Annotated in this window: 200 protein-coding genes, 1 tRNA gene and 1 pseudogene (2 of these 202 only partly in view); 98 read left to right on the forward strand and 104 right to left on the reverse strand. The window is 67.6% G+C overall.

Going from position 1 to position 227,486, the window contains the following annotated elements:
• The 3 genes in view from DWF00_RS25950 to argJ are tightly spaced (each overlapping or abutting the next) and all read right to left on the reverse strand, a layout consistent with a single transcriptional unit that may run on beyond the window.
• Positions 1–500, reverse strand: partial view of a carboxypeptidase regulatory-like domain-containing protein gene (locus DWF00_RS25950; protein WP_147283660.1) — the 5' portion only. 7 nt of this gene lie to the left of the window's left edge; 500 of the gene's 507 nt are visible here — the first part of the coding sequence; it begins with the start codon at positions 498–500; its stop codon lies off the left edge, out of view.
• The gene (locus tag DWF00_RS25955; protein WP_181832543.1) at positions 497–1,420 is read right to left on the reverse strand and encodes a DMT family transporter; all 924 of its coding nucleotides are present in this window, start codon (positions 1,418–1,420) and stop codon (positions 497–499) included. The genes DWF00_RS25950 and DWF00_RS25955 overlap by 4 nt, the downstream gene beginning before the upstream one ends.
• Positions 1,404–2,654, reverse strand: a complete 1,251-nt coding sequence (gene argJ, locus DWF00_RS25960; protein ID WP_114828301.1) for a bifunctional glutamate N-acetyltransferase/amino-acid acetyltransferase ArgJ — start codon at positions 2,652–2,654, stop codon at positions 1,404–1,406. Before argJ ends, DWF00_RS25955 begins: the two co-directional genes overlap by 17 nt.
• Before the next feature lie 217 nt (positions 2,655–2,871).
• Here argJ and DWF00_RS25965 point away from each other — a divergent pair, with 217 nt between their 5' ends.
• On the forward strand, positions 2,872–3,126 hold the full coding sequence (locus tag DWF00_RS25965; protein WP_114828300.1) for a type II toxin-antitoxin system RelE family toxin: 255 nt from the start codon (positions 2,872–2,874) through the stop codon (positions 3,124–3,126).
• A gap of 9 nt (positions 3,127–3,135) precedes the next feature.
• Positions 3,136–3,519: a helix-turn-helix domain-containing protein gene (locus DWF00_RS25970; RefSeq protein WP_114828299.1), complete on the forward strand. Its 384-nt coding sequence runs from the start codon at positions 3,136–3,138 to the stop codon at positions 3,517–3,519.
• Between the two features lie 159 nt (positions 3,520–3,678).
• Here DWF00_RS25970 and DWF00_RS25975 read toward each other — a convergent pair whose 3' ends face one another.
• A complete protein-coding gene (locus DWF00_RS25975; RefSeq protein WP_114828298.1) occupies positions 3,679–4,545 on the reverse strand; it encodes a peptidylprolyl isomerase in 867 nt (288 codons plus the stop codon).
• Between the two features lie 340 nt (positions 4,546–4,885).
• On the opposite strand from DWF00_RS25975, the gene secA reads away from it, so the two are divergent.
• Positions 4,886–7,669, forward strand: a complete 2,784-nt coding sequence (gene secA, locus DWF00_RS25980; protein WP_114828297.1) for a preprotein translocase subunit SecA — start codon at positions 4,886–4,888, stop codon at positions 7,667–7,669.
• Between the two features lie 350 nt (positions 7,670–8,019).
• On the opposite strand, the gene DWF00_RS25985 is transcribed toward secA, so the two are convergent.
• From DWF00_RS25985 to DWF00_RS26000, 4 genes are all read right to left on the reverse strand, one after another.
• A complete protein-coding gene (locus tag DWF00_RS25985; protein WP_181832542.1) occupies positions 8,020–8,934 on the reverse strand; it encodes a TorF family putative porin in 915 nt (304 codons plus the stop codon).
• 529 nt (positions 8,935–9,463) lie between these two features.
• On the reverse strand, positions 9,464–10,894 hold the full coding sequence (locus DWF00_RS25990; RefSeq protein WP_245974315.1) for a L,D-transpeptidase family protein: 1,431 nt from the start codon (positions 10,892–10,894) through the stop codon (positions 9,464–9,466).
• Between the two features lie 391 nt (positions 10,895–11,285).
• The gene (locus DWF00_RS25995) at positions 11,286–12,239 is read right to left on the reverse strand and encodes an acetyl-CoA carboxylase carboxyltransferase subunit alpha (RefSeq protein ID WP_114828469.1); all 954 of its coding nucleotides are present in this window, start codon (positions 12,237–12,239) and stop codon (positions 11,286–11,288) included.
• Between the two features lie 108 nt (positions 12,240–12,347).
• Positions 12,348–13,145 carry a class I SAM-dependent methyltransferase gene (locus tag DWF00_RS26000; RefSeq protein ID WP_114828295.1) on the reverse strand — a complete coding sequence of 266 codons (798 nt, stop codon included), beginning with the start codon at positions 13,143–13,145 and terminating at the stop codon, positions 12,348–12,350.
• Positions 13,146–13,277: 132 nt separating this feature from the next.
• On the opposite strand from DWF00_RS26000, the gene gloB reads away from it, so the two are divergent.
• From gloB to DWF00_RS26025, 5 genes are all read left to right on the forward strand, one after another.
• Positions 13,278–14,042, forward strand: coding sequence for a hydroxyacylglutathione hydrolase (gene gloB / locus DWF00_RS26005; protein ID WP_114828294.1), 765 nt, complete (start codon positions 13,278–13,280; stop codon positions 14,040–14,042).
• A gap of 167 nt (positions 14,043–14,209) precedes the next feature.
• Entirely contained in the window at positions 14,210–14,674 is a 465-nt protein-coding gene (locus tag DWF00_RS26010) for a cupin domain-containing protein (protein WP_114828293.1), read from the forward strand.
• Positions 14,671–15,447, forward strand: a complete 777-nt coding sequence (locus DWF00_RS26015) for a GNAT family N-acetyltransferase (RefSeq protein WP_114828292.1) — start codon at positions 14,671–14,673, stop codon at positions 15,445–15,447. Before DWF00_RS26010 ends, DWF00_RS26015 begins: the two co-directional genes overlap by 4 nt.
• A 419-nt stretch (positions 15,448–15,866) precedes the next feature.
• A complete protein-coding gene (locus DWF00_RS26020; RefSeq protein WP_114828291.1) occupies positions 15,867–16,832 on the forward strand; it encodes a Bug family tripartite tricarboxylate transporter substrate binding protein in 966 nt (321 codons plus the stop codon).
• A 211-nt stretch (positions 16,833–17,043) separates the two neighbouring features.
• Positions 17,044–18,378: an alpha/beta hydrolase family protein gene (locus tag DWF00_RS26025; protein WP_181832541.1), complete on the forward strand. Its 1,335-nt coding sequence runs from the start codon at positions 17,044–17,046 to the stop codon at positions 18,376–18,378.
• 162 nt (positions 18,379–18,540) lie between these two features.
• On the opposite strand, the gene DWF00_RS26030 is transcribed toward DWF00_RS26025, so the two are convergent.
• The gene (locus DWF00_RS26030; RefSeq protein ID WP_245974317.1) at positions 18,541–18,984 is read right to left on the reverse strand and encodes a very short patch repair endonuclease; all 444 of its coding nucleotides are present in this window, start codon (positions 18,982–18,984) and stop codon (positions 18,541–18,543) included.
• A gap of 120 nt (positions 18,985–19,104) precedes the next feature.
• On the opposite strand from DWF00_RS26030, the gene DWF00_RS26035 reads away from it, so the two are divergent.
• The gene (locus DWF00_RS26035; protein ID WP_114828288.1) at positions 19,105–19,695 is read left to right on the forward strand and encodes an NADPH-dependent FMN reductase; all 591 of its coding nucleotides are present in this window, start codon (positions 19,105–19,107) and stop codon (positions 19,693–19,695) included.
• A 274-nt stretch (positions 19,696–19,969) separates the two neighbouring features.
• A complete protein-coding gene (locus DWF00_RS26040; RefSeq protein ID WP_114828287.1) occupies positions 19,970–21,040 on the forward strand; it encodes a sensor histidine kinase in 1,071 nt (356 codons plus the stop codon).
• A 138-nt stretch (positions 21,041–21,178) separates the two neighbouring features.
• Here the strand turns inward: DWF00_RS26040 and DWF00_RS26045 are convergent, their stop codons facing one another.
• Genes DWF00_RS26045 through DWF00_RS26055 form a run of 3 tightly spaced genes read right to left on the reverse strand, consistent with a single transcriptional unit; the run spans position 21,179 to position 23,908 of the window.
• Positions 21,179–21,955, reverse strand: coding sequence for an ABC transporter permease (locus DWF00_RS26045; protein ID WP_114828286.1), 777 nt, complete (start codon positions 21,953–21,955; stop codon positions 21,179–21,181).
• 34 nt (positions 21,956–21,989) lie between these two features.
• Positions 21,990–22,802, reverse strand: coding sequence for an ABC transporter ATP-binding protein (locus tag DWF00_RS26050; protein WP_114828285.1), 813 nt, complete (start codon positions 22,800–22,802; stop codon positions 21,990–21,992).
• An 11-nt stretch (positions 22,803–22,813) separates the two neighbouring features.
• Positions 22,814–23,908, reverse strand: coding sequence for an ABC transporter substrate-binding protein (locus DWF00_RS26055; RefSeq protein WP_210207863.1), 1,095 nt, complete (start codon positions 23,906–23,908; stop codon positions 22,814–22,816).
• Between the two features lie 236 nt (positions 23,909–24,144).
• Here DWF00_RS26055 and DWF00_RS26060 point away from each other — a divergent pair, with 236 nt between their 5' ends.
• Together DWF00_RS26060 and DWF00_RS26065 are read left to right on the forward strand one after the other, a co-directional pair.
• Positions 24,145–24,516 carry an MbcA/ParS/Xre antitoxin family protein gene (locus tag DWF00_RS26060; protein ID WP_114828283.1) on the forward strand — a complete coding sequence of 124 codons (372 nt, stop codon included), beginning with the start codon at positions 24,145–24,147 and terminating at the stop codon, positions 24,514–24,516.
• A complete protein-coding gene (locus tag DWF00_RS26065; protein WP_114828282.1) occupies positions 24,509–25,021 on the forward strand; it encodes an RES family NAD+ phosphorylase in 513 nt (170 codons plus the stop codon). The genes DWF00_RS26060 and DWF00_RS26065 overlap by 8 nt, the downstream gene beginning before the upstream one ends.
• A 16-nt stretch (positions 25,022–25,037) precedes the next feature.
• On the opposite strand, the gene DWF00_RS26070 is transcribed toward DWF00_RS26065, so the two are convergent.
• The 3 genes from DWF00_RS26070 to DWF00_RS26080 form a co-directional block, all read right to left on the reverse strand.
• Entirely contained in the window at positions 25,038–27,032 is a 1,995-nt protein-coding gene (locus tag DWF00_RS26070; RefSeq protein ID WP_114828281.1) for a potassium transporter Kup, read from the reverse strand.
• A gap of 103 nt (positions 27,033–27,135) precedes the next feature.
• On the reverse strand, positions 27,136–28,428 hold the full coding sequence (gene ispG, locus DWF00_RS26075; protein WP_114828280.1) for a flavodoxin-dependent (E)-4-hydroxy-3-methylbut-2-enyl-diphosphate synthase: 1,293 nt from the start codon (positions 28,426–28,428) through the stop codon (positions 27,136–27,138).
• Positions 28,421–28,945, reverse strand: a complete 525-nt coding sequence (locus tag DWF00_RS26080; protein ID WP_114828468.1) for a transcriptional repressor — start codon at positions 28,943–28,945, stop codon at positions 28,421–28,423. Before DWF00_RS26080 ends, ispG begins: the two co-directional genes overlap by 8 nt.
• 123 nt (positions 28,946–29,068) lie before the next feature.
• Between DWF00_RS26080 and DWF00_RS26085 the strand changes: the two genes are divergently transcribed.
• The 3 genes from DWF00_RS26085 (at position 29,069) to DWF00_RS26095 (ending at position 31,896) form a co-directional block, all read left to right on the forward strand.
• The gene (locus tag DWF00_RS26085; protein ID WP_114828279.1) at positions 29,069–29,854 is read left to right on the forward strand and encodes a 3-hydroxybutyrate dehydrogenase; all 786 of its coding nucleotides are present in this window, start codon (positions 29,069–29,071) and stop codon (positions 29,852–29,854) included.
• The gene (locus DWF00_RS26090) at positions 29,851–30,924 is read left to right on the forward strand and encodes a patatin-like phospholipase family protein (RefSeq protein WP_114828278.1); all 1,074 of its coding nucleotides are present in this window, start codon (positions 29,851–29,853) and stop codon (positions 30,922–30,924) included. The genes DWF00_RS26085 and DWF00_RS26090 overlap by 4 nt, the downstream gene beginning before the upstream one ends.
• 168 nt (positions 30,925–31,092) lie before the next feature.
• Entirely contained in the window at positions 31,093–31,896 is an 804-nt protein-coding gene (locus DWF00_RS26095; protein WP_114828277.1) for a hypothetical protein, read from the forward strand.
• A 79-nt stretch (positions 31,897–31,975) separates the two neighbouring features.
• Here DWF00_RS26095 and DWF00_RS26100 read toward each other — a convergent pair whose 3' ends face one another.
• The 9 genes from DWF00_RS26100 to DWF00_RS26140 form a co-directional block, all read right to left on the reverse strand.
• Positions 31,976–32,659, reverse strand: coding sequence for a class I SAM-dependent methyltransferase (locus DWF00_RS26100; RefSeq protein WP_425453184.1), 684 nt, complete (start codon positions 32,657–32,659; stop codon positions 31,976–31,978).
• Positions 32,656–33,810, reverse strand: coding sequence for a glycosyltransferase family 4 protein (locus DWF00_RS26105; RefSeq protein ID WP_114828276.1), 1,155 nt, complete (start codon positions 33,808–33,810; stop codon positions 32,656–32,658). Before DWF00_RS26105 ends, DWF00_RS26100 begins: the two co-directional genes overlap by 4 nt.
• A gap of 51 nt (positions 33,811–33,861) precedes the next feature.
• Positions 33,862–34,356, reverse strand: a complete 495-nt coding sequence (locus DWF00_RS26110) for a peptide deformylase (protein WP_114828275.1) — start codon at positions 34,354–34,356, stop codon at positions 33,862–33,864.
• 30 nt (positions 34,357–34,386) lie between these two features.
• Positions 34,387–35,604: an MFS transporter gene (locus tag DWF00_RS26115; protein WP_114828274.1), complete on the reverse strand. Its 1,218-nt coding sequence runs from the start codon at positions 35,602–35,604 to the stop codon at positions 34,387–34,389.
• 242 nt (positions 35,605–35,846) lie between these two features.
• Entirely contained in the window at positions 35,847–36,146 is a 300-nt protein-coding gene (locus DWF00_RS29595; RefSeq protein ID WP_181832540.1) for a hypothetical protein, read from the reverse strand.
• A 436-nt stretch (positions 36,147–36,582) separates the two neighbouring features.
• Positions 36,583–38,334 (reverse strand): S8 family serine peptidase, encoded by a 1,752-nt coding sequence (locus DWF00_RS26125; RefSeq protein WP_114828273.1) that lies wholly within the window; start codon positions 38,332–38,334, stop codon positions 36,583–36,585.
• 54 nt (positions 38,335–38,388) lie between these two features.
• Entirely contained in the window at positions 38,389–39,075 is a 687-nt protein-coding gene (locus DWF00_RS26130) for an anti-sigma factor family protein (RefSeq protein WP_114828272.1), read from the reverse strand.
• Between the two features lie 159 nt (positions 39,076–39,234).
• A complete protein-coding gene (locus DWF00_RS26135; protein ID WP_114828271.1) occupies positions 39,235–39,795 on the reverse strand; it encodes a sigma-70 family RNA polymerase sigma factor in 561 nt (186 codons plus the stop codon).
• Between the two features lie 91 nt (positions 39,796–39,886).
• Entirely contained in the window at positions 39,887–40,780 is an 894-nt protein-coding gene (locus DWF00_RS26140; protein WP_114828270.1) for a LysR family transcriptional regulator, read from the reverse strand.
• 116 nt (positions 40,781–40,896) lie between these two features.
• Here DWF00_RS26140 and DWF00_RS26145 point away from each other — a divergent pair, with 116 nt between their 5' ends.
• From DWF00_RS26145 to ggt, 3 genes are all read left to right on the forward strand, one after another.
• Positions 40,897–41,451: a carboxymuconolactone decarboxylase family protein gene (locus DWF00_RS26145; RefSeq protein ID WP_114828269.1), complete on the forward strand. Its 555-nt coding sequence runs from the start codon at positions 40,897–40,899 to the stop codon at positions 41,449–41,451.
• Between the two features lie 209 nt (positions 41,452–41,660).
• Positions 41,661–42,290, forward strand: coding sequence for a pyridoxamine 5'-phosphate oxidase family protein (locus DWF00_RS26150; protein WP_114828268.1), 630 nt, complete (start codon positions 41,661–41,663; stop codon positions 42,288–42,290).
• A 141-nt stretch (positions 42,291–42,431) separates the two neighbouring features.
• Positions 42,432–44,018 (forward strand): gamma-glutamyltransferase, encoded by a 1,587-nt coding sequence (gene ggt / locus DWF00_RS26155; protein ID WP_114828267.1) that lies wholly within the window; start codon positions 42,432–42,434, stop codon positions 44,016–44,018.
• Between the two features lie 189 nt (positions 44,019–44,207).
• Here the strand turns inward: ggt and DWF00_RS26160 are convergent, their stop codons facing one another.
• From DWF00_RS26160 to DWF00_RS26200, 9 genes are all read right to left on the reverse strand, one after another.
• Positions 44,208–44,807: a ClpX C4-type zinc finger protein gene (locus DWF00_RS26160; protein ID WP_114828266.1), complete on the reverse strand. Its 600-nt coding sequence runs from the start codon at positions 44,805–44,807 to the stop codon at positions 44,208–44,210.
• Between the two features lie 176 nt (positions 44,808–44,983).
• Positions 44,984–45,763 carry a sulfite exporter TauE/SafE family protein gene (locus DWF00_RS26165; protein ID WP_114828265.1) on the reverse strand — a complete coding sequence of 260 codons (780 nt, stop codon included), beginning with the start codon at positions 45,761–45,763 and terminating at the stop codon, positions 44,984–44,986.
• A complete protein-coding gene (locus DWF00_RS26170; protein WP_114828264.1) occupies positions 45,760–46,509 on the reverse strand; it encodes an SDR family NAD(P)-dependent oxidoreductase in 750 nt (249 codons plus the stop codon). The genes DWF00_RS26165 and DWF00_RS26170 overlap by 4 nt, the downstream gene beginning before the upstream one ends.
• Before the next feature lie 4 nt (positions 46,510–46,513).
• The gene (locus DWF00_RS26175; protein WP_114828263.1) at positions 46,514–47,887 is read right to left on the reverse strand and encodes an MmgE/PrpD family protein; all 1,374 of its coding nucleotides are present in this window, start codon (positions 47,885–47,887) and stop codon (positions 46,514–46,516) included.
• A complete protein-coding gene (locus DWF00_RS26180) occupies positions 47,884–49,380 on the reverse strand; it encodes a tripartite tricarboxylate transporter permease (RefSeq protein WP_114828466.1) in 1,497 nt (498 codons plus the stop codon). The genes DWF00_RS26175 and DWF00_RS26180 overlap by 4 nt, the downstream gene beginning before the upstream one ends.
• 72 nt (positions 49,381–49,452) lie before the next feature.
• Positions 49,453–49,953: a tripartite tricarboxylate transporter TctB family protein gene (locus DWF00_RS26185; RefSeq protein ID WP_114828262.1), complete on the reverse strand. Its 501-nt coding sequence runs from the start codon at positions 49,951–49,953 to the stop codon at positions 49,453–49,455.
• A gap of 54 nt (positions 49,954–50,007) precedes the next feature.
• Entirely contained in the window at positions 50,008–50,970 is a 963-nt protein-coding gene (locus DWF00_RS26190) for a tripartite tricarboxylate transporter substrate binding protein (RefSeq protein ID WP_114828261.1), read from the reverse strand.
• Positions 50,971–51,082: 112 nt separating this feature from the next.
• Complete coding sequence (locus DWF00_RS26195; RefSeq protein WP_114828260.1) at positions 51,083–52,525, reverse strand: MmgE/PrpD family protein; 1,443 nt, start codon at positions 52,523–52,525, stop codon at positions 51,083–51,085.
• 32 nt (positions 52,526–52,557) lie between these two features.
• Positions 52,558–53,259 carry an FCD domain-containing protein gene (locus DWF00_RS26200; protein WP_114828259.1) on the reverse strand — a complete coding sequence of 234 codons (702 nt, stop codon included), beginning with the start codon at positions 53,257–53,259 and terminating at the stop codon, positions 52,558–52,560.
• A gap of 955 nt (positions 53,260–54,214) precedes the next feature.
• Between DWF00_RS26200 and DWF00_RS26205 the strand changes: the two genes are divergently transcribed.
• On the forward strand, positions 54,215–55,243 hold the full coding sequence (locus DWF00_RS26205; protein WP_114828258.1) for an LLM class flavin-dependent oxidoreductase: 1,029 nt from the start codon (positions 54,215–54,217) through the stop codon (positions 55,241–55,243).
• A 158-nt stretch (positions 55,244–55,401) separates the two neighbouring features.
• On the opposite strand, the gene DWF00_RS26210 is transcribed toward DWF00_RS26205, so the two are convergent.
• Complete coding sequence (locus DWF00_RS26210; protein ID WP_114828257.1) at positions 55,402–56,610, reverse strand: extracellular solute-binding protein; 1,209 nt, start codon at positions 56,608–56,610, stop codon at positions 55,402–55,404.
• A gap of 28 nt (positions 56,611–56,638) precedes the next feature.
• Entirely contained in the window at positions 56,639–56,950 is a 312-nt protein-coding gene (locus DWF00_RS26215; RefSeq protein ID WP_114828256.1) for a helix-turn-helix domain-containing protein, read from the reverse strand.
• An 84-nt stretch (positions 56,951–57,034) separates the two neighbouring features.
• Here DWF00_RS26215 and DWF00_RS26220 point away from each other — a divergent pair, with 84 nt between their 5' ends.
• Together DWF00_RS26220 and cobF are read left to right on the forward strand one after the other, a co-directional pair.
• Positions 57,035–58,168: an AGE family epimerase/isomerase gene (locus DWF00_RS26220; RefSeq protein ID WP_114828255.1), complete on the forward strand. Its 1,134-nt coding sequence runs from the start codon at positions 57,035–57,037 to the stop codon at positions 58,166–58,168.
• A gap of 213 nt (positions 58,169–58,381) precedes the next feature.
• Positions 58,382–59,137 carry a precorrin-6A synthase (deacetylating) gene (cobF, locus tag DWF00_RS26225; RefSeq protein WP_114828254.1) on the forward strand — a complete coding sequence of 252 codons (756 nt, stop codon included), beginning with the start codon at positions 58,382–58,384 and terminating at the stop codon, positions 59,135–59,137.
• Between the two features lie 204 nt (positions 59,138–59,341).
• Here the strand turns inward: cobF and DWF00_RS26230 are convergent, their stop codons facing one another.
• From DWF00_RS26230 to DWF00_RS26245, 4 genes are all read right to left on the reverse strand, one after another.
• The gene (locus tag DWF00_RS26230; protein ID WP_114828253.1) at positions 59,342–60,274 is read right to left on the reverse strand and encodes a succinylglutamate desuccinylase/aspartoacylase family protein; all 933 of its coding nucleotides are present in this window, start codon (positions 60,272–60,274) and stop codon (positions 59,342–59,344) included.
• Positions 60,275–60,530: 256 nt separating this feature from the next.
• Positions 60,531–61,541, reverse strand: a complete 1,011-nt coding sequence (locus DWF00_RS26235; protein ID WP_114828252.1) for a Gfo/Idh/MocA family protein — start codon at positions 61,539–61,541, stop codon at positions 60,531–60,533.
• A complete protein-coding gene (locus tag DWF00_RS26240; RefSeq protein WP_114828251.1) occupies positions 61,538–62,341 on the reverse strand; it encodes an NAD-dependent epimerase/dehydratase family protein in 804 nt (267 codons plus the stop codon). Before DWF00_RS26240 ends, DWF00_RS26235 begins: the two co-directional genes overlap by 4 nt.
• A gap of 144 nt (positions 62,342–62,485) precedes the next feature.
• Positions 62,486–63,637, reverse strand: coding sequence for an enolase C-terminal domain-like protein (locus tag DWF00_RS26245; RefSeq protein ID WP_114828250.1), 1,152 nt, complete (start codon positions 63,635–63,637; stop codon positions 62,486–62,488).
• A 280-nt stretch (positions 63,638–63,917) separates the two neighbouring features.
• Here DWF00_RS26245 and DWF00_RS26250 point away from each other — a divergent pair, with 280 nt between their 5' ends.
• The 4 genes from DWF00_RS26250 (at position 63,918) to DWF00_RS26265 (ending at position 69,942) form a co-directional block, all read left to right on the forward strand.
• Positions 63,918–65,858 carry an ABC transporter substrate-binding protein gene (locus DWF00_RS26250; RefSeq protein WP_114828249.1) on the forward strand — a complete coding sequence of 647 codons (1,941 nt, stop codon included), beginning with the start codon at positions 63,918–63,920 and terminating at the stop codon, positions 65,856–65,858.
• 121 nt (positions 65,859–65,979) lie between these two features.
• Complete coding sequence (locus tag DWF00_RS26255) at positions 65,980–66,966, forward strand: ABC transporter permease (protein WP_114828248.1); 987 nt, start codon at positions 65,980–65,982, stop codon at positions 66,964–66,966.
• A gap of 59 nt (positions 66,967–67,025) precedes the next feature.
• Positions 67,026–68,165, forward strand: coding sequence for an ABC transporter permease (locus DWF00_RS26260; RefSeq protein ID WP_114828247.1), 1,140 nt, complete (start codon positions 67,026–67,028; stop codon positions 68,163–68,165).
• Positions 68,166–68,190: 25 nt separating this feature from the next.
• Positions 68,191–69,942, forward strand: coding sequence for an ABC transporter ATP-binding protein (locus DWF00_RS26265; protein ID WP_210207862.1), 1,752 nt, complete (start codon positions 68,191–68,193; stop codon positions 69,940–69,942).
• Positions 69,943–70,210: 268 nt separating this feature from the next.
• Here the strand turns inward: DWF00_RS26265 and DWF00_RS26270 are convergent, their stop codons facing one another.
• Both DWF00_RS26270 and DWF00_RS26275 read right to left on the reverse strand, forming a co-directional pair.
• Positions 70,211–71,257 carry a lactonase family protein gene (locus tag DWF00_RS26270; protein ID WP_114828245.1) on the reverse strand — a complete coding sequence of 349 codons (1,047 nt, stop codon included), beginning with the start codon at positions 71,255–71,257 and terminating at the stop codon, positions 70,211–70,213.
• A gap of 91 nt (positions 71,258–71,348) precedes the next feature.
• Positions 71,349–72,074, reverse strand: coding sequence for a FadR/GntR family transcriptional regulator (locus DWF00_RS26275; protein ID WP_181832539.1), 726 nt, complete (start codon positions 72,072–72,074; stop codon positions 71,349–71,351).
• Between the two features lie 530 nt (positions 72,075–72,604).
• Here DWF00_RS26275 and kdgD point away from each other — a divergent pair.
• Complete coding sequence (kdgD, locus tag DWF00_RS26280) at positions 72,605–73,525, forward strand: 5-dehydro-4-deoxyglucarate dehydratase (protein WP_114828465.1); 921 nt, start codon at positions 72,605–72,607, stop codon at positions 73,523–73,525.
• Positions 73,526–73,805: 280 nt separating this feature from the next.
• Here kdgD and DWF00_RS26285 read toward each other — a convergent pair whose 3' ends face one another.
• The 3 genes from DWF00_RS26285 to DWF00_RS26295 form a co-directional block, all read right to left on the reverse strand.
• Positions 73,806–75,368, reverse strand: coding sequence for an ABC transporter substrate-binding protein (locus DWF00_RS26285; RefSeq protein WP_114828243.1), 1,563 nt, complete (start codon positions 75,366–75,368; stop codon positions 73,806–73,808).
• Between the two features lie 62 nt (positions 75,369–75,430).
• Positions 75,431–76,333, reverse strand: a complete 903-nt coding sequence (locus tag DWF00_RS26290) for an ABC transporter permease (RefSeq protein WP_210207861.1) — start codon at positions 76,331–76,333, stop codon at positions 75,431–75,433.
• Between the two features lie 12 nt (positions 76,334–76,345).
• On the reverse strand, positions 76,346–77,287 hold the full coding sequence (locus DWF00_RS26295) for an ABC transporter permease (protein WP_114828241.1): 942 nt from the start codon (positions 77,285–77,287) through the stop codon (positions 76,346–76,348).
• 209 nt (positions 77,288–77,496) lie between these two features.
• Between DWF00_RS26295 and DWF00_RS26300 the strand changes: the two genes are divergently transcribed.
• The 5 genes from DWF00_RS26300 to DWF00_RS26320 all read left to right on the forward strand — a co-directional run bounded on the left by DWF00_RS26300 (position 77,497) and on the right by DWF00_RS26320 (position 83,444).
• A complete protein-coding gene (locus tag DWF00_RS26300; RefSeq protein WP_114828240.1) occupies positions 77,497–78,525 on the forward strand; it encodes a LacI family DNA-binding transcriptional regulator in 1,029 nt (342 codons plus the stop codon).
• Complete coding sequence (locus tag DWF00_RS26305; RefSeq protein ID WP_114828239.1) at positions 78,518–79,939, forward strand: amidase; 1,422 nt, start codon at positions 78,518–78,520, stop codon at positions 79,937–79,939. Before DWF00_RS26300 ends, DWF00_RS26305 begins: the two co-directional genes overlap by 8 nt.
• Before the next feature lie 45 nt (positions 79,940–79,984).
• A complete protein-coding gene (locus DWF00_RS26310; protein ID WP_114828238.1) occupies positions 79,985–80,989 on the forward strand; it encodes an aldo/keto reductase in 1,005 nt (334 codons plus the stop codon).
• Positions 80,990–81,011: 22 nt separating this feature from the next.
• Positions 81,012–81,470, forward strand: coding sequence for an RbsD/FucU family protein (locus tag DWF00_RS26315; protein WP_114828464.1), 459 nt, complete (start codon positions 81,012–81,014; stop codon positions 81,468–81,470).
• Between the two features lie 333 nt (positions 81,471–81,803).
• Positions 81,804–83,444, forward strand: coding sequence for an esterase/lipase family protein (locus DWF00_RS26320; RefSeq protein ID WP_114828237.1), 1,641 nt, complete (start codon positions 81,804–81,806; stop codon positions 83,442–83,444).
• A 160-nt stretch (positions 83,445–83,604) separates the two neighbouring features.
• Here the strand turns inward: DWF00_RS26320 and DWF00_RS26325 are convergent, their stop codons facing one another.
• Positions 83,605–85,140 carry a B12-binding domain-containing radical SAM protein gene (locus tag DWF00_RS26325; RefSeq protein ID WP_114828236.1) on the reverse strand — a complete coding sequence of 512 codons (1,536 nt, stop codon included), beginning with the start codon at positions 85,138–85,140 and terminating at the stop codon, positions 83,605–83,607.
• 280 nt (positions 85,141–85,420) lie between these two features.
• Here DWF00_RS26325 and DWF00_RS26330 point away from each other — a divergent pair, with 280 nt between their 5' ends.
• The gene (locus DWF00_RS26330; RefSeq protein ID WP_181832538.1) at positions 85,421–88,570 is read left to right on the forward strand and encodes an ATP-binding protein; all 3,150 of its coding nucleotides are present in this window, start codon (positions 85,421–85,423) and stop codon (positions 88,568–88,570) included.
• 42 nt (positions 88,571–88,612) lie between these two features.
• Here DWF00_RS26330 and DWF00_RS26335 read toward each other — a convergent pair whose 3' ends face one another.
• Genes DWF00_RS26335 through DWF00_RS26345 form a run of 3 tightly spaced genes read right to left on the reverse strand, consistent with a single transcriptional unit; the run spans position 88,613 to position 91,681 of the window.
• The gene (locus DWF00_RS26335) at positions 88,613–90,463 is read right to left on the reverse strand and encodes a CHASE2 domain-containing protein (protein ID WP_245974319.1); all 1,851 of its coding nucleotides are present in this window, start codon (positions 90,461–90,463) and stop codon (positions 88,613–88,615) included.
• Positions 90,460–90,978, reverse strand: coding sequence for a FecR domain-containing protein (locus tag DWF00_RS26340; RefSeq protein WP_114828463.1), 519 nt, complete (start codon positions 90,976–90,978; stop codon positions 90,460–90,462). Before DWF00_RS26340 ends, DWF00_RS26335 begins: the two co-directional genes overlap by 4 nt.
• A 22-nt stretch (positions 90,979–91,000) precedes the next feature.
• Positions 91,001–91,681 (reverse strand): Crp/Fnr family transcriptional regulator, encoded by a 681-nt coding sequence (locus DWF00_RS26345; RefSeq protein ID WP_114828233.1) that lies wholly within the window; start codon positions 91,679–91,681, stop codon positions 91,001–91,003.
• Positions 91,682–91,836: 155 nt separating this feature from the next.
• Between DWF00_RS26345 and DWF00_RS26350 the strand changes: the two genes are divergently transcribed.
• The 3 genes from DWF00_RS26350 to DWF00_RS26360 all read left to right on the forward strand — a co-directional run bounded on the left by DWF00_RS26350 (position 91,837) and on the right by DWF00_RS26360 (position 96,069).
• Positions 91,837–92,139 carry a DUF1127 domain-containing protein gene (locus DWF00_RS26350; RefSeq protein ID WP_114828232.1) on the forward strand — a complete coding sequence of 101 codons (303 nt, stop codon included), beginning with the start codon at positions 91,837–91,839 and terminating at the stop codon, positions 92,137–92,139.
• 38 nt (positions 92,140–92,177) lie between these two features.
• A complete protein-coding gene (locus DWF00_RS26355; protein WP_114828231.1) occupies positions 92,178–92,846 on the forward strand; it encodes a class I SAM-dependent methyltransferase in 669 nt (222 codons plus the stop codon).
• Between the two features lie 184 nt (positions 92,847–93,030).
• Positions 93,031–96,069 (forward strand): cyclic nucleotide-binding domain-containing protein, encoded by a 3,039-nt coding sequence (locus DWF00_RS26360; protein WP_114828230.1) that lies wholly within the window; start codon positions 93,031–93,033, stop codon positions 96,067–96,069.
• A gap of 52 nt (positions 96,070–96,121) precedes the next feature.
• Here the strand turns inward: DWF00_RS26360 and DWF00_RS26365 are convergent, their stop codons facing one another.
• Both DWF00_RS26365 and DWF00_RS26370 read right to left on the reverse strand, forming a co-directional pair.
• Entirely contained in the window at positions 96,122–99,235 is a 3,114-nt protein-coding gene (locus DWF00_RS26365) for a multidrug efflux RND transporter permease subunit (RefSeq protein WP_114828229.1), read from the reverse strand.
• 5 nt (positions 99,236–99,240) lie between these two features.
• Positions 99,241–100,407, reverse strand: coding sequence for an efflux RND transporter periplasmic adaptor subunit (locus DWF00_RS26370; protein WP_210207860.1), 1,167 nt, complete (start codon positions 100,405–100,407; stop codon positions 99,241–99,243).
• Positions 100,408–100,872: 465 nt separating this feature from the next.
• On the opposite strand from DWF00_RS26370, the gene DWF00_RS26375 reads away from it, so the two are divergent.
• The 12 genes from DWF00_RS26375 to DWF00_RS26430 all read left to right on the forward strand — a co-directional run bounded on the left by DWF00_RS26375 (position 100,873) and on the right by DWF00_RS26430 (position 110,516).
• Complete coding sequence (locus tag DWF00_RS26375; protein ID WP_114828228.1) at positions 100,873–101,577, forward strand: helix-turn-helix domain-containing protein; 705 nt, start codon at positions 100,873–100,875, stop codon at positions 101,575–101,577.
• A gap of 44 nt (positions 101,578–101,621) precedes the next feature.
• Complete coding sequence (locus DWF00_RS26380; protein ID WP_114828227.1) at positions 101,622–101,837, forward strand: hypothetical protein; 216 nt, start codon at positions 101,622–101,624, stop codon at positions 101,835–101,837.
• 69 nt (positions 101,838–101,906) lie between these two features.
• On the forward strand, positions 101,907–102,698 hold the full coding sequence (locus tag DWF00_RS26385) for an SDR family NAD(P)-dependent oxidoreductase (protein ID WP_114828226.1): 792 nt from the start codon (positions 101,907–101,909) through the stop codon (positions 102,696–102,698).
• A gap of 21 nt (positions 102,699–102,719) precedes the next feature.
• Positions 102,720–103,097 (forward strand): VOC family protein, encoded by a 378-nt coding sequence (locus DWF00_RS26390; RefSeq protein ID WP_114828225.1) that lies wholly within the window; start codon positions 102,720–102,722, stop codon positions 103,095–103,097.
• A 334-nt stretch (positions 103,098–103,431) separates the two neighbouring features.
• A complete protein-coding gene (gene mdcA, locus DWF00_RS26395) occupies positions 103,432–105,114 on the forward strand; it encodes a malonate decarboxylase subunit alpha (RefSeq protein WP_114828224.1) in 1,683 nt (560 codons plus the stop codon).
• A gap of 11 nt (positions 105,115–105,125) precedes the next feature.
• Entirely contained in the window at positions 105,126–105,443 is a 318-nt protein-coding gene (gene mdcC, locus DWF00_RS26400; protein WP_114828223.1) for a malonate decarboxylase acyl carrier protein, read from the forward strand.
• Positions 105,440–106,372 (forward strand): biotin-independent malonate decarboxylase subunit beta, encoded by a 933-nt coding sequence (locus DWF00_RS26405; RefSeq protein WP_114828222.1) that lies wholly within the window; start codon positions 105,440–105,442, stop codon positions 106,370–106,372. Before mdcC ends, DWF00_RS26405 begins: the two co-directional genes overlap by 4 nt.
• Positions 106,359–107,081 (forward strand): biotin-independent malonate decarboxylase subunit gamma, encoded by a 723-nt coding sequence (gene mdcE / locus DWF00_RS26410; protein WP_114828221.1) that lies wholly within the window; start codon positions 106,359–106,361, stop codon positions 107,079–107,081. The genes DWF00_RS26405 and mdcE overlap by 14 nt, the downstream gene beginning before the upstream one ends.
• On the forward strand, positions 107,056–107,736 hold the full coding sequence (gene mdcG / locus DWF00_RS26415) for a malonate decarboxylase holo-[acyl-carrier-protein] synthase (protein ID WP_114828220.1): 681 nt from the start codon (positions 107,056–107,058) through the stop codon (positions 107,734–107,736). Before mdcE ends, mdcG begins: the two co-directional genes overlap by 26 nt.
• A complete protein-coding gene (gene mdcB, locus DWF00_RS26420; protein ID WP_114828219.1) occupies positions 107,733–108,620 on the forward strand; it encodes a triphosphoribosyl-dephospho-CoA synthase MdcB in 888 nt (295 codons plus the stop codon). The genes mdcG and mdcB overlap by 4 nt, the downstream gene beginning before the upstream one ends.
• Positions 108,620–109,570 carry an AEC family transporter gene (locus DWF00_RS26425; protein WP_342769139.1) on the forward strand — a complete coding sequence of 317 codons (951 nt, stop codon included), beginning with the start codon at positions 108,620–108,622 and terminating at the stop codon, positions 109,568–109,570. Before mdcB ends, DWF00_RS26425 begins: the two co-directional genes overlap by 1 nt.
• Positions 109,571–109,580: 10 nt before the next feature.
• Positions 109,581–110,516, forward strand: a complete 936-nt coding sequence (locus tag DWF00_RS26430; protein WP_114828218.1) for an acyltransferase domain-containing protein — start codon at positions 109,581–109,583, stop codon at positions 110,514–110,516.
• Between the two features lie 7 nt (positions 110,517–110,523).
• Here DWF00_RS26430 and DWF00_RS26435 read toward each other — a convergent pair whose 3' ends face one another.
• The 3 genes from DWF00_RS26435 to DWF00_RS26445 all read right to left on the reverse strand — a co-directional run bounded on the left by DWF00_RS26435 (position 110,524) and on the right by DWF00_RS26445 (position 114,476).
• Positions 110,524–111,780, reverse strand: coding sequence for a glucarate dehydratase family protein (locus tag DWF00_RS26435; RefSeq protein ID WP_114828217.1), 1,257 nt, complete (start codon positions 111,778–111,780; stop codon positions 110,524–110,526).
• Between the two features lie 62 nt (positions 111,781–111,842).
• Positions 111,843–112,688: an NAD-dependent epimerase/dehydratase family protein gene (locus tag DWF00_RS26440; RefSeq protein WP_342769140.1), complete on the reverse strand. Its 846-nt coding sequence runs from the start codon at positions 112,686–112,688 to the stop codon at positions 111,843–111,845.
• A 60-nt stretch (positions 112,689–112,748) separates the two neighbouring features.
• Positions 112,749–114,476 carry an IclR family transcriptional regulator domain-containing protein gene (locus DWF00_RS26445; RefSeq protein ID WP_181832537.1) on the reverse strand — a complete coding sequence of 576 codons (1,728 nt, stop codon included), beginning with the start codon at positions 114,474–114,476 and terminating at the stop codon, positions 112,749–112,751.
• 310 nt (positions 114,477–114,786) lie between these two features.
• On the opposite strand from DWF00_RS26445, the gene DWF00_RS26450 reads away from it, so the two are divergent.
• The 8 genes from DWF00_RS26450 to DWF00_RS26485 all read left to right on the forward strand — a co-directional run bounded on the left by DWF00_RS26450 (position 114,787) and on the right by DWF00_RS26485 (position 124,704).
• Positions 114,787–115,641: an aldose 1-epimerase gene (locus DWF00_RS26450; protein WP_181832536.1), complete on the forward strand. Its 855-nt coding sequence runs from the start codon at positions 114,787–114,789 to the stop codon at positions 115,639–115,641.
• Between the two features lie 84 nt (positions 115,642–115,725).
• Positions 115,726–117,684 carry an ABC transporter substrate-binding protein gene (locus tag DWF00_RS26455; protein ID WP_114828214.1) on the forward strand — a complete coding sequence of 653 codons (1,959 nt, stop codon included), beginning with the start codon at positions 115,726–115,728 and terminating at the stop codon, positions 117,682–117,684.
• A 62-nt stretch (positions 117,685–117,746) separates the two neighbouring features.
• Positions 117,747–118,733, forward strand: coding sequence for an ABC transporter permease (locus DWF00_RS26460; protein WP_114828213.1), 987 nt, complete (start codon positions 117,747–117,749; stop codon positions 118,731–118,733).
• Between the two features lie 3 nt (positions 118,734–118,736).
• Complete coding sequence (locus DWF00_RS26465; RefSeq protein WP_114828212.1) at positions 118,737–119,864, forward strand: ABC transporter permease; 1,128 nt, start codon at positions 118,737–118,739, stop codon at positions 119,862–119,864.
• Positions 119,861–121,588 carry an ABC transporter ATP-binding protein gene (locus tag DWF00_RS26470; protein ID WP_114828211.1) on the forward strand — a complete coding sequence of 576 codons (1,728 nt, stop codon included), beginning with the start codon at positions 119,861–119,863 and terminating at the stop codon, positions 121,586–121,588. The genes DWF00_RS26465 and DWF00_RS26470 overlap by 4 nt, the downstream gene beginning before the upstream one ends.
• Positions 121,589–121,609: 21 nt before the next feature.
• Positions 121,610–122,833 (forward strand): mandelate racemase/muconate lactonizing enzyme family protein, encoded by a 1,224-nt coding sequence (locus DWF00_RS26475; RefSeq protein ID WP_114828210.1) that lies wholly within the window; start codon positions 121,610–121,612, stop codon positions 122,831–122,833.
• Between the two features lie 4 nt (positions 122,834–122,837).
• Positions 122,838–124,040 (forward strand): mandelate racemase/muconate lactonizing enzyme family protein, encoded by a 1,203-nt coding sequence (locus tag DWF00_RS26480; protein ID WP_114828209.1) that lies wholly within the window; start codon positions 122,838–122,840, stop codon positions 124,038–124,040.
• Positions 124,041–124,350: 310 nt separating this feature from the next.
• On the forward strand, positions 124,351–124,704 hold the full coding sequence (locus DWF00_RS26485) for a hypothetical protein (RefSeq protein ID WP_114828208.1): 354 nt from the start codon (positions 124,351–124,353) through the stop codon (positions 124,702–124,704).
• 239 nt (positions 124,705–124,943) lie between these two features.
• On the opposite strand, the gene DWF00_RS26490 is transcribed toward DWF00_RS26485, so the two are convergent.
• From DWF00_RS26490 to DWF00_RS26520, 7 genes are all read right to left on the reverse strand, one after another.
• The gene (locus DWF00_RS26490) at positions 124,944–126,242 is read right to left on the reverse strand and encodes a glycoside hydrolase family 130 protein (protein WP_114828459.1); all 1,299 of its coding nucleotides are present in this window, start codon (positions 126,240–126,242) and stop codon (positions 124,944–124,946) included.
• Between the two features lie 73 nt (positions 126,243–126,315).
• Entirely contained in the window at positions 126,316–128,658 is a 2,343-nt protein-coding gene (locus DWF00_RS26495; RefSeq protein WP_114828207.1) for a glycosyltransferase family 4 protein, read from the reverse strand.
• Positions 128,655–129,614: a class I mannose-6-phosphate isomerase gene (locus DWF00_RS26500; protein ID WP_114828206.1), complete on the reverse strand. Its 960-nt coding sequence runs from the start codon at positions 129,612–129,614 to the stop codon at positions 128,655–128,657. Before DWF00_RS26500 ends, DWF00_RS26495 begins: the two co-directional genes overlap by 4 nt.
• Positions 129,615–129,700: 86 nt before the next feature.
• On the reverse strand, positions 129,701–129,976 hold the full coding sequence (locus DWF00_RS26505) for a hypothetical protein (RefSeq protein WP_245974321.1): 276 nt from the start codon (positions 129,974–129,976) through the stop codon (positions 129,701–129,703).
• Positions 129,977–130,348: 372 nt separating this feature from the next.
• The gene (locus DWF00_RS26510) at positions 130,349–131,356 is read right to left on the reverse strand and encodes a glycosyltransferase family 4 protein (protein WP_114828204.1); all 1,008 of its coding nucleotides are present in this window, start codon (positions 131,354–131,356) and stop codon (positions 130,349–130,351) included.
• Positions 131,357–131,380: 24 nt separating this feature from the next.
• The gene (locus DWF00_RS26515; protein WP_114828458.1) at positions 131,381–132,976 is read right to left on the reverse strand and encodes an alpha-amylase family glycosyl hydrolase; all 1,596 of its coding nucleotides are present in this window, start codon (positions 132,974–132,976) and stop codon (positions 131,381–131,383) included.
• Positions 132,973–133,872, reverse strand: a complete 900-nt coding sequence (locus tag DWF00_RS26520; protein WP_114828203.1) for a LysR substrate-binding domain-containing protein — start codon at positions 133,870–133,872, stop codon at positions 132,973–132,975. Before DWF00_RS26520 ends, DWF00_RS26515 begins: the two co-directional genes overlap by 4 nt.
• Before the next feature lie 168 nt (positions 133,873–134,040).
• Between DWF00_RS26520 and DWF00_RS26525 the strand changes: the two genes are divergently transcribed.
• The 10 genes from DWF00_RS26525 (at position 134,041) to DWF00_RS26570 (ending at position 143,023) form a co-directional block, all read left to right on the forward strand.
• Entirely contained in the window at positions 134,041–135,015 is a 975-nt protein-coding gene (locus tag DWF00_RS26525; protein WP_114828202.1) for a Bug family tripartite tricarboxylate transporter substrate binding protein, read from the forward strand.
• A complete protein-coding gene (locus DWF00_RS26530) occupies positions 135,012–135,842 on the forward strand; it encodes an alpha/beta fold hydrolase (protein ID WP_114828201.1) in 831 nt (276 codons plus the stop codon). The genes DWF00_RS26525 and DWF00_RS26530 overlap by 4 nt, the downstream gene beginning before the upstream one ends.
• A 339-nt stretch (positions 135,843–136,181) precedes the next feature.
• The gene (locus tag DWF00_RS26535) at positions 136,182–137,288 is read left to right on the forward strand and encodes an ABC transporter substrate-binding protein (protein ID WP_114828200.1); all 1,107 of its coding nucleotides are present in this window, start codon (positions 136,182–136,184) and stop codon (positions 137,286–137,288) included.
• A gap of 31 nt (positions 137,289–137,319) precedes the next feature.
• Positions 137,320–138,198 (forward strand): branched-chain amino acid ABC transporter permease, encoded by an 879-nt coding sequence (locus DWF00_RS26540; protein WP_114828199.1) that lies wholly within the window; start codon positions 137,320–137,322, stop codon positions 138,196–138,198.
• A 7-nt stretch (positions 138,199–138,205) separates the two neighbouring features.
• Positions 138,206–139,066, forward strand: a complete 861-nt coding sequence (locus DWF00_RS26545) for a branched-chain amino acid ABC transporter permease (RefSeq protein ID WP_114828198.1) — start codon at positions 138,206–138,208, stop codon at positions 139,064–139,066.
• Between the two features lie 2 nt (positions 139,067–139,068).
• Positions 139,069–139,833 (forward strand): ABC transporter ATP-binding protein, encoded by a 765-nt coding sequence (locus tag DWF00_RS26550; protein WP_114828197.1) that lies wholly within the window; start codon positions 139,069–139,071, stop codon positions 139,831–139,833.
• Positions 139,834–139,863: 30 nt separating this feature from the next.
• Positions 139,864–140,562 (forward strand): ABC transporter ATP-binding protein, encoded by a 699-nt coding sequence (locus DWF00_RS26555; RefSeq protein ID WP_114828196.1) that lies wholly within the window; start codon positions 139,864–139,866, stop codon positions 140,560–140,562.
• Positions 140,563–140,620: 58 nt separating this feature from the next.
• On the forward strand, positions 140,621–141,235 hold the full coding sequence (locus DWF00_RS26560; RefSeq protein ID WP_114828195.1) for a glutathione S-transferase family protein: 615 nt from the start codon (positions 140,621–140,623) through the stop codon (positions 141,233–141,235).
• A gap of 29 nt (positions 141,236–141,264) precedes the next feature.
• The gene (locus DWF00_RS26565; protein WP_114828194.1) at positions 141,265–142,155 is read left to right on the forward strand and encodes an MBL fold metallo-hydrolase; all 891 of its coding nucleotides are present in this window, start codon (positions 141,265–141,267) and stop codon (positions 142,153–142,155) included.
• A gap of 109 nt (positions 142,156–142,264) precedes the next feature.
• Complete coding sequence (locus DWF00_RS26570; protein ID WP_114828193.1) at positions 142,265–143,023, forward strand: enoyl-CoA hydratase/isomerase family protein; 759 nt, start codon at positions 142,265–142,267, stop codon at positions 143,021–143,023.
• Positions 143,024–143,070: 47 nt separating this feature from the next.
• Here DWF00_RS26570 and DWF00_RS26575 read toward each other — a convergent pair whose 3' ends face one another.
• Together DWF00_RS26575 and DWF00_RS26580 are read right to left on the reverse strand one after the other, a co-directional pair.
• Positions 143,071–143,973, reverse strand: a complete 903-nt coding sequence (locus tag DWF00_RS26575) for a beta-keto acid cleavage family enzyme (RefSeq protein ID WP_114828192.1) — start codon at positions 143,971–143,973, stop codon at positions 143,071–143,073.
• 57 nt (positions 143,974–144,030) lie between these two features.
• The gene (locus tag DWF00_RS26580; RefSeq protein ID WP_181832535.1) at positions 144,031–144,816 is read right to left on the reverse strand and encodes an alpha/beta fold hydrolase; all 786 of its coding nucleotides are present in this window, start codon (positions 144,814–144,816) and stop codon (positions 144,031–144,033) included.
• A 230-nt stretch (positions 144,817–145,046) separates the two neighbouring features.
• On the opposite strand from DWF00_RS26580, the gene DWF00_RS26585 reads away from it, so the two are divergent.
• The 6 genes from DWF00_RS26585 to DWF00_RS26610 all read left to right on the forward strand — a co-directional run bounded on the left by DWF00_RS26585 (position 145,047) and on the right by DWF00_RS26610 (position 151,741).
• Entirely contained in the window at positions 145,047–146,108 is a 1,062-nt protein-coding gene (locus DWF00_RS26585) for a LacI family DNA-binding transcriptional regulator (protein WP_114828190.1), read from the forward strand.
• Between the two features lie 334 nt (positions 146,109–146,442).
• Positions 146,443–147,429, forward strand: a complete 987-nt coding sequence (locus DWF00_RS26590) for a Bug family tripartite tricarboxylate transporter substrate binding protein (protein WP_181832534.1) — start codon at positions 146,443–146,445, stop codon at positions 147,427–147,429.
• Between the two features lie 184 nt (positions 147,430–147,613).
• On the forward strand, positions 147,614–148,558 hold the full coding sequence (locus DWF00_RS26595; RefSeq protein ID WP_181832533.1) for a Bug family tripartite tricarboxylate transporter substrate binding protein: 945 nt from the start codon (positions 147,614–147,616) through the stop codon (positions 148,556–148,558).
• Positions 148,559–148,663: 105 nt separating this feature from the next.
• The gene (locus DWF00_RS26600; protein WP_181832532.1) at positions 148,664–149,116 is read left to right on the forward strand and encodes a tripartite tricarboxylate transporter TctB family protein; all 453 of its coding nucleotides are present in this window, start codon (positions 148,664–148,666) and stop codon (positions 149,114–149,116) included.
• Positions 149,117–149,118: 2 nt separating this feature from the next.
• A complete protein-coding gene (locus DWF00_RS26605; RefSeq protein ID WP_114828186.1) occupies positions 149,119–150,618 on the forward strand; it encodes a tripartite tricarboxylate transporter permease in 1,500 nt (499 codons plus the stop codon).
• A gap of 31 nt (positions 150,619–150,649) precedes the next feature.
• The gene (locus DWF00_RS26610) at positions 150,650–151,741 is read left to right on the forward strand and encodes a mandelate racemase/muconate lactonizing enzyme family protein (protein WP_114828185.1); all 1,092 of its coding nucleotides are present in this window, start codon (positions 150,650–150,652) and stop codon (positions 151,739–151,741) included.
• A gap of 83 nt (positions 151,742–151,824) precedes the next feature.
• Here DWF00_RS26610 and DWF00_RS26615 read toward each other — a convergent pair whose 3' ends face one another.
• From DWF00_RS26615 to DWF00_RS26640, 6 genes are all read right to left on the reverse strand, one after another.
• Positions 151,825–156,312 (reverse strand): Ig-like domain-containing protein, encoded by a 4,488-nt coding sequence (locus DWF00_RS26615; RefSeq protein WP_114828184.1) that lies wholly within the window; start codon positions 156,310–156,312, stop codon positions 151,825–151,827.
• 135 nt (positions 156,313–156,447) lie between these two features.
• Positions 156,448–157,359 (reverse strand): LysR family transcriptional regulator, encoded by a 912-nt coding sequence (locus DWF00_RS26620; protein WP_114828183.1) that lies wholly within the window; start codon positions 157,357–157,359, stop codon positions 156,448–156,450.
• Between the two features lie 496 nt (positions 157,360–157,855).
• Positions 157,856–158,782: a LysR family transcriptional regulator gene (locus tag DWF00_RS26625; RefSeq protein WP_114828182.1), complete on the reverse strand. Its 927-nt coding sequence runs from the start codon at positions 158,780–158,782 to the stop codon at positions 157,856–157,858.
• Between the two features lie 192 nt (positions 158,783–158,974).
• On the reverse strand, positions 158,975–159,775 hold the full coding sequence (locus tag DWF00_RS26630) for an ABC transporter permease (protein WP_181832531.1): 801 nt from the start codon (positions 159,773–159,775) through the stop codon (positions 158,975–158,977).
• Positions 159,776–159,790: 15 nt separating this feature from the next.
• Entirely contained in the window at positions 159,791–160,534 is a 744-nt protein-coding gene (locus DWF00_RS26635; protein WP_181832530.1) for an ABC transporter permease, read from the reverse strand.
• A gap of 36 nt (positions 160,535–160,570) precedes the next feature.
• Positions 160,571–161,599, reverse strand: a complete 1,029-nt coding sequence (locus DWF00_RS26640; protein WP_147283658.1) for an ABC transporter substrate-binding protein — start codon at positions 161,597–161,599, stop codon at positions 160,571–160,573.
• A 239-nt stretch (positions 161,600–161,838) separates the two neighbouring features.
• Here DWF00_RS26640 and DWF00_RS26645 point away from each other — a divergent pair, with 239 nt between their 5' ends.
• The 5 genes from DWF00_RS26645 to mctP all read left to right on the forward strand — a co-directional run bounded on the left by DWF00_RS26645 (position 161,839) and on the right by mctP (position 167,467).
• Positions 161,839–163,845: an FAD-dependent oxidoreductase gene (locus DWF00_RS26645; protein WP_181832529.1), complete on the forward strand. Its 2,007-nt coding sequence runs from the start codon at positions 161,839–161,841 to the stop codon at positions 163,843–163,845.
• A 28-nt stretch (positions 163,846–163,873) separates the two neighbouring features.
• Positions 163,874–164,707, forward strand: a complete 834-nt coding sequence (locus DWF00_RS26650; RefSeq protein WP_114828177.1) for a beta-keto acid cleavage family enzyme — start codon at positions 163,874–163,876, stop codon at positions 164,705–164,707.
• A 29-nt stretch (positions 164,708–164,736) separates the two neighbouring features.
• Positions 164,737–165,558: an ABC transporter ATP-binding protein gene (locus tag DWF00_RS26655; protein WP_245974323.1), complete on the forward strand. Its 822-nt coding sequence runs from the start codon at positions 164,737–164,739 to the stop codon at positions 165,556–165,558.
• A 267-nt stretch (positions 165,559–165,825) separates the two neighbouring features.
• Complete coding sequence (locus tag DWF00_RS26660) at positions 165,826–165,999, forward strand: DUF3311 domain-containing protein (RefSeq protein ID WP_114828176.1); 174 nt, start codon at positions 165,826–165,828, stop codon at positions 165,997–165,999.
• Positions 165,989–167,467: a monocarboxylate uptake permease MctP gene (gene mctP, locus DWF00_RS26665; RefSeq protein WP_114828175.1), complete on the forward strand. Its 1,479-nt coding sequence runs from the start codon at positions 165,989–165,991 to the stop codon at positions 167,465–167,467. The genes DWF00_RS26660 and mctP overlap by 11 nt, the downstream gene beginning before the upstream one ends.
• A 366-nt stretch (positions 167,468–167,833) precedes the next feature.
• On the opposite strand, the gene DWF00_RS26670 is transcribed toward mctP, so the two are convergent.
• Positions 167,834–174,037 (reverse strand): autotransporter domain-containing protein, encoded by a 6,204-nt coding sequence (locus DWF00_RS26670; protein WP_114828174.1) that lies wholly within the window; start codon positions 174,035–174,037, stop codon positions 167,834–167,836.
• 427 nt (positions 174,038–174,464) lie between these two features.
• Between DWF00_RS26670 and DWF00_RS26675 the strand changes: the two are divergent.
• From DWF00_RS26675 to DWF00_RS26685, 3 genes and pseudogenes are all read left to right on the forward strand, one after another.
• A pseudogene (locus DWF00_RS26675) lies at positions 174,465–174,794 on the forward strand (transposase); the annotation flags it as partial.
• A 275-nt stretch (positions 174,795–175,069) separates the two neighbouring features.
• Entirely contained in the window at positions 175,070–175,519 is a 450-nt protein-coding gene (locus DWF00_RS26680) for a hypothetical protein (RefSeq protein ID WP_147283656.1), read from the forward strand.
• A gap of 136 nt (positions 175,520–175,655) precedes the next feature.
• Positions 175,656–176,651: an ABC transporter substrate-binding protein gene (locus tag DWF00_RS26685; RefSeq protein ID WP_114828171.1), complete on the forward strand. Its 996-nt coding sequence runs from the start codon at positions 175,656–175,658 to the stop codon at positions 176,649–176,651.
• A gap of 116 nt (positions 176,652–176,767) precedes the next feature.
• Here the strand turns inward: DWF00_RS26685 and DWF00_RS26690 are convergent, their stop codons facing one another.
• Entirely contained in the window at positions 176,768–177,541 is a 774-nt protein-coding gene (locus DWF00_RS26690) for a molybdate ABC transporter substrate-binding protein (RefSeq protein WP_114828170.1), read from the reverse strand.
• Positions 177,542–177,690: 149 nt separating this feature from the next.
• On the opposite strand from DWF00_RS26690, the gene DWF00_RS26695 reads away from it, so the two are divergent.
• The gene (locus DWF00_RS26695) at positions 177,691–179,961 is read left to right on the forward strand and encodes a hybrid sensor histidine kinase/response regulator (protein ID WP_114828169.1); all 2,271 of its coding nucleotides are present in this window, start codon (positions 177,691–177,693) and stop codon (positions 179,959–179,961) included.
• On the opposite strand, the gene DWF00_RS26700 is transcribed toward DWF00_RS26695, so the two are convergent.
• The 13 genes from DWF00_RS26700 to proB form a co-directional block, all read right to left on the reverse strand.
• Entirely contained in the window at positions 179,924–180,580 is a 657-nt protein-coding gene (locus DWF00_RS26700) for a response regulator transcription factor (RefSeq protein WP_114828168.1), read from the reverse strand. The genes DWF00_RS26695 and DWF00_RS26700 overlap by 38 nt on opposite strands.
• A gap of 382 nt (positions 180,581–180,962) precedes the next feature.
• Positions 180,963–181,256: a hypothetical protein gene (locus DWF00_RS26705; protein WP_114828456.1), complete on the reverse strand. Its 294-nt coding sequence runs from the start codon at positions 181,254–181,256 to the stop codon at positions 180,963–180,965.
• A 447-nt stretch (positions 181,257–181,703) separates the two neighbouring features.
• Positions 181,704–181,780, reverse strand: a tRNA-Arg gene (locus DWF00_RS26710).
• A 139-nt stretch (positions 181,781–181,919) separates the two neighbouring features.
• Complete coding sequence (gene hisE, locus DWF00_RS26715) at positions 181,920–182,306, reverse strand: phosphoribosyl-ATP diphosphatase (RefSeq protein ID WP_114828167.1); 387 nt, start codon at positions 182,304–182,306, stop codon at positions 181,920–181,922.
• Between the two features lie 146 nt (positions 182,307–182,452).
• The gene (locus tag DWF00_RS26720; RefSeq protein WP_114828166.1) at positions 182,453–182,962 is read right to left on the reverse strand and encodes an RNA pyrophosphohydrolase; all 510 of its coding nucleotides are present in this window, start codon (positions 182,960–182,962) and stop codon (positions 182,453–182,455) included.
• Positions 182,959–184,173, reverse strand: a complete 1,215-nt coding sequence (locus DWF00_RS26725; RefSeq protein ID WP_245974324.1) for a divergent polysaccharide deacetylase family protein — start codon at positions 184,171–184,173, stop codon at positions 182,959–182,961. Before DWF00_RS26725 ends, DWF00_RS26720 begins: the two co-directional genes overlap by 4 nt.
• A 179-nt stretch (positions 184,174–184,352) precedes the next feature.
• Entirely contained in the window at positions 184,353–185,747 is a 1,395-nt protein-coding gene (locus tag DWF00_RS26730) for a S41 family peptidase (RefSeq protein WP_114828455.1), read from the reverse strand.
• Positions 185,747–187,090 (reverse strand): murein hydrolase activator EnvC family protein, encoded by a 1,344-nt coding sequence (locus DWF00_RS26735; RefSeq protein ID WP_245974326.1) that lies wholly within the window; start codon positions 187,088–187,090, stop codon positions 185,747–185,749. The genes DWF00_RS26730 and DWF00_RS26735 overlap by 1 nt, the downstream gene beginning before the upstream one ends.
• Before the next feature lie 14 nt (positions 187,091–187,104).
• Positions 187,105–187,584 (reverse strand): 23S rRNA (pseudouridine(1915)-N(3))-methyltransferase RlmH, encoded by a 480-nt coding sequence (gene rlmH, locus DWF00_RS26740; RefSeq protein ID WP_114828163.1) that lies wholly within the window; start codon positions 187,582–187,584, stop codon positions 187,105–187,107.
• A 16-nt stretch (positions 187,585–187,600) separates the two neighbouring features.
• Positions 187,601–187,978 (reverse strand): ribosome silencing factor, encoded by a 378-nt coding sequence (rsfS, locus tag DWF00_RS26745; protein WP_114828162.1) that lies wholly within the window; start codon positions 187,976–187,978, stop codon positions 187,601–187,603.
• A 102-nt stretch (positions 187,979–188,080) separates the two neighbouring features.
• Positions 188,081–188,692 (reverse strand): nicotinate-nucleotide adenylyltransferase, encoded by a 612-nt coding sequence (locus DWF00_RS26750; protein ID WP_114828161.1) that lies wholly within the window; start codon positions 188,690–188,692, stop codon positions 188,081–188,083.
• A complete protein-coding gene (locus tag DWF00_RS26755; RefSeq protein WP_114828454.1) occupies positions 188,689–189,930 on the reverse strand; it encodes a glutamate-5-semialdehyde dehydrogenase in 1,242 nt (413 codons plus the stop codon). Before DWF00_RS26755 ends, DWF00_RS26750 begins: the two co-directional genes overlap by 4 nt.
• Positions 189,931–190,029: 99 nt before the next feature.
• The gene (gene proB, locus DWF00_RS26760) at positions 190,030–191,154 is read right to left on the reverse strand and encodes a glutamate 5-kinase (RefSeq protein ID WP_114828160.1); all 1,125 of its coding nucleotides are present in this window, start codon (positions 191,152–191,154) and stop codon (positions 190,030–190,032) included.
• A 237-nt stretch (positions 191,155–191,391) separates the two neighbouring features.
• Between proB and DWF00_RS26765 the strand changes: the two genes are divergently transcribed.
• The gene (locus DWF00_RS26765; RefSeq protein WP_114828159.1) at positions 191,392–191,769 is read left to right on the forward strand and encodes a DUF6481 family protein; all 378 of its coding nucleotides are present in this window, start codon (positions 191,392–191,394) and stop codon (positions 191,767–191,769) included.
• 69 nt (positions 191,770–191,838) lie between these two features.
• Here the strand turns inward: DWF00_RS26765 and DWF00_RS26770 are convergent, their stop codons facing one another.
• Complete coding sequence (locus DWF00_RS26770; protein ID WP_147283655.1) at positions 191,839–192,381, reverse strand: hypothetical protein; 543 nt, start codon at positions 192,379–192,381, stop codon at positions 191,839–191,841.
• A gap of 216 nt (positions 192,382–192,597) precedes the next feature.
• Here DWF00_RS26770 and DWF00_RS26775 point away from each other — a divergent pair, with 216 nt between their 5' ends.
• Entirely contained in the window at positions 192,598–193,269 is a 672-nt protein-coding gene (locus tag DWF00_RS26775; RefSeq protein ID WP_114828157.1) for a cyclase family protein, read from the forward strand.
• A 202-nt stretch (positions 193,270–193,471) separates the two neighbouring features.
• Here DWF00_RS26775 and DWF00_RS26780 read toward each other — a convergent pair whose 3' ends face one another.
• From DWF00_RS26780 to DWF00_RS26790, 3 genes are all read right to left on the reverse strand, one after another.
• Entirely contained in the window at positions 193,472–194,746 is a 1,275-nt protein-coding gene (locus DWF00_RS26780; protein WP_114828156.1) for a TRAP transporter large permease, read from the reverse strand.
• Positions 194,747–194,821: 75 nt separating this feature from the next.
• Positions 194,822–195,388: a TRAP transporter small permease gene (locus DWF00_RS26785; RefSeq protein WP_114828155.1), complete on the reverse strand. Its 567-nt coding sequence runs from the start codon at positions 195,386–195,388 to the stop codon at positions 194,822–194,824.
• A gap of 197 nt (positions 195,389–195,585) precedes the next feature.
• Positions 195,586–196,590 carry a TRAP transporter substrate-binding protein gene (locus tag DWF00_RS26790; RefSeq protein ID WP_114828154.1) on the reverse strand — a complete coding sequence of 335 codons (1,005 nt, stop codon included), beginning with the start codon at positions 196,588–196,590 and terminating at the stop codon, positions 195,586–195,588.
• 310 nt (positions 196,591–196,900) lie between these two features.
• Between DWF00_RS26790 and DWF00_RS26795 the strand changes: the two genes are divergently transcribed.
• Positions 196,901–197,614, forward strand: coding sequence for a GntR family transcriptional regulator (locus DWF00_RS26795; RefSeq protein ID WP_114828153.1), 714 nt, complete (start codon positions 196,901–196,903; stop codon positions 197,612–197,614).
• 48 nt (positions 197,615–197,662) lie between these two features.
• Here the strand turns inward: DWF00_RS26795 and DWF00_RS26800 are convergent, their stop codons facing one another.
• The 5 genes from DWF00_RS26800 to DWF00_RS26820 all read right to left on the reverse strand — a co-directional run bounded on the left by DWF00_RS26800 (position 197,663) and on the right by DWF00_RS26820 (position 201,967).
• Entirely contained in the window at positions 197,663–198,259 is a 597-nt protein-coding gene (locus tag DWF00_RS26800; RefSeq protein WP_210207859.1) for a MarC family protein, read from the reverse strand.
• A gap of 266 nt (positions 198,260–198,525) precedes the next feature.
• A complete protein-coding gene (locus tag DWF00_RS26805; RefSeq protein WP_114828152.1) occupies positions 198,526–199,410 on the reverse strand; it encodes an NAD(P)-dependent oxidoreductase in 885 nt (294 codons plus the stop codon).
• A gap of 6 nt (positions 199,411–199,416) precedes the next feature.
• Positions 199,417–200,193, reverse strand: coding sequence for an enoyl-CoA hydratase/isomerase family protein (locus DWF00_RS26810; protein WP_114828151.1), 777 nt, complete (start codon positions 200,191–200,193; stop codon positions 199,417–199,419).
• A 31-nt stretch (positions 200,194–200,224) separates the two neighbouring features.
• Entirely contained in the window at positions 200,225–201,418 is a 1,194-nt protein-coding gene (locus tag DWF00_RS26815) for a CaiB/BaiF CoA transferase family protein (RefSeq protein ID WP_114828150.1), read from the reverse strand.
• Between the two features lie 354 nt (positions 201,419–201,772).
• A complete protein-coding gene (locus DWF00_RS26820) occupies positions 201,773–201,967 on the reverse strand; it encodes a hypothetical protein (protein ID WP_114828149.1) in 195 nt (64 codons plus the stop codon).
• Between the two features lie 220 nt (positions 201,968–202,187).
• On the opposite strand from DWF00_RS26820, the gene DWF00_RS26825 reads away from it, so the two are divergent.
• From DWF00_RS26825 to DWF00_RS26845, 5 genes are all read left to right on the forward strand, one after another.
• The gene (locus DWF00_RS26825; protein ID WP_114828148.1) at positions 202,188–203,195 is read left to right on the forward strand and encodes an LLM class flavin-dependent oxidoreductase; all 1,008 of its coding nucleotides are present in this window, start codon (positions 202,188–202,190) and stop codon (positions 203,193–203,195) included.
• Between the two features lie 77 nt (positions 203,196–203,272).
• Positions 203,273–204,079, forward strand: a complete 807-nt coding sequence (locus DWF00_RS26830; protein ID WP_114828147.1) for a transglutaminase-like domain-containing protein — start codon at positions 203,273–203,275, stop codon at positions 204,077–204,079.
• 75 nt (positions 204,080–204,154) lie between these two features.
• Positions 204,155–204,613 (forward strand): Fur family transcriptional regulator, encoded by a 459-nt coding sequence (locus tag DWF00_RS26835; protein ID WP_114828146.1) that lies wholly within the window; start codon positions 204,155–204,157, stop codon positions 204,611–204,613.
• Positions 204,614–204,685: 72 nt separating this feature from the next.
• Entirely contained in the window at positions 204,686–205,114 is a 429-nt protein-coding gene (locus tag DWF00_RS26840; protein WP_114828145.1) for a putative toxin-antitoxin system toxin component, PIN family, read from the forward strand.
• Positions 205,111–205,362, forward strand: a complete 252-nt coding sequence (locus tag DWF00_RS26845) for a toxin-antitoxin system HicB family antitoxin (protein ID WP_114828144.1) — start codon at positions 205,111–205,113, stop codon at positions 205,360–205,362. Before DWF00_RS26840 ends, DWF00_RS26845 begins: the two co-directional genes overlap by 4 nt.
• A gap of 54 nt (positions 205,363–205,416) precedes the next feature.
• Here DWF00_RS26845 and acs read toward each other — a convergent pair whose 3' ends face one another.
• From acs to tsaD, 5 genes are all read right to left on the reverse strand, one after another.
• Positions 205,417–207,363, reverse strand: coding sequence for an acetate--CoA ligase (gene acs / locus DWF00_RS26850; RefSeq protein WP_114828143.1), 1,947 nt, complete (start codon positions 207,361–207,363; stop codon positions 205,417–205,419).
• Between the two features lie 334 nt (positions 207,364–207,697).
• Positions 207,698–208,105 carry an EVE domain-containing protein gene (locus DWF00_RS26860; RefSeq protein ID WP_114828141.1) on the reverse strand — a complete coding sequence of 136 codons (408 nt, stop codon included), beginning with the start codon at positions 208,103–208,105 and terminating at the stop codon, positions 207,698–207,700.
• Positions 208,105–208,443: a hypothetical protein gene (locus DWF00_RS26865; protein WP_114828140.1), complete on the reverse strand. Its 339-nt coding sequence runs from the start codon at positions 208,441–208,443 to the stop codon at positions 208,105–208,107. The genes DWF00_RS26860 and DWF00_RS26865 overlap by 1 nt, the downstream gene beginning before the upstream one ends.
• Before the next feature lie 10 nt (positions 208,444–208,453).
• Entirely contained in the window at positions 208,454–209,452 is a 999-nt protein-coding gene (locus DWF00_RS26870; RefSeq protein WP_114828139.1) for an NAD(P)H-dependent glycerol-3-phosphate dehydrogenase, read from the reverse strand.
• A complete protein-coding gene (tsaD, locus tag DWF00_RS26875) occupies positions 209,449–210,492 on the reverse strand; it encodes a tRNA (adenosine(37)-N6)-threonylcarbamoyltransferase complex transferase subunit TsaD (RefSeq protein ID WP_114828138.1) in 1,044 nt (347 codons plus the stop codon). Before tsaD ends, DWF00_RS26870 begins: the two co-directional genes overlap by 4 nt.
• A 188-nt stretch (positions 210,493–210,680) precedes the next feature.
• Between tsaD and hemC the strand changes: the two genes are divergently transcribed.
• The 5 genes from hemC (at position 210,681) to rpoH (ending at position 217,954) form a co-directional block, all read left to right on the forward strand.
• The gene (gene hemC, locus DWF00_RS26880; protein WP_114828137.1) at positions 210,681–211,628 is read left to right on the forward strand and encodes a hydroxymethylbilane synthase; all 948 of its coding nucleotides are present in this window, start codon (positions 210,681–210,683) and stop codon (positions 211,626–211,628) included.
• 43 nt (positions 211,629–211,671) lie between these two features.
• A complete protein-coding gene (locus tag DWF00_RS26885) occupies positions 211,672–213,696 on the forward strand; it encodes a uroporphyrinogen-III synthase (protein WP_181832528.1) in 2,025 nt (674 codons plus the stop codon).
• Positions 213,697–213,712: 16 nt separating this feature from the next.
• Positions 213,713–215,398 (forward strand): heme biosynthesis protein HemY, encoded by a 1,686-nt coding sequence (locus tag DWF00_RS26890; RefSeq protein WP_114828135.1) that lies wholly within the window; start codon positions 213,713–213,715, stop codon positions 215,396–215,398.
• Positions 215,399–215,809: 411 nt separating this feature from the next.
• On the forward strand, positions 215,810–216,844 hold the full coding sequence (locus DWF00_RS26895) for an RluA family pseudouridine synthase (RefSeq protein ID WP_114828453.1): 1,035 nt from the start codon (positions 215,810–215,812) through the stop codon (positions 216,842–216,844).
• A gap of 213 nt (positions 216,845–217,057) precedes the next feature.
• A complete protein-coding gene (gene rpoH / locus DWF00_RS26900; protein ID WP_114828134.1) occupies positions 217,058–217,954 on the forward strand; it encodes an RNA polymerase sigma factor RpoH in 897 nt (298 codons plus the stop codon).
• 218 nt (positions 217,955–218,172) lie between these two features.
• Here rpoH and DWF00_RS26905 read toward each other — a convergent pair whose 3' ends face one another.
• Positions 218,173–219,222: a DUF2125 domain-containing protein gene (locus DWF00_RS26905; RefSeq protein WP_181832527.1), complete on the reverse strand. Its 1,050-nt coding sequence runs from the start codon at positions 219,220–219,222 to the stop codon at positions 218,173–218,175.
• A gap of 114 nt (positions 219,223–219,336) precedes the next feature.
• Between DWF00_RS26905 and DWF00_RS26910 the strand changes: the two genes are divergently transcribed.
• Positions 219,337–219,906 (forward strand): gamma-glutamylcyclotransferase, encoded by a 570-nt coding sequence (locus DWF00_RS26910; protein ID WP_245974327.1) that lies wholly within the window; start codon positions 219,337–219,339, stop codon positions 219,904–219,906.
• A gap of 123 nt (positions 219,907–220,029) precedes the next feature.
• Here DWF00_RS26910 and DWF00_RS26915 read toward each other — a convergent pair whose 3' ends face one another.
• The 5 genes from DWF00_RS26915 to ftsE all read right to left on the reverse strand — a co-directional run bounded on the left by DWF00_RS26915 (position 220,030) and on the right by ftsE (position 224,112).
• Positions 220,030–220,422: a hypothetical protein gene (locus DWF00_RS26915; protein WP_114828132.1), complete on the reverse strand. Its 393-nt coding sequence runs from the start codon at positions 220,420–220,422 to the stop codon at positions 220,030–220,032.
• 222 nt (positions 220,423–220,644) lie between these two features.
• Positions 220,645–221,397: a lysophospholipid acyltransferase family protein gene (locus DWF00_RS26920; protein WP_114828131.1), complete on the reverse strand. Its 753-nt coding sequence runs from the start codon at positions 221,395–221,397 to the stop codon at positions 220,645–220,647.
• A 218-nt stretch (positions 221,398–221,615) separates the two neighbouring features.
• A complete protein-coding gene (locus DWF00_RS26925; RefSeq protein WP_114828130.1) occupies positions 221,616–222,314 on the reverse strand; it encodes a YdcF family protein in 699 nt (232 codons plus the stop codon).
• A 186-nt stretch (positions 222,315–222,500) separates the two neighbouring features.
• Positions 222,501–223,466 (reverse strand): cell division protein FtsX, encoded by a 966-nt coding sequence (locus tag DWF00_RS26930; RefSeq protein WP_114828129.1) that lies wholly within the window; start codon positions 223,464–223,466, stop codon positions 222,501–222,503.
• Positions 223,453–224,112 (reverse strand): cell division ATP-binding protein FtsE, encoded by a 660-nt coding sequence (ftsE, locus tag DWF00_RS26935; protein ID WP_181832525.1) that lies wholly within the window; start codon positions 224,110–224,112, stop codon positions 223,453–223,455. The genes DWF00_RS26930 and ftsE overlap by 14 nt, the downstream gene beginning before the upstream one ends.
• A 294-nt stretch (positions 224,113–224,406) precedes the next feature.
• Between ftsE and DWF00_RS26940 the strand changes: the two genes are divergently transcribed.
• The 3 genes from DWF00_RS26940 (at position 224,407) to DWF00_RS26950 (ending at position 226,307) form a co-directional block, all read left to right on the forward strand.
• Positions 224,407–225,210 (forward strand): zinc-ribbon domain-containing protein, encoded by an 804-nt coding sequence (locus DWF00_RS26940; protein ID WP_114828128.1) that lies wholly within the window; start codon positions 224,407–224,409, stop codon positions 225,208–225,210.
• A gap of 159 nt (positions 225,211–225,369) precedes the next feature.
• The gene (gene hpt / locus DWF00_RS26945) at positions 225,370–225,930 is read left to right on the forward strand and encodes a hypoxanthine phosphoribosyltransferase (protein ID WP_114828450.1); all 561 of its coding nucleotides are present in this window, start codon (positions 225,370–225,372) and stop codon (positions 225,928–225,930) included.
• Between the two features lie 2 nt (positions 225,931–225,932).
• Positions 225,933–226,307 carry a response regulator gene (locus tag DWF00_RS26950; RefSeq protein WP_114828127.1) on the forward strand — a complete coding sequence of 125 codons (375 nt, stop codon included), beginning with the start codon at positions 225,933–225,935 and terminating at the stop codon, positions 226,305–226,307.
• A gap of 6 nt (positions 226,308–226,313) precedes the next feature.
• Here DWF00_RS26950 and DWF00_RS26955 read toward each other — a convergent pair whose 3' ends face one another.
• A complete protein-coding gene (locus tag DWF00_RS26955) occupies positions 226,314–226,823 on the reverse strand; it encodes a TspO/MBR family protein (protein ID WP_245974328.1) in 510 nt (169 codons plus the stop codon).
• Positions 226,824–226,930: 107 nt separating this feature from the next.
• Here DWF00_RS26955 and DWF00_RS26960 point away from each other — a divergent pair, with 107 nt between their 5' ends.
• Positions 226,931–227,486, forward strand: partial view of a trans-sulfuration enzyme family protein gene (locus DWF00_RS26960; protein WP_114828125.1) — the beginning only. It continues 599 nt past the right edge of the window; 556 of the gene's 1,155 nt are visible here — the first part of the coding sequence; its start codon is at positions 226,931–226,933; the stop codon falls past the right edge of the window.

The raw sequence follows: 227,486 nt of genomic DNA on the forward strand, positions 1-227,486 counted from the left end.
CCGGAGAGGACGAGATGGACCGGCTCGGTCTCCTTGCCGGTCAGCGTGACCTTGTCATAGACGACGCCGCCTTCGCGAATCCAGTCTTCCTCCTTGCCCCAGGTCACCGTGGTCATGACGAAATAATCGCCCGGCGCGACGTCCTTGAAGGCGAATCGGCCATTCGATTCCGTCTTCGTCTCGCGGACATGTGCGTCATATTCAGCGTTGCGCTCCCCTTCCATCGGAAAGAAGCGGTGCGCGACGTAATAGCCCTCACCGAAAAGGTTCTTGAAGCGTTCGCGCGCAAAACCGGTCTGGGGCACGAGATAGACCACCTCGCCGGCCGCGTTGACGATCTGCCCGAGCGGGCGCGTCCGGAAGGCATGGCCGGTGATGACGCCCGTGCCGGGCTTCTTGATGAAAGCCGCTTCCGCGGCGGAGAACGCCACCGTCTCCGGTTTGCGCATGCAGCCTGCCAGCAGCAGCGCGGCGCAACACAACCCCAACACCCGCTTCATGCTGCCCCCCGGCCCATTCGCGATGTCGATACCAAGTAGACTCCCGCTAGGACAATGCAACCCCCGATTGCCTGCCGCAGCTCCAGCCTTTCGTCGAGCACGAGCACGACCATGATGGTCGCGACGGCCGGCACGAGATAACCGGTCATCGCCGCCCGCGTCGGCCCCGCCCGGCGGATCAGCTTCATGAAGATCGCCATCGGCACGGCGGTCGCGGCGAGCCCGAGCGCCAGCATGGCCGGCACGTGGTTCTGGATCGGCACTAGGGCCGAAGGCCCGAGGAAGGCGAGCGTCAGCCCGAGCGCCGCAAGCCCCGACACCATCTGCTGGCCAAGCGCCAGCCGCGCCGGATCGCCCGCCGGCGCCGGCACGGCACGCGTATAGAGGTTGCCGATGGCATAGCCGAGCGTGACGCCCGCCATGGCGAGCACGCCGAGCGCCGTGCCGCCGCCCTCGACCAGGCGCGGCCCGATCAGCAGCGCCACGCCGGCCATGCCGAGCAGCACGCCGACGATGCGCCGGCCAGAGAGCCGCTCCTCGGCAAAGAGGACATGCGCGAAGACCGCGGTCACCAAGGGCCCCGCCGCCTGGATCGCCGCCGGCCCGCTGGCGAGCTGCGTCAGCGCGTAGGCGACGAGCACGTTCGGCACCCAGCCATTGGTGGTGCCGAGCACGAGCCAGTGGCGCAACTCATGCCGGCGCGGCCAGGGCTTCTGTCCCAGCCAGATCACCCAGAGCGCCAGCGTGCCGGCACCGAACAGCCCACGCCCGGCCGCCACTGCCAGCGGCGCCACTTCCCCGTTCATCAGCTTGATGAACAGGAAGCTGCAGCCCCAGAAGAACGAACAGGCGAGGAGATTGCCGACGATGAAGGCCCGGCTTGGTTCGGCCGGGAAGGCTTTCTCAGGAGCGATAGTCACCGTTGATCTCGACATAGGCCTTGGTGAGGTCGCAGGTCCACACGGTGGACTTGCCTCGGCCCAATCCGAGATCGGCGGTGATGACGATGTGCTCGCCCTTCATGTAGGTCGACACAGCCTCTTCATCGTAAGAGGGCGCCCGGGCTCCCTGCTTTGCGACGGTGATCTCGCCGAAGGAGATGTCGAGCCTGTCGCGGTCGGCCGGCTCGCCGGCCTTGCCGACGGCCATGACGATGCGGCCCCAATTGGCGTCCTCGCCGGCGACCGCGGTCTTGACCAGCGGCGAATTGGCGATCGAGAGCGCCACGCGCTTGGCCGAGCGCGACGACATCGCGCCCGCAACCCGGACCTCGACGAACTTGCGCGCGCCCTCGCCGTCCTTGCAGACGAGATGCGCGAGTTCGAGCAGGACCGCGTTCAGCGCCCGCTTGAAGCCGGAGAGCCGGGCATCGTTGATCTCAGTGATTGTCGGCACGCCGCGCGCGGCCGCCTTGCCGGTAGCGAACAGCATCAGCGTGTCCGAGGTCGAGGTGTCGCTGTCGACCGTCACGGCGTTGAACGAGCCCTTGACGCCCTTCGAGAGCAGCGCCTGCAGCACCGGCGCCGCGATCGGCGCATCGGTGAAGACGAAGGAGAGCATCGTCGCCATGTCGGGCGCGATCATGCCGGCGCCCTTGGCGATGCCAGCGATGACGACCTCGTGCCCGTCGATCTTCGCTTTCCGGGACAGCGCCTTCGGGAAGGTGTCGGTGGTCATGATCGCCTTGGCGGCGTCGATCCAGGGGCCCTCCGTGGCGCGCGCGGCGCAATCCTTCAGCACGCCCTCGAACTTGGTCGCGTCGAGCGGCTCGCCGATCACGCCGGTCGAGGCGATGAAGACCTCGTGGGGCTTGCAGCCGGCCGCCTTGGCGGCGATCTCGGCCGTCAGCTTGACCGAGTCGCGGCCCTTCAGGCCGGTGAAGGCGTTGGCATTGCCGGAATTGACGACGATCGCGCGGGCCTTGCCCTGGGCCAGGTTCTCGCGGCACCAGTCGACTGGGGCCGACGGGCATTTCGAGCGGGTGAAGACGCCGGCAGCCTGCGTGCCCTCGTCGAGCAGCATGAAGACCACGTCGGTGCGGCCCTTGTAGCGGATGCCGGCCTCGGCGGTGGCGAAGCGCACGCCGGGAACCGGCGGAACCTTGGGCTGGCGCTTGGGCGCGAGCGGCGAAACGGGAACATCCTTGCCGGCCATCGAGGCGTCTCCTCAAGCATGATGCCGAAAAGTGGGACGCGGTTTTCGGACCACATCATGCTCTTATATGCGGCGTCCGATGTGCCGCAGCAGCGGGAGGAAGACAAGCCGCGCCAAGAGCAGAACCGACCCAGCAGGGGAAAATTTCGAGCCCGCACGAGTTTGCAAATAGCAAATCCATGTAGCGCCGAGCATAGCAATTTGCTATACGCGAGCAGTGAAGCGGATCACCTACAGCAGGGACGCGATCAAGACGCTTCAGCGCATACCGGCGAACATCGCTGCCACCATCCGGGCGAAGGTCGAGCAATACGCCGCCGAGCCGTCATCGCTGGCGAACAACGTCAAGGCCCTCAAGGGAGAGCCTGGATACTACCGCCTTCGGGTTGGGGATTGGCGCGTCGTATTCTCGGAGGATGGGCAGGTGATACTCATCGTCCGGGTCGCCCCGCGCGGCTCGGCTTACGACTAGGAGGGACAAATGGGCGCCCAGATCATCACCTCACCCACGGGCGAACGGCTCGTCGTCCTGCCAGAGGCGGAATATCAGGCTCTGGTTGAGGCAGCCGAAGATGCTGCCGACATCTCAGCCATCGCCCGCTTCGAGCGCCGCCTCGCCGCCGGCGAGGAAGAGTTCGTCCCCTCGGAAATGGTCGATCGCATCCTGGCGGGCGAAAACGTCGTCCGCGTCTGGCGCGAGCATCGCGGCCTCACCGCCAGCGCGCTCGCAGAGAAGGCCGGCATCGCCCAGTCCTATCTGTCGCAGATCGAGACCGGCAAGCGCGAGGGCACGCTCCAGACGATGAAGAAGATCGCCGACGCGCTGAAGGTCACGGTCGACGATCTGATCCCGCGAGCGGAGTAAACCCCGCTGGCCCGCACAGAGGCCTTTTGAGAATTCGCTGGCGTGTGTCGATTGGCGCGGCTGTCGAGAACCGGAGCGGAGCGGACTTTGGTCCGTTAGCACCGGAAGCGCAGACGGCCGTGCCAAGCGGCCGCGCCAGTAGAATTCACAAACAGCCGCTCAGGGCTTCTTCGGCTCGGCCGGTGCCGGGGCAGCGGGCGCCGGAGCCGCAGGCTTGTCCAGCCGCTCGATCTTGGCCTTCTCGCGCAGCGCCACGACGATGTCCTGCTGCGCCTTGCGCTCCAGGTACTGGTCGATCTGCGGCTTGACCTCCTCGAACTTCGGCAGCGGCTTGCTGCGCTTGTCCTCGAGCTTGATCACGTGCCAGCCGAACTGGCTCTTCACCGGGTCGGAGACCTGGCCCTTCTCGAGCTTGAAGGCGGCCTCGGCGAACTCGGGGACCATGCGCTCCTTGGTGAACCAGCCGAGGTCGCCGCCCTCCTTGCCGGAGCCGGGATCCTTCGAGAGCTCGGCTGCGACCTTGGCGAAATCCTCGCCCTTCTTCAGGCGCTCGGCGACTTCCTTGGCCTTGGCCTCGTCCTCGACCAGGATGTGGCGTGCATGCACCTCTTCCTCGGGCGCCATCGTCTTGACGGTGTCGTCGAAGAGCTTCCTGGCGGCCTCGGGCGTCACCGCCTTCTTCGACTCGCGCGAGATGTATTCGTCGAGCAGGAGCTTGTCGCGCATATAGGCGAGGCGCGAGGCGAATTCCGGCGTCTCGGCGATCTTGGCGGCGGCGGCGGCCTTGGCGCCGAGCTTGAGGTCGACCAGGAAATTGACCAGCTCGTCGCGCTTGCGCTCCTCGGGGAGCTGGGCGAGCCGCTCCTGCAGGTCCTCGGTGGCGCTGGTCAGGTCGCGCTCGGTGATGTTCATGCCGTCGACCTTGGCGACGACCTTGTCCTGCTGGGCGAGCGCCGGCAGGGCAGCGAGGGGCGCGGCGGCCAGCGCGAGCCCGAGCGGCAGCAGGGCGAGACGGGACAATGTCATCGGGACGGCCTTTTGTTGATGTCCGGAATGTTTTGCTCAGCGCTCCCTGCCAGTTGAACGCGGCAAAGGCAAGGCGATCGCGCCGCCAGGACGGTCCGCTCACGCGGGTTTGCGACGCTGCGCCGCGGCTCTTGGGGCGGCGCTCTTGGCACATGCCCCGGAAAACCCCACATGGCGTGCGAACCATGCCGCGTGATCCGCGTGCCGGCCTCGGCAAGGCAACGCTGGACCCCGCAACCGCACGCGTCTAAACACGCGGTCGAATTGAGATAATCCGGCTCCGCCGGCGCAGGATCATGACCATGCGCCGCCGGGGCCAGGCACCGAAAGAAGGCCAGATATGCTTGGCGCGCTCGCAAAGAAACTCTTCGGCTCGTCGAACGACCGGCGCGTCAAGGGCTACGCCCCCCGTGTGGCGGCGATCAATGCGCTCGAAAACGAGGTCAGCGCGCTCAGCGACGAAGCGCTGCGCGCCCGCACCGATGAGTTCCGCCAGCAGCTCGCCAACGGCGCCAAGCTCGACGACCTGCTCGTGCCGGCCTTCGCCACGGTGCGCGAGGCCGCCAAGCGCGTGCTCGGCCAGCGCCCCTACGACGTCCAGCTCATCGGCGGCATCGTACTGCACGAGGGCTCCATCGCCGAGATGAAGACCGGCGAAGGCAAGACCCTGGTCGCGACCCTGCCGACCTATCTCAACGCGCTCGAAGGCAAGGGCGTCCACGTCATCACCGTGAACGACTACCTCGCCCGCCGCGACGCCGAGTGGATGGGCCAGCTCTACGGCTTCCTCGGCCTCAGCACCGGTATCATCGTCCACGGCATCGAGGACGAGGAGCGCCAGCGCGCCTACGCCGCCGACATCACCTACGGCACCAACAACGAGTTCGGCTTCGACTACCTGCGCGACAACATGAAATACGACGTCTCGCAGATGTCGCAGCGTGGCCACCATTTCGCGATCGTCGACGAGGTCGACTCGATCCTGGTCGACGAGGCCCGCACGCCGCTGATCATCTCCGGCCCGCTCGACGACAAGTCCGACCTCTACGTGACGATCGACAAGATCCTGCCGGGCCTGGTCAAGACCGACTACGAGGTCGACGAGAAGCAGCGGGCGGTCTCGCTGACCGAGGCCGGCAACGAGCATATCGAGCAGCTGCTGCGCGAGGCCGGCCTGCTCAAGGAGGGCGACCTCTACGACGCCCAGAATGTCACGCTCGTCCACCACGTCAACCAGGCGCTGCGGGCGCATACCCTGTTCCAGCGCGACAAGGACTACATCGTCCGCAACGACGAGGTCGTGATCATCGACGAGTTCACCGGCCGCATGATGCCGGGCCGGCGCTATTCGGAGGGCCTGCACCAGGCGCTCGAGGCCAAGGAGCACGTCACCGTCCAGCCCGAGAACCAGACGCTGGCCTCGATCACCTTCCAGAACTATTTCCGCCTCTACAAGAAGCTCGCCGGCATGACCGGCACGGCCGCGACCGAGGCCGACGAGTTCTTCCAGATCTACAAGCTCGAAGTCGTCGAGATCCCGACCAACGTCCCGATCTCCCGCCTCGACGAGGATGACGAGGTCTACCGCACCTTCGAGGAGAAGGTCCGCGGCGTCATCCGCGAGATCAAGGAGGCGCAGAAGAGCGGCCAGCCCATGCTGGTCGGTACCACCTCGATCGAGCGCTCCGAGCTCATCGCCGAGATGCTGGAGAAGGAGGGCTTCAAGCTCATCGACTTCAGCGACCAGACGGCGCTGGAGCCGATCTACGCCGCCGCCCGCGCCGGCACGCCCTCGAACTCCTTCGCCGTGCTGAACGCCCGCTTCCACGAGCAGGAGGCCTATATCGTCGCCCAGGCCGGCGTGCCCGGCGCCATCACCATCGCCACCAACATGGCCGGCCGCGGCACCGACATCCAGCTCGGCGGCAATGCCGAGATGCGCATCCGCCACGACCTCGCCGGCATGGAGGAAGGCCCGGAGCGCGACGCCCGCGCCGCCGAGATCCGCGCCGAGGTCATCGACTTCAAGCAGCGCGTGATCAAGGCCGGCGGTCTCTACATCGTCGGCACCGAGCGCCACGAGAGCCGCCGCATCGACAACCAGCTGCGCGGCCGCGCCGGCCGCCAGGGCGATCCCGGCCGCTCCAAGTTCTTCCTGTCGCTGCAGGACGACCTGATGCGCATCTTCGGCTCCGACCGCATGGACGGCATGCTGCAGCGCCTCGGCCTCAAGGAGGACGAGGCCATCATCCATCCCTGGATCAACAAGGCGGTGGAGAAGGCGCAGGGCAAGGTCGAGGCGCGCAACTTCGACATCCGCAAGAACATCCTGAAATACGACGACGTCATGAACGACCAGCGCAAGGTCGTGTTCGAGCAGCGCCGCGAGTTCATGAGCCTGCCGAGCGTGCGCGAGACCATCGACGACATGCGCCATGGCGTGGTCGAGGACACCGTCACCCGCCGCATCCCGGAAGAGGCCTATGCCGAGCAATGGGACGCTGCCGGCCTGCGCGAGGACGTGCTGACCTATCTCAACCTCGACCTGCCGATCGAGGATTGGGCCAAGGAGGAAGGCATCGCCGATGCCGAGCTGCGCGAGCGCATCCGCACCCACGCCGACGACGCTTACGCCGACCGCATCGCCCGCAACACCGAAGAGGTGATGACCTATATCGAGAAGCAGGTCCTGCTGCAGACGCTCGACCATCTCTGGCGCGAGCATCTCGTCACGCTCGACCACCTGCGCCAGGTCATCGGCTGGCGCGGCTATGCCCAGCGCGACCCGCTGAACGAGTACAAGCAGGAGGCGTTCGAGCTCTTCGACGGGCTGATCGGCCATCTGCGCGAGCAGGTCACCGGCAACCTGATGCGCATCGAGGTCCGCTTCGACGCGCCCGACGAGGGCAGCCTGCCGCCACAGGAGGCGCCGCCGCTCGGCTTCGCCAGCGAGTACGGGGCGTCCTCCGGCAGCGGCCTGCAATATGCCGCGATCGACGGCGACCTCGCCGTCGCCGAGCGCAACCCGGACGATCCCTCGACCTGGGGCAAGGTCGGCCGCAACGAAGCCTGCCCCTGCGGCTCCGGCAAGAAGTTCAAGCACTGCCACGGGCAGTACGCCTGAGGCGACACGCATCGTCGGTTATTGAAAAGGGCTCCAGTCGATGACTGGAGCCCTTTTCGTTTGCGCTGAAAAATCCGTCCGCATGGCGAAGGCTGGCGCGGGGAACCCCTCTCCCGAATGGGAGAGGGGCAGGAGTGAGGCCCGCCGCCAGACGTTTGTAGTAGTCACCTAACCGCGGCTCCGGTCAGCGTCACTGGATTGTACGGCGGGCCCTCATCCGCCCCTACCGGGGGCGCCTTCTCCCATCCGGGAGAAGGAAGAGAAGCGGCGCGTCCCCAAAGCGTCGACACGAAAACGAAAAAGGCCGCTCTCGCGAGCGGCCTTCTCCATATCCGGGTTATGTCAGGCGCTTACTTCGCCGAGAAGACGCCGAGGCTGCTCGCCGTGATGTCGAAGGAGAGCGTGGCGACGACGGTCGGGTTGCACCACTTCGAGCTGGCCGTGCCGTTGTTGACGCCGCGCGGATCGGCCGTCAGCAGGAAGCACTCCTTCTTCGACAGGTCGGTGTCGTGGTAGCGCAGGTCGGCGGTCAGGTTCTTCCAGGTGTAGGAGACGCCCGCGTTCCAGTAGTTGTAGTCGGGCAGGTCGGTCGCGGGAACCGTCGACCAGATCGCCAGGTTGGTGGTGCCGAGCCAGTAATGGCCGAACTCGCCGGAGACCGAGAGGCCTTCGAGGAAGGGCAGGGCGTACTTCGCGGTCACCGAGGCGTAGGTGCCCTGCGCGCCGGTGCCGAGCCAATCCCAGGCGTAGAAGACGTTGGCGCCGACCGTCAGCTTGTCCTCGTAGTTATACGACACCTTGCCGTACACCTCGGTGTAGTCGGTGTTCTTCGGGGTCCAGTAGACGCCGAACGTGTCGATGAACTGCTTCTCGTTCGGGTAGTAGTACTGCCACACGCCGAAATCGAAGGTCACCGGGCCGAACTTCGGGCGGATACCGCCGTAGAAGTCGACTTCGGCCGGGGGCTTGGTGGCGAGGTCGACGTTCGAGGCGTAGACGCCGGCATAGAACAGGTTGTCGTAGAATTGCAGCTCGACGCCGCCCTGCACTGCGGGCTTGCGGTCGGTCTGCGAGATGCCGCGGAAGTTATAGTCGGTCATCACCTTCGCGTTGAAGGCGGCGTCGATCCAGACGACGCTCGGCACGACCGGAACCGGGGGCGCGCCCTTCTTGCTGGGCAGGTCGGAGGCCTGGGCAGCTCCAGCCATCACGGCGAACGACACGGCCGCGCCGGTCAGCGAGTAGCGAAGGAAGTCGAAGGCCATCATCAGCTCCGTCGAAAATCGAACCAGGCGCAATCGCCGCCTTTCGGTCACAATCAAGGCGGCTGAACGCCATTTTCGGCAAGACGAGCTTTTTGGCAGGACGCTCAACAAATAGGCAAAACCGTGGTCAACGCCTTGTTTTGACGCCCGCTAAATAAGCTTGGCCGACAAAGCGAGTGGTTGTGGCATTTTCATCACGCGGGGAAAAGCCGCTACCCCATCAGCCAAGTCCCAAGTGGAACCAAAGCCGAGCGTTCGGATGGGCCGTAGCGGCGCTGAGTCGGCAGCCAACAGTGGCAAGCAATGCCTGAAAACAGCGACGCCTCTGCGGAGCAAGCTCCACAGAGGCGCGCATGGTTACAGGCCAAAGCGGCGGCGAATAGGCTTCAGAAACCGCTTGAGACTTCGCTGGCGTGACTCGATTGGCGTGGTTGTCGAGAACCGGAGCGCAGCGGACTTCATGTCCGTGAGCACCGGAAGCGCAGACAGCCGCGTCGGATGGCCACGCCAGTAGAAGTACCAAACGGCTTCAGCGAATCGCGGTCTGGCTCGAATAGGCGGCGGCCGGCTGGTCGAGCTGCGTCGTGCGCAGGCTGTCGGAGCGGCGCGGCGGCAGCGGTGCGCGCACGCTGGTCGGCGCTGCCGGAACGACGGAGGCGACCGGGGCCGCGTCCTCGGCGGGCGCAGCCGCCTGCGACGAGCCGCCGATGAGCGGTACGAAGCCGAGAGCGCGCTGGTAGAACGGCCGGTTGTCCTCGGCCGCCTGCGGGGCCGGGGCCGGAGCGGCGGCGAGGCTGGCCGCCACCGGAGCCTGCTGGCCGGCGCCCGGCGAAACCTTGGCGACCTGCGTCGCGGCAGAAGCCACGGGCTTCGGCTCGGCCACGGCGGGCTTGGCCGGCTCGGGCTTGGCCGCAGGTTCAGCCGCCGCGGCGGCGACAGCGGCGAGAACCGCGTCGTTATCGGCCGAATCGGCCCGGATGGTCGCCTTCGCCTTGCCCTTGTCGTCGAGCACGACGACGCGCGGGCCGATGGTCAGCGCGTCTGGACGGCTGACGCCGACATCGCGCGAAGCCCAGGAGACGGAACGGTTGAGCGAGTCGGAGCCGCTGGCGATCAGCGTGCTCTTGAACGAGGGGTGCTGGTCGCCGTCGTCATAGACCAGCTTGATCGCCGGCGTGCCCTTGGCGACGAGCGCTGCGACCTGCGCGTCGTCGTCGCGGCGCTTCTGGGCGACAGCAACGTCGCCGCCACTGCCGCCGTTGAAGACGTAGCGCCCGCCATTGACGCCGACAGCCGGCTCGTCCTTGGCGACCTCGAAATAATCGGTGCCTTCCTTCAGGTTCTTCCAGAAGGCGATGTTCGGGTCGAGCCTATGCTTGGCGAGGTTCTCCGGCGTCATCCGGAAGGGCAGCGCCTGCATCTGCACGGCCTTCTGCCCGGCATTCTGGGCCTCGCGCACCAGGGCGTAGATCTCGCCGATCTGGTCGTCGGTCATCGAGTAGCAGCCGGCCGAGGAGCAGGCGCCGTGCACCATCAGGTTCGAGCCGGTGCGGCCATACGAGCGGTCATAGGCATTGGGATAGCCCATGTTGAACGAGACGTAATAGGACGAGTTCGGGTTCATCTGCGCCGGGGTGATGGCGTAAAACCCTTCCGGCGACATCCGGTCGCCCTCGCGCACCTTCGGGCCGAGCTGGCCCGACCAGCGGCACATCGGGAAGGTCTTGAGCAGGGCGTATTTGCCGTCGCCGCGCTTCTTCCAGACCTCGAGCTCCGACTCCTTCTTGTAGGAGCGGATCAGGATCGGCTGGTCCTTGCTCATGCCCTTCTCGGACATCAGCGTGTAGGTGGCCGACGGAATCGGAATGTAGTGGCGGGCCGAACCGCGATAGCGGTCCTCCTCGCAGGCGCCCAAGGTCAAAGCAACGAGCGCCACGAGGGCGAAGTGTCTTATTGCCACGTCGTCGATCCCATCGATCAAGCGGTCGTCACAGACCTTGTACCACGCAAGACGGCGAAATTGTGCCGTGCCCCACCGTTGTAGAAGCGTTAGCCTTGAACGTTCCTTACCACAACGGTCTCATTTGTGGCCATATGGTGAAGCGGGGGTTAAGCCTGCGCCAGGCTCGGGACCAGTTCAAAAAAAGCACAGCCCTCATCCAGAGCCCGCGGGGAACCCTCTCCTGTAAGGAGAGGGCAGGGTGAGGTGTAGGCCAGAACACCAGTGGAGCTGAAACAGCGCCGCGGTTAGCTCACGGCTACAGCGTCAAAGGGCCGACACCTCACCCCTGCCCCTCTCCTTACAGGAGAGGGGTTCCCCGCGCGCTCTGGATTGAGGGCTCGGGACGTCCTCAGAGGTTGCGGCCGATCGCCAGGAACTTGTCCTCGCGCCGCGCCACGAGCTCCTCCTGCGAGAGCCCGGCCATGTCCGACAGGGCGGCGGCGATCGAATCACCGGCCCGCGTGATCGCCATCTCGGGGTCGCGGTGGGCGCCGCCGGTCGGCTCGCTGACGATCCGGTCGATGATGCCGAAGCGCAGCAGGTCCTGCGCCGTGATCTTCATGCCGGTCGCGGCGTCCTGCGCCCTGGCGGTGTCGCGCCACAGGATCGAGGCCGCGCCCTCCGGCGAGATCACCGAATAGATCGCGTGCTCCAGCATCATGACCTTGCTCATGGCGGCGATCGCGATCGCCCCGCCCGAGCCGCCCTCGCCGATCACCAGCGCCACGCTCGGGCTGCGCAGGCCGAGGCAGGCCTCGGTCGAGCGCGCGATCGCCTCGGCCTGGCCGCGCTCCTCCGCCTCGATGCCGGGATAGGCGCCGGCCGTGTCGACGAAGCTCAGCACCGGCAGGCCGAAGCGGTCGGCCATCTCCATCAGGCGCACGGCCTTGCGGTAGCCTTCCGGCTTGGGCATGCCGAAATTGTGCCGGATGCGGGTCTCGGTGCTGTTGCCCTTCTCCTGGCCGAGCACGCAGACCGGCTCGCCGCGGAAGCGGCCGAAGCCGCCGACGATGGCCTCGTCCTCGCCGAAGCCGCGATCGCCCGCCAGCGGCGTGAACTCGGTGATCAGCCGGGCGCAGTAGTCGCTGAAATGCGGCCGCTGCGGATGGCGCGCCACCAGCGTCTTCTGCCAGGGCGTCAGCGCCGCGTAGATCTCCTTGAGCGCCTGGCTCGCCTTCGCGTCGAGCTTGCCGATCTCCTCGGAGAGCGAATAGCCGTCGCCCTTCCCGTCGAGGGCACGCAACTCATCCGCCTTGGCCTCCAGCTCGGCGACAGGCTTCTCGAAATCAAGGTAGCTTCGCATCGTCATCCAGTTCTGGTCCGCGCCATCGTCCCGCGCGAACGCGACGGACGGGTGTAGTCGAGGGGGCGCGAAAAAGCGGCGGACCTTGGCCGCGCCGCGCCGAAATTGTCAACCCGGCGAGCCGGTTTCGGGCGGCCCGCCGGCGCGCGGCGCGATCCTGGGTGCGATCCTGGGCGTTGGCGTCGGCGTCGCCTGCGGCAGCAGCACCGGCCGGAAGGCGAAGCTGCGCCGCGTCGCGCGCAGGGGCGCGCGCTGGTAGAATTGCTTGGTCGCGTCGATGACGTGCACGCCGGCGAAGGGCAGCGACAGGCTGGAGCCGAGCCGCTCCCAGGCCGGCGCCGAGCGCATGAACAGGCGGCCCCGCAGCGGCGGCACGTAGAGCGCCTCGGCCCAGTTCTCCGGCGCCAGCGTCGCCCCGCGCATCAGCGCCTCCAGCTGCGAGCGGCTGAACGGCCGGCCATAGCCGAAGGGCGTCGCATCCATCCGGGCCCACAGACCGCGGCGATTGGGCGCGACCACCAGCACACGGCCGCCCGGGCTGAGCACGCGCGCCACCTCCTCCAGCAGGTCGTCGGGGCTCTCGGTCTCCTCCAGCGCATGCACCAGCACGACGCGGTCGATCGAGGCGGTCGGCAGCGGCAGCAGCGTCGGCTCGACCAATGCGGAGGCCGAAAGCCCCTCCGAGGGCCAGTTCACCACGCCCTGCGCCGCCGGCATGAAGGCGAGCACGCGTTCGGCTCCCGCTCCGAGCACGGAGAGGTAAGGCGTCGCGAAGCCGAGGCCGAGCAGGCGCTGGCGCCCGCAATCCGGCCATAGGCGCAGCATCGCCCGGCCGATGAAGCGGCGCGCCACATGGCCAAGAGGGCTGGCATAGAAGGCGCGCAGGTCGACGACATCGAGAGCCATGCCACGGACATGGAATGCGGCAGGCGCGAAGGCAAGGGGGCGAACCGCAACAGCGGCAGACGCCACCGTGCTTGATCGGAACCGGGTCATGCCCCATCAGTTTGCCAGCGACCGCCCTTCCCGGAGCCCTCCATGTCCCTCGACATCCACGTCTTCCGCACGCTCAGCGACAATGCCGGAGCCCTGATCCGCGACCCGGCGACGCAGGCCTGCGCCGCGGTCGACGTCCCCGACGCCGCCCAGGTCCTGGCTGCGGCCGAGGAGAAGGGCTGGATCATCAGCGACATCTTCATCACCCACGCCCATTTCGACCACACCCAGGGCGTCGCCGAGCTGAAGCAGGCGACCGGCGCCACCGTCTACGGCCCGGCCGATTCCGCAAGCCAGGCGCCGGTCGACACCATCGTCGCGCAGGGCGACCGCGTTTCGCTCGGCGGCTTCGAATTCGACCTCTGGCACACGCCCGGCCATGCCGAGGGCCATCTCAGCTATGTCGGCGTGCAGACGAAGCTCGCGCTCGTCGGCGACGTCGTCTTCGTCATGGGCTGCGGCCGCGTCCAGCCCGGCCAGATGGGCGCCATGTGGAGCTCGCTTGCGCGCATCAAGACGCTGCCCGACGAGACCAAGCTGATCACCGGCCACGACTACACGCTCTCCAACGCCCGCTTCGCCATCGCGATGGACCCGGCCAACGCCGCCTTGCAGGCGCGCGTCGCCGAGGCGGAGAAGGCCAAGGCGGCAGGCCGCTTCTGGGCCCTGACCACGGTCGGCGAGGAAAAGGCGACGAACCCGTTCTTCCGCTCGTCCGAGGGTGCGCTCGCCGCCTCCGTTGGGCTCATTGGCGCCCAGCCAGACGAGGTCTTCGCCGCCCTGCGCGAAGCCAAGAACAAGTTCTGAGAAACCGTTGGAGGCACCCTTAGCCCTCATCCTGAGGAGCGATCGCAGATCGCGTCTCGAAGGATGCTCCAGAGGGCGCTGTCACCGCGAGCTGGTTCATCCTTCGAGACGCCGCCAAAGCGGCTCCTCAGGGTGAGGGCTGAGGGTCTAGAATTGGTGAGAAACATATGCCCCCACAGCTCGACGGATTGACCGCGGCGGAGGTGATCCGCCTGCTCGACCTCAAGCCGCATCCCGAAGGCGGCCATTACCGCGAGACTTTTCGCGACGAGGCCGGGCCGGAGGGCCGCAGCTTCTCGACTGCGATCTACTACCTGCTCGACACCGGCGAGACCTCGGAATGGCATCGCGTCGACGCCGCCGAGATCTGGCACCATTATGCCGGGGCGCCACTCGTGATCAGCGTCTCGCCCAATGGCCATGACGCCTCGGCCCATCATCTCGGCACCGACCTCAAGGCCGGCCAGCGCCCGCAATTCGTCGTGCCCGCCGGCTGGTGGCAGAGCGCGACCTCGCTCGGCGCCTGGACCCTGGTCGGCTGCACCGTCGCGCCCGGCTTCGCCTTCGCGGGCTTCGAGATGGCGCCGAGCGGCTGGCGGCCGCAGCCGCGCCAGCCCGGAGGCGCGAAATGACGCCCCATCCCCTGATCGCTGACGCCCCGAACGATCCGGCGCTGGTGCTCGAATGCGAGCGCCGCGTCGTCAACGCCTGGCCCTCGCCCTCGACCCTGCTGATCGACGACTGGGTCGTGCGCTTCGCCAGCGGCTATTCCGGCCGCGCCAATTCCGCCTCGCCGCTCCGGCCCGGCGCCGAGCTCGACGACGCCACGCTGGCGCTGATCGAGGAACTCTACCGCGCCGACGGCCTGCCGCCGAGCATCCGGCTGACGCCGCTGATCGGCGAGGAGACGCGCAAGCGCGTCCTGGCGCGCGGCTACCAGCTCAAGGACGCGTCCTTCGGCCTGGTCGCCAACCTTGCCGGCCTGGAGCCGCTCATCGAGCCCGACCTCCAGATCGAGGCCCGGCCGAGCCGGGACTGGATCGCCGGCGTCTCCTCCCACCAGTCGCCGGACAAGCGCAACGAGGCCGATCTTGCGGCCATCATCGAGAAGGTGCGGCTACCAGCCGCCTTCGCGACCCTGCTGCTCGCCGGCGAGCCGGTCGCCTATGGCATGAGCGTGGCCGAGCGCGGCATGGCCGAGATCGGCTCCGTCATCGTCGACCCCAACCATCGCGGCCACGGCCTCGGCCGCCGGCTGATCACCGGCCTGATGAGCTGGGCCAGGCTGATGGAGGCGCAGACCTCCTACCTCCAGGTCGGCCAGACCAACGATGCCGCGATCAAGCTCTATGCCGGCCTCGGCTTCCGCCGCCTCTACGGCTACGAGACGCGCATATTGGAGTGAGAGGCCGCCGCCTCCTCCGATAAAGAGCGCGGGAGCCCCTCTCCTGTAAGGAGAGGGGTGGGGGTGAGGTGTCGGCCCTTAGACACCGCAGCGGTGAGCTAACCGCCGCCTTCGTTCAGTCTCACTGGTCCAGCGGCCGACACCTCACCCTGCCCTCTCCTTACAGGAGAGGGTTCCCCGCGCCTGCTCCCGGTCGCATCAGCACCACGATGCAACCCTGCTTTGTATGGACCGCGAACGGGCCCGGCTGATCCCTTCCGAGCCTTTCAGGCCACGCATCCACCAGGCCTTCCTTCGACAATCCACCCCTCCGAAATCTTGCATACATTTTCCCTTGAACGCTTGCCGCCCCCTGCGCCAAGCTCTACCCATTCCAGCGAGGCCGCCCGAGAGCGGCCCGTGAATACGTGGGAGGTCACATGAAGAATTTTGCGAAAGCCACCCTGGCAGTCGTGGCGATGCTCGCCTCGGCCGCGCCCTCCTGGGCGTTTCCCGATCGCCCGGTGCAGCTGATCGTGCCCTGGGCCGCCGGCGGCGGCATGGACTCGGTGATGCGCATCTTCGCCAACGGGCTCGAGGCCGAGCTCAAGCAGCCGGTCAACGTCATCAACCGCACCGGCGGCGGCGGCCTCACCGGCCACACCTTCATCGCCACCGCGACGCCGGACGGCTACACCATCGGCGGCGCCAGCCCCGAGATCTCGTTCTACAAGAGCCTCGGCCTCGGCGAGCTCACGCCCGAGAGCATCGACCTGTTCTCGCGGCTCTCGCTGATCCCGGCCGGCATCACGGTCAAGGCCGACAGCCCCTACAAGACTGTCGCCGACTATCTCAAGGCCGTGAAGGACGGCCCGAAGGGCGCGCTGATGGCGTCGGGCACCGGCGTCGGCGGCTCCTGGCACATCGCCTCGGGCGGCATCCTGAAAGCCGCCGGCATCGCGCCGGACGCGGTGCGCTGGGTGCCGAGCAATGGCGGCGCCCCGGCGCTGCAGGACCTCGTCGCCGGCGGCATCACCGTCTTCACCGGCTCGCCGATCGAGGCCAAGGCGATGCTCGACGCCGGCCGCGTCCGCACCATCCTGCTGATGACCAACGAGCGCCATCCCAGCTTCCCCAACGTGCCCAGCGCCAAGGAAGTCGGGCTCGACTGGACCTATGAGAACTGGTTCGCGCTCGCCGCGCCCAAGGGCGTCCCGGCCGACCGCCGCAAGATCCTGTTCGACGCCGCCCAGCGCACGATGCAGCGCGAGGACGTCCGCAAGGGCATGATCGACCGCGGCATCACGCCGGTCTGGGACAAGCCCGGCGAGTTCGACGCCTATGTGAAGACCTTCACCGAGCGCGGCAACGCCGTGCTGAAGGACCTCGGCCTGACGAAGGGCTGAGGACGGGAACGCGGGGCGGCTTGGTCCGCCTCGCGCTCGACCGATATTTGCCGGCTTATAAAATCCGTCCTGCATGATTCCCAACGTGGATGCCGGATGATTTCGTGGCGGCGCGCGCCCGCGCGCCGATCCGGCGAACCTAGCCCGACGAAGGCGTTGGTGCTAACAAATGCCTCGGTGTCCATACGGCAGGTATCCGGGGATTTCGGCCATGACGCTGACCAGGAAGCAGTTCGGCCTCGGAATGGCCGTAGCCGGGCTTGGCGCCGGAGCGACTGCCAAGCAGGCCGCCGCACAAGCCCAAGGCGGCGCGCAGCAACCGACCAACCTGCCCACCACCCCCTCGGGGGCTCATCAGGCCACCTATTTCTTCAAGAACTCGGCCTTCGAATTCGTCTTCCTGACGAGCCTCGGGCGCGCCTACCACCAGGGCGGAAACGTCGGCAAGATCCTCTACCTCATCAGGCAGATCGAAGACGGCAACTTCGAGAGCGCCTACCAGGCCCTGATCGCGGCGGGCCATGAAGCCCGCGCCATAGCCGAGGATTCCGCCAGCGGCGGCCATGTCGAAAGTGCCCGGCAGGCCTATCTCTGGGCGCAGAATTTCTACGACAGCGCCACCTACTTCGCGGACGGATCCGGAGATCCTGCGCGGATCACGACGGCCTGGCAGTTGATGGATGATTGCTGGCTGAAATCGCTCGCCTTGTTCGATCCGCCGATCGAGCAGGTCAGCATTCCCTATCAGGGCATCGCCCTGCGCGGCTTCTATTTCCGCGGAAAGAGCGCGAACGAAAAGCGCCCCCTGCTGATCCTCGTCAACGGCAGCGACGGCGCCGCCCTCGACATGTGGATGACGGGCGCGGCGGGAGCGGTAGCCCGCGGCTATGACTGCCTCACCTTCGACGGGCCCGGGCAGGGCTACGCCCTCTGGAAGCAGGGCCTCAGCTTCCGGCCGGATTGGGAGCATGTCATCACGCCGGTCGTCGACTTCGCCCTGAGCCGCGCGGGCGTCGATCCGAAGAGGATCGCAATCCAGGGCATCAGCCAGGGCGGGTACTGGGTTCCGCGCGCCCTCGCCTTTGAGAAAAGGATCGCAGCCGCCATCGCAGATCCGGGCGTGGTCGACGTCTCGGCATCGTGGACCGCCTCGTTGCCGCCGCCGATGCTGGAGCTCCTGAAGGCGGGCCGCAAGGACGAGTTCGATGGCTACATGGCCAAGATGCTGGACCCGGCCACCAAGAATTCCCTGGTCTTCCGCATGAGGCCCTATGGCGTGACCTCGTATTACGAGGCCTTCAAGGCGACGATGGACTATAACCTCACGGACGTCATCGGGAAGATCGAGTGTCCGATGCTGATCACCGCGCCAGCCAACGAAGCGTTCTGGCCCGGGCAATCGGGTCGACTCCACGATCTCCTGACCTGTCCCAAGACGCTGGTCCCGTTCTCGGCCTCCGACGGGGCGGACCTGCACTGCGAGCCGGCGGGGTACGGGCTCAGGGACCTGCGCGTGTTCAACTGGCTCGATAAGACGTTGGCTTGACGCCCCTTTGGAGCATCGGACCGAAAAGCGGAGTCCTGTTTTCGGAAAAATCCGACGCAATAACAAGGCTCTAGATCGCCACGCCGCGTCCGGTAGGACTTACGGCGATTTAGGCGGCGGCCAGGGCAGGTCGACGAGCGTCTCACCCACCTCCACGGACGCTCACGCCCGGAGCAGCGCCAACACCGGCGCCATCGCCCCCTCGACATCGCGCAGGCTGCATTCCCAGACGACCACCACCCGCCAACCAAGCTGCCGCAGCGCCGCCGCGTTGCGCTCGTGCCTGTCGGCGTTGCGGTCGAACTTCGCCTGCCAGAATTCGGCGTTGGTCCTGGGCTGCCCGCCGCGCCCGCAGCCATGGCGGTGCCAGTAGCAGCCATGCACGAAGATCGCGAGGCGGTGCTTCGGCAGCGCCACGTCCGGGCGCCCCGGCAGCCTGCCGTAATCGACCCGGAAGCGGTAGCCGCGCGCATGCAGGAAGCGCCGGACCTTGAGCTCGGGGCCGGTGTCGCGGCGGCGATTGGCCTGCATCACCTTGCGCGTCGCAGCGGAGACGGGCGGGAGCGGCTGGGCCGCAAAGTCGCTAGCTGGCTCGTGAGTTCTCATGGAGCCTGTCTCGCCCATCCGGGCGGGTCCGAACCACCCGATACCTGCCCGGAACGATCGGTTGCCGGCCCGTCAGGCCGCATGCGATCCTGATGCGGCTGCGCGACATGGAGAGAGCCGATGGCTGACCGCATTCTCGTTTTCTACGGCTCCTACCGGTCCGACCGGATGGGCATCCGCCTCGCCGACTACATCACCTCGGGGCTGGCGCAGCGCGGCGCGGACGTCGAGCTGATCGACGCCAAGGCCGTCGACCTGCCGATGCTCGACCGCATGTACAAGGAGTATCCGAAGGGCTCGGCCCCGGCCGCGATGGAGGAGCTCGCCGAGAAGATCCGCGGCGCCGACGCGTTTCTGTTCGTGACCGGCGAGTATAACTGGGGCGTCCAGCCCGGCCTGAAGAACCTCACCGACCATTTCCTCGAGGAATGGTTCTGGCGCCCCGCCGCCATCGCCAGCTATTCCGCCGGCCGCCTCTCAGGCGCCCGCTCGAACTCCGCCTGGCACGCGACGCTGTCGGAGATGGGCATGGTCGTGATCTCCAGCTCGCTCACGGTCGGGCCGATCTCGGAGACCCTGGATGCCGAAGGCGTCCCGACCGGCCCGGCCGGCAAGTCGCTGGAGCGCGCCTTCGGCCGCTTCGCCGACGACCTGGCATGGTGGACGGAAGCCGCGAAGACGCAGCGCGGGCGCAAGGCGCCGCCCTACTGAACGAGCGCGAGACATGAAGCCCATGGATGGGAGCTTCTGCAAATGGGTGGAGAGGCGAAGTTGGTCGCCGGCTCGCCGAGCGTCCCATTTTGACCGGGTGCTGGCGTGATTTAGGGCGCAGGCGCCCCCCAAGACGCCCATCTTTTGTGAGCTACGCCCCAGATTGCGTGCTATGGTGCCGCTCGCGTCGGGCCCCAGCAAGACTCCGCGTTGCGTTGTTATGTCGGGTATGGCTTTCGCTCCGCGAGCCTCCGACGTACATGAAGGGACAGCTATGGCTGCCCGCACTCCCGAACATCGTGAAGAGGCCGCACTCAGCCTTACCTTGGCTGTGATTGCCACCTCGACCACGCCGCTGCTTCTTCTCGACGGTGACCTCAACGTCATCGCGGCCAGCACCTCCTTCTGCCGGACATTCGGCATCGACGCCGCGACCGTGCCGGGGCGTCAGTTGTTCGACCTGGGATCGGGAGAATGGAATATCCGCCAACTCCGCTCGCTTCTCGTCGCCACAGCCGATGGCCAGGCCGAGATCGATGCCTACGAGATGGAGTTGAATGAAGCGCATCGCCAGAAGCGCTTGCTGCTGCTCAACGCCCGGAAGTTGAGCTACGGTCAGGATGAGAAGGTGCGCCTGCTCCTGGCAGTCAGCGACGTCACGGAAGCGCGCCGCAATGAAAAGCTCAAGGATGACCTGCTGCGGGAAAAGGCCGTCCTGTTGCAGGAGCTTCAGCACAGGGTCGCCAACAGCCTGCAAATCATCGCGAGCGTGCTGCTTCAGGACGCCCGCAAGGTTCGGTCTGAAGAGACGCGAAGCCATCTGCAGAGCGCGCATGGCCGGGTGATGTCGATCGCCGCCCTGCAGCAACAGCTCTCCACATCGGGCTTGGCCGATGTGGAGCTGCGCACTTATTTCAAGCAGCTCTGCCAAAGCCTGAGCGCGTCGGTGATCCATCACCCGGATCTGCTGAGCCTGCAGGTCAGCGTCGACGACAGCCACGTCAACGCCGACATCTCCGTCAGTTTGGGCCTGATCGTCACCGAACTGGTGATCAATGCGATCAAGCATGCGTTTCCAAAAGATCACGGCGGCACGATCAGCGTGGACTATCGCTCGCAAGGAGACGCTTGGACGTTGTCTGTCGCCGACACCGGCGTCGGCATGCCGCCTGGTCCAGACCTTGCAAAAGCTGGTCTCGGTACCAGCATCGTCGAAGCGCTCTGCAAGCAGTTGCAGGCGCGCATCGAGGTCGTCAGCGACAGCTCTGGTACCAGGATTTCGATCTCTCACACGCCCGACCCCGAGCACGGTGAGGGCGAGCTTGAGCAGGCGCAGGCCGTTTGAGGTCTGGAGCGGTCCGGCCATTCGGCATGATGCCCGAATTGGGTCGCCAGCTGCCCTCAGAGCATGATGCCGAAAAGTGGGAACCGGCTTTCGGACGACATCACGCTCTCACTCTTTGACAAGGGCCGGGTTCGCGACCTACGTCACGATCTCCCCGCGGAAGGCCCAGCGGGTCATGCGGCGCTCGACCAGCGCGCAGGCGGCGTACATCAGCACGCCCATGATCGCGATCGAGAACAGGCCGGCGAAGGTCGTGGCGGAGTCGTTGCGCGCGCCCGCCGAGAGCATCAGGAAGCCGATGCCGCGATTGCCGCCGACGGTCTCGGAGATCACCGAGCCGATGAAGGCCAGCGTCACCGCCACCTTCAGGCTGGCGAAGAGATAGGGCATGGCGCGGGGCACCCCGACCTTGGTCAGGATCTCCCACTGGCTCGCGCCGAGCGAGCGCATCACGTCGCGCATCTCGGGCTCGATCGTCGCCAGGCCCGTCGCGACGTTCACGACGATCGGGAAGAAGCTGATGACGAAGGCGGTGATCACCGCCGGCAGCGCGCCGACGCCGAGCCAGATCATCAGGATCGGCACCAGCGCGACCTTGGGCACGGCGTTGAAGGCAATCAGCAGCGGGTAGAGCCCGGAATAGATGAAGGGCGAGGCGCCGACGGCGAGGCCGAGCAGCAGGCCGAAGCCGATCGCCAGCACGAAGCCGATCGCCGTGGTGACGAAGGTCTCCATGCAGAACTTCAGCAGGATGTCCCAGCGCAGCACCATCACCTCGAAGATGCGCGTCGGCTTCGGCGCCAGGATCTCCGGCACCTGGAAGACGATGCAGGCGAGCTCCCACAGGATCAGGAGCGTCGCCATGGCGAGCCAGGGCATGGCGATCAGGAGCAGGCGGCGCTGCGTGTCGCTCATCGTCTTGGAGCTCCCAACAGAGCCTGGGAGGGCATCACGCATGCTCCAGGTGGATGCGCTCGCGCAACTCGTGCACGATGTCGACGAACTCGATCTCGAAGGTCGTCTCCAGCGTGCGCGGGCGCGGCAGCTCGATCCTGCGCAGCTTGACGATGCGCCCCGGCCGCCGGCTCATCACGTAGACGGTGTCGGCAAGGTAGACCGCCTCGCGCAGGTCGTGCGTGACCAGCACGGCGGTGAAGCGCCGCTCCAGCCAGAGCTTCTGCATCACGCCCCAGAGCTCTTCGCGGGTGAAGGCGTCGAGCGCGCCGAAGGGCTCGTCCAGCATCAGGATTTCCGGCTCGTGCACCAGCGCGCGGCACAGGCTGGAGCGCTGCTGCATGCCGCCTGAGAGCTGCCAGGGGTATTTGTCGCCGAAGCCGCCGAGGCCGACCGAGGCGAGCAGCGCCTCGACCTTCGCGACATACTCCGCCTTGTTGGCTCGGAAGCGGCGCTTATGCGGCTCGACCACTTCGAGCGGCAGCAGGATGTTGTCGCGCGTCGTGCGCCAGGGCATCAGCGTCGGCGCCTGGAAGGCCATGCCGACGCCGCGGATCGGCCCCTTGACCGGCGCGCCATGCACCCGGATCTCGCCGCTGGTCGGCGGCAGCAGCCCGGTGACGAGCTTCATCAGGGTCGACTTGCCGCAGCCGGAGGGGCCGACCACGGCGATGAACTCGCCCTTGGCGATGCTCAGCGTCGCGTCTTCCAGCGCCAGCATGCGCCCGGTGCCGCTGCCATAGGCAAGGCTGACCTGGCGCAGCTCGACGAGCGGCGCTGCGTCCGAAGGGGAAAGCGGGTCGGGCATCAGGCGGCCGCTTACGGCGCGACCATGCGCTCGGCCTTGGGCGGCAGGTACTTGCTGGTGAAGACCTTGTCCGGCGCCGGCGCCGAGGGCAGGCCGAACGCATCCGCGACGTCGACCACCGAGCGGGCGAAGCGCGCCGGGTCGACATCGCCCATGCCGTTCTCCTTCACGAAGGGCGTCAGCACGTTCATCTTCAGGGACATGTTGAGCCGCTCGGTCTCCAGCGCATCGTCGATCAGCGGGTCGCGCTTCTTGGCGGCGGCGATGCCGAGGGCCGGATTGGCGGCGACTTCCTTCCAGGCCTTGGCGGTGGCGCGCAGGAAGCCGGTGACGACCTGCGGCTTGGCGGCCATCTCGGGCGAGACGATGATGCCGTTGCCATACACGTCCATGCCGAAATCGCTGTAGTTGAACGAGACGACGTCGGCCTGCGCGACGCCGCGCGCCTTCAGGTCGAGGATCGACGAGAAGTAGTGGCCGGAGATGAAGTCGACCGTGCCCTGGGCCAGCGACTGCTCGCGCAGCTGCGGCGTCAGGTTGACATGGGTGACGGTCTTGGCGTCGAGCCCGACCTTCTTGGCGAAGGCGGGGAAGAGGCGGAACGATGCGTCGAAGACCGGCGCGCCGAGCTTCTTGCCGGCGAGGTCGGCGGGCTTGGTGATGCCGCTCTTCTTCAGCGCGTGCACGCCGAAGGGCGGGAAGTCATAGGCCATGAAGACGCAGAGGATCTCCTTGCCGGCATTCTTGACGTTGTACTCGATCAGCGAGTTCACGTCGGCGAAGCCGATGTCGTAGGCGCCGGTGGCGACGCGCTGGACCGCGCCGGCCGAGCCCTGGCCGGGGTCCATGGTGACGTCGAGCCCCTCGGCCTTGTAGTAACCCTTCTCCAGCGCGACGAGGAAGGGCGAGGTCGGCCCCTGGAACACCCAGTCGAGCGTGAACTTGACCGGCGTCTGCGCCGCAGCCGAGAGCGGGGAGACGAGGGCAAGCGCGCCGCCGAGGGCCAGGGTCTTCAGCGCGGCACCGATCCCGGATGAGAGAGCCTCGCGCCTGGTTCGCGCCAAACCCGACACAACAGACCGCACCGCGCCAATCATCTCAGCCATTCCCCATTTTGTTTGTGACGGCCGACGCTAAAGGCCGGCCTATGGGCGGTCAATCGAGGGGCGCGCTATTGCTGCCCATTTTCTGGGCACAACTGTTCGCGCTTTAGGATGCTTGAGCAATCGCCCGACAATGAGCCGGAGCTCGCTCAGCAAGCCGGTTGACGCCAAGTCTTGAACGTGACGCAATTCAAGCACAGATTGACGAAGGACTGATCAATCTGTGCAGGATCCACGTCATGGCTTCAGCCGCATTGGAATTGACGGCAGCCGCCTTTCGCGAGGCCGGCCAGCCCTATCTTTCGGCCCGGCGGGTGTCCGAGAAGCTCGGCGTCACCCTCTCGGAGCTGGCGGGGCTGATCGGTGTCGCCCGCACGACGCTGACCGCCAAGACCGGTGCGCGCCGCGTCGACACGGCTTTGAGCCCCCTCGTCCGGGTCCTGGCGATGGCGGCCGAGATGGCCGGCGACGAAGACCGAGCCGCGATCTGGTTCAAGCACCAGCCGCTGCCCGGTTGGGGCGGCAAGACGGCGTTTGACCTCGTCCGCGAGGGCAAGGCCGGCAAGGTGCTAGACTACCTGGAATCGGTGCGCGCCGGCGTCTATGCCTGACTCGCTGGCCGAGCTCATCCTCTGGCGCGCCTATGTTCCGCGCTGGTCCTACGCTCCCTTGTCCGGCGAAGGCGCGGCCCGCTATGGCGGGCGCTGGAACGAGGTCGGCCAGCCCTGCCTCTATGCCGCCCGCGAGCTCTCGACGGCTTGGGCGGAGTACAATCAAGGCTTCGTCCAGCATCCCGCGCTGATCGCGCAGCTCGTCGTGACCGGCGCGAAGCTCGCCGACCTCACCAGGGACGATGCGGCCCGGGAATTCGGCCTCCCCGCCGACCTTCACGGCAGCGCTTGGCGCGCGCTACTGGGCGCGGGAGAGATACCGCCGACCCATCAAGCCGCGCGGCGTTTGCGCGAACGCGGCTTCCACGGATTGATCTACCCTTCGCATATGTCGCGAGGCGGCTCGTGCGTCGCCCTTTGGCACTGGAACGAGCCTGCTGCCCCGCAGGTCAAGGTGATCGATCCGGAAGGCCGTCTGCCGAAAGGGCCGCAATCGTGGCGCTGAGCCGAGCGCCCCGGCCCTACACCGTCACCTGCGTCCCGACCTCGACCACGCGCCCGGTCGGGATCTGGAAGAAGCTGGTGGCGTCGGTCGCGCTCTTGGTCAGGCTGATATAGAGCTTGTCCTGCCACATCGGCATGCCCGATTGCGGCGAGGCCTTGATCGAGCGGCGCGACAGGAAGAACGAGGTCGACATGATGTCGAACTTGAAGCCCTGCTTGCGCAGCATGGCGAGGCCCTTGGGCACGTTCGGGCTCTCCATGTAGCCGTAGATCATCTCGACCCGCCAGAAATCGTCGGTGATGCGCGAGAGGCGCACCCGCTCCTCCTCGGGCACGCGCGGCGTGTCGGCCGAGCGCACGGTCAGGATGACGTTGCGCTCGTGCAGCACCTTGTTGTGCTTCAGGTTGTGCAGCAGCGAGGCCGGCGCGGTCTCAGGATCGCTGGTCAGGAACACCGCCATGCCCTTGACCCGGTAGGGCGGGCTCTTCGCCAGCATGCCGACCAGCTCGAGCAGCGGCACGTCGGTCTTGCGGGTCTTGTCGAACAGGATCTTGGTGCCGCGCACCCAGGTCGCCATCAGCACGACCAGCATCACGGCCAGCATCACCGGCACGTAGCCGCCGCTGAGCAGCTTCAGCATGTTGGCCGAGAAGAAGGCGACGTCGATGATCAGGAACGGGCCGATCACGGCGGCCGTCGCCCATGTGCTCCAGCGCCAGCCCTTGCTGATCACGATCCAGGCCAGCAGCGAATCGACCACCATCGCGCCGAAGACCGAGATGCCATAGGCATGCGACAGGTTGGACGAGGTCCGGAAGCTCCAGACCAGGATCAGCACCACGATCAGCAGGATCATGTTGATGCGCGGGATGTAGATCTGCCCCGAGGTGTGCTCGGAGGTGTGCCTGATCTCGAGCCGCGGCAACAGGCCGAGCTGGATCGCCTGCCGGGTCAGCGAGAAGGCCCCGGTGATCACCGCCTGGCTGGCGATGATCGTCGCGACGGTGGCCATGATCACCAGCGGCAGGATCAGCCCTTCCGGCGCCAGCTTGTAGAACGGGTTGTCGATCGCCGTCGGGTCGGAGAGGATCAGCGCGCCCTGCCCGAGATAGTTGAGCCAGAGCGCCGGGAAGACGAGGTAGAGCCAGGCCGAGCGGATCGGCCCGCGGCCGAAATGGCCCATGTCGGCATAGAGCGCCTCGGCGCCCGTCACCGCCAGGCAGACCGAGCCGAGCACCGCCAGCGACAGGCCTGGATGCTCGAAGAAGAAATGCAGGCCGTGATAGGGGTTCACCGAGGCGAAGACGCTGAGGTCGTCGGCGATATGGTAGATGCCGAGCCCGGCCAGCGTCAGGAACCAGACGAACATGACCGGGCCGAAGAAGTTGGCCACGCTCGCCGTGCCCCGGCTCTGGACCAGGAACAGCAGGATCAGGATCGCCGAGGCGATCGAGACGACGTACTGGTCGAAATAGGGCGTGACGAGCTTGAGCCCCTCCACCGCCGAGAGCACCGAGATCGCCGGCGTGATCACCGCATCGCCATAGAACAGCGCAGCGCCGGCCATGCCGAGGAAGAGCACTACGCCGCCGCGCATCCGCCCGAGCGCCCGCTGCGCCAGGGCGACCAGCGTCAGCGTGCCGCCCTCGCCGTTATTGTCGGCCCGCAACAGCAAAACGACATATTTCAGCGTCACCACGACGACGAGCGACCAGAGGATCAGCGAGAGCACGCCGATCACGACGCTGCGCGGCAGCGGGCCGGAGAACGCCACTTCCGCACCGCCGCCATGGCCACCCGCGGCAGCGCCGGTCGCCGCCAGGATGGTCTCGCGCAGCGCGTAGAGCGGGCTCGTGCCGATGTCGCCATAGACGACGCCGAGCGCGCCCAGCGCCAGCGCCGCATAGCTCGCCGTGGAGTGCCCTTGCTGCGTGCCGTGCCCGTCTTCGAGGCCGAAACGTGAATCCCCCGCGCCTGCGGCCGGCGGATTCGGGTTGTCATGCCCCATCATGGGTCTCCACGGGTGCTGCGGTGCAGCGAAAGGCCGGGGCCTCTAACACAAGCCTAGCGGCACGCAAAGGTGCATGCACGCCAAACCCGCAGCGCATGGCTTTTTATTCGGCAGCATCGGCGCGCAAACCGTAACGCCGCTCGATGTAGTCGTTGACCATCGTCTTGAATTCGCTGGCGATGCCGGCCCCGCGCAAGGTCGCGACCTTGCGGCCGTCGACGAAGACCGGCGCGGTCGGGGCCTCGCCCGTGCCCGGCAGCGAAATGCCGATATCGGCATGCTTGGATTCGCCGGGGCCGTTGACGATGCAGCCCATCACCGCCACGTTCAGCGCCTCGACGCCGGGATAGCGCGTCTTCCACTCCGGCATGGAGGTCGAGATCCAGCCCTGGATGTCCTGCGCCAGCTCCTGGAACACCGTCGAGGTCGTGCGCCCGCAGCCCGGGCAGGCCGCGACCTGCGGCACGAAGGCGCGGAAGCCCATCGTCTGCAGCAGTTCCTGCGAGGTCTTGACCTCGAGCGTGCGGTCGCCGCCGGGCTCCGGCGTCAGCGAATAGCGGATCGTGTCGCCGATGCCTTCCTGCAGCAGGATGCCGAGCGCTGCCGAGGAGGAGACGATACCCTTCGAGCCCATGCCGGCCTCGGTCAGGCCGAGATGGATGGCGTAGTCGCCGCGCCCTGCCAGCATGCGGTAGACCGCGATCAGGTCCTGCACGCCCGAGACCTTGGCCGAGAGGATGATCTTGTCCTTGCCGAGCCCGATCTCCTCGGCCCGCTCGGCCGAGAGCAGGGCCGACTGCACCATGGCCTCGCGCATCACCGCGCGCGCATCGAGCGGCTTCTCCGAGACGGCATTCTCGTCCATCAGCGCGGTCAGCAGCTCCTGGTCGAGCGAGCCCCAGTTGGCGCCGATCCGGACCGCCTTGCCGTGCTTGATCGCAAGCTCGATGATCTGGCCGAACTGCCGGTCCTTCTTGTCCTTGAAGCCGACATTGCCGGGGTTGATGCGGTATTTCGCCAGGGCTTGCGCGCAGGCCGGATGGTCGGCGAGCAGCTTGTGGCCGATATAGTGGAAATCGCCGATCAGCGGCACGTCGAAGCCGAGGATGTCGAGCCGCTCGCGGATATGCGGCACGGCGGCGGCCGCCTCGTCGCGGTCGACGGTGATGCGCACCAGCTCCGAGCCGGCCCGCGCCAAAGCCGCGACCTGCCTCACCGTCGCCTGGATGTCGGCGGTATCCGTATTGGTCATCGACTGCACGACGATCGGCGCACCGCCGCCGACCTCGACGTTCCCGACCTTGACCGGCACGGTCATGCGCCGCGATTGCGGCCCGGCGATCTCGGCAAGGCTTGAAATCTCGGCAAGGCTTGCCGGCAGGACGGCTTCAGTCATGGCTACCAGCGCTCCGGCAATGGTCGCAGCGGCCGACGATCTCGACCACCTGGTGCGAGGGCGTGAACTGCCGCCCCTGCGCGATCGCCGCCACGGCCTTGCGCATGGCGGGCGATGAATCCTCGTCGACGCCGCCGCAGGCCTCGCAGATCAGGAAGGCGACAACCTCGTCGGCGCCGTGCCCGTGCAGGCAGGCGACATAGGCGTTGCGCGAGCTCAGGCGATGCACGAAGCCCTGCTCGACCAGGAAGTCGAGCGCGCGGTAGACCGAGATCGGCGCGAGCCGGCGCCCGCCCGGCGGCGAGATCCGGTCGGCGAGATCGTAGGCCCCGACCGGCTTGTGGTCGGCATGGAGGGCCTCCAGCGCCTTGCGGCGGATCGGCGTCAGGCGCAGGCCGCGCTCGCGGCAGACGCGCTCCGCCCGCGCCAAAGCCTCCTCGGCATGGCGCTGATGGTCGTGCGCATGACGGCAGGGAAGCCCGTCATCATGGTCGTGCGCGTCTGCAAATGGCTGCATTTTGGTCATTTTGCGTTGCAATAGCACATATGGCGTCGTTTCGTGACGACGCTATGGTCGCACAGGCGCCGCCCGCGCCGAACCTAAGCATTTTCTCCGGCAATGTCAGGAGCCTTGACGCTCATGTTCCTCAAAGACCGCACTGCCCTCGTCACCGGCTCGACCTCCGGGATCGGCCTCGCCTATGCCCGCGCCCTCGCCAAGGAAGGCGCGCACCTCGTCATCAACGGCATCATGCCGCCAGCAGACGCCGAAGCGCTGCGAACGGGACTGGAGAAGGAGTTCGGCATCAAGGCCCTGTTCTCGCCCGCCGACATGACCAAGCCGGCCGAGATCGCCGCCATGATCGCCGACGCCGAGAAGGCCTTCGGCGCCATCGACATCCTGATCAACAATGCCGGCATCCAGTTCGTCTCGCCGATCGAGGAGTTCCCCATTGAAAAGTGGGACCAGATCATCGCGATCAACCTGTCCTCGGCCTTCCACACCACCCGCGCCGCCCTGCCGAAGATGAAGGCCAAGGGCTGGGGCCGCATCATCAACACGGCATCGGCCCATGCCTTCGTCGCCTCGCCGTTCAAGTCGGCCTATGTCTCGGCCAAGCACGGCATCGCCGGCTTCACCAAGACGATCGCGCTGGAAACCGCGACCCATGGCATCACCGTCAACGCCATCGCGCCCGGCTATGTCTGGACGCCGCTGGTGGAGAAGCAGATCCCCGACACGATGAAGGCACGCGGCCTCACCAAGGAGCAGGTCATCAACGACGTGCTGCTCGAGGCCCAGCCGACCAAGGAGTTCGTCACCTCCGAGCAGGTCGCGGCGCTCGCCGTCTTCCTCTGCACCGATGCGGCGAAGTCGATCACCGGCGCGACCCTGCCGATGGATGGCGGCTGGACGGCGGCGTGACCGGACGGCGCAGCCGGCGCGGCGCGCGCACCGTCGCGGGCCTCGCCGGCCCGAAGGCGGAGAAGCGCGTCTCGCTGGCGCTCCAGGGTGGCGGCGCCCACGGCGCCTTCACCTGGGGCGTGCTCGACGCCATCCTGGAGGACGGCCGCCTCGCCATCGAGGCGCTCTCGGGCACCAGCGCCGGCGCGATGAACGCAGTCGTGCTCAGCGAGGGCTGGATCGACGGCGGCGCGGACGGCGCCCGCACCGCGCTGGAGACCTTCTGGCGGCGCATCAGCGTCGACGGCAAGTATGGCGGCTCAGAGCGCTCGCTGATCGACACCATGCTCGGCGCCTGGGGCGGCAGCAACGTCCCGCCCGGCCTGCTCTGGCTCGAAATGTTCTCGAAGGTCGCGAGCCCCTACGACGTCAACCCGCTCAACATCAACCCGCTGCGCGGCGTGATCGCCGACCTGATCGACTTCGACAAGGTCCGCGCCTGCCAGGCGGTCAAGCTCTTCATCGCCGCCACCAATGTCCGCACCGGCAAGATCAAGGTCTTCAACGGCGACGAGCTCAGCCCCGACCACTTGATGGCCTCGGCCTGCCTGCCCATGCTGTTCCAGGCGGTCGAAATCGGCGGCGAGGCCTATTGGGATGGCGGCTACATGGGCAATCCCGCCCTGTTCCCGCTCTTCTACGAGACCCATTGCGACGACGTCATGCTGGTGCAGATCAACCCGCTCCAGCGCAAGGAGCTGCCGACCAACGCCCGCGCCATCCAGGACCGGCTGAACGAGATCACCTTCAACGCCTCGCTGCTACGCGAGCTGCGCGCCATCGACTTCGTCAACCGGCTGATCGACGCCGGCAAGCTGCCGACCGACGAATACAAGCGCGTGCTGATGCACCGCATCGACGGCGGCCCGCCGCTGGCCGAGATGACCAGCTCGACCCGGATGAACGCCGAATGGGATTTCCTGCTGCGCCTGCGCGACATGGGCCGCCACGCCGCCAAGCGCTGGCTGAAGCGGAACTACGACGCGATCGGCGTGCAGGGGACCTTGGATTTGAAGGAGGCGATTTCGTAGGGGCTGAGGCCGCCAAGGAGGCGGCTGCCTTCGACCCTGAGCAGCCCGTGCCAACCGGTGGCCGAGGTCCCGATCGCTCGCTCCCAATGACGACTTGAGTAACGCCTCGGAATGACGCGATGCTTTTCCGCTGGGCTCCGTCGGGATGAGTCGTGGGAGATACGTTCGATGGCCGAGAACACTCATCCCTCTGACGAGTCGCATCTGACCCGGATCGAGCCTGACGACCGTCTCGTGGTGCTCGCCCGGACGATACAGGCGCGGGGTCCAGGATCGGAAACAGCGCTAAAGGACAGAGCCGTCAATTGGGCCCGATACGGGGAAACCTGCCTTGGACAGGCGCTCTATCGGCACCGCTCAATCTTTCAAAGCGCTTCGGAAGCGCCCGTATGGAGCCATCTCGAACTAAGCTACTTTCGGGATGTCGTTCCCGCCGACGCAATACACGACCTCGTCGTCAAGCAGCAGCCGGCGGAAACGCACCTGCTGCGAGCGGAGATACTCCTGACCACTCCTTCGGCTTTCGTGATGCCGCGAGACTGGCATGGCTCGGCGGATCGACCCGAATGGCAAGCGTCGCTGGAATATATCGATGTGCGGCAGCCATATCTTGCAGAATACAGAGACATCATGCGGAAGTATATTGGCCCCGCGGCGGCGAAACTTGTCCGCGCCGGCAAAATCGGGACATTCAGGACGATGGAGACTGCGGCGGTGCTCTACCGCGACCCTTCGCTGAATATCGACTGGAACCAGATCCATCTGTGCGAGGTAGCTCCAGACGGCTTCAAAGGGTTCGGCGAGGAGTTCGACGCCGCGCTCCGCGAGATCTCACCGGACGGCGGCTTTGCGGGCGTCTTTGCCGGCCTCGACCGCATGCGCACGATCCCCCGTTGGACGTTCAACGATCCGGTCGTGGAGGCAGACGTTGCGGTCGGGCAGATCGGCTCGGCGGAGCCACTTCTTGGGTGAAGGACCAGCAGAGATTTCTGCTTTCCACCCCAATGCAGTCGTTCTCGCCAACGAGCTCACGACCCAGGACCTCCGCAGTCTAACGCCCGTCGCCCGCCAGCCGCCAAACCGTGCTCTGCTTGATCTCGGCATCCTCGAGCGAGCGCGTCACCGGCACCTGATAGGTCGCGATCTCGACGAGCCTGTCCTTCGGCAGGTAGCTCCGCCCGGGATCGCCGATCAGCACCTCCGCCCCACGCCCGACCAACCCCGAGAGCCAGCCGATCACGCTTTCGGCCATCGTCCGCTCGTAGCAGACATCGCCGGCGCAGATCACGTCCCAGCCCTCGTCGCGCCCGATCAGGTCGTCGAGCCGGACCGCGACAGACACGCCGTTGGCCTCCGCATTGAGGGCAATCGCCTCGGCCGCAAAGGCATCGATATCGCAGGCCTCGACCTGCGCCGCCCCTGCCTTGGCCGCCGCCACAGCCACCAGCCCCGAGCCGCTGGCGAAATCGAGCACGCTCTTGCCGCGCACGAACTCGGGATTGTCGAGGATATGCCGCGCCAGCGCCTGCCCGCCGGCCCAGGCGAAGGCCCAGAACGGCGGCGGCAGGCCGATCGTGGCGAGCTCGTCCTCGGTCTTCTGCCAGAGCTCCGTCGCCTCCTCGGCGACATGCAGCGCAATCTCCGGCGCATGCGGCACCGGCAGCAGCCGCGTATGCGTGGTGATGAAGCCGCGCCGGTCGAGCACCGCCTCCCCGCGCGCCCCTTGCCCGCTCACGCCGCGACATCCGCGCTCGGCTGCGTCAGCAGCGAGCGGTAGAGCGCCTTGACCGCATCCATGACGTCGCGCTCGGTATGGCCGTCGAGCAGCCGCGCGCGGGCGCTTACCCCCATGCGCTCGACCAGCCCGGGCGCCCCGGCGAGCACGATCAGCGCCTTGGCGAGCGCCACGGCGTCGTCTGGCGGCACGACCATGCCGTCCGTGCCGTCGCGCACGAAGCTGCGGCAGCCCGGCACGTCCGTCGTCAGGATCGCCCGCCCGCACGAGGCCGCCTCCAGGATCGTCCGCGGCAGCCCCTCGCCGCCGCGCGAGGGCAGGCAGCACAGGTGATGCGCCCGCCAGACGCCCTCGATGTCGCGCGTCGGCCCGGCCCAGGTGATGCCCGGCCGCGCCGCCCATTCGCGCAAGGTCGCTTCGGGGATGGCCTTCGGGTTGGACGGGTCGGGCGCGCCATGGATGGTCAGCTCGACCTTGGCGCCCTGCGCGCGCGCCAGCCTCACCGCCTCGACTGCGAGGTCGACGCCCTTCGACCAGAGCATGCGCGCCACCAGCGCGACCTTGAGCGGCGGCGCAGGCAGCATCGGCTCCGGCATCAGCACGAGCGGATCGACCCCGGCCCCGCCGACCAGCGCGACCTTGGCCTGGTCCTGCGGATCGAGCCCCAGCATCACCGGATCGTCCGGGTTCTCGAACAGGAAGCGCACCTGCGTCCCGTCGACCACCTCGCGCAGCCAGAATTTTGCGGCAAAGCGCGCCGCAGCCGCCGCCGTGCCCTGCCTGGCGCCGAGGAAGCCGAGGCCCGTCAGCGCGTAGACGCGCCGCTCGACGCCAGCGAGCTTGCCCGCCAAGCCGGCCAGCGCGATCGGTTTGAGCGCGATGCAATGCAGGACATCCGGCCGCTCGGCCTCGATCAGCCGCTTAAGCGCCCTGACCTGCAGGTAGAGCGCCTTGGGCGAGAGGCTGCGCCGCTCGGCCTCCAGCGCGATCAGCCGCGCGCCGGCCGCCTCGATGACGCGCCGGTGCTGCCGCTCGCGCGCGATCACCGCGACGTCGAAATCCATCTCCCGCGCCGCCCGCGCCATCGGCAGGAAATGCGAGGCGAAGAACCAGTCCTCGGTGGCGACGAAAAGAAGTTTTGGGCGGCGCATGATGGCGCGACATCAGGCTGATGCCGGCGCGAAGGTCAAGCCGCCTGGTGATCAGGCCCGCTGCAGCTTCTCGAAACGCTTGACCACCCGCTCCCGCTTCAGCCGCGACAGCCTCTGGATCCAGAAGATGCCGTCGAGCTGGTCGATCTCGTGCTGGTGGCAGATGGAAAGCAGGCCATCGGCCTCCTCGACCTGCTCGGCGCCGGAGAGGTCGCGGTAGCGCAGGCGGACCTGCGCGTGGCGCTCGACCTCCTCGGTCACGCCCGGCATCGAGACGCTGCCCTCCACGTGCCGGATCATCTCGTCGGAGGCCCAGGCGATCTCGGGATTGACGTAGGTCCTGACCGCGCCGGCCTTCAACTCCAGCACGACCACCCGCGCCGGCACCCCGACATGCGGGGCGGTGATGCCGATGCCCGGCGCGGCCCGCATCGTCTCGAGCAGATCACCCGCGAGCGCCTTCAGCGCCTCGTCGAACGTCGCCACCGGCTCCGCCGGCAGGCGCAGGCGCGAGTCGGGAAAGCGCAGGATCGGGCGGATCGCCAAGACTGCCTCCGCAGGTTGCCGGCAGACCGCCTATGGATGCCGCTCTTCCTTCAGCGGCGGCAGGAACCAGGCGAGCAGGCCGATCGCCGGCAGGAACGAGCAGATCCGGTAGATCGTGTCGAGGCCGAGCTGGTCGGTGAACTCGCCGAGCAGCGCGGCGGCGACGCCGCCGAGCCCGAAGGAGAGGCCGTAGAAGAAGCCGCCGACCAGCCCGATCCGCCCCGGCAGCAGCTCCAGCGCATAGATCAGGATGGCGGCGAAGGCGCTCGACATCACCATGTTGATGACGATGGTCAGCACGCCCGTCCAGAACAGGTCGGCATAGGGCAGCGCCAGCGAGAAGGGCAGCGCCCCCAGGATCGAGAACCAGATGATCTTGTTGCGGCCGATCCTGTCGCCGAGCATGCCGCCGAACAGCGCGCCCGCCGCCGAGGAGCCCAGGAACAGGAACAGCATCACCTGCGAGGTCTGAATGGTGACGCCGAACTTCCCCATCAGGTAGAAGGTGTAGAACGAGCTGAAGCTGGCCGAATAGGCGTTCTTCGAGAATAGCAGCACGATCAGGATCGTGATCGGCCAGGCGACCTCGGCCAGCCGGCGCGCCGGCTGCGCAGCGGCCGGCGCCGGTGCGGCGGCGAGCTTGGCGACGGCCTTCTGCTTGCTGACGAGCGCGTGCTGTCCGGCGGTCCAGACCATCAGCATCATCGCGATGAGTGCCGCGGCCGAGAACCAGGCGAGGCTGCCCTGCCCGTTCGGCACGATGATGAAGGCCGCCAGCAGCGGCCCGAGCGCCCCGCCGGTCTGGCCGCCGACCTGGAAGATGCCTTGCGCCAGCCCGTGCTGGCCGCCCGATGCGCTGCGCGCCATCCGCGTCGCCTCGGGGTGGAAGATCGAGGAGCCGACGCCGACGCAGGCCGCCGCCAGCAGCAGCAGGCCGTAGCTGCCGGCGAAGGCCAGGCCGATCAGCCCGAGCAGCGAGAAGCCCATGCCGACCACCATCGAATACGGCATCGGGTTCTTGTCGGTGTAGAGGCCGACCAGCGGCTGCAGCAGCGAGGCCGAGACCTGGAAGGTCAGCGTGATCAGCCCGATCTGCCCGAAATCGAGCGCATAAGAGCTTTTGATGATCGGGTAGATCGCCGGGATCAGCGACTGGATCATGTCGTTGAGCAGGTGCGTCACGCTGAGCGCGATCAGCACGGGCATGGTGGCGCGACGGGCGATCCCGACCGGTGTCGTCACGTTCATCGGAATCCGGCTTTTTATCTCGGCTAAGTAATCAGGTGCTCCCTAAAGCAAGTGGAGCGGCCGGACAAATTTATTGCCATGTTCTCGAAGCGAGGCAGAGCGTCGCCCAGCGCGGACACTTCACGACTGGACGAGTTCCAGCGAGCGCCGAAATCGCCAGGTAGCGCTGATCCTGACGCGCAAAATGCCTCCGGCCCCCCGGAAGGACCGGAGGGCCGGATCGCGAGCCGTCACGAAGCCGCTCAGTAGACGCTGCAGACGCGGCGGTGGCCGATCACCTCGCCGAAGCGGTTGACGCGCTCGACCAGGTCGCAGCGGCGGATCGGGGCGTCGTCCTCATAGACCGGCTCGGCATAGGCGTTGCTGGCGGAGGCGGCGAGCAGGCCGCCGACGGCAAGGGCTCCGACGACGCCGGCGCCGACGCCCCAGTGCATGCCGCGATGGCGCGGGCGGGCCTCGGCGCCACCAGCGCTGGCGAGGATGGCGGTGCCCAGGGTGAGGGCGGCAAGGGCGGCGGTCATGCTCTTCTTGAAAGTGGTCATCGTCTCATCTCCGGGTCCGTGGGAGCGAACCATTCGCCCTCCATGCTCATTGGTCGCGGCGGGTCCGGAGATGGTTCAAAGGGAGATGAAATTATTTTTGAGGATCGAAACTCACCCTCGACAAGCAGGCGCGGGGAACCCTCTCCTGGAAGGAGAGGGCAGGGTGAGGTGTAGGCCAGAACACCAGTAGAACTGAACGAGGGCCGCGGCTCCGCCGACGATATCAGGCTTGGGCAGCGCCACCTCCGTCATTGCGAGGAGCGTAGCGACGAAGCAATCCAGGGGGACGTCGAGCGCAATCCCCCTGGATTGCTTCGCCGCGCTCGCAATGACGGAAAAGCTGTTGGCTCTCGGCCAAAGCGTCAAACGGCCGACACCTCACCCAACCCTCTCCTTACAGGAGAGGGCTCCCGCGCCTTGCCTTGTTAGCGTCCAGCTACCGCGAAGCCGAAACCGGCAACGCCCTCGCCAAGGCCGCCTGCGCATCGATGCGCCCCGCCCCGAACACCGGGTCCTTGCCCTTGGCGCCGAGATCCACCGCGCTCTCGGCAAGCAGCTTGCGCACGCCGTCGGGGTCGAGGTCCGGCCGCTTCTCCAGCACCAGCGCAACCAGCCCGGAGACATGCGCGGCTGCGATCGAGGTGCCCGACGAGAAGGCGTAGCGCCCGGCCGGCTCTGCCGCGAGCACGTCGACGCCCGGCGCCGCCAGCGCGACGTAGTCGCCGCGATTAGCCTGCGCGAAGGGCTTGTCGTCGGCATCGGTCGCGGTCACCGCGATCACGCTGGGATCGGCGCCGGGATAGAGCGGCGCGGCCTTGGCCCCGCCATTGCCGGCCGCCGCCACCGCGACGATGCCCTTGGCCTTGGCCCCGGCGAGCGAGCGCGAGAGCAGCCGGTCCTGCGGGCCGGCAAAGCTCAGGTTGAAGACGCGGGCGCCCTGCCCCGCCGCCCAGTCGAGCGAGGCGAGGATGTGGAAGGTCGTGCCATTGGCGAGGCCCGGCGCGCCGCCGCTGGCGAAGGCCCGCGCCGCCAGCAGCCGCGCCGCCGGCGCGATGCCCTGGAGCTGCGCCTGCGCCATGATCGCCGCCGCCATGGCGGTGCCGTGCGCCTCCGGCTGCGCCGCGCCGCCGAGCGCATCGAAGGAGCCGGCGACGACGCCCTGCAATTCGGCGCTGCCGAGGTCGACCCCGGAATCGATCACCGCGACCTTGATCGCCGTGCCGCGCGCGATCTTGTGGACCGCGTCGAGATGCAGCTTCTCGACGATGTATTGCGGCAGCGGCTCGCTCTTCGGCGCAACTGCGATGGCCGGCGCCGCCTCAGTCGGCTTGGGCGGGCTCAGCACCAGCGTCGGCACCGGCGCGGCGCCGGCCTCCGGCTTCGGCCCGCTCTCCTGCTGCAGCGTGTAGAGATAATTCGGCTGGGCGTTGGCGATGCGCGGATCGCCGGCCATCTGCGCCAGCGCGGTGCGCGCGCTGCGGCCATCGTTCAGCCGGGCGCGGATGATCGTGGTGCCGGCCAACTCGAAGCGCCGGCTCTCGATCAGCGTGGCGCGATGGCGGCGCAGCACGGCGTCGAGCTCGGCGCCGGGCGCCAGCTCGAACAGGACCTCCTCATTGACCAGCCGCCGCTCGGCGACCGGCGGCACGATCACGCGCGGCCCACCCGGCGCGCTGGCCTGGGTCCGGCCCGGAGGTGGCGTCTGACGCGGCGGCGCGGCCTCGCGCACCTTCTGGCGCCGCGGACGCTGCACGGCCGGCGCCTCGTCCTCATACTCGTATACGGCCGGACGCCGTGGCCGGCGCGGGCGCGGCGGCTCGTCCTCATAGGGGTCGTAGACCGGCTGGCGCCGCGCCTGGTCGACGATCAGCCCGCCAATGATTCCGGCGCCGACGCCGACCGCAGCCGGCCCCCAATTGCCGCCACCGCGTCCCGGATAGCGCTGGCCGCCATAGCCCTGCCGGCCCGGCGTATCGCGGCCGCCCTGATAGGGTCGCGTCGTCTGCGTGCGCTCGACGCGGCTACCCTGGCCATAGCCCTGCCGCGTGGCGGCAGCGCCCTGGCTGTAGCCCTGCTGGTCGCGATAGCTCTGCGCGAAGGCCGGCAGCGCCACCAGCAGCGCCAGCCCGGCACAGCCGGCAAGCTGCGCGAGGCGTCGGGACTTCATGGTCCAGAGGCTGCGGGACATGGCGTTTTATCCGTCTCCATCAGGAACTTAGCACGAATGCAAGGCTCCGGCGATTCAGGGCGCCGGCGCGACGAAGCCAACGATCTCTCCCTCGGCCTTCATCCGCGCCGCGATGGCATCGACCTGCGCCGGCGTCAGCGAGGCGTCGCCGACGCGCACCTTGAAGGCGCCGTTGGCGCGGGGGCCGTCGACCACCGAGGCGTCGTAGCGCTTGAAGAAGGCGGCGATGTCGCCGGCCTTGGCATCGGCCTTGAAGCTCAGCAGCACATAGCGCTCGGAAGCCTGCGTGCCGGGCACGGACGCGGTCTGGAAGCCGCCGCCTGCCCCGCCGCGCAGGGCGAAGCCGGTCAGCGCCGCGCCCTGGATCGCGACCAGCGCCAGCGCCGCCACGCTGGCATAAGCCAGCCGCCGCGGCGGCTGCGCGGCGAGCAACTGCCCGAGCCAGGTGAGGGCGCCGCCGCGCGCCCGCATTAGCAGCGGCACTTGGCGCGGCTCGGCCTCGATCTGCGCCATCAGCCTGTCGAGCGCGCGGGGCGACGGCGCGCCCAGGCTCTCGTTGAGCAGGGTCGTCTCGGCCATGTCCTCGCGGATGATCTCGAGCCGCATCGCGAGCTCGGGATCGCCGGCCAGGGCCGTCTCGACCTTCGCCTTGTCGGCGGCGGAGATGCGGCCATTGGCGTAGAAGGGCAGCAGTTCCTCGATGGCCGCGCGCTGCGGGTCGTTCGCGATCGTATCAGTCATGACAGACCTCCAACGGGAAAGGTCGTTCGAGCATTCGCCAGCGTGAGTCGGCTGGCGTGGTTTTCGAGAACCGGAGCGGAGCGGACATTGGTCCGTGAGCACCGGAAGCGCAGAAAATCGCGCCAGACGGCCGCGATGGTAGAATGGGCGAATGACCTTTCATGGCCAGCCCCGATCGATGCCGGCCGTCTTGAGCAGCTCGCCCAGCTTCTTGCGGGCATGGAAAAGCCTGGTCTTGACGGTGTTCTCGGGGATGCCGACGATCCGCGCCGCCTCCTCGACGGAGCTCTCGTGGTAGTAGACGAGGTCGATGACCTCGCGATGCTCGACACTGAGCTTGTCGAGGCAGGCGCGGATGGCGAGACCCTTGTCCTGCTTCTGCAGCACGATCTCGGGATCATCGGCCTCATCCTCGATGCTCTCGGCGAAATCGTCGTCGAGCCCGGCCTCGCGGCGCTTGCGCAGCAGCGAATAGGCCTTGTTGCGGGTGATGGCGAGCAGCCAGGTCGCGACCGAGGCGCGCGCCTCGAACCGGTCGGCCTGCCGCCAGAGATCCATGAAGACGTCACTGATCACATCCTCCGCCATCGTCTCGTCGCGGACGAGCCGCAGCGCGAAACGGTAGACCCGCACCTGGTGCCGCGAGAACAGCACCTTCATGGCGAGCCGGTCGCCGGAGGCGATGCGTTTGACGAGGTCGTCGTCGGTTTCGGTATGCATCGCGCTCTAGGCCCGGCATGCCGGCTCGCTTGGTAGTCGCGGCGAGCGCGGGTGAGGTTCAATCGTCCGGGAGATTAATCGCTCCAGCCGGTTAAGCCAGCCTCTCCTTCAGCCGCGGCACGGCGAAATCGAGGAAGGCGCGCAGCTTCAGCGGCAGCAGCCCCCGGCTGGCATAGACCAGGCTGACCGGCCACGGCGGCGGCTCGAACGCTTCGAGCAGGATGTCGAGCCGGCCCGCCCGCACCGCCTCCGCCGCCTGATAGGACAGCACGCTGGTCAGCCCGACGCCCGCAATCGCGGCATCGATGGCGGCCTCGGCCGTGTTGACGACCAGCCGCGAATGCACGGGCACCGCCACCTCCGCCTTGCCCGCCCCAAAGCTCCAGGCGCTCGCAGAGGTCAGCCCCTCGAAGCTGACGACGTCGTGCCCGGCAAGCTCGCCTGGCTGCTTCGGCACGCCCCGCGCCGCCAGATAGGCCGGGCTGGCGCAGACCACGCGCCTGACCGCGCCGACCCGCGTCGCCACCATGCTGCTATCGGGCAGGTCGCCGATGCGCACGGCAAGGTCGATATGCTCCTCCAGCAGGTGCACGACCCGGTCGGCCAGAACCAGCCGGATGTCGATCTCGGGATAGGCCTTGAGGAACTCCGCCATCACCGGCAGCACGTGCAGCCGCCCGAACACGATCGGCGCCGTGACCAGAAGCTCGCCGCGCGGCGCGCTGTACTCGCCGGCCGCAATGCGCTCGGCTTCACCCAACTCCTCCAGGATGCGCTTGCAGGCGGCGAGATAGGAGCGCCCGGCATCGGTCAGCGCCAGCTGCCGGTTCGAGCGGGTCAGCAGCCGCGTCCTGAGATGCGCCTCCAGTTCCGAGACCTTGCGGCTGACGGTCGCCAGCGGCATGCCGAGCCGACGCCCCGCCGCCGACAGGCTGCCGGCCTCGGTGACGGCCATGAAAACCGACATCGCCTCGAAACGATCCATGCAGGCCTTCCAGAATTCGGGAGGATATCTCCCGATCTTAGCGCCTGCCGCGCAAATCTGGAAAGCCCTACATCTTCGGACACCGGCCGCTCCGGCCGCCCCGAAAGGAATTCCCGATGTCCTCCCGCATCCCGACCCCGGCCACGATCGCTGACGCTCCCGCCGCCTCGCAGCCTTTGCTCGAGGCCGTCAACAAGCAGCTCGGCGTGGTGCCGAACCTGTTCCGCCTCGTCTCCAACAGCCCGGCCGCGCTCGAAGGCTATCTCGGCCTCAGCGCCGCGCTCGGCAAGGGCAAGCTGCCGGCCCCGACGCGCGAGCGCATCGCGCTGGCCGTCGCCGAGATCAACGGCTGCAACTACTGCCTTTCGGCCCATACCTATCTCGGCAAGAACCTCGCCAAGCTCGACGACGCCGAGATCACCGCCAATCGCAGCGGCGCCTCGAACGACCCCAAGGCCGACGCCGCCGTGCGCTTCGCCGCCAAGATCGTGCGCGAGCGCGGCGCGCTGGGTGCCGACGACGTCGAGGCCGTCCGGCTCGCCGGCTATGACGACGCGCAGATCATCGAGATCGTGCTCCATGTCGCGCTGAACACCTGGACGAACTACGTCAACGAGGTCTTCCAGACCGAAATCGACTTCCCGCTCGTCGCCGCCCGCAAGGCAGCGTGACGGCTTCTCCCTTCTCCCCCTGCGGGAGAAGGTGGCAGCGCGAAGCGCTGACGGATGAGGGGTCGCTCGACCTTCCCAGCAACGGAATGCCCCGGCCAAAAATCCGGAAAGTCCGGCGCGACCCCTCATCCGCCTGCCGGCACCTTCTCCCGCAGGGAGAGAAGGGAGCCGCGGGATGCATCGCTCACCCGTTACCTAAGGAGGCGTCCATGACCACCGCTCACGCCTATTCCAGCGACATCGCCTTCACGCCCGCGGTCAAGGCGATCCAGGCCCGCCGCGGCTCGCGCACCTCTTACGCCCGCCAGGAGGAGCGCGGCGCCTGGCAGACCACGATCACGCCCGATCTCGCCGGCTTCGTCGAAGCCCAGACCAGCGTCTTCCTCGCCACGGCCAATGCCGAGGGCCAGCCCTATATCCAGCATCGCGGCGGCCCGGCCGGCTTCCTGCGCGTGCTCGACGACAAGACGATCGGCTTTGCCGACTATGCCGGCAACAAGCAGTTCATCACGCTCGGCAACCTCGCTGATAACCCCAAGGCCTATCTCTTCCTGATCGACTACGCCCATCGCCAGCGCATCAAGCTCTGGGGCGAGGCCAGGGTGGTCGAAGGCGATGCCGAGCTGCTGGCGAAGCTGATGCCGGAGGGCTACCGGGCAAAACCCGAGCAGGTCATCCTCTTCACCGTCTCGGCCTGGGACGCCAATTGCCCGCAGCACATCCCGCAGCGCTTCGAGGCCGCCGACGTGAAGGCGGCGCTCGACGAGCGCGACCGGCGCATCGCCGAGCTGGAGGCGGAGGTCGCGCGGCTGCGGGGAGACGCCGTCGCAACCGCCTGAACGATCACCGATTGTGATCGGGAAGCCCAAAGAAATTCCGGCTGCTGGCGTGGCAAATGCCAGGCGCGGGGCCTATGACGGGAGCGTCCCTTCCGCACCGGCCTCCGGCCGGCTGCCCTGTCCAACGATGGCTTCGCTCCGATGAGAAACTTCGAACTGCCCGGCCGCTCCATGGCCGTCGCCCGCCACGGCATGGCCGCGACCTCCCATCCGCAATCGACGCTGGCCGCGGTCAACGTACTCCAGCGCGGCGGCAACGCCATCGACGCCGCGGTCGCGGCGGTCGCGGTGCAGGGCGTGGTCGAGGCCGGCTCGACCGGCATCGGCGGCGATTGCTTCGCGCTGATCTCGAAGGGCGGCACCACCGACATCACCGCCTATAACGGCTCGGGCCGGGCGCCGGCCGCGACGGACCTCGCCCTCTTCGAGCAGCAGGGCATCGACAAGATCGGCCCGCAATCGCCGCATGCCGTCACCATTCCCGGCGCGGTCGAGGCCTGGGCCCGGCTGGTGCGCGACCATGGCAAGCTCGACCTCGGCGAATTGCTCCAGCCGGCGATCAAGCTGGCGCGCGAGGGCTACGCCATCACGCCGCGCACCGCCTACGACCTCGGCCAGCAGGTCGAGCACCTCATAGCCAATCCGGTTTCGCGCAAGACCTTCCTGAACGGCGACAAGGCGCCCGAGATCGGCACGGTCCACACCCAGCCGCACCTCGCCGACACGCTGGAGGCCATCGCCAATCACGGCCCCGACGCCTTCTACAAGGGCGCCATCGCCGACGACATGGTCGAGACCCTGCAGAGCCTCGGCGGCGTGCAGACGCAAGCCGATTTCGCTGCCGCCAAGGGCGAGTACGTCAAGCCGGTCTCGACCGAGTTCCGCGGCCGCTCCGTCTTCGAGTGCCCGCCCAACGGCCAGGGCATCACGGCGCTGCTGATCATGAACATCCTGTCGCGCTTCAAGCCGAAGCCCGGCCCGCTCGACATCGACAACCTGCATATCGAGATCGAGGCGACTCGCCTCGCCTATGCCGCGCGCAACGCCTATGTCGGCGACAATGCCGGCGGCGCCATCGCCGCCCACATGCTCTCGGACACGCTCGCCGACGAGCTCGCCGCCATGATCGACCTCAAGCGCGCCGTGGCGCTGCCCGCCTTCTCCGAGGTCGAGCACAAGGACACGGTCTATATCAGCGTCGTCGACAAGGACCGCAACGCCGTCTCCTTCATCAACTCGCTGTTCTCGGTCTATGGCAGCGGCATCGTCAGCCCGCGCTCGGGCGTGCTCTTCCATAATCGCGGCCAGAGCTTCTCGCTCGTGCGTAACCACCCCAACCAGATCGCGCCCGGCAAGCGCCCGATGCACACGATCATCCCGGCCATGGTCGCCAGGGACGGCAAGGTGAACCTGTCCTTCGGCGTGATGGGCGGGCACTACCAGGCGATGGGCCACGCCCATGTCCTGTCCAAGCTCTACGACCACGGCATGGACCTGCAAGGCGCCCTCGACCTGCCCCGCCTGTTCCCGCTGCCCGGCACGAAGACGGTCGAGACCGAGGAGATCCTGCGCAAGCTGCATGGCGAGGAGCTCACCCGCCGCGGCTTCGAGGTGGTGGCGCGGCCGAGCCCGATCGGCGGCGGCCAGGCCGTCGCGATCGACTGGCAGAACGGCACGCTCTCCGGCGCCTCGGACTGCCGCAAGGACGGCATGGCGCTGGGCTACTGAGCCCGGCCGCGCTTCGTTTGGGCATAATGCGATTGCGCGGAAACCTCTCCGCGTCATCCCGGACAAGCGGCGAAGCCGCGCCGCTCCGGGATCCATCGTAGGGCTCGGAGCTTTACGATGGATCCCGGAGCTCCGCTTCGCTACGTCCGGGATGACGGCGCTTGATTCTGGCCGATCACGGCATGCCCCTCAACCGCGGCGGAGCGCTGCCTCGACAGCGTTCACATAGGTCTGCGACGTCTTCAGCGTCGCGGTCTCGGCGAGTGAGAGCATTGCGGCCGGGTCGACGGTCGCTCCCGCCCGGCTCGCCGCGACCTTGTCCCGGATCGCCCGCCAGCGCTCGTTCGCCGCGCTGTGGAGCTGCTTGGCGTCGATGTCGGACGGGGCCTCGATCTCGATCGTCAGCAGGTCGAACCGGCCCTCGCCATGCGAATACTGCCAGCCCATCAGCTTGCAACCCGGCAGCGTCGCGACGAGCGCGAGCAGGAAGGGCTCCAGCGCCGCGCGTTCGATCGGCGCGAGGATCACGTCGTCATGGGCGAGCTGGATCATCCGCGTCTGGCGATGCGGCGGATCGGCCCGGCGGGCAAAGCCGTCCAGGCCGCTATTCTCCAGCAGCACCGCGTTGCAGATGAAGATGCAGCGATTGCAGATCGCCGTCGCGCCCGGCCCGGCGATGAGGGCCTCCGCCATCCGCCGGTCCTGGCCGCAGAAGGAGCAGACCACCGCTTCATTGGCGCGGCCCGTCAGCAGGGACCAGGCGCCGGCAAATCTCGTCGTCAGGTTCATTGCGCCTCCGATTCGACGCTGGTCTCGAGCGAAGCCGCCTTAAAGCACGCGATGCAGGTAAAGAGACAAGTTGCAGTACGGTTCCGGTTCAGCCTGCGCCGGCCGCCTCGATCCCCCGCGCCCATGTCTCGATCTGGCTGGCGGCGACACTGTGAGCGTGCACTCGTGAACGCGTTTCAGCCCCAGCGCCTGAGCGCCTGGATGACGAAGGACACGCCGCCCAGCGCAACGACGCCGTCGAGCAGCAGGCCGTGGACCTTGAGCGGGATGCGGGCGAGCAGCGCCTTGGCGAGCCAGGCGCCGGGGACCATGCAGATCCCGATCACCGCGCCGAGCCAGACCTGAGCGCTGGTCAGCACAGCCGCCTGCCCGAAGACCAGCGTCTTGGTCAGATGCATGGTCAGCCCGACGATCGCATCGGTCGCGACCAGCGCAGCACCCGCAAGTCCGGCACCGAGCAGGATCGGGATCATCAGGAGCCCGCCGCCGATCGTCGTGCCAGAGAGGAAGCCGAACACGGCGGAGGCGACGAGCAGGCCGGTCGGCCCCATCTGGAAGCGCTGGCCGGCAAGCAGGCGCTTCAGCACCACGACCAGGATCAGGAAGAGGCCGAGCACCAGCGAGATCGCCGCCTCGTTGAGCTTGGTATAGAGCACCGCGCCGGCAAAACAGCCCGGCACCGCCGCGAGCAGGATGCGTCCTGCGACCCACCAGTCGATCAGCTTCCAGAACGCGCCGACGCGGGCGACATGGCTGAGCAGCATCGCGACGCTGATCGTCTGCACCACGGCGGCGACGCCGATGATCGGCGCCAGCACCAGCGAGAGCACGATCGCGCCGCCGGAGCCGGTGAGCGCGCTCAGCAGCGAGCCGACCAAGGCGGCGGCGCCGACGGCAAGCGCGGTCGCCGCCTGCGCGGCCGATCCGAGCAGAGCCGGGTCGGCCAGCAGGTTCATGGCAGATAGGCCCCGCCATTCACGTGCATGGTCTGGCCGGTGAGGTAGCGCCCGTTCGGCCCGGCGAGATAGCGCACCATCGCCGCCACCTCCTGCGGCCGGCCGCGCCGGCCGAGCAGCGTGGTGCGGTGCTTGTGATGGTCCGGCTGCGCCGCCGAATGGCCGCCGCGCACCGTGTCGATCAGGCCGGGAGAAACGAGGTTCACCGTGATCTGGCGCTCGGCCAGCTCCTGCGCCAGCGCCTTGGTCAGCCCGTCCAGCCCCGCCTTGGCGGTGACGACATGGGCGCGCTGCTTGGCGCCGGTATAGGCCGTGAGCCCGCCGATATTGATGATCGCGCCTGCCCCGCTCGCCGTCAGCGCCTCCAGCGCCGCCTGCGAGCACAGGAACGGCCCATCCAGCGTGACGCCGAGCACCTGGTGCCACTGCGCCAAGGTCATCTCGTCGAAAGCCACCTCGCCGCGGATGGCGGCGTTGTTGACGAGGATATCGATGCGGCCGAAGCGCTCGAGCGTGGCCGCGACCGCGGCGCGCACCGAGTCGGGCTTGGTGACGTCGGCCAATTGCCACGCAGCCTTGCCGCCCTCGGCCTCGACCGCTGCCGCCATCTCGCCGAGCCCGGCCTCATCCGAGAGCGCCACGCCCATCACCGCCGCCCCGCCGGCGGCGAGCTCGAGCGCAATGGCGCGGCCGATATTGCGGGCGGCGCCGGTGATCAGCGCGACCTTGCCGTCGAGTTCAGCCATCGCTTCAGCCCCGCGCCGCCGTGAGGTCGACGCTACCGCCGGCCGCAATCCTGTCCAGCGCCGCTTCGACCTCACCGGAGCGCCGGCGCTCCCAGCCGCCGAAGGCCGCGTTGTCGTGGAACTTCTGCAGGATGTCGGCGGTTGAGAGCGGCTCATGCGCCCCGCCGCGCATATGCGGCTGGCGCGCCTCGCGCACCGTGCCGTCCCTGAGCGTAGCCTTGATATGGCCGCTGAAATTGCGCGGGTACTCGTTGGCGGGGTCGATGACATAGGAGACCTTGGCGGCGAGGGCCCGCACGCTGGCCTCGGCCACGCGCTCCTCGGTGAACTGGCCCAGGCCCGCGCCACCATCCATGAAGCCGACGGCGATGCAGTACGGCGTCGAGAACTTCGCGGCATAGGCGTTGGGCGGCGACTGCTTCAACGCCAGCGGCTCCCAGAGCCGGTGAACCGTGCCCTCGCCGACCTCGCATTCCAGGCTGACGATGTCCTCGGCCTTGACGCCCTGCTTCGCCAGCGCGATGGCGCAATCGACGAAGGGCTGGGTCATGGTCCCGCAGGCATAGGGCTTGAAGGCGAGCGTCTCGAGGATCCAGCTCTCGCCGAGCCCGTCGAGCAGCGGCGCGAAGTCGGGCGTCTTCGACGGCGCGAAGGCGCGGTAGAAGCCGTGATGGCCCTCGATCACCGTCGCCGGGCCGAGGAAGCCCGCCTCCGCCAGGAAGGCGGCGCGGATGCCGGCCTGCGCGGCGGCTCCCGCATGCAGCCGCTTGGTCCAGCTGCCATCGGCGAGGTACTCGATGATGCCCGAGGCCAGGCTGCCGGCGATGCCGATCGCATGCGCGATCAGCTTCGGCGGCAGGTCGAGCGCACTCGCCACCGCAGCCGCGGCGGCCGGCGCGCCGATCACGGCCGTCGGGTGGAAGCAGGCCTTGTGGATCGCCTGCGGCGCGACCAGGCTCATCCGGCACATCAGCTCGGTGCCGACCGCGATGCCGCGCAGCACCGCCTCGCCCGAGAGCCCGCGATGCTCGGCGGCAGCCAGCACGGCCGGCACGATCACCGCGCCGGCATGGACCGGCCCGCCTTCGAAGGTGTCGTCGAAATCCTCGCCATGCGCCGCGGTGCCGTTGACCAGCGCGGCGTCATAGGGGCCCAGGCCCCCGGCATGGCCGATCGCGGTGGCGCTGCCCTGCGACGCCGTCGAGGCCAGCGCGGCGCGGACATAGTCGGTGTGGCGGGCGGCGACGCAGAGCCCGGCGACGTCGAGCATGAGCAGGCGCACGGTCTCGCGCGCCCTCGGGCCGACCGTCGCATGGGCGGCAAAGCTGCCGAGCCGCAGCGCGATCGGCTCACCGGCGATGGAAGACTGGTGGTTCACGCGTGCGCATCCTTGAGCTTGGCATTGCGCGCGTCGCGGAATTCGCGGACGAGCGAGAGGGTGACGAAGACGGCAGAGGCAAGCAGCAGGCCGATCGCGATCGGATCTTCGAGGAAGATCGAGTATTCGCCGCCGGAGAGCAGCAGCGAGCGGCGATAGCTCGACTCGACCATGTGCCCGAGCACGACGCCGAGGATCAGCGGCAGGAACGGATAGCCGGCGCGGCGCATCATGTAGCCGACGAGGCCCATGCCGAGCGCGATGCCGAGATCGGAGATCGAGGTGTTGAGCGTGAAGATCCCGGACAGGATCAGCGCCAGGATGAAGCCGGCGAGATAGGCCCGCGGCCGGTTCACCAGCCAGACGCAGATCGGCAGCAGCAGGATGCCGACGACGATCTGCGCCAGCGTGGCGATGAACGAGCCGACATAGAGCCCGATCACGACGTCGGCATTCTGCTCGAACAGGCGCGGCCCCGGCAGCAGGCCGTGGATCAGCAGGCCGCCGAGCAGCACCGCAGTCGAGTTCGAGCTGGGGATGCCGAAGGAGAGCAGCGGGATCAGCGCGGCGCTCGCCACGGTGTTGTTGGCGGTCTCGGGCGCGGCAACGCCTTCTTCAGAGCCCTTGCCGAACTTCTCCGGCTCCTTCGACCAGCGCTTGGCCTCGTTATAGGACAGGAAGGCCGCGATCGAGCCGCCGCCGCCCGGCGTCAGCCCCTCGAAGGTGCCCAAGATGCAGCCGATGAACTGCGAGCGCTTCAGCTTGTTCATCATGCTCAAGCTCGGCAGGCGCACCCGCACCTGCTCGCCGATGCTGCCGAGCCCCTTCGAGCCCGACTGCATCATCAGCTCGCTGACCGCGAAGACGCCGATCATGATCAGCACCGGCTCGACGCCGCCGAGCAATTCCGGGCTGCCGAAGGTGAAGCGGGTCACGCCCGAGATCGGGTCGGTGCCGATCGTCGAGATCATCAGCCCGACCACTGCGGCGGCCAGGCCCTTCAGCAGCGAGCCGTTGGTCATCGAGGCGATGACGCTGAGGCCCAGGATGCCCAAGGCGAAATAGGAGGTCGGCTTGAAGGCGAGCGCGACCCAGGAGAGCGGCTCGGTCATCACGATCAGCATGACCAGGCCGAACAGGCTGCCGATTACGCCGGACCAGAGCGAGATGCCGAGCGCCTCGCCGGCGCGGCCCTGCTTCTTCATCTCGTAGCCGTCGATCACGGTCGCGGCGGCGGAGTTGGTGCCGGGCGTGCGGATCAGGATGGCCGGGATCGAGCCGCCATATTCGGCGCCGATATAGGTGCAGGCCAGCATCACGATCGCCTGCACCGGCGCCATGCCATAGGTGAAGGGCAGCAGCAGCGCCATGGTGATCGAGGCCGAGATGCCCGGCAGCGAGCCGCCGACGATGCCCCAGGTCAGGCCGATGATCGAATAGAAGATGATCGGCGAGCCGAACAGCAGGTCGAACGCGATACCGAGCGAATGCATCATCGCCTCCTAGAGCATTTTCGGGCGAAGCGGAGACCGGATCGCGTCAGGAAAATGCGTCAAATCAAATCGTTAGAAGAACCAGCCGGAGGGCTGATGCACGCCGAGGATCTTCACGAAGATGCCCCAGAAGGCGGTCGCCCCGCCGATGGCGATGACGAGCGTCTTCCAGTTGCGCGGCGCGCCCTCGTAGAGCGCGACGGAGCCGATCAACAGCGCGATCGACGGCAGGTAGCCGATGATCGGCACCAGCACGACATAGGCGACGCCGAAGGCGAGAAAGCCGAGCGCGCGCGGCACCGGCGAGACGTGGTCGTCATCCTCGGCCGGCGCCGGCGCGCTCGGCGCAGGCCCGGCCGCCGGCGAGAGCGCCCCGGCCATCACAGCCCGCGCCGTCAGGATCAGGCCGAACCCGGCCAGCACATAGGCCAGGATGCGTGGCAAGCCGGTCGCGCCGACATCGTCGGACAGCGTGCTGTCCGCGATGTCGCCGATGGCCCAGTAATAGGCGCCGGCGATGGCCAGCACGGCGATGCCGCCGGCCAGATCCTTGAGAGCCGCTTGCTCACGCATGGTAGAGGTCTTTCCGAATGGATTTCGGGCGTATTCAGCAGCCGGATGGCGGCGTCACTTCAGGACGCCGCTCTCCTTCAGGAAGGCTTCGGTGACCGAGCCGAAATTCTGGACGAAGCCCTGGTACTTGTCGTGCGGGATGACGTTCGCGACCAGGCTCTCGGCCTTGTAGACCTTCTGGTAGTCGGGATCGGCCAAGAGCTTCGGCACGGCCTCGTCCCAGATCTTGGTGATCGCCGGCGGCAGGCCCTTGGGGCCGGCAAGGCCGCGGAACTTCTCCAGCACCACGGCGTAGCCGGATTCCTTCACCGTCGGGATGGCGGGGAAGGCCTCCATGCGCTGCGGGTCGAAGGTCGCGAGCAGGCGGATCTTGCCGCCTTCGAGCTGCGGCCGCAGCTCCGGGATTTCGCCGACGCCGATATCGAGCGTGCCGTTGAGCACGTTGATCATCAGGTCGCCGCCGCCCTCGTGCGAGACCACGGCCGGGAACACCGCCGCCGCCTTCTTGAGCTGCTCGGCCGCCTGGCGCTCCAGCGAGGCCGGGTTGGCCGCCCCCCAGCGCCCGCGCGAGACCTGCGCCTTGTCGATCACGTCCTTCAGGGTTTTGAACGGGCCGTCGGTGCGGGTGTAGATCACCTCCGAGTCGGTGAAGAAGTTCACCAGCGGCTCGACGTCCTTGTAGCTGTGCTGCGTCTTCGAGAGCAGCGAGGTGTAGATGTAGGTCGGCGTCGTCGCGTAGAAGACGCTGCCATCGGCCGGCGCCGTCGCCAGCCGCGAGATCGCGCGGGCGCCGCTGCCGCCCTGGACGTTCTCGACGATGAAGGTCGCCTTGATGTACTTGGGCAGGTGCTTGGCCATCTCGCGCAGGAAGACGTCGCTGCCGCCTCCCGGGCTGGAATGGGTGACGAGGGTCACCACCTTGTGCGGATAGTCGACCGGTGTCTGCGCGGTCGCATTGCTTGCCGACCAGGCCGAAAGGCTGGCGGCGACGGCTGTGGCGATGGCCAGATGACGCATGATTTCTCTCCCGAATGACGTGAATGGGCCTCCCTGCATCGGAGAGGCCTCGTTTGGATAACCCGCTGGCATTGCGCCGCGCTGACGTTGGGTCGTTCTGGTTGCAGCCCTGTCAGTGCGCGGCGCCGCGCAGCGGCCTTGCGGCAGTGGTGGTGTCGAAAACGAGCTGTTCGACGAGCGTCTCGATCCGCGGCAGGGCGTCGACGCCCCAGGCCAGTTCGAGCAGCTTGTCCTGAGCGGCGTCGGTGATGGCGCCCTCGGCGCACATCCGGAACTTGGCTTCGAGATCGGCATCGCTGATCGGGTTGTCCGGCCCGCCGCGATAGCGCTCGTCGGCCCACTCGACGAGGGTGCGGCCGTCCTTGGTCTCGACCTCGATGCGCGAGCGGATCTTGTCGTAGCCGCGCGCGTCGATCTCGGGATCGCCCAGCACCTCCGTGCGCTTCTGCACGTCCTGCATCGCTGCGCCCGCGACGAACTCGTCGCTGAACTCGTGATGGCTGGCGCGGCGGCAGAGCGCGATCATCGAGAGCAGCGCCGGCATCGAGAATTTTGCCTGGAGATGGTTCTGCGCCAGCGGGTAGCGGATCGGCTCGAGGATGTTCTTGCCGGCAAAGAAGCGGATGCGCTCGATCTGCTCGGGCTTGAGGTCGTGCTTGAGCACCAGCGCCAGCATCGCATCCATCGACTGGTGGGTCAGGATGCCGGACGGATAGGGCTTGATGCTGATGCCGGGCTCGACGATCGTCAGCGTCTGGCCGAAGCCCTGCGGCAGCTTCTCTTCGGAGAGCCCCTCGCCCATCACCTGGAAGAAGCCCCAGGCGCCGTCGAGCGCGGCCGGATCGGCGGTGAAGCCGCGCGCCGCCAGCAGCGCCGCGGTGACGCCGTTCTCCGAGGCGCGCCCGACATGGAGCGGCTTGGTCATCGTGCCGAAATTGCAGCGGATACCAGCGGCGAAGCTCGCCGCGATGCCGAGCGCATGCGCCGCCTCAGCGCCCTTGAGGCCGAGCAGCTTGGCGGCGGCGGCAGCGGCGCCGAAGGTGCCGACCGTGCCGCTGGTGTGATGGCCGCGGCGGTAATGGCGCGGCGTCATCCATTCCGAGATCTTGCACTCGACCTCGAACCCGGTCTGGAAGGCGAGCATGAAGCGCTTGCCGTCGACGCCGCCGAGGCGCTGCGACATCACCAGCGCAGCGGTCAGCGGCGGCACGGAGGGGTGGGTCAGCAAGCCGTAGACATGGCGCGGGTCGTTCGAGACCTGCGTGTCGTCCCAGTCATGGGCATGGCCGGCCGTGCCGAGCACGCGCGCCGCCAGCGCGGCGGGAACGCGGGTCTGGCCATGGCCGATCAGCAGCGCCTCGGCCTTGCCGCCGGTCTCGGCCGCGTCAGCCGCCAGCATGCGCACCGAGCCTTCCAGCCCGCCGGCGAGATACAGGCCGAGCGTGTCGATGATGCAGCGCCGGCCGATCCGCAGCGCCTCGGCCGAGAGGCTGTCATAGCTCGCCGTCTCCATGAATTCGACGGCGGAGGCGGTGACGTGGTTCAGCTCAGTCATGGCGTATCCGGTTTTCTCTTGAACGAAATTCGTCAGTTGGTCAGGCGCGGCGCCTGCGCCTCGGCCTTCTGGTAGGCGGCGAGCAGGCGCGCCTTGGCACGGGCGACATGGTCGGAATGAGCGCGCTGCGCCCGCTCGGGATCGCGGGCGGCGACCGCCTCGACCATCTCGCGATGCTCCGAATTGGAGACTTCGAGACCGCCGCCCTGCACCAGGCTGCGGGCGCGGAACAGATGCAGCTTCTTGACCAGCCCGCGATATTGCGCGGCGAGCGTGGCATTGCCGCAGGCGTCGATGATGAATTCGTGGAAGGCGAGGTTGAGCGGGTAGTAGCGGTCGAAGTCGCGGCTGCGCGCCGCTTCTTCCATCTGCTCCAGGTACTCCTTCAGCCGCGCCACCTGCGCATCGCCGACGCGCTCGGCCAGGAGCTTGCCGGCGAGCCCGAACAGCACGGTGCGCACGTCGTAGATCTCGATCGCCTCCTCCACCGCCGGCTGGCGGATGAAGACGCCGCGATTGGGGATGAGCTCGACCAGGCCGAGCCCTTCGAGGGCGCGCAGTGCCTCGCGCACCGGGCCGCGGCTGGTGCCGAAGCGCGTCGCCAGCAGGTTCTCGTTGACGCGCTTGCCCGGCGGGATCTCCCCGCCAAGGATCGCCTTCTCGATCTCGCGTTCGAGCACGCCCGACAGCGAGCGGGTCCGAAGGATCGTCAGGGCATCTTCCGTTGCGTTCATGGCGGCCGGTTATAATCGCAGATTGAAAACTGTCAACAGTTTGCAGAATGAGAAATCGTAGGCTTCCCGACCCTATACCGCTCCCTCGCCGTCATGGTGCCCTTGTGGCGTACCCTCCGCCGTCATGCTCGGGCTTGTCCCGAGCACCCACGTCTTGACCACGATGAAGCTTGGCCAGGGTTTGCGGGTAAAGCGCGAGCCCTCATGGCAGCCGGCACACTCGCCATCCGCGCCGCAAGACGTGGATGCTCGGCACAAGGCCGAGCATGACGGCGGCGGGCGCTATGAGGGGTGGAAACGGGGATAACCTTCCAATTTATCCCCGCCCCCTCAAACCGCCCGTATTCTCCGCTCGCTCCGCCCGACCAAGGGGGCTGTCGCGAGGCATCGTGCGGCCGGGCGGAGTGCGGTTTTCGCAAGGTCGTGCCGTTGCGGGCATGGACGGCGGAGGCGTTGGAGGGCCGCCGGGCAGGTGGCTCAAGCTGCTTGGTCCCTGAGTCGGGATAAAGAAGGCCGCCAGCGCATCAAAGACCCGCGCGCGGGGTCGGTGTGGCCGTACTTGGCGGTGACATCGACACTTCCATCGACATCGACAAGGCGCGCGCACCGTCGAGGCGCGCTGCCGCATCCGGCCCCGCGCATCCCCCTGGATACGCCTGGACGACCCGAGATCCTCGCGGCGAAAGCCGGCGGGGGTTTCGGCGCGCGCCAGACTTCATCGCCCCGACCGGCCTCCCTCGTCATGGTCGCCCTTGTGGGCGACCATCCACGTCTTGAACGCCCATCGCAGGCAAAGACGCGGATGCTCGGGACAAGCCCGAGCATGACGGCGGAGGGCAGGCCTTCGGCTCGGCGTTGCCGCGCAGGGGCCATGCCGCCTCGTCATGCCGCCCGCCTTGATCCCGGGCGACGGCGCCACGAAGTCACCTGGCGAAAGCTAGGACAGGGGCACGACATGGCGGATATCGAACTCGGGCTGGACACGTTCGGCGACGTCACGCGCGGGGCGGACGGCCAGCTCCAGTCGCACGCGCAGGTCATTCGCGACGTGATCGCGGAAGCCGTGCTGGCCGACCAGCTCGGCATCGACTTCATCGGCCTCGGCGAGCATCACCGCTCCGATTTCGCCATCTCCTCGCCCGAGACCGTGCTCGCCGCGATCGCCGGGCGCACCAGCCGCATCAGGCTCGGCTCGGCCGTGACGGTGCTGAGCTCGGACGACCCGATCCGCGTCTTCCAGCGCTTCTCGACGCTCGACGCTGCCTCGAACGGGCGCGCCGAGGTCATCCTGGGCCGCGGCTCCTTCACCGAATCCTTCCCGCTCTTCGGCTTCGAGCTCTCGCAATACGAGACCCTGTTCGAGGACAAGCTCGACCTCTTCGCCGCCCTGATCAACGAGGACGTGGTCAGCTGGCAGGGCACGACGCGGCCTCCCCTGGTCAACCAGCGCGTCTTCCCGCCAGTAGAGGTCAAGCCGCTCAAGACCTGGATCGGCGTCGGCGGCAGCCCGGAATCGGTGGTGCGCGCCGTGCGCTACGACCTGCCGCTGATGCTGGCGATCATCGGCGGCGACCCGGCGCGCTTCAAACCCTATGTCGACCTCTATCACCGCGCCTATGCCCAGCTCGGCAAGCCGGCGAAGCCGATCGGCGTGCATTCGCCCGGCTATGTCGCCGAGACCGACGAGCAGGCGCGCGAGGAGTTCTGGCCCGACTACAAGGTGATGCGCGACCGGATCGGCGCCGAGCGCGGCTGGCCGCCGATGGCGCGGGCCGAGTTCGAGCAGGAGGTCGAGCGCGGCTCGCTCTATCTCGGCTCGCCCGAGACGGTCGCCCGCAAGATCGCGGCGACGGCCAAGACGCTCGGCATCGACCGTTTCCAGATGAAGTACAGCGCCGGGCCGCTGCCGCACGACAAGCTGATGCGCTGCGTCGAGCTCTACGGCACCAAGGTGATGCCGCTCGTGCGCGAGATGCTGGCCTAGAGCATCGGACCGAAAAGTGGAATCCGATTTTCGAGAAAATCCGATGCAATAACAAAAGCCTAGATCGCTACTTTGCGTCCGAAAGGACGCACGGCGATCTAAGCAAAATGGCGCGCCTCGCGGCGCGCCATCATGCGGTCAGGCTCTGCTGAGCCGGATCACTTCGCGCGCTTGGCGCCGACTTCCTCGTCCCAGCGGCGGAAGGCCAGGACCATCTTGTCAGGGGTCAGCGGCACCTCGATCGGGTTGTTGGCGATCAGGTCGGCATATTCCGGCCGGCCGTATTCGGCGATCGCCTTCTGGCTTTCCGGCGGGGCCATCGAGAGCGGCACGTCCTTCACCGCCGGGCCCGGATAGAAGTAGCCCTCGTCATAGGTGAAGGCCTGCTGCTGCGGGGTCAGCGCGAAGCTGATCAGGTCGAGCAGAACGGCGAGCTTCTCGTTCGAGACGCCCTTCGGGATGTACATGTACTGCGCGTCCGAGACCCAGTGGAAGCCCTTCAGCGCCTGGATCTTGGCCTCCTTCGGCACGATGCCGAGGACGCGCGGGTTGATGTCCCAGCCGGTGGTCGAGATGATGATGTCGCGCGAGCCGTCGCCGAACTCCTTCATCGTCGCGGCGGTGCCGGTCGGGTAATACTCGATGCCGTTGCCGAGTTCCTTCAGGTAGGCCCAGGTCTTGTCCCAGCCATTGACGGGATCCTTCGGATCCTTATCGCCGAGCAGGTAGGGCAGGCCCATGATGAAGGTGCGGCCCGGGCCGGAATTGGCCGGACGGGCATAGAGGAAGCGGTTCGGGTTCTGCTTGGTGTAGGCGAGCAGTTCCTCGGCCGTGGTCGGCACGGCCTTGACGCGCTCCGGCATGTATTCGAGCAGTGGGCCCGACGGATAGTAGACCACGCACATGCCCTGGCCGGAGCCGAGATTGTGCATGTCGAGCGCCGGCTTCATCAGGACCTTGGTCGGGTCCGGCAGCGAGGCGGCATGGTCGGGGAGCAGCGTGACCCAGAGCTTCTGCTCGATGCCGGCGGCGAGCGCGTCGAGGCCGCCGATGACGAGGTCGATATCGACGCGGTTGGCCTCCTGCATCGCCTTGATCTTGCCCGGCAGCTCGGGAGCCGGCGCCTTGATGAAGGTCATCCGCGAGACCAGGTTCTTCTTGGCGTCGCGGTAGTTCTCCAGCGGCTTCTGCAGCAGCGCGAGCGCGCCGCCGACGTCGATGATGTTCAGCGCCACCGGCGCTTTCGGCAGCGGCAGGCCCTGGGCCAGCGCGCCCGTGGCGCCGGTCGCGCCGAGCGTCAGCACGGCGGCGCCGCCCTCGACGAATTGACGGCGCGACGGGCCGGTCTTCCTGGTCTGGTCTGTCATGGTTCCTCTCCCTGGGATTGCCATTGCTTCACTCGGTCAGGCGCAAGCCTGCCATCGGCTCCCGCACCATGCGTTCAGGTGCGAAGATCAGATTCCTTGGACTGGGGCTTAAGCCCTCGATTCTGGTGGCGACGGGCGCGGCGAGCCCAATGATGTCGGATCGGCCGGTCCTGAGCCGGCGCGCGGCACGGCTCGGCGAAGCGGCGTCGTCCTCGACCGCCCGCTCCACCTTGTCCTGCGTCGCCGGGGCCATGCGGTCGGGCCGGCGGTTCAGACAATGCGAACCCGGCGAGACCGAAACATTGGCGCGGTGCGCGACGTCGATGATCCCTGCCGCCATTGGCGCTCTACTCAAACCGCTCGTGGAGCGTTACACCATACCGGTAGACAGGCAAACAAGATTTCCGTGGCAAAAGGGTGAACTATGGTCGGAGTTTCCGCGAAAGACCTCTCCGGCTGGCTGATCGGCACCTTGCTGCCGGCCTGGATCAGGCGCGCCTATGACCCGGCACGTCCGGGCTATGCCGAGACGGTCCAGCCCGATGGCAGCGTCGTCGAGGCCGAGCGGCGCACCACGCTGGTGACGGCGCGGACGCTCTACGTCTTCAGCCACGCTCACCTGCTCGGCGTGCCCGGCGCGCTGGAAGCCGCGCGCCACGGCCTGTCCTTTCTCCTGAACAGCTGCCGCCATAGCGACGGCCGCTTCAGCCATGCCTGCACCGCGACGGGTGAGATCATCGACGGCAAGTCGGATTTCTACGACCTCGCCTTCGTCATCTTCAGCCTCGCCTGGTACGCGCGGGCGACCGGCGAGACCGAGCCGCTCGCGCAGGCCGAGGCGGTGATGCGCTTCATCGAGACGGACCTCGCCTCGCCCACGGGCGGCTTCCTCGAGGACACGCTCGGCACCCTGCCGCGCCGCCAGAACCCGCACATGCACCTGCTCGAAGCCTGCCACGCCATGGCCGAATCCTCCGGCGACAAACGCTGGCTGGAGCGCGCGGATATGATCGTGCGCCTGATGCAGCAGCGCTTCGCCGCGGATGGCACGCTCGGCGAGTTCTTCGACGAGGATTGGCAGCCCTTTGCCAGCGAGAAGGGCCTGATCCGCGAACCCGGCCACCATTTCGAATGGACCTGGCTGCTCTATCATCACGAGCGCCTGACCGGCTCTGGCGCCGCCCGCGAGAGCGCCCGCCAGCTCTTCGCCTTCGGCGAAAAGTTCGGCCAGGGCGCGCAAGGCAAGCCGGTGATCAACGAGGTCGATCCGCAGGGCGCGGTGCTGAGCGGCGCCACCCTGCTCTGGCCGCAGACGGAGTATCTCAAGGCGCTGGCGGCGCGGGTCGAGTTCGAGAATGACGGCGAGGCCGCCAGCCGGCTCGACAGCCACTTGCGGCTGATGTTCGAGCGCTTCGTCGATCCGGCGACGGGGCTTTGGACCAACCTGCTCGATGCCGAGGGACGAAAAGTGGTCGAGCCGGCTCCGGTGCGCGTGCTCTATCATCTCGTGCTGGCGCTTGCCGATGTCTGCCGGGTGAAGGCGGCCTCCGGAGCGTGAACCTGCGAAAGCGCCGTCATACCGGCCGGAGCCCCGGAGATTCATCGCAGAGCACCGGATATCCCGTCATGCTCGTCCTCGGGCTCGACCCGAGGATCATCCCGAGCATCCACGTCTTGACCACCGCACTCGATCAGCGAAGACGTGGATGGTCGGGACAAGCCTGACCATGACGGCTGGGGCGCAGCTCATCCGAGACGGGAAGAGGACTCGATGCGCAAGATACTCGTCATCGGCATCGGCGCCGGGAACCCGGACTACCTGACGGTCCAGGCCATCGCGGCGCTGAACAAGGCAGACGTCTTCTTCATCCCAGACAAGGGCGAGGAGAAGGCGGCGCTGCGGCAGCTGCGCACCGACATCCTCGAACGCTTCGTCGAAGCTCAGGACTACCGCACGGTGGTGCTGAAGACGCCGAAGCGGGCCGAGGCCGGCACGGATTATCGCGGCGCGGTCGACGACTGGCACGCGAAGCTCGCCGAGGCCTATCGGCACCTCTTCGAAACCGAGCTTGGCGAGGGCGAATGCGGCGCCCTGCTCGTCTGGGGCGATCCCAGCCTCTACGACAGCACCTTGCGCATCATCGAGCGCATCATCGCGACCGGCTTTTCGCTCGACTACGAGGTCATCCCCGGCATCACCAGCGTGCAGGCGCTGGCCGCCAGGCACCGCATCGCGCTGAACCGGATCGGCGAGCCGGTGCTGATCACCACCGGGCGGAAGCTGGAATCCGAGCCGGCTGAGGACGCTGTCGTGATGCTCGACGGCGAGCAGGCATTTTCGCGGGTTGTCGGCGAGTACGAGATTTTCTGGGGGGCTTATCTCGGGACGCCGGAGGAGATCCTGGTGGCCGGGAGGCTTGATGAAGTCAGCGGCGAGATCGAGCGGCTCAGGCGGGAGGCGCGCGAGCAAAAGGGCTGGATCATGGATACGTATCTGCTGCGGAAGCTTGAAACCGGCAAAGAATGAGGCGCGGGAGCCCCTCTCCCGTAAGGAGAGGGGTTGGGGGTGAGGTGTAGGCCGTTTGACGCTACAGCCGTGAGCTAACCGCGGCCGCCGTTGAGTTTCACTAGTGTTCTGGCCGACCCCTCACCCTGCCCTCTCCCTACGGGAGAGGGTTCCCCGCGCTAGTCGCGGCAAGGGGGTGAGAAATGGCGCCCTGCCAGCGCTCCCTCACTCCGCCAACGCCGTCCCGACGCCGAGCAGCGCCTCGTCCTGGTTCACCGCCAGGCTGGTCAGCCGATACAGGATGAACCCGGCCTTCTCGGAGCGGATGCTCGCCAGAACCTTGCCGAAGACGTCCCTGATCTCGCCCACTACTTCGCCCTCCGCCACCGGCTCGGACAGGTTCTTGGCCGGATACCAGAGCCCGCCGACCGGCGCCTTCGGCACCCACATCGTCACCACCTGCATCGGCTCGGCCGGCGCTGGCTCGGCATCGGCGATCATGCCGAGATGCTTCATCACGCGATGCACGCCGGCGCTCATCGTGCCGACCGTATCCTCGCCCCAGAGCCCGTTGCCGCTGACTTCCGGCAAGATGCCGGGGATGCCGAGCTTGAAGGCCGAGTCGAGCGTGTATCCGGCGCCGCCAGAGGCGACGATCACCGGCAGGCCGAAGGCCTCGGCCAGCGCCCGCGACCTGGCGCAGGCGCGGGGATAGATCGTGAAGGGCGCCAGCCCCTCGTCGAGATCGCCGCCATGCAGGTCGATATAAGCATCGGCGAGCGGGTAGACGCTGCTCGTCAGCCAATGCGCCAGACGCTGGCTCGTCGTGCCCTCGGGATCGCCCGGGAACATCCGGTTCAGGTTCTTCCCGTCCTGCGGCATGACGTAGATGCTGCGCTTGTGGAAGCCCTGGACGTTCAGGATCGGCAGCACCAGCAACGTGCCCTTGAGCATCTCGGGTTCGAGCTTCATCAGCCGCAGCGCCGTCTCGATCGAGCAATATTCCGAGCCGTGCACGCCGGCCGTGACCAGCAGGCATGGGCCGGGCTCGGCGCCCTCGACGATCGCGAACGGAATCTCGACATCGTCGGCGAGCGGCCTGACATAGCCGAACGCGGTGCGGGCCTGTCCCGTGCGGATGGGCGGAAGGGTCGTCATCGTCAAATCCGTTGTGAGAGCGCCTGGGCGGCTGTGAAGATGCCCGCGGAGGGAAGCTTAGAGCATGCTGCGACGACACCGAAAACCTCTCGACGTCATCCCGGACAAGCGGCGAAGCCGCGCCGCTCCGGGATCCATCGTAAAGCACTGCGCTCTATGATGGATCCCGGAGCTCCGCTGCGCTTCGTCCGGGATGACGGCGTCTGGTTCTGGCAAATCACAGCAAGAGATCGCCCCTGCTACAGGAACGAGCCCCTCACGGCCTCTCCGGCAAGCCGCTCCCGCTCGACCGCATCAGCGCGTCGATCAGGCGGTGAACCTCCATCGACTTGACGCCGCTGGCGGCGGGCTCGCTGCCGGTCTCGATCGCCGTCAGGAAATCCGCGATCAGGCGCTTATGCGCGAGGTAGTCGCCGACCACCGCCGGATCGCCGGCATCCTCGCCCTCGTCGACCACCGTGCCGTCATGCAGCCATAGGCGCAGCCGGCCGCGCTCGAGGATGGCGGTGCCATGCTCGCCGCTGAGCTCGATCCGCTCGGGGAAGCCGGGATAGGCCACCGTCGTCAGGTCGAGCGTGCCGATCAGCCCGTCCTCCCAGAGCGCGGACCCGCCGACGACATCCTCGGTATCGATCGCGCGCAGCGGGCTCGTCGCGACGAAGCCGGCCACGGTTTGGGGCAGGCCGACGAGGTCCATGAGCTGGTCCATCGCGTGGATGGCCTGGGTCATCATCACCCCGCCGCCATCGCGGTCCTTCAGGCCACGGCCCGGCTCGGCGAAGTATTCAGGCGGGCGCCACCAGCGCACGGCGAGGGCCGCGGAACTGAGCCGCCCGAGGGCATGCCGCCGCATCAGCTCGGCGAGCTTCAGATGCGGGGTGCGGAAGCGGTTCTGGAAGACGATGCCGAGCTTGACGCCCGCCTCGGTGCAGAGCTCGACGACGGCCTGCGAGCGCGCCAGCGTCGCCTCGATCGGCTTTTCCAGCAGAACGTGCTTGCCAGCCTTGGCGCAGCGCTCGACGATCTCGTGATGCGACCAGGGCGGCGACAGCACCAGGACGACGTCGATCGCCGGGTCGTCGATGACCCGCTCCAGCTCGGCGACGGTGGGCAGGCCAAAACTCTCGGTAAAGGCCCGGCGTCTGGCCTCAGTCGGGCTCCAGGCAGCGGTGATCTCGGCACGATCACCCAGTTCGCGCAGCGCAAGGACGTGCTTCTTGACGGCCATGCCGAGGCCGACGAGACCAATCCGGTGGCGGGAGGTCATTGGCCTTCACCTCGCGGCTTGCCGTCATACTCGGTGGCCGCGAGGCGCCCGCCCTGGAAATGCTCGGCGAGCTCGGTCGCCTCTCCGATCGCGCCGACCTCGTCGACGAAGCGCTCGGCATTGTCCTGCGGCCTGAAGCCGAGGCGGTAGGCGTTGCTGTTGTCCCACCAGTTCCGGTCGTTGTCGGAGACGCCGTAGACGATCTCGTAGAGGTAGTCGGCGGTGAGGCCGATCCTGGTCATCTCGACCATGTCTGGGTAGCTCATCCAGGTGCTTAGCATCCGCCGCGATTTCGGCTTCGGGAAGGTCGAGCCGATGCGCATGCACAGTGCGCGGATGCCGTACTTGTAGGCGTAGAGGTTGGCGAGGTCCTCGCCGAAGGCCTTGCTGAGGCCATAGCGGCCATCGGGCCTGGCCGGCGAGGTATGGTCGAGCTTGTCCTGGCGCGTGTAGAGCCCGATCGCGTGGTTCGAGCTGGCGAAGATGATGCGCTTTGTGCCGGCCTTGCGCGCGGCCTCCCAGAGGTTGATCGCGCCGACGATGTTGGCGGAGAGGATGACGTCCCAGGGCGCCTCGCTCGCGTGGCCGCCCATGTGGACGACGGCGTCGACGCCTTCGAGCAGCCGGTCGACGGCCGGGGCGTCGGCGAGGTCGCAGGCGACGAATTCCTCGTGCGGACCAGGCTCCAGCGGGCGCCGGCTGGAGAGCCGGATGATCTCGGCCATGCCCTTGAGCTCGGGCCGCAGCATCTGGCCGAGCCCGCCGGCCGCGCCGGTGATCAGGATGCGTTTCAGCGTCATCGTTCTCGAAACCTCATGCACTCCCCGTCATTGCGAGCGTAGCGAAGCAATCCAGGGGGTCTCGCTCGCCCGGTCCCCCTGGATTGCTTCGCTACGCTCGCAATGACGGAGGAGGCTCTGGGAAGCATCGACAGCCCTGCCCCATCAGACGAGGTGCGCCTCGATATAGGCGTGGTTGATGTCGTGCCCGAGGCCGGGCTCGTCGCGCATGTGGACGTAGCCGTCGCGGTCCATCTCGTCGTCGATGCGGTTGAGATAGGCCGGCGGCTTGTCGTGGTCGATGAACGGGTGCAGCAGGCCGCGCTCGTAATAGGTCGTGTTCTGGATCGCGGCGCAGACGGCCATGTTGCCGGCGCCGCCGCCATGCACCTCGCAGAGCATGTGGAAGCCCTCGGCGATATGGGCGCATTTCAAGGAAGGACTGATGCCGCCGACATCGTAGACGCCGGTGCGGATCATGTCGCAGGCGCCCTTCGAGGCCCATTCCGCCCGCGTCCAGTACTTGCCCTGCATGTTCTCGGGACCGAGGATGTTGAGCCGGGTCAGCTTCGAGTTCAGCCATTGATAGGCGCTGAGCGAGGCCTCCTCCATCATCTCCTCGATCCAGAGATAGTTGAGCTCCTCGAGCTGCTGGCAGAGCCAGAGCGAATCCTGGCGCGAGTACCAGTGGTTCGGGTCGACCATCAGCGGGATCTCGGGGCCGACCGCCTCGCGCACCGCGGCGCAGGCGGCGATGTCCATCTTGACGTCGGGCGCGCCCTTGATCGGCGGCATCCAGGTGTGGAGCTTGATCGCCTTGTAGCCGCGCTCCCTGACCATCCACTCGGCGAAGCGGCCGTAATCCTCCGGCGTGGCGAGCCCGCCCTTGAGGTCGTCGCCGCACATCGTGCTGCCATAGGCCAGGATCTTGCTGCGGTAGCCGCCGGCGAGCTTCCAGACCGGCTGGCCCATAATCTTGCCATAGAGGTCCCAGAGCGCGAGCTCGACGGCGCAGACGACGCGGTCGGTCATCTGGCCGCTGCTGCCGCGCTGGCGCTTGTAGAGCGCATGCCAGATCTGCTCGCGCATCAGCGGGTCGCGGCCGATCAGGATCGGGCGGATATAGCTCTGCAGCAGGTCCTCGGTGACATAGGCCGGCAGGCAGGTGATGTGCCCTTCGGTCCCGTCGTCAGTGGTGATGGTCAGCAGCGCCTGCTTGGCGTCGCGCTCCGGCCCGGGATGGCCGTGCCCCTCGGAATCGCGGCTGGTATCGGTCTTGTAGGAGAAGACCTTGGCCTTCACGTCGACGATCTTCATGGTCGTTCCCTCGCTACCGCCCGGCGGGTTGCCCCACCGGGGAATGGGCGGTTCGCGCCGGTTGGACCGGTGGCCGCACCTGATTTGATCCGACTTATGTTGTCAGACAGGTTCGTATCGCGAGGATTCCGGCGCTGTCAATCCATTTGCCGCGGGCAGTGGGGTTCGCACGAGAACCCTGAGCAGGTCGCAACAATCAGTCGCTTGACAGAGTCGGCCTCCCTCAGGCAACCTGTATGACAACTCTGTCATCAGAACAGATAAGTGGGAGGACGCTGTGGTGGAATTCGCCAAGCTTGGAATCAGGCCGATGCGCCATGGGCGCATGCTGGCGGCAGCGCTTGCCCTGCAGGTCGGGCTGCTCGCGCCCGGGCTCGCCCAGGCCTTCGGCGAGGCGCCGCCGCTGAAGCAGCTCGTCGATGCCGGCAAGCTGCCGCCGGTCGACCAGCGCCTGCCCAAGACCCCGCAGGTGATCACGCCCTACGAGCGCGTCGGCCAATATGGCGGCGTGATCCGCCAGGCGATGCGCGGCGACGGCGACTACAACGCCATCCTGCGCGCGGTCGGAGCCCAGGGCCTGACCCGCTGGGACATCAAGTTCACCGAGATCGTGCCGAACGTCGCCGAGGGCTGGACGACCAACGCCGACAAGTCGGAATACACCTTCAAGCTGCGGCCCGGCATGAAATGGTCTGACGGCCAGCCCTTCACCGCCGACGACATCCTGTTCTTCGTGCAGGACCTGCTGCCGGACAAGGCCTTCTTCCAGTCGCCGCCGCCGCGCTATGTCGTCAACGGCAAGCTGATGACGGGCGAGAAGATCGACGACAATACCGTCAAGCTCACCTTCGGCGGCCCCTACCGGACATTCCCCGAGGAGATGGCCGCTCCCGTCGGCCAGCATCCGGTGCTCTACGCCAAGCACTACTGCAAGCAGTTCCACCCGAAATACGCGACCAACCTCGACGAGCTGATGAAGCAGAACAACGTCAAGGACTGGGCCGCGCTGATGCGCCTGAAATGCGGCGACATCGAAGTGCCCTCGCGCTGGGCCAACCTGGAGCGCCCGACGCTCGACCCCTGGGTCGTCAAGGAGCCCTACAAGGGCGGCGCCACCCGCATCGTGCTCGAGCGCAACCCCTATTTCTGGCAGGTCGACACGGCCGGCAACCAGCTGCCCTATACCGACGCCCTGCAGTTCACCGTCTTCGGCGACGTCGAGACCATCCTGCTCGCCGCCATCAACGGCCAGCTCGACCTGCAGATCCGCTATCTCAACGCCATCTCGAACAAGCCGGTCCTGAGCGAGAACATGGCCAAGGGCGCCTACACCATCATGGAGATGAAGGACCTCAACGCCAGCTCGGCCGGGTTGATGGTCAACCAGACCTCGCCCAACCCAGCCCTGCGGACGCTGATCAGGACGCCCGGCTTCACCAAGGCGCTCTCATTGGGGATGGACCGCAGCGAGATCAACGAGATCGTCTTCCTCGGCGGCGGAACCCCGCGCCAGATCGGGCCGCTCGAGTCGCATCGGCTCTACAACAAGCAGCTCGCAACCCAGTTCATCGAGCATGATGTCAAGCAGGCCAACGCGATTCTCGACGGGCTCGGCCTGACCAAGAAGGACGGCCAGGGCTTCCGGCTCTATCCGCAGGGCGGCCGCATCAGCCTCGCCGCGATCGTCAGCATCGGCTCGCCCGCCTATATCGAGGTTCTCGAGCTGATCCGGAAGCAATGGGCCGAGATCGGCGTCGAGCTGCTGATCCGCTCGTCGGAGCGCTCGCTCTTCTACGACCGCGCCCAGAACAACGACTACGACCTCAGCGTCGACGCCATCACCGGCGGCCTCGACCCGACGCAGGAAGTGCGGAGCGTGCTCGTCGTCCACCCGCTCGACTCGCGCCAGAGCATCCCGTGGGTGAAGTGGTACACCAGCGGCGGCAAGGTCGGCGAGGAGCCGAGCGAGAGCATGAAGCAGCGGCTCGCGCTCTTCGACAAGTGGAAGGTCGAGCCCGACGAGGCCAAGGCGGATGATATCTACCGCCAGATCCTCCAGCTCGCGGCCGACGCCTTCGAGGTGATCGGCGTGGCGCAGCCACCGGCCCAGCTCGGCATCCGCAAGAACAACCTGCGCAACGTCTTCGACACCATGCCCTATGGCTGGACCTACGCGACCCCGGGCGGATCGCTGCCGCAGCAGTACTTTTACGCCCGATAGCCGGACCGCCGGCGCGGCCATTCAGGCCGCGCCGCCTCCCGATCCTTGATTTGACGCATTTTCTTCACGCGAACCGGCAGCCACTTCGCTCGAAAATGCTGCGCACGCTCGGAGTCCCGCCATGGCGCGCTACATCTTCAAACGTCTGCTGGCCACGATTCCGTTCATCTTCCTGGTCTCGCTGACTGTCTTCGTGTTGATCCAGCTGCCGCCGGGCGATTTCGTCACGAGCTATGCGGCCAAGGCCTCGGCCAATGGCGAGACGATCGACCCGGCGACGCTCGACAGCATGCGGGTGCGCTACGGCCTGGATCAGCCGATGCTGACCCAGTACTTCACCTGGATCAGCGGCATCATCCTGCACGGTGATTTCGGCTATTCCTTCGAATGGCAGGCGCCGGTCTCGAGCCTGATCGGCGAGCGCATGCTGCTCACGCTCGTGCTGTCGCTGCTGACGCTCGCCTTCACCTGGTGCATCGCCCTGCCGATCGGCATCTACTCGGCGGTGAAGAAGTACTCGCTCGGCGACTACGTCTTCACGCTGATCGGCTTCATCGGCCTGGCCGTGCCCAACTTCCTCTTCGGCCTGATCCTGATGTACCTCGCCGTGGTCTATTTCGGCCAGGACGTCACCGGACTGTTCTCGCCCGAATTCGCCAACGCGCCCTGGTCCTGGGCCCGCGTCGCCGACCTGATGCAGCACCTCTGGATCCCCATCATCATCCTCGGCACCAGCAGCGCGGCGAGCCTGATCCGCATCATGCGCGCCAACCTGATCGACCAGCTCTACCAGCCCTATGTCGTCACCGCCCGCGCCAAGGGGTTGAAGGAGGTCACGCTGCTGCTGCGCTACCCGATCCGGCTGGCGCTCAACCCGTTCATCAGCACGCTCGGCTGGATCCTGCCGCACCTCGTCTCGGGCGCGGTGATCACCTCGATCATCCTCAACCTGCCGACGGCCGGGCCGCTGCTCTACCAGTCGCTGCTCTCGCAGGACATCTACCTCTCCGGCGCCTTCCTGCTGCTGCTCTGCCTGATGACCGTCATCGGCACCTTGCTGTCCGACATCCTGCTCGTGCTGGTCGATCCGCGCATCCGCTTCGACTGACGCCACGAAACAGCGCGCGTCGCCCGCGGCGCGCCAAGACAAAGAGTCTGGGGAGAGCCATGACCTTAGCCGTCGAAGCCATCGCACCTGGCGCGACCGTCGCGAAGATCGCCTATGCCTCGCAATGGCGCCTGCTCTGGCTGCGCTTCAAGCGCCATCGCCTGGCCGTCATCGGCCTGGTGCTGACCTGCCTGGTCTACTTCATCGCGCTCTTCGCCGAGATCATCGCGCCGGCCGATCCCGAGCGGGCCAATTCCCGCTTCGTCTACCACCCGCCGCAGGCGCTGCACTTCATCGATACGTCGGCCGAGGGCGGCTGGAGCCTGCGCCCCTATGTCTACGCCTACACCATGAAGCGCGACCCGGCGACGCTGAAGCAGCTCTTCGTGCCCGATGCCGGCGGCCGCAAGACCTACCTGCGGTTCTTCGGCGAGGGCGATGCCTACCAGCTCTGGGGCGTCATCCCGATGAACATCCATCTGCTGGCGCCGGAGAAGGCCGGCGAGACCTTCTACCTCTTCGGCTCCGACCGGCTCGGCCGCGACATGCTCAGCCGCGTCGTCTACGGCGCCCGCACCACCATGTCGATCGGCCTCGTCGGCGTCATCATCAGCGTCGTGCTCGGCATCTTCCTCGGCGGCATCTCCGGCTATTACGGCGGCAAGATCGACTGGGTGATCCAGCGCCTGGTCGAGTACATCCTGTCGCTGCCGACGATCCCGATCTGGCTGGCGCTCGCCGCCGCCCTGCCCAAGGGCTGGTCGCCGATCCTGCAATACTTCACCATCACCGCGATCATCTCGCTGGTCGGCTGGACCGAGCTCGCCCGCGTCGTGCGCGGCCGCTTCCTGGCGATGCGCGCCGAGCCCTTCGTCACGGCGGCCAGGCTCGACGGCGCCCGCGAGGGCCGGATCATCTTCCGCCACATGCTGCCCTCGCTCGCCAGCCACATCATCGCCGCCGTCTCGCTGGCGGTGCCGACCATGATCCTGGCCGAGACGGCGCTGAGCTTCCTCGGCCTCGGCCTCCAGCCGCCGGCGATCAGCTGGGGCGTGCTGCTCAAGGAGGCGCAGAACATCCGCTCGATCGCCGCCGCGCCCTGGGTCTTCATCCCCGGCGGCGCTGTCATCCTGATGGTGCTCTCGCTCAACTTCGTCGGTGACGGCCTGCGCGATGCCGCCGACCCCTACAGCCAGTGAAGGCGTCACGCTCATGAACCCTGCCATGACCCAGACGGCCCCGGCTCAAGCAGTCGCGCTGCCCGAGACCATCCTCGACATCCGGCGGCTGACCACGACCTTCGGCCGCGCCAAGACCGACATCGCCGCCGTCGACGACGTCAGCCTGACCATGAAGCGCGGCAAGACGCTCTGCATCGTCGGCGAGAGCGGCTCCGGCAAGAGCGTCACCGCGCGCTCGATCCTGCAGATCATCGACCCGCCCGGCCGCGTCACCTCGGGCGAGATATTGTTCTCCAGCGCGCGCGCGGCCGGCCGGCCGGTCGACCTCGTTAAGCTCGGGCCGCGCAGCCGCGCCATGCGGGCGATCCGCGGCCGCGACATCGCGATGATCTTCCAGGAGCCGATGACCTCGCTCTCGCCGGTCCACACCATCGGCTGGCAGATCGCCGAGGTCATGCTGATCCACCAGGCGATCGACATGGCCGAGGCGCGCGCCCGCACCATCGAGTTGCTGAAGCAGGTCGAGATCCGCGATCCCGAGCGCGCCTTCGACCGCTACGCCTTCGAGTTCTCCGGCGGCATGCGCCAGCGCGCCATGATCGCGATGGCGCTCGCCTGCAACCCGGAGATCCTGATCGCCGACGAGCCGACGACCGCGCTCGACGTCACCACCCAGGCCGAGATCCTCGCCCTGATCAAGCAGATGCAGGTCGCCCGCGACATGTCGGTGCTGTTCATCACCCATGACATGGGCGTCGTCGCCGAGATCGCCGACGAGGTCGCGGTGATGCGCCGCGGCAAGCTCCTGGAGATCGGCCCGTCCGAGCAGATCTTCTACCATCCGCAAAGCAGCTATACCGGCGACCTGATCGATTCCGTGCGCCGGCTGGAGCGCTCCGCCCGCAAGCCGGTGCCCGAGGGCGAGGTGCGCCCGCGCCTGCTCGACGTCCGCAACCTGACCAAGACCTACCCGTCGCGGGCCGGGCTGCTCAAGGTCAGCGCCGCCTTCACCGCCGTCTCCGACGTCTCGCTGCACCTCGACGAGGGCGAGAACCTCGGCATCGTCGGCGAGAGCGGCTCGGGCAAGTCGACGCTCGGCAATTGCCTGATCCGGGTGCACGAGCCGACCATCGGCGAGGTCAACTACCGCCAGCCGAACGGCGTCACCATCGACCTGACCAAGGTCCCGGCCGCGGAGATGCGCCGCATCCACCGCGACATGCGGATGATCTTCCAGGACCCGTTCGCCTCGCTCAATCCGCGCATGACCATCGGCCAGCTCATCGGCGAGCCGCTGCTGGTGCAGGGCCTGATGAAGGGCGATGCGCTGCGCCGGCGCGTCGGCGAACTGCTGGAGATGGTCGACCTACCTGCCGACGTCATCGACCGCTACCCGCACGCCTTCTCCGGCGGCCAGCGCCAACGCATCTGCGTGGCGCGTGCGCTCGCGCCCGACCCGCGCCTCGTCATCGCCGACGAGGCGACCTCGGCGCTCGACGTCACCGTGCGCTCGCAGATCCTCGACCTGCTGCTCGGCCTGCAGGAGCGGCTCAAGCTGAGCTACATCATGATCAGCCACGACCTCGGCGTGATCCGCTATTTCTGCGACCGGGTCGCGGTGATGTATCGCGGCAAGGTCGTCGAGACCGGCAACGCCATCAAGGTCTGCTCGGAGCCGGAGCACCCCTATACGCAGGCCCTGCTCTCGGCCGCGCCGGGCTCGCATCCGGGGGATCGGAGGATCATGCGGCGGCATAGGTATGTGGCGCCGGAGTTGGTGCCGGGGGTGGCGTAGCGACCCGCGAGTCAGCAAGCCTTGACGCGAGAAGCGCGGGGCACCCTCTCCTGTAAGGAGAGGGCAGGGTGAGGTGTAGGCCAGAACACCAGTGAGACTGGAGGATAGCCGCGCTCGAGTTGGTGAAATGCGGTCAGCTTCTCCCCATTGCTTCGCTACGCTCGCAATAGCGGTTAGCTCACGGCTACAGCGTCAAACGGCCTACACCTCACCCCTACCCCTCTCCTTACAGGAGAGGGGATCCCGCGCCTCCGTCGGGAAGGTCAGTTCACCCTGCCAACTCAACCATCTCCACCCAATCCGGGCTGCTCCCCACCTCGACCCTATCTGTCACGCCAAGCCCACCCGTCTCGCCATCGATCGCATAGACCGTGACGTGGTCGGTCGATTGTCCCAGCGCCAGCAGATACCGCCCGCGCGGATCGATGCCGAAGCCGCGCGGCTGCGTCTCGGTCGCAATGTGCTGCAAAGGCCGCAGCCTGCCATCCGCCTCGACCGCGAAACTCGCCAGGGTCGAACCCGTCCGTTCGGAGGCGTAGAGGAAGCGGCCATCCGGCGTGATCTGGATGTCGGCACCCCAGGGCTTGCCGCCGAAGCCGGGCGGCAGCGTCGTCACGACCTGCCTGCCGGCGAGCACGCCCCGCTCCGCGTCATAGTCGAAGACCGTGACGGAAGCGTCGAGCTCGCCGAGCAGATAGAGCCGCTTGCCTGAGGGAGCGAAGACGAAATGGCGCGGGCCGGTGCCCGCCGGCACGGAGGCCGTGCGCGGCTGCGACAGCATCCCGCCATCCCTGTCGAGAGCGAAGCTGTAGACCACGTCGCCGCCCAGGCTGGTCGCCAACACATGGCGATTGGCAGGGTCGGCCATGATGCCATGGGCATGCGGCAGGGTCGGCAGGCGCTGCGCCACCTCCTGCGCCACGCCATCCGCCCCGATCGGGCTCATCGTGACGACGTTGCCGTCATAGGAGGCGCCGAACAGGAAGCGCCCGCTGCGATCGGTGGCGATATAGGCGACGCTCTCGGCCATCGCGGCGAAGCCGAGCACGGAGAGCACGCCCGTGGCCCGGTCGATCCGGAAGCTGGCGATGCCGCGCGGCGCCCCGCGCATGGCGGCGTAGAGGACGTCGCGCCCCGGCGACAGCGCCAGCGGCAGCGAGCGGCCGGGCTCCACCAGACCGGGAAACGGCAGGCGCTGGACCGGGCTGAGCTTGCCGTCAGCGGCCGAGAGCCGCAGCACGCTGATGTCGCCGCCCGCGCCGTTGCCGATATAGACGGCGAGATCGGCCTGGCTGCTCGGAGAATGGGACGACATGCACGGCTCCTGAGGCTTGCCAGACGCCCGACGCGGTCAGGACACCCGATCACATGGATGCTTGTTGGGATTGCGCCCTTTGCCGGGGCGCTCAGGTCGCGGCCGATCCCGCCTTGATCAGCGTGGAGTAGCGGGCGCGGCTGCCGGCGAGATGCCCGCGCATCGCGGCCGCAGCCAGCGCCGAGTCCTGCGCCGCCACCGCGTTGCGAATGGCGCGGTGCTCGGCATCGACCATCGCCATATAGGCGCCGACATCGCCAAGGTTCTTGGTGCGCCCGACCATATGCCGGCGCGGCACGGCGAATTCGCCGAGATATTTCAGGAACTCGACGAAATAGGCATTGCCGGTGGCGCGCGCCAAAGCGTGGTGGAAGGCGAGGTCGGCGCTGACCCCGGCATCGCTGAAACTGTCGGAGGCCGACATCGCGGCGATGGCCCGGTCGAGCGCGGCGATGTCCTCATCCGTGCGCCGGGCGGCGGCGAGCGCCGCGCATTCGACCTCGACCGCAAGCCGCAGCTCCAGCACCGAGAGAATGTCCTCGACGGTGGCCCGCTCGATCCCACCGAGAAAAACCTGCTTCTTCGGCGCCTCCAGCACGAAGGCGCCCGAACCCTGGCGCGTCTCGATCAGCCCGGCCGCCTTGAGCGAGGCCACCGCCTCGCGCACCACGGTGCGGCTCACGCCGGCCGAGATCGCCAGCACGGCCTCGGAGGGCAGCCTGTCGCCGGGCTTCAGCCGGCCATCCTCGATCCGGCCTTCGAGCTCCTGCACCAGCGTCGTCACCAGGCTCTTGCGGCTGGACGGGGGGATGCTCACGAGCGCCGGTTGCGTGGACGATGACATGCGGTCGCGTTGCCCCCTGGTTGAATCGCGGTCCCGATCTGCAGTCCTTCTTGTATGACGACACGCTGCGCCCGTCTATGCCGCAAGGCGAACCAGCCCCGCTGTGCGGGAATGCCGAGGCGGCACTGATCCCATCTTTTGCCCACGCTCGCGCTCAAATCCGCCGCTGCGGCGCCAGGCGAGCGCCCCGCGCGAGCCCATGGCGAAAGCCCGGCTTCGGCGGGCCTCACAGCCTGTTGGCCGAAAGTGATATGACATCATGAATCTCGGTGCCCTGCTCGCGCCCGAGCGGCAGAATGCCCGCCCCGAGCGGCTCCCGCGCTTGACGCGCCGGCCGGCCCCATGCATAAGTTGTCATACAAATTTGACGATCTGATAGATGGCGATCCCGGCGCGCTTCGCGGCGAAGACAGGGACGAGGCCAGCGACGACGGGAGGCTCACTTGTCCGTAACCAACACGATCTCCGCCCCGCCTCGCGCCGCGGGGCGCGCGCCCTCCTCGATGGATTGCCAGGAACTCAAGGCGCGCGTCGGCCAGGGCCTGCTCTCCTTCCCCGTCACCTATTTCGACAAGCACGGCGAGTTCGACGCCGAGCCCTATCGCGCCTCGGTCGCGCGCGCCGCCAGCCATGGCCCGGCCGCGCTCTTCGCCGCCGGCGGCACCGGCGAGTTCTTCTCGCTCGGCTTCGACGAGTATCCCGCGATCATCCGCACCGCGGTCGAGGCGGCGCAGGGCGAGGTGCCGATCATCGCCGGCTGCGGCTATGGCACGCGCATGGCGGTGCACCTGGCTCAGGCAGCCGAGGCCGCCGGCGCCGACGGCATCCTGCTGCTGCCGCACTACCTGATCTACGCTGAGCAGGCCGGGCTCTACGCTCATGTCAAGGCGGTCTGCGACGCCGTGAAGATCGGCGTGATCGTCTATAACCGCGACAACGCCATCATCAGCGCCGACACGCTGATCGCCCTGACCAAGGCCTGCCCCAACCTGGTCGGCTTCAAGGACGGCCATGGCGATATCGAGCAGGTCCAGAGGATCACCACCCTGATCGGCGACCGGCTGACCTATGTCGGCGGCATGCCGACCGCGGAGGTCTACGCCGCGCCCTACTACGCCGCCGGCGTCACCACCTATTCCTCGGCGGTCTACAACTTCATCCCGCAGGCGGCGCTGCGCTTCTACGAGGCCATCGCGGCGGGCGAGAAGCCGGTGATCGACGACATGCTGCGCCGCTTCTTCTACCCCTACCTGCAGATCCGCAATCGCGGCCGTGGCTACGCCGTCTCGATCGTCAAGGCCGGCATGCGCATCATGGGCGAGGATCCCGGCCCCGTCCGCTCGCCGCTGACCGACCTGACCCCGGCCGAGCACGACGACCTCGAGCGCCTGCTCAACGACGCTTTCGACGGCAAGCCGGCCTGAGGGCTTCCTCATCGTCATTGCGAGGAGCGCAGCGAAGCAACCCAGGGGGACCGGGCGAGCGAGGCAGTCGATGTGACAATCGCAGCGAAGACCAGCGAAACGCGGGATCCCCTCTCCTGTAAGGAGAGGGGTAGGGGTGAGGTGTCGGCCAGAACTTGCTTGGTCTCGACCTGACCGCTTCAGCCCGGATTGCTTCGCTGGTCTTACGGCCGACACCTCACCCTGCCCTCTCCTTACAGGAGAGGGTTCCCCGCGCTTCTTTCGGTGAGAGCCGAGACGCTCACTTGCCCTTGCTGACGTTCCAATAGACCGGCACGCCGGCGGTCAGCAGCCCGTTGAGATTGGCCTGCTGGCCGCGCACCAGCCAGAACTGGCCGACGGAGACGTAAGGCACCGTCTCGACCGCGCGCTCCTGAATCTGCTTTGCGATCGCCTTGCGGGCGTCGAGGTCGGGCGCGGTCGTGAACGATTCGCGCAGCTTCTCGATCGTCTCGTCGCAGGGCCAGCCGAACCAGGACTTGTCGCAGTTCGAGCGTAGGCCGAGATGGCCGACCGGCTCGGTCATGTCAGGCGCCGCCGGACCCGACTGGAAGACCGACCAGCCACCCTGCTCGACCGGGTTCTTGCTGGTGCGGCGGCTCGACAGCGTGCCCCAGTCCATCGCCTGGTAGTCGACGTTGAGGCCGATATCGCGCATCATCTGCGCCACGACCAGCGTGTGCGGCGAGAGCGCCGTCTCGGTCGCATCGAGCAGCACGATCTTCTCGCCCTTGTAGCCGCTCTCGGCCACCAGCTTCTTCGCCGCAGCGACGTCCGGCTTCGGATAGGCGGCGTCGGTATAGTAGGGCGAGTCGCACATGTAGAAGGACAGGCAGACGGTATAGAGCGCCTTGTCGTCGACATAGGCGCGCAGCGTCTGCTCCTGGTCGATCAGGCGCAGCATCGCCTGGCGCAGCTTCTGGTTGTTGAAGGGCGGCTGCAGCTGGTTCATCCGAAATACGCCCTGCAGCGCCGCGAGCTTGCCGATCTTGATCTTCGGGTTGCCCTTGACCAGCGGGATCATGTCCGGCGGCACCTCCTCGAAGATGTCGATCTCGCCGGCCTGGAGCGCGTTCAGCGCCGTCTGCGCATCCGGCATGATCTGCCATTCGACGCGGTCGACATTGGCGACCTTGCCACCGGAAAGCCCGTCCGGAGCCTCCTTGCGCGGCACGTACATCGGCGCCTTCGCGTAGACGATCTTGGCGCCGGGCGACCACTCGTCCTTGACCAGCATGAACGGGCCGGAGCCGGTCGCGTCGGTGATGTTCTGGTTCGACGGCGTCGCTGCGATGCGCGCCGGCATGATCACCGGCAGCATCGAGCTCGGCTTGCCCAGCGCGTCGAGCACCAGGCCCCATTTGCCCTTGAGCACGAGCGTGACGGTCTTCGGGTCGGTGGCGGTCAGCGAGGCCGTGTTGGCCATGAGCTGCTGGCCGAGCCCGTCGCGCTCGCCCCAGCGCTTCAGCGAGGCGACGACGTCGGCGGAGGTCACCGCCGTGTTGTCGTGGAACTTGAGGCCGTCGCGCAGCACGAAGACCCAGGTCAGGCCGTCCGGCGAGGTGGTGTAGCTCTCCACCATCTGCGGCTTGATCAGCCCGGCGGAATCCTGCGCGAACAGCGTGTCGTAGACCATGTAGCCATGGTTGCGGACCATGTAGTCCGAGGTCGTCATCGGATCGAGCGTGCGCAGGTCGCCGAAGGGGCGGACCTTGAGCACGCTCTGCGCCATGGCCGGCAAGGCCGCCAGCGTCAGCGCGATGGCCGCGGTCGCCAGCGCCAATCGTCTCGTGACTATTCTCATGCTTCCCTCCCAGGATCGTTCGACGTGAGCGTTCCGCCTTCAGTCGGCGGTGTGGTCTTGGTTCAGCTTCTCAGCTTGCGCGCCAGGCGCGGGTCGATGGCGTCGCGCAGGGCGTCGCCGAGCACGTTGACGGTGAGCACCAGCAGCGCCAGCGAGACGCCGGGAAACGCCACCATCCAGGGTGCGCGCTGCAGGAAGGGCCTGGCCTCGGCCAGCATGTTGCCCCAGCTCGGGATCGTCGGCGGCGTGCCGGCGCCGAGGAAGGACAGGATCGATTCGACGATCATCGCCGAGGCGAACACGTAGGTCGCCTGCACGATCACCGGCGCCGCCGCGTTGGGCAGCACGTGCAGCAGCAGCATGCGCGGCAGCCGCGTGCCGTTGGTGACGGCGGCCTCCACATAGGTCTGCTCGCGGATCACCAGCACCGAGGAGCGCACGATGCGGGCCATGCGCGGAATCTCGGCAATGCTGATCGCGATCACCACGTTCTTCACGCTGGAGCCGAACAGCGACATCAGCGCAATCGCCAGCAGGATGCCGGGGATCGCCATGATGCCGTCCATGATCCGCATCACGACGCCGTCGAGCTTGCGCACGAAGCCGGCGCTGAGGCCGATCAGCAGGCCGAAGACGACGGTGACGAAGGTGACCAGCGCGCCGACCGTCAGCGAGATCGCCGTGCCGTTCAGCGTGCGCGAGAAGGTCGAGCGTCCCACCTGATCGGTGCCGAAGAGATGGTCGAGGCTCGGCGGCCGCAGGCGCTGGATCGGGTTCAGCCGGGCGGGATCGGCCAGCACATGCGGCGCGACCAGCGCGACCAGCGTGAAGAACAGGATGACGCCGAGCCCGCCGAGGATGACGGGGTTGGCGCGCAGGAAGCGCCAAGTCTCGCGGATATAAGTCCCGCGGGCGTGGACACCGCCGGCCTTCACCTCAGCGGCTCCCGATCGGGTCTCGGTCATCGCCATGGGGCCTCAATAGCGGATGCGCGGGTCGAACAGCGCGTAGCTGAGGTCGACCAGGAGGTTGACGAGGACATAGACGACCGAGAAGACCAGGATCAGCCCCTGCACCACCGGATAGTCGCGGCGCAGGATGGCGTCGGTGGTGAGCCGCCCCAGGCCGGGGATGTTGAACACCGTCTCGGTGACCACGACGCCGCCGAGCAGCGCGGCGATGCCGACGCCGACCACCGTGACGATCGGGATCGCGGCGTTCTTCAGGGCGTGGCCGATGACGACCTTGCCCGGCTGCACGCCCTTGGCATGGGCGGTGCGGACATAGTCCTCCGCCAGCACCTCCAGCAACGCCGTGCGGGTGATCCGCGCCAGCAGCGCCGCATAGAGCATGGCGAGCGCCAGGCCGGGCAGGACGAGGCTGTTCAGGCAGGGCCACAGCCCTTGCGACAGCGGCACGTAGCCCTGCGTCGGGAACCAGCCGAGCCCGAGCGCGAAGACGTAGACCAGGAAGAAGGCGACGATGAAGACCGGCGAGGAGAAGCCGAGCATGGCGAAGGCCATCACGGCACGGTCTACGAGGCTGCCCGCCTTGATCGCGGCGAGCGTGCCGAGCGGCAGGGCGATCACCAGGGCCATCACGATCGCGACCAGCGCCAGCATAGCGGTCGGCTCGATGCGCAGGCCGATCAGCCTGGTCACCTCCATGTCCGAGAAGACCGAGCGGCCGAGATCGCCGCGCGCGATCTGCCCGGCCCAGCCGACGAGCTGCTCGACCAGCGGCTTGTTCAGCCCGAGCGTCTCGCGGATCGTCTCGATCTGCGCATTCGTCGCCTGGTCGCCGGCGATCAGGATCGCCGGATCGCCCGGCGTCAGCCTGAGAAGGAAGAACACGAAGAGCGCGACGAAGCCGAGGACCGGAACGGTCGAGGCGAGCCGGCGCAGGATGTAGGGGATCATGGGAGTAAGGCCGGGCGCAGAGGCGCGGCAAGGCACGACTTCGTCATCGCTAGCAACCCTCCCCGCGCTTTTGTTGTAAAACGTTTCAAACAAGGCTCTCACAGAAGCCCTGATCCATCAAGCCCGATTTTTTCGAAACCTCTCTTGCCATCCCGGCGCTTCTCTTAGAAGCTGCCGCAAAATTTTGAACCGTTTTACAGGGAGGTTGGATGGCGACGATTCGAGACGTGGCGCGCCTGGCGAACGTGTCGATGGCGACCGTGTCGAACGCGCTGAACAGCTCCGATCGCGTCAGTCCCGAATTGCTGGCGCGGGTGCGCGCGGCCGTCGAGAAGCTGAGCTACGCCCCGCATGCCGGCGCGCGCTCGCTGCGCAAGCGTTCGAGCGGGCTGCTCGGCCTCGTCGTCGGCGACATCACCAACCCGTTCTTCTCCGACCTGTTCGAGGCGGTCGAGGATGCGGCGGCGGCGAACGGCTATCTCGTGCTGCTGTGCAATTCGAGCGAGCGCAGCGAGCGCGAGGAAGCGCATCTCAGGATGCTGCGCACGCAGCGCATCGACGGGCTGATCCTCGCCCCGACCGGCGCCGCCTCGATGCACCGCGCCGCGCTGCTGGCGCAGCTCGAAGTGCCGATCGTGCTGGTCGACCGCGCCATGGACGGGCTCGGCTACGACGCCGTGGTGCTCGACAACCGCAAGGCGGGCTTCGAGGCGACGAGCCATCTGATCGCCCGTGGCCACCGGCGCATCGGCCTGATCAACGGCCCCGAGATCGTCCGCACCGCGGCCGACCGCATGCATGGCTATCGCGAGGCGCTGCTCTCGGCCGGGCTGCCATTCGACCCGGCTCTGGTCCGCGATGCCGGCTTCCAGGAGCGGCCGGCCCATGACGCCTTCGGCGAGCTGATGGCGCTAGTGGAGCCGCCGACCGCGATCTTCGCCACCAACAACCTGATGACCATCGGCGTCGTCACGGCGCTGGCCGATCGCGGCCTGTCCTGCCCGGAGGACATCTCGCTCGTCGGCATTGACGACCTGCCCTGGGCCGATGCCGTGCTGCCCCGCCTCACCGCCATCGCGCAGCCCGTGCGCGCCATGGGCGAGACGGCGCTGACCCTGCTTGCCGAGCGCATCGCCGGCACAAGGCTCGGGCCCGGCACGACCACCGTGCTGGCGCCGCGCCTCGTCGTGCGCCGCTCCTGCGGCTCGCCCGTTCCCCTGAAGGCTGCCCATGTCTGACCTGACCAAGCTCTCTGACCTGACCAAGCTCAGCGCGCTCGCCGCGCGCGACCTCCTGCTCGCCGGCGAGGTCAGCTCCGTCGAGCTCGTGCACGCCGCCGAAAAGCGCCTCGCCGAGGTCGAGCCCAGGCTCAACGCAGTGCCGACGCTCTGCCTCGAGCGCGCGCTGGAGCAGGCCGAGGCCGCCGACAAGGCGCGTCAGGCCGGCAAGCCCGCGCTGCTCGCCGGCCTGCCCATCGTCGTCAAGGACAACAACGACGTCGGCGGCGTCAGGAACACCGGCGGCACCTCGATCTTCCGCGACCGCATCTCCGAGAGCTCCGACCGCACCGTCGCCTTGATGGAAAAGAACGGCGCGGTCGTGCTCGGCAAGTCGAACCTCTCGGAGCTCGGCGGCGCCCAGACCACCAACAGCGTCCATGGCGCGACCCGCAACCCCTACGACACCCGGCTGACTTGCGGCGGCTCGTCGGGCGGCGCGGCGGTGGCGCTCGCGACCGGCGAGGCCTGGCTCGCCCATGGCAACGACTATGGCGGCAGCCTGCGCATCCCCGCCGCCTTCTGCAACGTCACGGGCCTGAGGCCGACGCCCGGCCGCGTGCCGCGCAAGCGCCTCGCCGACCCGTTCGACACGATCATGGTGGAAGGGCCGATGGCGCGCGACGTCGCCGACCTCGCGCTGTTCTTCGACGCGATGGTCGGCTACGAGCCCGCCGACCTGCTGACCTCGCCCGCGAGCGAGCCGCCCTTCCTCGATGCGGCACGGAGCCCGGCCAAGCCCGCCCGCGTCGCGATCTCAGCCGATCTCGGCTCGCTGCCGGTGGCCGCGCCGATCCGGGCCGCGCTCGAAGGCTTCGCCGCCCATCTCGGCAAGGCCGGTGTCTCCGTCCATCGCGGCTCGCCTGCTGTCGATGGCGCCATGGATGCCTTCCGCGCGCTACGCGGCGAGGGCTTCTTCGCCACCTGGGAACCGACCTTCGCAGAGCACTACGAAAAATTCCCGAAGCCGGTGCTGGCCGACCTGCTGCGCGGGCGCGACCAGCCCGGCCGCGCCATCGTCGCCGCCAACCGCTATCGCAGCGAGTTCTACCGCCGCGCCGTCGACTTCCTCGACGAGCACGATTTCCTGATCTGCCCGGCGACGCAGGCCCTGCCCTTCCCGGTCGAGACGCTCTACCTCAGCGAGATCGAGGGCGTGCCGATGCAGGACTATCTCGACTGGATCGCCGTCACGGCGATCTGGTCGATCAGCAGCCTGCCCGCCATCGCCATACCGATCGGCTTCTCGCCGGAAGGGCTGCCGATCGGCATCCAGATCATCAGCCATGGCAAGCGCGAGGCCGATCTGTTCCGGCTGGCAGCCTGGATCGAGCGCGAGCTCGCCCTGCCCAAGACCCCGATCGACCCGCGCTGAGAGCTGGGCCCAAGAAAGACCCGAGCCCAAGAAAGACCTGACCCCATGACATTGCCCCAACGCAGCATCGCCGGCCTCCAGGTCACCGCGCTCGGCTTCGGCGGCGCCCCGCTCGGCGACCTCTACGAACGCCTCGACGAGGGCACCGCGCAGGCCACGGTCACCGCCGTGCTCTCGGCCGGGATCAACCTGATCGACACCTCGCCATTCTACGGCCACGGCCTCTCCGAGCACCGGATCGGGGCCGCGCTGCGCAACGTGCCGCGCGACGGCATCGTCCTCTCGACCAAGGTCGGGCGCTGGATGGACCCGGCCAAGCCGAACGCCGGCGGCTCCAACTTCGTCGGCGGCCTGCCGCACTCGGCCGTGATCGACTACTCCTATGACGGCGCCATGCGCTCCTTCGAGCAGTCGCTGCTGCGCCTCGGCACCGACCGCATCGACATCCTGCTGATCCACGACGTCGACGTCTGGACCCATGGCGAGATGATGGAGCAGCGCTTCAAGGAGGCGATGGAAGGCGCCTATCGCGCCCTCGACGCGCTGCGGTCTTCCGGCGCCGTCAAGGCCATCGGCATCGGCGTCAACGAAACCGAGATGTGCGAGCGCTTCGCCCGGGCCGGCGATTTCGACGTGATGCTGCTGGCCGGCCGCTACACGCTGCTGGAGCAGGGCGCGCTCGATGGCTTCCTGCCGCTGGCGGTTGAGAAGAAGATCGCGATCATCCTTGCCGGCGTGTTCAATTCCGGCATCCTCGCGACCGGCGCCCAGGCCGGCGCGCATTATAATTACCGCGCCGCCGCGCCCGAGATCATCGCCCGCGTCGCCCGCATCGAAGCGATCTGCCACGCCCATGGCGTCCTGCTGCCACAGGCGGCGCTCGCCTTCGCCGGCGCCCATCCGGCCGTTGCCAGCGTGGTGCTGGGCGCGATCACGCCGGAGCAGGTGCAGCAGAACCTCGCCCTCTTCGCCAAGCCGACGCCCGCGCAGCTCTGGAGTGACCTCAAATCCGAGGGCCTGCTGCCCGCGCATGCGCCAGTGCCGGCGTGAGAACGGCTCCGGAAGCTTCGCCATGCTGAAGGGCCTCGACCCGCTCCTGAGCCCGGATTTGCTCTGGCTGCTCGCCGCCATGGGCCATGGCGACGACATCGCCGTGGTCGACGCCAACCACCCGGCCGAGAGCATCGCGCGCTCCACCATATCCGGCCGGATCGTCCGGCTGCCCGGCCTGACCATGGCGCGCGCCGTCAGCGCCATCCTCACCGTGCTGCCGCTCGACGATTTCGAGCCCGCCCCGGCCCGGCGCATGCAGGTGGTGGGCGCTCCCGATACCATCCCGTTAGTCCAGCGCGAGGTCCAGGCCGTGCTCGACGCGGCGGCCGGCAACGCCTCGCCCATGGCCGGCATCGAGCGCTTCGCCTTCTACGACAACGCCAAATCCGCCTTCGGCATCGTCCAGGTCGGCGACACCAGGCCCTATGGCTGCTTCCTGCTGCGTAAGGGCGTGCTCACGGCGGAGAGCGTGGATTAGCGCCCTTTGCGGCTAAGCGGAAACCTCGCCGCGTCATCCCGGACAAGCGGCGAAGCCGCGCCGTTCCGGGATCCATCGTAGAGCGCCGGAGCCCTACGATGGATCCCGGCGCTCCGCTTCGCTGCGGCCGGGATGACGGCGCTTGATTCTGGTTGAGCACGGCGTGCTCCAAGGCGGTGCCTAACCCGCCCGCTCTGTGACGCAGCGCACAGTCGCTCCCGCAGACACCGCCACCAGAGATTGTGCCGCGCCGGAATCTCGGTGATGCTCCCGGCCTGCCGGGCTTTGGTGGCGTCTTGCGCCACGCGATGCCATCTCGATTGGGGGGGTGCCATGGGCTATCTCGAGGATCGTGACCTGGAGCAGATGGCGTCGTTCGACGCCGAGATTTCCCAGTTCATCAGCCGCCACCAGCAGAACCCCTCCACCGGCCGGCGCAAGACCATCATCCTGTTTCCCGGCGGCATGGGCTCCAGCCTGAAATGGGCGCGCACCCCGCATGGCGTCACGCCCTATTCCTACGACACGGTCTGGCTGGGCTGCTCGATCATGAGCGGCGCCGGGCATCTCCTGAAGATGAACGGCGACGAGGACGATGCCGGACATTTCGTCATTGCCGATGGCTGCGTCAGCTTCAGCGTCCCCTTCGTCGTGGACCTCGAACCCTATGACGACTTCCTGCGCTGGTGCGGGCAGAACGGCTTCGATTATTTCGTCTTCGCCTGGGACTGGCGGCGCCGGCCCGAGGCGGTGGCGGCCTTCTTCCTCAACACGTTCGTGCCGAAGTTCCGGTGCCGGGTTCAGGAGGCCTGCGGCGTCGACCCGTTCGACGACGTCACGCTGCTCGGCCACAGCTTCGGCGGCATGGCGATCAAGCTCATCCTCAACCATGGCGGCGCGATCGTCGACAAGGTCGACCGCGCGATCACGGTCGGCACGCCGTTCTACGGCCATGCCGGCCATATCCATCGTTACTTCAAGGGCGAGCCGCAGCTCGACGCCCTGCCAGGTTACGACAAGCGCGACCTCACCCAGCTCATCTCCTCGATGCGCGGGCCCTACACGCTGCTCTATCTCGACGAGGCGACCTATCAGCGCGACAAGACGGCGCTCGCCCAGGACGCCGCCTTCCCGATGCTGCGCTATCCGCTGCGGGACGCCACCACAAACGCCGTGGCGGACCCGTACAACCCCGGCACCTCGGGCCTTAAGCGCCGCTATCCCAGGGACTGGGGCTTCGTCTCCGCCGAACTCTCGCACGCCAGGGACACCTACCAGCAGGTCGCCAAACCCCTGAGCCCGCTGACCAATATGAAGCTGCACCACATCCGGGCCGTGCAGCAGCGCAACGGCACCAACGCCTACGACACGATCCATGAACAGAGCTGGGCATGGATCGACCGCGACTTCGACCCCGAGTCGGATGAGACGCCGATCGAGGACAAGACGGTGTGCCAGGGCGATGGCGTCATCCCCGCCTGGTCGGCGCGGCTCGTCTCGGCGCTGCCGGAAAACGTCCATACCGTGTTCGGCGACATGGACGACGGCTTCGAGCATTCCGACCTGATGTCGGACGAGGGCATCCAGGACGAGATTTTCGCGATCATCCACCAGACCACCAGGCGGAGCGCGTCCATGACGACGAAAAAGCGCAGCACCCCCAAGCCAAAGCTCGCATCGCGCGAGGAGCTCGCCGCCTTCCTCGACGAGATCAGGACGGAGCGCTCGCTCCTGGCCGCCAACGACGAGAAGCAGCGGCTGGCGGGCTTCAGCGCCCTGGCGCGGCACAGCCCGGACGAGTTGAGCCGCCTGCTGCGGCGGGCCTTTGCCGACCTGCCCAAGAGCCTCAGCCAGAAGCTCGGCAAGCCGCCGACGAAGCGCAGCGGCGAACCGCTCCACGATCCCGACGCCCCGCCGCCCCGCACCAGGGAGAAGCCGAAGCCGCGCGGCCCGCGCAAGCCGAAGGGCAAATAGGCCGGGGATCGCCGAACGCCGAAGCAGCTCAGAGACGGTTTGAGAATTCGCTGGCATGCGTCGGCTGGCGTGGTCGTCGAGAACCGGAGCGGAGCGGACATTTGGTCCGTGAGCGCCGGAAGCGCAGGTGATCGCGCCAGTAGAAAGATCAAACGGTCTCTCAGACCATGGCGTGGTCGGGATCGAGCAGGGCCAGGCCGCCGCGCGCCTTCTTCTTCGACCCCGCCTGCGCCTTGCGCTCCTCGGCATAGCTCGCGAGCCAGTCGGTCGGCCTGCCCTCGCCGTCGGTCAGGGTGATCGGCTCGAAATAGCGCTTGTGGTCTTCCGCCGAGATATCGGCCGGGCACTCGCCATATTGCGGGTCGAGCGTGTCGCTGCCGGCAAGGTAGGTCCGCTTGGCGCCAGGCGATTCGTTCGCCCAGGAGAAGCAGTGGAAGCTCGCCGAGGCAATGATGTACCAGCGCATCGGGTTGAACGAGCCGCTATGTCGTAGCCGGCTAAGCGTCTTGAGCAGGATGCGCTTGCGCCCGACCACCATCCACGGCCGGCGGAAGACCCGCTCCAGGAAGGTCACGATCGGCTCGGCCGGCTCGGCCAGTTGCGAATAGCAGATCGTCTCGCCGTCGAAGTCGCGGAAGCGCAGGTTGGGCGCGAGCAGCCCGCGCTCCAGCTCCTCCCAGAACAGCTGCGTGCCGGCGAGCGGCGCGACCGTGCTGAGATAGGTCGGCATCGGCACCAGCGGGTTATCGGCGATCGCATCCATCGCCCGCTGCATGTCGGCGGCCGTCTGGTGGCGCGGATCGAAGAGCTGGCCGTAGCCGATGGCGATGCCGAGCGATTCGGCGAAGGCGATGTCGTCGACGACGTTGCTGCGCCGGCCGAGATTCTGGGTCTTGTTGTAGCGGCGCAGGAAGTCGGCGTCGAAAGACTCGATGCCGACGAACAGGCCGACGCATTTCGCATCGGCGAAGGCCTGGATCAGCGCGCGGTCCTGCAGCACGTTCTGCGTCACCAGCGCGCCCCAGCCGCGCATCCGCGGGTGCTTCTTCAGGAACTCGCAGACGGCCAGCATATGGGCGCGATTGTCCGAGAAGTTGTTGTCGAGCAGCATCACCATCGGATACCAGCGCCGCAGGCTGAAGAACGGCGCCGAATCGAGTGCGCTCTCCAGCGACGCCGCAAAACTCTCCAGTGTGTAGCGGGCATGGGCGCCGACCTCGCTCGGCATCACGCAGAAGCTGCACTTGAAGCTGCAGCCGCGCGAGCTTTCGGCGAGATGGGCGATCGGGTTGATGCCGCTCTTGTTCAAAAGCGAATAGTCGATCGTGTACTGCGAGATCTGTGCAACCGGCGAGCGGTAGATCGGGCGCAAAGCTCCGGCAAGATAGTCGGCTATGACGTCACGGACGCTGTCGACGCCGCCGGAGCAGACAGAGTCAAAGAACTGACACGCGAATTCGGGAAAGAGGGTGCAGACGCTGCCGCCGGCGACGACAGTTGCCTCGCTGCGGCGGAAATGGAAGGAGAGTTGGCGCATCCGGTCGAAATCCGGCTGCAACCCGGTCAGGAAGACGAGGTCGTAATCCCCGCACTTGGCAGGATCGAATGGACCGTGCCAGTCCTCGTGGTAGAGCGTGATGTCGAATCGGTCGGGATCGATCAGGGCAGCGATGTGCAGGCCCGCGATCGGCTGCATGAAATGCCTGGAACGGCGCTTCTCCCGCCCAGGCCTGAGATGCGCGCAGATAACAATGGTTCTGATCTTTGACCGAGCATCGCGGTCATTATCGGAATGGCTCTTGAAATGACGAAGCGCTGAATTGGAGTCAGGCATGATGTCTTGCCCTAAGCCTACTGGTTAATATTTGTGCATATATTGCAATAATTGCATATGCTACGCTGACTTCCGACATTTTCCAAATGATGAAACAGCTGCCAGGCATTGGCGTTCGCGACACAAAGGCTGTGCGATGACGGTGAGTGAGCCAGACCTTCGAAAGATCGCTTCGGAGCGGCGCTACGTCACGATCGTCTTCGTCGATCTCGTCGGCTACACACAATTGTCGGAACAGCTCGACCCGGAGGATCTGCGGGTCGTCCAGCGGCGCTACCAGCAGCTGACCCTGACCACGATGGAGCGCTATGGCGGCTTCGTCGCGAGCTATACCGGCGATGGCGTGCTGATCTTCTTCGGCTATCCGATCGCCCGCGACAACGACGCCGAGCGCGCCGCCCGCGCCGCCCTCGAGCTGATGGAGCGGCTCAAGACGCTCAACACCAATGTCGGCGACACCACGGTCCCGCAGGTCACCGCCCGCGCCGGCATCCATTCCGGCCTCGTGGTGATGGAGCCGACGCGCCTGAGCGGCGGCTCCAGCGAGCTCGGCGCGGTCGGCGAAGCCGTCAACCTCGCCGCGCGCGTGCAGGCGGAGGCGATGCCCGGTGCGGTCGTCGCCACCAGGGAGATCGTCGAGCTGACCGATGGCCTGTTCGAGATCGGCCAGCTCGGCGCGCGGCCGATCCGGGGGCTCTCGCGCGAGATCGAGATCTTCCAGATCAACGGCGAGCGCCTGGGCACGACCCGGCGCAAGGACGGCATGGCGAGCGGCGCCACCGTGCTTGCCGGCCGCGAAGCCTGCCTGGAGCGCATCCTCGAGCGCTGGACCACCGCGACGACGCAGAAGCGCTCGCAATTCGTCCAGGTCCTGGGCGATGCCGGCACCGGCAAGACGCGGGTGATCAGCGAGATCTGCGGCCACCCGGAATTCGCCAACGCCGCGATCCTGGCGACCTATTGCCACGAGCTCTTCGCCAGCACGCCGCTCTACCCCGTCGCGAGCTTCCTCTGGGCCCGCGCCGGCCTGAAGTTCGAGGACGAGGACGACGTCCGCAACGACAAGATCGCCACGCTGCTCAGCGAGATCGGCATGAACACGCCGGAGAACGCCGAGATCGCCGCCAGCCTGCTCGGCATGGCCGCGACCGGCATCCGCGAGCAGTTCGCGCCAGCCCCGACCCTGTTCAAGCGCAAGCAGTTCGAATTCATCATCTCCGTGATCGCCCGCACCGCCCGCCGGCAGCCGACGCTCGTGGTGATCGAGGACACGCATTGGCTCGATCCGTCCTCGGCCGAGCTCCTGCGCGAGCTGATGGCGACGGTCGGCAACGAGACCATGCTGGTGGTCGCGACTGCCAGGCCGTTTCCGCGTGGCGAGAAACTGCCGCAGACCGACGATTCCATGACGCTTGAGCCGCTCTCGGGCGAGCAATCCCTGATGCTGGCGCGCTCGATCCCCGGCGCCGACATGCTGCCGGCCGAGAAGATCGCCCAGGCGGTCGCGGCAGCCGAGGGCGTGCCCCTCTTCGTCGAGCAATTCGTGCTCTCGCTGATCGACGAGCAGATCCAGGTGCCCAACCAGGCCAGGCGCTCGGACGTGCCGCTGCTGCTGGCCCAGCTCATGTCCGAGCGGCTCGACCGGCGGCCGGGCGCAAGGCCGATCGTGCAGGCGGCCGCCTGCATCGGCCGCTCCTTCACCACCACCTTCCTCGCCAACATCCTCGCCAGCGACGTCGACCACGTCATCGAGCCGATCGAGGCGCTGGTCGAGGCCGAGATCCTGATGCCACGGCGCTTCGGCGCGGAGATCCGCTACGAGTTCCGGCACTCGCTGCTCCAGCGCATCGCGCATGAATCGATCCTCACGCGCGAGCGGCGCCTGATCCACGACCGCATCCTCGACCTGATCGACCGCGGCCACGGCTCCGACATCCCGCTGCCCGAGGTCATCGCCCACCACCTCACCGAAGCCGCCCGCTTCCACGAGGCGGTCCAGGCCTGGCTGCAGGCCGGCCTTGGCGCCAGCCAGCGCTCGGCCCATCCCGAGGCGATCGAGCACATCCGGCGCGGGCTCAACCTGCTCGGCAAGCTCAAGGACCCGCGCGCCCAGGCCGAGCTCGAGCTCAGCCTCCAGGCCGCGCTGATCGGCTCGATCACCGCAGCCCAGGGCCCGACCTCGGCGACCATGCTGCAATGCTGCGAGCGCGGCCTCGAGCTTTGCGCCAGCGGCGAGCGCTCGCCGCAGGCCTTCCCGTTCATCTTCGGAAAGTTCACCTTCGCCAATTGCCGCGGCGACATCCCGGCCTCGACGGCGCTCGCCGAGGATTTCCTGCGGCAATCCGAGCAGAACACCTATGAAGCCGGCAAGGCGATCGGCCACCGCCTGATCGGCATGGTGCAGCTCGGCCAGGGCGAGGCGCGCGGCGCGATCGGGCACCTCGAACACTCGCTCTTTGCCGGCGAGCGGGAGCGCAGCGACGCCAGCACCTTCATGTTCGGCCAGAACACCGAGATCCATGCGAAATCGCTGCTCAGCCTGGCGCATTTCAGCCTCGGCAGCGTCGACGAGGCCCTGCGCATCGGCATGGAGGCGCTGCGCGCCGCCGACGGGCTGCGCCACCCGCATTCGGCCGCGATCCCGATGTCCTATGTCGGCGGCTGGGTCTTCGGCCTGTGCAACGCCACCGACGCCCTGATGCAGGAGGCCGGACGGCTGGTCGCCCTCTCCGAGCAGCACCGGCTCGAAGGCTTCCGCGCCCATGGCGCCGCCTTCCTCGGCTGGGGCCTGAGCCAGAAGGGCGACCATGCGCGGGGCGCCGCGATCATGGCGCAGGCGATCGCCGGGTTCGACTCCGTCGGCTACGTGCTCTCGCTCTCGGGCTACCTCGCCAACCTCGCCCACGCCCAGCTCAAGTTGGGCCAGGTCGAGGCGGCCGAGGCGACCTGCTGGCGCGCGCTCCAGCTGATGTCGCGCAGCGGCAACCGCTGGCTCGAACCCGAGCTGCACCGGATCGAGGCGCTGATCGCCGAGCAGGGCCAGGCGAGCCGGCGGCAGCAGGCCGAGGGCCTGTTCCGCCACGCCGTCGCGCGGGCGCGGGCGCTGAACTCGCCGGTGCTGGAATATCGCTGCCTGGCCTCGCTGCGCGACCATCTCGGCGCCGACAGGATCGACGGCGAATCGCAGCTGCGACTGGCTGAATTGTCGCCCTTCGACGCCCTGCCGGCGCAGGTGATGGCAGCTTATCGTAGCGAGAAGGCGTCTCCCGCTACGGCCGAGCCCGCCGCCTGAGCGGCAGCGGAGCCGGCGTGCTCCGCAATGCGCGCCTCCTGCTCAATGCGCGTCCTGGCGCATGCGCCAGAGCGCGACGGAGATCGGCTGGCGCCGGCCGCGGATGTCGATGGCGCGGGTGTCGTCGGGCTCGCGCCGCCCTCCGCCCTCGCCTAGCGCCGCCATGAACTCGGCCGAGACGGCGAGCGCCGCGCCATGCTCCTTCGCCACCTCCATCAGCCGGCTCGCGACATTGACGCTGTCCCCCGTCGCCATGATGTGCTGATGCGTCTCGTGCCCCAGGCGCGACACCACGACCTGCCCGAAATGGGCGCCGACGCGCAGGTCCGGATGGCCAGCCGCAAGCTCGGCCTTGTCGATCCAGCTGCGGACGTCGCCGATCAGGTCCCAGGCGGCCGCGAAGGCGCGGGTGGCGTCGTCCGGGCGGGCTTCGGGAATGCCGAAGACGATCATCGCGCCGTCGCCCATGAACGTCATCACCAGCCCGTCATGGGCGGCGATCTCGTTCTCGACCAGCGTGTGGAACTCCTTGAGGAACTCGCGCGTCTGCGCCGGCCCGGCCTGCTCGCTCAGCCGGGTGAAGCCGGAGAGGTCGACGAACAGAATCGCGGCGCTCTGCATCACCGGCTGGCGCAGGAAATCCGGGTCGCGCGCGATGCGCTCGGCCAGCACGGGCGGCTGGAACTGGCGCAGGGCGGCCTCGGCGCGCGCATGGCCGCGGCTCTGCCGGCGCTCCCAGTGCTGGCGCAGCGCCATCGCCAGCGCAGCCGGCGGAAGCATGCCCGCGAGCGGCAGCACCCCGCTGAACCAGTAGCCCTGCGCGAACAGCGCGATCGTGGCCAGCAGCCAGGCGCCGGTGACCAAGGCGACGAGGCCGGTGCCGAGGCTGAGCGGCGTCAGCGCGATCGTCAGCGCGCCGAAGACGGCCAACGCCAGGGTCATGCCGGCATCGACCCGGCGCACAGCACCGTCGCGCACCAGGCCGGGGCCGCCGAGCAACTGGGCGATGCCGGTCGCCAGTACCTCGACGCCGGGCGTCACCGGGTCGAAGGGCGTGCCGAACGTGTCTCCGACGGCGGTGGCGGTGGCGCCGATCACGACGATGCGGTCCCTCAGCCGCTCAGTCGGCACCGAGCCTGCGAGCACCGCCGCCGCGCTCAGCGTCTCCACGGCACCGCGCGGCCCGTAGAAGCGCAGCGGCAAATGGAAGCCGAGGTCGAGCGCGACCGACCGCTCCGCGATCTGCACCCTGTCCGCGCCGAATACCGGGTCCTGGCCTGTGAACAGCGTCACGGCGCGCAGCACGAAGGCCGGGGTCAGGCCATGATCGGTCTGGAACAGCAGCGGCAGGTGCCGCGGCGCGCCGCCGGAATCGGTCGAGATGTTCACCAGCCCGGGCATGGCGGACGAATCGAAGGGCGAGGCGGGCCAGAGCACGTCGCTGGTGCCGGGGATGGAAGAGGCGCCGTCATTGGCCCGGTCGAAGCGCCCGGCCGCGGCGATCACCGAGGGAATCCGGCTGAGGGCCTCGGCCAGCGCCCGGTCGTTCTCGGGCACGCCGGCATCGAGCAGCAGCAGGTCGATCGCAAGCGCACGCGCCTTGCCGGCGGCGATGGCGTCGACCAGCTTCGCCAGAACCTGCCGGGACAGCGGATAGCCGCGCTCGCCGGCCACCGTCCTGTCGTCGATCGCGACGATCACCACGGCCGGCGGCGGCTCGCGCCGGCCGGCGATCAGCAGGCGCATGTCGGCGAGCTGCGCCTCGACGCCGTCGAGCGGGCTGCGCTCGCCGGCAAGATGCGACCAGCCGAGCAGGCCGGCCCAGAGCCCCGCCAGGAGCGCGAGCGCCGCGACGACCAAGCCGTAACGGGAGACCGGCCGTGACGGCGTCACCGCCCGAAGCGTCCGAGCAGCAGGCTTGCGCGCTCCGACGGCCAGCGCTTCACCGTGAGCGGGGTTCCCGGCGAGACGTCGACGCCCTCGCCGGCGTTGAGCGTGACGGGCTCGGAGCCGTCGCGCCGCGTCACCCGCACCGAGCCCTCTTGGACGAACACCGCCGTCGCCGAGGCCGTGACGTCGAGCGCGTAGATGGTGCCGCGCACCGAGGCGATGGCGTGCGGCGTCAGGATCTGGAAGCGGCCGCGCCGCGGCGGCAGGTCGACCAGCACGCCCCGGCCGTTGAGCTCGACGGCATCGACCGCGCCCGCGCCCTGCGGCGGCACGATCCGGAAGCTCGACGCCGTCTCCGCCTCGATGACCACCCCGCCCCGGCACGTGAAGACCGTGCGCGGCGGCTCGCTTCGCGTCGAGGAGGTGCAGCCTGCCGGCTGCTGCGCGAAGGCATCGGCGCCGGCGCCAAGCAGCATCGCGGCGGCGAGCGCCGCCGTCGTCACTCCGGAACTGCGCATGCGATGCCCTTCCATGCCGGCTTCACGCCATCTCGACCTTGGCCAGGCGCCGGACACCATCGACATCATGGATCATCACGCGACTGCGTCCTAGAGACAGAAGTCCGACCCGCTTCCATTGCTGGAGCTGGCGGTTGACCGTCTCGCGGCTGACGCCGGTCAGCGCCGCCAGCTCGTCCTGCGAGACGTGGATCTCGGCGCCGTAGTCGGTGACGAGCGTGACGAGGCGCCGCGCGAGCCGTGTCGCGGCGGGCAGGAAGGCGCCCTCCTCCATGCGCTCGCTCATGTTGCGCAGCCGGTCGCAGAGCAGCTCGATCAGCTGGATCGCGATGGTCGGCTCGCGCCCGAGCAGGTGCAGGAACTCGCGGCGCGGCACGAAGAACATCTCGGTCTCCTCGATCGCGACCGCATCCGCGGTGCGCGGGCGGCCGTCGAGCAGCGCGATCTCGCCGAAGACGTCGCCGCTGCCGAGCAGGCTCATGGTCATGTGCTGGCCAGCATCGTCGGTGGTGCCGATACGGATCTGGCCGCGCCGGATGGCATAGAGCCCGTCACCCGCATCGCCCTTCAGGAACAGAACCTGCCGCTGCGGCAGTCGTCGCTGCTGGCAAATCTGGGCGATGCTTTCCAGTCCTTCGGGGGAGAGCCCCGCGAAGAACGGATTTGCCGAGAGGAGGCGTGAGAAAAGGGACGCTTGGATCATCGAAAACTCCTCCCCGATCTGTAATAGGCGCAAGCGCGTTCCTGTGTGACATACTCCACGGAAGCGGCTGACGGAACGGCAGAGAAACACGCCCAGTCAGCCGACGGGAGCCAAGCGCTCCCTGTGTCGGCGCCCCTAAGACAGGAGAGCGCGCCATGCGGCACGATATCAACCTCCAACGCATCGACTTGCACGTCGCGGCCCTCAAGCCCTTCGTCGAAGTCTGGCCGACGCGCGTGCAAGGCGCGTGCCCCTACCTCGGACGGTTCGGGGAGATGATCCAGCGCCTCCGCATCGCCATTCGGGAGACTCTACTCATGCGCCGCACCGAAGCGCAGCTCGCGACGTTAGACGAGCGTATGCTCAAGGATATCGGCCTCACCCGCGCCGAGGCGTCGGGCTGGGGTCCCCTTGGCGACCGCATGCGCTCCCATGATCACGGCCGCCAGTACGGCTGAGGCCGCGCATCGATACGACAGCTAACGGGATTTGACTGATGGGTTTCTATTCCAAGTATGTTCTGCCCCGCGTCATCGATCTGGCCTGCGGCACCGACATCATGATGCGGCAGCGCGCCCGGATCGTTCCGCACGCGGCGGGCAAGGTCGTCGAGATCGGCGTCGGCACCGGACTCAATCTCGACTGGTACGACGAGGAGCGGGTCGAGCGCCTCATGGGCATCGACCCCTGCGCGACCAGCCTCATGATGGCGCATGACCGGGCGATGGCCTCGTCCGTGCCGATCACGCTCGAGCAGGGCAGCGCCGAGGCGCTGCCCTGTCCGGCCAACTGGGCCGACACCGTCGTCTCGACCTATACGCTCTGCACGGTGCCGCACCCGCAGGTCGCGCTGGCCGAGATCCACCGCGTCCTCAAGCCCGGCGGCAACTTCCTGTTCTGCGAGCACGTCGCCTCGCCCGACAGGCGCATCAGTGCCTGGCAGAACCGCCTGAACGGAGTCTGGGGCTGCTGCTTCGGCGGCTGCAACATCAACCGCAACCTCACGCGGATGATCTGCGACGCCGGCTTCGATCAGGTCGAGCATGTCAGCGACGATGTCGCGGGCGAGATAGCCTTCGTCCGGCACCAAGCCATCGGCTGGGCGCGCAAGCCCGGCAAAGCCAGCCAGGTCGTTGACGGAGCGGCATTCGCAGAGGCACGATAGGCTGATACGGACGATCATCATGGCAATACCCGCCGTGCGGGCGGATTAGAGCATCGGACCGAAAAGTGGAATCCGGTTTTCGAAAAAATCCGATGCAATAACAAAGGGCTAGATCGCCACTTTGCGTCCGATAGGACGCACGGCGATCTAGCCACGGCCCGGACGGTACGGCCATGTGTCGTCGATGGTAGAGATCTTCTCCTATATCTGGCGCAACAGCCGGAGCGAGCAGATTCGGCTCATCCTGATCGTGCTGCTCTCCCTGCCGTTCTACTATCTCTCGCTCGAACTGCCGAAATACATCATCGGCGACGCCATCCAGGGCCGGGCCTTTCCGGACGGCCGGGAGACCGCCCGGCTCTTCCATCTGAGCGTCCCGGCCTGGCTCGGCGGCGGCCGCGAGGTCTTCGCCGGCGTCGATTTCGACCGCACCTCTTATCTCTTCGTGCTGTCGGGCCTGTTCCTGCTGCTCGTCATGATCAATGGCGGCTTCAAATACGTCGTCAACATGCGCAAGGGCGCGCTCGGCGAAAGGCTGCTCCAGCGCCTGCGCTTCGACCTCTTCGCCATGCTGCTAAGCTTCCCGCCCGAGGCCCGGCGCCATCTCAAGCCCTCCGAGGCCGCGACCGTGATCAAGGACGAGGTCGAGCCGATCGGCGGCTTCGTCGGCGATGCCTTCGTCCAGCCCGTGCTGCTCGGCGGCCAGGCCCTGACCGCGCTCGCCTTCATCCTGCTGCAGAACCTGGCGCTCGGGCTGATCGCGCTGGCGATCGTCGCGGTGCAGGCCGTCATCATCCCGCGCCTGCGCCGCGAGCAGCTCCGCCTCGGCAAGCAGCGCCAGCTCGCCTCGCGCGCGCTCGCCGGCAAGATCGGTGAAGTCGTGGAGGCGCTGGGCGAGGTCGCCAATCACGGCACCTCGGCCGCCGAGAAGAGCCTGGTGGCCGAGCGGCTGGAGACCCTGTTCGGCATCCGCTACCGGCTCTACGGCCGCAAATTCGCGGTCAAGTTCCTCAACAACCTGCTGGCGCAGGTCACGCCCTTTCTGTTCTACACGGTCGGCGGCTATTTCGCCCTGTCGGGGCGGCTTGACATCGGCCAGCTCGTCGCGGTGATCGCCGCCTATCGCGACCTGCCGACGCCGATCAAGGAGCTGATCGACTGGGACCAGGACCGGCTCGACGTCGAGACGCGCTTCCAACAGATCAACCGGCATTTCGCGCTCGACGCGCCGCGCGCGCCCCCGGAACCGCCGGCCTCCACTGAGCCGGCGCAGGATGCGTTCGCGAGCGGCACGATCGCCGTCAAGGGCCTCACCGTGCTCGGCGCCACCGGCGAGCGCCTGCTCGACCGGATATCGCTGACCTTGCCGCTCGGCGCCCACATCGCCCTGAGCGACCGCTCCAGCGAAGCCGCCAGCGCCCTGGCGCAGGTGCTCGGCGGCGGCATCACCGCCTTCGACGGGGCCGTGACGCTGGCCGGGATCCCGCTCGGTGCGGTGACGCCGGAGCAGCGCGGCCGCAGCCTGGCCTATCTCGGCCCCGAGCCGGTGGTCTTCGACGGCACGCTGCGCGACAACATCCTCTACGGCCTGGGCCGTGCCAGCGGGAACGCCGCCCAGGGCGATGCGGAAGAACTGGAGCGCGACCTCGTCAAGGTCCTCGCCACGGTCGGGCTGGCCGATACCGTGTTCCGCTTCGGCCTCCAGCATCGCCTCGCGTCGGAGGACACGAGCGGCATCGCTATCCGCATCGCCCAACTGCGCGCCCTGATCCGGGCGAGATTGATCGCGAGCGGCGCCGGCGAGGCGGTCGAGCCCTTCGATCCCGCCCGCTACACGCGCAACGCGACGATCGGCGACAACATCCTCTTCGGCGTGACCACGGATGCGAGCTGGACGCCGGAGCGCCTCGCCGGCGAACCGGCGCTCCGCGCCCTGCTCGACGCGCACGGCCTGACCGAGCGGCTGGTCCGGATCGGCCGGCGCATCGCCGCGACCATGATCGAGATCTTCCGCGACCTGCCGGACGACCATGTCCTGTTCGAGCAGTTCTCCTTCTTCGCCGCCGGGCACTTTGGCGAGTATCGCGACATCCTGGCCCGCCACGCCGCCGGGGCCTTGCAGGAGGCCGACCGCACCCGGCTGATCGCGCTCGCCTTCCTCTATGCCGAACCGCGCCACCGTCTTGGGCTGCTGCGCCCGTCCGACGAGGACCGCATCCTCGCCGCGCGCCACGCCTTCCGCAGGCAGGCTCCGCCCGCCCTGGCCAAGGCCGTCGCCTTCTACGACCCCGAGCGCTACTGCCCCGCCGCCCCCTTGCGCGACAACCTCCTCTTCGGCTCCACCACCGGGGGCGGCGGCACCGAGAGCCAGCGCGCGACCGCGGCGATGCGGGAGAGCCTCGCGGAACTGGGGCTCGACGGCGAAGCCTACCGCCTCGGCCTCGAACGCCAGGCCGGCTATGGCGGCCAGTCGCTCTTCCCCAGCGCCAGGGTGGCGCTGGCGCTGGCGCGCTGCCTGATCAAGCGCCCGCGCATCCTGATCCTCGACGAGGCGCTCGCCCCCTTCGGCGAGGCCGAGGCGGCGCGGCTGCTGGCGCGGGTCCGCCTGTTCATGCAGGGCCGGACCCTGCTCGTCGCCGGGCGGCAGGTCGCCGGGCTCGGCCCCTTCGATGCGCGCATCGAGTTTCACGGCCCGCGCTCCGTGAGCTCCCCGGACATCGCAGTGCAGGCCGAGGCCGGGCCGGAGGCAATTCTGCCGGACGAGGATGGCGCCGCCGACAGCGAGGAGCTGCGCGCGCTGCGCTCGGTACCGATCTTCGCCGAGATCGACACCCCGCGCCTGAAGCTGCTGGCCTTCACCGGCGAGCGCGTCGGCTTCGCCGCCGGTGAGACCATCGTCCGGCAGGGCGATGAATCGGACGCGGCCTACCTCCTGATCTCGGGCTCGGCCGATGTCCTGTCCGACAGCGCCAACGGCTCCGTCCGCATCGCCGGCATGACCGGCTACGCGCTGTTCGGCGAAATGGGCATCGTCACCGGCGAACCGCGCTCGGCGACGATCGTCGCCGCGACGCCGGTGGTGGCGCTGCGGCTGCGCCAGGAGGTCTTCGTCGCGCTCTTCACCGAATTCCCGCAGATGGCCCTCTCGGTGACCCGTCTGATCGTTCGGCGCCTCCAGGACAACCTGGCGGCTTTCGCCCGGCGGGAGGATGACGATGGCTGAGCATGCCGCAGGCGATACGAGCGGGGCCGTGAAGATGCGCCGGTAGAGGCCCTCACGCGGACGTCGCCTTCTCCGCCACATGCCCCCGCGCCTTGCGCTGTGACAGCCAGGTGTTCAGCCGGTCGAGATAGAGGTAGACGACAGGCGTGGTGTAGAGCGTCATCGCCTGGCTCAGGATCAGGCCGCCGACGATGGCGTATCCCAGCGGCTGGCGCAGCTCCGAGCCGGTGCCGTGGCCGAGCATCAGCGGGACGCCGCCGAGCAGCGCCGCCATCGTCGTCATCATGATCGGCCGGAAGCGCAGCAGGCAGGCCTGCCGGATCGCGTCCTCCGGCTTCAGGCCCTCGCCGCGCTCGGCCGCGATCGCGAAGTCGACGATCATGATGCCGTTCTTCTTGACGATGCCGATCAGCAGGATGATGCCGATCAGGCCGATGACCGAGAAGTCGAAGCCGAAGATCCACAGCATCAGCAGCGCGCCCAGCCCAGCCGACGGCAGGGTCGAGAGGATCGTGAGCGGGTGGACGTAGCTCTCGTAGAGCACGCCGAGGATGATGTAGATCACCACCAGCGCGGCGAGGACGAGATAGGGCTCGCTCGCGAGCGAGCTCTGGAAGACCTGGGCCGTGCCCTGGAAGCTGCCGACCACCGTCGTCGGCAGGCCGAGTTCGGTCTCGGCCTGCTGGACGGCGGCGACGGCATCGCTCAGCGCGGCGCCGGGCGCGAGGTTGAAGGACAGGGTGACCGAGGGAAACTGGCCCTGATGGTTGACGGCGAGCACGGTCGTCGGCTCGGTCGTCTCCTTGACGAGCACGTTCAGCGGCACCTGCGCCCCGGTCAGCGGCGAGGTGATGTAGAGATGGCTGAGCGCACCGGGGCTGGCCTGCGCGCCCGGCTTCAGCTCCAGCACCACGTGATAGCTGTTGAGGTCGGTGAAGTACTGCGCCACCTGCCGCTGGCCGAAGGCGTCGTAGAGCGTGTTGTCGATGGTCGCAGGCGAGATGCCGAAGCGCGAGGCCTGATCGCGGTCGATCGTCAGCGTGATGGTCGCGCCCTGGTTCTCCTGGTCCGTCGCCACGTCGGTGAGCACGGGCACGGTCTTCAGCTTCGCGAGCAGCTTCGGCGCCCAGGTGTTGAGCTCGGCCAGGTCGGCGTCCTGAAGCGTGTACTGGAACTGCGTCCGGCCGAGGCGGCCGCCGACGTTGATGTCCTGCGCCGGCTGCAGGAACAGGGCGGCGCCCTCGACCTTCGCCAGCTTCGGGCGCAGCCGGTCGATGATCCGGCTCGCCGAGGCGCTGCGCTGTTCCAGCGGCTTGAGCGTGATGAACAGGCGGCCGGTGTTGAGCGTCTGGCCCGAACCGGCCCCAACGGCCATGCCGACGCTCGCCACGTCCGGATCATCCGACACCACCTTGCCGAGCGCGAGCTGGCGCTCGACCATCAGGCCGAAGGAGATGTCCTGCGCGGCCTCGGAGGAGCCGATCAGCAGCCCGGTGTCCTGCGTCGGGAAGAAGCCCTTGGGAATGGCGACGAAGACGATCCCGGTGGCGATGAGCGAGGCGAGGAAGCAGGCGAAGGTGATGCGGTGGTGGCGTAGCGCGATGTCGAGCGTCCTGCGGTATCCGGCGAGCAGCGCCTCGAACATCCGCTCGCTCGCCATGTAGAGGCGGCCATGGCGCTGGTCGTGCTCCGAGCGCAGGAAGCGCGCGCACATCATCGGCGTCAGCGTCAGCGACATCAGGGCCGAGATGGCGATCGTCACCGTCACGGTGATGGCGAATTCCCGGAACAGCCGGCCGACGATGCCGCTCATCAGCAGCAGCGGGATGAAGACGGCGATCAGCGACAGGCTGATCGAGACGATGGTGAAGCTGATCTCGGCGGCGCCGTCCTCGGCCGCCACCTCGGCCGTCTTCCCCATCTCGCGATGGCGGTGGATGTTCTCCAGCATCACGATCGCATCGTCGACGACGAAGCCGACGGAGATGCTGAGCGCCATCAGCGACAGGTTGTCGAGGCTGAAGCCGAGCGCGTACATCGCCGCGAAGGCGCCGACGAGCGAGAGCGGCACGGTGACGCTCGGGATCAGGGTGGACCAGAGGTCGCGCAGGAAGACGAAGATCACCATGACGACGAGGCCGATCGTCAGGGCCAGGGTGAACTCGACATCGCGGACCGAGGCGCGGATCGTCGTCGTCCGGTCGCTCAGGATGGAGATGTGCAGAGCGCGCGGCGCCAGCGCCTGGAGTTGCGGCAGCATCGCCTTGATCTGGTCGACGGTCTCGATGACGTTCGCGCCCGGCAGCTTCGTGACAGGCAGGAGGACCGCCGGCTTGCCGTTCGCCCAGGCGGCGAGCTGGTCGTTCTCGGCCCCGTCGATCGCCTCGGCGACGTCGCGCAGGCGCACCGGGCCGCCGTCGCGATAGGCGATCACCGTGGTCTCCCAGCCCGCGGCCGAGAGCAGCTGGTCGTTGTCGAAGATCGTGTAGGTGCGGGCGGCGCCCTGGATGCTGCCCTTGGGCGCGTCGGTGCTGGCGCCGGTGATGGCGGTGCGGACATCCTCGAGCGACAGGCCGAGCGCCGCGAGCTTGTCGGGGTCGACCTGCACCCGCACGGCCGGCTTCTGCTGGCCGAAGATGTTGACCTGGCCGACGCCGGAAACCTGGCTGATGCGCTGGACGAGGACGTTCTCGGCGAAATCGTCGACCTGCGTCAGCGGCAGCGTCTCGGATGTCAGCGCCAGCACCATCACCGGCGGGTCGGCCGGGTTGACCTTGCGATAGGTCGGCGGCGCCGGCAGGTTCGTCGGGAGCTGGCCGGCGGCGGCGTTGATGGCGGTCTGCACGTCCTGGGCGGCGCCGTCGATGCTGCGGTCGAGGTCGAACTGCAGCGTGATCGCGCTGGTGCCGAGCGTGCTGGTCGAGGTCATTTGCGTGACGCCGGGGATCTCGCCGAACTGCCGCTCCAGCGGCTGCGTCACCGACGAGGCCATGGTCTGCGGGCTCGCGCCGGGCAGCTGGGTGGAGACCTGGATGGTCGGGAAGTCGACCTGCGGCAGCGGCGCGACCGGCAGCAACGGGAAGGCGACGGCGCCCAGCGCCAGCACGCCCACGGTCAGGAGCGAGGTCGCGATCGGCCGGCGGATGAACCAGGAGGAGATCGACATGTCACCTACCTCTTGGGGGCGGCTTGCGGGGCGTCGTCGATCGAGACCTTGATGCCGGGCTCGAGCCGGTAGGCGCCGCTGGTGACGACCCGCTCGCCCTCCGCCACGCCCTGCCTGACGATGCTGCGGCCGGCGGCGATCTGGCCGAGCTCGACCGGATGCGCCTGGATCACGTCGTCGGAGCCGACGACGTAGACGAAGAAGCCGGCCTGGCCGCGCTGCACCGCCGCGGAGGGAATGGTGACGGCGTTCCTGACAATCTGCTGCTGCAGGCGCAGCGACACGAACTGCCCGGGCCAGAGCGACTCGGTGCTGTTGGGGAAGGTCGATTTCAGCTGGATCGTGCCGCTGGCCTGGTCGATCTGGTTGCTGATCAGCGAAAGCGTGCCGCTGCCCAGTTCGGTTGCGCCGTCCCCCGTGAACGCCGTGACCGGGACCGCGCCGGCGTTGAGCGCGGCGTGCACCAATGGCAGCTGGGCTTCCGGCAGGGGGGAGACGACCGAGATCGGCTGCGTCTGCGTGATCACCACGAGGCCGGTGCTGTCGGCGGCGTGGACGATGTTGCCCGCGTCCACCAGGCGCACGCCGGTGCGGCCGGAGAGCGGCGCGACGAGCTTGGTGTAGGAGAGCTGCACCGCCGCGGCGTCCCGCGCCGCCTGGTCCTGCGCGACCTGAGCCTTGAGCTGCTCGACGGTGCTGCGCTGGGTGTCGAGCGTCTGCTGGCTGGCGAAGTCCTGGCTGGCGAGCTTCTGGTCGCGCGCCAGCATCGCCTCGGCGTTGTTGAGATTGGCCTGGTCCTGCTGGATCTTGGCGGTGGCCTGGTCGAACGCCGCCTGGTAGCTGCGCGGATCGATCTCGGCGAGCACGTCGCCCTGCTTCACCATTTGCCCTTCGGTGAACAGGACCTTCTGCAACTGCCCGTCGACCTGGGCGCGCACCGTCACGGTGTTGAAGGCCTGGACCGTGCCGAGCCCGGTCAGGTAGACCGGGACGTCCTCCCGCTGCGCGGCGGCGACCTGGACCGGCGTCGCCGGGACGTTCGGGCCGGCCTGCGCCTGCGCCTCGTGCGTGAACCAAGGCAGGCCGGACGCGCCGAGCGCGAGAACCGCGAGCATGCCGCCGAGCCCGGCTCTGACGCGCCGAAACCGATGTCCTTGCAGGGTCGCGGTCATGGCGGTCTCCTGTATGTCCACGCCTGCGGACGGCCGAAAGGCGCAGAGACCGGCATCCGATGGGCTGATACCAGCGAGAGGGGCAGCCGCTGGTATCTCCCGCCGACCGTTGCCGGTCTCTGCGCCTGAACAATGCGTTACCTCGCTGTTGCGGTCTTTCCGGGGCGCAGCCTCCTTTTCGAATCCGCACGGCTGCAGGCGCCGCTCATACCAAGGTATGGGTCGACCAACCCCAAGCAGTAGGCGGCCAAATACCCGTATAATAGCGAATACGGCCGCCCCAATTCACCTTGTCCTCGTTACTGCCGGCACTCGCTGCCAAGGTTCGACCTTGAGGCGCGCCGCGGACGACGAGGAACCGCACTATCCGGCGGCTTTTCGAACGACCCGTCTCGTGCGCCCCGAACCGACGAGCCTGCGAATGCCGTGTTTGCCGATCGCCTCCCGCAACGAGGGATTTGAAACATGACGCCTCAGCCTTTCCCATCGCCTGGCTCGAACGCTGGCTTCCATCACGGCGGCGCCTTCGTCCCGGCCCTCCGCTCCATCGCCGCCGCGGATCGCGCTGGCGCTGCCGGCGAGGCGCGGGTCGTCGACGTGGTGCTCCGGCTGGCCGGCGCGGCCATGGCGGAAGCGCCGCGCTACTTCCAGACCGATGGCGCGCTCTCGCCCGAGAACGCGCCGATGCTGGAGCGGCTGTCGAAGGCGCTGGGCGCAGCCGGCATCGGCCCCCGGACGCTGGACGGCAGCGAGGACAGCGCGATGCGCCTCGCCATCGTCGCGAGCCTGCTCGGCCTGCAGATGCCGCCCGCCCCGGCCACCGAGGCCCGCCGCACCGCCTCGGCCCTGCCGAAATGGCGGCTGACGCGCGTCCTCAGCTATGTCGATGCCAACATCGCCGGGCAGATCACGCTCGCCGACCTCGCCGCCGTCGCCGGCATGAGCCGGATGTACTTCGCCAGCCAGTTCCGCGCCTCGACCGGCTTTCGCCCGCACGACTACGTGCTGCGCAAGCGCATCGAGCGCGCGCAGGAGATGCTCGTCGCCACCTCCGACAGCCTGGTGGAGATCGCGCTCTCGGTCGGCTTCCAGACGCAGGCCCATTTCACCACCATCTTCAGGAAGATCGTCGGCGAGACGCCCCATCGCTGGCGCCGCGAGCAGCACTGAATGCCACCGGGCTCCGCCGCCAACCTACCCAACAGGAGGACGCCATGATCGATCGAAAGAGCGAACACCGGCCGAAAAACCCCCTCGTCAACCCAGGCGACCTCGCCAAGGCCGTCCGCGAGCAGCTCGACGCCCTGCTGAACGAGGGGCTCGAGGACAGCTTTCCGGCGAGCGACCCGCCCTCGGTCCTGCGCGGTGGCCCCGATCCGGAGTTTTCGCCACGCAGCACCCTGCCGGCCAGCGCAGGGGGGCGTCGCTGACACCACCATTCCCGCGGCCCGGATGAGCCCTTATCTTGAGCATCCGAAAACAGGCAGCGAGGCGAAGCCATGGATCTGCGACTGAAGGGCAAGACGGCGCTGGTGACCGGCGCCACGGCCGGCATCGGGCTCGAGATCGCCAGGACGCTGGCGCGCGAGGGGGCCCATGCCTTCATCGCTGGCCGGGACCGGCAGAAGCTCGATGCGGCCGTCGCCAGCATCCGCGAGACGGCGACCGGCGAGGTCACAGGCATCGCCGCCAATCCGGCGGATGAAGCGGGCGCGGACGCGATCGGCGCCGCCCTCCCGAGCGTCGATATCCTGATCAACAATCTCGGCATCTACGAGATCAAGGATTTCGCTGATATCGACGACGACGAGTGGCGCCGCTACTTCGACGTCAACGTGCTCAGCGGCATTCGCCTCGCCCGCCGCTACCTGCCGGCGATGCTGGAGCGCAACTGGGGCCGGATCATCTTCATCTCCAGCGAATCCGGCCTGATGACGCCGGGCGACATGATCCATTACGGCATGACGAAGACGGCGCAGCTCGCCATCTCCCGCGGCCTGGCCGAGCAGACCAAGGGCACGGCTGTGACGGTGAACGCCGTGCTGCCCGGGCCGACGCGCTCGGAAGGCATCGTCGGCTTCCTCAAGGGCCTGGCCTCGAAGCCCGATGCCTCCGCCGAAGAAGCCGAGGCGGAGTTCTTCGCCAAGTACCGCGCGACCTCGCTGCTGCAGCGGCTGATCGAGCCGGAGGAGGTGGCCGACCTCGTCGCCTTCGTCGCAAGCCCCCTCTCCTCCGCCACCAACGGCGCGGCGCTCCGGGTCGATGGCGGCGTGGCGCCGACGATAGCCTAGCTTGATAACCGGCTAAATATCATGAAGCTCGATCACGTCACCTTGCGGACGGCCGACCTCGAAGGCACCCGCCAGTTCATGGAGGCGCTGCTCGACCTCGAGGTCGGCGAGCGGCCCGCCTTTCCCTTTCCCGGCTACTGGCTCTACCGGGATGGCGAACCGATCGTGCATCTCATCCCGGGCGGAGGCCAGCCGCTCGGCAGCGCCGCCGAGGCGATAGACCATGTCGGCTTCCGCCTGGAGGACTATGACGGCTTCCGGGCCAAGCTCGACCGGCTCGCGATCGGCTACGCGACCATGGAATTGCCGGAGCTCGGCGAGCGCCGCCTCTTCGTGCGCACCCCGGGCGGCATCCTGCTGGAACTGGTGTTCCGTTCGGGGCTTCCGGCGCAGTCTTGACCTCTATCGCTGAGGCTATTCGCGGCTGAAATTGGAATAGAGCCGTTCTCGGCCAGCTCTCCCCGTCATTGCGAGCGTAGCGAAGCAATCCAGGGGGTCTCGCTCTACGTCCCCCTGGATTGCTTCGTCGCTCCGCTCCTAGCAATGACGGGGAGCGCGGCATATCCGCGCCGAGCACAACGGCAGCGGCAAGGCGTACTCGCGCCGCCACGCCCTCACCCTACAGATCTTCGTACGAGACCGTGCAAAGCGGAAAAACCGGTTTGCTTTGGGAAATACGCCGGGAGGCCTGGCCCATAGAAGAGCTGCGGTAATCACCAGGAAGGTCATCGCGATGCAGACCGCTATAGCCGGTGCGGCTACCTCCACGAGAACGAGTTGGCGCCAGGGCCGGGACGCGCGCGATGCCCGCCTTGCCGCCGCAGTAAGCCTGGCCAAGGGCAAGATCGTCGCGGCATCAGACGCCACCGGCCTGCTGGAAGCCGTGATCCGGCCGGGCGACCGGGTCTGCCTGGAGGGCGACAACCAGAAGCAGGCGGACCTGCTGTCATCGGCGCTTCTCGCGGTCGACCTCGCCAAGGTGAGCGGCCTGCACATGGTGCAGTCCGGCGTCGTGCTGCCCGAGCATCTCGACCTGTTCGAGCGCGGCGTCGCCAAGCGGCTCGACTACGCCTATTCCGGCCCGCAATCGGCGCGCATCGCCACCATGCTGTTCGGCGGCAAGATCGAGCTCGGCGCGGTCCATACCTATCTCGAGCTCTTCGCCCGCTACTTCATCGATCTCACCCCGAACGTCGCGCTGATCGCCGCGGTCAGCGCCGACCGCGAGGGCAACCTCTATACCGGGCCGAACACCGAGGACACGCCGACCGTCGTCGAGGCCACCGCCTTCAAGGACGGCATCGTCATCGCCCAAGTCAACGAGATCATCGACCGGGTGCCGCGCGTCGACATCCCCGGCGACCGGGTGCATTTCGTCGTCCAGGCGGACAAGCCCTTCTTCGTCGAGCCGCTCTTCACCCGCGATCCCGCCGCGATCACCGAGTCGCAGATCCTCACGGCGATGCTGGCGATCAAGGGCATCTACGCGCCCTATGGCGTGAAGCGGCTGAACCACGGCATCGGCTTCAACACGGCCGCGATCGAGCTGCTGCTGCCGACCTATGGCGAGAAGCTCGGGCTGAAGGGCAAGGTCGCCAGCCATTTCGCGCTGAACCCCCACCCCGCTTTGATCCCGGCGATCGAATCCGGCTGGGTCGAGCAGATCCACTCCTTCGGCTCCGAGGTCGGCATGGACGAGTACATCCGGGCCCGGCCGGACGTCTATTTCACCGGGCCGGACGGCTCGCTGCGCTCCAACCGGGCCTTCTCCCAGGTCGCCGGCCTCTATGCCTGCGACATGTTCATCGGCTCCACCCTGCAGATCGACCTTCAGGGCAATTCCTCGACCGTCACGACCTCCCGCATCGCCGGCTTCGGCGGCGCGCCGAACATGGGCTCCGACGCCCGCGGCCGGCGCCACCCCAGCGAGCCCTGGCTGCAGGCCGGCAAGGAGGCCGACCCCGACGGGCTGGCGCCCCTGCGCCGCGGCCGCAAGCTGGTCGTGCAGATCGGCGAGACCTTCGGCGACAAGAACGCGCCGCTCTTCGTCGAGCAGCTCGACGCCCTCGCGCTCGCCGAGAAGCTCAAGCTCGAACTGGCGCCGGTGATGATCTACGGCGACGACGTCACCCACATCGTCACCGAGGAAGGCATCGCCAACCTGCTGCTCTGCCGCGACGCCAGCGAGCGCGAGCAGGCGATCCGCGGCGTCGCCGGCTACACCGCGGTCGGCCGCGCCCGCGATGCGGCGATGGTCGGGCGCCTGCGCGAGCGCGGCGTGATCCGCCGGCCCGAGGATCTCGGCATCGATCCGTTCGATGCCGACCGGAGCATGCTCGCCGCGCGCTCCATCAAGGACCTCGTCCATTGGTCGGGCGGGCTCTACGCGCCGCCCTCGAAATTCCGGAACTGGTGAGGAGAACGACGATGGAAGACCTGAGCTATCGCCACATCGCCCGCCAACGCGCCGGCGGCACCCGCAAGATCGCCGTCATCGGCGTGGTCGCCTCCGGCAACCTGGAGGTGCTCGCCGAGCGCAACCTGCCGGACGCCGAGTGCCTGGTCGAGATCAAGACCGCCGCCGAAGGTTTTGGCGAGGTCTGGAATGCCGTGATCGCCGATTTCGTCGAGCGCCATTCGCCCGGCGGTGTCAGGTTTTCGATCAATGACGGCGGCGCGCGCCCGGACACCGTGTCCCTGCGCCTGGCCCAGGCCGCCCGCCTGATGCAGGAGGACGACCAATGAGTGCCGGTCAGACCGCCAAGGCGTCCCCCGACAGGACGGGGAGCTGGTACGAGGCCTCGGCGCGGACCCGCGTCCGGCTGCTACTCGACCCCGGCAGCTTCGAGGAGTTCATCGGCCCGGAGCAGCGCGAAATCAGCCCGCACCTGAAAGTGTTCGGCCTGCCCGAGCAGTTCGACGACGGCATCGTCGTCGGGCGTGGGCTTCTCGACGGCGCGCCAGTCTTCGTCGCGGCCCAGGAAGGCCGCTTCATGGGCGGCGCCTTCGGCGAGGTCCATGGCGCCAAGCTGACGGGCCTGCTGCGCGCCGCCCGCGACCTCAAGTCGATCTCGGTGCTGCTCCTGCTCGATACCGGCGGCGTGCGCCTGCAGGAGGCCAATGCCGGCGAGCTCGCCATCGCCGAGATCATGCGCGCCGTCATCGAGGCGCGGACGGCCGGCGTGAAGGTGGTCGGGCTGATCGGCGGCCGCTCCGGCTGCTATGGCGGCGGCGGCCTGATCGCCGGGTGCTGCTCGGCGCTGGCCGTGTCCGAGCAGGGCCGCATCGCCGTCTCCGGCCCCGAGGTCATCGAGACCAATCGCGGCGTCGAGGAATTCGATTCCCGCGACCGCGCGCTGGTTTGGCGCACCATGGGCGGCAAGCACCGGCGCCTCCTCGGTGGCGCCGAGCTCTTCAGCGACGACACCGTGCAGGGCTTCCGCGACGCCGCACTCGACCTGCTCGGCTCCGTCGCAGATTTCGGCCTCGACACGTTGAAGGCCGAGCAGGCCCGTCTCGAAGACCGGCTGCAGCGCTTCGGTGCCTGCCCGGACGCCATCGACATCTGGACGGCCGAGGGCATTGCCGACGCCGCCTCGGTCCCGGCGCTGCCGGCCGACCAGTTCATCGCCCTCGCCGATCAAGTCCGGAGGACAAGCCGTGACGCTCGCTGACATCCTCACCTCGCTCTTCCCCGGCGGCCATGACGTGCGCAACGACGACGGCGTGCTCTCCGGCTCCGGCGCCCTGCGCTCCGGCGGCCGGGCGCTGGTCGTCGGCATCGCCGATCGCACCGCCGTCGGCATCGACGAGGCCATTCGCCTGTCCCGCTACGTGCTGGACTCGATCGCGAGCGGCAGCGGCCCGATCCTGGTGATCGTCGACAGCGACAGCCAGCGCATGAGCAAGCGCGACGAGTTGCTGGGACTGAACGAGTTCCTGGCCCATCTCGCCAAGTGCCTGATCTACGCTGATATCCATGGCCGCCCGGCCATCGGCATCCTCTACGGCCACTCGGCCGCCGGCGGCTTCCTGGCGACGGCGCTGGCGACCCGCGTGCTGGTCGGGCTGCCCGGTGCCGACCCCGTGGTCATGGACCTGCCCTCCATGTCCAAGGTCACCAAGCTGTCGATCGACATCCTCGAGGAGAAGGCCAAGTCCACGCCGGTCTTTGCGCCCGGCCTCCAGAATCTCGCCCAGACCGGCGCGGTTCACCTCACCTGGGACGAGGCAACCCCACTGGCCGACCAGTTGGAAGCCCTTCTCGATGATCTGCCGGATGCGCGCGATCGGCGCGATGCCCTCGGCAAGGAGCGCGGTGGCCGGTTGAAGGCCGCCGATATCGCGGAGCGCGTCCATGGCCTCGCCCTCCAGACCCGGTGAGCGGCCGCTGCGCCGCCACGACCTGATCTTCGTCAGCCCGGCTTCATGGCGCGCGCTGCTCGCGACGCGCGCCGATCTGGCAGCCGAGCCGCTGGTCGCGGGCTGGGTCGAGAGCGGCTGGCCGCTGATCGGCCGGCGCCCGCTGCCGGGCGAGGCACAAGGCGTGGCGCTGGGCCTGCCCCTGCCGCCCTCCGCCGGCAAGAGGCGCCTTTCGGTGCTGATGCAGCCCGCCGACATCGCCCTGACCGCGCCCCCGCCGACACTGGGCTCCGCCGCCCCCACGGCGCCGCGCGCCTGGTGGCCGGTGCTCGACGGCCTCGCCAAGATAGCTTCCCGGCATGGCCTGGACGCGCGGGTGTTCGGCAGCCTGGCCTGGCAAACGCTGACCGGGCTGGACTACCTGACCGAGCGCTCCGACCTCGACATGCTGCTGCATGTCCACCGCCATACCGATCTTCGCCGCCTCGTTCTGGAATTGGCCGCGATCGAGGTCACCGCCCCGATGCGGCTCGACGGCGAGTTGATCCGCGACGACGGCGCCGCCGTGAACTGGCGCGAGCTCCACGCCGATGCGCGCAAGGTCCTGGTCAAGACCATCCGCGGCGTCACCCTGCTCGACACCAGCCTCTTCGCTCTTGGAGGGCAGCCGTCATGACCGCCGCCCGCGCCCTGGACGCACGGCAAGCGCACCCATCGCAGGCGCGCGCGCCACGCAGCCTCGATCTCGGGGCGATCGCGGCAAGCGCCGTCGATTGCCTGCTGCTGGAGGTCGGGACCTGGCCGAAGCCCGGCCTCGTCAGCCATGTCGATAGCGGCAGCCATGACGACATGGACGCGGGCACCTTCCGCGCCAGCGCCGCCGCCATCGCGCCTTATCTCCACGCCCTGGTCGAGGCCGGCGCCGACGGCTGCGCGATGGGGCGCCTGCGGGTCATCGGCCTCGAAGCAGAGGCGGCCATGCTGGCCGCGACCGCGGGGATCAACACCCATCGCGGCGCGATCTTCGGCCTGGGCCTGCTTTGCGCAGCCGCAGGCGCCAGGGCCAGCGGTCGGGTCGCCCCCTCATTGCCGCTGGGCGCGGTGGTGTCCCGGCTTTGGGGCCGCGACATCCTCGGCGGCCCCGTGCTTCTGCACAGCCATGGCGACGCGGCCCGCCGCCGCTTCGGCGCAGGCGGCGCGCGGCTCCAGGCCGCGCGGGGATTTCCCAGCGTCTATGAGGTCGGCCTGCCCGCGCTGCGGCGGGGCGCCCTCGCCGCTCCCGGCAATGCCGAAGCTGCCCGCGTCGAGGCCTGCTTCGCCCTGATCGCGGCGCTGGAGGACACCAACCTGCTGCATCGCGGCGGCCTCGCCGGCCTTCGCTTCGCCCGCCGCGCGGCGCAGAACTTCCTCGATGCCGGCGGCGTCGGCCAACGCGATTGGCTGGCCCATGCCCGCGCGATCCACGCGGCCTTCATCGCCCGCCGGCTCAGTCCGGGCGGCGCGGCCGACCTCCTCGCCATGACCCTCTTCGTCGCAGCCCAGGAAAGGACGTCTCCCTGATGTCCCACGCGATCCTCCTGGCGCTCGCGCCGGTCTTCTTCGTGATGGCGCTCGGCTACGGCGCCGGGCGGCTGCGCATCGTCGACAACCACCAAGTCGGCGGCCTCAACGCGCTGGTCATGGACTTCGCCCTGCCTGCCTCGCTGTTCGTGGCGACCGCATCGGCCCCGCGCAGCGAGATGCTCACGCAGGCGCCACTCTTCGCGGTCTTCGGCGGGGTCATGCTGGTTCTGTACTTCGCCTGGTATGTCGCGCTGCACGGCACCACGAAGGCGACCAAGGCCGATGCCTCGCTGCAGGCCCTGACGATCGCCTTCCCGAACCTTGCCGGCGTCGGCCTGCCGATCGTCTCGGCCGTGCTCGGGCCGAGCGGAACCGTCCCGCTCGCGGTCGCACTGGCCGCCGGCTCGATCCTCGTCAGCCCGCTGACACTGATCCTGCTCGAGTTCACCTCCGGCCCGAAGGACGCGGAGACGTTGGCGCCGGCGCGGCGCCTGCTCCGGGCGCTGCGGCGCGCACTGAGCAAGCCCGTCGTCGCCGCGCCGGCGCTCGGCATCCTGTTCTCGCTCTCCGAACTGAAGCTAGACGGCGTCACTGAAGCCTGCCTGCTGCTGATCGGCCATGCCGCCGCCGGCGTGGCGCTGTTCCTGACCGGGCTGATCCTGTCGGCGCAGTCGTTCCGGCTCGACTGGAAGGTCGTCGCCGCCACCGCGATGGCCGATATCATCCGGCCGCTGCTGACGGCCGCGGTCGTCTTCGTCGTGCCCGTTACGCCGGAGGTCGCCAAGGTCGCGATCCTGCTTGCCGCCGTGCCGTCCGGCTTCTTCGCCATCCTCTTCGCCGTGAACTACCGCCTCGACTCCGCCACGGCAGGGTCCATGGTCATCGCCAGCACGATATTCAGCATCGTGACGATGGCGGTCGCCATCGCCGTGCTCTTTCCCCAGTGAGTCTGAGGCCGTGACCCTCGCGATCCTCTGCTCCGGACAGGGACGACAGCACCCCGGGATGTTCGTCCTGACCGGCCACGCCCCGGCCGCTGCCTTCCTGTTCGCACATGCGGCGACGCTGCTCGGCGGCCGCGATCCGCGCGAGATCGTCCGGACAGAGACCAGCGAGGCGCTGCATCACAACCGCATCAGCCAGATCCTCTGCACGCTGCAGGCGCTGGCCGCCGCGACGGCGTTGCGGGACGCGCTGCCAGACCGGCTCATCGTCGCCGGCTACAGCGTCGGCGAGGTGGCGGCCTGGGGCGTCGCCGGCCTGCTCGACATGACCGATGCGCTCGACCTCGTCGCGCAGCGGGCGGAGATCATGGATGCCGCCTCTCCTCCCGGAGACGGGCTGCTCTTCGTGCGCGGCCTCTCCCGCGACGCCATCGACGGGCTTTGCGCCCGGCACGACGCGGCGGTCGCCATCGTCAACCCGGGCGATGCCTTCGTCATTGGCGGCAACGGCGTGGCGCTGGGCGCGCTCTCCGATGAGGCGAAGGCGCTGAACGCCGCGCGTGTCGTACGGGTGCCGGTGGAGGTCGCCTCGCATACGAAGCGCCTGGCCGCGGCCTCACCGGCGTTCCGCGACAGCCTCGGCAAGGTCGCACCGGGGCATCCGCGCACCGGCACGCGACTCCTGAGCGGCATCGACGGCGCTCCCGTCCTCGATGTCGCCTCCGGCCTCGACAAGCTGGCGGCGCAGATCTCCCAGACCGTGCGATGGGCCGCCTGCCTGCAAGGCTGCATCGAGGGCGGCGCCACGGCCTTCCTCGAACTCGGCCCCGGCCCGGCGCTGAGCGAGATGGCGGCCGGCGCCTATCCCGGCACACCCGCGCGATCCCTCGACGACTTCAGGACCCTGCAAGGCGCCAGCGCCTGGCTGGCCCGCTACGCGCCGCGCTAGGCCGGCTTCAGAAGCGCGGCTTCTTCGGATTGAAGTCCGGATAGTATTTGCGCATCTCCTTGGTGTCGTCGCGCACGCGGATGCCGCAATCGAGATATTGCCGGTGCAGTTGCGCCAGCGCGGCGCGGTCCAGTTGCACGCCGAGGCCCGGCCCTTCCGGCGGCGCGACCGAGCCGTCCTCGATCTTGAGCTTGCCGCCCGCGATCACCTCCTCGACCTGCCACGGGTAATGCGTGTCGCAGGCATAGGCGAGGTTCGGGATGGTGGCGCCGACATGGGTCATCGCCGCCAGGCTGATGCCCATATGCGAGTTCGAGTGCATCGAGATGCCGAAGCCGAAGACCCGGCCGAGATGGGCAAGGTGCTGGGTGGCGCGCAGGCCGCCCCAGTAATGGTGGTCCGACAGCACGACCTGGACGGCGTTCAGGCGGATCGTCTCGGGGATATGCCCGAAGGCGATCGTGACCATGTTGGTGGCGAGCGGCATCGGCGCGAATGTCGCAACCTCACCCATCTCGGCGAGCGTCCGGGTCGGGTCCTCGAGATATTCGAGCAGCCCCGTGAGCTGCGGCATCACCCGCCGGGTCGTCTCGACCGACCAGCCGCCATTGGGGTCGATCCGCAGCGGATAGTCCGGGAAGGCCTTGCGCAGGTGGCGGAGCGTCTCGATCTCGAATTCCGGCTCGAACACGCCGGCCTTGAGCTTGATCGAGCCGAAGCCGAATTCCGTGATCATCCGACGCGCCTGCTCGACCATCTGCTCGTGGCCGAGCGCCTCGCCCCAGTCATCGGCGGGATAGCCGGGGTCGTCCTTGTGCCGCCCGAACTTGTAGAAGAGGTAGGCGCTGTAGGGCACCTTGTCGCGCAGCTTGCCGCCGAGGATGTCGTAGAGCGGGCGCTCCGTGAGCTGACCCTGGAGGTCGAGGAAGGCGACCTCGAAGGCCGCGAGCGCCGAGGCGCGGGCCTTGTCGCCGGCCGGCGCGAAGCTCTGGCCGGGATCGGGGTTGCTGCCGACCGCGGCGTAGACGACCCGCGTCAGGCCGTTGAGGTCGAACGGGTCGAGCCCGATCAGGCCCGGCTTCGCCTTGTCGAGATTGGCGAGCGTCTGCAGGTCGCCATAGCTCTCGCCGAGCCCGACATGGCCGTCCGCGGTCTCCACTTCGATGATGCTGCGCAGGGCCCAGGGCTCGTGCACGCCGTTGACGTTGAGGAGCGGCGGGTCGCGGAAGGCGATCGGGGTGACACGGACATCGGTGATGCGCATCGGGGGCCTCGGGACGGTTGGGGGAGCCTAGGGAGTCTGGGGTGGAGTCGGGCGAGGAGGTCTCACGCGCCCGGAGCGGGCGGCGGCAGCGGGATGCCGGCATATTCGATCGAGCAGAAGCCGCCGCCCTGGAAGTAGAGCGCCGGCGGCTCGTGCGTCAGCTTCGCCTCCCCGGTCATGGCCTCCGCGGTATAGTCCTCGGCATGGTCCTGCGGACGGTAGCCCAGCCCATGGGCGACGGCGTTGTCGTACCAGCCGCCGGCATTGTCGGAGACGCCGTAGACGATGGTGTTGTGGATGTCGGGATGCTCCAGCCCGATCAGGCAGAGCTGGGCGAGGTCGCGCGCGCTGATCCAGAGCTTGAGCGAGCGGGCGTTGCCGGGCAGGTCGGCGGCATTGCCGATCCGGAGATGCATGCTGCGGATGCCGTATTTGTCGGCATAGAGGGCGCCCACCGCCTCGCCCCAGCATTTGCTCAGGCCATAGCGCCCGTCCGGCCGCGGCAGGGCCGTCTCGTCGATGCGCTCGTGCCTTGGGTAGAAGCCGACGGCGTGGTTGCTCGAGCCGAAGACGACGCGGCGCGCGCCCTGGCGTCTGGCCGCCTCGTAGACGTTCCAGGTGCCGACGATATTGGTCTGCAGGATCGCCTCGAACGGCGCCTCGCGCACGACGCCGGCCATGTGGACGACGGCGTCCATGTCAGTCATCGCCTGCTCGACGGCGGCGATGTCGCCGATATCGGCCAGCACGGCCTCTTCGTTGGCGGCAAGGCTGGCCGGAGCGACGGCATCCAGGATGCGGATGCGGGCAAAGCGGGCGCCGAGCTCCCGGCGCAGCTTCCGCCCGATATTGCCGGCGCCACCCGTGATCAGCAGGTTGCGGATGGCGGTCGGCTGTGGCTCTTCCATGCGTCTTCTCCCGGCTTTTATTATTGAGCGAGGTGATCGGTTGCGGCGGCTCCTCCCGGCTCAGCGCAGCAAGGCGGCCCGAAGGCGGCCGTCGAGGACGAAGACGCTGCCCGATGTCGGGGCTTCGGCGATCTGCTGCGGCGTCAGCCCGATCCGGCCGCTGGTGACGTAGAGCTGGTCGCCGTCGGAGCCGCCGAAGGTCAGCCCTGTCGGGCGCGGCACCGGCAGCGACAGCAGCCGCATGTCGGAGCCGTCGCGCCGCAGCCGCGCCAGGCTCCAGCCGTCCCAGAGCGCGACCCACAGGTGATCCGGCTCTTCCAGGGCGAGCGCCATGGGCCGGCCATGCAGGGCATCGACGCGCGCGACCAGCTCCAGGCGCCCGAGCCGGTTGCCCGGCCCGATGACGAAGCGGATGATGTCGCCGGCCTCCCTGAGCGCGACGTAGAGGTGGCGCCCGGGCGCATCGATCAGGATGTCGGTGGGCGCGGCCGGCAGCTCCACCTCCAGCGCCGGCGCCCCGTCGATCAGGCGATAGAGCCCGGGCCGGCTTTGCGGAGCCGAGGTCTCCCCGACGCCGAGCCAGATCTGCCCGTCCGGCCCATGGCAGGCGCAGGTGATGCCGGCGAGCAGCCCCGGCGGCAGAGGGGGGCTGAGGTCGGTCAGGCGCGCCTCGCGGTCGACGGTCATGGCGCCCTTCTCCGTCGCCACGAACCAGCGCCCGTCGCCGATCGACGTCAGGGCCATCGCCGGCGAGGTGAAGCGCGCCATCACCTCCGAGCGGGGCGCGGCCATCGGCTCGGCGACGCGCGAGCGCATGATGCCGGGCGCCAGCGCATCGAGCCAGAGCAGCGAGCCCGTCGCCGCGTCCCAGCTCGGCGACTTGCCCAGGAACGAGCGCCCGTTCGAGGCCAGCGGCACCGGCCCGCCATCGGGCCGGGCGCGCGGGCGCGTGCCGCCATGCCGCCTGACCACCTCGCCGAGCCGCCTGGCCGCTGTCGCGACCTCCGGCCCGAGTTGGTGCGCCCGCTCGAGCGTCATCCGGTAGCACGGGCCGGAGACCGTGAAGGAGCCGAGCGGCACGTCGCCTTCGCCGGGCACGGCCGCGCTGACGCAGCGGATGCCCTCCATGAACTCCTCGTCGTCGATGGCGTAGCCGCGCAGCCGGAAGACATCGAGCTGCGAGCGCAGCTGGGCCGGATCGGTGATGGTGCGGTCGGTGACGCGCTCGAAGCTCATGCGGCCGATCAGTGCCTCGCGCTTGGCGGACGGCAGCGCCGCCAGGTGAGCCTTGCCCATGCCCGAGCAGTAGAGCGGCCGCAGGCTGCCCAGCGGCGCGCCCGTGCTGATCGGGTAAAGGCTCGCGATCTTCTGGATGATGACCATGTTGGCGCCGCCCGGCGCCGCGAAATAAACTGTCTCGCCGCTGAGCTCGTGCAGCCAGCGCAGCTCGGTCATGGCGAGCATCGGCAGGTCCGGGATCGGCCAGACCGCCTGCGCGTATTCGAGGAACTTGAAGCCGGGGAAATAGCCCTGCCCGGCGGCGTCGACGCGGACCAGGCCGCGCTGCTGCAGCGTGTTGATGATGCGGTAGGCCGTGCTGCGCGGCAGGCCGAGCTCGTCGGCCAGGGTCTGCGCCCGGTGCTCGCCCGGCGCGGCGGCAATCAGGTCGAGCAGGTTCAGCGCCTTGCCGACGAGCCGGGTGCCGCGAACCTCGGTGACGGCGTCGCCGCGCCGCCCCTCGTCGTCCGGCACGATATCCTGCTCGAGGCTGGTGACGCGGTTGCGCATGGAACGAAGGCGGCCTGTCGAAGCGAGCCGATGCGGCGAAGGCTGCAACTTACGCAGACACGCCATCGCTCGCAACGGTTCAGTATCACCATGTAGGAAATACTTATGCTGCAACTGCGAAATAACGCGCGGTTTCATACATAGTAAGAATCGCCGTTGACAGCGCACCGCACCACTCCTAGCCTTTCGCTCAAGACCGGGGACATCCGGCAGGTATTGGGGACGAAACGTGACAATGGCGGACGCAACGACGGCACAGCTCCGTTCTGCGCAAGCCCTGCCGTCTGTCCACGCTCTCGCGGCGGGACCGATGCGGGCGACGCTGCGGCCGCGCGACGGGGGGCGGATCGCCTCGCTCTGGCGCGAGGAGCCCAACGGCCGGCGCACCGACGTTCTGGTGCCGATGCCGGAGGCCGCGTTCGACCCGGCCTACTGGCCGAAGGCCGGCAGCTATCCGCTGGCGCCCTTTTCCAATCGCATCCGCGACGCCGCCTTCCGCTTCGGCGAAGCCCGCGTCGCCCTCGTGCCGCACCCGGCCGCGGCCCCGCACGCCCAGCACGGCTTCAGCCAGATGCGGCCCTGGACCGTGACCCAGGAGACGGGCACCGCAATCGAGATGCGCTATCGCCATGAGCCGGACGAGTGGCCCTGGGCCTTCGAGGCCGTCCAGCGCATCGCGCTCGACCCGTCCGGCCTGACCCATGAGATCGCCGTGGAGAGCCTAGCGGACACGGCGATGCCGGTCGGCCTGGGCATCCACCCCTATTTCGCGGTGTCGCAGGGCGACCGGATCAGGTTCAACGCTGACGCGCTGTGGGAGCAGGATGCCGATGGCTGCGGCCGGCAGCTCGTCCCGCTCGCGGGCAGCGCCGGCCACTACGATTCACGCCATGCCGGCAAGGCCGCCACGATCTACTATGCCGGCTGGGACGGGGTCGCCTCGATCCACCGGCAGGACGGCACGCGGATCCTGATCCAGTCCGCCGCCCCGCTCGACCACTTCGTGTTCCATGTGCCGGCCGGCGGCGGCTATCTCTGCCTGGAGCCGGTGAGCCATGTCGCCGATGCGTTCAACCTTGCCGCGGCCGGGCACTCGGGCACCGGGATGCGCGTGCTCAACCCCAATGAGGCCATTTCGGCGAAGGTGCGGATCGGACTGGCATGACGTGAACAGGTGGCCGCGCCACCGCTCCTCGACCCTAAACGACAAGGCCAAAAGGCCGGCACCATCTCAATCCGGGAGGATAGCATGAGCAGGGATACAGAACGAGGATCGCACCGCCGCCGGGGGCTCGACCGCCGCGACATGTTGAAGGGGCTGGCAGGCGCGACCGCGCTCTCGGCCATCCCGCAGGCCGCCTTCGCCCAGGCGGCCAAGGAGGCGCCGGCACTCGCCAAGCTGGCCTCGGAGGGCAAGCTGCCGGCGCTGTCCGAGCGCATCTCGGCCAACCCGATGGTGGTCAAGGTCGACAAGGTCGGCCGCTACGGCGGCTCGCTGCGGCGCGGCCTGCGCGGCTCCTCCGACCATAACGGCATCCTGCGCCTGGTCGGCAACCAGGGCCTGGTGCGCTGGAACCTCGCCTTCACCGAGGTGCTGCCCAACGTCGCCGACAAATGGGACGTGAACGCGGATGCGACCGAGTTCACCTTCTACCTGCGCAAGGGCATGAAATGGTCCGACGGCAAGCCGTTCACGGCCGATGACGTCGTCTTCTCGATGGAGGACTGCGCCAAGAACACCGAGCTGTTCAAATCCGCCCCATCGTCGATCGTCATCGACAACAAGCCGGGCACGGCGACCAAGGTCGACGAGACCACCGTCAAGATCAGCTTCGCCAGCCCCTATGCGATGTTCCTGGAGCAGCTCGCGACCCCGCTCGGGCAATACCCGACGCTCTACGCCAAGCACTACTGCAGCCAGTTCCACCCCAAGTACAATTCCAGCGTGGCCGACCTGATCAAGGCCGCGAACCTGTCCGACTGGGGCACGCTGTTCCGCAACAAGTGCGGCGACGTCGAGATCCCCTCGCGCTGGGGCAATGTCGAGAAGCCGACGCTCGACCCCTGGGTCGTCAAGGAGGCCTATACCGGCGGCGCCACCCGCGTCGTGATGGAGCGCAACCCCTATTTCTGGCAGGTCGACACCGCCGGCAACCAGCTGCCCTATATCGACCGGCTCACCTTCAACATCTCGCAGGACGTCGAGTCGCTGATGCTCGACGCGATCTCCGGGCGCCTCGACATCCAGGAGCGCCATCTCGACACGCTGCAGAACAAGCCGACCCTGTCGCAGAACACGCAGAAAGGCGGCTACCACCTGATCGAGCTGATCGCCTCCTCGTCCCAGCAGGTGCAGATCTATGTGAACATCACCCACAAAGACCCGAAGATGCGGGAGATGTTCGCCAACAAGGAGTTCCGCAAGGCGCTCTCGCTGGGCATGGACCGCAAGGAGATCATCGACCTCGTCTATCTCGGTCAGTCGCAGCCGCACCAGACCGGACCGCGCCCGGGCCATCCCTGGTATCACGCGGGCCTGTCCGAGCAGTTCACCAGCCACGACCCGGCCCAGGCCAACGCGATCCTGGACAAGCTCGGCTACGCCAAGAAGGACGCCAACGGCATCAGGTTGCGGCCGGACGGGCAGAGGATCTTCTTCGCCATCGACGTGATCCCGACGCTCTATCCGGACGAGGTCGACGCGCTCGAGCTGGTGAAGCGCCACTGGGCCGAGATCGGCGTCGACATCAAGGTCAACACGATCGAGCGCGCGCTCTACTACACGCGCGGCGACAATAACGACCATGACGCCGCCGTCTGGCCAGGTCCGGGCGGGCTCGACCCGATGCTCGATCCGCGCGACTACTTCGCCCAGCACACCCAAGGCACGCGCTACGCCATTCCCTGGGCGCAATGGTACGTCTCGGGCGGCAAGGACGGCCAGGAGCCGCCGGAGAGCCAGAAGCAGCGGATGAAGCTGTTTGATCAGGCGCGCGCCACCTCCGATCTGACGAAGCGCGCGGCGCTGATGAAGCAGCTCTTCGACCTCACGGCCGAAGCCTTCGAGCCGATCGGCATCTGCCTTGCGGTGAACGCCTTCGGCATCTGCAAGAACAACCTGCAGAACGTACCGCCGAAATACCCCAACGCCTGGACCTGGCCCAACCCCGGCCCGGCCCTGCCGCAGCAGTTCTTCTTCTCGACTTGAGCCACGACAGCCCGGCCGCGCCGCGGGCGTGACCGGGCTGCCTCACCGAGACAGGCAGTGCCATGTTCCGCTTCATCGCCAAGCGCCTCCTCTGGATGGTGCCCTCCCTGGTCGTCGTCAGCTTCCTGGCCTTCGTGCTGATCCAGCTGCCGCCGGGCGACTACGTCACGACCTATATCGCGACGCTCGCGGCCTCGAACGAGGTCGTCGACCAGAACACCGCGGCCGACCTCAGGAGCCGGTTCGGGCTCGATCAGCCGATGATCGTCCAGTACTTCAAATGGATCGGCAACATCCTGCTCAGGGGCGATTTCGGCCTCAGCTTCGAGTGGCAGCAGCCGGTCGGCGACCTGATCTGGGAGCGCATGGCGCTGACCCTGGTGCTGACCTTCTCGACCCTGCTCGCGACCTGGGGCATCGCCCTGCCGATCGGCGTGTTCTCGGCGGTGAAGAAATATTCGATCGGCGACTACATCGTCACCTTCTTCAGCTTCCTCGGCCTCGCCGTTCCCAGCTTCCTGCTCGCGCTCGTGCTGATGTACGTCGCCGCAGTAGAGTTCGGGCAGGAGGTCGGCGGGCTCTTTTCCGAGCAGTACGTGACGGCGCCGTGGAGCGTCGGCAAGGTCATCGACCTGCTCCACCACCTCTGGATCCCCGTCATCATCCTGGCCGTCTCCGGCACCGCCAGCCTGATCCGCGTCATGCGCGCCAACATGCTGGACGAGCTGAACAAGCCCTATGTCACCACGGCGCGCGCCAAGGGCCTCTCCGAATTCCACCTGCTGGTGAAGTACCCGGTCCGCCTCGCCCTCAACCCGTTCATCTCGACGATCTCCTGGCTGCTGCCGAACCTGGTCTCGGGCTCGATCATCGTCGCGATCGTGCTGAGCCTGCCGACCGCGGGGCCGCTCCTGCTGCAGTCGCTGATGAGCCAGGACATGTACCTGGCCGGCGCCTTCGTGCTGCTGATCTGCGCGCTGACCCTCGTCGGCTCGCTGATCAGCGACATCCTGCTCGCCCTCGTCGATCCCCGCATCAGGCTGGAATAGGCAATGACCGACACGGCCCTTTCATCCGTCGACAGCTCGCGGCTCGCGGTCGCCTCGCAATGGCAGCTCGTCTGGTGGGCGTTCAAGCGCCATCACCTCGCCATGGCCGGGCTGGTCGTCACGGCCTTCCTCTACATCATCGCCATCGCGCCGGGCTTCTTCGCCGTCAACGACCCCTCGCAGCAGAACGCGCGGGCGGCGTTCTATCCGCCGCAGAGGATCCATTTCATCGACAGGGCGGCGGATGGGGGCTGGTCCTTTCGTCCCTTCATTCACCCCTACGTCTTCAAGCGCGACCCGCAGACGCTCTCGGCCGTCTACAGCGAGGACAAGACGCGCAAGAGCTATGTCCACTTCTTCGGCCAGGGCTACGAATACAAGCTGCTCGGCCTGTTCAGCACGACCACCCACCTGATCGCCTCGGAGAACAAGACCCAGCCGATCTTCCTGCTCGGGGCCGACCGCCTCGGCCGCTGCGTCTTCAGCCGGATCATGCAGGGCGCCCAGATCTCGCTCTCGGTCGGGCTGGTCGGCGTGCTGCTCTCCCTGACCATCGGCATCCTGCTCGGCGGCATCTCCGGCTACTATGGCGGCAAGATCGACTTCGCGGTGCAGCGCGTCATCGAGTTCGTGCTGTCGCTGCCGAGCATCCCGATCTGGCTGGCGCTCTCGGCGGCGCTGCCGCAGGATTGGCCGGCGACGCTCAACTACTTCATGATCACGCTGATCCTGTCGCTGACCGGCTGGGCCCAGCTCGCCCGCGTCGTGCGCGGCCGCTTCCTGAGCTTGCGCACCGAGGAGTTCGTCACCGCCGCGCGGCTCGACGGCGTCTCGGAGGGGCGGGTGATCTTCCGCCACATGCTGCCGAGCTTCTCCAGCCACATCATCGCGTCGATCTCGCTGGCGATTCCGGCGATGATCCTGGCCGAGACCGCGCTGAGCTTCCTCGGCCTCGGCTTGCAGCCCCCGACCATCTCTTGGGGCGTGCTGCTGCGCGAGGCCCAGAACATCCGCTCGATCGCGACCGCGCCCTGGCTGTTCGCGCCGGGCGTCGCGGTGGTGATCGCCGTGATCGCCCTCAACTTCCTGGGAGACGGATTGCGCGACGCCGCCGATCCGTACAACAAATGAGCGTCATCGACCTCGCCACCGGCCAGGAGCTGCGCTCGGCAGCACCGGCCCCGACGATCCTCGAAGTCCGGGACCTCGTGACGCATTTCCCGGTGCGCAACGGCGTCGTCCGGGCCGTCGACGGCGTCTCCTTCACGGTCCAGCGCGGCAAGACACTCTGCATCGTCGGCGAGAGCGGCTCGGGCAAGAGCGTCACCGCGCGCTCGATCCTGCAGATCGTCGACTCGCCCGGGCGCATCGTCTCCGGCGCGATGATCCTGCACCGGCCCGACGGCAGCTCCGTCGACCTCGCCAAGCTCAACCCGCGCGGCCGCGAGATCCGCGCCGTCCGCGGCCGCGAGATCGCGATGATCTTCCAGGAGCCGATGTCGTCGCTCTCGCCGGTCCACACGGTCGGCGACCAGATCATGGAGGTGCTGCAGCTCCACTTGAAGATGGGCAAGAAGGAAGCCCGCGCCCGCTGCGTCGAGCTTCTCAGCCAAGTCGAGATCCCCAAGCCCGACGCCGCGGTCGACCGCTACACCTTCGAGTTCTCCGGCGGCATGCGCCAGCGCGTGATGATCGCGATGGCGCTCGCCTGCAATCCCTCGCTGCTGATCGCCGACGAGCCGACCACCGCGCTCGACGTGACCACCCAGGCCGAGATCCTCGACCTGATCAAGCGACTGCAGACGCAGCACGGCATGGCCGTGATGTTCATCACCCACGACATGGGCGTGGTCGCCGAGATCGCCGACGAAGTGCTCGTCATGCACCACGGCAAGGTCAAGGAGACCGGCCCGGTCGACGCCATCTTCCATGCGCCGCAGGACGACTACACGCGCATGCTGATCGGCTCCGTGCTGAAGCTGGAGCAGAAGGCCGAGATCAGGCTCAGGCGCCCGCCGATCGCGCAGGAGGCCCCGCCCGTCCTGCAGGTCCGCAACCTGCAAATGCATTTCGGCTCGCCCAAGGCCCCGCTCAGGGCGGTCGACGACGTCTCGCTGGAGGTCAGGCCGGGCGAGACGCTCGGCATCGTCGGCGAATCCGGCTCCGGCAAGACCACGATGGGCCGCTGCCTGCTGCGGGTCTACGAGCCCTTTGCCGGCGTGATCGACTACCGCCGCGCCGATGGCAACGTCGTCGACCTGCTCCAGGCCGACAAGGAGACGCTGAAGGCCTGCCGGCGCGAGATCCGCATGATCTTCCAGGACCCGGTCGGCTCGCTCAACCCGCGCATGACGGTCGCCCAGATCGTCGGCGAGCCGCTGCTGGTCAACAAGATCGCCGAGGGCAAGGAACTCGACGACCGCGTCGCCGAACTGCTGCGGCAGGTCGGGCTGGAACCGTCCTGGCGCGAGCGCTACCCGCATGCCTTCTCCGGCGGCCAGCGCCAGCGCATCGGCATCGCCCGCGCCATCTCGCTCAACCCGCGCGTCATCGTCGCCGACGAGGCGACCTCGGCGCTCGACGTCTCCCTGCGCTCGCAGATGCTCGACCTGATGATGAACCTGCAGGACAAGCTCGGCCTGTCCTACGTCTTCATCAGCCACGATATCGGCGTCATCCGCTACATGTGCGACCGGGTGGCGGTGATGTACCGCGGCAAGGTGGTCGAGACCGGCCCGGCCGAGCAGGTCTGCAACGCGCCGACGCACGCCTATACGCAGGCGCTGCTCTCCGCCATTCCGCGCCCCGACCCGCGGGCTCGCAGCATCCACCGCAGGCATCGATACGCCGGCTAATCAACCTTCCGGATCGCCCCCATGAAGATCGTCGACATCAAGACCTTCCTGATGCATGCGGGCGCGCCCAGCCTGAAGAGCTGGGCCTCGGACGGCTCGTTCGGAACGCAGCACTTCTCGAAGAACCTGACGGGCAGCCGCAACTGGCTCTTCGTCAAGGTCGTCACCGATGAGGGCATCACCGGCATCGGCGAGTGCTCGGGTTGGCCGCGCGTCATCCGGACCGCGATCGAGGACCTGAAGCCGCTGCTCCTCGGTGAGGACCCGACCCATATCGAGCGTCTCTGGCAGAAGATGCAGATCGCCATCATGGGCCATGGCATGACCGGCGTCGTCGGCGCCGGCGCCATGACCGGCATCGACATGGCGCTCTGGGACATCAAGGGCAAGGCGCTCAACACCCCGGTCTGGAACCTGCTCGGCGGCAAGCTGCGCGACAAGATCCGCATCTACGGCCATGCCAACACGCCGGAGACGGCGCTCTCGCTGAAGCAGCGCGGCATCACCGCGCTCAAATGCGGCGGCGTCTCCGATCCCGTCCGCAAGGTCGCGGCTTTGCGCGAGGCGGTCGGCGCCGAGATGGACATCGCCATCGACCTGCACGGCCCGCCATGGCTGACGCCGGCCGATGCGACGCAGGTCTGCCGCGCGCTCGAGCCCTACCGGATGATGTGGGTCGAGGACCCGATCGCGCCTGATAACCTCGACGGCTACGCCCGCATCCGCGACCACTCCTCGGTGACGCTTGCCGCGGGCGAGCGCATGGCGACGATCTTCGGCGAGCGCGAGCTGATCGAGCGTGACCTGATCGACGTGGTCCAGCCCGACACCGGGCGCGCCGGCGGCATCACCCAGATGAAGAAGATCGCGGCGATGGCGGAGGCGCACCACATCATGCTGGCGCCGCATTCCGGCTCGCTCGGCCCGGTCGCGGAATATGCCGCGCTGCACCTGCTGGCGAGCTGCCCGAACGGGCTCGTCCTCGAGCGCATCGAGGATGACTGGGACGGCCGCGCCAAGACGGTCATCCCGCACCCGGTCTCGCGCGACGGCTATATCGACGTGCCCGACCGCCCCGGCCTCGGCGTCGAGATCGACGAGGACTTCATCGCGCAATGGCCGAGCGAGATGAACGTCTCCATCCCCGTGACGGAAGCCGCCGGCTCCTATGCCGAGGGCAGCTTCCGCGAGCATGTCTACGTGCAGACGCGCTGGAAGCGCGGCGTCTATTTCCCGGAGAATTGAGCCTATGAAGATCGAGCGCCTGCGGGCCTACATGTCGCGCGACAAGGATCGTCCCCGCGTCGTCGTCGCCATCGATACCGACGACGGCCTGACCGGCTGGGGCGAATGCTACAACCACGGCCCCGACAAGGCGCTGCCGCCGCTGCTCGACTACCTGTTCGAGCTCATCCGCGGCGAGGACCCGCGCCGGATCGAGTACCTGATCCTCTACTTGCTCCAGCAGAGCCGCTTCCCGCCGGGCGCGCTCGGGCTGGCGGCGATCTCGGCGATCGACCATTGCCTCTGGGACATCTCGGCCAAGGCGCTCGGCGTGCCCGTCTACATGCTGCTCGGCGGCCAGGTGCGCGACAAGGTGCGCGTCTATGCCGGCGTCTACACCGCGCCCGACCCGGAGATCGCGCGCGACCAGCTCAACGCGCTGAACGAGCAATGGGGCCTGACGGCGTTCAAGCTCAGCCCCTACCGCATCGACATGCACGCCCATCGCTGGGGCGAGGTCGTGCGCACCAGCGCCGAGTATTTCCGCAGCCTGCGCGAGACCGTGCGCTCGGATTACGAGATCGCCTTCGACGCGCATGCCAAGATCTTCGAGCCGAGGCTGGCGATGCAGCTCGGCAACGCGCTCGCCCCCTACGACCCGCTCTTCTTCGAGGAGCCGATCCGGCCGGAGAACATCGAGGCCTGGGGCGATCTCAACCGCGGGCTGACCTGCACGCTGGCGACGGGTGAATCCCTCTACAGCCGCTTCGAGTTCCTGCGCCTGCTCTCGGTCAAGGGTTGCGACATCATCCAGCCCGATATCTGCGTCGTCGGCGGCCTGCTGGAGATGCGCAAGATCGCGGCGATCGCCGAGGCGCATTACGTCACGGTCGCCCCCCACAACCCGATGGGGCCGCTGGCCACCGCGGTGAACCTGCATTTCTCCGCGGCGCAGCCTAACTTCAAGATCCTCGAATACCGGCTGCCGCACGGCCCGAACTACGCCTTCGGCGACGGCAGCAGCAGTGCCAACGCCCAGCCCGACCGCTCGCAGGGCGCCTGGTACGTCAAGGACCCCTATCTGCCCAAGGACGGCTATCTCGAATTGCGGCCGGACCGTCCGGGCTGGGGCGTCGAGATGGACATGGATGTGCTCGCCAAGGAGGACTACGTCCACTGGCAGCGCAAGGTGCCGCGCCGCCCGGACGGCTCGACCGCCTACGCCTGAGGCCAGCCAGATCACCGGGAGAGCTTTCGGCCCTGCCCCGCACCGGCAGGCCGAGGGCTGTCGCGGCCCGACATGGGACCGGCGCCGCGGTCAGCGTCCGCGCCAAGCTGCGAGCACCTCGATGACACCGGCGCGGCGTGTAACGATGCGCGAAAGCGCAGACGAAGATCGGCGCATGACTTGTCTTGCCGCAGCTGAATATTGGCAGAAATTGGATCATGCCCGGCCGATAAAAACCCAATGCTGGCATGCGAAAGGTGCTAGCGTCGTTCACGGGAGTTTTCTCTTCCGGTTGTGAAAGATAAATCCCATGAAAATCCCAGCAGAACTGAAGCCGGCCGCCTGGGGCGCCGTCGGCGGCGCCGTTGCACTTGCAGTCATCGGGTTCAGCTGGGGCGGCTGGGTCACCCAGAGCACGGCAGAACGCGACGGCAGAACGCGCGCGGATGCTGCCGTCGTCGCCGCCCTCTCGCCGATCTGCGTGGTCAAGTTCCAGCAGCAGGCCGACGCGACCCAACAGCTCGCCGAGTTCAAGAAGATCGGCTCGTGGCAACAGGGCGATTTCATCGCGAAGGGCGGCTGGGCGACGATGCCGGGCAGCGCCTCGCCGGCCTCGGACGTCGCCAAGGCCTGTGCCGTCACGCTAGCTCTCAACAAGAGCTGATTGCGCAGAAACCTCTCCGTCATCCCGGACAAGCCGCATAGCGGCGCAGCTCCGGGATCCATCGTAAGGCTCAGAGCTCTACGATGGATCCCGGAGTTCCGCTGCGCTCCATCCGGGATGACGGCGCTTATTTCTGACAAATCGACGGGAGTTCCAACGCCTCCGGCGCATCTGCGTCTGCCACGGCCCCACGGCTTGGTGAAAGCAGGCCGGTTCCCAAGGAAGCCGGGCAAGCCCGGTCAGCCGTCAAGGGCCTTCAACAACGCGGCAATCTTGATCGTCGCAAAATTGCAGAACGTGTCGGAGACCGCATAGGGCAGGACGATCTGGTCGTTATGCCGGATGGCGCCGCAGGTGTAGACGACGTTGGGCACATAGCCTTCGCGCTCGGACTGGTCGGGCCGAACCAGGGGCTCGCGCGAGCGCGCCAGCACCTTCGACGGATCGGCCTTGTCGAGCAGCACGCCCCCGATCGTGTACTTGCGGACGGGGCCGACGCCATGGGTGAGCAGAAGCCAGCCCTCGTCGAGCTCGATCGGCGAGCCGCAATTGCCGATCTGGACGAACTCCCAGGGAAATTTCGGCTTCAGGATCGCGACGCCGCGCTCCCATGAGTAGAGGTCGTCCGAATAGAGCAGGTAGACGTTCTCGTTGTCCTGCCGGCCGATCATCGCGTATTTGCCGTCGAGCTTGCGCGGGAACAGCGCCATGCCCTTGTTCTGCGCGGCGGCTCCTGTCAGCGGCGACATCCGGAACGAGATGAAGTCGCGGGTTTCGATCAGCTCGGACCTGATCGCCTTGCCGCTATAGGCGGTATAGGTCGCGTAGAAGAGCTTTTGCCCGCCATCTTCGAATTCGACGAAGCGGGCATCCTCGATGCCGTTCGACTGCGAGGCCGTGATGGGGAAGATCACCCGCTCGCTGATGTCCTCGTCCGGCGCGAAGGCGACGTCGATCGTCTCTCCCTCCGGGCCGGGTATGCGGTTCAGCACCTTCGGAATCGAGGCGAGGCGGGCCGTCGGGTCGATGGTGACGCTGCCATTGGCTGCGATGACGCCGGAGCGGAACGTCAGCGACGAGACATGCCCCTCGCCCACGCCGCGCAGGCTCAGGATGAAGCGGTGCCCGCCTTCGGGCGCGCCCGACTGATCGGGATGCGAGACGATGCTGGGATTGAAGAGGGCGGCCGCCTCGAAGGAGTATTCATGCAGGAAGTAGGCGCCGATGAGCTGCCTTTGCGTCGTGGTGAAATCGACATGTGCCGTAAAGGCGTCCTCCATGTCGCCGGCGCGCGTCTCGAATGTCGCGAGCAGGTTGCGGTGGCGCCCCTGGAAATTCTCGAGCACGTCGCGCAATTGAGCGGTCGCCGCCTCGGGATCGAGCGCCAGGACCCGGTCGACGATGTGGTTCGCCCGCGACTTCTCGGTGGCGTTGAGATCGCGCGGCTCGATCGCCGGCTTGAACGGTCGCACGACCACCCGTGCCGGGTCGGGCCGGAGGAAAAGCGCCTGCCGGTTCAGGAATGTAGCTTGTGACAAGGTAGCCTCGGCCTGTTCGAGCATCGGCAAGGCCGGAGCGGCCCGCCATGGGAGCATGCTCTCGACGTGTGAATTAAAGAGCGCTCAGGACGCGAAGCGGCACCGGCCGCGTGCGATCCAAGCTGGCGCGGGCGAGCTGGCGAATCTCGGCCAGGCTGAGAAGGTAGGACACGACGGATTCGCCGCCCCGGTTCTCGTTGGCGCGGTCGCGGTGGAGCCCGTCGCGGCAGCTCCCGGTCTCCAGGTCGACGAGCGGCACCGAAAGGTCGTTCTCGCCCAGGAACCAGCCGAAGGCGCGCGCGGCCTCAGCCTTCCACGCGCCGTCGCCATCCGCGCGCCAGGCCGCGAGGCAGGCCGAGATCGACGCCGTCGCCTCCAGGGCCTGCTGATCGAACGGTAGTGGCGGGCGGCGCTTGTCGCCGAAGCTCTCGGTGCCGACCGGCCGGAAGAAGCCTGCCGGCGTCGTCTGCAGCACCGTCAGCCAGCGCAGCGACCTCAAGCCGGCCTCGACATAGCCCGCGGTTCCGGTCGAGAGACCGGTCACGAGCAGCGCCTGGGGCAGGCGCGCATTGTCATAGGCGAGCCCGTCCTCGAACCAGACCCAGTCCTTGGTCTCGACCGTCGCGAGCATGGCCGTCAACCTGTCGGCCAGGACTTGCCGGAGCTGCAAGGTCGCGCAATCCGCCTCGGTGACCGAGCAGTAGGCATCGAGCCCGAGCAGGGCGAAGGCCCAGGCGCGCGGCGAGTGGAAGCCTTCGACGATGGGCAGCGCCTCTGCGAACAGCGCGCTGGCCCAGCGCCGCCGCGACGGGCTGACATCGCTGCGGGCGCATTCTCCGAGAGCCCAGAGCGTCCGGCCATGGCTGTCCTCCGAGCCTTTATCCTCGAGCCAGCGCCGGTCGAAGCTCATGAAGTTGCGGAACTGCCGCAGGTCGGGATTCCAGGCGTGCTGGACGAAGGCGGCGAAGCGGGAGGTCAGGGCCTCGGACAGGCGCTGCTCGCCGGGAGTGTTGAGGGCGCAGGCGAGCAGCAGCGCGCGGGCATTGTCGTCGACGCAATAGCCGTGGGAGCGATCCGGCACCGCATGGACCGCGTGCTGGAAAAGCCCGGTATCGTCGCACATGGAGAGCAGATGCTCGATCCGCATCTCCGGCGGCTTGCGGACGTCGCGCGCGAATTCGCCCTTGTCGGCCCGCGGGATCACCTTGAGGCGATAGGCGCGCGTGGTCGCCTCGAACACGGCAAGGTAGCGCTCGGCGATGCGCTCCCACGTCATCGACCGGCTGTCGGCATAGGCGCGCTCGCGCATGGCCTGCCGGCGGGTGTCGTCGGTCAGCAATCCGGCGATCGCATCGCCGATGGCCGGGGAATCGCCGAAGGGAACGAGGATGCCGCGGCCGCCGGCCAAAAGCTCCCGCGCGTGCCAGTAGGGCGTCGAGACGACCGCCTTCCCGAGCCCGAAGCTGTAGGCCAGCGTGCCCGAGGTCATCTGCGCCTCGTTGAGATAGGGCGTGACGTAGACGTCGCACATCGAGATGAAGTCGAGCAGCGTCGGCTGGTCGACGAACTGGTCGAGGAACACGACGTGATCCTCGACGCCGAGGTCCCGCACGCGCGCCACCAGGCTCTCGCGATAGGCCTCGCCCTGCTCCCGGACGAGGTTGGGATGCGTCGCGCCGAGCACGACATAGACGGCGTCGGGCCGGCTCTTCAGGATCGACGGCATGGCGTCGATCATCACCTCGATGCCCTTGTTCGGCGAGAGCAGGCCGAATGTCAGGATGACCGACCTGCCGCTGAAGCCGAACTTGGCCTTGGCCGCGTCCGGCGCCGCGAAGGCGAAGTCCGGAATGCCATGCGGGATGACCTCGATCTTGTCGGCCGGAACCCGGTAGACCGTGCGCAGCAGCACCCGGCCCTTCTCGGTCATGACGACGACCCGCGAGGAGGCCTCGACGATCGCGTCCATGACGCGGCGCTGCGCCGGCGTCGGCTCGGCCAGCACCGTATGGAGCGTGGTGATGACGGGTATGGTCAGGCGCGACAACAGCGCCATGAGGTGGCTGCCTGCCTCGCCGCCGAAAATCCCGAACTCGTGCTGAAGGGAGACGGCGTCGAACCGCCCGGCATTCAGGAACTCCGCAGCCTCGACATAGTCGCCGATCCGATCGTCATCGACCTGGAAATGGACTGCAGGCGGGTAATCATAGGCGTGGCCATGGTCGTTCATCGCCACGATCGAGGTCTCGACGCCTCCAGTCGCGGCGGCGATCGCACCCGAGCCAGAGATCGCGCCGGTGGCGGAGATTGCGCCCGAGGCTGCGATCGCCTGCTGCAGGTCGGTCGTGAAGGTCGCGATCCCGCAGCGGCGCGGCAGCGAGTTTCCGATGAAGGCTATCCGGTGAAGTCGGCTCATGGTCGCGCCTCCGTTGAGCGAGGTCGCGAGCCCGCCGTTGCTGTTTGGGGATCAGGCTGCCGCGAAGAATGCGGAAGCGGGGAATGCAGCTCCTGTCCATCGCGCTGATGCAGGAGGCTGTGGCTGGGCTCCGTGGCGCGATAGGCGACGAGCGCCGTGAGCCCCCCGCGCCCGGCCCTGATCGCGGCATGCTCGGCATCCAGGTAGATCGCTTCGCCGACGAAGGCGTTCATCTGCCCGACCCGCGCATCGCCCGCGATGACGAGGAGCCAGGTCTCGTGCTCGGCATGGAGCTCCCAATGCGATTGCGCCGGCAGCTCGATCCGTTCGAGGACGAAATACGGGCTGGCGACGAGCAGGGCCCTGGCATTCGTCAGGCGCTTCGCTGCCACCTGGCGCTCGGCCGGGCCCGCATCGGCGACGGCCACCGCATTGTCGATATGGAGCTCGCGCTGCCGGCCGTAGTCGAAGAGGCGGAAGGTCGCGTCGCTGCTCTGCTGGATCTCGGCGATGACCAGCCCCGGGCCGATGGCGTGGATGGTGCCGGCTGGCACGAAGACGACCTCGTCCTTCCGGACGGGATGCCACTGGACCAGCTCGGCGATCGAGCCGTCGGCGATGGCGCTGCGCAGCTCGGGCGCGGTGAGCTGCCGCTTCAGCCCGATGGCGACCTCGGCCCCAGGTTCCGCGGACAGGATGTACCAGGCCTCGGTCTTGCCGTTCGCCAGCCCGATCGAATGCGCGAAGGCGTCGTCCGGATGGACCTGGATCGACAAGGCCTGCGTCGTGAACAGCAGCTTGAGCAGGAGCGCCGGGGCGGGAGCCCCCGCAGCCCTGCGCTGAAACCAGATCTCGCCGATCGCGGCGCCGTCCGCGGCGATGCCGCTCCAGGGCGCCAGGTCGGTGCTGCCCCAGGGCTTGCGCACGGCCAGCATCGCGGCATGTTCATGCGCCATGAGAACCTCCTGGTTCGCGCCGCTCGGATCGGGGCAACCGGAAGCGGGCGATGGTGCCGTCGCTTGCTGCCCGCCGCCGGAGGCGGTCAATGGCGCCAGTTCCGCGGCGCCTTCGGCAATTCGCCGGTGACGTCCACATGGGCGACGTCGCTCGACCGGGCCAGCTTCTTCTCCGAGAATGTCAGGTCGAGGCGGCGGCCGTCATCGGTCAGGAGCTGAAGGTCCTTGCGGCCGAACACCTCCTTCAGGATGGGGGCTGCGAGCTGAATCTCGCCGCAACTGGTGACGCCGACCGGCTGCCTGAAAAAGCCGTCGAAATCATAGGAGGCGCGGCCGATCTCCTTGCCCCTGGAGGTCAGCATGCCATTCCCCGAAATTCCGCCGAGATAGTACAATTGCCCGATCCTTTGCCTGTGAAAAACGCGAGCTAGGCACGCTCAGCCGCTGTCAACGCAGCCGCCAGCTCGATGAGGCGACAATGCACGACGGCTCAGCCGACAGAGCGGCGCCATGCAATTCGTCAGAAGCATAAGTCTTTGCTGCCCGCCAAACGGCAGAACGTCGATATCGCATTTTCAGGCAAGGAAATCGATCGGCGTCATGCGCAGAAATTGCGCAATTATCGGATCAAAAAACCATTCATCGACTACGTCAATATGAGGGCACGTGTGGTATAATACAAGAATTATTCGACGTTTTATTTTCGAAAACATTCGCAGATGCCGCGAATAACATCAGTCGATGACCGAGCGATACAGCTGCTGATACCGATCGGCCATGTGCTCGACCGTGAAGCGCGCGGCAACCGCCGCCCGGCAGGCGGCGCGATCGATCTCGCCGAGACGGCCGATCGCATCGACGGCTTCGTCGGGGGTGTCGACCAGGAACCCGGTCACGCCGTGCTCGATCAGCTCGGGCATCGAGCCGCGCCGGGAGGCGATGACCGGCGTGCCGCAGGCGAGCGCCTCCACGACCGACAATCCGAACGGCTCCTCGAAATTGACGAGGTGGAGCAGCGCGCGGGCCGAGCCCAGGGCCCGCGTGCGAGCCTCGCCGCCGACCGGCCCCCGATAGATCACGGACCGCCCATCGAGCGCCGGCGCGACATGCGCGTCGTAATAGTCCCGGTCCTGCACGATGCCGGCCATGACCAGCCGCCGCCCCGCCCGGCGGGCCGCCGCGATCGCTTCAGCCGCCCCCTTGTCGGGATGGATGCGGCCGAAGAAGAGCAGGTCGTCGCTGCCCTCGGGGTCGAAGGGGAAGTCTTCCAGACGGATGCCGTGATGGATCGTCGCCGCATAGCGCAGGTCCGGGTGCCGGTCGGCCGCGCTGATCGCGACATAGTGGACGCGATCCTCATAGGCCTTGAAGGCGGGCAGGATGCGATCCGAGGAGAAGCCGTGGATCGTCGTCACCATCGGCGTCGCGACCAGCCGTGAGAAGGCGAGCGGTACGAAATCGGCCTGGTTGTGGATGAGGTCGAACTCGCCGGCGCGCTCGAAGACATGCGCCACATGCAGCATCTCCCAGACCTTGGCGTCGATCGTGGAATCCTCGGAATAGGCGGCCGGGCATACCCCTGCGAGCTTGCCCGACGTCAGGCTGTCCTTCGTTGCGAACAGGGTGACGTCGACGCCGCGCGCGACCAGCGCCTCGGTCAGCAGGCTCGTCACCAGCTCCCATGGACCGTAATGGCGCGGCGGCGTGCGCCACGAGATCGGCGCCAGCATGGCGATGCGCAAGCGATCATCCTTTTCGTATTTCAGTCATTCGGACGCGAGGATCACGCCCTCATTCGGGCGCAGCAGCAGGGCGCGGCCCTCGATCTGCGTGGGACCGGGAATGGTGGAGAGAAGCAGCCGGCAGGCGCCGGCCCAGCCCGGCAAATCGAGATGATGCGCCAATGCGCCGAGATTGAGCGCCACGATCAGCCGCTGCGCCCCCTGCCGGCGCTCATAGGCAAGCACATCGCCCTCAGAGTCCAGCAGCGCGAAATCGCCGATCGCCAGTGCCGGATGTTCGCGCCGGGCGGCCAGCAATTGGCGATGCAGCGTCAGAATGGAAGCCGGGTCTTCCGCCATCACAGCGACATTGCGTAGAGCCCAGTCCTCATGAAGCGGCAGCCAGGGCCGGGCCGTGCTGAAGCCGGCATTCGCGCTCGCATCCCATGGCATCGGCGTGCGGACGGGATCGCGGCCCAGGCCGAGTCCGGGCTCGCGCAGCTCGCGCGGATCTCGGACCTGCTCGGGCGGGATGGCGACGTCGCTCAGGCCGAGCTCGTCGCCGTAATAGAGCGTGGGCGTGCCGCGCAGCGTCAGCAGCAGCATCGCGGCGACGCGAGCCTGCGCCTGCCCGCGCTTGGCGGCGACGCGCGGCCGGTCATGATTGCCGAGCACCCAGTTCGGCCAGCCGCCCGGCGGCAGAGCCGCCTCGTAATCGGCGATGAGCCGGGCCAGCGCCGGTGCCTCCCACGGAGCGTCGATCAGCTGGAAGTTGAACGGAAGCTGCACCTCGGCCCGCTCGCCGCCATAATACTGCATCAGCCGCTCGACCGGCAGGTAGATCTCGCCGATCAGCACGCCCTCGCCCTTGGCGCCGTAGCTGTCGGCGATGTCGCGCATGGCGGCGGCGAGCGCGTGCACTTCGGGCTGGTCGGTCGAATGGAGCTGGAGCACGCGGTGCATCTCGGCCATCCCGGGCTGCCAGGCCGGGTTCAGCGGATTGTCCGGAAAGCCCGCCGCCTTGACCATGTGCCAGAGCACGTCGATGCGGAAGCCATCGACGCCGCGGTCGAACCAGAAGCGCAAGACGTCGTACATCGCCGCCTGCACCGCCGGATTGCGCCAGTTGAGGTCCGGCTGCTCCTTCAGGAAGGCGTGGTAGTAGTATTGGCCGGTGGCCTCGTCCCATTCCCAGGCCGGGCCGCCGAAATCGCTGATCCAGTTATTGGGCGGCCCGCCATCGCCAGCGGGATCGCGCCAGAGATACCAGTCCCGCCTCGGGTTGGCGCGCGAGGCCCGGCTTTCGGCGAACCAGGGATGCCGGTCGGAGGTGTGGTTGGGCACGAAGTCGAGCACGACCCTGAGCCCACGCGCATGCGCTTGCGCCAGCAGCTCGTCGAAATCGGCAAGCGTGCCGAAGCGCGGGTCGACATCGCAATAATCGGCGACGTCATAGCCGAAATCGGCCATGGGCGAGGGAAAGATCGGCGAGATCCAGATCGCGTCGATGCCGAGGGCGGCGAGATAGTCGAGCCGCCGCGTGATCCCGTTGAGGTCGCCGATGCCGTCCCCGTCCGAATCCTGGAAGGAGCGCGGATAGACCTGATAGATCGTGCCCGTCTGCCACCAGGGCGCGGTCATGCCGGCACCGCCCGGCCAGCCTCGGCGCACAGGCGCAGATAGCGCGCCAAAGCCGGGCCCGGCTCCTCGCGGCGATGCAGGACGGCAACCTGCGAGCGCTGATCCGAGTTCAGCCGCCGATAGGTCACGCCGGGCAGGGCCAGCCGGCTGACCGGGCTCGGCACCAGCGCCACGCCCTGGCCCGCTGCGACGAGGCTCATCATCGCCGCGAAATGGCGGGAGCGCGAGACGATGCGCGGCTCGAACCCCGCGTCCCGGCAGATTTGCAGCTGCGTCTGGAAGAAGCCCAGCCCCTCGCGCAGCGTCGTGGCGAGGAAGGCGTCCTCCGCGAGCTCCTCCGGCTCGACGAGCTCGCGCTCCGCGAGCCTGTGGCCGGAGGGCAGCGCAACGAGCACGCTCTCCCGGCAGATCGGCAGCACCGCCATCTCCGCCGCCCGCTCGCCGGCCGGCAAGCGCAAAAAGGCGACGTCGAGCCGCCCGTCCGCGAGCTGGTCGAGCTGGCTCTCGAACTCGAGGTCGTGAAGGTTCAAGACGACGTCCGGGGCTTCGCGCCTGAGCGCGATGACCGAGCGGGCGAGCACGCCGGAATAGTCGACCGATCCGACATGGGCGACCTCGATCTGCCCGACCTCGCCGCGGCGAGCCCGCTCGGCCACCAGCCGGGCCCGTTCGGCTTGCGCGAGGAGCTGCCTGACCTCGACGAGGAACAGGCGCCCGACTGCCGTCAGCTTCACATGCCGCCGGTCGCGATCGAACAGCAGGACGCCCAGCTCCTTTTCGAGAAGCTGGATCTGCTGGCTCAGGGCCGGCTGCGCAATGTGGAGGAGCTCGGCCGCGCGGCTGAAATGCAGCGTCTCGGCAACAGCGGCAAAGTAGCGAAGGCGCTTCAGTTCCATGCCGCGCTCCGGGAGTTCTTATAACGGTTTGATTATAAGAAACCAGAAATCCGATATTGGACACACTCCAGCGTGAAGCGCATCCCTTGATCTGGCCGCGACGTCACTTCGCGCGGCCCAGAACGATCGAGGCCGACCAAAACGGCCCGTATCCCGGGGAGATGAGCGATGAAGATTTTCAGCGTGCTGGCGTGCCTTGCCTTTGGCCTCGTCGCGGGGCCCGCCACGGCAGCCGAGACGTTTCCGGCGCGGCCGATCAAGATCATCGTGGCGTTCGCGGCCGGCGCGATCAACGACACCGTCGCGCGGCTCGTCGCCGAGCAATTGCAAAAGACCTTTACGCACGGCGTCATCATCGAGAACCGGCCGGGCGCCGGCGGCATGACCGGCACCGACTTCGTGGCGAAAGCACCGCCCGACGGCTACACGCTCCTGCTCGGCAACGACGACGCGCTCTGCGTCCTGCCGGCGGTGAAGCCGTCGTCGCTGCCCTATGATGCGGCGAAGGACTTCACGCCGCTCTTCGGGTTCGCCATCTCCCCGTTCGCGATCGCCGTCCGCGAGGGGCTGGCCGCAAAGGACTTCGCGGGCTTCCTGCAGCAGGCCAAGGCGAACCCGCAGGACATAAAATACGCCTCGACGGGAGCCGGCGGCGTCGTTCACGTCGCCACCGCGCTGCTGGAGGATCTCGCCGGCATCCGCCTTTCGCACGTTCCCTATCGCGGCATGGCGCCGGCGGTTGGCGATGTCGTCGGCGGCCATGTCGACATGGTCCTGGTCAGCCCGGCCACGATCGCGCCCTATGTCCAGTCCGGCAAGGTCCGCATGCTGGTCATCGCCTCCGAGACCCGCCACCCCGATCTGCCGCAGGTGCCGACCTCGGCGGAACTCGGCTTCCCCGACTTCCTCGTCCGCGCCACGTTCGGCATCCTCGCTCCCCGCGGCCTTGCCCCGGAAGTGGCCCAGCGCCTCGAGGCCGAATTGGCCAAGGTCGGCGCCGACCCCGCCTTCAGGAAGCGCCTGACCGAACTCGGCATCACCGCGACGGCCCTGTCGTCGGAAGCCTACGGCAAGCGCATCTCCGACGAGCGCACGCGCTGGACCGCGCTCGCCAAGCGCGTCAACCTGGATCTGAATAAATGACTGTTCTCGACCGCACCGCCACGAGCTCGCTCGTCCGCCGCCACACTTTCACGCGCGCCGGCGTGACGATCGAGGTGCTGGACCAGGGCGAAGGCCCGGCGGTGTTCGTTCTGCCGTCGCTGGGGCGCGGAGCCGAAGACTACGATGCGTTCGCAGGGCTCCTGGCCGATCGCGGCTTGCGGACCCTGCGGCCGCAGCCGCGCGGCATCGGGCTGAGCACCGGTCCGCTGGACGGCCTGACGATGCATGATCTGGCCGGGGACGTCGCGCTCGCGGTCGAGAGCCTCGGCCTGGCGCCGGCGATCATCGCCGGGCACGCCTTCGGCAACTTCGTCGCCCGCATGCTGGCCACGATCAGGCCCGAGCTTGTCGGCGGCGTCGCCATGCTGGCCGGCTCCGCCGGCATGCTGCCGAGCGGCGAGTCCCCTTACGATCCTGAGGTTCTCGCTGCGCTAGCGCGCTGCGGCGATCTTTCGCTCGGTGACGAGACGCGGCTGGAGGCCCTCCGCATCGCCTTCTTCGCACCCGGTAACGACGCCGGCGTCTGGCTCGGCGGCTGGCACCCTCACGTCAAGGCAGCCCAGCGGGTGGCTGAGGCGGCGACGCCGGTCAGCGTCTACTTCGCCGGGGGAGAGGCTCCGATCCTGGAAGTCCAGGCCGCCCGCGATACGATCGCCGCGCCCCGCTTCGCGCATGTGCTGCGCGAGCAGCTTGGCGAGCGCGTCACGACGGTCGTGATCCCCGATGCCGGCCACGCGCTCATTCCCGAGAAGCCCGTGGCCGTAGCCGATGCCCTCGCCGGCTGGATCGTGGCCAGGACCGGCTGACCCCGCGCGCAGGGCGCTCGCCGTCGCCGCATGCGGAGGATGAGGTGCCCTGCCCCTTGGGGCGGGAAGGGGTCGGCTCACGCTTGACGCACCATACGATGAACCGTATCATTTTCTAATGGCTTCACTGGTTGACTGGAATCGGGAGAGGTTTCTGGCGCTCGTTGAAGCCACTAAAATGAAACGGTTCATAATTATTCCGCTTCTGCGAGCCGACCGGAAGGACGCGAACGCCGTTACCGCCCACCGACGGCCCCGATCCTCACCATCTATCTCGCGAAAAACACGACCGATGACCGTTCGAAGTCATCGGCGAAAAATACATCCAGGGAGAGAAACATGCCGACTTGCTTCACACGCCTCGCGGCCGGGGCCGTTTCGCTGCTCGCCATCGGATTATCCGGCACCGCATCAGCGCAGGAGATCGTCATCGGCGCCGTGCTGCCGCTGACCGGGCCCGCCGCTCCGACCGGGATCGAGGAGCAGACCGGCGTCCAGTTCGCGGTCGACGGCATCAACGCCGCAGGCGGCATCCGCGGCCGCAAGGTCAAGGTCATCTACGAGGACAGCCAGGGCAAGCCGGACCAGGGCGTGCTCGCCTTCAACCGGCTCGTCGACCTGCACAGCACGCCGGCCATCGTGACCGCCTTCTCGTCGATCTCGCTCGCCATGGCCCCGCTCGCCACGCGCAAGAAGGTGTTCGTGGTCAATCCGGCCGCGCAGACGAACAAGCTCGCCACCGCCTCGCCCTATCTGGTCAACACCATCCCGCTCGTCGCCGACGAGGTCGCGGTCATGACCAAGTACGCCGTCGCCAAGCTCGGCAAGAAGGCCGCCATCATCTACGAGAACGCCGCCGCCGGCATCGACGCGCGCGACGACTTCAAGAAGGCCTTCGTCGCCGCCGGCGGCGAGATCCTGGCCGACGAGGCCGTCGAGTTCGGCCAGACCAACTTCCGGCCGACGCTGCTCAAGGTCGCCGCCGCCAAGCCCGATTTCGTCTTCATCGGCATCACCGTCGGCGCTCCCACGATGGCCGACCAGGTCGCGCAGGTTCCCGGCTTCCCGATCGCCATCGGCACCACGTTCAACCGGCCGTTCTCCGGCTTCGCCTCCACCGCGGGCTGGTTCCACACCGGCATCAAGTCGGGCATCGCGCCGGAGGCGGAAGCCGAGTTCAACAATCAGTTCGGCACCAAGGAGATGGGCTTCTTCGCGCGCGAATACGCCAACGCCACCCAGATCATCTTCAAGATCATCGACAGCCTGATCGCCAAGAACATTCCCGTCACAGGCGAGAACATCCGCACCGCTCTGTTCGAGATCAAGAACTTCGACTCGCCGACGGCCAAGATCGTGTTCGACTCGAACACGGCCAGGCGCGAGATCGAAGTGCTCAAGCTGGTCCCTCCCGGCCGCGAAGTCGTCGAGACCGGCACGAACTGAGCCCTTGTGACCCAAGATCGAGTTTGACCGGATGCTGCTTCTGCAACTCCTCGTCGACGGCGCCGTCAGCGGCTGCGCGGTCGGCGTCGTGGCGATCACGTTCGCCTATGTCTATGCCACGACCGGCGTCTTCCACGTCGCCCATGCCGGCCTGTTCACGCTGGGCGGCTATATCGCCTGGTGGCTCTCCGGCCAGGGGCTCCCGTTTCCCCTGGCGCTGATGGGCGCGGTCGCCGTGGGCGCGGCCGTCGGCGCCGTGATGCAGAAGGCCATCTACGAGACGCTGATGAAGCGGCGGGCATCGCCGCTCGTCCAGCTGATCGCCTCGCTCGGGCTTCTGGCCATCCTGCAGAACCTCGTCGCACTGCTCTTCACGCCCAACATGCTGCAATTCGAGGCCGTATCCTGGCGGCTCTCGATGCTCGACATCGGCCCGATCCACCTCAGCCTGCCCCAGATCTGGACCCTGGCGAGCAGCCTGGCGATCCTCGCCGGCCTCGTCCTGTTCTCGACGCGGACCATCCTGGGCAAGCGCATCCGGGCGGTGTCGTCGAACCGCGCACTGGCCGAGATCACGCGGCTGCGGCCGTTCGACGTCTACGTCGTCGTGGTCGCGATCGCGTCCGGCCTCGTCGCCGTCCCCAGCGTCTTCATCGGCGTCGACCAGGCGATGCAGCCCTATACCAGCGTGCTCGTCCTGCTCACCGCCGTCATCGCGGTGATCGCCGGGGGCATCGGCAGCCTGCCCGGCGCCTTCATCATCTCGGTCGTGCTGGCAGTACTGCAGAACCTCGTCCTGGCGCTGATGCCCGGCCGCTGGAGCATCGCCTTCACCTTCATGCTCTTCATCGTCTTCATCCTGATCAAGCCGACCGGCCTGTTCCAGACGCGCCTGAAGCGCGCGAGCTGAGGCCGCCATGAACTTCTTCCTGAGCTACGTGATCCTCGCCGAGATCTTCGCCATCATGGCGCTCTCGACCAACTTCCTCGTCGGCGTGATCGGCATCTTCTCGGTCTCGCAGGCGGCGCTGATGGGCGTCGGCGCCTATGCCTACGCCGTCGCCGCCATGGCCGGCCTGCCCTTCCCGGTGGCGCTGCTGCTGGCGCTCGTCCTCTGCGCGATCCTCAACGTCCTGACCTCGCTGCCTTCGCTGCGGCTGGCCGGCGACTATTTCGTCGTGACCTCCTTCGGCATCCAGCTCGTGGCGACGGCCGTCTTCATCAACTGGTCCGACGTCACCGGCGGCGTCAGCGGCATCGCCGGCATCCCCGCGCCGAGCTTCTTCGGCGTCTCGACGGAGGAGCCGCGGAACTTCATCGTGGTCACCACGCTGGCGCTGATCGCCGCCGCGACCGGCTACGCCCTGCTGATGCGGTCGAGCTATGGCCGCGTGCTGCACGCCATAAGGCTCGACGAGCTGGCCGTCGTCGCCGCCGGGCGCAACGTGCTCAGGCTGAAGCTCGGCATCTCCGCCGTGTCGGGCGCCTATGCCGGGCTCGGCGGCGCGCTCTACGCGATCTTCCTCAGCTTCATCGACCCCTCATCCTTCGAGATTCACGTCTCCGTCCTCATCCTCACCATGCTGGTGGTCGGCGGCGCGCGGACGCTGTCGGGCTCGATCATCGGCCCGTTCATCCTGCTCTCGATCCCGCAATTCATGGCGTTGGTCTCGCTGCCGCCGACCATGGTCGGCCCGGCCCGCTCGCTGGCCTATGGCGTGCTGCTCGTCGCCTTCATGCTGCTGCGGCCGCAAGGCATCGCCGGACGGAGGCTCTGAGCATGGAAACCCTGCTCGATGTCGGCAACGTCACGCGCAGCTTCGGCGGCCTGCGGGCGCTGGACGGCTGCTCCTTCGCGCTTCGGCAGGGGCAGGTCACTTGCCTCGTCGGCCCCAACGGCGCCGGCAAGACCACGGTGTTCGATTGCATCACCGGCTTCCTGAAGCCGGATGCCGGGTCGATCCGGCTCAGCGGCGAGCCGATCGCCGGCCTGCACCGGCGCGACATCGTCCGGCGCGGCATCGCGCGCAGCTTCCAGAACCTGCGGCTGTTCGAGGAGATGACGGTGATCGACAACGTCATCGTCTGCCTCGCCGACGAGACCGGCAACGATCCGATCACCGCGATCCTGCGCCCGTTCCACTCGCAGGCCGTGCTCAAGCGCAAGACCGAGCAGGCCCGCGCGATCCTCGAGACCGTGGGCCTACTGGCCAAGGCCGACCATCTCGTCACCGCGATCAGCTTCGGCCAGCAGAAGCTGCTCTGCATCGCGCGCGTGCTCGCGACCGATGCCGAGCTGCTGCTGCTCGACGAGCCGACCTCGGGGCTGGGCGCCACCGCCCTCGACACGATGGTGGCGCTGATCCGCCGTCTCAGCGGCCTCGGCAAGACCCTGCTGGTGGTCGAGCACAACACGCGGATCGTCCGCGACATCGCCGACCAGGTCGTCTTCATGCACCAGGGCCGCGTGCTGGCCGCCGGCGACCCCGGCGACGTACTCGAACGCCGCGACCTGGCCGAGATCTATTTCGGCGGGGGGCACTGACATGGCTGACCGCGACCGGGAGAGCGCATCGTGACCCTGCGCGTCGACACCATCCAGGCCGGCTATGGCGACCGCTCCATCGTCGGCGGCATCTCGTTCGAGATCGCGCCCGGCCAGATTATGGCCCTGTTCGGTCATAACGGCGCCGGCAAGTCCACCACGCTGCGCGCGCTGCTCGGCCTCATCCCGATCTCCGAGGGCTCGATCTGGCTCGACGGCCAGCGCATCGACGGGCTCTCGGTCAGCGACCGCATCGAGCGCGGCCTGCGCCTGCTGCCGGAGGGGCGCGGCGTCTTCCCGGACCTGACGATCGAGGAGAACCTCGCTGTCGTGGCGGCGGCCAATCGCAACGCCGGCGCCAGTGGCATCACGCCCGCCGAGATCTACGACCTCTTCCCGATCCTGGTCGAAAAGCGCCGAGCGCTCGCCGGCGGCATGAGCGGCGGCCAGCAGCAGATGCTCGCCTTCGGGCTCGCCCTGCTCGGATCGCCGCGCTGCGTGCTGCTGGAGGAGCCCTCGGTCGGGCTCCAGCCCGACCTCGTCGAGCAGCTCTTCGCGCATTTCCGCCAGATCTGCACGGAGCGGCAGATCAGCGCGATCCTGATCGAGCACAAGATCACTTCGGCGCTCAAGATCGTCGACGACGTGCTGATCCTCAATAATGGCAGGCCGGTCTTCCACGAGAGCTGCGACGTGACCCGCAACACCGACATCTGGAAGTACTTCTGATGCCGGCCTTACGCGGTCGCGGCCTCGCCACCCCCCTTCAACCTGAGCCGGGATCGACATGAAACTCTACTGGTCTCCGCGGTCGCCCTATGTCCGCAAGGTGATGGTCGTCGCGCATGAGAAGGGCGTCGCTGACCGGATCGAGCGCCTGCCCATCGTGGTCAGCGGGCTGGCGGTCAGCGAGGATTTCCATGCGGTCAACCCGCTCGCCCGCATCCCCACGCTGATCCTCGACGACGGCGCCAGCGTCTACGACTCGACCGTCATCGCCGAATACCTGGATACGCTGTCCCCGCAGAATCCCCTGCTGCCCGCCGCTCCCGGCGAGCGCCTGGCCGTGCAATCCATGCACGCGCTCGGGACGGGGATCGCCGACCTTCTCATCCCCCTCCGCGGCGAGCTGGCGCGGCCGGAGGCCGAGCGTTCCGCCACCTTCATGGCCGTAGGCGTGAGCAAGTTCGCCCTCGCTGCCGACAGGCTCGAAGCCATGGCGGGCGGGATGCTTGCCCGGCCTATCGACCTCGGCCAGATCGCGGTCGCAACCGCGCTCACCTATGCCGATTTCCGCTTCCCGCACCTCGACTGGCGCCAGGGCCGCCCGGGCCTCACCGCCTGGTTCGACGCCATTACCCAGCGGCCCTCATTCCGCGCGACGGCCTTCGTCGACGCCTGACACCACAAGCTTATGCCGGGAGGCGCACCATGATCAGCTCGTTCAAGATCGGCGACATCAAAGTCACCAGCATCCTTGAGTATTTCGGCCCGACCCACGATCCGGCCTTCCTCTATCCGAAATTCGACCGGGCCGTCATCGAGCAGGAGAAGAGCTGGCTGGTGCCGCACCACTACCACCCGCAGATGGACCGGCTGCTGATCGCGATCCAGATCTGGGTCGTCCATGCCGGCGACAGGGTCATCATCGTCGATACCGGCGTCGGCAACCGCAAGAACCGCAGCGCCGAGCGCATGCACCAGCTGAACACGCTGTTCCTGCACTGGCTGAATGCCGCCGGAGCACCGCGCGAAAAGGTCACCGACGTGGTGATCACCCACATGCATTCCGACCATCTCGGCTGGAACACCATGCTCGTCGACGGGCGCTGGGAGCCGACCTTCCCGAACGCCCGCTACGTCTTCCCGGAGATCGACTTCCAGCATTTCACCGCCTCGCGCGAGCGTGGCACCGACCTCTCCGACGGCGCGCTGGCCGACAGCGTCGCCCCGATCTTCGAGGCCGGGCTGGGCTATTTCATCCCGAGCCAGCCGACGCTGCTCGACCTGTTCAGGGTCGTGCCGGCGCCCGGGCACACGCCCGGCATGCTCAACCTCTGGGTCGAGTCGGGCGGCCAGACCGGTGTCTTCTCAGCCGATATCATGCACCACCCCTTGCAGATCGTGCGGCCCGACTGGAACACGGCCTTCTGCCAGCTGCCCGACGCGGCCCTTGAGACGCGCGCGGCCTTCCTGGCCGAGGCGTCGCGGACCAATGCGTTCGTCATGCCCTGCCATTTCGGCGCACCGCATGCCGGCTTCATCCGCCGGCAAGGCGACGGCTACCGGTTCGAGCCCACCGCCGAGACCACCATCCTCTAGGCTTTTGTTATTGCATCGGATTTTTCCGAAAACCGGATTCCACTTTTCGGTCCGATGCTCTAGCCGGCTCCAGGCCCGCAACCGCAACGATGATCGGCAGGAGGGCTCGATGAGCTCGTTCGACGACTACAAGGACAAGTATTCCAACATCGCGATGCGGCGCATCGACGGCATCATCGAGCTGCGCTTCCATACGGAGGAGGACTCGCTGCGCTGGAGCCTGCAGCCGCATGCGCAACTGGAGCAGGCCTTCCTCGATGTCGGCCGGGACTACGAGAACCAGATCGTCATCCTGACCGGCACCGGCCACGAGTTCTGCGGGCCACAACTGGGGCTGGGCGGCCATCCGACCCGGAACGCCATGACCCCGCAGAAATTCGACCCGATCTACTGGGAATCGAAGCGCCTGCTCGGCAACCTGCTCGATATCGAGATGCCGGTGATCAGCGCCATCAACGGCCCGGCCTACCGGCACGCCGAGATCGCGCTGCTCTCCGACATCGTCATCGCCTCCGACGACGTCGAGATCCAGGACAGCGCCCATTTCCAGGGCGGCATGGTGCCGGGCGACGGCGTCCATGTGGTCTATCCCATGCTGATGGGACCGAACCGGGCGCGCTATTTCCTGCTCACCGGCGAGGTCATCGGCGCCACGGAGGCCCTGCGCCTGGGCCTCGTCAACGAGCTCCTGCCCAAGGACAAGGTGCTGGACAGGGCCTGGGAGCTGGCGCGCCTGCTGCTCTGCCAGGATTCGATCGTGCGCCGCTATTCCCGCGTCGTCCTCACCGAGGACCTGAAGCGGCGGATGCAGGCGCTGCTCGGCTACGGCCTGGTCCTGCAGGGCGTCGCCCGGATGCAAAATCCCTGAGCGCCCGGCGGCCCTTCCGCTGGAAGGGCCGCCGTCTATTGATCGCCTCAGATGTTGAGGATCTGGCGCGCTTCTTTCGCGGACGCGACCTCGATGCCGAACTCGTCCATGATCCGGCGCAGCTTCTCGACCTGGGCCGCATTCGACTTGAAGGGCACGCCCGGCCGCTCGAACAGGTTGTCCTCCTGGCCGACGCGGGCATGGGTGCCCATCATCACGCCGTAGGTGGCGGTCTTGATGTTGTCGAGGCCGGTTCCGTGAGTGAAGAGCACGATGTCCGAGCCGAAAAGCCGCTCAGCCGTGCGCTTGAGGAAGACGAGGTAGTCGATCTCGGACGGGCTGCCGCCGAGGATGCCGGTCAGGAACTGCACGATGATCGGCTTCTTCAGGTTCCGCTTCGACAGGTGATGGTCGAGGATGTGGAGATGGCCGACATCATAGGCCTCGAACTCCATGGCGATGCCGTTATCCTCGAGCGTGTCCATCATCGTCGCGATCTTGGCGAAGCTGTTATTGGTCACGATCTCATAGGCGCTCGGGCCGAAGGCCTGCTGCTCCCATGGCCGCTCGAACGTCGAGATCCCCTGGTTCTGGGCCTTGCGGAACAGGCCGTAGTTCATCGAGCCGACGATCACCGTGGCGATGTCCGGCTTGTGCACCATCACGGCTTCGAGCCGCTGCTCCGCCGTGGAGCCGAGCGAGGCCGACATGTTGATGATCGCGTCGCAATTGTCGCGGATCTTCGGGATGAACTCGCCCCAGACCTTGGGATCGTTGGTCGGGCTGCCATCATCGTTGCGGGCGTGCAGGTGGATGATCGCCGCCCCCGCCTTCGCCGCCGCGATCGACTGATCCGCGATCTCCGCCGGGGTGATCGGCAGGTACGGCGACATCGAGGGCGAGAGCGAGGCGCCTGTCGCGGCGCAGGTGATGATGGTCTTCGTCGGCATGGGCTTTATCTCCGGCTTGAAAGGGAGGTTGGAAACGGGCGCGCAGAATCTGCGCGGTCAGGCGATCTCTGGCTGGGCAGGGAGCGGCCGATGGGCGAGCGCGAAGCGGCCGATCAATTCGGCCACGAGGCCGGGCTCCTGGACGGACATGTGATGGGCGCAATCGAGGATCTCGAAATCCGCGCCCGGGATCTTCTCCCTTGCCGCCGCCATGGAAGCGGGCGTCCGCACCGCGTCATGCGCGCCGGCGACGACGCAGGCCGGGCAGGCGATCGCCGCAAGCTCGGCGTCGAGATCGAGGTCGATCAGCATACGGTAGGTGGCTGCGAAGCTCTCGGGGTCGTTGCCCAGCCAGCGCGCCCTGAATTCGAGATAGCGCTCCGGATCGCGCGCCCGCATGATCTCGGGATAGCCGCCGCTGAGCGCCCCCTCGACGATGGTGCGCATGCCGGAGCGCAGGACCGTATCGACCACTTCGAGCCGGGATTGCCGGAACTCGCGGGGAACGCCCAGCGCCGGGCTCATCAGAACCAGCGCCCCGACCAGCTCCTTGTGGCGCACCGCGCAGTGCAGCGCGACCGCGCCGCCGACCGCGATGCCGGCCATTACGACCGGCGTCGCCAGGCCGAGCTCGACGACGAGTTGCCTGATATCGTCGGCCAACTGGTCGAGCGTCAGGTCCTTCACCCGCTCGGACATGCCGGCGCCGCGCAGGTCCGGGCACAGGACCGCGTAGCCCTCCGGCAGCAGGCCGGCCACGTCGTCCCAGCTCTCCAGACTGCCGCCCATTTCGTGGATCAGCACGATCGTGCCCGGGCCGCTGCCCGCCAGGCCGTAACGCATGGCAGCGCCCCCGATCTCCCGCCACATGCGCCGCATTCTTAGGCCCTGCCCGATCACGTTCATCTGACCGCTATTATGAACCGTTTCAAAAAAAGTGAAACCCTGATTAGGTGAGGATGGTCGAGAAATGTGCAGTGGAGAATTTCGGCCCGGGAGCTATCCGCATTCGGGCTGCGTCTGTGGCGGCGCCCCGGATTGTTATGTTGCCGCCGGCATGATGGAGTAGCCCGATGACGAATGCAGCGGCCCCGCCTTCAGCCAGGAAAAAGCACGACGCCCCGCCGAGCGGCCGCGCCAGCATCATCGATGTCGCCCGTCACGCCGGCGTCTCGGTCGGCACGGTGTCGAATGTCCTGAACGGGCGCAGTTCGGTGCGCAAGGAGCGCCGGGCGCGGGTCCTGGAGGCCATGAACGAGCTTGGCTACACCTGCAATCTCCTGGCCCAGGGCATGCGGCTCCAGCGCTCCAGGGTCGTCGGGCTCTGCGTGCCGTTCGCGACCTATCCGAACTTCTCCGCGATCACCGATTCGCTCGAGGACCAGGCGTCGGAATCGGGCTTTCAGCTGATGCAGGTGACGAGCCGGCAGGAGGCGGCCAAGGAATATGCCCGGATCGTCCGCCTCGTGGCCTACAAGGTCGGCGGCCTCCTCCTGGTGCCCAGCATCGAGCCCGGCGGCATCCTCGACTTTCTGCACGCGAATTCGGTCCCGACCATCATCGTGAACCGGCCGGTCGCCAACGAGGAAAGGTTCGACCAGGTCATGGTCGACCACCGGGGCGTGATGTACCGCGTCGCGCGCGAACTGATCGCGCGCGGCCACCGCAAGATCGTGCTCGCCGCCCAATACCCCACGCTGACCGTGACCCGCGAGCGGATCGAGGGCATCAAGCAGGCCGTCGCCGACGCGGCCGAGCAGGTTCAGTTCACCGTCATGATCACCGGCAAGTCGCAGCAGGAATTCGGCGCGCAGATGCTCTCCGAAGCCTCCGGAAAACACGGCCATGTCGTCATGATCGCCAGCAACAGCCTGATCGCATCCTGGGCGATCAGATGCGTCCGCGAACTCGGGATCCGCTATCCCGAGGACATGTCGCTCCTGACGCTGGACGAGCCGGAATGGGCCACCATCGTGACGCCGAGCCTGTCGGTCGTCTCGCAGCCGACGGCGGCCATCTCGAAAATGGCGTGGAGTATGCTGGCCGAGCGCATGGAGGGCTCCACGCTTCCGGCGCGCCGCACACTCCTGAATGCGGAGATCATTTTTCGCGATTCGGTCGCCGATCTCGCCTGAATCTCGTCTGTTTGCGCCGTACGCCCGCCGCCTGGGCCTGCTGCGCCCTGCCAGAATCAAGCGCCGTCATCCCGGACGGAGCGCAGCGGAGCTCCGGGATCCATCGTCGAGCTCCGGAGCCTTACGATGGATCCCGGAGCTGCGCCGCAAACGCGGCTTGTCCGGGATGACGCGGAGTGGGTGCCGCCTCGTCACAGCATGCCTGGGGACAGCCGCGAAGGCTGGTTTCGTAGTCTGAAAATATGAAACGGTTCATTGACAGGCCCGAACTGGCGATCTAGCCTCCGCGGCGATCCTGAAGAAAAGCTCCCGGTTGTCGAGAAGGGCAATGGAGATGAGAAGCGACCGTCGTAGCCTGCTCATCTATGCCTGCCAGATCGGCCTTCTGGCCGGGCTGCCCGGCCGGGCCCAGGCCGCCTCATGGCCGGCGAAGCCGGTCACCATCGTAGTGCCATACGGCGCCGGCGGCGGAGCCGACATTCTCGGGCGCATCCTGGCCGAAGAGCTGAGCATCGACCTCAAGGAGCGCTTCCTGGTCGAGAACAAGGCTGGAATGTCGGGCTCGCTCGGCGTCGGCTACGCTGCCAAGTCCGCGCCCGATGGCTACACCTTCGTGCTCTGCACCGTCGGCGCGCAGATCACCAATCCGTTCCTGTACAAGAAGCTGCCCTATGACCCGATGGCGGACCTGGTGCCGGTCGTCCACCTGACCACCCCGCCGAACATCCTCGTGGCGCATGCGTCGCTGGGCGTGAGCACGGTCAAAGAGCTGATCGCGCTCGGCAAGACCCGCGCCGAGCCGCTGCTTTTCGCGACGACCGGGACGGGCTCATCGAGCAACCTCTCGGCCGAGCTGTTCAAATCCATGGCCGGGATCAAGATCACGCCGGTCGCTTATCAGAGCTCGGCGCAGGCCGCACTCGACCTGACCACGGGGCGCGTGCACGCCACGATCGACTCGCTGACCTCGATGATCAACTACACCGAGGCCGGCGGCCAGCTGAAGCTCCTGGCCGTGGCGACCCGCGACCGCCTGGCCAACTATGAAAAAGTGCCGACGATTGGCGAGACCTTGCCGGGCTTCGATGCCTCGCCGCTGCTCTACATCTCCGCGCCGACCGGCACGCCGCCGGACATCGTCGCCACTCTGAACACGGCGATCAACAAGATCATCAGCCGGCCCGCCATCGCGGCAAAGTTGCTGGGCCTCGGCTACCCCGTAGGCGGCGGAACGGCACAGGATCTCGCCGCGATCATCGAAGAAGAGCGCAAGAAATGGCGCGCCGTGATCGTGAGCGCCGGGCTCATGGCCACGGAATGACGTTTGAGCCCATCGCCTTGAATTAGCTCTTGAAGGCTTCCCCCACGCAGGAAAGCGCGGGTCGGCTTCGCAGACCATGCCTTGGATCGGATTGGGTGCTCCATCCGCATCCACAAAACGGCGGCACGGGCATACTGGGCGCAGACCCGGATCCGAATGCCAAGCTCAAGAACCGGGGGAAACGATGAAGAGATTTTGGACCGTGACCTGCGCGCTCGCCTTCGCGCTGGCCCTGTCTCCCGCGCAGGCCTGGGAGCCCAAGAAGCCCATCCGGGTCATCATCGGCTACGGGGCCGGCGGGAGCACCGACGCCATCGGGCGCCTGATGCTCAAGAAGATCGAGGAGCAGAAGGGCTGGAAGTTCATCGTCGAGAACAAGTCGGGCGCCCAGGGCGCGCTGGCCGCGATCGAGGTCAAGAACGCGCCGGCAGACGGCTCCGTCCTCGGGCTGCTGTCGACCGGGAATTTCGCGCTTGATCCGTTCCTGACGAAATCAAGCCAGTACATGCCTGAGGATCTCGACTATGTCGGCACGATCGGGAAGATCGAATACGCGCTGATCGCGGCCAAGGACGCGCCCTACAACAACCTCGCCGAGCTCGCCGCCCATACCAAGAAGAACGGCCCGATCAGCTTTTCCAGCACCGGCAAGATCCTCGATCTCGCCATGGAGCGCGTCTCGGACAAGCTAGGGATCGCCTTCGTCTCGGCGCCGACATCGGGCTCGGCCCAGTCGCTCCAGCTCGTGCTCGGCGGCCACGCCAACGTCACGATCTCCGGCGGGGTGCACGTGCCCTATGTCCAGTCGGGCAAGCTGAAGGTGATCGCGGTCATGACCGGCGCCCGCGCCGACTATGCCCCGGAGGTCGGAACCTCGCTCGAACAGGGCGGCGGCTTCTCCATCGAGAACTATTTCCTCCTGGTGGCGCCGAAGAACCTGCCCGCTGATGCCAGGAAGGCGATCGCGGACGCGATCGACGATGCCGTGAAATCGCCGGAGATCGGCGACTACGCCGCCAAGACCTTCAACACCCGGGTGAACCTCGGCGCGAAGGGCTCGACCGACGACGTCATGGCCCAGTCGCGCGCCTGGCGCGAATGGCTGCCCAACTCGAAGCTCGCAAAGTAGCGGGACAGGCAAGTAGCGGGAGCAGGCAAGTAGCGGCGCGAGCAAGTCGCGGCGCAGGCCTGCGAAATGTCCGGGCGACGCCCTGCCCTCAAAACGGGGACCATCATGCGCACGACCGGACGGCAGCTTAAGGCCGGTGGCATCTTCGTCGCCATCGGCGCCTTCTTCCTCGCGACCGCCCTTCTCACGCTCGACATCGGCTCGACGCTCCGCATGGGGGCGGGCTTCATGCCCGTCCTGCTCTCCTGCCTGCTGATCGCGCTCGGCATCGGCGTCGTCCTTGAGCGAGCCGGCGAGGACGAGGTCGAAGCCCGGCCGATCCCCTGGCGCGGGCTCGCGTTCATCACGCTCGCGCCGCTCCTGTTCGCATTGACCGTGAAGGGCCTTGGCCTGGCACCGGCGCTACTCGGGCTCATCGCGACCTCGTCGCTGGCCAGCCGCATGATGAGCCTCACCCAGGTCCTGATCGTCACCGCGGTCCTGCTCGCCATCTCGCTGCTGGTGTTCAGCTACGTGCTGGGCCTGCCCTACCCTCTCTTCGCGCTGTCCGCAGGCTGACGATGGACGTCTTCTCCAACCTCATGCTCGGCCTGGCGACCGCCGCGACGCTCGAGAACCTGAGCTATTGCCTCATCGGCACGGTGCTGGGCACCGCTGTCGGCGTCCTGCCCGGCCTCGGCCCGTCGACGACCATCGCGCTGCTGCTGCCGTTCACCTTCGCGCTCGGGCCGACGCCGTCCCTGATCATGCTCGCCGGCATCTACTACGGCGCGCAATATGGCGGCTCGACCACGGCGATCCTGCTCAACCTGCCGGGCGAGCCCTCCTCCGCCGTCACAGCGCTCGACGGCTACCAGATGGCGAAGCAGGGGCGCGCCGGGCATGCGCTCGCGGTCGCGGCGCTCGGCTCCTTCTTCGCCGGCACGGTCGCGACCTTCGTCATCGTCCTGTTCGCGCCCGTCATGACCTCGCTGGCGCTCGAATTCGGGCCTGCCGAGTATTTCTCGCTGATCGTGCTCGGGCTGATCTTCTCGGTGGCACTGGCCCATGGCTCGGTGGTGCGCGCGCTGGCGATGGTCGTGCTCGGCCTCGTGCTGTCGCTGGTCGGCAACGACGTCACCTCCGGGGAGGCGCGCTTCACCTTTGGCCGCCTCGAACTGGCTGAGGGGATCAACTTCGTCACCTTGTCGGTCGGCTTCTTCGGCGTCGCCGAGATCCTGCGCAACCTGGAGACGGAAGGGGCCGAGGGCACGGCCACCAAGATCATCGGGCGCCTGCTGCCGTCATGGCCGGACCTGCGCCGCTGCGTCGGCCCCGTGCTGAGGGGAACGGCGCTGGGCTCGGTCCTCGGCATCCTCCCGGGCGGAGGCGCGCTGCTATCCTCCTTCGCCTCCTATTCGCTGGAGAAGAAGCTGTCGAAGACGCCCGGTGAGTTCGGCAAGGGCGCAATCGAGGGCGTCGCCGGGCCGGAGGCCGCCAACAATGCCGGCGCGCAGACCTCCTTCATCCCGATGCTCACGCTCGGCCTGCCGGCGAATGCCGTCATGGCGATGATGGTCGGCGCCATGGTGATCCAGGGGATCGTCCCCGGCCCCAACGTGGCGACCGAGCAGCCGGCCCTGTTCTGGGGGCTGATCGTCTCGATGTGGATCGGCAACCTCATGCTGCTCGTGCTCAACCTGCCGCTGGTCGGGCTCTGGGCCCGGATGATGACCATCCCCTACACCTGGCTGTTTCCCGCGATCCTGACCTTCTCGGCGATCGGCATCTACTCGCTGAACGGCAACGTCTTCGACCTCTACGCCCTCTGCCTGTCGGGCGTGCTCGGCTACGTGCTGCTGCGGCTCGGCTGCGAACCTGCCCCGTTCCTGCTCGGCTTCGTTCTCGGGCCGATGCTGGAGGAGCACATGCGCCGCGCGCTGCTCCTGTCCTTCGGCCACCCATCCGTCTTCGTGACCAGGCCGATCAGCGCCGGCCTGCTGATTCTGGCGCTGCTGGCCTTGCTGGCCGTGGCCCTGCCGGCCATCGCCAGGAAGCGCAGCAAGGTCTTCGCCGAGTGAGCCAGAGGCGCGCCATCGAGACGGGGCTTCCATGAAGATCGCGAGCGTGAGCAGCGCCATCCTGACGCCGAGCGTCTCCGTCGCGGGCTGGGCCCTGGTCACGGGCCGGATCGCCCAACTCCCGTGCGTTCTCGTCAAGGTGGAGACGGATGACGGCCATTCCGGGATCGGGATCGTCGGCGCGCTTCAGCCCTTCGATGCGCCCGCCGGTGCCATCCGCGAATGCATTGCCTATCTCGGATCAGCCCTCATCGGGAAGCCGCTGCGCATCGACGCGCTCATGGCGGAGATGGCGCGCCTTCTGTTCGGCTTCGCCGACATCCGCGCGGCGTTCGAGGCCGCCTTCCTCGAGATCGTGGCGGCAAGCCGCTCGACCGGCATCGCCGATATCCTGGGCGGAATCCGCCACCACCGCCTGCCGGTGTCGCGGATGGTGTCGCTGCAATCCCCGGAGCTGATGACGGACGCGGCCGCCAAGCTCGCCGCCGACGGCTACAAGGTGATAAAGTTCAAGCTCGGCGGCGACGTCGATCTCGACGTCGCCCGTGCCCGCGCGGTACGTTCGGCGGTTGGCCCCGCCATGCGCCTGACCGCCGATGCCAATGGCCGCTACGACGCGAAAACGGCGATCCGCGCCATCGAGCGCATCGACGAGTTCAACCTCGACATCATCGAGCAACCGGTGCCGCGCGACGACCTCGACGGCTTGAGAATGGTCACCCATGCCGTCCGCCCGCAGGTCGAGGCCGACGAGAGCGCAGGCTCGCCGGCGGAGATCGCCCGTCTCGGGCGCGACCGGGTCGTGGATTCGGTGGTCCTTCGCTTGCCGCGCCTCGGTGGCGTCAGGCCGATATTGGAGTCGGTCGCCATCTGCCGCAGCTTCGGCCTGCGCTACCGCTTCGGAGTCTGCTTCCTTCCCGGCCATTTCCAGGCCTTTGCGGCGCAGGTCGCGTCGGTCCTGCCCGAGATCCCGCTCGCCCACGAACTGGCCGAGCACACGCTGCTCGATGGCGATCCGTTCCTCGCTCCCGAGATCCGGGACGGCTATCTGCACGTTCCGGACGCCTTTGGAGCCCGGTTGAAGCCCGGCGAGACGATCAGCTGGACGCCCGCCGCACCATGACGGTGCAAGGGATCGATGGCACCTCTTTGAGATAGGAAAAAGGGCGCCCGATGGGGCGCCCTTCCCTTGCAACGCGCTTCGTCTCAGACGAAGCGGAGATCGTCGGCCTGCAGGCTGGCGAGCTGGACGTTCTTGAGCGTCAGCGCCGTGTCGGCATCGATGGTGAAGACGATGTCGGAACCGACCTGGTCCGCAGCATCCATCGCGGCATCGAGGTCGGCGAACAGGGCGACCGAGAACTCCAGCACGTCCGAGCTCGAGCCCGTCGTCTTGAAGTCCGCGATCATGTCCTGGCCGAAACCCGCCGCGAAGACGAAGGCGTCGTGACCGGAGCCGCCGGTGAGGCCATCGCTGCCGGCGCCACCCTCGATCCGGTCGTCACCCGAACCGCCATCGACCTCGTCATTGCCGGCGCCGGCCAGGACGATGTCGTTGCCGGAGCCCGCGTCGATGGCGTCATTGCCCTCGCCGGCCTCGATCAGGTCGTTGCCGGAGCCCGCCTTGATCGTGTCGTTGCCGAGGCCGCCATTGACGGCGTCGTCGCCGGAGCCGCCGTCCAGCCCGTCATCGCCTGCGCCGCCCCAGAGTGCGTCGTCGCCAGCCCCGCCCTTCAGCGCGTCGTTGCCGGCGCCGCCGTCGAAGGCATCGTCGCCATTGCCGCCGCTGACGCTGTCATGGCCCGCGCCGAAGAGCAGCTTCTCGACATTGCTGAAGCTCTCGGTGCCGATGCCGGCGCCCGAGACCAGGCCGCGAATGAAGTCGACCGAGACCGGCCCCGTCGCCGCCGAGAGATCGAGCGTGTCGAAGCCCGCGCCGCCGTCGATGACGTCGTCGCCGGCGCCGGCGAGGATGAGGTCGTCGCCCGCGCCGCCTTTCAGCGTGTCGTTGCCCGCGCCGCCATCGAGCCGGTTGGCCAGATCGTCGCCGGTGACGAGGTCGCTGCCCGCGCCGCCGATGACGGTCTCGATGTTATCGAGCGTGTCGGCACCGATATCGTCGCCTTCGGCCTCGCCGGAGGCGAGATCGACCACGATGCCGGCGGTGTCGCTGGAGTAATCGGCCGTGTCGTTGCCGTCGCCGCCGTCGAGGGCGTCGTCGTTCGCGCCGCCGATGAGGATGTCGTCGCCCGCTCCACCGATGAGCGCGTCGTCGCCGACCCCGCCCTTCAGCACGTCGTCGCCGTCTTCGCCGGCGAGCGTGTCGTCGCCCTCGCCGCCATCGACGCTGTCGTTGCCGGCGCCGGCGGAGACCGCGTCGTCGCCGAGACCGGCCAGGATCTCGTCCGCGCCCACTGTCCCGGTGAGCACGTCGTCGCCATCAGTGCCGACCGGCCCCTGATCCTCAACTGCGAAGTTCCAGGCCGCCGGGTCCGTGATCCCCGCGAAGGCGTTGCCGTGCGGCTCCGGCGTGGTGCCCTTGACGAGGATGTTGTCGAGCGCCCACCACCAGTTATTGCCGGACTGCATCATGTCGAAGGCGATGTTCGCCTTGGTGGCGCCCTGCGGAATGTCGATCGTGAGCGTCACCGTCTCGTTGGTCGCCGGCCCCTTGTAGAACGGGCTGCCCGAGGTCGAATTCCAGTGCAGGAGCTCCGCGGTCGCGCCATTGTCGAAGGTCACGACGAGGCGCACCTCCTGCGGGGCTTCCGGCAGCCACGAGCTGTCGAAGCTCAGGGTCGCCTTGTTGTCCTGAAGCCCGGCGACGCCGAAATCCGACGTGCGGAGCAAGGTCTTGTACAGGTTGGGGCCGATCCCGCGGCCGTCATCATATTCGTCGCCATCCGCCACCGCGACGACGCCGTGGCCCTTGGTGAACTCGCTGCGGCCCTGGTCGCCCGCCGTCGCCGTCCAGGCCTCCTTGTCGTGGAAGGTCCAGCCGAAGAACTCCTGCGGCCCGCCGGCCGGCGTGCCGTTGACATGCGTCCAGCCCTCGGGAAGCGTCGCGGTCCAGTCGGTCGGATCGGCGTCCACGGTCTCGGTCGGGCTGCTATAGGAGTGCAGCAGCGGGGTGAGCTCCTCGAAGTTCTCGCTGAACAGCGTCTTCTCGGTGGTCAGGGCGAGGTCCTCGAAAGCCCCGGCAGTGACCGTCACATAATAGTCGCCCTGGGCGAGGTTCGCGCCCGGCTGGACCGTGACGGTTTTGCCGTCGATCGAAACCGCATCCGACGCCACGTCGATCGTCTCGACGATGCTGCCATCGGCGCGGTGCAGGACGATCGCGCCCGCGCCCTTGCGCACCGCTTCGTCGAAGGTGACGACGAGGGGCGCGCCAGGCGCGACGGTCCCGGCATCGTCGGCGGGCGCAAGCCCGGCGACTTCCGGCGCGTCCTTGTCTGCCTCGGTCGTGAAGTTCCAGGCCGCCGCGTCGTCGATGCCCGCGAAGGCATTGCCTTGCGCGCTATCGAAGTCGACGAAGGCGCCGGCAGCGATGCTGACATAATAGCCCGCGCTGTAGGCCAGTTCAGCGCCCGGATGCACCGTCACGACGGCGCCCGCGATGCTCACCCGCTCGGAGCCAACGTCGATCGTCTCGGCGACGCTGCCATCGGCGCGGTGAATGACGATGGAGCCTTCCCCGGCGCGCACCGCCTCGTCGAAGGTGATGACGAGCGGAGCGTCGGGCGCGACATTCCCGGCATCGTCGGCAGGCGTGACGCTGACGATCTGCGGCAGCGGCGTGTCCGACGAGGTCGTGAAGTTCCAGGTGGTCGCGTCGTCGATGCCGGCGAAGGCATTGCCGTCGCTCCCGCTCGGACGCAGGGCGTCGACCGCGATGTTGTCGATCGCCCACCACCAGTTATTGCCGGCATTCACCATGTCGAAGCCGATGGTCGCCGTGGTCGCGCCTTCCGGAATATTGATCGTGAGGGTGACCGTCTCGTTCGTCGCGTCGGCCTTGAAGACGCCGCCGGCGCCGGCCCTGCCCGAGTTCCAGTGCATGAGCTCGACCGTCTGACCGTTGTCGAAGGTCACGACCACGCGCGCTTCCTGATAGGTCTCCTGCCGCCAGGAGCTGTCGAAGGTCAGGGTCGCCTTGTTGTCCACCAGACCGGCGACATTGATCGCGGAGGTGGTCAGAAGCGTCTTGTAGCCGCCATTGGCGAGAATGCCGCTGCTGCCGCCGCCGCTGCTGGCGGAAATGTCGTCATACTCGTCCGGGTCCGCCACGGCGACGACGCCCTGGCCCTTGGTGAACTGGGCGCGGTTTTGATTGTAGGCCGTATCGATCCAGGCGTTCTTGTCGTGGAAGGTCCAGCCGTAGAACTCCTGCGGGCCACCGGCAGTGGTACCGCCGCTCATGCTGCCCTTCGGCGTGGTGCCGTTGTTGATCGTCCAGCCGTCCGGCGCGGTCGCGGTCCAGTCGGTCGTATCGGCGTCTTTCTTTTCCGTCGCGCTCACATAGCCTTGAAGATCGTCGGCCAGCTCCTCGAAATTCTCGCTGAACAGCCGCACGGCTTCCGCGCCGCCGACAGCGAAATCGACGAAGGCGCCGGCATCGACGTTGACGTAGTATTCGGTGGCGATGGCGAGCGGCGCCGAGAGATGCACGGTGACCACGCCGGCCGAGATGCTGACCTGGTCGGAGCCGACATCGATCGTCTCGATCACGGCGCCGTCGCTGGCGCGGTGGATCGTGATCGCGCCTTCGCCCTTCTGCACGCGCTCGCTCAGGATGAGCGTCAGCGGCGCGTCGACCGGCACGTTCTGGAGGTCGTCGCCCCGGGCCTCAAGCAGATAGGGCGCGCGGGTGTCGGTCGCGTCCTCGTCGAGCAGGGACGGGCCCTGCACGCCGGTCGCGTCGATGTCGAGGAAGTCGAGGATCGTGGCCGCGACGGAGGTCTGCGGCGCGGCGCCGTTGGACGAGATCTCGACGTTGGAGGCGATGAAGATCTGGCGCTCGCCCGCCGACTGGCCGCCATGGCCGAACCCGGCCGCGTCGCGGCCGTGGTCGGTGGAGACGATGACCATCCATTCTTCGTCGGGATTGGCGGCCTGGCGCTCGGCCACCGCGATCATGATGTCGTTGACCTGGTCGGCCGCGGTCCGGAGCTCCCGGTCGTAGGCGTCGCCGAAGCCGACCGAGTGGCCGACGCCGTCGGGATCGTCGAGATGAAGGAAGGTGAGGACCGGCGCCTCGTTCTTGATCAGGGCGACGCCCTGCTGGATGACGGCCGCGTCGGAAATGCCGTGCGCCTCGTAGTCGACGATGGACGTGCCGTCTCTCAGGCCCGTTTCATCACCGAAATGGCCGGTGTTGATGTCGCCCCAATGGACGATCGAGGCGATCTTCGCATCGGGAACGGCGCCGTCGATGCGCTCGAACAGGCTCTGCACCGCCGGGTTGACCGGAGAGTTCGAGTTGCCGGTGATGCCGTGCTCGTTCGCCCAGACGCCGGTCAGGAGCGTCGACCAGCCGGGGCCGCTGACAGTCGGCTGCTGGGTCGCGGTGCCGCTGACGCCGCCGGCATAGCCCTCGACATGGTCGAGGTTGGTAAGGCCGTTCGCGCCGAGCTGCAGGAGTTCGCTGTATTGGGTGCCATCGAGGCCCACAAAAACTACGTGCTTGGTCATGTGCGTCTTCCCCGATCGACCGCGCCAGAGAGAGGCGGATGGGGCGGGGTGTACCGGCCGGGACGCAGGCGGACCAATGCATATTGGCTATCGTGGCGATGGCCAGAAGAACCGCCTTTCGGCGATTCCGCAGCGTTATCGTCTTGCCCCGGTCACACTTCCCTCGGTCACGTTCGTGTCCAGCATCGCCCTGCCGACATCGAGCGCCGTCCGGATCAGCGGGATGCGCTGGTGTTCGGTCCTGACCGCGAGATAGCCCTTGGCGTAGAGGGCGAGCGAGGTCGACTCGATCGGGACGACGCGGATCCGCGAATCCGGCGGGCACTCCTTCTCGAACATCAGGCTGATGCCCAGCCCTTGCGCGACGGCCTCCCGGATCATTTCGCGCGTATGCAGCTCGACGATCCGCAGGGGCACGAGCTCGGCCTCGGCGAAGAGGCGCTTGACGGCCGCCAATGTCCGGGAGGTCGGCTCGCGCACCAGCAGCGTCTGCTCGACGATGTAGGAGAGCGGGGCCGGCTCCGGCACGGTCCAGGCGGCCGGCACGATCGCGACGAGGCGATCGACGTAGAGCGGCACATAGCTGTAGTCGCTCTGGATGATCGGTTCGCAGATGATGCCGAGATCGATCTGCGCATTCGTCAGCAAATCGGTCGTCTGCGACGCATTCGCGATGGTGACGCGGAAATGCAGCTGGGGAACGCGCGCCGTCAGCGCCGCGAGAAACGCGGCTGCGTAAGGCGGCGAATCCGTTCCGACCCGCAGCAGCCGGTCGCTGTCGGCGGCCGCAGCGCCCAGGATCGCATCGATCTCGTTGGCGGTGTCGAACAGCAGCTCGGCCTTATCGCGAAGGGCATGGCCCGCCGGCGTCAGCGACAAGGGCGGGCGCCGGCCCTCGAGAAGCTTGATCTTGTGGCGTTCTTCCAGCGCCTTGATCTGCTTGGACAGGGTCGGCTGCGAGATGTTGAGGCGCCGCGCCGCCTTCGAGACGCTGCGTTCGTTGGCGACGGCATAGAACGACCGCAGATGCAGCAGATTGACGTTCATGTTGGCCTATGGCCCTGCAAATCCTGGCACAGTCTCTAGGCGTGGGGTGCGCTATGCGTTCATGCTGCGGGTATCAGGCCTGCGCTACCCGAATATGACATCCGGAGACCGCCGGGGCACGTCGCCATGGCCGGCGCGAGCGATGCCGGGGTCACGGCGCAGGGCACGCCGCGGATAAGACAGCCAAAATCTCTCTGGGCCGGGCCGAACGGCATCGCCTTGCAGATTGGAGCCAGGCTCGAGTTGATCGGCAGGCACGCGACGCGTCAGGCCCGGAAATTGGGGCGGGAATGCCCGGCTGCAAAAAGTCTGGAAAACGCCCCGCTCCGGTCGAAATGCGCCAAAAGCAGACGAAGCATTCGTGCCCGAAACCAGACATTCCTGCTCGCGCTCCTTTGAGGCTTCGGCGCGGCCAATGCTGCGCCCTATCTCCCGCTGGCGATCGTGGCCCTTACTCCCGGGGCCGCGAGCAACGTCATCGGCGGTCGAAATCGGCTCAGTCGGCTTTCTCCGCCGAGGACGATAAATGGTCGACCAGCAATTTCGCGGCGACTGGCAGCGTGGAGAAATCTCGCGCCACGATGTCGATGCGTCGATCGGCCCAGGGATCGGTTAGCGGGACCGACACCAACTCTCCGGCGCCATGGATCAGCTCAAAAGCGCGCTGTGGCATGACGCCGATGCCCAGGCCGATCTGGATCATACGGCACATGGCATCCAACCCCGTGACGCGGACACGCAGGGTAATGGTCCCGGAGGATCGCTGCGCGGCACGTTGCGTTACGATCGATATCGCGCTGTTGGCGTGCAGGGCGACGTGTTCGAAAGGCAGCGTCGCTTCGAACGGGACGGATCGTTCTCCCGCCAGAACATGTCGCGAGGGTACGACCAGGACGAGGCGATCCTTGCGGTATTGCCGGATCTGCAGGTCGCTGGACGGGGTCGGTACGCTGCATATGCCGAGATCGGCGGTTCCGTCGCGGATCGCCCGCATGATATCCGCGCTCAGATGCTCCGCCAGATCGATCTTGATCTGATCATTGCCGCCGATGAAGGAGCGCAAGTCAGCGGGCAAGAATTGGACGATGGCCGCGATGCTCGCATGGACGCGCACATGGCCCTTGACGCCCCCGACATATTCTCCGAGCTCGTTTTGCGCCTTGTCGAGAATCTGGAAGATCGAACGGGCGTGATGCAGGAGACTCTCTCCCGCCTGCGTCAGGTCGACGCCGCGCGTATGGCGAAACAGCAATGGCGTCTGCACCGCCGCCTCAAGGTCGATAAGCCGTTTGCTCAACGCCGACGGCGCGATGTTCTCGCGTTCGGCCGCCTTGCCGATGGAGCCCAGCTCGCACACCGCCTCGAACAGCAGAAGCGAGGTGAGATCGATGCGGCGCGCGAGATTGCGAAGGCTGCCTTCCATTCGCTCAGTCTAGAGCATGATGCCGAAAAGTGGGAACCGGTTTTCGGACGACATCATGCTCTAACTTATTGATGGGAGGCGGATTCAGACTTCAGATGGCATCGCTTTGCGATTCCATCTGAAGTCATCCGACTCAAGGCATTGCGGCACGCGATAAAGGCGTTTCGGCAGCCCTCCGTCGAAATGACACCGTCAGACGCGCCATCGCAAGGCCGAGTTCTCGGTCCGCGTCAGCAACTCGGTGAAGAGGACGCTGAAGGCGACGAGCACGAGAACGCCGGCGAAGACACCTGTCGTGTTGAACTTTCCGGCGGATGATTGAATGAGATAGCCAATGCCCGTGTTGCCCGCGATCAGCTCCGCCAGGATCGCTGCCGTGAAGGCATAGCGCACGGCGATGCGCAGGCCGCTGAAGATCCAGGGCAGGCTGCCGGGAATGAGGATCTTGGTCACGATCTCGCTGGGCGTCGCCCCGAAGATCTCGGCCGTCTCCTTGAGATCGCGATCCGAATCCTTGACGCCGTCCAACGTGCTGTAAAGCAGGAGGAAGAACACGGTGATGGCGACGATCAGCACCTTGGGCAGAAGTCCGGCACCGAAGAGGATCACGAAGAGCGGCGCGAGCGCGATCTTCGGCAAGGCATAGAGCGCGCTGATAAAGGGTGCCACGACCGCGTTGACGCGCGGCATCAGCCCCAGCACCATTCCCGCCAGCACGCCGCAGGCGGCGCCCAGCAGGTAGCCGGTGCCGGCGGCCAGCAGCGTTGCGCCGACGTGCCGCCAGAGCAACCCGCTGACGGTCCAGTTCCAGAGCAGCGCCAGAACCGCGCCGGGCGAGCTCAGGAAGAAGGGCGAGGCCAGCGCGCCCGATGCCAGTTCCCAGGCCAGGAAACAGGCGGCGATGACGGCGCTGCGGCCGAGCATCAGCGCCCAGCGATGCGTCTGGAAGAATGCGAGGGCGCGCTGGCTCGGCGTTGAGGTGGCGGACGTCATCGGGGCATCCATCGATCAGCGCTCCGCCTGCCGCCAGCGCAAGACATGGGCCTCGACCTGCGAAGCGGCGCTTGCAACCGCAACGCCGAGGATCATGAGCACGATAAGAACAGCGTAGAGGCCCGTCATATCGATTTGCGCCGCCGCGTCCGTCAGCAGGGAGCCCATGCCGCTGCGCGCGGCCATCATTTCCCCGACGACGGCGGCGATCAGCGCATAGGGAAGCGCGACCTTGAGGCCCGCGAAAATCCAGGCCATCGATGCAGGCGCGACAAGCTTGAGGAACATCTCGCTACGTGAGGCGCCCATCAGCAGCAAGGTCGTCTGTTGATCGCCATCGACGGCCTGCACGCCTGCGAATGTGTTGAAGAAGAGCAGGAAGAAACTGACACCCGCGACCAGGAAGATTTTCGGCGCCATGTCCAGGCCGAACCAGAGAATGAGCAACGGCGCCAGGGTCACCAGGGGCACGCTATAGAGCGCGACGATCAACGGGCGCAGCAGCAGTGCCGTCAGGGGCATCCGTCCGAGGATCAACCCGGCAAGGACACCGGCGGGAACGCCGATGGCCAAGCCCAGGATCATTTCAGCCAAGGTGACGGCGACATGGCCCCAGAGTTCGCCGCTGGCCAGATCCGCCAGCCGTGTCGCGACGAGACCGGGCGAACTGATCCATCCGGTCGCCGTCCGGTCTCCCCCCAATTGCCAGACAGCGACCAGCACCGCGAGCAGAAGCCCCCGCCAGACGAACAAGCTCATATTGCTACGCATCGGCTTGCCTCAGTGGTCGCACCCTTATTGCCGCGCGGCCTTGGCTTGCTCCACCGGTTCATTCAGCACCACATTGCCGTAGTTCAATTTGATCTTGTCGGTGCGGCTCAGGTTCAGCCAGTCGATCTCGCGCTCGACCTGCTCCTTGGTGATGCGCAGATCGGCGGGGATGCCGACCAGGTTCATCTCCGCGACCTTGTCGTAGAGCGTATCGTCGATATCCTTGAAATAGGAGCGCACCAGCCGCTTGGTCTCAGCCGGCTTGGCCTGCGCGAAGGCGCTGGCCTTGGCCAAGGCGCGCATCACGCCGCGGATCGCGTCGGGCTTCTTCGCCCAGATATCCTTGGTGGTCGCCATCACGATGTAGGGCAGATCGCGGATTTCCGGCACCTCCCCGGCGAAGGGGTTGATCATGATGCTGCCCAGGCCCTTGGCGACGACGATGTCGGGGGCGGGAGACGGATAGACGAAGCCGTCGGTGAGGTTCTTCTCCAATGCCGCCACCTGGGACGCGCCGTTGCCGAAGGGCTGGATCGAGACGGTCTTGTCCGGGTCCATGCCTCTGGCGAGGAACAGGCTGCGAAGCAAGGCATCGCTCGACCCTCCGGGCGAGGTGATGCCCAGGCGCAGTCCGGCGAGCCGCTTGACCTTCTCGTCGATCGGCATGCCCGCCTCGATGCCGCTCTTCTTGATGGCGCCGTTGGAGAGAACCAGCGGCATCGCAAAGACCTGATAGACCGAGGCGATGGCGACGAGGGCTCCGCCCTGCTGCTGGCTGTCGATCACATGGGCCAGCGCGATCGGCGCGACCTCGGCACTTCCACCCATCACCGCCGCGGCGGCGACATTGCCGCCATTCACCTTGACCCAGTCGATATCAATGCCTTCTTCCGCGAAGAAGCCGGCGGCCTGGGCGATGTAGAGCGGATAATAATGAAAGCCGTCGCCGAGGACGGGCATCGTGACCTTGTATTTCTTGGGTGGGTCGTTCGCGAACACTGCGCTAGCGCTGAACGCAAGAGCAAGAGCGATCACGGAGAGAAATCTGCGCATCGTCGTCTCCTCCAAAGGACGGCATGGATGAAACTCGTAGGGCTCTCGATGATGGTCGTGAGAGCCAGTGCATCCATTTTGCTGGCCGAACACTAGGAATCGCGCGCTCTCGCCGTCAACGGCGCGGCCCCCCGCGTTTCGAGGAGGCCCCCTGTCCGTGAAACGTCTACCGGCGCGGCCAGCCGTCCGAATATCTCACGGTCATGTCCTCACCATCTCTTCATGAAGCCGACATTCTCGTGATCGGCGGCAACCCCGGTGGCTGCGCCGCCGCGGTTTCGGCCGCACGCTCCGGCTGCAAAGTGATCCTGCTCGAGCCGACCAAGACGCTCGGCGGCATCAACGCCAACGGCGTCTTCGCCTTCGACGCCGCGACGCCGCAGGCGATGAGCGGCATCGCCGAAGAGATGGAAGAGCGCATCCGCGCCCATTACGAGCGGATCGGGCTGCATGACCCTCTCTTCACCTCACGGCATGATCTGGTCTGGGAAAGTCACGTCGCGGCAACGGTGTGGGGCGAGTTCCTGGCGGCGACGCCTGGGGTGACCGTCCTGCTATCAGCGGTTCCGGTCGGCGTGACCATGGCAGGAGGGCGGATCCACGAGGTCCAATGGCTGCCGGCGAGCGATCCCAGCGGGAACGTCGCGGCCGGCGATACTCCGCGCAGTATCATCCGCGCCCGGCAAGTGATCGATGCCAGCTATGAGGGCGACGTCATGGCCTGGTCGGGAGCGCCCTATCGCATCGGGCGCGAGGCGCGCTCGTGGCAGGAGCCCCATGCCGGCGCGATCTATTCCAGCAACATGGAATACTCGCCCAGCGGCTACCTGCCGAACTCCATCCTGCCGGGCAGCACCGGCGAGGGCGATGGCCGCATCATGGCCTTTGCCTGTCGCCTCCATTGCCGAATCTACGACGATGTTTCCCCGGATGCGCCGCACCGGCTCCGACTGCCGCCGCCGGGCTACGACCCGAAAAACTACTCATGGGAGCCGGTCGGCCGAAACCCTGACGGATCGCCGGTCTATTTCAACACCATCTACGTATTGGTGAACGGTAAATTCCTGCTTAACCGGATGATCCGCGGCAATAATCTGGTCGGCCCCAACCGCGACTACATCCTGGCCCATCCCTTCGACCGCAAGCCGCTGCGGCAGGCCTTCATCGACTACGCGCTGGGCTATCTCTACTTCGTGCAGACCGAAGGCGGCATGCCGGCGCTGGGCTTGGCCGATGACGAGTTCACCGATAATGACGGCATTCCCTACCAGATCTATGTGCGTGAAGCGCGCCGTCTCGAGGGTCTAGCGACCCTGACCGAGGCCGACGTCACGCCGTACATCGCGGGCGACGGCATCCGCCCGCCGGGGAAGCGGCACGCCATCGCGATCACCGACTGGACGCTGGAATCGCATGGCTGCGCCGACGATATCCCGGCCGGCTACAAAAGCCCCGAAGGCTGGTTGTTCAATCGGGTGACCCGCGCGCCCTTTCAAATCCCCTATGGCTGCCTGCTGCCGCAGGGCGTCGACAACCTGCTGGTATGCGGCGCGATCAGTGCGACCCATATCGCCTTCAGCTCGGTGCGCGTCGAGTCGGCGCGGATCCAGACCGGGACCGCGGCGGGTATCGCCGCCAGCCTGGCGGTGCAGCGAGACTGCGCGCCGGTCGAGGTTCCGGTGGAAGAGCTTCAGCGCGCGCTGCTCGCCAGAGGCAGCAAGCTGAGCTATTTCGTCGATGTCGGCAGCGAGCACGCTCATTTCCGGGCGATCCAATGGGCGGCGCTGCGCGGCTTCGTCCCGCGGGACGAGCATTGGCGCTTCCTCCCCGACAACCCGATCGACTGGGCCGCGTTCGTCCAGGCCATCGTGGTGTGCCTGCGCTTGCCGGTAAGCGTCAGCGGGATTCATTTCGAGGGAATCGGGCCGCGGCATCCGAGCTTCGCTTATGCCGAAGCCCTTTACGATCTCGGCACGCGGGCGGATGTCGACCTGTTCCGCGCCAGGGATCTGGTGAACGAGGACCCGCTTCAGGCCGTGCTGAGGCCGACCATGGGCCCACGCCTCATTCCCTTCGTGCCCGATGCTCCCGTCGCGACCCGCGAGGTCGAGCGCATGCTCGTGATGGTCGCGGTAATTCTCGGCGCGCCGACGGCCGCTCTCACGAACCTGGCCGCGCAGTGCGACGCGGCCGCCTCGCCGTCTCGCGGACTCGTCTGCGCGATGCTGGAAACGCTCTGCCCGTGACGCGCTGTCGGAGGCATATCGAGGAACCATGATGAAGCCGTTGATCATCACCGCCGCGCTCACCGGTGCCGGGCCGCTCAAGACCCGCACGCCGCATTTGCCGGCCAGTCCCGCCGAGATCGTTCAGGAGGCGCTGGCGGCCTGGCGCGCCGGAGCGGCGGTCGTGCATATTCACGCGAGAACCGAGCAGGGCGAGCCGACGGCCGATGTGGAGACGCATCGCTGGATCGCGAGACAGATTCGCGACGCCGGCAGCGACGTCATCCTCAATTTCAGCGCCGGCGACGGTGGCGGACGCTTCGGCCATGAGGAGCGCCTCGGCCTGATGGATGCCGGTGCCGAAATGGTCTCCTACACGGCGAGTTCCTATAATAGCGGCGCGCGGCTCTATAACAGCTCGCCGGAATTTCTCGCCGCTGCGCGCGAGCGCATGGCCGCAGCCGGCGCAAGGCCCGAGATCGAAGTCCTCGACCTGGGATTTTGCGGCCGCATCACGAGGATGATCGCAGCGGGCGAGCTGCAGGCGCCATTCTACTGCCTGTTCGTCTTCGGGATCGACGGTGCCATGCCGGCCGATGAAGCGCTGCTCCCCATGTTGCTCCAGAGATTGCCCAAGGAGGTGGAATGGGGGATCGCCTGCGCCGCGGAACATGCGAAGTTTCTGACGATGCAGATGATGGCCTTCGCCAATGGCGGGCATATCCGCACGGGTCTGGAGGACCAGGCCTATCTCTGGAGCGGGCGCCTCGCGGAGAGCAACGCCCAGCTGGTCGAGCAATGGGTCAGTTCCGCCGCAACCTGGGGGCGCCCTGTTGCAACAGCGTCCGTCGCCCGTGACATGCTCGGCCTCAGGCCGCTCTAGAAGGCTTCGCCACGAAAGCCCTTGCCATCATGAACGCATCCTCAGCCATCGACGCACCGGCCGGTTCCGCGAGCCAAGGCCCGGCGCGCATCATGCTCAAGCACGTCTCCAAGACGTTCGAGGTGAACGGCAAAAGCATGCCCGCCCTGGAATCGGTGGATCTCGAGGTGGCGGCAGGAACCTTCACGGCCCTTGTCGGACCGTCCGGTTGCGGAAAATCGACCGTGCTGAACATGGTCGCGGGTCTCTTCGCGCCGTCATCGGGCGAAGTTCTCTACGATGGACACGTCGTCACGCGCCTCAACCATCAGGTTGGGTACATGACGCAAAAGGATACGCTGCTGCCTTGGCGAACCGTGCGCGACAACATCGCGCTGCCGCTGGAAATGAAGAGGCGAGACATCAATCAAAAGGACCGCGGAGAGCGCGTGGCGGACATGATCGAGCTCGTCGGCCTGAAGGGCTTTGGCGAGCACTTTCCCGCCCAGCTTTCCGGCGGCATGCGAAAGCGTGTCCAGCTAGCCAGAATGCTGGTCTACCGTCCCGAGACCCTGCTCATGGACGAGCCTTTCGCCGCGCTGGATGCGCAAATGCGGACTGTGATGCATGGCGAATTGATGCGCCTGACGGAGTTGCAGCGCGCGACGGTGATTTTCGTCACGCATGATCTCGCGGAAGCGATCACGCTGGCCGACAAGGTCGCCGTCTTCACCGGCAGGCCGGGCCGCATCAAACTGCAGCGCGACATTCCAATTGCGAGGCCACGGGACCCGTTCAAGGTTCGGTTCGACGATGCCGTCGCTGGCATCCAGGAGGAACTCTGGGATCAATTGAGGGAGGAGTTGCAGTAGGCCGGGCCGAAGCCTGCCGTGATGCGATCGATCACGACCTGCCACTGCTTTGCCATCCAGCGCGATTGGAGCTTCGGCAAATTTTGATCTGACCCTGTTTTCTGAATCGCCGGACGATAGAGTTCTCCAGCCCTTGTCTATCGCCGCCTGGGTCAAAATGTGGACATGGTTGGAGAGGGTTCATATCTACCGACCGATAGATAACTGCGTGGAATCCGGCCGGGCGGCGAGTTGGCGGCTGCGATTGATCAGCAGTGAGGTGATGGCATGAAAATCTTGCTGGCACTGCCCTTTATTGGACTGCTCTGGGTCCCGTTTTACAATTTCCGAAGTCCGGAACTGTTTGGGTTCCCGTTTTTCTATTGGTATCAGCTTGCCTGGGTACCCATAACCGCCGTGCTTACATGGCTCGTTTACCGGACTTACCCCAATGAAGACTGATCTCAATATACCTGCCCTCGCAGTCTTCATCTTTTTCTTCGCCTTGGTCACAGTGATGGGTTTCATGGCTGCGCGCTGGCAGCAACCGAAATCCATGGCGTCGTTGGACGAGTGGGGATTGGGTGGAAGGCAGTTTGGAACCTGGATCACGTGGTTTTTGGTGGGCGGGGATTTCTATACCGCTTACACGGTCATCGCTGTGCCGGCGCTGGTCTATTCGGTTGGGGCCTATGGCTTCTTCGCACTGCCTTACACGATCATCGTCTACCCGTTTGTCTTCTTGGTGATGCCACGCCTTTGGCAGGTCGCCAAAGACAACGGGTACGTCACTGCTGCCGACGTGGTGCATGGTCGCTATGCGTCGCGAACGCTCGAAGCAGCGGTGGCAATCACGGGGGTGCTTGCGACCATGCCCTACATTGCCCTGCAGCTCATCGGCATGGCAGCGGCGATCAAAGCGCTTGGGTTCGAGGGTGAATGGCCCCTGGTCGCCGCTTTCGTGGTGCTTGCGCTCTACACCTACTCGTCCGGGCTTCGTGCCCCTGCGCTGATCGCGTTCGTCAAAGACATCATGATCTACATTGTCGTGCTGACCGCGGTCTCATTTATCCCGGGCAAGCTCGGGGGATATGGGGCGGTCTTCACCGCTGCGGAGGAGGCATTCAAGGCGAAAGGCTCCGGCGGCATTCTTCTCCAGCCGGACCAATACGTAGCCTATGCCAGCCTGGCGCTCGGGTCGGCTCTCGCGGCGTTTATGTACCCCCACACACTTACGGGGATTTTCGCCAGCCGCAGCGCAACGACCATTCGCAAGAACGCGGCGCTGCTGCCAGCCTACACCCTGATGCTGGGCCTCCTCGCGCTCCTGGGCTACATGGGGCATGCGGCGCATCTGAAACTGACGAGCAACAATGACGTTGTCCCGGCATTGTTTCAAACGCTGTTCCCGGATTGGTTTGCAGGCTTTGCCTTTGCGGCCCTCGCCATTGGCGCCCTGGTGCCGGCTGCCGTGATGAGCATCGGCGCTTCCAACCTGTTCACGCGCAATTTCTGGAAGGCCTACGTCAATCCGGCAGTGACGCCAAAGCAGGAGGCGGGTGTTGCGAAAATTACGTCGCTGGTCGTCAAGTTCGGCGCGCTGCTGGTGATCATCTACCTGCCGACCCAGTTCGCGCTCGATCTTCAGCTTCTGGGTGGACTTTGGATCTTGCAAACCCTGCCTGCTTTGATCTTCGGCCTGTTTACGCGGTGGTTCACAGCGCCTGCCCTCCTGGCAGGCTGGGTGGTCGGCCTCGTTGGCGGGACCTATGTGACGTGGACCGACGGATTGAAGCCCCTGCACTTGGTGTCGGCGGCAGGCTTTTCGGCGACCGTCTACGTCGGCCTGCTGGCTCTGGCTGCCAACATTATCGTCGCTTGCGTCGTCAATCTCCTCGTGCGGCCGAAGCAGGTCACGCAGGCTGCCTAAGCGGCATCAGCCCTAGCATGGCCCACCCTGCCAGGGTCCCTTCCGCCAAGGCGCCTCCTGCCAAGCGCGGTCGGGTATGAGCTCGGCTGCGACCTTCCGATAACATTCTTGGCGGCCGCGAGGACACAATCGGAGGACAGCGCGAGGCGATCGAGATGCTGATCCGCGACCTGGCGAGCATGGCATTGATGCGGAGAGGAAGATCTCGCGGAACTCCTCGCGGGGGCGAGCTGCTCGGTTTCGATGCGCTGCAGAACCATGATCGGCGACAAAGCGGGCGCCGGGAAACCGCAGGCGGGCCTTTTCGTTTCTACTCAGCGGTGCCCGCCAAAACAGCGACCCCAGCCATGCTGGCTCGGGTTCAGATCAGAACCTGAGTTCGAACCTGCCCTTGAACTCCTGCTCCTGGACGAGGCGGCCGAACTGGCCGGAGTAGCTGACGCCGATCAGGCTGTCGGTGCCGAGCTGCCAATCAAGTCCCAAGCCGGCGACGAGGGCCGAACGATCGACCGGGACGCTCTCGACCGCGAACCGAGACAGTGTCGGACTCTCGCGGAAGGCCAGCAGCGCCCCCTGATCGACGTCGCCGAAGGCGCCGCGCCAGGCCAGCGTCGCGCGCAGTATCGGCGAGCCGACGCCGCCGATGCCGAAGTCGGGGAGCCTGGCATCCAGGCGCAGGCCGATGGTCGTCATCGCGATGTCGTAGTCGCGCGCGCTGGCCGCCAGCGCCGCCAGACCGCCGCTCTCTGTGAAGGCATCCGTGCTGATGCGGATGGCCGCTGCGTTGACGAACGGTTCGATCCCCATGTTGGCGCCGATCGGGATGCGGTAGGCCCCTTCCGCAAAGGCCTGCACTGTCGAAGCGTCGTATTTGGCCGTCGCATGGTCGGAGACGCTTGCGACGTTGATCGCCCGGTTCGTCGACACCTGCGACCCCGCATACAGCGCGCCGCCCGAGAGGCTGAAGGCGCCGAAATTGGCGCCCGCGTAGAGTGCGCCGAAGACGCTCTGCGTTGAGCCCTGCGACAGCCGCGCATCCACGTCGAACGACGAGGCGACATAGCCGCCCGCCGCACCGACCCGGAGGCCGTTGCCGACAGTCGCATCGCCACCGAGCACGAAGCCGCCCGCCGAGCGATCGACGGAGGCTGTCCCGGCGTTGCTGCGACTGTTGCCCCAGCCGCCAAAGCCCTGACCCCAGACGCCGAAGCCATTGGCCGGCGACGCGAGCGGCCTGACTCCCGTCGTCGCCGTGCCGGCCGGGGCAGGACCCTGGAAGCTCAGGCTGCGCAGACGGCCGAAGACGGCCTCGCGCATCATCGTCGCCTCGCTATAGAGGGTCGGGATCGCGGCCGCATGGATCTCTCCGGAGAGCAGGTCGAAGCCGGCTCGGGCCTGCGGCGCCGAGCTGAACAGCACCTCGCGGTAGACCGGGTTTCCCAGGCCGAGCGCCTGTACGGCCTCGGCGACGCCCGCCTGATTGGGCGTGAGAGCAGCGGCACTGAACGGGCGATCGTTGCGCGCCAGCGTCAGATAGACGTTGGCGGGGTCATAGCTCAGTCGCGGCGTGAGGAACGCCAGGTTGGTGAACACCGTGCCGAACTGGCCCGAGATGCCGCCGGACGCCGACAGGATCGTGTAGTTGGTCTGCGCCTGGTAGTCGCCCGCCTCGGCCAGCACCGAGACGGTGGCGCCGCCCAGCGTTGCCGGGCCGGTGGCGGTGACGCGGTCGCTCTGGCCGGCGGCGTTGACTTCGACGGAGTAGACCGAGCCCGGGGCGAAGCTGGCGGGACCCGCTATGGTCAAGGCGCCGATCGAGTTGCCGGGCGCCAATGTGCCGGCGTTGGCGACGACCAGGCCGCCGACAGTGCCGTTGCCGCCGAGCCTGGCGCCGTTCAACACCGTCACCGTCGAGTTCGCGAGGCTGCCGTTGACCGACAGCGTGCCGGCCGCGATCGTGGTCGGGCCGGACAACGCACTGATCCCGGTGAGGTTGAGGTTGCCGCCGCCTTGCAGGGCGAGCGTGCCGGAGCCGGAGATGGCGCCGCCATAGACGGCCTGCGCCAGCTGCGCCGAGGGTTCGGCGAAGACCAGCGCGCCGTTGTTGGCGATGGCATTGCCGAGGCCGAACGCCGCCGCCGCGCCCTGCAACGTGCCCGAGGCGATGGTCACGGCGCCCGAGAAGCCGCCATTCGCGCCGTTGAGCTGGGTCGTGCCGGAGCCCGACGAGGTCAACCCGCCCGCTCCCGCGATGGTGCCGGCGATGATGAAGATGGTGCCGTTGTTATCGAAGCCGCCCGGGCCGGACAGCGCAATCGGCGTGGGCAGCGTGATATTCGGTGCTCCGGCCTGTAACCCGCCGCCGTCGAGGGTGAGCCCGCCGCTGCCCAGCGCGCCGTCGCCGCCGATCGACAGCGTACCGCCCGTCAGCGATGTGCCGCCGCTATAGGTGTTCGTGCCCGTGAGCGAGACCGTGCCGGGGCCGGTCATGTTCACGCCGGCGGCGCCCATCAGCGTGGCCGAGATCGCGCCCGACTGGAACTGGTAGGAACTCGCCATCAGCGTGCCGTTCGCCACCGTGCCCTCGTTCAGCGTGAAGGCGCCGGTGGTCAGTTGCGAGCCTGCGAGATCGAGCATGCCGCCGGTGACGGTGAAGGGCGCCGACGTCGGCGCGAACGAGCCGCCGGGCGCCAACGTCAACACACCGGCGGTGATCAGCGTGCCGCCGGTGTAGGTGTTGGCGCCACCCAGCGTCATCGTTCCGCTGCCGGCCTTGATGAACGAGCCGCCGCCGGAGATGACGCCGGAAAACAGCGTCGAGAGGTTGTCGAGACCGGCCGTCAGCGTGCCGGAGCCGCCGGTGCCGTCCGTGGTGAGGTTGCCCGCGCCGGAGAGCGAACCGATCGCCTGGTCGTAGCCGTTAAGTGCCAGCGAGGCCTCGCTTGCCAGGCCGTAGGCCGACGCGGATGACAGCACGTTCGCAGCGCCCGCCTGCAGGGTGCCCTGCGCGATGCCGGTGGCGCCGCTGTAGCTGCTCGCGCCCGAGACGGCGAGCGTGCCGGCGCCCTGCTTGGTCAGCCCGCCGTCCCCGCCGGCTGCGCCCGACAGAGCAAGGGTGGTGCCGGCGGCCGTGTCGATGGTCGCACCCGAGGCGTCGAACGTCAGCGTCCGCGCCGAACTGAAACTCGCCGTCGTCGCCAGCCTGCCGCCATCGAAGGCGAGCCCACCCGAGGCATCGCCCAGATTGGCATCGGCCGCGACCTGCACCATGCCGCCGTCGAGGAACGTCCCGCCGGTGTAGGTGTTGCTGCCTGACAGGATCAGCGTGCCGGCCTCGACCTTGGTCAGGCCGGCCATGCCGGCAATGCCGGCCGAGATCGTGGCCGTCACGCCCGTATCGACCATCACGTACGGAGCGGGGCTGCCGGGGGCGCCGACCAAAGTCAGCGCGTTGCCGCCGGAGACCTCGTAGCCGGCGGCCTTGAACTGCAGCGCCGATGCCGAGATCGGAGCGTCGAGCGTGGCCGTGCCCGCCATGCCGTCGAAGATCGCCATGCCGCCGGAAACCCAGCCTTGCGGCGAGGCGCCGCTGGAGTCGGCCCAATTGGCATTGGCGTTGTTCCAGTCGCCGCTTCCGCCGAACGGCGTGCCGGTCGTCTTCCACCATTGCGTGGACACGGCATTCAGGGCGATGAGGTTCACCTTCTGGTCGACCGCGGTCTGGATCTGACTGAGGCCGAAGCCGTCAGGCATCGTTCCCAGCGACATGGCGGCGGCAGAGCCGCTGAGCGTGCCGGTATAGCTGATCAGCGTGTAGCTGCCCGGCAGGAAGCCCGGCGCCGTGGTCGCGACGTTCACGGTGCCGCCGTTCAGCGCAAGATTGCCGTTCACCTGCACGAGGTCGTTCGGTGAGCCGCCGCCGTTGGGCGTCGCCAGATCGTAGTTGAGGATGCTGCCGTTCCCGGTGGTGAGGTCGCCGTCGATGGTCAGCGTTCCGACGGGCGTCGACCCGCCTCCGGCGGAGAGGGCACCGCCCGCGCCGACGACGACCGAGCCGACATTCCCCGTGCCGCCGAGGGTCGCGCTGCTCTCGACGGCGAGGCTGCCGGCCAGGTCGCCGTCGACCAGCAGGACTCCGCCCGCCACCGTCGAAGGACCGATCGCGCTGGTGCCGGAGAGCGTGAACGTGCCGGCACCCTGTTTGCGAAAGCTGCCCGTATCGGTGAACGCGCCGGCGAACACCGTGCTGGAACTATCGCCGCCGAGTGCCAGGAGGTTCGTCCCGAGATGGACAGTGCCTGCCCCCGCAAGAGAGCCGACGGTCTGGTCGAAGCCACCTAGAGCGAAGGACGCGCCCGGGCCGACGCTCAGCGCCGTGCCGGCCGGAAGCGCGTCCGCGATGTCCGCGACCAGCCCGCCCGCCGAGACGGTCGTCGTTCCGCCATAGGTCGATTGGCCAGACAGGTGCGTGGTGCCGGTTCCGATCTTCTCGACATGTCCGGCTCCGGCGATCACCCCCGAAAACCCGATGTTGTTGATGCCGCTGTCGAGCGAAACGGTCGTCCCGCTTGCGATCTCGATCCGGTTTGCGACGACGATGTTGGAGGCGAGCGCGATTGCGGCGTCGCCGGCAACGGAGATGGTGCCTGTTCCGAAGGCGCCGGCGCTACCGGCGGACAGGGCGCCGGCGTTCAGGATCGTACCGCCGCCATAGCTGTTCGGACCGGTCAGCCTCAACGTGCCGAGCCCCGTCTTGTTGAGCGTCCCGGCCCCTGACAGCGCGCCGCTCCAGGTCGCGCCCAGGCCGTTGGTATCGATGGTCGAAATCGTCCCGGAGACGAGCGTGGCGTCCGCGTCGGTTGTCAGCGCTGAATCGATGACCTGGACGGTCGCATCGCCGATGTTGAAGGACGACCTGCCATTGCCGGCGTAGCGGTGGCGGAGGCTGCTGCCTCCGATTTCCAGCGTGCCGCCGCTGAGGTTGTAATATCCGTTGGAAAAAGCAGAAAGACCGAGGGACGACGTATCTTCAACCCGAAGCGTCCCACCCGTCTGGTTGATCGTGCCGCTGCCTAATAGGTTGGCGCCGGTATTGTTGCCGAGGACAAGCCTCGCATCGTTGCGCAGCAGGAGCTCGCCACCGGTGATATTGATGGTGCCTGTGCTGGCATTCGCCCCGGTGCTGCGGCCCACGACATTCAAGCCCCCAGAAACATCGAGCAGGCCCGCGCTGATGCTGTAGATGCCGGTACCGCCCTGGTTGCCGATATTCAGCGAAGCACCGCTACTCACCGTCACGGTGCCGCCGGCCTGGGTGACCGTGCCGTGTCCACCAAAATCGCCGATCTGGAGAGCCGTGCCCGCGCCCGCGCCGGCAATATTCAGGCTGCCTCCGGTAATCGACATCGAAGCGATGTTGGGTCCTGGGGCTCCGAAGCCCGTGCCGGAGCCCACGACGAGGTACTTGATCGTGGAAATCCCGTCGGCCACGGCGAAGCCGCCTTTGAGCCCATAAAGCCCACCCGCACCCATGTCGAAGTTCGAGAGGGTGACGGTGCCTTCGCCCTGCTTGGCAATCACGCCACCGCCTGGTGACAGCGCCGCGCCGGACCAGATCGTCGCGCCGGTGTCGTTGACCTCGAGCCGTTGGGCGCCGATGTCCACGATACCGCCTGCCAGCGACAGGTTCTTGATCGACTGGGCGTTACCGGACATGTCGAAGGTCGCGCCGGACCTCACGGTGAGCGAAGCGCTGTCGGCGATCGCGTTGTTCACCCCGGCCTTCAGCGTGCCAAGATCGATCGTGGTGGCGCCCGTATACGTATTGACGGCGCCCAGGGTGAGCGTGCCGCCGCCAATTTTCCTCAGGCCGCCGCCCGTTCCCGAACCGGCGGAATCCGACAGGATGCCGGACCAGACCGCGACATCGCCGTCAGACACGCCGATGGCCGAAGTCGCACCGCGAACGAGGGCGGCGGCTGTGGTGGTCGTCAGGCCGCCTGCTCCTACCGCCAGCACGCCGTTCCCGAAATTGAACTGGCCGGTGCCGGCGATGCCGTTCGGGCCGCCGACGCTGAGTGTGCCGCCGCTCAGATTGAGCGTTCCCGCGTTGAGCCCGAGCTGTCCCCCGTTCAAGGTCAGGGAGGAGTTGGCGTTGAGGGTGAAAGCGGAACCGCTTCCGATATTGAAATTCGTGGAGTCGAGAATGATCGCGAGCGATGGACTGCTTCCCGGAGCGATTGTTTCGGGCAGCGCCTGGAGCGTGCCGCCAACTCCATAGATGATCGAGTTGCCGACGCCGCTGGATGTGGCGGTGCCGAGGGCTTGGTTGAATTGGGCCTGGTCGGCAGCGATATAGTCGGCTGCATGCGCCGTTGGCGGCACCCCAATCGATTCAGCCATCATCCAGCCGGCAAGTGCGGTGCTTGCCGCGAACGGGTGCGGGCCGGAGCGCAACCTCAGGCGCTTGGGCGCACGCAATCTGCGGGTGGGGTGCTCGCAGGCGGGCATCGGCACGACGCCCGCCTGGAATCTGCCGGATTTGTCGGTGCGGCTTGTGTGCTTCGCCATCGAATTCAAGTCTCCCGACTTTTTGAACGGACTCCGATGAGCCCGCCGAACGCGCACGGCACCGCTTTCGCGGCACCAGGCCCCGAACACCACGCACGCTGAGCACTCTTTGGAAGCGAAGCCGGGAACCTTCGGTCCCGCGACGCATTGATTTGCCGAGCCCGGCACGCAGACACCACGTCCGGGGGCGTTTTCTTATGGCACTGCTCGCCTAAGGACGGCAGGGATAACAATAAAACCTATAACAAGACTATAATATTTTATTGTATTTGAGAAAACGCTCAGAAAATCTCTTCAGTTTTTCTGTAAACATGCCGTAGGGCATGCCAGATAAAGCAACATATTCTGTACTGTTGCTGATTCTGGACCCATTAAATAGCCTTACCGATCAGGGAGTTCTGACTCCGTGTCGCCGGAGGAAGCCCCCGTGAGAGACCTTCTCTGGTTGACGGATAAACAGATGGCCCGGATCGAGCCGTTTTTTCCATTGTCGCATGGGGTTCCGCGCGTGGATGACCGGCGGGTGCTGTCGGGAATCGTGTTCGTGATCAGGCACGGCCTGCGCTGGGGCGATGCGCCGAAGGACTACGGTCCGCACAAGACGCTCTACAATCGGTTCGTGCGCTGGAGCCGGCTGGGGGTGTTTGACCGCATCCTCACGGCCTTGGCTGTTCAGGCGGACGAGCCGAACGTCATCATGATCGACAGTGCCCAGTTGAAGGCTCACCGCACGGCCGCAAGCCTGCTCAAAAAAGGGATGTTCCCCGCCACATCGGGGACGCGAAGAAGGGCGGGCTGAACGCCGCCTGCGACGGCCGGCGGCACCAAACAAGGACCGTTACATGGCATGTTCCTGAAGTTAGACAGGATATTGGACCATCCAGCTCTCATCTTCATCCGCTACGGTGCCAGTGACAACGCGTGGCACCGTCACTTTCGGATTGCTGGCGCGCAGATTGACTCCCATCGGGATCGAAATCGCCTTTCGCGAGTTGATCAATCACGCCGCCAGTCAGGCGCGAGGAGCAGAACATGATGACGATCAGGCAGACAGCGGTTTCCTTCGCAGCTTTTTTAATGCTCGCTTCGCCGGCCATTGCGCAGTCGCGCTCGCTTGGTCCCTCAACCGGCTCTGTCCGCATCGAGCAGGTTCAGGCGGGCTTCATCGCTTCCGGTGAGGTCGGCGGCGGTACCCTGCGCTTTCGTGGTCGCTCTTATCCGATCACGGTCGGCGGCCTCGGCGTCGGTTCGATCGGCGCATCGCGCACCGTCGCGTCCGGAACCGTCTACGGACTCAAGAACAGGTCCGATCTTGCCGGTGCCTACGTCCAGTTGAAGGAAGGCTGGGCTGTTGGTAGCCAAGGACGCGGCAATGTCTGGCTGCAGAACGACAAGGGGGTGACCCTCCGACTGGCTACGCGCAGGCAGGGCCTCCAGCTCTCTCTTGGCGCCGATGGCGTGCTGATCGGCTTCAAGCAATAAGTGGAGAGGTCGAGCGGCCGCCGGCAGGCCTCGCCGGCACAGTGCGCATCTCATCAGCGTGGTTAGATCTCACGATCGCGTGCGATAAATGCTATTCTCAGCGAGCTTTTCTGCAAAGCCACCGGTGAGATGCTGAATGACGTACATGGGACGTCGTCAATTCGTTCGCGATGGTCTTGCTTTCGCGGCAACCGCCGGCATGTCGGCGGTGCCTGCTGTGGCACGGGATACTGCGGGTACCACGCGGATCGCCTGGCTCGCGGGAAACGCCGGCCCACTGCCAACGCCGGCTTATCTCGATGCGCTGCGGACGGGGCTGCGCACTCGCAGTTGGGTGGAGGGTCGGAACCTTACGATCGATGCACGATGGGGAGAGCCCGGCAGTGCCGAGCGTTTGGCGTCCGAGCTACTCGTGCTGCGGCCGGACGTCCTCGTGGCTCAAGGTGCAATGGTGCTCGGTGTTCGAAATCCCGACATCAAGGTTCCGATCGTGTTCGGCTTCAGCGGGGATCCCGTCGAGGCAAAGCTCGTGACGAGTTTTTCGCGCCCTGGAGGAAATCTGACTGGCATCGCCATGCAAAGCCTCGATCTGGTCGGCAAGCGGCTCGAACTGCTGAAGGAGATCATGCCCTCGCTCACGCGCGTCGCGATACTGGCCAACCCCTCCCATCCCGGCGAGCAGCTGGAACTGCGGGCTTCACGACTGGCGGCGGAGAAACTGAACATCGCGGTCAGCTACTTCGCGGTATCATCGGCCAGGGATTTCGCGTCGGCCTGGCCCGCGCTGCTACAGGCCCGCGCCGAAGCCATCGTCGCGTTTCCCGACGCGCTCATCATGAGCCAGGCCGCTGCCATCTCTGCGTTTGCCAAGCAGAACGGGATCCCCGCCGTCTCGGGATGGTCTGAATTCGCCGAAGAAGGCAACCTGCTCACCTATGGTCCGAACCTGCGCGCCACCTGGGAACAGGCCGCCGGTTTCGTTGACCGCATCCTTCGTGGAGCTCGTCCGACCGAACTGCCGGTCGAGCAGCCTTCCAGTTTTGAACTCGTGGTCAATCGGCGCACCGCGACAGAGCTGGGTCTGATCTTGCCGCCCGCCATTTCCATGCGCACCGACAGGATGATCAGGTGACGCTTGCGCGGATGCGCCCTGATCCGGCCGGAGGCGCGCTCATCCGATACGGCCTATGAGACGGAAGGCGGCGGCGAAAAGCACTAGCCGCTCGCCGCCGCTACCCTGGCGGACAATCAAAGTGGTTCCAAGCCGCTCTGCCTCAGGACGCCTTTTGCCTCTGCTGCGGCAAGCGCCAGGATCAAGGCACGGGCAAGATCAGGGCGCTGGCTGCTCTTGTGCAGGCCGGCCGACCAGACGGTGTAGTTCTGGATTTCTGCGGGAAGCGGGCCGAGATATACGATGCCCTTGGCGTGGAGCAGTTCGCTGACCTGCTGAAATCCCAGTTGGGCGCCACCGTTCGCCAGCAGATCCCCGATCTGCGCCCCGGACGGAGGCTGCTTGATCTTGTGCTTTATCTGTTCGGCGACGCCGAGCCGCTCGAAGAGCTGCTCAAAATAGCGTCCGCTCGCGCCAGACGAAATCGCGATCGATTCCGCATTGAGCAATGCCTGCCGGACACCATCGACGGTCGATATGTTCGGTCGAGGGACATCGGCGCGGACAGCGGCTGCGACGGCGGATCGGGAGAAGTCGACCTTGCTCTCGGCCGCCACCTTCTCGGCGGAGGCCATGCGATCGATCGCCTGCGACGTCGTGACGACGATGTCGAATTCCTCGCCGTCGGCGATACGCTTCGTGATGGCCTCCGAGCCACCCCAGGTGAATATCACCTTGTGCCCGGTCGCCTTGGCGAATTGCGACCCGATCTCCAGGACCGATTCCTTGACCGCGTTTGGCGCAACGACCTTGATGTCCGCAGCATGCGCCGAGAAGCCGAGGCCCGATGCCACGGCCGCGATCACGCACCGGCGAAGGACCGAATTTCCGTCGAGGAACAAGCTGAACATATCGACCTCCGGTTTGTCAGGGGCCTAGACCATGCTCGCGTCGGCGACGCCCCAACAATCGTCCATCCGTCCCGGGCGGGCGGTCCTTTCGTACTGGTGCTTTTGATCCGGGCTGCTTACGGCGGCGTATCCGGGCTATCATCGGAGCGATGGAAAAACGCAGTCCGTTGAACCTCGGCGGCCTTGTCCGCAAGGTGTTGCCGCGCTCCCTGCTGGGCAAATACATTGCCTCGTTTGTCGCGGCAGTCGGTGTCCCCCTCATCGGCTACACCGTTGCGGACATCTGGCTCGCTTCGACCGAGCATCGCAAGGCTCTGATCGAAAACCAGCGAGCCAACGCCGAGAATGCCGCGTTCCGGATCAGCCAGTTCATCGGGGACATCGAGGGCCAGCTGCGCTGGATGACGCATCTTTCGTGGGAGGACAGTGACGGCAAGCAGCAGCGCATCGACGCGTTGCGGCTCCTGCGACAGGCTCCGGCCATCGTGGATCTCGCTTTGATCGATGAAGGGGGGCGGGAGCGACTCTTCGTATCGCGCATCGCCATGGACCGCATCTCGACTTTGGCCGACCGGTCCGGCGAGGCCGCCTTTCGCGACGCCATGAGCCTGGGAGTCCACTACGGAGCTGTCTATTTCCAGCGCGACAGCGAGCCGTTCATGACGATCGCTCTCTCCGGACCGCGTCGCGAAGCCGGGGTCGTCCTGGCCGAGGTCAACCTCAAGCTCGCGCGGGATATGATCTCCAGGATTCGCGTGGGACGTGAAGGCCAAGCCTACGTGATCGACCGCAGCGGACGGCTCATCATCCACCCCGACGCGGGCCTCGTTCTCAGGAACACCGATCTCACGGCCACGATCCGTTCCATCGACGCCGATCCTGGCGCCGCCCTCCACCGTATCGACGGCCTCGCCGGCCAGCCTGCGCTGCTGACGCAGGCCATGGTTCCGCCGCTGGACTGGCGCGTCCTCGCCGAGCTGCCGGTCGCCGAAGCGAACCAGCCGCTATGGCGGGCCCTGGAGCGATCCCTCGCCATCGCGACGCTCAGCCTGCTCGTCGCGGTGGCCATCGCGGTTGCCTTTTCGTGGCGGATGGCACGCCCGATCCGCTTGCTGACGACGGGTGCGGCGCGGATCGGAGCCGGACATCTCGATCACCGCATCGAGATCGGCACCACGGACGAGATCGCGGAGCTCGGCCGCCAGTTCAACACGATGACGGCCGAGCTGGAGGGCTCCTATGCGACGCTGGAGCGCAAGGTTGCCGAGCGGACGCAGGAACTGACCGAGGCCAATCGAGCCAAATCGCAATTCCTCGCTGCCGCCAGTCACGACCTGAGGCAGCCCCTGCATGCCCTGAACCTGATGGTGGCGCAGCTGCGAGCCGAGAAATCACCTGTCGAACGTGAACGCCTAGCACACAGGATCGAGCAGGCGGTGGCGTCGATCAACGGCCTTTTCGACGATCTCCTTGATATCTCCCGGATCGACTCGGGCGTCGTCCGCGCGGAGATATCGGCCTTTCCGATCCAGGCTGTCCTCGACCGCGTCGAGGCCGCCTTTGCAACCGAGGCGCAGGCCAGAGGGTTGCACTTCAGGAATCGCCCGAGCGACCTCTGGGTGCGGAGCGATCCGGTTCTCCTGCAACGCATCATCGGCAATCTCGTCGGCAACGCCTTGCGGTACACGAGACAGGGCGGTGTCCTCGTCTTGTGTCGCCGGCGCGAGGGGGCGATCAGGATCGAGGTCTGGGATACGGGCATCGGCATCCCGCAGGACAAATACCGGGAGATTTTCTCGGAGTTCTATCAGCTGGCGCCTGTTGGCGCGCTGGGCGGCGAGGGATTAGGGCTGGGCTTGGCGATCGTGACGCGGCTATGCCAACTCCTGGGCCATACGATCGATATTGTCTCGCGCGTTGGAAGAGGCTCGCGCTTTTCCGTTAGCGTCCCGGTTGCCATGGCCGAGGCTGGCGCATCGTCATTGGCCAAGTCGGCTGACGCATGGGATGATCCATTGCCGGGCGCGCGCATCCTGATCGTCGACAATGACGCCGACGTGCTCCAGGGAACCGCCGGGCTGCTGGAACTGTGGGGCAGTCGTACCGTGACTGCGCAGAACCGCCGCGAAGCCGTAGAGCGTCTCGGAACCCTCCCGCCCGACCTGATGATCGCCGACGTGCATCTCGATGAGGGCGAGAACGGCGTGCAGTTGGTGGAATCGCTCAGACAGCAGTTCATGGTCGCATTCCCGGCCCTGATCATCTCGGGCGATGTCTCCCAAAGCACGCGCGAGCGCGTCATGGCCCAAGGGCTGCCGATGCTTGAAAAGCCGGTGGCGCCCTTCAGGCTTCGTGCCGCCGCGGCCCGGCTGCTGAGGGCTGCTACCCGGCCGCCGGCTTCGACCAGCCGAGGCGAGTGACGGCGAGCACAGCCTCGGTTCGGCTGCCTACGCCGAGCGTCTTCAGGATCGCTGAGATGTGGTTCTTGACCGTCGGCTCGGCGAGCCCGAGTGCCCTGCAGATGAGCTTGTTGTTCTTGCCTTCCATGAGCAGCGCGAGCACGTCGAGTTGCCGCTCGGTGAGGCCAAGAGATTGCAGGTGCGTCGAAGTCGAGCTACTGCCAGACGCATGCGCTGCAGCCTGCTTCTGCAGCGCGGCGGGAGGGACGTAGATGCCGCCCGCCAGGACGAGCGAGAGCGCTCCAATCAGGACTTCGCGTGTCTCGGTCTTTGGAATGAACCCCTGTGCCCCGCGCGCCAGTGCATCACGGATCGTGGACTGCTCCCGGTCTCCCGAGATCATGACGACGGCGACGGTCGGGTGCCGTTCCGACAGGGTCTCCAACAGCGACAACCCGTTCTGATCGGGCAGATGCAGATCCAGCAGCACGAGATCGATGCCGTCATCCTGTTCGAGCGTCGCTAGTGCCGCCGCCGCGTCAGACGCTTCCAGCACCAGGCAATCGGGCCGAACCACCTGCAACACGCTGCGCATGGCTTCGCAGATCAGCGCATGGTCATCGACGACGAGGAACTTCATGCGGGGCCGAGACTGACATCCAAGACCGCGACGAGGTTGCCGCACGGCAACTTTACATGGATCGCTTGTCGAAGACGACGTCCGGTGTAAGCGGCATCTCCGCAAGGCGTCCCCTGGGCAGGCCGACCGAGTTTCCAATCCGGCAAGGATCATAAGCGGCCGGTGCCGGTCGCGAGCGTGCGTTTATCGACGAGATCCCAATGCCCGGACCTGGCGCTGAGCTGATCGAAGCAGCCCTCTAGCGCGGAAGAACGGAATGGCGCCTCCTGGTCCCCGATCGGTCTCGCTTCCAGGTCTCTTCGGCTTGGGCTCTGGTCAAGCCGAGCGGCTGATGTGCTCGTCGCCTCAAACGCGCCAGAATCAGACCTTGCGGGAGCCGGGCTCAGCCCTGCGCCAAGAGACCCTGCGCCAACTCTTCCCATTCTTCATCGAGCGTTAAGATTGACGGTACGGCGCCGCTGCGTCGATACCAATATTCGGCGTTCGATTGATCGCCTTCCTTGCGATGGAGGTAGGCATGCACACGCGCGCCTGCCGCATCGTCCCGTTCCTGCGCGCACTCGTGCGCCTTGTTCCAATCGCCCTTTGCATCCCACCACAGCGCTTGCAGGGCAGGGCTTGAGCCGGCGGGCGGTTGTGGTTCCGCAATCGAAACTCTGAAGGTCCGCAGATCCAATTTCAGCCCCGTCGTGAAATCCAAGGCGCAGATAATACCCGCGCCAGCGGCCGAGCAGTAGTGTGCCTCGGGCGACACCTCAAATGGCCGCATCCGGGCTCGCGTTGGGTTCCAACTAGAGCATCGGACCGAAAAGTGGAATCCGGTTTTCGGGATAATCCGATGCAATAACAAAGGCCTAGATCGCCACTTTGCGTCCGATAGGACGCACGACGATCTAGCTTCGTCCAGATCAAACCGCCGGAAACGAACTCAGCGCTGGATAAAAATGGGGGCAACGTCACCCATGAACAGGAAAGCTGGACGGAAGGCCCTGCAAGGCTTTCCGTCCAGCTTTCGCTCTCAAAATCCCGAAATGTCCCCGCCGGTCCTTGGACTGTGGACAACAAAGCCCCGCAAGCGAGGACTTCATTTGGCCGAGGTGGCCGCTAAGCTATTGGAAAGTAATGGCGCGCCCGAAAGGATTCGAACCTCTGACCCTCAGATTCGTAGTCTGATGCTCTATCCAGCTGAGCTACGGGCGCGTATCAGGCGCAGGGCCGAAGGCCGTGCCGATCTGATGCCGCGGAAATAGCCGCTCTCATCCGGCTTGGCAACCCCCGAAAGCCGCCCGCGATATGAAAACGTCACAGACCACACAGGCAAGGCTCGCCGGGTGACGACCTACTCGGTCTTGGCGATGGCCTGGCGGATCGCCTCCGCCTCGCGTTCGCCGATCTCGGCCGCCTTGGCCGCGCGGTTCTTCGGCAGCTTCTCGGCGATGCCGTAGAGCTGCTCGCGCCGGTCCATCTCGCGCCAGACGTCGTCAGGCGCGATGCCGATCTCGCTCCAGAGCACGACGAGGTTGTAGACGAGGTCGGCGCTTTCGAGGATGACCCGGTCGCGCTCGCCCTGCACCGCCTCGAGCCCGACCTCGACGGCCTCCTCGGCAAGCTTCTTCGCCATTTTCGGCAAACCCTCGCCGATCAGCTTCGCCGTGCGCGAATAGCTGGGATCGCGGGAGCGTGCGGCAAGGACGGCGGCGTGAAGCCTATGGACCGAATCGACCATCTCGGGAGGGTCACCTCGTCATATGTGCGTTTCGTGACAGCGCCCGGCAAAGCAGGACGCAGGCTGCGAATCAGGCCTGTCGACGAACGTAGTTCAAATCCAGCCAGGTCCCATTGTCGTTTCAGGACAGAACCAGGCAAAAAGCCTCACGCCGCGGCGAAGGGCGCGAAGTATTTCGCCACCTCGCGGTAGACACCCTGCTTGAACGGGATGATCAGCTCCGGCGTCTCCTCCAGCCGGCCCCAGCGCCAGGCGTCGAACTCGGCCTTGTGGCCGCCGGCGGGCGTGAGGATGTCGATCTCGCTCTCCTCCCCGTCGAGCCGGAAGGCGAACCATTTCTGCGCCTGGCCACGCCATTTCCCCTTCCAGGCCTGCTTGCCGATGTCGACGGGCAGGTCGTAGCTCAGCCAGACCGGCGCCTCGGCAAGCAGCGAGGCCGAGGTGACGTTGGTCTCCTCCTGCAACTCGCGGATCGCCGCCTGATGGGGCGTCTCGCCGGGATCGATGCCGCCCTGCGGCATCTGCCATTCGAAGCCGGGCGCGACATGCTCGGGCTGCCGCTTGTTGGCGCGCCGGCCGAGGAAGACCAGGCCTTCGCGGTTGAACAGGGCGAGGCCGACGCAGGGGCGATAGCCGGAGGGAGGAGAATTCGTCATCGCAGCGAGCCCGTGGTGGAGGGGTTGCGGAAGCCGCGCGCCGCGCTGACCGGGACGAGGACGATGCCCTTGCCCTCCAGCGTCGCAGCCCAGCGCACGATCCGCTCGATCGAGACCGGCAGGGCGCTGGCAGAACCGACGGCCACGCCGCGGTCGCGGGCGAGAGCCTCCAGCTTCTGCAACTCCCCATCGATCGCATCAGCGCGGGTCACGCTATCGACCACGCGGTCCACCTTCAACGTCGGAATCTGCGCCTTGATGGCGGAGGGGGCGAGCAGGCTGCGGGCCGACGAGCCGTCGTCGATCACCATCAGCCCGCGCCCGGCGATCTCGCGCAGGATCGGCGAGAGCGCCGCCTCGTCGGCGGTCAGCCGCCCGCCGAGGAAGTTGACGATGCCGACATAGCCGGTGAAGCGGCCGAGCAGCCAATGCAGCCGGTCGATATTCTCCGCCGCCTTCGGCCCGGAGAGCAGGGTCTGCGGTCCCGGATCGTTGTCGGGATAGTCGAACGGCTCCATCGGCACCTGCAGGAAGACCTCGTGCCCGTCACCACGGGCGCGCTGCACGATACGCTCCAGCTCCGTGCCATAGGGCGCGAAGCCGAGCGAGACGGTGCCAGGCAGCTTGGCGATCGCCTCGGCCGTGCCGTTCTGGCTGATGCCGAGCCCGCCGACGAGGAGCGCGATGCGGCCGGCCGGCTTCGTCTCCGGTGCCGGGCCGAGCGGGCGGGCATAGATTTGCGCCGGGGTCGCGCCGTCGGGCCCGACCTTGGGCAGGAGGCCGAAGCGGCTGCGCTCGATGAGCCGGCCATCGGGCGCGCTCGCGAGCTTGACCTCGCCGCTCTCGGGAATGGTGATGATGATGGAGCCAGGCGCCTCCGCGCCCGGGCGCACCACGGTGACGCCGGATTCGGCTTCGAGCTGCCGCGCCGTCGCTTGCGGGCGCGCCGTCTCCGGCACGACCGGGGTGGCGAGGGGCACTTGCGCGATCTCGGGCTTGGCCGCCACCAGCTTGCTGATCAGCGCGGTCGCCACCGGCTCGCCGCCATCGGGATCATGGCGCAGGGCGAGAACGAGGATCAGCGCCAGGAAGGCGAGCCCGACCATGCCGGCGCCGGCCAAGCCAAGGCGCTGCGACCACGCTGTGCCGTGGCGCACCGGACGGTCCTGTCCGAGCGGCCGATTGAGCTCGGTGAGCGGCGTTCCGGCCAAAAGCAGCCGTCCTCAAAGGGTTGAAACGAAGCCGAATCAGCCGGCTCGCAGGCGCAATCCTGACGCCTGACGCTTCGTCAGTCGAGAGCGGTGCTGCAACACCCCGATTCTGCCTCGAAACGAAGCGTCCCGGGCGACATGGTCACCCGGGACGCGATCTCGTCGCGCTGGCCGCCCGATCAGGGCTTAGGCGCTTCCGGCGTCGCCGGGGCAGCCGGCGCGGCGGGGGTCTCGGCGGCCGGAGCTGGGGCCGGCGTCGCGGGCGCGATCGAGGCCGGAGCGGCCGCGTCGCGCTTGACGCCGCGCAACTGGTTCAGCGCCGCGATCAGCTGGGTGTCCTTGGTCGCGTCGTTCGGGACATAAGAAGCCGAACCGGACTGCTCCTCGCCGTCGCCGGCCTTGAGGTGGCCCTTGAGCGAGGCCTCGCCCTTGTTGTCGACCAGCTTGTCCTTGAGCTCGGCCGGAATCTCCTGGACGACCTCGATATCGGGCGTGATGCCCTTGGCCTGGATCGAGTTGCCCGACGGCGTATAGTAGCGCGCCGTGGTCAGGCGCAGGCCGCCATTGGCGCCGAGCGGGATCACGGTCTGCACCGAGCCCTTGCCGAAGGAGCGCGTGCCCATCACGGTCGCGCGCTTGTGGTCCTGCAGGGCGCCGGCGACGATCTCGGCCGCCGAGGCGGAGGAGCCGTTGATCAGCACCACGACCGGCTTGCCCTTGGTGAGGTCGCCCGACTTGGCGTTGAAGACCTGGGTCTCCTCGGCGTTGCGGCCGCGCGTCGAGACGATCTTGCCGCGCTCGAGGAAGGCGTCGGAGACCAGGACCGACTGGTCGAGACGGCCGCCGCGGTTGTTGCGCAGGTCGACGATGTAGCCCTTGATCTTGTCGGCGCCGATCTCGCTCGTGGTCTTCTCGATCGCCTTGCGCAGGCCCTCATAGGTCTGCTCGGAGAAGGTGCCGATGCGGATGTAGCCGACATCGTTCTCGACCCGCTCCTCGACCGCCGGCACGACGATGGTCGAGCGCGTCAGGGTGAATTCCAGCGAATCGGGCTTGCCCGGGCGCTCGATCTTGAGCTTGACCTGGGTGTTGATGATGCCGCGCATCTTCTCGACCGCCTGGCTCAGGCTGAGGCCCTTGACCGCGTCGCCGTCGATCTCGCGGATGATGTCGTTGGCCAGGATGCCGGCCTTGGAGGCGGGCGTGTCGCGGATCGGCTTGGCGACCTTGAGGGTGCCGTCCTCCATCGTGACCTCGATGCCCAGCCCGCCGAACTGGCCGCGCATGTCGGTGTCCATGTCGCGGAAGCTCTTGGCGTCGAGATAGGACGAGTGCGGGTCGAGCGAGGAGACCATGCCGTTGATCGCGGCCTCGATCAGCTTCTGCTCATCCGGCTTCTCGACATAGTCGGTGCGGATCTTCTCGAAGATGTCGCCGAAGAGGTTGAGGCTGCGATAGACCTCCGCCGAGGCCGCGACCGCGCTGGTCGAGGACATGAAGCCCGTCTGGGTCACCAGCCCGGTGAGTCCCGCGCCGGCCACCGCGCCAGCGAGAACGAGAGAGACCTTGCGCATCATCCGCGAACCTTTTCGCTTTGCGGTTTCGTCCACCACGGCGTCGGATCGATCGAGACGCCGTCTTTTCTGAACTCAATATAAAGGACCGGCTCGCCGGTCCCGGAACCCGTGATCGTCGAAGCAGTCTCCGACGTTTCCCCCATCACCGCAACCGGTTCTCCCGCAAGGACGAACTGGTTCAGCGACACGTCGATGCGCTGCATGCCGGCCAGAAGCAGATAGTACCCCCCGCCCGCATTCAGGATCAAGAGTTGCCCGAAGGAACGGAACGGTCCTGCATAAACCACCCAACCGTCCGAAGGCGCCGAAACTAGGGCATTGGCCCGAGTCGTGAGAGAAATTCCGCGCGTGTTGCCGCCGGCCCCGTCATTATCGCCGAAACCACGCGATTGTGATCCGGCAACAGGCAGCGGCAGCAGGCCCTTGGCCTCGCCGAAGGCGATCTTTGGCGCGAGCCGGGCCGGGTCGCGGAAGGCGAGCGCCGCCATCCGGTCGCGCTGCTCGCGGGTCTCGGCCTCCAGCACCTGGCGCGCGGCATCCGCCGCCCTGTTGGTCAGCGAGATGTCCTTCTCGATGCGCTCGACGAAATCGCGCAGGCCCTTGGCCTGAGTCGCCAGCTCGCTGCCGGCGGCGCGCTGCGCCTCGACGTCCTTGGCCGCGCTCGCCTCGCGCTCGCGCCGGGCCTCGACCAGCGAGGCGAGGCGGCGGCGCTCGCCGGCAAGCTGCTCCAGCTCGCCGCTGATCGACTTGCGCTCATTGGCGATGCCGTCGCGCAGCCGCACCAGCTCGGCGAGGTCGGTGCCCAGGATCTCGATCTCCTGGCGCAGGTCGGGCACCACGGCGCCGAGCAGCATCGAGGCCCGCACGGCCTCCAGGATGTCCTCGGGCCGGACCAGCACGGCTGGCGCCGGCCGGCGGCCGATGCGCTGCAGCGCCGCCAGCACCTCGCCGATCAGCCCGCGCCTGCCTTCGAGCGAGCGGCGGATCGCCGCCTCGCTGCCCTGCAGCAGGTTGAGCCGCTCCTCCAGCGCCGCGATGCGGCGTTCGGCCGCCTGCGTCCGGGCCGTGGTGTCGAGCAGCGCCTGGTTGAGCCCGGCGCGGTCGGCCCGGATCGAGGCGATCTCGGCCTCCAGCTTGGCGCGCGCCTCGGTATTGCCGGCGAGCCTGGCCTCGATCGCCTTCAGCTCCGCCTCGCGCGCCTGCTTCTCGCTCAGCTTCTGCTGGGCCTCGCGGGCAAGCTGCTCGGGATCGGGTGGCGTCTGCGCGGCGGCGGGCGCGAGCGCGAGCCAGAATCCCGCCAGAAGGGCGCAGCCGCCAAGGCGGGCCCTGTCGCGAATCACTGGCGGCGCAAAGCTCATGCGCGATGATAGGGGTGACCGGCGACGATCGTCATCGCTCGATAGAGCTGCTCCAGCGCGAGCACGCGCACGAGCTGGTGCGGAATGGTCAGCGCCCCGAAGGCGAGCGTGATGTCGGCCCGGTCCCGAATCTCCTCGGCGAGCCCGTCCGCGCCGCCGATGACGAGGCTCGCAGCGGCGGTGCCTCCATCGCGCGCGGCTGCGATCTTCGCGGCGAAGGCCTCGCTACTGATGCTGCGGCCGCGCTCGTCGAGTGCGATCAGCAAGCCGGGGCTGAGCTTGCCGAGGATGGCCGTCGCCTCCTCGCGCTTGCGCTCGTCGGAGCGGCGGCCCTTGCCCTCAGTGATTTCGACAATCTCGGGCCCGCTCAGGCCAAGGCCGCGCCCCAACTGCAGGGCGCGCTCGCGATAGCGCTCGCACAACTCGCGCTCCGGCCCGTCCTTGAGCCGGCCGACGGCGATGATGGCGAGGCGCACCTAGAGATATCGGATGCTAGCCGACGAGGCGCTCATGCGGCCGATCGGCGCCCCACATCTTCTCGAGATTGTAGAACTGGCGCACTTCCGGACGGAAGACGTGGATGATCAGGTCGCCGGTGTCGATCAGCACCCAGTCGCAGGCCGGCATGCCCTCGACCTTGGGCGAAGGCAGGCCCGAGCCCTTGATGGCTTCGACCAGGCTGTCGGCGATGGACGCGACATGCCGGTTCACCCGGCCAGTCGCGATGATCATCGCGTCGGCCAGCGAGGTCTTGCCCACAAGATCGATGACGGTGACGTCCTCGGCCTTCATGTCTTCGAGGACGCGCACTGCGAGGGCCACGCTGTCGGCGGAAGGATTGCCCGGGACAGCGGCCTGGGGAAGCGGCATCGGCTCGGCTTCACCAAGGGATTGACGGTTCAGTTCCGTATCCTCACATGACGACGCGCTCGCGGCGCGACATCTCTAAACTAAGCGTAAACAGCCCAAAACTCAATCGCGATTGGCTAGCTTGCGCAAATAGGTCGAGGAGAGGTCCGAGCGCTTGCCGTGCAGGAAGACCCAGGCCGGGGCCTCCGAGCCGGCCAGCGCAGCCGCCTCGTTCTCGGAAAGTCTGTAGCGCGCCAACCAGTTGGCGGCCGGCGAGGCGACGGCGCGATGCGTCGTGCCGGGCCGGTCGATCACCGCGATCGGCATCATCCGCGCGATAGCGCGCCACTCGTTCCAGCGATGGAAACTGGTGAGATTGTCCGAGCCCATGATCCAGACGAAGCGCACGCCGGGGCAGCGCAGCTTCAGCGCCCGCAAGGTGTCGGCCGTGTAGCGGGTGCGCAGCCGCGCCTCGACGCCGGTGACGTGGATGCGGGCGTGCTCGGCAAGCGCCCGCGCCGTGTCGATGCGCTGATCCAGCGAGGGCAGCGCCGCGTTGTCCTTGAGCGGGTTGCCCGGCGTCACCAGCCACCAGACCCGGTCGAGCTGGAGCCGACGCAGCGCCGTCAGACTCGCCATCCGGTGCCCGTCATGGGCCGGGTTGAACGAGCCGCCGAACAAGCCGATGCGCAGGCCCGGCGTATGGGGCGGCAGCCGCAGGTCCTCTGGTCTCACGGCCGGATCTGACCGCTGCCATGGACCCGGTACTTGAACGAACAGAGCTGCTCCACCCCGACCGGCCCGCGCGCATGCATCCGGCCGGTGGCGATGCCGATCTCGGCGCCGAAGCCGAACTCGCCGCCATCGGCGAATTGCGTCGACGCGTTATGCAGCACGATGGCGGAATCGACCTCGGCCAGGAAGCGCTGCGCCGCCGCCTCGTCGGCAGTGACGATCGCCTCGGTGTGGTGCGAGCCGTAGCGCTCGATATGGTCGACCGCGGCGTCCAGCCCGTCGACGACCCGGACAGCGATGATGCGATCGAGATACTCCGTCGCCCAGTCCTCTTCGGTCGCGGCAGTGACGCGCGGATCGGCACCCTGCGTCGCCTCGTCGCCGCGCACGGCGCAGCCGGCATCGAGCAGCATGGTGACGAGCGGCTTCAGATGCGTGGCAGCGCAGGCCTTGTCGACCAGCAAGGTCTCGGCCGCGCCGCAGACGCCGATGCGGCGCAGCTTGGCGTTGAGCAGGATGTTGCGCGCCATCTCCAGATCGGCGGCCGCGTGGACGTAGACATGGCAGTTGCCGTCGAGATGGGCGAAGACCGGCACGCGCGCCTCGGACTGCACCCGCGCCACCAGCCCCTTGCCGCCGCGCGGCACGACGACGTCGATGGTGCCGCCGAGCCCAGCCAGGATCTCGCCGACCGCGGCGCGGTCCCGCGTCGGCACGAGCTGGATCGCGTCGCCCGGCAGGCCGGCCGCTTCCAAACCCTGGCGCATGGCAATGGCGATCTCGGTCGAGGAGCGGAAACTATCGGAGCCGGCGCGCAGGATCGCGGCATTGCCGCTCTTCAGGCAGAGCGCCCCGGCATCGGCGGTGACGTTCGGCCGGCTCTCGAAGATCACGGCGATCACGCCGAGCGGTGTCGCGACGCGCTCGAAGACGAGCCCGTTCGGCTGCTCCCAGGTCGCGAGCACGCGCCCGACCGGATCGGAAAGCTCGGCCACGCTGGCGACCGCCTCGGCGATCTCGGCGATGCGGACCTCATTCAGCAGCAGCCGGTCGATGAAGGATTCCTTCTGGCCGGCCGCCTTGGCTTCCGCGAGGTCGAGCGCATTGGCGGCAAGGATCGCGGGCGCACGCTCGCGCAGCGCCTGGGCCATCGCCTTCAGCGCTGCGTTGCGCTTATCCGCCGGCGCGAGCGCGACCTGCCGCGCGGCGGCGCGGGCACGCCGGCCGAGACCCTGCATGAGCGCGGCGACATCGCCCTGCCCTTCGCTTGCCGAGACCACGCGCAAGGCGCTTTCACCAGTCATCACGCACCGCCAACCCTGTCCGATATCTCGACCTTAGCCGACGCCGAGCGCCATGTCGTCCCGATGGATCATCTCGGCCCGGCCGGGATAGCCCAGGATCGCCTCGATATCGCGCGAGGCCTTGCCGAGCACCAGCACGGCCTCCGCCGCATCATAGGCGACGAGCCCGCGCCCGAGCACGCGCCCATCCGGATCACGGATCAGCACGGCATCGCCGCGGGCGAATTCGCCTTCGATGCGACTCACGCCGACCGGCAGCAGGCTCGCCCCGCCGCGCAAGGCGCGGGCCGCGCCGGCATCGACATGCAGCGCGCCGCGCGGCTCGAGCGAGCCGGCGATCCAGGTCTTGCGCGCCGTCGCCGGCGTCGAGCTGGTCAGGAACCAGGTGCAGCGCGCGCCATTGGCGACCGCACCGAGCGGGTTCTTCACCCGGCCATCGGCGATCAGCATATGCGTGCCACCGGCCGCCGCGATCATGCCGGCCTCGATCTTGGTGCGCATGCCGCCGCGCGAGAGCTCGGAAGCCGGCCCGCCCGCCATCTCCTCGATCTCGGCCGTGATCTTCGACACGAGCGGGATGTGCTTCGCGTCGGGGTCGCGCGCCGGCGGGGCGGTATAGAGACCGTCGATATCGGAGAAGAGCACGAGCAGGTCGGCGCCGGCCATGGTGGCGACGCGCGCGGCGAGCCGGTCATTGTCGCCGTAGCGGATCTCGGTGGTGGCGACCGTGTCGTTCTCGTTGATCACCGGGATGGCGCGCATGTCGAGCAGGCGGCCCAGCGTGGCGCGCGCGTTGAGATAGCGGCGGCGCTCCTCGGTATCGGCGAGCGTCAGCAGAATCTGCCCGGCCGTCAGCCCGTGATGGCCGAGCGCCTCGGCCCAGTTGCGCGCCAGCGCGATCTGCCCGACGGCCGCCGCCGCCTGGCTCTCCTCCAGCCGCAACGGCCCCGACGGCAGGCCGAGCACGGTGCGCCCGAGCGCGATCGCGCCGGAGGAGACGACGAGCACATCGGCGCCGCGCTGGTGCAGTTCGGCGAGATCCTCGACCAGCGCCGCAAGCCAGGCCTGGCGCAGGCGACCGCGCGCGCGGTCGACCAGCAGGGCCGAGCCGACCTTGACCACGATGCGGCGGAACTGGCTGAGCGAGGGGGTGTCCACGAGATGACCTTCGAGGCGGCAGGCACGTCAACGACCGTCTTGGCGAAAAGCCGGGGATTGTAAAGCGCGGCTTCCGCCGGGGCGTTCTGCAAAACTGTCGCAAACCGCGCCGATTTCGCGCCGATCACCCGAAAATGAGAGGCCGTCATGCGTCAAGAACAGTGACAAAACGTCATCTCTGCCTTATCTCGCGCACGCGGACTAAAGCTGTGTCCGCTCACCATGAGAAGGCCAGCCTTGAAGTTCAATCAGGATCGCAATTTCACGGATCGCGCATCGGCCTCGGCCAGTGCCAAGAAAGCCCTGCTGGAGCGCTTCAAGTCGCGCCCGGGTCCCGATGACCCGATCATGCAGCAGCGCCGCGCCGAGCGCGAAGCCGTTACCGTCGCCCGCGCCGCCCGCGACGCCGAGAAGGCCGCCGCCCGCGCCGAACTCGAGCGCCTGGCCGCCATCGAGCACGCCCGCCTCGAAGAGGAAGAGCGTTTGGCCGAGATCGCCCGCGAGGTCGCCCGCAAGGCCGAGCAGGCCAAGCGCGACGCCGAGCGCCCGCGCAAGGTGCTGCTCGAGGCTGTCCAGTACGCCCAGATGCGCGCCGCCGGCAAAGGCCGCCGCTGAGCCGAACCCGGGGTTCGGAAGGCCCGCCAGGGCTTTCCGCCCCGCGCCGTGCCGTCCTCCCCGCCTGCTTCAGCGGTCGCTGCGCTGGTCCTGCCCGCAGCGGAAGCTTGCCGCCTTCCCGTCGGCCAGGCGGCGCGCCTGCGCATTGGCGTCGCGGCCGCGCCCGTCGACGCTGCCGATGATGCAGGACGCGCCCTCGGCGCCGAGCCGGTAGACGACGAGCAAGCTGCCATCGAGCTTGCCGATGGCTTGGCCGATGGCGTAGCGCAGGATCGTCGCCTGCGGCTTGCCGGCCTTCGGGCCGCGCCATTCGATCGTGCTGCCGGCCTCGAAGAACCCGGCCTTGTCGGACAGCCCTTCCTCCACAGGCTTCGTCCCGAGCTCGACGAAGGAGGCATCGTCGCCCGCCGTCCAGGTCACGGCGATCCCCGCCTTGCCGGGGCAGCGGCGCACCGAGACGCCATCCTCGTCCGGCTTGGCCTTCGGGCATTTGGCATAGTCGTGTTTGGTGTAGCTGCTCGCCCAATCCTGCGCGGCGGCAGGTGGGGCGCCAAGCAAGGTCAATGCAGATCCAAGCAAGCCAAGCCCAAGCGCGGCGGCTTTGATCGACATGGCACCTACCTTTGTTGTCAGCGCGCCATCAAACGACGGGCTGGGTTGAATGCAACCCGCGCGGGGCGGTTTCAACCCGGGACCAACCCAGCTTCATATTGCATTGACGGTAGGTGCGCACCGCGCCAGCCGCGCCTTGACCGGTCGCAATTCTTGTATGCAACATGCGGCATACAGCTTGCGCAACTCAAGCGCCGCCTAGGGATGGAGACCGGAATGAAAGTCATTGACCTCAGCATGCCGATCACGCCGCATTTCCGCTGGCCGATCGAGCTTGCGATCAAGGGCGACATCGCGGCCGGCGACCAGTTCCGCGTCAGCAAGCTGACGACGACCTGCCACGGCTTCTCCCATGTCGACGCCGCCGCCCATTTCGTCGCGGGCGCGCCGACCATCGAGACCACGCCGCTCGACCGCGTCGTCGGCCCCTGCCGCGTGCTGAACCTGCGCGGCTGCGCCGACAACCAGCCGATCACGCCGGAGCATTTGGCGGCGGCCGATCCCGGCGGCGCCGATGGCGAGATCCTCCTGCTCGCCGCCGGCTGGAACGACCGCCGCGACTACCAGGACAAGACCTTCTGGACCGAGGCACCCTGGCTGACGCTCGAATCGGCCAAGTGGCTGGCGGCCCGCAAGCCGACCGCCGTCGCCTTCGACTTCCCGCAGGATTTCCCGATCCGCCTCCTGCTCGAGGGCAAGGAGGTGCCGAAGACCGAGCACGTCACGCATGACATCCTGCTCACGCACGGCGTCACGCTGATCGAATACGTCGTCAACACCGGCAAGCTCAGCCAGAACCGCGTCCTGCTCAGCGCCGCGCCGCTGCTGATCCCGAACGCCGACGGGGCGCCTGCGCGCATCTACGCCATCGAGGGGTTGAACGTCTGAGCAGCATGGTCATTCCCAGGCGCTGCCCGGCAGCGCGCCACACCGTCCAGCGCTAAGCGCGGGGCAGGGGTGAGGTGTCGGCCGTTTGACACTATTGTCGTGAGCTAACGGCGGCCCGGCCTCAGCCTCACTGGTGTTCTGGCCTACCCCTCAACCCGCCCTCTCCCTACGGGAGAGGGTTCCCCGCGCGTTATTCTCGCTGTCACCGCATCATCTTCGGCAGCCACAGCGTCAGCTCGGGAAAGAGAATGAGCACGATCAGCGTCCCGACCAGCGGGATGTAGAGCGGCAGCATCTCCTTCAGCACCGAGCGGATCGAGACCTTGGCGATGTCCGCGATCAGGAAGAGCGCCAGGCCCATCGGCGGCGTGAACAGGCCGAGCATCAGGTTGAAGATCGCGACGATGCCGAGATGGACCGGGTCGACCCCGGCGGCGTGCAGCGGCGCGGCGATGATCGGGATCACCAGCAGCGTCGCGGTCGTGCTGTCGAGGAACATGCCGACGATCAGCAGGAGCACGTTGACGATCAGCAGCAGGACGAGCGGGTCCTTGCTGAGCGAGAGCAGCTCGCTCGCCGCGGCCTGCGGCACGCCCTCCACCGCCAGTATCCAGCCGAACAGCGCCGCGGCCGAGACGATGACCAGGATCGCTGCGGTGCTCTTCACCGTCTCGTAGGCCGAGGCCAGCAGATGCTGCCAGGTCAGCGAGCGGTAAATGAAGACGCTGATGAAGATGACGTAGGCGACCGTGACCGAGGCGGCCTCGGTCGGCGTGAACCAGCCGAGCAGCATGCCGCCGATCATCAGGATCGGCGTCAGCAACGCCGGCAGCGCCGACAGGAGGGACTCGCTGAGCTCCTTGCGCGTCGGCCAGCGCTCGGCCCGCGGAAAATCGCGCTTCCAGGCCAGGATCGCCACCGTGATCATCAGGAGGGCGACGCAGATCAGCGCCGGCACGATGCCGGCGACCAGCAATTGCACGATCGAGACGTTGGTGACCGAGCCGTAGATGATCAGCGGGATGCTCGGCGGGAAGATCGGCCCGACGATGGCGGAGGCGCAGGTCAGCGCGCTGGCGAACTCCTTCTTGAAGCCATGCGCCGTCATCGCCTTGACCTCGATGCGCCCGAGCCCGCCGATATCGGCGAGCGCCGCGCCGCTCATGCCGGAGAAGACCAGGCTGGCGAAGATGTTGACCTGCGCCAGGCCGCCGTGGATGCGCCCGACGCAGGCCGAGGAGAAGGTGTAGATGCGCTCGGTGATGCCGGACTGGTTCATCAGGCTGCCGACGAAGATGAAGATCGGCACCGCCACCAGCGGGAAGGAATCGAGCGCGTAGACCATGCGCTGGCCGACCAACTCGAGCGGGAAGTCGTTCCACAGCACATAGGCGATGGCCGGCAGCATCACGGCGATCACCACCGGCCAGCCGAAGACGAAGAGCAGCGTGAAGGTACCCAGCAGGAGTAAGGTCATCGGAACTCGCGGTCAGGGAGGGGCCGGCATGGTTCGGCTGGGGAAGGCTGCGCGCGCCGCTTCAGGGCGCCTGCATCAGATGTTCGGGATCGGCTCGTGCGAATCCTCGTCGTCGAAATGCACGTAGGGCGGATGCCCCGCGAGTGCCTTCCAGACCTGGACGAGGCATTCGACGAGCCCGAAGACGAAGCCGAACAGGGCTGCCGAGAAGAAGATGTAGTAGGGGATGCCGAGCGTCGGCGTCGCGTTGTTGAGGTTGCGCAGGGTGGCCACCGCGACGGCGACCCCGGCAATGCCCAGGGCGATCGCGCCCGTCGCCGGGATGACGACCGCGAGCACCGCGCGCAGGCGCTTCGGCAGCGCATGCAGCAGCTCTTCCATGCGGATATTGGCACCGGTCGCGGTGATGTAGGGCAGGGTCACGAAGACGACGCAGATCAGCATGAAGCGCGTCAGCTCCTCCGAGCCCATGAACGGCGCCCGGAAGACCTGCCGCATCAGGACCTGGAAGGCCGGCAGGATCAGCATCAGCGCGATCATCGCCACCCCGGTCCAGCGGTAGAACTGGCGCACCGGCCGCATCAGGCGGTCGATCGCCAGCATCGGGCCGACATCTTCCGGCGCGACGGCTTGTTCTGACATGCGGAGCAGCTCCGGCTTGGCAGGCCGGCTCGGCGCCGGCCGTGAAGAGATGAAGAGCGCGAGCGCCCAGAGATCGTTCGGGAATTCGCTGGCGTGAGTCGGCTGGCGCGGCCGTCGAGAACCGGAGCGGAGCGGACTTAAGTCCGTGAGCACCGGAAGCGCAGACGACCGCGTCAGCAGAAATCACGAGCGGTCTCTCAGCTGATGGCCGCGATGCGGTCCATGTAGCCCTTCCAGGTCGGGAAATCCTTGTTGACCTCGGCCATGACGCGCTCGCGGAACTCGGCCACCTTGAGGCCCTCCTTCTCGGTGATGACGGTCATGCCCTTCTTCTTCAGCTCGCCCACCAGCTCGGCCTCGGCCTTGTTGGCGGCCTGGAGCGTCTCCTGCGCCATGGTCTCGAACTCGGCGAGGATGGCCTTGCGGTCGGCATCGCCGAGCGAGGTCCAGGCCTTCTCGTTGACGAAGACGGGGAGCACGTTCTGCATGTGCCCGGTCAGCATCACGTGGCTCTGCACCTCGTAGAGCTTGTTGGCGTTGATCATGGTCAGCGGATTCTCCTGGCCGACCACCATGCCGGTCATCAGCGCGGTCGGCAGCTCGCCGACCTCGACCGGGGTCGGGATCGCGCCGAAGCCCTTGATCATCGTCGTCCAGAGCTGCAGCGGCACGCCGCGGAACGGCTTGCCCTGCAGGTCGGCCGGCGACAGCACCGCCATCTTCGCCGTCATCTGGCGCGCGCCGCGGAAGAGCCGGCCGACGATGCGCATGCCGCCGCCCTTGACCAGCGTCTCGTTGAACGCGATCAGCACCTCGGATTTCTGCGGATCGGTCGCGGCCAGCGCATGGGCGCCGTCGCGATAGACGAAGGGCGCGTTGAAGACGGCGATATCCGGCGCCAGCCGGGCGAGCGAGGCGAACTCATGGTGCCCCATCGAGATCGCGCCCGAGCGCACGCCGTCGATCAGCTCCTGCACGCCGCCGAGCTGCGAGTTCGGGAAGACCTGCACGGTGACGCGCCCGCCCGTGACCTTGGGGATGCGCTTGCCGGCCTCGTCGCCGTACCAGTACTGGATGTCGCCCTCGGAACCGACATGCGCATAGCGCAGCCGGATATTTTGCGCCGAAGCGCCGCCGATGCCGAAGGTTGTGCCGGCCGCGAGCGCGCCTGCGCCCGCGAGGAAATCGCGACGTCTGATCATCTCATCCTCCCAATCGACCGGCGTTTTCGCCGTGTCCTGTTCTCCGCCTCGTCCGGGCGGATCGGCCTCGCGTCTCCGTCTCGCGGGAGGGATCGTTCCGGCCGAGCGCAGACATCCGCGTCAGGCCCGCTCTGGACCCGCCGCGGCTTTCATGCTTTCGACCGGGAACGCCATGGCACGTTCCTCCCGAACGACCGCTTGGCGCGGCTCTGTTCTGAATGCTGCATTTTGCATACAAGTTTGAAAAGCCGTCAAGCGGCGGGAGGAAGGCAGCGATGAGGAATCTCTCCGACACGGGAGCGCTCCCGCGATGAGCGCCAAGCCCGCCGAGGCCGAACCGGCCGCCAAGGAGCCTCGCCGCAAGGGCCGCCTGCACACCAACACGGTCGACGCGCTGCACCGCATGATCGTCACCGGCGAGCTGAAACCCGGGCAGAAACTGCGCGAGCAGGAGCTGTGCGAGCGGCTCGGCGTCTCGCGCACGCCGCTTCGCGAGGCCTTGCGGACGCTGGCCGCGCAAGGGCTGGTGCAGCTGACGCAGAACCGCGGCGCCGAGGTCGCGCCGCTGACGCTCGCCGACATCACCGCGCTCTTCGATGTCGTCGGTTCGCTCGAGGCCCTGGCCGCGCGGCTTGCATGCAAGAGCTTGACGGACGAGGCGATCGCCGAGATCGGCGTGCTGCACTACCGGATGATGCTGCATCACGTCCGCGACGAGCTGCCGGAGTATTTCGCGCTCAACCAGCGGATCCACCGCGCCATCATCGAGGGCGCGCGCAATCCCGTCCTGCTCGGCGTCTGGCAGGCGCTTGCCGCGCGGGTCGAGCGGGCCAAGTACCTGCCGAACCTCCAGCCCAACCGCTGGAAGGCGGCGATGCACGAGCACGACGCCATGCTCGCCGCCCTGGTCGCACGCGACGGCGACGAGCTCGGACGGCTGATGGAGGCGCATTTCAGCAACGGCCTCGCCGCGATCCTGGCGGCAGGCGCGAGCGAAGCGCCGCCCGAGGACGCGGGCAACTGACGCGCGCCCGGCCGACTCTCTAAAGGCGCCGTCAGGAGCCGGCGATGATCAGCCGCAGCGCCTTGACGATTCCATCGACCGCCACGCTGGCGAGATGAGCCCCATCACCCGGCTGATCACGCTCGCTCCGGCATTGCCGATCACCGCGATGATGCGCGAGGCCGCGAAGAGCAGCAGCAGCAGGATCGTGAGGATGACCACGATCTCGAAAATCGTCTCCGCCTGCTCGGCCACGCTGAAATGGGAATTGTCGGTCAGCGTCATCACCGTCAGCATCGCGCCCGGGCTGGCGATGGAGGGGATGGCGAGGGGATAGACCGCGCGCTCGATATCGGCGCGCCGGATCAGCTTCTCCTCGCCCTCGAGCTTCGACTCGCCGAAGATCATCGAGAGCGCGAACAGGAACAGCACGATGTTGCCCGCGACCTGGAACGAGCTCAGCTCGATATCCATCGCTCCGAGCAGGATCTGGCCGCCGACGACGAAGAAGATCAGCACGAGGAAGGCGACCAGCGTGCCCTGCACCGCGACGCGGCGCGCCGCCGAGGCGCTCATCCCGGCCGTGACCGCAAGGAAGATCGGCAGCGTGCCGATCGGGTCGATCACGACCCAGAGCTTGACGAATTCCGTGAGCAGGCGATCCATGGCGGGTCCGTCGACGCGTATCGATGCTGGCTCGCCCGGTGCCCGGCCGAGCGGCCAGCCTCTCTGTAGCGACCCGGCCCGGCCCCGTCACCCGCGCCGAGGCGTGCCTCGCGACGACGTGAGCACCGCCTTCTTGTCGCCCGCTTGAGTCTTTTTCCCGCCGTTTTAGGCATCGGACCGAAAAGTGGAATCCAGTTTTCGGAAAAATCCGATGCAACAGCAAAGTGCTAGATCGCCACTTTGCGTCCGATAGGACGCACGGCGATCTAGCGAGCGGCGCGCTCGACTTCGGGGAGGACCTTCACGACCGCGGCCGCATCGAGCTCGCTATGGCCCTGAGCCACCAGCAGCCGGTAGAGCATCGTCGCCTGCGCCACCATCGGCATGGCAAGATGCTGCTCGCGGCCGGCCTCCATCAGCAATTCCAGGTCCTTCAGCACCTGCCTGGCATAGCCGCGCGGCGCGAAATCCTCAGCGATCATGCGCGGCATCATCGCCTGCAGCACCGCCGAGTTGCCGAGGCCGGGCGCCAGCGCCGCCGGGATCTTGCTGGCATCGACGCCATAGGCCTCGGCCAGCCGCAAGCCTTCCGCGACGATGCAGTAATTCGTCAGGCAGAGCGCCTGGTTGACCAGCTTGGTCGCCTGCCCCGCGCCGATATCGCCCATGTGGCTGAAGAGCCCGAAGCGCTCGACCAGCGGCCTGACCGTCTCGACCGCCCATGTGGTGCCGCCCGCCATGATCGCGAGCGTCCCGGCTTCCGCCGCGCCGGGCCCGCCGGAGACCGGAGCGTCGATGAAGGCGATGCCCTTTTCGGCCAGCGCCTCGCCGAGCTTGCGGGTGACGCCGATCTCGGTGGTCGAAAAGTCGATGACGATGCAGTCCGTGGCCGGCGCCGCCGAGAGGATGCCCTCCGGCCCGCTCACGACGTCGGAGACCGCCTTGGTCGTGGTGACGCTGATGCCGAGGCGGTTGCTGCGCCCTGCGACCTCGGCCGGCGAGGCAGCAAGCTTGACGCCGAGCCCCTCGGCCTCGGCGCGGCGCGCCGGGTCGAGATCATAGCCGACGACTTCGTGGCCGCCAGCCAGCAACCGCTTGGCAAAGCCCACGCCCATCAGCCCCAGGCCGACGAACCCGACCGTCTCAGTCATCTTACCTCACCTCCCCTGCCAATTCGGCGCGCGCTTGGCCAGGAAGGCTTCCATGCCCTCGCGGAAATCGGCGCTCATGTAGCACATCACGACGAGGTCGCTGTCCTCGGTATGGTTGACCGCGGAGAGCCGGCGCATCGCCTCCTTGGTGGCGCGCAGGGTCAGCGGCGCGTGGCCGGCAATGGTCGTGGCCAGCTCCTTGGCGCGCGCCATCAGCGCGGCGTGGTCGGCGACCAGCTCGTTGAACAGCCCGATGCGATGGGCCTCCTCGGTCCCGACCAGCCGCGCGGTGAAGACGATGTCCTTGACCCGCGCCGGCCCGAGCAGGCTGGCGAGCCGCGCGTAGTTGTTCATCGACAGGCAGTTGCCGAGCGTGCGCGCCACCGGGAAGCCGAAGCGGGCATCCTGCGTCGCGATCCGCATGTCGCAGGCGCAGGCGATGCTGGCGCCGCCGCCCGTGACCGCGCCCGAGATCGCCGCGATGGTCGGGATGCGGCAGCCCTCGATCTTGCGCAGCACCTCGTCGATGCGCGCCTCGTAGGCGAGCGCATCCTCCGGCTTGGTGAAGGCGCGGAACTGCGAGATGTCGGTGCCGGCGGCGAAGGCCTTCTCGCCGGCGCCGGTCAGCACCAGCACCTTGGGCGAGCCATGGCCCTCGATATCGGCGCAGATCTCGGCGACGCGGTCATACATCGCGAAGGTCAGCGCGTTGCGGGCCTGGGGCCGGTTGAGCGTGATCCAGCCGATCTCGCCGCTGACCTCGTAGAGGATCTCGTCGCTCATTGAGCCATACCTTCCCTAGATAGTCCCGGCCTTAGATAGCCCCGGCGCGGCGCAACTCCGCGACCGCTCCGGCATCGTAGCCGAGCTCGGCCAGGATCTCGTCATTATGCTCGCCGGCCTCGGGCGTCGCCGTCGCCACGCTGGCTGGCGTGCGCGAGAGCGTCACCGGCTCGCCGACGACGCGATAGTCGCCGAGCACCGGATGGTTCACCGCCTGCGCGATGCCGAGATGCTGCACCTGCGGGTCGTCGAACATCTCGTCGACCGCGTAGATCGGCCCGGCCGGCACGGCAGCGGCCTCGAAGGCCGCGAGCCAATGCGCCGAGTCATGCTGGCGCAGGATGTCTTCGAACATGACGCGCAGCTCCGGCCGCTTCGGCAGGCGCTTCTCCATGCTGTCGTATTCAGGGTCGTCGGCCAGCTCGGGCCGGCCGATCGCCGTGCAGAAGGAGCGCCAGTGGCCCTCGGCGCCGACGCCGATATTGATGTAGCCGTTTCGCGTGGCGTAGACGCCCATCGGCGTCGAATAGGGATGGTCGTTGCCGGCCTGCGGCGGCACCGTGCCCTCGACCAGGAAGCGCGCCGCCTGGAAATCCATCATCGCGATCTGGGCTTCGAGCAGCGAGGTCTGGACCCACTGCCCCTTGCCGGAGGTCGCGCGCTCCTGCAGCGCCACGAAGGCGCCGAGCGCGCCATAGAGACCCGCAGCCGAATCCGCCACCGCGATGCCGGCGCGCACCGGCCCCTGCCCCGGCAGGCCGGTGACCGACATCATCCCGCCCATGCCCTGGGCGATCTGGTCGAAGCCGGCGCGGGTGCGATAGGGCCCGCTCTGGCCGAAGCCGGAGATCGAGACCAGGATGAGCCGCGGGTTGAGCTTGTGCAGCGTCTCGAAATCGAGCCCGAGCCGGTCCTTCACGTCGGGCCGGAAATTCTCGACCAGCAGGTCGGCGCCTTCGATCAGCTTGCGCAGGATCGCCTGGCCCTGCGGCGTCTTCAGGTTGACCGTCAGCGAGCGCTTGTTGCGGTGCAGGTTCTGCATGTCGTAGCCATGCCTGGCACCGCTCATGTTCTCGTTGGGGTCGAAGCCCGGCGGGCTCTCGACCTTGATCACGTCGGCGCCGAAATCGGCGAAGATGCGGGCGCAGGTCGGCCCGGCCCGAACCCGCGACAGATCGAGCACGCGCAGCTTGGACAAGGCGGTGGATGGCGTCGGGCGGGGCATGACTCTGCTTGAAACGGAGGCAAGGGCCGCCGACTATGCTGACAGCCCCGCAAAGCGTCAACGCCCTGCCCATCTTGCATGCAAAATATTTCGGCCTGAACGGGGCGCCATGAAACAGGCGCCACCCTGCTCGAAACAGCCCTTATTTCAAATAAACATGTATACAGAACGAGGCGTTCCCTTCTCCCCTTACGGGAGAAGGTGGCTCGGCGAAGCCGAGACGGATGAGGGGTCGCGCGACGATTGCAGCGTCGGGCGTGGCATCCTCGACATTCGGAAAGCGCAGCGCGACCCCTCATCCGGCGCTGCGCGCCACCTTCTCCCGCAGGGGGAGAAGGATTCGCGCTCGCAGGCTCAATCCCGCTTCGCGCCGGGCGTCGTCGTGCTTTGCGCCGCGACCGGGTCGCTCGCCGGAAAGGTATCCTTCAGCGCATCGACGAGATCGGCGTCCTTGCCCTTCTTGCGGGCCGCTTCCTTTTGCTCGCGCTGTTCCTGGCGCAGGCTCTCCTTGGCAGGATTGGCTGTCTTGGCGGCAGTGCTGGTCGACATGGTTCTCCCCCTTGGCTCGATCCGGATTCCGCAGCGGCAGCCGCGGTCGCAAGGTCAACGCGGAAAAAGGATGGTCGTTCCACCGGCCTCGTAGGGGCGCGCCACACTGCCCGACGCGCTAGAACCGTGCCGCATTCGCGCCATGCCGCTGCCGCCGGGATATGGACGCAGCGCTGACGCGCTCCCATTTGCGGGGTCGCCCGCAACAAGGAAGCCCGGCATGGTCGATTTTTCAGTCCTCGATCTCTCCCCCGTGATCGAGGGGCAGGAACCCGGCGACGCGCTGCGCAACTCGCTCGACCTCGCCCGCCATGCCGAGGCGCTGGGCTACAAGCGCTACTGGGTCGCCGAGCACCACAACATGACCGGCATCGCCAGCGCCGCGACCTCGGTGGTGATCGGCTATCTCGCCTCCGGCACGAAGACGATTCGGCTCGGGGCGGGCGGCATCATGCTGCCGAACCATTCGCCGCTCGTGATCGCCGAGCAGTTCGGCACGCTTGAGGCACTCTATCCCGGCCGCATCGACCTCGGGCTGGGCCGTGCGCCCGGCACCGACCAGCGCACGCTGCGGGCGCTGCGGCGCAACCCGATGGCGGCCGACAATTTTCCGCAGGACGTGCTGGAGGTGCAGGCCTTCCTCGCCCCGGTGCAGCCCAACCAGGCCGTGCAGGCCGTGCCCGGCGGCGGATTGGAGGTGCCGGTCTGGATCCTGGGCTCCAGCCTGTTCGGAGCGCAGCTCGCAGCCGAGCTCGGCCTGCCCTATTCCTTCGCCTCGCATTTCGCGCCCGATGCCCTGATGCAGGCGCTTTCCGTCTATCGCGAGCGCTTCAAGCCCTCCGAGCAGCTAGCCACGCCCTATGCCATGCCCGGCATCAACGTCGTCGCCGCCGACACCGACGAGGAGGCGAGCTACCTCTTCACCACGATCCAGCAGCGCTTCACCGACATGATTCGCGGCACGCGCGGCAAGCTCCAGCCGCCGATCGACGACATCGAGGCCTACTGGTCGCCGATGGAGAAGGCGCATGTCTCGGGCATGCTGCGCTACGCCTTCGTCGGCTCGCCCGAGAGCCTGAAGCGCCAGCTCGGCGCCTTTCTCGACGCGACCCGCGCCGACGAGATCATGGTCACAGCCCCGATACATGACCACGCTAAGCGCAAGCGATCCTACGAAATCCTCGCAGCCATTGCGCCAGAGATCGGCAGGGCGAAAAGCGCCGCCTGACGGCAACAGCCGCTCGGAACCTCATGGTTCGGCGCCGCGTTGCCATCGCGCGCCAGACCGAAGCATGAGGGGCCACTATGAAGTTGAACGTCTCGGCGAGCCTGACCTACAGCTTCTCCAGCCCGACGCAGGTGATCGCCGCGATCGAGGCGGCCCACTCGCCGGACCAGACCATCCTCTCCGAAGAACTCTGGATCACCTCCGGCCCGGCGCTGATCCGCGACACCGAGGCGGCGAGCGGCGAGCGCCGCTTCCGCACCGCGCTCGAAGGCCAGGTCGGGATCAACTACCGCGCGGTGGTGGATAACGGCCAGCGCCCTCTGCTCGGCCCCGACGCCCGCCAGCACGACTGGGCCGAGCTGCCGCGCGAAGTGCTGCCCTATCTGCTGCCGAGCCGCTTCTGCCCATCCGACGAGTTCATGCGCTTCGCCCAGCGCGAGTTCCGCTCGGTGCGCGGCGGCGGCGCCCGCGTGCTCGCCATGCTCGACTGGCTCAATGCCCATGTCGACTACGTCCACGGCGTCAGCACCGCCAAGACCACCGCCGAGCACACCTTCATCGACCGCGCCGGCGTCTGCCGCGACTTCAGCCATCTCGGCATCACGCTGGCCCGCGCCATGAACATCCCGGCGCGCGCCGTCAGCGCCTACGCGCTTGCGCTCAAGCCGCCGGATTTCCACGCCGTGTTCGAGGTCTATCTCGACGGGCGCTGGTGGCTGCTCGACCCGACGCGGCTGGCCCCGATCGAAGGCATGGTCAGGATCGCCAGCGGCCGCGACGCCGCCGACATCGCCTTCCTGACCAGCGAGTATAACTGCCAGTGCCTGAGTCAGGTCATCACGGTGACGCAGGCGCCGGACGAGGCCGAGACGCGGGCGGCCTGAGCCTCTCCCTCAGTTGCAAATGATTTGCGATAGGCCGGTTTTGCAAAAGCCGGCCGGCATTGCTATTTCAGGCTCATGAGGGGAATCGACCAGCGGGTGGCCGTTTTCGAGGAGCAGTTGCGCCAATCCGGGCTCCGGATGACGCAGCAGCGCCGTCTGATCCTGCGCGTCCTGGCCGAGGCAGACGACCATCCCGACGCGAAGGGCATCTTCACCCGCGCCTTCGCGCACGACCCGACGCTGTCGCTCTCGACCGTCTACCGCACGATGAAGATCCTGGAGACGCAAGGCGCGATCGAGCGCCACGCCTTCGAGGACGGCGTCTCGCGCTACGAGCACGCCGACCAGCAGCACCACGACCACCTGATCGACATCGAGACCGGCAAGGTGGTCGAGTTCTCCTCGCCGGAGATCGAGGCGCTGCAGGCCAAGATCGCGGCCGAACTCGGCTACGAGATCGTGCGCCACCGGCTGGAGCTGTATGGGCGGCGCAAACCGCCAACACCGCGCGGTAAGAGCAAAGCGAAGACCTAGCCCTCCGAATTCCGCTCAGGGCCATGTAGCGCGACATCTTGCAATATTGCAGGCGATATCAGATATTCTAGCATGCGGTTGGTCCTGGACACGGCGGCGATGGTCGCGGCAATCCGAAGCGAAGCCGGGGCGTCGCGCCGTTTGCTCGTTGCCGGTCTTGAAAACCGCATAGCTCTGCTGGTCTCGGTCCCCCTAATGATCGAGTATCAATCCGTCATGACGCGGGCCGAGCATATGGAAGCGGCGAGGCTTTCCTTGGACGATATCGAAAGCCTGCTTGACGCGGTAGCTGCTGTTGCCAGGCCGGTGCGTCTAGCCTTCCTGTGGCGACCCGGCTTGCGCGATCCTGACGACGACATGGTATTGGAGACAGCCGTCAACGGACAAGCGGATGCTATCGTGACGTTCAACCTGCGCGATTTCGGCAAGGTCGCCGAACGATTTGGCATCGCGGTATTGACGCCGGGCGAAGCGCTCAGGCGCGTGGAGGCGATCGAATGAGGAAGAGTAATTTTGCGCTGCGACTGCAGCCCTCGCTTCTCGACGAGGCTCGCAAACTCGCCGAAACAGAGGGTGTGGCGCTCAATCAGCTCATCAATGTCGCGGTAGCGGAAAAGCTCTCGGCACTTCGCACGGAGAGCTATTTCGCTGAGCGCATCGCTCGGGCGAACATACCAAAAGCTCTCGATATTCTGAAGCGCGCAGGCGTCGGCAATCGGCCCCTGGAAGGCGACGAGGTCCTGAAATAGCCTTGCCCCCAAGGGCGATGGCCGGGTCAAGTCCGGCCATGACGCCCTTTGAGGCTAACCCGCCTTGCGCTTGTTCTGCCGGTTGGCGATCAAATCATCGACCACCGCAGGATCGGCAAGCGTCGATGTATCCCCGAGCGCGGAAAACTCGTCCTCGGCGATCTTGCGCAGGATGCGGCGCATGATCTTGCCGGAGCGGGTCTTGGGCAGGCCCGGCGCAAACTGGATCAGGTCCGGCGAGGCGATCGGGCCGATCTCCTTGCGCACATGCGCGACCAGCTCCTTGCGCAGCGCCTCGCTCGACTTTTCGCCGGTCATCAGCGTGACATAGGCGTAGATGCCCTGCCCCTTGATGTCGTGCGGATAGCCGACAACCGCGGCCTCCGAGACCATTGGATGCGAGACCAGCGCCGACTCGACCTCGGCCGTGCCCATGCGGTGGCCGGAGACGTTGATCACGTCGTCGACGCGGCCGGTGATCCAGTAATAGCCGTCGGCATCGCGCCGGCAGCCGTCGCCGGTGAAGTACTTGTTCGGATAGGCCGAGAAATAGGTCTCCTCGAAACGCTTGTGGTCGCCGTAGACCGTGCGCATCTGGCCGGGCCAGCTCTCCGCGATGACCAGGTTGCCCTCGGCCGCTCCCTCCAGCACCTTGCCCTCGGCATCGACCAGCTCAGGCTTGACGCCGAAGAAGGGCCGCGTCGCCGAGCCCGGCTTGAGCCGGGTCGCGCCCGGCAGCGGCGTGATCATGATGCCGCCGGTCTCGGTCTGCCACCAGGTGTCGACGATCGGGCAGCGGTCGTCGCCGACGACGCGATGGTACCACTCCCAGGCCTCCGGATTGATCGGCTCGCCGACCGACCCGAGCAGGCGCAGCGACTTGCGCTTGGTCCGCTTCACCGGCTCCTCGCCGGCGCCCATCAGCGAGCGGATCGCCGTCGGGGCGGTGTAGAAGGTGTTGACCTTGTGCTTGTCGACCACGTCCCAGAAGCGCGAGATCGTCGGATAGGTCGGGATGCCCTCGAACATCAGCGTCGTCGCGCCGTTGGCGAGCGGGCCGTAGACGATGTAGCTGTGGCCGGTGACCCAGCCGACATCGGCCGTGCACCAGTAGATCTCGCCGTCATGATAGTCGAAGACGTATTGGTGCGTCATCGCGACGTAGACGAGGTAGCCGCCGGTCGTGTGCAGCACGCCCTTGGGCTTGCCGGTCGAGCCTGACGTATAGAGGATGAAGAGCGGGTCCTCGGCCTTCATCTCGGCCGGGGGGCAATGGCCTGAGACCTTGGCCGCCTCCTCGTGATACCAGACGTCGCGGCCGTCCTTCATGGCGACGTCGCCGCCGGTGCGCTTGACCACGATCACGGTCTTGACCGGCGCCTTCTCGGCGGCCGCGTCGACATTGGCCTTGAGCGGCACCTTGCGCCCGCCGCGCAGGCCCTCGTCGGCGGTGATCACCATCTCGGAGGTCGCGTCCTCGATCCGGTTCGCGATCGAATCCGGCGAGAAGCCGCCGAACACCACCGAATGCACCGCGCCGATGCGGGCGCAGGCCAGCATCGCATAGGTCGCCTCGGGGATCATCGGCATGTAGATCGTGACCCGGTCGCCCTTCTTGACGCCGTTGGCCTTGAGCACGTTCGCGAACTTGCAGACCTCGGTATAGAGCTGGCCGTAGCTGATCTTCTTCGACTCCGAGGGGTCGTCACCCTCCCAGATGATCGCGGTCTGCTTGGCGCGGGTCGCCAGATGCCGATCGACGCAGTTATAGGAGACGTTGGTGGTGCCGTCCTCGTACCACTTGATCGAGACCTTGCCCGGCTTGTAGCTGACGTTGCGCACCTTGCTGTAGGGCTTGAACCAGTCGATCCGCTTGCCCTGCTCGGCCCAGAACTTGTCCGGATCCTTGATCGAGGCCGCATACATCTTCTTGTACTTGGCATCGGTGAGATGCGCCTTCTTGGCCCAGGCCGCAGGCACCTCGTAGATCTTCTCGGACATATCAGGCATCTCCCCGGACTTGGGCCGCCGGCGAAGCATCGGCGGCGCGGCTCATGGCATAGACGCCGGAATCCCGGCGCACAATGGCCGCTTCTTGCGAATTGGCCGCATCATAAGACGGGAGGGACGCCCGGCAAGCGGCGCAGGCTCGCACTTTGGTGTCAGAGACTTTTGGCGAGGAAGGCGCCGCCATGCTAGCGCGCCGACATGGTCTCTCCGTCATTGCGAGGAGCGTAGCGACGAAGCAATCCAGGGGCCGTCGAGCGAGACCTCTGGATTGCTTCGCTGCGCTCGCAATGACGGCGAGCGCCACTGCAATCGGAGCTCGCCGGCGTTATAATCCACCCATCTCGCAGACGATGTCCCACTCGTCCTCGGTCACCGGCTGCACCGAGAGCCGAAACGACGTCACCAGCGCCATCTTGGCGAGCTTCGGCTCGGCCTTGACCGCGAGCAGCGTCACCGGCTTCGGCAAGGGCTTCACCGCCTTGAAGTCGACCAGCACCCAGGGCTCGCCCGGGAGCCAGTTATAGGCTTCCTTGATGACCTCGACGATGCCGACGACCTCGAGCCCCTCGTTGGAATGGTAGAAGAAGACCTGGTCGCCCGTCTTCATCGCCATCAGGTTGAGCTTGGCGGTGTGGTTCTTCACCCCGTCCCAATGCGTGCCCTTGGCGCCGGCCTTGACCTGGTCGTCCCAGGACCAGACCGAGGGTTCGGATTTGATCAGCCAGTGAGCCATCAGGCCTCGTCCTCTTTCGTGTCGTCCTGCATCGGCTGCGGCGGGCGCGATGCCGCCTCGCCCTGCTCGTTCCAGAAGCGCACCATCTCGCGCGTCAGCGCGGCATAATCCTGCGGATCGAGCTCGACCCTGACCTCGGCCTCGCCGAAGGGCAGGATCAGCACGAAGCGATGCGTGTCCTCGCGGCGCCGGCGGCGCAGCTCGATCGCCCGCTCCGCGATGCGGCCCGCGAGCGGCACCGGCTGGCCCTCAGCCACGAGCTCGGCGCCGGTGGTCTTGCGCACCTCCGCGATGCCGCGCGCCACGCGCTTCGTCAGATCGGACCAGTCATTCGCCATTGCCGCCTCCTCAATTCTCAGCCCGGATCGGCCGCGCCAGCAGCCCGGCCACCGCCTCGCGCACGCCGACCTCGCCCGCGATGATCGCCGCAACCGCATCCGCGATCGGCGTCTCCACCTCTTTCGCCCGCGCCATCTCAGTCAGGATCGAGGCGGTGAAGGCGCCCTCGGCAAGCTTGCCGCCGGCAGCCTCTGCCGGAGACTTGCCCTCGCCCAGCGCCAGACCAAATGCAAAATTCCGCGATTGCGCCGAACCGCAAGTCAGCACGAGATCACCGAGGCCCGACAGCCCCATCAAGGTCTCCGCCTGCGCGCCATAGGCCTCGCCGAAGCGGCGCAGCTCGGCAAAGCCGCGCGCCACCAGCGCGGCGCGGGCGCTCTCGCCGAACTTCAGCCCGATCGCGATCCCCGCCGCGATGGCGAGCACATTCTTGGCCGCGCCGCCGATCTCGACGCCGCGCGGATCGCCGCTGTGATAGATGCGGAAGGCCGGCGAGGTCAGTGCGCCCGCCAGCCGCTGGGCCAACCTCTCGTCGGAACAGGCCAGCGTCACTGCCGTCGGCAGGCCCCGCCCGATATCGGCCGCGAAACTCGGCCCCGACAGGATCGCGGGAATGGCCGCCGGCCAGACCTCGCCGATGATCTGCGTGGTGAAGCAGCCGCTCGCCTGCTCGATGCCCTTCGCCGCCGAGATCGCCGGCAGGCCGGCAGGATGAGCCCGAGCCACCGCCTCGACCACGCTACGGAAATGCTGCGTCGGCAGCGCCAGGATAAGCGCCTGCGCCTCGCCCAATGCGGCCAGCGAGCTCGTCGCCGCGATGGTCTCGGGCAGCGTCACCCCTGGCAGCCTCGGCGCCTCGCGCCGTTCGGCAATGGCAGCGACCGTCTTCTCATCCCGCGCCCAGAGCAGGACCTTGCGCCCGGCCCGTGCCGCTGCGACCGCGAGCGCCGCGCCAAAGGAGCCGGCGCCGACGATGCCGATGGTCGAGAAATCCGCCTGGCCGCTCATCCCTGCGGCCTGAGCTCGTCCAGCGGCCAGCGCGGGCGCGCGACTGCGCTCATGTCGTCGATCATGCCGAGCCTGAGCCGCTCCAGCCCGGCCCAGGCGATCATCGCGCCATTATCGCCGCAAAGCTCCAGCGGCGGCGCCACCATCGGCAGTCCGGCCTCGGTGGCGAAGCGGGTCAGCCCGCGCCGGATCGGCTGATTAGCCGCGACGCCGCCGGCAACGACGAGGGTCGAGGGCGTGATGCCGGCGGCGCGGCAGGCGCGCAGCCCGGCCCGCGTCCGGTCGACCAGCACATCGACGATCGCCGCCTGGAAGGAGGCGCAGAGATCGGCGACGTCGCCGTCCGAGAGCGGCGCGATCCGCTCCGCCACCAACCTGACCGCCGTCTTCAGACCCGACAGCGAGAAGTCCGGATTGGGCCGCCCCGCCATCGGCCGCGGGAACTCGAAGCGCTCGGGGTCGCCCTTCAGCGCCTCGCGCTCGACCGAGGGGCCACCGGGATAGGGCAGCCCGAGCATCTTGGCGATCTTGTCGAAGGCCTCGCCGACGGCATCGTCGATCGTGCCGCCGAGCTTGAGGTAGTCGCCGACGCCGCGCACGGCGAGGAGCTGGGTGTGCCCGCCCGAGACCAGCAGCAGCAGATAGGGAAAGGCGAGGTCGTCGGTCAGCCGCGCCGTCAGCGCGTGGGCCTCGAGATGGTTGATCGCGATGAAGGGCCGGCCCGTCACCAGCGCGATCGCCTTTGCCGTCGTCAGCCCGACCATGACGCCGCCGACCAGCCCCGGCCCGGCCGCCGCCGCGACCGCATCGATCTCCGAGGGTTTCAGCCCTGCCGTCTCGAAGGCTCTGGCGACGATGCGGTCGAGCGCGTCGACATGGGCGCGCGCCGCGATCTCCGGCACGACCCCGCCATAGGCGGCATGTGCGGCGATCTGACTCAGCACCTCGTTCGAGAGGATCCTGGCCTCGCCCGAGCGATCGACGCCGACGATCGCGGCCGCGGTCTCGTCACAGGTCGTCTCTATCCCCAGCACGCGCATGATCGGTCGACAGGTCTCTCGGTAAGGAATTCGGAAGGACAAGGCGGCGAAGGTCCGGCGCTGTTGCGCCGGGCATTCCCTCGTATAGTGCGGCGGGAAGCATAAGGCCAAGAGGCCACAAGGAAGAGGCCGCAAGAGGCTGATGAACCGCCATCACGCGGCCAAGGTTGGGGTTAAGACGCTTTAGCATGAACGAGATCGCTTCGCTTCACGAACGGCAGGCCGGCCGCTTCGTCATCGGCACGCGCGGCAGCCCGCTGGCGCTGGCGCAGGCCCATGAATTCGCCGGCCGGCTGGCTGCTGCCCATGGCTGGGAGCGCAGGGAGCTGCCGCTCGACATCATCCGCACCACCGGTGACGCGATTCGCGACCGGCCGCTCTCGGAGGCCGGCGGCAAAGGTCTCTTCACCAAGGAGATCGACCAGGCCCAGCTCCATGGCCGGATCGACTACGCCATCCACTCGGCCAAGGACCTGCCGAACGATTTGCCCGACGGGCTCGTCATCGCCGGCTACCTGCCGCGCGAGGACGTCCGCGACGCGCTAATCTCGCGCGGCATCGCCGATATCGCCGGCCTGCCCCAGGGCGCGATTGTCGGCTCGGCCTCGCTGCGGCGCCAGGCAATCCTGAAACGGATCAGGCCCGATCTGCGGATCACTTTGCTGCGCGGCAATGTCGGCACGCGCCTCGAGAAGGTCGCGGGCGGCGAGATCGACGCCACCTTGCTGGCGCTGGCCGGCCTGAAGCGGCTCGGCCTGGCCGAGAAGGCGAGCGGCGTCCTCTCGGTCGAGGAATGCCTGCCGGCCGTAGGCCAGGGCGCGATCGCGATCGTGATCCGGGCCGATGACGAGAAATCCATCGAAGCGCTCCAGCCGATCCTCTGCCGCGACACCGGCATCGCCGTGGCGGCCGAGCGCGCCTTCCTCAGCGAGCTCGACGGCTCCTGCCGCACGCCGATCGCCGGCCATGCCACGGTCGAAGGCGGGCGCTTCCAGTTGCGCGGCCTGCTGCTCGCCCCGGATGGCGGCGCGGCAGCCGAGGACAGCATCAGCGGGACGACCGCCGACGCCACGGCGCTGGGCGCCGAGCTTGGCCGTTCCCTGCGCCGGCGCGCTCCGGCTGGCATCTATTCATGAAGCTGCATTATCGTTGATCCCGACCCGCGACGCAGGAGGCCGCATGCGCGTATTCGTGTTCAGACCGCAGGCCGATGCCGAGCGCAGCGCCCGGGCGCTGAGCGCGCATGGCCATGAGCCGATCGCGACGCCGCTCTTCACCGTCGTGCGCCTGCCGGAGCCGGCACCCGAAGGCGATTTCGCGGCGCTGGTCCTGACCAGCGGCAATGCCGTGCCCGCGCTCGCCGATGCGCGCCCTGCCTGGCGCGAGCTGCCGGTCTTCACCGTCGGCGCCCGCACCGCAGGCAGGACCCGCGACGCCGGCTTCGGCGACGCCCGCAGCGCCGACGGCGACCGCAACGACCTGATCGCGCTGATCCGGCAGAACATCGCGGCCCCCGCTCGCCTGCTGCTGGTCACCGGCAAGGACTATCACGAGGATGTCCCGGCCCGGCTCGGCGAGGCCGGCTACGAGGTCACCGTCTGGACCGCCTATGCAGCCGAGGCCGTCGCTGCCCTGCCCGAAGACACCGCAACCCAGCTCCGCGACGGCCGGGCCGAGGCGGCATTGCATTACTCGGCGCGCGGCGCCCAGACCTTCCTCGACCTGACCCGCAAGGCCGGGCTCGGCGACCCCGCGCTCGAACTGACCCATGTCGCTCTTTCCGCCGAGGTCGCGGCGCCGCTGATCGCCTCCGGCGCCAGCACGATCCTGGTCGCGGAATATCCGGAAGAGGCGGCGCTGCTCGCCGCGCTCGATCAAGTGTCCGCTCGCAATCGCAGCATCGGGGATGCTAGAGAGGACGCGAGCGCGCCGGCTGGCGTCGAGACGGATAGGGACGCGATGAGCGAGCCGGACAAACCCTCCACGCCGCGCGGGCGTTCCAGGCGCACGCCACCGACGATCGAGCTCAAGGCCAAGGACGATACGCCGGCCGTGGCGGCTGACGAGTCGTCGCCGGCTGCGGCGGAGGCCGCGGCCGAAGCCCTGCTGCCGACCGAGGCCCTGCCCCAGGAAGTGCCGACCGCGGGCGATGTCCCGCTGATCGAGCCCAAGCAGCCGGTCGAAGACGCCGCTTCCGCCAATGCGAAGCCCGACGCCGCCCAATCTGAATCCACCAAACCCGGGCAGCCCGCCGAGCCGCGCTCACGCCTGCCGCTGCCGGCCCTGGCGCTTGCCGGGCTCGTTGGCGGCGTCGTGGGTGCCGGCCTCGTGCTCCTCGCGCTTGGCCGCTCCGAGTCCGACGCCGGCGCCCAGCAGATCGCGGAGCTGCGCACCCGCATCGACACCTTGCAGAGCGCCAGCGCCAACCTGCCGACCCGCGCCAATCTCGACGCGCTCGAACGCAAGGCCGGCGACGCGCTCCAGGCCATCGACCGCAAGGCGAGCGCCGCCGCCGACACCGCGGCCAGGGCCGGCGCGGCAGCGCAGGCAGCAAGCGCCAAGCTCGCCGAGATCGCCAACGCGCCGGCGCAGCCCGCCGCGCCCGATAACAGCGCTGCCCTCGCCGGCCTGACGCAGCGGCTCGGCTCGGTCGAGACCCTGGCCAAGAACGCGGCGACGCCGACGCCGCAGGCACTCGCCGCCGCGCGCATCGTGCTGGCCGAGCGCATCCAGAACGCCATCGCCTCGGGCCAGCCCTTCGCCGGCGACGTCGCCGCGCTCGCCAAGGGCGGCGGCGCGCCCGACCAACTCGCGGCGCTGAACGCGGTCGCGGCCAGTGGCGCACCGACGCAGGCCGCGCTGCTCGCGCAGTTCCGCAGCCATCAGGTCATGTTCGTGCGCGAGATGACGCCGGCCTCGGCCAGCTGGCAGGACAGGCTGCTCGGCCTCGCCAGCCGCGTCGTCACCATCCGCCCGGTCGGCGAGACCGGCGACAAGGATCCGGGCACGCTGGTGATCCGGCTCGAAAGCGCCATCGCCCGCAATACCATCGGCACGGCCGCGACGCTCTGGGCGCAGTTGCCCGAGCCGGCGCGCCAGGCCAGCGCCGAATTCGGCGAGGCGCTCCAGAAACGTGCGGCGGCCGAAGCCGCCATCGCCAAGATCGCGCAGGATGCGGTCGCCGCGCTCGGCGCCGGCGGCTGACGGGGGATAGGGTCCGATGGTTCGCGTATTGCTCTATCTCTTCGTCATCGCCCTGCTCGCCGTGGGCGCGGTCTGGCTCGCCGACCGGCCGGGCGAGGTCTCGGTGCTCTGGCAGGGCTACCGGATCGAGACCAGCGTCGCCATCGCGGCGATCGGCGTCGTCATCCTCGCCTTCCTGGTGATGATCGCCTGGACGCTGATCCGCTTCGTGCTCGGCATGCCCTCGGCCTTCAGCTTCGCCTCGCGCTCGCGCCGCCGGGCGCGTGGCTTCGAGGCCGTGTCGCGCGGCATGGTCGCGATCGGCGCGGGCGACCCCGTCGCCGCCGGCCGCTATGCGCAGGACGCCCGCAAATTCGCCGGCAACGAGCCGCTGACCCTGCTGCTGGAGGCGCAATCCGCGCAGCTCTCGGGCGATCGCGGCCGGGCCGAGGCCGCCTTCAAGGCGATGCTGGAGAAGCCCGAGACCCGCGTGCTCGGCCTGCGCGGCCTCTTCGTCGAGGCCCGCCGCCGCGGCGACATGGCCGCCGCCCGCGCCTTCGCCGACGATGCCGTGCGCCGCTCGCCCTCGCTCGCCTGGGCCAATGACGCCCTGCTCGACTTCCACACCAGCGCCGGCGACTGGCAGGCGGCCCGCACGGCCGTCGAGCGCCGCGCCGCGCTGCGCCTCGCCGAGAAGGCCGAGGCCAAGCGCCAGCGCGCCGTGCTGCTGGCCGCCGAAGCACTCGACGCCAGGGGCCGCGAGCCGGAGAAGGCGCTCGCCGCCGCGCTCGAAGCGGTCAAGCTCGCGCCCGGCCTGACGCCGGCCGCAGCGCTCGCCGGCCGGATGCTCTCCGAGCGCGGCGACATCCGCAAGGCCGCCAAGCTGCTCGAGGCCGCCTGGCGCGAGGCCTCGCATCCCGACATCGCCGCCGCCTATCTCGACGTCCGCCCCGGCGACAGCGCCCAGGACCGGCTCGCTCGGGCCGAGACGCTGGCGAAGCTCCGCCCGGCCGATCCCGAAGGCGTGCTCGCGCTGACTGGGGCCGCCATCCACGCCCGCGACTTCGCCCGGGCGCGCAAGGCGCTGAAGCCCCTGCTCGCCGGCGGCGCCTCGGTGCGCGCCTGCCTGCTGATGGCCGAGCTGGAAGAGGCCGAGCACGGCGCGGCCGGCAAGGTCCGCGAATGGCTTTCGCGCGCCACCCGCGCCCCGCGCGACGCCGCCTGGGTCGCCGACGGGCTGGTCTCCGATCATTGGCTGCCGGTCTCGCCGATCTCGGGCCGGCTCGACGCCTTCGTCTGGACCGTGCCGCCCGCGACACTCTCCGGCAACGGCCCGACCATCGACGACGATGTGCTCGCCGATCTCGACGACCGCTCCCCGCCGCTGCTGGAGGCCAAGGCGGAGATCGTGACGCCGGTCGAGACGGTCGCCGCGCCCGTGCAGCAGACGACGCTCGTCGTCACGGCTCCGGAGGCGGTCGAGATGCCGCCCGCGCCGAAGCCCACGGTCGAGATCAAGCCTGAGCCGGCGCCTGCCGCCAAGGTCGAAGCCAAGGTCGAACCGGCCCCGGTCGTCGAGAAGGCTGCGCCTGTTGCCGCCGCACCACGCGAAGTCCGGCCTTCCCCCGTGATCTTCCCGGTCTCACACGCGCCCGACGATCCCGGCCCGGAAGAACCGCATCCGGCCGAGCCCCAGAAGGGCCGGTTCAAGCTGTTCGGGTGATTGCTATCCGATAAGAGCGGGGGAGCCCTCTCCTGTAAGGAGAGGGTTGGGTGAGGTGTCGGCCGTTGGACGCTTAAGTTGCAGGCGACCCAGCGCTTCACTTCAACCGCCGCAGCAAAGCCGCATGCCCATTCAGCTTCACTGGTCTTTTGGCCGACACCTCACCCTGCCCTCTCCTTACAGGCAGGGCGATCGCATATGGAGAAGGAAAGGCGAACATCGCCTGTCGAAGCAGCGAAACTTTCGCGCTTCGATTCGGTTTTGTTCTCGTTCCGATTCCGGCCAAAAGCCGGTGCTTTTCCATATGCGATCGCCCTGCCTTACAGGAGAGGGTTCCCCGCGCTTTGCCTTCTCGCTTCAGCCACCTGAAATGAAGTGCGCAGCCTCTCCGCGCCCCGTATAGCGTTGCGCATGAACTCCAATCCGACAGCATCAGCCGCAGACGGCGTCACGCTCCTCGTCACCGCCGAACACGCCGGTACGCGCCTCGACAAGGCGCTCACCCTGCTCGCCGGCGAGATTTCGCGCGCGCGCCTGCAGCAGGTCATCCGCGAGGGCGGCGTGCGCCTCAACGGCGTCGTCGCCACCGATCACAGCCGCAAGGTCGTCGAGGGCGACGAGCTCGCACTCGTCATGCCCGAGGCCAAGCCGGCCGCGCCGATCGGCCAGGACATCCCGCTCGACGTCGTCTACGAGGACGAGTACCTGATCGTCATCGACAAGCCGGCCGGGCTCGTCGTCCACCCCGCCGGCGGCCATGAGGACGGCACGCTGGTCAACGCGCTGATCGCCCATTGCGGCGAGAGCCTGTCGGGCATCGGCGGCGTCAAGCGGCCGGGCATCGTCCACCGGCTCGACAAGGACACCAGCGGCCTGCTCGTCGTCGCCAAGACCGACAAGGCGCATCAGGGCCTCGCCAAGCAATTCGCCGACCACGGCCGCACCGGGCCGCTGGAGCGCGCCTATCTCGCGCTGGTCTGGGGCGCGCCGCGCCGGCCGCACGGCACGATCGACGCTCCGCTGGAACGCTCCAACCGCAACCGTGAGAAGATGGCGGTGGTGGGCGAGGGCCGCGGCCGCGAGGCGATCACCCATATCAGCCTGCTGGAGCGCTATCCGGCCCTGCTCAAGGGCCATGAGGAGCAGGAGCCGTTGGCGAGCCTGATCCAGTGCCAGCTCGAGACGGGCCGCACCCATCAGATCCGCGTGCATATGAGTCATATCGGCCATCCCCTACTTGGGGATCAGCTCTACGGCTCCGGCTTCGCCACCAAGGCGAGCCGCCTGCCCGACGGCGCCCGCGAGGCGCTGACGGCCCTGGGAAGGCAGGCTTTGCACGCGGCGATGCTGGGTTTTGCCCATCCGGTGACCGGCGAGGAGCTGCATTTCGAATCCGAGCCGCCGGCCGACTTTGCAAATCTGCAAGCGGAACTCGCGGGTCTGTGAGCCGATCTGGCTCGTCTGCCCACTTTCCGCCTTTCTCGGTTCGCATATAATGGGGTTCTGGGATGCGGATGGCTAAGGGGCGCCGCAGCTGCTGGAACCGACCGGGCCGCGACGCGGTTCGTTAAGTGGTTCGGGCACACATCCAAGACCTGCGCGAGGGTCTTTCGCGCGGTTGGCCTGCCGCGAAGCGGGGGCCAGGAAAGGAGAACGAGCATGGCGATTGCATCGCTGCCCGTCATGTCCGCGGAGGGCGGACTTTCACGTTACCTCGAAGAGATCCGTCGGTTTCCCATGCTGGAGCCGAACGAGGAATTCATGCTGGCCAAGCGCTGGCGCGAGCATGGTGACCGCGACGCGGCCCATAAGCTCGTCACGTCTCACCTGCGCCTCGTCGCCAAGATCGCCATGGGCTATCGCGGCTACGGCCTGCCGATCGGCGAAGTCGTGTCGGAAGGCAATGTCGGCCTGATGCAGGCGGTCAAGCGCTTCGAGCCCGACAAGGGCTTTAGGCTGGCGACCTATGCGATGTGGTGGATCAAGGCCTCGATCCAGGAGTACATCCTGCGCTCCTGGTCGCTGGTGAAGATGGGCACCACCGCCAACCAGAAGAAGCTGTTCTTCAACCTGCGCAAGGCCAAGAGCAAGATCTCGGCGCTTGGCGAGGGCGATCTCAAGCCCGATCAGGTCAAGACCATCGCCACCAAGCTCGGCGTCAACGAGCAGGACGTCGTCGACATGAACCGCCGCCTCGGCGGCGACGCGTCGCTCAACACGCCGCTGCGCGAGGATGGCGAGGGCGAGTGGCAGGATTGGCTGGTCGATGACAGCGAGAGCCAGGAGCGCCGCCTCGCCGATTCGGAGGAGAGCGACAACCGTCACACCGCCCTGCGCGAGGCGCTGACGGTGCTCAACCCGCGCGAACGGCGCATATTCGAGGCCCGTCGCCTCGCCGACGACCCGATCACGCTGGAGCAGCTCTCGGAAGAGTTCGGCGTCTCGCGCGAGCGCGTCCGGCAGATCGAGGTCCGCGCCTTCGAGAAGGTGCAGGACGCGGTCAAGAAGGCGCTGGTCCGGATCGAGGCGCCACGGGCGGCTTTGCCGGCGCACTGAGCCGAGCTGATTGAATGAGACGAGAAGGGGGCGGTTTCCGCCCCCTTTTTCATGGGCGCTGCTGCGCTCGCAAAACCCTCAACCGTCATTGCGAGCGCAGCGAAGCAACCCAGGGGGACCGGGTGAGCGAGCCCCCCTGGGTTGCTTCGCGGAGCCTGTACTCGGGCTTGCCGAAGGCAAGACCCGGGTGCTCGCAATGACGTCGAGTGGCGGCAGCCTCAATACAGCGGCTGCACGGCATTGATGCCCGGCACCCTGAGCGGGCCGATATAGAGCCGGCCGTCGCGCAGCACGAGCGGCGGGATCGACACGAGGCCCGGCGTCGCGCCGGCCTGCGGCTGCCGGCCGCCGAGCAGCCCGCCGAGCCCGGCCATCAGCCCGCCGACCTGGATGCCGCCGATGCGCTCGATGCCGGCGACGGCGGCGTTGACCTGGCCGGAGACGCGATGCGCCGGGTCGAGCAGGATGCGCCCGCTCGCCTCGATCCGCGCCGTGCCCTTGGTCGTCGCCAGCTTGGTCAGCTCGATCAGCCCGCCGGCGGCGCGCCAGGTCTCCAGCGCATCGGGGTTGAAGCCGCGGCGGAAGGCGACGGATTGCGTCACCGTGGCCTGAAGGTCGAGATCGCCCGGCTCGGCATTGCCGATCAGAGCATCCAAACCGGGCAGCACCGAGCCCTTGGTGCTTACGGCGATGTCGGTGGCCTGGTCGGTGGCTGGACGCGTTGGGTTGCGCCGGGCATGGAGCTCGAATTGCGCCGCGCGCCAGGTCTCGTCGGCCTTGCCGGGCGCGGTCAGTACGCCGTTCGGCTCGGCCATCACAAGGGAGAGCCGCTCGAAGCCGGACAGGGTGAGCGCGGCGCTGGCCTCGAACTGCTTCCAGCCCAGGTTGAGCTTGCGGCCTTCCGGCAGGCTGGCCTGAAGCGGGCCGGTGACCTGCACGATGGCGAGACCGGGCGTGTAGATCTGGCCGACGGCGACGCTCGGGCCCGTCTGCACGCTCACCAGGTCGCCCCAGCGCGTCGAGGTCAGGGTCAGCGACGCGCAGCGCACCTCGATGCGGAAGGGATAGCCACCGACGCTGCGGTCGGCGCAGGTCCAGCTCCGGCCGGCCTGCGCCTCGCGCGCCAGCGCGTTGTCGAGCGTCTCGGTCACCCGCCCCTGCACGTAGAACCAGAAGCCGGACCAGCCGGCGGCGATCAGCGCGAGCAGGACGAACGGCGCGTAGAGCCAGAAGCGGCTCTTGCGGCGCGCGGGGATGGGAGCGGTCATGCAGGCCTGATCCATTGCGTGAAGGCGCCGGGATTGTTAGCTCCCGATCGCTGGAAGCGCCAGTACGGCGCGAGCAGCGCTCCATCAAGCAGGGCCACACGGCCAAATTGTGGGATGACGATGATTGCGGATGCAGGCGCCGGCGATCTCTGGGTCTTCGGCTATGGCTCGTTGATCTGGCGGCCCGGCTTCGCCTTCGAGGAGAGCGTCGCGGCCAGGCTGAGCGGCTACCATCGCTCGCTCTGCGTCTTCTCGCATGTCCATCGCGGCACGCCGGAGCGGCCGGGGCTCGTGCTGGGGCTCGATCGCGGCGGCACCTGCCGCGGCCTCGCCTTTCGGGTCGCGGCCGGGCATGCCGACGAGACCATCGCCTATTTGCGCGAGCGCGAGCAGGCGACCTCGGTCTATCTCGAACGGCATCTGGTGGTGACGCTGGAGGATGGCCGCCGGGTCAAGGCTGTCGTCTACGTCGCCGACCGCAAGCACCTGCAATATGCCGGGCGCCTGCCGGCGGCGGAGCTGCTCAAGCTGGTCAGGCAGGGCCGCGGCAGCTCGGGCGAGAACCCCGACTACGTGCTGCGCACCCATGACCATCTGCACAAGATGGGCATCTTCGATCCGGTCCTGGCCGAGCTGGCGGAAGCGCTGGCGCCGGGCCTGACGCATCCGCGCCCGCCGCTTTAACTCGCCCTCTCCGTCATGGTCGCCCTTGTGGCGACCATCCACGTCTCCGTCTCACCATCCGCGTCGCAAGACGTGGATGCTCGGGACAAGCCCGAGCATGACGGCGGAGGCCAGTCCGGAGCTTCAAACCTCGGGCATCAGGTCGAGCAGCGCGGCGCGGCGGGAGAGCCCGTCCTCGGCGAGCAGATGGATGTGGATCTCGGCCGCCCCCGCCATCGCCACCGAGCGGCGCCAGCGCGTCAGCGCCGCCTCGATGCCGAAGGGCCCGCTCTCGCGCGCCGCGATGATCTGGCGCTCGGCCGTGACCGCGAGCAGCACGGCATCGCTGAAGCCGAGCGCGTGATCGTCCGTGATCGAAAAGACCGAGGCGACATAGCGCCGGCCCGAGCGGCCGCGCCAGGCGGTGAAGCGGCGCTCCGCCATCCCCACCGTGCTGCGCAGCGGCATTTCGCGCGCGACCGGCTCGTGAACGACAGCGTCGAAATCCAGTGAGGTCTGGTAAGCCAGGGCAGCCATGTCGTTGCTCCTTTGTTCTCGAACAAAATGAGAACGAAGCGACCCGAAGTCAAGCGGCACCCTGTCAGGAATTGTCAGGAGGCGGCAGCGCGCCCAGCCCGTTTGGGAATTCGCTGGCGTGAGCCGACTGGCCCGGTTGTCGAGAACCGGAGCGCAGCGGACTATCGTCCATGAGGACCGGAAGCGCAGACAGCTGCGCCAGTAGAATTGTCAAACGGGCTCTCAGGCGCCGCGATAGCCGAGCGCGGCGAGCTCCGCCCGGCCGATCGCGAGCAGCCGGTCGCTTTCGGTCTCGATGCGCTCCTGCATCAAGGCCTGGAACTGCTCCTTCGGCAGGCCCGGCGGGATCGGCTCCATGATCGTGACGCGGATCGTGCCTGGCCAGCGCAGGAAGCCGCGCCGCGGCCAGTACAGGCCGGAATTGAGCGCGACGGGCACGCAGGGCACGTTGAGGTCGCCGTAAAGATGCATCACGCCGGTCTTGTAGTCCGGCGGCGCGCCGGCCGGGCGGCGCGTGCCCTCCGGGAAGATCAGGAGCTGGCGGCCCTTCTCGCCGAGCTCGACGCGGGCCCGCCGCATCACGCCGGCGAGCGCGCGCGCGCGCGCGCCGCGATCGACCGGGATCATCCGCAGCTTCTTCAGGCACCAGCCGAACAGCGGCAGCCAGGTCAGTTCGCGCTTCAGGATGAAGACCGGGTCGCGGAAGAGGGTGACCAGCACCAGCGTCTCCCAGGTCGACTGGTGCTTCGCCGCCACCATGATGCCGCCTGGGGGGATGTTTTCCAGGCCGGTGATCTCGTAGCGCATGCCGACCACGACCCGCAGCAGCCAGAGCGTGCTGCGCACCCAGCCGACGGACACCGCGAGCAGGTAGCGCGGCGGCAGGACCATCGACGGCAGCGCCGCGAAGATCAGCCACAGCGTCAGGTTGACGTAGAACAGGACGGTGATGAGGAGCGAGCGCAGCACGAGCATGGCGGGCAAAGAGCCCGGCGCGCGGCCGCCGTCAAGCGCTGTCGGTCTCCGGAGCACGCTGAGATTTGCCAGAATCAAACGCCGTCATACCGGACGGAGCGAAGCGGAGCTCCGGGATCCATCGTAAAGCCCGGAGCCCTACGATGGATCCCGGAGCTGCGCCGCAAACGCGGCTTGTCCGGGATGACGCGAAGGTTTCTGCTTGATCGCAGCAGGCTCTAACCGCCGCGCTGGCCAGGCTCTGCCCGCGTGCGCTTCTCGTGCTCGGGCCCGAGCGCGTCCGGCGGCTTCGGCGAGACCGGCTTGCGCCCGCCGATGATCACCGAAAGCCGCGAGGTCTCGGGGTCGTCCTCGACCATGCTGCGCAGCCGCGCCGCGAGATATTTGGCATATTCCGGCACCAGCACCTTCGCCGCGCGCCATTCGTTCCACCAGCCGGTGGTGTCGATCTGCTCGGTCACGACCGGGTGCGGCACGATGCGCACGCCGGGCATGGCGTGGCTGAACTCGGCCGCGGTGCGCGGCATGTGGTAGTTCGAGGTCACCAGCAGCAGCGAGCCGAAGCCGTGCTGGCGCACCCAGCGCCGGGCCTCGATGGCGTTGCCGATGGTGTTGCGGGCGCGGTAGTCGAGGTCGACGCAGCAGGCGAGCAGTTCGCGCGACGACGGGTTGAGCTTGGCGAGTTCCTCGCGGCCGGTCTTCTCGTTGACGCCGCTGATCAGCAGGCGCGAGCCGCGATCGGCCCCGAGCAGGCCGATGGCGTCGCCGATGCGCTGCGAACCGCCGGTGACGACGACGATGGCGTCGGTGCGCGGCACGGCGACGGGCTCTCGCAGCGCCAGCCTGGAGGCAAACTGAGCGTAGCCGATGACGAAGCTCGCCATCAGTCCCAAGCCCGCTGCAAGCGCCAGACGCATGACCCAGCCCCTCGCGGAGCCCTTCCTGCCGCGCGCGACGGTATCTGCCGCGCTGTCGCCCGTGCTTATCGCCAGCTCACCATGCCCTTGCCTGCTTTCAGTCATCACCATGTCTTGCCTAGCTAAACCGGCAATCGGGCATAAGAGCGGCACCAAAAACCCCGCCCTGCCCCAGAACTTAACAACTTATGTCAGCACGCCCAGATAGTGGCGCACGGTGAAGCGCGAGACGAGCCCCGCGATCGCCGCGACGATGACCGCGACCAGCACCACCACCGCATAGCCCGACCAGCCGATCTCGAACGCGCCGAACAGCGCCTGGAGCTGCTCCGAGCCGGGCGAGGCGCTCCGGCTCGATGTGAGGAAGCCGAGGGCCGCGATCGCGACCAGCGCGGCCAGGCCGCCCGCCCCGCCGCCCTTGAGGCCGAGCCTGATGAAGCGGCTCTGGAACTCCCGCGCGATGAAGGCGTCGTCGGCGCCGACCAGGTGCAGCACCTCGACGCTGTCGCGACTGCCGGCCATGGCGCCGCGCGTGGCGAAGGCGACCGCGAGCGCCGCCGCCGTCAGCACCAGCAGCACGATCGCGAGGCCGGCCAGGATGATCGTGTTGGCCATGGTCGAGAGCCGGCGCAGCGAGAGCCGGTGGTCGTCGAGGATCGCGGTCGGGATCTCCCGGCGCAGGCTGTCCTTGAAGACGGCGACATCGGCTCCCGCCGTGCCGGTCAGCCGCAGCACGATCAGGCGCGGCACCTGCAGCTCGACGAGGTTCAGCCCCGTGCCGAGCCAGGGCTCGAGCAGCTTGTCCGAGTCGGCCTTCGACATGGCGCGGACCTCGCCGATCCCCGCCACGCCTCGCGCCATCTCGGCGGCGCGCGCCACGTCCTTCTCGATGTCGCGGCGCGAATCGGGCCGGATCTGGATCGTCATCTCGTTGGCGACAGCGCCGCGCCATTGCTCGGAGGCGCGCGCCGTCAGCAGGGCCGCGCCGGCGCTGAGCGAGGCGAGGAAGGTCATGATGGCGATCACCGCGAGCAGCGCCCGCTCCGCCACCGCATCGACCGGCACGAGCGGCTTGTCGCGCCGCAGGTTGGACGGCAGGGCGCGCTCGGCCCGTTCGCCGTCGCCGTCCTCGGCGAGCTCAGGCGTCGACATGCAGATGCCCGTCGGCCAGGACCAGGCGCGGCGCGTCGTAGAGTTCCATCAGCCCGATATCGTGCGTCGCGATCACCACGGCAGTGCCAAGCTGCTGCAGCTCCATGAACAGGCGCAGCAGCCGCCGGCCGAGGCCGGGATCGACATTGCCGGTCGGCTCGTCGGCCAGCAGCAGCTCGGGCCGGCCGATCAGCGCGCGCGCGATCGCGGCGCGCTGCTTCTCGCCGCCGGAGAGCACGGTCGGCACCGCATGCATGCGCTCGCCGAGCCCGACCCAGCGCAGGAGCTCGACGACCTCGGCCCGGTAGCTCGCCTCCTCCTTGCCGAGCACGCGCAGCGGCAGCGCCACGTTCTCGTAGACGGTGAGATGGTCGAGCAGGCGGAAATCCTGGAAGACCACGCCCATGCGGCGGCGGAAGGCGGTCAGCGTCGTCGCATCCAGCCGCGAGACATCCTGGCCGAACAGGTTGACGAGGCCGCGCGTCGGCTTCAGCGCCATCAGGATCAGGCGGATCAGCGTGGTCTTGCCGGCGCCGGACGGGCCGGTGAGATATTGGAACGAACGCGGCGCGATGCTGAAGTTGATGTCCTTCAGCACCTCCGGGCCCATGCCGTATCGCAGGCCGACATTCTCGAAGCGAACCAAATCCCGTTCCCCAGCTCTCTCTTCAGAGACGTTTGCGAATTCTCAAACGACCTCTCCGCACGCCCTGCGAATCCCGGTTGCGATCCTACACCCCAAGCCGTCGCCGACGGAAAGCCTTGCAGGGCCAGTTTGGCCACCATGGGGCAGAGTTCTTCACGAGGCGTTAACCATAACTTGCGCCAATGGCTGCCGCGCGCCCGGCTGCGCCGCCGAAGGCTTGAACCGCCTGCCCCGGCGGTCGAGGCTCCGATGATGACCTTACGTTAATTCACAGAGGAACGCGTCCTCAAGGCCATGCTGATCACCTGCCCGTCCTGCGCCAGCCGCTATGAGCTCGATGCCGCCAAGCTTGGCCCGAGCGGGCGCAAGGTGCGCTGCGCCAGCTGCCAGAATCTCTGGCATGTCGAGCCCGCGCGAGAGCTGCAAGAAGCATTCCCCGCCTTCCCGGAGGCACCGAGCAGCGAGGAGACCGCGGCCCTGCTCGACGAGGAGCTGCGCCGCGCCGCCGAGATCGACGCCGAAGTCTCCGCGTTGACGGCAGAGCGCGCCACCGAATCCGAGCCGTCTCAGGCCGGGGCGCCCGCTTCCGCGCGCCGGCGCCGCAAGGACCGCGGCAGCGCGCCGCGCCCGCCGCTGGCGGCGAGGCTGCGCAATCTCGGGACCCCGGCCGCCCTGGCGCTCGCTGGCTTCGCCGTCCTCGGCCTCATTGCCTGGAAGCGCGACCTTGCCGTGCGCAGTGCGCCGCAGCTCGCAATCGTGTTCGAAAAGCTCGGCCTGCCCGTCAATGTCCGGGGCCTCAGCCTGACCGGCATCGAGAGCGGCCTGGTGCAGGATCTCCAGGGCCGCTTCCTGGTGGTCGAGGGCGACGTCACCAACGTCACCAAAACCGCCGCCAAGGTGCCGCTGATCGAGATCGCGGTGAAGGATGCGGCCGATCAGGTGCTCTACACCTGGACCGCCGAGCCGCCGCGCGCGAGCCTGGAGCCCTCCGAGCTCGTCCGCTTCCGCGCCCGGCTCGCGACGCCGCCGGAGAACGGGCAATCCGTGCAGGTGCGCTTCACCACGGCCAGGCCGACCGGGCTCGCCAGCGCGCGCTGACGCAGATTCAGCCGCGCCCGCGCTTGTCCCCGGCCCTCAAAGCCCACATCATTCCGCCGGACGGGATCGCATACACCAGCGATTAGGATGGGACCGCGTAGCACTCTACGCAGGAGCGGCCGCCGGAGCACCGGGACGGCCTGAAAGGACGTGAACGACATGCCGCAGGCCCAGCGTATCCGGGTTCTCTACGAGGAGGAGGCGATCGCGCGCCGCAACGAGGAGATGGCGCGGGAGATCGCCGCCACCGCGCCGGCCGATCTGCTCGTGGTCGCGGTGCTGAAGGGCTCGTTCATGTTCGTCGCCGACCTGATCCGGGCGATGCACCGCGCCGGCATGACGCCGCAGGTCGAGTTCGTCCACCTCTCCAGCTATCGCGCCGCCACCATTTCCTCCGGGCAGGTCGAGATCCTGCGCGACGTGCAGAGCGACGTGCGCGGCCGCGAGGTCCTGCTGGTCGACGACATCCTCGAATCCGGCCGCACGCTCGCCTTCGCCAAGGACCTGCTGGCTGCGCGCGGCGCCAAGAAGGTCGCGAGTGCGGTGCTGCTGGAGAAGCCCGGCAAGCGCGCCGTCAACATCCAGGCCGAATATGTCGGCTTCGAATGCCCGGACTATTTCGTCGTCGGCTACGGCATGGACGTCGCCCATGCCTATCGCCAGCTGCCCTATGTCGGCGTCATCGAGACGGCCGACCAGGCCGGCCTGCCCGGGATCTGACGATGTCGCGCATTCTGGTGGTCGATGACGAGGAGGCCCTGCGCACGCTGGTGGCGCGCGGCCTCTCGCTCGACGGGCATGATTGCCTGATGGCGGCGGATGGCGCCGAGGCGCTCGATATCCTGATCGCCGAGAAGGGTCATTTCGACCTGCTGCTGACCGATATCCGCATGCCGCTGATGGACGGCATCGCGCTGGCGCTCGCCGCCAAGCAGGAATTCCCGGAGCTGACGATCATGCTGATGACCGGCTATGCCGAGCAGCGCGAGCGCGCCAAGAGCCTGGAGGCGATCGTCTCGGAGGTGATGACCAAGCCCTTCACCATCGCCGACCTGCGCACGACGGTCCTGAAGGTGATCGAGCGCTCGATCGGCTGACTCAACTTAGCGGTTCAGCCACCAGATCGAGACGTTGAGCAGTGTCGCGAACGAGACCCAGGCGAAGTATGGCCAAAACAGGTTCGCTGAAACCCGGTCCAACGACCGGAACCGCGCGATGGTGACGACGATCATCGCCAGCAGCGCTAGAATCACCACGATCCCGGCGGCCGGGCTCTGCAATCCGAAGAAGGCGCAGGACCAGAGCACGTTAAGCAAGAGCTGGACGTGATAGGCGGCGAGCGCTCCACGCCTGCCCGGCATCCCCTTCGGCAGCCGCAGGACGCGGAAGACGCTGAACGCCATCATCGCGAAGAGGGTCGTCCAGACCGGCGCGAACAGCCAGTTCGGCGGGTTGAACGGCGGTTTGACGAGGCCGGCATACCACGTGGGAATTTGCGGAAACGTCACGGTGCTACCGAGCAGCGAAGCGGCGACGACCGGAATGAGTGCTAGGATGGCGGCTTGCAGGAATGGCATGCAGGCGGCAACGCACGGTCCGGTCGCGGGTTTCATGTCCCCAGCATGGGCCGCACCTGCGCTGGGAACAAGCCATGGCGCTTGCGCAAGACCTCGCGGAATGAAATGAAACATCCACTATAGTGGACAAATTGGATCACTCCATGACCAAGCGCACGCTCCATCCCCGCTCGCTCGCCGCTCAGGCCATGGGCAAGATCGACCCGCTGACCAAGGCGGTGGTGCCGCCGATCCACATCGCCACGACCTATATCCGCGATGAGGACAACGCTTACAGCTCCGGCTTCGTCTACGGCCGCCCCGATAACGAGACGACGCGCGAAGCCGAAAGCGTGCTCGCCATGCTCGAGGAGGCCAAGGCCGGCGCGCTGCTCTTCGGCTCCGGCATGGCGGCGGCGACTGCCGTCTTCCAGGCGCTTTCGCCGGGCGACCATGTCGTCGCCTCCAAGGTGATGTACTGGGCGCTGCGCTCCTGGCTGCTGACCGAGGCGACGCGCTGGGGCCTCAAGATCGACTTCGTCGAGACCGACGACCTCGTCGCGCTCGAGGCGGCGGTGAAGCCGGGCGTCACCAAGCTGGTCTGGGCCGAGACGCCCTCGAACCCGCTCTGGACCATCACCGACATCGCCGGCGCCGCCGAGATCGCCCATGCCGCCGGCGCGAAGCTTGCGGTCGACTCGACCTGCGCCTCGCCGGTCC

Source organism: Allobosea caraganae, assembly GCF_003351345.1.
Classification (GTDB): domain Bacteria; phylum Pseudomonadota; class Alphaproteobacteria; order Rhizobiales; family Beijerinckiaceae; genus Allobosea; species Allobosea caraganae.

Excerpts from the sequence above, each read along its gene's own strand:
- argJ (WP_114828301.1), bottom strand. The coding sequence starts at position 2,654 with ATGGCCGGCAAGGATGTTCCCGTTTCGCCGCTCGCGCCCAAGCGCCAG.
- DWF00_RS25970 (WP_114828299.1), top strand. The coding sequence starts at position 3,136 with ATGGGCGCCCAGATCATCACCTCACCCACGGGCGAACGGCTCGTCGTC.
- DWF00_RS25975 (WP_114828298.1), bottom strand. The coding sequence starts at position 4,545 with ATGACATTGTCCCGTCTCGCCCTGCTGCCGCTCGGGCTCGCGCTGGCC.
- secA (WP_114828297.1), top strand. The coding sequence starts at position 4,886 with ATGCTTGGCGCGCTCGCAAAGAAACTCTTCGGCTCGTCGAACGACCGG.
- DWF00_RS25985 (WP_181832542.1), bottom strand. The coding sequence starts at position 8,934 with ATGGCCTTCGACTTCCTTCGCTACTCGCTGACCGGCGCGGCCGTGTCG.
- DWF00_RS25995 (WP_114828469.1), bottom strand. The coding sequence starts at position 12,239 with ATGCGAAGCTACCTTGATTTCGAGAAGCCTGTCGCCGAGCTGGAGGCC.
- DWF00_RS26000 (WP_114828295.1), bottom strand. The coding sequence starts at position 13,145 with ATGGCTCTCGATGTCGTCGACCTGCGCGCCTTCTATGCCAGCCCTCTT.
- gloB (WP_114828294.1), top strand. The coding sequence starts at position 13,278 with ATGTCCCTCGACATCCACGTCTTCCGCACGCTCAGCGACAATGCCGGA.
- DWF00_RS26010 (WP_114828293.1), top strand. The coding sequence starts at position 14,210 with ATGCCCCCACAGCTCGACGGATTGACCGCGGCGGAGGTGATCCGCCTG.
- DWF00_RS26015 (WP_114828292.1), top strand. The coding sequence starts at position 14,671 with ATGACGCCCCATCCCCTGATCGCTGACGCCCCGAACGATCCGGCGCTG.
- DWF00_RS26020 (WP_114828291.1), top strand. The coding sequence starts at position 15,867 with ATGAAGAATTTTGCGAAAGCCACCCTGGCAGTCGTGGCGATGCTCGCC.
- DWF00_RS26025 (WP_181832541.1), top strand. The coding sequence starts at position 17,044 with ATGACGCTGACCAGGAAGCAGTTCGGCCTCGGAATGGCCGTAGCCGGG.
- DWF00_RS26030 (WP_245974317.1), bottom strand. The coding sequence starts at position 18,984 with ATGAGAACTCACGAGCCAGCTAGCGACTTTGCGGCCCAGCCGCTCCCG.
- DWF00_RS26035 (WP_114828288.1), top strand. The coding sequence starts at position 19,105 with ATGGCTGACCGCATTCTCGTTTTCTACGGCTCCTACCGGTCCGACCGG.
- DWF00_RS26040 (WP_114828287.1), top strand. The coding sequence starts at position 19,970 with ATGGCTGCCCGCACTCCCGAACATCGTGAAGAGGCCGCACTCAGCCTT.
- DWF00_RS26045 (WP_114828286.1), bottom strand. The coding sequence starts at position 21,955 with ATGAGCGACACGCAGCGCCGCCTGCTCCTGATCGCCATGCCCTGGCTC.
- DWF00_RS26050 (WP_114828285.1), bottom strand. The coding sequence starts at position 22,802 with ATGCCCGACCCGCTTTCCCCTTCGGACGCAGCGCCGCTCGTCGAGCTG.
- DWF00_RS26055 (WP_210207863.1), bottom strand. The coding sequence starts at position 23,908 with ATGGCTGAGATGATTGGCGCGGTGCGGTCTGTTGTGTCGGGTTTGGCG.
- DWF00_RS26060 (WP_114828283.1), top strand. The coding sequence starts at position 24,145 with ATGGCTTCAGCCGCATTGGAATTGACGGCAGCCGCCTTTCGCGAGGCC.
- DWF00_RS26065 (WP_114828282.1), top strand. The coding sequence starts at position 24,509 with ATGCCTGACTCGCTGGCCGAGCTCATCCTCTGGCGCGCCTATGTTCCG.
- DWF00_RS26070 (WP_114828281.1), bottom strand. The coding sequence starts at position 27,032 with ATGATGGGGCATGACAACCCGAATCCGCCGGCCGCAGGCGCGGGGGAT.
- ispG (WP_114828280.1), bottom strand. The coding sequence starts at position 28,428 with ATGACTGAAGCCGTCCTGCCGGCAAGCCTTGCCGAGATTTCAAGCCTT.
- DWF00_RS26080 (WP_114828468.1), bottom strand. The coding sequence starts at position 28,945 with ATGCAGCCATTTGCAGACGCGCACGACCATGATGACGGGCTTCCCTGC.
- DWF00_RS26085 (WP_114828279.1), top strand. The coding sequence starts at position 29,069 with ATGTTCCTCAAAGACCGCACTGCCCTCGTCACCGGCTCGACCTCCGGG.
- DWF00_RS26095 (WP_114828277.1), top strand. The coding sequence starts at position 31,093 with ATGGCCGAGAACACTCATCCCTCTGACGAGTCGCATCTGACCCGGATC.
- DWF00_RS26105 (WP_114828276.1), bottom strand. The coding sequence starts at position 33,810 with ATGCGCCGCCCAAAACTTCTTTTCGTCGCCACCGAGGACTGGTTCTTC.
- DWF00_RS26115 (WP_114828274.1), bottom strand. The coding sequence starts at position 35,604 with ATGAACGTGACGACACCGGTCGGGATCGCCCGTCGCGCCACCATGCCC.
- DWF00_RS29595 (WP_181832540.1), bottom strand. The coding sequence starts at position 36,146 with ATGACCACTTTCAAGAAGAGCATGACCGCCGCCCTTGCCGCCCTCACC.
- DWF00_RS26125 (WP_114828273.1), bottom strand. The coding sequence starts at position 38,334 with ATGTCCCGCAGCCTCTGGACCATGAAGTCCCGACGCCTCGCGCAGCTT.
- DWF00_RS26130 (WP_114828272.1), bottom strand. The coding sequence starts at position 39,075 with ATGACTGATACGATCGCGAACGACCCGCAGCGCGCGGCCATCGAGGAA.
- DWF00_RS26135 (WP_114828271.1), bottom strand. The coding sequence starts at position 39,795 with ATGCATACCGAAACCGACGACGACCTCGTCAAACGCATCGCCTCCGGC.
- DWF00_RS26140 (WP_114828270.1), bottom strand. The coding sequence starts at position 40,780 with ATGGATCGTTTCGAGGCGATGTCGGTTTTCATGGCCGTCACCGAGGCC.
- DWF00_RS26145 (WP_114828269.1), top strand. The coding sequence starts at position 40,897 with ATGTCCTCCCGCATCCCGACCCCGGCCACGATCGCTGACGCTCCCGCC.
- DWF00_RS26150 (WP_114828268.1), top strand. The coding sequence starts at position 41,661 with ATGACCACCGCTCACGCCTATTCCAGCGACATCGCCTTCACGCCCGCG.
- ggt (WP_114828267.1), top strand. The coding sequence starts at position 42,432 with ATGAGAAACTTCGAACTGCCCGGCCGCTCCATGGCCGTCGCCCGCCAC.
- DWF00_RS26160 (WP_114828266.1), bottom strand. The coding sequence starts at position 44,807 with ATGAACCTGACGACGAGATTTGCCGGCGCCTGGTCCCTGCTGACGGGC.
- DWF00_RS26165 (WP_114828265.1), bottom strand. The coding sequence starts at position 45,763 with ATGAACCTGCTGGCCGACCCGGCTCTGCTCGGATCGGCCGCGCAGGCG.
- DWF00_RS26170 (WP_114828264.1), bottom strand. The coding sequence starts at position 46,509 with ATGGCTGAACTCGACGGCAAGGTCGCGCTGATCACCGGCGCCGCCCGC.
- DWF00_RS26180 (WP_114828466.1), bottom strand. The coding sequence starts at position 49,380 with ATGCATTCGCTCGGTATCGCGTTCGACCTGCTGTTCGGCTCGCCGATC.
- DWF00_RS26185 (WP_114828262.1), bottom strand. The coding sequence starts at position 49,953 with ATGCGTGAGCAAGCGGCTCTCAAGGATCTGGCCGGCGGCATCGCCGTG.
- DWF00_RS26190 (WP_114828261.1), bottom strand. The coding sequence starts at position 50,970 with ATGCGTCATCTGGCCATCGCCACAGCCGTCGCCGCCAGCCTTTCGGCC.
- DWF00_RS26195 (WP_114828260.1), bottom strand. The coding sequence starts at position 52,525 with ATGACTGAGCTGAACCACGTCACCGCCTCCGCCGTCGAATTCATGGAG.
- DWF00_RS26200 (WP_114828259.1), bottom strand. The coding sequence starts at position 53,259 with ATGAACGCAACGGAAGATGCCCTGACGATCCTTCGGACCCGCTCGCTG.
- DWF00_RS26205 (WP_114828258.1), top strand. The coding sequence starts at position 54,215 with ATGGCGGATATCGAACTCGGGCTGGACACGTTCGGCGACGTCACGCGC.
- DWF00_RS26210 (WP_114828257.1), bottom strand. The coding sequence starts at position 56,610 with ATGACAGACCAGACCAGGAAGACCGGCCCGTCGCGCCGTCAATTCGTC.
- DWF00_RS26215 (WP_114828256.1), bottom strand. The coding sequence starts at position 56,950 with ATGGCGGCAGGGATCATCGACGTCGCGCACCGCGCCAATGTTTCGGTC.
- DWF00_RS26220 (WP_114828255.1), top strand. The coding sequence starts at position 57,035 with ATGGTCGGAGTTTCCGCGAAAGACCTCTCCGGCTGGCTGATCGGCACC.
- cobF (WP_114828254.1), top strand. The coding sequence starts at position 58,382 with ATGCGCAAGATACTCGTCATCGGCATCGGCGCCGGGAACCCGGACTAC.
- DWF00_RS26230 (WP_114828253.1), bottom strand. The coding sequence starts at position 60,274 with ATGACGACCCTTCCGCCCATCCGCACGGGACAGGCCCGCACCGCGTTC.
- DWF00_RS26235 (WP_114828252.1), bottom strand. The coding sequence starts at position 61,541 with ATGACCTCCCGCCACCGGATTGGTCTCGTCGGCCTCGGCATGGCCGTC.
- DWF00_RS26240 (WP_114828251.1), bottom strand. The coding sequence starts at position 62,341 with ATGACGCTGAAACGCATCCTGATCACCGGCGCGGCCGGCGGGCTCGGC.
- DWF00_RS26245 (WP_114828250.1), bottom strand. The coding sequence starts at position 63,637 with ATGAAGATCGTCGACGTGAAGGCCAAGGTCTTCTCCTACAAGACCGAT.
- DWF00_RS26255 (WP_114828248.1), top strand. The coding sequence starts at position 65,980 with ATGGCGCGCTACATCTTCAAACGTCTGCTGGCCACGATTCCGTTCATC.
- DWF00_RS26260 (WP_114828247.1), top strand. The coding sequence starts at position 67,026 with ATGACCTTAGCCGTCGAAGCCATCGCACCTGGCGCGACCGTCGCGAAG.
- DWF00_RS26265 (WP_210207862.1), top strand. The coding sequence starts at position 68,191 with ATGACCCAGACGGCCCCGGCTCAAGCAGTCGCGCTGCCCGAGACCATC.
- DWF00_RS26270 (WP_114828245.1), bottom strand. The coding sequence starts at position 71,257 with ATGTCGTCCCATTCTCCGAGCAGCCAGGCCGATCTCGCCGTCTATATC.
- kdgD (WP_114828465.1), top strand. The coding sequence starts at position 72,605 with ATGGATTGCCAGGAACTCAAGGCGCGCGTCGGCCAGGGCCTGCTCTCC.
- DWF00_RS26285 (WP_114828243.1), bottom strand. The coding sequence starts at position 75,368 with ATGAGAATAGTCACGAGACGATTGGCGCTGGCGACCGCGGCCATCGCG.
- DWF00_RS26290 (WP_210207861.1), bottom strand. The coding sequence starts at position 76,333 with ATGACCGAGACCCGATCGGGAGCCGCTGAGGTGAAGGCCGGCGGTGTC.
- DWF00_RS26295 (WP_114828241.1), bottom strand. The coding sequence starts at position 77,287 with ATGATCCCCTACATCCTGCGCCGGCTCGCCTCGACCGTTCCGGTCCTC.
- DWF00_RS26300 (WP_114828240.1), top strand. The coding sequence starts at position 77,497 with ATGGCGACGATTCGAGACGTGGCGCGCCTGGCGAACGTGTCGATGGCG.
- DWF00_RS26305 (WP_114828239.1), top strand. The coding sequence starts at position 78,518 with ATGTCTGACCTGACCAAGCTCTCTGACCTGACCAAGCTCAGCGCGCTC.
- DWF00_RS26310 (WP_114828238.1), top strand. The coding sequence starts at position 79,985 with ATGACATTGCCCCAACGCAGCATCGCCGGCCTCCAGGTCACCGCGCTC.
- DWF00_RS26315 (WP_114828464.1), top strand. The coding sequence starts at position 81,012 with ATGCTGAAGGGCCTCGACCCGCTCCTGAGCCCGGATTTGCTCTGGCTG.
- DWF00_RS26320 (WP_114828237.1), top strand. The coding sequence starts at position 81,804 with ATGGGCTATCTCGAGGATCGTGACCTGGAGCAGATGGCGTCGTTCGAC.
- DWF00_RS26325 (WP_114828236.1), bottom strand. The coding sequence starts at position 85,140 with ATGCAGCCGATCGCGGGCCTGCACATCGCTGCCCTGATCGATCCCGAC.
- DWF00_RS26340 (WP_114828463.1), bottom strand. The coding sequence starts at position 90,978 with ATGCGCAGTTCCGGAGTGACGACGGCGGCGCTCGCCGCCGCGATGCTG.
- DWF00_RS26345 (WP_114828233.1), bottom strand. The coding sequence starts at position 91,681 with ATGATCCAAGCGTCCCTTTTCTCACGCCTCCTCTCGGCAAATCCGTTC.
- DWF00_RS26350 (WP_114828232.1), top strand. The coding sequence starts at position 91,837 with ATGCGGCACGATATCAACCTCCAACGCATCGACTTGCACGTCGCGGCC.
- DWF00_RS26355 (WP_114828231.1), top strand. The coding sequence starts at position 92,178 with ATGGGTTTCTATTCCAAGTATGTTCTGCCCCGCGTCATCGATCTGGCC.
- DWF00_RS26360 (WP_114828230.1), top strand. The coding sequence starts at position 93,031 with ATGGTAGAGATCTTCTCCTATATCTGGCGCAACAGCCGGAGCGAGCAG.
- DWF00_RS26365 (WP_114828229.1), bottom strand. The coding sequence starts at position 99,235 with ATGTCGATCTCCTCCTGGTTCATCCGCCGGCCGATCGCGACCTCGCTC.
- DWF00_RS26370 (WP_210207860.1), bottom strand. The coding sequence starts at position 100,407 with ATGACCGCGACCCTGCAAGGACATCGGTTTCGGCGCGTCAGAGCCGGG.
- DWF00_RS26375 (WP_114828228.1), top strand. The coding sequence starts at position 100,873 with ATGACGCCTCAGCCTTTCCCATCGCCTGGCTCGAACGCTGGCTTCCAT.
- DWF00_RS26380 (WP_114828227.1), top strand. The coding sequence starts at position 101,622 with ATGATCGATCGAAAGAGCGAACACCGGCCGAAAAACCCCCTCGTCAAC.
- DWF00_RS26385 (WP_114828226.1), top strand. The coding sequence starts at position 101,907 with ATGGATCTGCGACTGAAGGGCAAGACGGCGCTGGTGACCGGCGCCACG.
- DWF00_RS26390 (WP_114828225.1), top strand. The coding sequence starts at position 102,720 with ATGAAGCTCGATCACGTCACCTTGCGGACGGCCGACCTCGAAGGCACC.
- mdcA (WP_114828224.1), top strand. The coding sequence starts at position 103,432 with ATGCAGACCGCTATAGCCGGTGCGGCTACCTCCACGAGAACGAGTTGG.
- mdcC (WP_114828223.1), top strand. The coding sequence starts at position 105,126 with ATGGAAGACCTGAGCTATCGCCACATCGCCCGCCAACGCGCCGGCGGC.
- DWF00_RS26405 (WP_114828222.1), top strand. The coding sequence starts at position 105,440 with ATGAGTGCCGGTCAGACCGCCAAGGCGTCCCCCGACAGGACGGGGAGC.
- mdcG (WP_114828220.1), top strand. The coding sequence starts at position 107,056 with ATGGCCTCGCCCTCCAGACCCGGTGAGCGGCCGCTGCGCCGCCACGAC.
- mdcB (WP_114828219.1), top strand. The coding sequence starts at position 107,733 with ATGACCGCCGCCCGCGCCCTGGACGCACGGCAAGCGCACCCATCGCAG.
- DWF00_RS26425 (WP_342769139.1), top strand. The coding sequence starts at position 108,620 with ATGTCCCACGCGATCCTCCTGGCGCTCGCGCCGGTCTTCTTCGTGATG.
- DWF00_RS26435 (WP_114828217.1), bottom strand. The coding sequence starts at position 111,780 with ATGCGCATCACCGATGTCCGTGTCACCCCGATCGCCTTCCGCGACCCG.
- DWF00_RS26440 (WP_342769140.1), bottom strand. The coding sequence starts at position 112,688 with ATGGAAGAGCCACAGCCGACCGCCATCCGCAACCTGCTGATCACGGGT.
- DWF00_RS26445 (WP_181832537.1), bottom strand. The coding sequence starts at position 114,476 with ATGCGCAACCGCGTCACCAGCCTCGAGCAGGATATCGTGCCGGACGAC.
- DWF00_RS26450 (WP_181832536.1), top strand. The coding sequence starts at position 114,787 with ATGCGGGCGACGCTGCGGCCGCGCGACGGGGGGCGGATCGCCTCGCTC.
- DWF00_RS26455 (WP_114828214.1), top strand. The coding sequence starts at position 115,726 with ATGAGCAGGGATACAGAACGAGGATCGCACCGCCGCCGGGGGCTCGAC.
- DWF00_RS26460 (WP_114828213.1), top strand. The coding sequence starts at position 117,747 with ATGTTCCGCTTCATCGCCAAGCGCCTCCTCTGGATGGTGCCCTCCCTG.
- DWF00_RS26465 (WP_114828212.1), top strand. The coding sequence starts at position 118,737 with ATGACCGACACGGCCCTTTCATCCGTCGACAGCTCGCGGCTCGCGGTC.
- DWF00_RS26470 (WP_114828211.1), top strand. The coding sequence starts at position 119,861 with ATGAGCGTCATCGACCTCGCCACCGGCCAGGAGCTGCGCTCGGCAGCA.
- DWF00_RS26475 (WP_114828210.1), top strand. The coding sequence starts at position 121,610 with ATGAAGATCGTCGACATCAAGACCTTCCTGATGCATGCGGGCGCGCCC.
- DWF00_RS26480 (WP_114828209.1), top strand. The coding sequence starts at position 122,838 with ATGAAGATCGAGCGCCTGCGGGCCTACATGTCGCGCGACAAGGATCGT.
- DWF00_RS26485 (WP_114828208.1), top strand. The coding sequence starts at position 124,351 with ATGAAAATCCCAGCAGAACTGAAGCCGGCCGCCTGGGGCGCCGTCGGC.
- DWF00_RS26495 (WP_114828207.1), bottom strand. The coding sequence starts at position 128,658 with ATGAGCCGACTTCACCGGATAGCCTTCATCGGAAACTCGCTGCCGCGC.
- DWF00_RS26500 (WP_114828206.1), bottom strand. The coding sequence starts at position 129,614 with ATGGCGCATGAACATGCCGCGATGCTGGCCGTGCGCAAGCCCTGGGGC.
- DWF00_RS26505 (WP_245974321.1), bottom strand. The coding sequence starts at position 129,976 with ATGCTGACCTCCAGGGGCAAGGAGATCGGCCGCGCCTCCTATGATTTC.
- DWF00_RS26515 (WP_114828458.1), bottom strand. The coding sequence starts at position 132,976 with ATGACCGCGCCCTGGTGGCAGACGGGCACGATCTATCAGGTCTATCCG.
- DWF00_RS26520 (WP_114828203.1), bottom strand. The coding sequence starts at position 133,872 with ATGGAACTGAAGCGCCTTCGCTACTTTGCCGCTGTTGCCGAGACGCTG.
- DWF00_RS26525 (WP_114828202.1), top strand. The coding sequence starts at position 134,041 with ATGAAGATTTTCAGCGTGCTGGCGTGCCTTGCCTTTGGCCTCGTCGCG.
- DWF00_RS26530 (WP_114828201.1), top strand. The coding sequence starts at position 135,012 with ATGACTGTTCTCGACCGCACCGCCACGAGCTCGCTCGTCCGCCGCCAC.
- DWF00_RS26535 (WP_114828200.1), top strand. The coding sequence starts at position 136,182 with ATGCCGACTTGCTTCACACGCCTCGCGGCCGGGGCCGTTTCGCTGCTC.
- DWF00_RS26540 (WP_114828199.1), top strand. The coding sequence starts at position 137,320 with ATGCTGCTTCTGCAACTCCTCGTCGACGGCGCCGTCAGCGGCTGCGCG.
- DWF00_RS26545 (WP_114828198.1), top strand. The coding sequence starts at position 138,206 with ATGAACTTCTTCCTGAGCTACGTGATCCTCGCCGAGATCTTCGCCATC.
- DWF00_RS26550 (WP_114828197.1), top strand. The coding sequence starts at position 139,069 with ATGGAAACCCTGCTCGATGTCGGCAACGTCACGCGCAGCTTCGGCGGC.
- DWF00_RS26560 (WP_114828195.1), top strand. The coding sequence starts at position 140,621 with ATGAAACTCTACTGGTCTCCGCGGTCGCCCTATGTCCGCAAGGTGATG.
- DWF00_RS26565 (WP_114828194.1), top strand. The coding sequence starts at position 141,265 with ATGATCAGCTCGTTCAAGATCGGCGACATCAAAGTCACCAGCATCCTT.
- DWF00_RS26570 (WP_114828193.1), top strand. The coding sequence starts at position 142,265 with ATGAGCTCGTTCGACGACTACAAGGACAAGTATTCCAACATCGCGATG.
- DWF00_RS26575 (WP_114828192.1), bottom strand. The coding sequence starts at position 143,973 with ATGCCGACGAAGACCATCATCACCTGCGCCGCGACAGGCGCCTCGCTC.
- DWF00_RS26580 (WP_181832535.1), bottom strand. The coding sequence starts at position 144,816 with ATGCGTTACGGCCTGGCGGGCAGCGGCCCGGGCACGATCGTGCTGATC.
- DWF00_RS26585 (WP_114828190.1), top strand. The coding sequence starts at position 145,047 with ATGACGAATGCAGCGGCCCCGCCTTCAGCCAGGAAAAAGCACGACGCC.
- DWF00_RS26590 (WP_181832534.1), top strand. The coding sequence starts at position 146,443 with ATGAGAAGCGACCGTCGTAGCCTGCTCATCTATGCCTGCCAGATCGGC.
- DWF00_RS26595 (WP_181832533.1), top strand. The coding sequence starts at position 147,614 with ATGAAGAGATTTTGGACCGTGACCTGCGCGCTCGCCTTCGCGCTGGCC.
- DWF00_RS26600 (WP_181832532.1), top strand. The coding sequence starts at position 148,664 with ATGCGCACGACCGGACGGCAGCTTAAGGCCGGTGGCATCTTCGTCGCC.
- DWF00_RS26605 (WP_114828186.1), top strand. The coding sequence starts at position 149,119 with ATGGACGTCTTCTCCAACCTCATGCTCGGCCTGGCGACCGCCGCGACG.
- DWF00_RS26610 (WP_114828185.1), top strand. The coding sequence starts at position 150,650 with ATGAAGATCGCGAGCGTGAGCAGCGCCATCCTGACGCCGAGCGTCTCC.
- DWF00_RS26615 (WP_114828184.1), bottom strand. The coding sequence starts at position 156,312 with ATGACCAAGCACGTAGTTTTTGTGGGCCTCGATGGCACCCAATACAGC.
- DWF00_RS26620 (WP_114828183.1), bottom strand. The coding sequence starts at position 157,359 with ATGAACGTCAATCTGCTGCATCTGCGGTCGTTCTATGCCGTCGCCAAC.
- DWF00_RS26625 (WP_114828182.1), bottom strand. The coding sequence starts at position 158,782 with ATGGAAGGCAGCCTTCGCAATCTCGCGCGCCGCATCGATCTCACCTCG.
- DWF00_RS26630 (WP_181832531.1), bottom strand. The coding sequence starts at position 159,775 with ATGACGTCCGCCACCTCAACGCCGAGCCAGCGCGCCCTCGCATTCTTC.
- DWF00_RS26635 (WP_181832530.1), bottom strand. The coding sequence starts at position 160,534 with ATGAGCTTGTTCGTCTGGCGGGGGCTTCTGCTCGCGGTGCTGGTCGCT.
- DWF00_RS26640 (WP_147283658.1), bottom strand. The coding sequence starts at position 161,599 with ATGCGCAGATTTCTCTCCGTGATCGCTCTTGCTCTTGCGTTCAGCGCT.
- DWF00_RS26650 (WP_114828177.1), top strand. The coding sequence starts at position 163,874 with ATGATGAAGCCGTTGATCATCACCGCCGCGCTCACCGGTGCCGGGCCG.
- DWF00_RS26655 (WP_245974323.1), top strand. The coding sequence starts at position 164,737 with ATGAACGCATCCTCAGCCATCGACGCACCGGCCGGTTCCGCGAGCCAA.
- DWF00_RS26660 (WP_114828176.1), top strand. The coding sequence starts at position 165,826 with ATGAAAATCTTGCTGGCACTGCCCTTTATTGGACTGCTCTGGGTCCCG.
- mctP (WP_114828175.1), top strand. The coding sequence starts at position 165,989 with ATGAAGACTGATCTCAATATACCTGCCCTCGCAGTCTTCATCTTTTTC.
- DWF00_RS26670 (WP_114828174.1), bottom strand. The coding sequence starts at position 174,037 with ATGGCGAAGCACACAAGCCGCACCGACAAATCCGGCAGATTCCAGGCG.
- DWF00_RS26680 (WP_147283656.1), top strand. The coding sequence starts at position 175,070 with ATGATGACGATCAGGCAGACAGCGGTTTCCTTCGCAGCTTTTTTAATG.
- DWF00_RS26685 (WP_114828171.1), top strand. The coding sequence starts at position 175,656 with ATGACGTACATGGGACGTCGTCAATTCGTTCGCGATGGTCTTGCTTTC.
- DWF00_RS26690 (WP_114828170.1), bottom strand. The coding sequence starts at position 177,541 with ATGTTCAGCTTGTTCCTCGACGGAAATTCGGTCCTTCGCCGGTGCGTG.
- DWF00_RS26695 (WP_114828169.1), top strand. The coding sequence starts at position 177,691 with ATGGAAAAACGCAGTCCGTTGAACCTCGGCGGCCTTGTCCGCAAGGTG.
- DWF00_RS26700 (WP_114828168.1), bottom strand. The coding sequence starts at position 180,580 with ATGAAGTTCCTCGTCGTCGATGACCATGCGCTGATCTGCGAAGCCATG.
- hisE (WP_114828167.1), bottom strand. The coding sequence starts at position 182,306 with ATGGTCGATTCGGTCCATAGGCTTCACGCCGCCGTCCTTGCCGCACGC.
- DWF00_RS26720 (WP_114828166.1), bottom strand. The coding sequence starts at position 182,962 with ATGACGAATTCTCCTCCCTCCGGCTATCGCCCCTGCGTCGGCCTCGCC.
- DWF00_RS26730 (WP_114828455.1), bottom strand. The coding sequence starts at position 185,747 with ATGCGCAAGGTCTCTCTCGTTCTCGCTGGCGCGGTGGCCGGCGCGGGA.
- rsfS (WP_114828162.1), bottom strand. The coding sequence starts at position 187,978 with ATGCCGCTTCCCCAGGCCGCTGTCCCGGGCAATCCTTCCGCCGACAGC.
- DWF00_RS26755 (WP_114828454.1), bottom strand. The coding sequence starts at position 189,930 with ATGCAGGGTCTCGGCCGGCGTGCCCGCGCCGCCGCGCGGCAGGTCGCG.
- DWF00_RS26770 (WP_147283655.1), bottom strand. The coding sequence starts at position 192,381 with ATGTCGATCAAAGCCGCCGCGCTTGGGCTTGGCTTGCTTGGATCTGCA.
- DWF00_RS26775 (WP_114828157.1), top strand. The coding sequence starts at position 192,598 with ATGAAAGTCATTGACCTCAGCATGCCGATCACGCCGCATTTCCGCTGG.
- DWF00_RS26780 (WP_114828156.1), bottom strand. The coding sequence starts at position 194,746 with ATGACCTTACTCCTGCTGGGTACCTTCACGCTGCTCTTCGTCTTCGGC.
- DWF00_RS26785 (WP_114828155.1), bottom strand. The coding sequence starts at position 195,388 with ATGTCAGAACAAGCCGTCGCGCCGGAAGATGTCGGCCCGATGCTGGCG.
- DWF00_RS26790 (WP_114828154.1), bottom strand. The coding sequence starts at position 196,590 with ATGATCAGACGTCGCGATTTCCTCGCGGGCGCAGGCGCGCTCGCGGCC.
- DWF00_RS26795 (WP_114828153.1), top strand. The coding sequence starts at position 196,901 with ATGAGCGCCAAGCCCGCCGAGGCCGAACCGGCCGCCAAGGAGCCTCGC.
- DWF00_RS26800 (WP_210207859.1), bottom strand. The coding sequence starts at position 198,259 with ATGGATCGCCTGCTCACGGAATTCGTCAAGCTCTGGGTCGTGATCGAC.
- DWF00_RS26805 (WP_114828152.1), bottom strand. The coding sequence starts at position 199,410 with ATGACTGAGACGGTCGGGTTCGTCGGCCTGGGGCTGATGGGCGTGGGC.
- DWF00_RS26810 (WP_114828151.1), bottom strand. The coding sequence starts at position 200,193 with ATGAGCGACGAGATCCTCTACGAGGTCAGCGGCGAGATCGGCTGGATC.
- DWF00_RS26815 (WP_114828150.1), bottom strand. The coding sequence starts at position 201,418 with ATGCCCCGCCCGACGCCATCCACCGCCTTGTCCAAGCTGCGCGTGCTC.
- DWF00_RS26820 (WP_114828149.1), bottom strand. The coding sequence starts at position 201,967 with ATGTCGACCAGCACTGCCGCCAAGACAGCCAATCCTGCCAAGGAGAGC.
- DWF00_RS26825 (WP_114828148.1), top strand. The coding sequence starts at position 202,188 with ATGGTCGATTTTTCAGTCCTCGATCTCTCCCCCGTGATCGAGGGGCAG.
- DWF00_RS26830 (WP_114828147.1), top strand. The coding sequence starts at position 203,273 with ATGAAGTTGAACGTCTCGGCGAGCCTGACCTACAGCTTCTCCAGCCCG.
- DWF00_RS26835 (WP_114828146.1), top strand. The coding sequence starts at position 204,155 with ATGAGGGGAATCGACCAGCGGGTGGCCGTTTTCGAGGAGCAGTTGCGC.
- DWF00_RS26840 (WP_114828145.1), top strand. The coding sequence starts at position 204,686 with ATGCGGTTGGTCCTGGACACGGCGGCGATGGTCGCGGCAATCCGAAGC.
- DWF00_RS26845 (WP_114828144.1), top strand. The coding sequence starts at position 205,111 with ATGAGGAAGAGTAATTTTGCGCTGCGACTGCAGCCCTCGCTTCTCGAC.
- acs (WP_114828143.1), bottom strand. The coding sequence starts at position 207,363 with ATGTCCGAGAAGATCTACGAGGTGCCTGCGGCCTGGGCCAAGAAGGCG.
- DWF00_RS26860 (WP_114828141.1), bottom strand. The coding sequence starts at position 208,105 with ATGGCTCACTGGCTGATCAAATCCGAACCCTCGGTCTGGTCCTGGGAC.
- DWF00_RS26865 (WP_114828140.1), bottom strand. The coding sequence starts at position 208,443 with ATGGCGAATGACTGGTCCGATCTGACGAAGCGCGTGGCGCGCGGCATC.
- DWF00_RS26870 (WP_114828139.1), bottom strand. The coding sequence starts at position 209,452 with ATGAGCGGCCAGGCGGATTTCTCGACCATCGGCATCGTCGGCGCCGGC.
- tsaD (WP_114828138.1), bottom strand. The coding sequence starts at position 210,492 with ATGCGCGTGCTGGGGATAGAGACGACCTGTGACGAGACCGCGGCCGCG.
- hemC (WP_114828137.1), top strand. The coding sequence starts at position 210,681 with ATGAACGAGATCGCTTCGCTTCACGAACGGCAGGCCGGCCGCTTCGTC.
- DWF00_RS26885 (WP_181832528.1), top strand. The coding sequence starts at position 211,672 with ATGCGCGTATTCGTGTTCAGACCGCAGGCCGATGCCGAGCGCAGCGCC.
- DWF00_RS26890 (WP_114828135.1), top strand. The coding sequence starts at position 213,713 with ATGGTTCGCGTATTGCTCTATCTCTTCGTCATCGCCCTGCTCGCCGTG.
- DWF00_RS26895 (WP_114828453.1), top strand. The coding sequence starts at position 215,810 with ATGAACTCCAATCCGACAGCATCAGCCGCAGACGGCGTCACGCTCCTC.
- rpoH (WP_114828134.1), top strand. The coding sequence starts at position 217,058 with ATGGCGATTGCATCGCTGCCCGTCATGTCCGCGGAGGGCGGACTTTCA.
- DWF00_RS26905 (WP_181832527.1), bottom strand. The coding sequence starts at position 219,222 with ATGACCGCTCCCATCCCCGCGCGCCGCAAGAGCCGCTTCTGGCTCTAC.
- DWF00_RS26910 (WP_245974327.1), top strand. The coding sequence starts at position 219,337 with ATGACGATGATTGCGGATGCAGGCGCCGGCGATCTCTGGGTCTTCGGC.
- DWF00_RS26915 (WP_114828132.1), bottom strand. The coding sequence starts at position 220,422 with ATGGCTGCCCTGGCTTACCAGACCTCACTGGATTTCGACGCTGTCGTT.
- DWF00_RS26920 (WP_114828131.1), bottom strand. The coding sequence starts at position 221,397 with ATGCTCGTGCTGCGCTCGCTCCTCATCACCGTCCTGTTCTACGTCAAC.
- DWF00_RS26925 (WP_114828130.1), bottom strand. The coding sequence starts at position 222,314 with ATGCGTCTGGCGCTTGCAGCGGGCTTGGGACTGATGGCGAGCTTCGTC.
- DWF00_RS26930 (WP_114828129.1), bottom strand. The coding sequence starts at position 223,466 with ATGTCGACGCCTGAGCTCGCCGAGGACGGCGACGGCGAACGGGCCGAG.
- DWF00_RS26940 (WP_114828128.1), top strand. The coding sequence starts at position 224,407 with ATGCTGATCACCTGCCCGTCCTGCGCCAGCCGCTATGAGCTCGATGCC.
- hpt (WP_114828450.1), top strand. The coding sequence starts at position 225,370 with ATGCCGCAGGCCCAGCGTATCCGGGTTCTCTACGAGGAGGAGGCGATC.
- DWF00_RS26950 (WP_114828127.1), top strand. The coding sequence starts at position 225,933 with ATGTCGCGCATTCTGGTGGTCGATGACGAGGAGGCCCTGCGCACGCTG.
- DWF00_RS26955 (WP_245974328.1), bottom strand. The coding sequence starts at position 226,823 with ATGAAACCCGCGACCGGACCGTGCGTTGCCGCCTGCATGCCATTCCTG.